This is a genomic window from Streptomyces sp. NBC_01255 (assembly GCF_036226445.1).
GTDB lineage: Bacteria > Actinomycetota > Actinomycetes > Streptomycetales > Streptomycetaceae > Streptomyces.
In genome coordinates, this window is the sequence record NZ_CP108474.1 from 6148504 (window position 1) to 6376993 (window position 228490).

General features: G+C 72.8%; 197 protein-coding genes, 1 other RNA gene and 1 pseudogene (2 of these 199 running past the window's edge). 105 read left to right on the forward strand and 94 right to left on the reverse strand.

Annotation, left to right across the window (positions count from 1 at the left end):
* Nucleotides 1-900 carry the 3' portion of a hypothetical protein gene (locus OG357_RS27880; protein ID WP_329623760.1) on the forward strand. The gene continues 714 nt to the left of window position 1, outside the view, so only the last 900 of its 1614 coding nucleotides appear in the window; the start codon falls outside the window, past its left edge; it ends in the stop codon at nucleotides 898-900.
* 84 nt (nucleotides 901-984) lie between these two features.
* Here the strand turns inward: OG357_RS27880 and OG357_RS27885 are convergent, their stop codons facing one another.
* Together OG357_RS27885 and OG357_RS27890 are read right to left on the reverse strand one after the other, a co-directional pair.
* Nucleotides 985-1617, reverse strand: coding sequence for a class I SAM-dependent methyltransferase (locus OG357_RS27885; RefSeq protein ID WP_329623761.1), 633 nt, complete (start codon nucleotides 1615-1617; stop codon nucleotides 985-987).
* Between the two features lie 57 nt (nucleotides 1618-1674).
* Nucleotides 1675-2082, reverse strand: a complete 408-nt coding sequence (locus tag OG357_RS27890) for an ATP-binding protein (RefSeq protein ID WP_317594577.1) — start codon at nucleotides 2080-2082, stop codon at nucleotides 1675-1677.
* A gap of 84 nt (nucleotides 2083-2166) precedes the next feature.
* Here OG357_RS27890 and OG357_RS27895 point away from each other — a divergent pair, with 84 nt between their 5' ends.
* From OG357_RS27895 to OG357_RS27910, 4 genes are read left to right on the forward strand one after another with little or no spacing between them, the layout of a single operon-like run.
* Nucleotides 2167-3015, forward strand: coding sequence for a helix-turn-helix domain-containing protein (locus tag OG357_RS27895; protein ID WP_329623762.1), 849 nt, complete (start codon nucleotides 2167-2169; stop codon nucleotides 3013-3015).
* Nucleotides 2975-3253, forward strand: coding sequence for a DUF397 domain-containing protein (locus OG357_RS27900; protein WP_329623763.1), 279 nt, complete (start codon nucleotides 2975-2977; stop codon nucleotides 3251-3253). The genes OG357_RS27895 and OG357_RS27900 overlap by 41 nt, the downstream gene beginning before the upstream one ends.
* Nucleotide 3254: 1 nt before the next feature.
* Complete coding sequence (locus tag OG357_RS27905; protein WP_329623764.1) at nucleotides 3255-3629, forward strand: hypothetical protein; 375 nt, start codon at nucleotides 3255-3257, stop codon at nucleotides 3627-3629.
* 6 nt (nucleotides 3630-3635) lie between these two features.
* Nucleotides 3636-4061, forward strand: coding sequence for a hypothetical protein (locus OG357_RS27910; protein WP_329623765.1), 426 nt, complete (start codon nucleotides 3636-3638; stop codon nucleotides 4059-4061).
* A gap of 4 nt (nucleotides 4062-4065) precedes the next feature.
* On the opposite strand, the gene OG357_RS27915 is transcribed toward OG357_RS27910, so the two are convergent.
* Entirely contained in the window at nucleotides 4066-4470 is a 405-nt protein-coding gene (locus OG357_RS27915) for a DUF4259 domain-containing protein (protein WP_329623766.1), read from the reverse strand.
* A 176-nt stretch (nucleotides 4471-4646) separates the two neighbouring features.
* On the opposite strand from OG357_RS27915, the gene OG357_RS27920 reads away from it, so the two are divergent.
* Nucleotides 4647-5027 (forward strand): FKBP-type peptidyl-prolyl cis-trans isomerase, encoded by a 381-nt coding sequence (locus OG357_RS27920; RefSeq protein WP_329623767.1) that lies wholly within the window; start codon nucleotides 4647-4649, stop codon nucleotides 5025-5027.
* Nucleotides 5028-5090: 63 nt separating this feature from the next.
* Entirely contained in the window at nucleotides 5091-6065 is a 975-nt protein-coding gene (locus tag OG357_RS27925) for an endonuclease/exonuclease/phosphatase family protein (RefSeq protein ID WP_329623768.1), read from the forward strand.
* Nucleotides 6066-6091: 26 nt separating this feature from the next.
* Here the strand turns inward: OG357_RS27925 and OG357_RS27930 are convergent, their stop codons facing one another.
* Nucleotides 6092-6496, reverse strand: coding sequence for a cupin domain-containing protein (locus tag OG357_RS27930; protein WP_329623769.1), 405 nt, complete (start codon nucleotides 6494-6496; stop codon nucleotides 6092-6094).
* Nucleotides 6497-6548: 52 nt separating this feature from the next.
* On the opposite strand from OG357_RS27930, the gene OG357_RS27935 reads away from it, so the two are divergent.
* Nucleotides 6549-7577: a GlxA family transcriptional regulator gene (locus OG357_RS27935; RefSeq protein ID WP_329623770.1), complete on the forward strand. Its 1029-nt coding sequence runs from the start codon at nucleotides 6549-6551 to the stop codon at nucleotides 7575-7577.
* Here OG357_RS27935 and OG357_RS27940 read toward each other — a convergent pair.
* Both OG357_RS27940 and OG357_RS27945 read right to left on the reverse strand, forming a co-directional pair.
* Nucleotides 7550-8644 (reverse strand): phage baseplate protein, encoded by a 1095-nt coding sequence (locus OG357_RS27940; RefSeq protein ID WP_329623771.1) that lies wholly within the window; start codon nucleotides 8642-8644, stop codon nucleotides 7550-7552. The genes OG357_RS27935 and OG357_RS27940 overlap by 28 nt on opposite strands.
* Before the next feature lie 163 nt (nucleotides 8645-8807).
* On the reverse strand, nucleotides 8808-9329 hold the full coding sequence (locus OG357_RS27945; RefSeq protein ID WP_329623772.1) for a DUF2716 domain-containing protein: 522 nt from the start codon (nucleotides 9327-9329) through the stop codon (nucleotides 8808-8810).
* A 107-nt stretch (nucleotides 9330-9436) separates the two neighbouring features.
* Between OG357_RS27945 and OG357_RS27950 the strand changes: the two genes are divergently transcribed.
* From OG357_RS27950 to OG357_RS27965, 4 genes are all read left to right on the forward strand, one after another.
* Complete coding sequence (locus OG357_RS27950; protein WP_329623773.1) at nucleotides 9437-11611, forward strand: acyl-CoA dehydrogenase; 2175 nt, start codon at nucleotides 9437-9439, stop codon at nucleotides 11609-11611.
* A gap of 35 nt (nucleotides 11612-11646) precedes the next feature.
* Nucleotides 11647-12846: a lipid-transfer protein gene (locus OG357_RS27955; protein WP_329623774.1), complete on the forward strand. Its 1200-nt coding sequence runs from the start codon at nucleotides 11647-11649 to the stop codon at nucleotides 12844-12846.
* A 141-nt stretch (nucleotides 12847-12987) separates the two neighbouring features.
* Nucleotides 12988-14475, forward strand: a complete 1488-nt coding sequence (locus OG357_RS27960) for an MFS transporter (RefSeq protein ID WP_329623775.1) — start codon at nucleotides 12988-12990, stop codon at nucleotides 14473-14475.
* 25 nt (nucleotides 14476-14500) lie between these two features.
* A complete protein-coding gene (locus OG357_RS27965; protein ID WP_329623776.1) occupies nucleotides 14501-15790 on the forward strand; it encodes a phospholipase D-like domain-containing protein in 1290 nt (429 codons plus the stop codon).
* A 12-nt stretch (nucleotides 15791-15802) separates the two neighbouring features.
* Here the strand turns inward: OG357_RS27965 and OG357_RS27970 are convergent, their stop codons facing one another.
* From OG357_RS27970 to OG357_RS27990, 5 genes are read right to left on the reverse strand one after another with little or no spacing between them, the layout of a single operon-like run.
* Nucleotides 15803-16435: a response regulator transcription factor gene (locus OG357_RS27970; protein ID WP_329625719.1), complete on the reverse strand. Its 633-nt coding sequence runs from the start codon at nucleotides 16433-16435 to the stop codon at nucleotides 15803-15805.
* Nucleotides 16436-16491: 56 nt separating this feature from the next.
* Complete coding sequence (locus tag OG357_RS27975) at nucleotides 16492-17118, reverse strand: hypothetical protein (RefSeq protein ID WP_329623777.1); 627 nt, start codon at nucleotides 17116-17118, stop codon at nucleotides 16492-16494.
* A gap of 9 nt (nucleotides 17119-17127) precedes the next feature.
* Nucleotides 17128-18279: a sensor histidine kinase gene (locus tag OG357_RS27980; protein WP_443066744.1), complete on the reverse strand. Its 1152-nt coding sequence runs from the start codon at nucleotides 18277-18279 to the stop codon at nucleotides 17128-17130.
* A 28-nt stretch (nucleotides 18280-18307) separates the two neighbouring features.
* Complete coding sequence (locus tag OG357_RS27985) at nucleotides 18308-19024, reverse strand: ABC transporter permease (RefSeq protein ID WP_329625721.1); 717 nt, start codon at nucleotides 19022-19024, stop codon at nucleotides 18308-18310.
* The gene (locus OG357_RS27990; protein WP_329623778.1) at nucleotides 19024-19947 is read right to left on the reverse strand and encodes an ABC transporter ATP-binding protein; all 924 of its coding nucleotides are present in this window, start codon (nucleotides 19945-19947) and stop codon (nucleotides 19024-19026) included. Before OG357_RS27990 ends, OG357_RS27985 begins: the two co-directional genes overlap by 1 nt.
* A gap of 285 nt (nucleotides 19948-20232) precedes the next feature.
* On the opposite strand from OG357_RS27990, the gene OG357_RS27995 reads away from it, so the two are divergent.
* The 3 genes from OG357_RS27995 to OG357_RS28005 all read left to right on the forward strand — a co-directional run bounded on the left by OG357_RS27995 (nucleotide 20233) and on the right by OG357_RS28005 (nucleotide 23217).
* Entirely contained in the window at nucleotides 20233-21087 is an 855-nt protein-coding gene (locus OG357_RS27995) for a MaoC/PaaZ C-terminal domain-containing protein (protein ID WP_329623779.1), read from the forward strand.
* A gap of 72 nt (nucleotides 21088-21159) precedes the next feature.
* Nucleotides 21160-22236 carry a Zn-dependent alcohol dehydrogenase gene (locus OG357_RS28000; RefSeq protein ID WP_329623780.1) on the forward strand — a complete coding sequence of 359 codons (1077 nt, stop codon included), beginning with the start codon at nucleotides 21160-21162 and terminating at the stop codon, nucleotides 22234-22236.
* Nucleotides 22237-22272: 36 nt separating this feature from the next.
* Nucleotides 22273-23217 (forward strand): 3-oxoacyl-ACP reductase, encoded by a 945-nt coding sequence (locus OG357_RS28005; RefSeq protein ID WP_329623781.1) that lies wholly within the window; start codon nucleotides 22273-22275, stop codon nucleotides 23215-23217.
* Nucleotides 23218-23502: 285 nt separating this feature from the next.
* Here OG357_RS28005 and OG357_RS28010 read toward each other — a convergent pair whose 3' ends face one another.
* A complete protein-coding gene (locus OG357_RS28010; protein WP_329623782.1) occupies nucleotides 23503-23907 on the reverse strand; it encodes a winged helix-turn-helix transcriptional regulator in 405 nt (134 codons plus the stop codon).
* Nucleotides 23908-23988: 81 nt separating this feature from the next.
* Here OG357_RS28010 and OG357_RS28015 point away from each other — a divergent pair, with 81 nt between their 5' ends.
* On the forward strand, nucleotides 23989-25089 hold the full coding sequence (locus OG357_RS28015) for a Gfo/Idh/MocA family protein (RefSeq protein ID WP_329623783.1): 1101 nt from the start codon (nucleotides 23989-23991) through the stop codon (nucleotides 25087-25089).
* Nucleotides 25090-25114: 25 nt separating this feature from the next.
* On the opposite strand, the gene OG357_RS28020 is transcribed toward OG357_RS28015, so the two are convergent.
* Nucleotides 25115-26263, reverse strand: a complete 1149-nt coding sequence (locus OG357_RS28020; protein WP_329623784.1) for a hypothetical protein — start codon at nucleotides 26261-26263, stop codon at nucleotides 25115-25117.
* A 226-nt stretch (nucleotides 26264-26489) separates the two neighbouring features.
* Here OG357_RS28020 and OG357_RS28025 point away from each other — a divergent pair, with 226 nt between their 5' ends.
* The 5 genes from OG357_RS28025 to OG357_RS28045 all read left to right on the forward strand — a co-directional run bounded on the left by OG357_RS28025 (nucleotide 26490) and on the right by OG357_RS28045 (nucleotide 31501).
* A complete protein-coding gene (locus OG357_RS28025; RefSeq protein WP_329623785.1) occupies nucleotides 26490-27527 on the forward strand; it encodes an ABC transporter substrate-binding protein in 1038 nt (345 codons plus the stop codon).
* Nucleotides 27528-27679: 152 nt separating this feature from the next.
* Nucleotides 27680-28498, forward strand: a complete 819-nt coding sequence (locus OG357_RS28030) for a Nif3-like dinuclear metal center hexameric protein (RefSeq protein WP_329623786.1) — start codon at nucleotides 27680-27682, stop codon at nucleotides 28496-28498.
* On the forward strand, nucleotides 28495-29235 hold the full coding sequence (locus OG357_RS28035) for a zinc ribbon domain-containing protein (RefSeq protein WP_329625722.1): 741 nt from the start codon (nucleotides 28495-28497) through the stop codon (nucleotides 29233-29235). The genes OG357_RS28030 and OG357_RS28035 overlap by 4 nt, the downstream gene beginning before the upstream one ends.
* Nucleotides 29235-30623: a bifunctional RNase H/acid phosphatase gene (locus OG357_RS28040; protein WP_329623787.1), complete on the forward strand. Its 1389-nt coding sequence runs from the start codon at nucleotides 29235-29237 to the stop codon at nucleotides 30621-30623. Before OG357_RS28035 ends, OG357_RS28040 begins: the two co-directional genes overlap by 1 nt.
* 44 nt (nucleotides 30624-30667) lie before the next feature.
* Nucleotides 30668-31501 carry a GNAT family N-acetyltransferase gene (locus tag OG357_RS28045; protein ID WP_329623788.1) on the forward strand — a complete coding sequence of 278 codons (834 nt, stop codon included), beginning with the start codon at nucleotides 30668-30670 and terminating at the stop codon, nucleotides 31499-31501.
* Here OG357_RS28045 and eda read toward each other — a convergent pair.
* Nucleotides 31482-32141 carry a bifunctional 4-hydroxy-2-oxoglutarate aldolase/2-dehydro-3-deoxy-phosphogluconate aldolase gene (gene eda, locus OG357_RS28050; RefSeq protein ID WP_329623789.1) on the reverse strand — a complete coding sequence of 220 codons (660 nt, stop codon included), beginning with the start codon at nucleotides 32139-32141 and terminating at the stop codon, nucleotides 31482-31484. The two genes, OG357_RS28045 and eda, sit on opposite strands and share 20 nt — an antisense overlap.
* A 65-nt stretch (nucleotides 32142-32206) precedes the next feature.
* Nucleotides 32207-32974: a peroxide stress protein YaaA gene (gene yaaA, locus OG357_RS28055; protein WP_329623790.1), complete on the reverse strand. Its 768-nt coding sequence runs from the start codon at nucleotides 32972-32974 to the stop codon at nucleotides 32207-32209.
* 94 nt (nucleotides 32975-33068) lie between these two features.
* On the opposite strand from yaaA, the gene OG357_RS28060 reads away from it, so the two are divergent.
* A complete protein-coding gene (locus OG357_RS28060) occupies nucleotides 33069-34511 on the forward strand; it encodes an RNB domain-containing ribonuclease (protein ID WP_329623791.1) in 1443 nt (480 codons plus the stop codon).
* Here OG357_RS28060 and OG357_RS28065 read toward each other — a convergent pair.
* Both OG357_RS28065 and OG357_RS28070 read right to left on the reverse strand, forming a co-directional pair.
* Nucleotides 34456-35307 (reverse strand): hypothetical protein, encoded by an 852-nt coding sequence (locus OG357_RS28065; RefSeq protein ID WP_329623792.1) that lies wholly within the window; start codon nucleotides 35305-35307, stop codon nucleotides 34456-34458. The two genes, OG357_RS28060 and OG357_RS28065, sit on opposite strands and share 56 nt — an antisense overlap.
* On the reverse strand, nucleotides 35304-36062 hold the full coding sequence (locus OG357_RS28070) for a MerR family transcriptional regulator (protein ID WP_329623793.1): 759 nt from the start codon (nucleotides 36060-36062) through the stop codon (nucleotides 35304-35306). The genes OG357_RS28065 and OG357_RS28070 overlap by 4 nt, the downstream gene beginning before the upstream one ends.
* 135 nt (nucleotides 36063-36197) lie before the next feature.
* On the opposite strand from OG357_RS28070, the gene OG357_RS28075 reads away from it, so the two are divergent.
* The 6 genes from OG357_RS28075 to OG357_RS28100 all read left to right on the forward strand — a co-directional run bounded on the left by OG357_RS28075 (nucleotide 36198) and on the right by OG357_RS28100 (nucleotide 40767).
* Nucleotides 36198-36776, forward strand: coding sequence for a Uma2 family endonuclease (locus tag OG357_RS28075; RefSeq protein ID WP_329623794.1), 579 nt, complete (start codon nucleotides 36198-36200; stop codon nucleotides 36774-36776).
* Between the two features lie 30 nt (nucleotides 36777-36806).
* Nucleotides 36807-37205: RNase P RNA component class A (gene rnpB / locus OG357_RS28080), an RNA gene on the forward strand.
* Between the two features lie 148 nt (nucleotides 37206-37353).
* Nucleotides 37354-37866 carry a hypothetical protein gene (locus OG357_RS28085; protein WP_329623795.1) on the forward strand — a complete coding sequence of 171 codons (513 nt, stop codon included), beginning with the start codon at nucleotides 37354-37356 and terminating at the stop codon, nucleotides 37864-37866.
* A gap of 35 nt (nucleotides 37867-37901) precedes the next feature.
* Nucleotides 37902-38474 carry a fumarylacetoacetate hydrolase family protein gene (locus OG357_RS28090; RefSeq protein ID WP_329623796.1) on the forward strand — a complete coding sequence of 191 codons (573 nt, stop codon included), beginning with the start codon at nucleotides 37902-37904 and terminating at the stop codon, nucleotides 38472-38474.
* 145 nt (nucleotides 38475-38619) lie between these two features.
* A complete protein-coding gene (locus tag OG357_RS28095; RefSeq protein WP_329623797.1) occupies nucleotides 38620-39726 on the forward strand; it encodes an acyltransferase domain-containing protein in 1107 nt (368 codons plus the stop codon).
* Between the two features lie 72 nt (nucleotides 39727-39798).
* A complete protein-coding gene (locus OG357_RS28100; RefSeq protein ID WP_329623798.1) occupies nucleotides 39799-40767 on the forward strand; it encodes an aromatase/cyclase in 969 nt (322 codons plus the stop codon).
* A gap of 92 nt (nucleotides 40768-40859) precedes the next feature.
* On the opposite strand, the gene OG357_RS28105 is transcribed toward OG357_RS28100, so the two are convergent.
* From OG357_RS28105 to OG357_RS28130, 6 genes are all read right to left on the reverse strand, one after another.
* A complete protein-coding gene (locus tag OG357_RS28105; RefSeq protein WP_329623799.1) occupies nucleotides 40860-41114 on the reverse strand; it encodes an acyl-CoA carboxylase epsilon subunit in 255 nt (84 codons plus the stop codon).
* A 117-nt stretch (nucleotides 41115-41231) separates the two neighbouring features.
* On the reverse strand, nucleotides 41232-42176 hold the full coding sequence (locus tag OG357_RS28110; RefSeq protein ID WP_329623800.1) for a glycosyltransferase: 945 nt from the start codon (nucleotides 42174-42176) through the stop codon (nucleotides 41232-41234).
* A 115-nt stretch (nucleotides 42177-42291) separates the two neighbouring features.
* Nucleotides 42292-43080 (reverse strand): AfsR/SARP family transcriptional regulator, encoded by a 789-nt coding sequence (locus OG357_RS28115; protein ID WP_329623801.1) that lies wholly within the window; start codon nucleotides 43078-43080, stop codon nucleotides 42292-42294.
* A 237-nt stretch (nucleotides 43081-43317) separates the two neighbouring features.
* A complete protein-coding gene (locus OG357_RS28120; RefSeq protein WP_329623802.1) occupies nucleotides 43318-43923 on the reverse strand; it encodes a response regulator transcription factor in 606 nt (201 codons plus the stop codon).
* Between the two features lie 236 nt (nucleotides 43924-44159).
* The gene (locus OG357_RS28125) at nucleotides 44160-46436 is read right to left on the reverse strand and encodes a TOMM precursor leader peptide-binding protein (RefSeq protein WP_329623803.1); all 2277 of its coding nucleotides are present in this window, start codon (nucleotides 46434-46436) and stop codon (nucleotides 44160-44162) included.
* A 39-nt stretch (nucleotides 46437-46475) separates the two neighbouring features.
* Nucleotides 46476-46814, reverse strand: coding sequence for a hypothetical protein (locus OG357_RS28130; protein WP_329623804.1), 339 nt, complete (start codon nucleotides 46812-46814; stop codon nucleotides 46476-46478).
* Between the two features lie 350 nt (nucleotides 46815-47164).
* Between OG357_RS28130 and OG357_RS28135 the strand changes: the two genes are divergently transcribed.
* On the forward strand, nucleotides 47165-48412 hold the full coding sequence (locus OG357_RS28135) for a sensor histidine kinase (RefSeq protein WP_329623805.1): 1248 nt from the start codon (nucleotides 47165-47167) through the stop codon (nucleotides 48410-48412).
* Between the two features lie 14 nt (nucleotides 48413-48426).
* On the opposite strand, the gene OG357_RS28140 is transcribed toward OG357_RS28135, so the two are convergent.
* A complete protein-coding gene (locus OG357_RS28140) occupies nucleotides 48427-48813 on the reverse strand; it encodes a DUF6059 family protein (protein WP_329623806.1) in 387 nt (128 codons plus the stop codon).
* 265 nt (nucleotides 48814-49078) lie between these two features.
* Here OG357_RS28140 and OG357_RS28145 point away from each other — a divergent pair, with 265 nt between their 5' ends.
* The 14 genes from OG357_RS28145 to OG357_RS28210 all read left to right on the forward strand — a co-directional run bounded on the left by OG357_RS28145 (nucleotide 49079) and on the right by OG357_RS28210 (nucleotide 78171).
* The gene (locus tag OG357_RS28145; RefSeq protein WP_329623807.1) at nucleotides 49079-49795 is read left to right on the forward strand and encodes an alpha/beta hydrolase; all 717 of its coding nucleotides are present in this window, start codon (nucleotides 49079-49081) and stop codon (nucleotides 49793-49795) included.
* Between the two features lie 129 nt (nucleotides 49796-49924).
* Nucleotides 49925-51706, forward strand: coding sequence for an acyl-CoA dehydrogenase (locus OG357_RS28150; protein ID WP_329623808.1), 1782 nt, complete (start codon nucleotides 49925-49927; stop codon nucleotides 51704-51706).
* Entirely contained in the window at nucleotides 51703-52617 is a 915-nt protein-coding gene (locus tag OG357_RS28155) for a 4'-phosphopantetheinyl transferase family protein (protein ID WP_329623809.1), read from the forward strand. The genes OG357_RS28150 and OG357_RS28155 overlap by 4 nt, the downstream gene beginning before the upstream one ends.
* A gap of 193 nt (nucleotides 52618-52810) precedes the next feature.
* A complete protein-coding gene (locus OG357_RS28160; RefSeq protein WP_329623810.1) occupies nucleotides 52811-53071 on the forward strand; it encodes an acyl carrier protein in 261 nt (86 codons plus the stop codon).
* On the forward strand, nucleotides 53068-54120 hold the full coding sequence (locus tag OG357_RS28165; RefSeq protein ID WP_317594516.1) for a 3-oxoacyl-ACP synthase III family protein: 1053 nt from the start codon (nucleotides 53068-53070) through the stop codon (nucleotides 54118-54120). Before OG357_RS28160 ends, OG357_RS28165 begins: the two co-directional genes overlap by 4 nt.
* Entirely contained in the window at nucleotides 54120-56033 is a 1914-nt protein-coding gene (locus OG357_RS28170) for an HAD-IIIC family phosphatase (RefSeq protein ID WP_329623811.1), read from the forward strand. The genes OG357_RS28165 and OG357_RS28170 overlap by 1 nt, the downstream gene beginning before the upstream one ends.
* On the forward strand, nucleotides 56023-56322 hold the full coding sequence (locus tag OG357_RS28175; protein ID WP_329623812.1) for an acyl carrier protein: 300 nt from the start codon (nucleotides 56023-56025) through the stop codon (nucleotides 56320-56322). The genes OG357_RS28170 and OG357_RS28175 overlap by 11 nt, the downstream gene beginning before the upstream one ends.
* Nucleotides 56319-57074, forward strand: coding sequence for a 2-oxo acid dehydrogenase subunit E2 (locus tag OG357_RS28180; protein ID WP_317594512.1), 756 nt, complete (start codon nucleotides 56319-56321; stop codon nucleotides 57072-57074). The genes OG357_RS28175 and OG357_RS28180 overlap by 4 nt, the downstream gene beginning before the upstream one ends.
* On the forward strand, nucleotides 57071-58390 hold the full coding sequence (locus OG357_RS28185; RefSeq protein ID WP_329623813.1) for an FAD-dependent monooxygenase: 1320 nt from the start codon (nucleotides 57071-57073) through the stop codon (nucleotides 58388-58390). The genes OG357_RS28180 and OG357_RS28185 overlap by 4 nt, the downstream gene beginning before the upstream one ends.
* Nucleotides 58383-64682, forward strand: a complete 6300-nt coding sequence (locus OG357_RS28190; RefSeq protein WP_329623814.1) for a type I polyketide synthase — start codon at nucleotides 58383-58385, stop codon at nucleotides 64680-64682. Before OG357_RS28185 ends, OG357_RS28190 begins: the two co-directional genes overlap by 8 nt.
* 78 nt (nucleotides 64683-64760) lie before the next feature.
* The gene (locus OG357_RS28195) at nucleotides 64761-73799 is read left to right on the forward strand and encodes an SDR family NAD(P)-dependent oxidoreductase (protein ID WP_329623815.1); all 9039 of its coding nucleotides are present in this window, start codon (nucleotides 64761-64763) and stop codon (nucleotides 73797-73799) included.
* A 78-nt stretch (nucleotides 73800-73877) separates the two neighbouring features.
* Nucleotides 73878-76277: a beta-ketoacyl synthase N-terminal-like domain-containing protein gene (locus OG357_RS28200; RefSeq protein WP_329623816.1), complete on the forward strand. Its 2400-nt coding sequence runs from the start codon at nucleotides 73878-73880 to the stop codon at nucleotides 76275-76277.
* Nucleotides 76274-77074 carry a thioesterase II family protein gene (locus OG357_RS28205; RefSeq protein ID WP_329623817.1) on the forward strand — a complete coding sequence of 267 codons (801 nt, stop codon included), beginning with the start codon at nucleotides 76274-76276 and terminating at the stop codon, nucleotides 77072-77074. Before OG357_RS28200 ends, OG357_RS28205 begins: the two co-directional genes overlap by 4 nt.
* Nucleotides 77075-77133: 59 nt before the next feature.
* Entirely contained in the window at nucleotides 77134-78171 is a 1038-nt protein-coding gene (locus tag OG357_RS28210) for a ketoacyl-ACP synthase III family protein (RefSeq protein WP_329623818.1), read from the forward strand.
* 27 nt (nucleotides 78172-78198) lie between these two features.
* On the opposite strand, the gene OG357_RS28215 is transcribed toward OG357_RS28210, so the two are convergent.
* The gene (locus tag OG357_RS28215) at nucleotides 78199-78540 is read right to left on the reverse strand and encodes a YrdB family protein (protein ID WP_329623819.1); all 342 of its coding nucleotides are present in this window, start codon (nucleotides 78538-78540) and stop codon (nucleotides 78199-78201) included.
* A 44-nt stretch (nucleotides 78541-78584) separates the two neighbouring features.
* Nucleotides 78585-79388 carry an AfsR/SARP family transcriptional regulator gene (locus OG357_RS28220; protein WP_329623820.1) on the reverse strand — a complete coding sequence of 268 codons (804 nt, stop codon included), beginning with the start codon at nucleotides 79386-79388 and terminating at the stop codon, nucleotides 78585-78587.
* 275 nt (nucleotides 79389-79663) lie between these two features.
* On the opposite strand from OG357_RS28220, the gene OG357_RS28225 reads away from it, so the two are divergent.
* The 8 genes from OG357_RS28225 to OG357_RS28260 all read left to right on the forward strand — a co-directional run bounded on the left by OG357_RS28225 (nucleotide 79664) and on the right by OG357_RS28260 (nucleotide 89759).
* The gene (locus tag OG357_RS28225; RefSeq protein ID WP_329623821.1) at nucleotides 79664-81601 is read left to right on the forward strand and encodes an HAD-IIIC family phosphatase; all 1938 of its coding nucleotides are present in this window, start codon (nucleotides 79664-79666) and stop codon (nucleotides 81599-81601) included.
* On the forward strand, nucleotides 81598-81822 hold the full coding sequence (locus OG357_RS28230) for a phosphopantetheine-binding protein (protein ID WP_317594494.1): 225 nt from the start codon (nucleotides 81598-81600) through the stop codon (nucleotides 81820-81822). Before OG357_RS28225 ends, OG357_RS28230 begins: the two co-directional genes overlap by 4 nt.
* A 23-nt stretch (nucleotides 81823-81845) precedes the next feature.
* The gene (locus OG357_RS28235; protein WP_329623822.1) at nucleotides 81846-83366 is read left to right on the forward strand and encodes an MFS transporter; all 1521 of its coding nucleotides are present in this window, start codon (nucleotides 81846-81848) and stop codon (nucleotides 83364-83366) included.
* Nucleotides 83367-83476: 110 nt separating this feature from the next.
* Entirely contained in the window at nucleotides 83477-84472 is a 996-nt protein-coding gene (locus OG357_RS28240) for a hypothetical protein (protein ID WP_329623823.1), read from the forward strand.
* Nucleotides 84473-84562: 90 nt separating this feature from the next.
* On the forward strand, nucleotides 84563-85735 hold the full coding sequence (pdhA, locus tag OG357_RS28245; protein WP_443066825.1) for a pyruvate dehydrogenase (acetyl-transferring) E1 component subunit alpha: 1173 nt from the start codon (nucleotides 84563-84565) through the stop codon (nucleotides 85733-85735).
* A 2-nt stretch (nucleotides 85736-85737) separates the two neighbouring features.
* Nucleotides 85738-86742: an alpha-ketoacid dehydrogenase subunit beta gene (locus OG357_RS28250; RefSeq protein ID WP_329623824.1), complete on the forward strand. Its 1005-nt coding sequence runs from the start codon at nucleotides 85738-85740 to the stop codon at nucleotides 86740-86742.
* Between the two features lie 29 nt (nucleotides 86743-86771).
* Nucleotides 86772-88133: a dihydrolipoamide acetyltransferase family protein gene (locus tag OG357_RS28255; protein ID WP_329623825.1), complete on the forward strand. Its 1362-nt coding sequence runs from the start codon at nucleotides 86772-86774 to the stop codon at nucleotides 88131-88133.
* 45 nt (nucleotides 88134-88178) lie between these two features.
* Nucleotides 88179-89759, forward strand: coding sequence for an acyl-CoA mutase large subunit family protein (locus OG357_RS28260; protein ID WP_329623826.1), 1581 nt, complete (start codon nucleotides 88179-88181; stop codon nucleotides 89757-89759).
* Between the two features lie 58 nt (nucleotides 89760-89817).
* On the opposite strand, the gene OG357_RS28265 is transcribed toward OG357_RS28260, so the two are convergent.
* On the reverse strand, nucleotides 89818-90477 hold the full coding sequence (locus OG357_RS28265; protein WP_329623827.1) for an NADPH-dependent F420 reductase: 660 nt from the start codon (nucleotides 90475-90477) through the stop codon (nucleotides 89818-89820).
* A gap of 75 nt (nucleotides 90478-90552) precedes the next feature.
* On the opposite strand from OG357_RS28265, the gene OG357_RS28270 reads away from it, so the two are divergent.
* Nucleotides 90553-90903 (forward strand): winged helix-turn-helix transcriptional regulator, encoded by a 351-nt coding sequence (locus OG357_RS28270; protein ID WP_329623828.1) that lies wholly within the window; start codon nucleotides 90553-90555, stop codon nucleotides 90901-90903.
* A 7-nt stretch (nucleotides 90904-90910) separates the two neighbouring features.
* On the opposite strand, the gene OG357_RS28275 is transcribed toward OG357_RS28270, so the two are convergent.
* A complete protein-coding gene (locus tag OG357_RS28275; protein WP_329623829.1) occupies nucleotides 90911-91345 on the reverse strand; it encodes a hypothetical protein in 435 nt (144 codons plus the stop codon).
* A 154-nt stretch (nucleotides 91346-91499) separates the two neighbouring features.
* Between OG357_RS28275 and OG357_RS28280 the strand changes: the two genes are divergently transcribed.
* Complete coding sequence (locus tag OG357_RS28280; RefSeq protein ID WP_329623830.1) at nucleotides 91500-91823, forward strand: nuclear transport factor 2 family protein; 324 nt, start codon at nucleotides 91500-91502, stop codon at nucleotides 91821-91823.
* 49 nt (nucleotides 91824-91872) lie between these two features.
* Here OG357_RS28280 and OG357_RS28285 read toward each other — a convergent pair whose 3' ends face one another.
* The gene (locus OG357_RS28285; RefSeq protein WP_329623831.1) at nucleotides 91873-92649 is read right to left on the reverse strand and encodes an SDR family oxidoreductase; all 777 of its coding nucleotides are present in this window, start codon (nucleotides 92647-92649) and stop codon (nucleotides 91873-91875) included.
* Between the two features lie 102 nt (nucleotides 92650-92751).
* On the opposite strand from OG357_RS28285, the gene OG357_RS28290 reads away from it, so the two are divergent.
* The gene (locus tag OG357_RS28290) at nucleotides 92752-94395 is read left to right on the forward strand and encodes an alkaline phosphatase D family protein (protein ID WP_329623832.1); all 1644 of its coding nucleotides are present in this window, start codon (nucleotides 92752-92754) and stop codon (nucleotides 94393-94395) included.
* Here OG357_RS28290 and OG357_RS28295 read toward each other — a convergent pair.
* Nucleotides 94382-95383 carry a Gfo/Idh/MocA family protein gene (locus tag OG357_RS28295; protein WP_329623833.1) on the reverse strand — a complete coding sequence of 334 codons (1002 nt, stop codon included), beginning with the start codon at nucleotides 95381-95383 and terminating at the stop codon, nucleotides 94382-94384. The two genes, OG357_RS28290 and OG357_RS28295, sit on opposite strands and share 14 nt — an antisense overlap.
* A gap of 81 nt (nucleotides 95384-95464) precedes the next feature.
* Here OG357_RS28295 and OG357_RS28300 point away from each other — a divergent pair, with 81 nt between their 5' ends.
* A complete protein-coding gene (locus OG357_RS28300; protein ID WP_443066745.1) occupies nucleotides 95465-96775 on the forward strand; it encodes a multidrug effflux MFS transporter in 1311 nt (436 codons plus the stop codon).
* A gap of 33 nt (nucleotides 96776-96808) precedes the next feature.
* On the opposite strand, the gene OG357_RS28305 is transcribed toward OG357_RS28300, so the two are convergent.
* The gene (locus OG357_RS28305; protein ID WP_329623834.1) at nucleotides 96809-97453 is read right to left on the reverse strand and encodes a hypothetical protein; all 645 of its coding nucleotides are present in this window, start codon (nucleotides 97451-97453) and stop codon (nucleotides 96809-96811) included.
* A 192-nt stretch (nucleotides 97454-97645) separates the two neighbouring features.
* Between OG357_RS28305 and OG357_RS28310 the strand changes: the two genes are divergently transcribed.
* Nucleotides 97646-98632 carry a small ribosomal subunit Rsm22 family protein gene (locus tag OG357_RS28310; RefSeq protein ID WP_329623835.1) on the forward strand — a complete coding sequence of 329 codons (987 nt, stop codon included), beginning with the start codon at nucleotides 97646-97648 and terminating at the stop codon, nucleotides 98630-98632.
* Nucleotides 98633-98644: 12 nt separating this feature from the next.
* Here the strand turns inward: OG357_RS28310 and ddaH are convergent, their stop codons facing one another.
* Nucleotides 98645-99475, reverse strand: coding sequence for a dimethylargininase (ddaH, locus tag OG357_RS28315; protein WP_443066746.1), 831 nt, complete (start codon nucleotides 99473-99475; stop codon nucleotides 98645-98647).
* Nucleotides 99476-99707: 232 nt separating this feature from the next.
* Between ddaH and OG357_RS28320 the strand changes: the two genes are divergently transcribed.
* Nucleotides 99708-100487, forward strand: coding sequence for a bifunctional DNA primase/polymerase (locus OG357_RS28320; protein WP_329623836.1), 780 nt, complete (start codon nucleotides 99708-99710; stop codon nucleotides 100485-100487).
* A gap of 112 nt (nucleotides 100488-100599) precedes the next feature.
* Here OG357_RS28320 and OG357_RS28325 read toward each other — a convergent pair whose 3' ends face one another.
* The 7 genes from OG357_RS28325 to OG357_RS28355 form a co-directional block, all read right to left on the reverse strand.
* A complete protein-coding gene (locus OG357_RS28325) occupies nucleotides 100600-101637 on the reverse strand; it encodes a hypothetical protein (RefSeq protein WP_329623837.1) in 1038 nt (345 codons plus the stop codon).
* Nucleotides 101594-102475, reverse strand: coding sequence for an iron uptake transporter permease EfeU (gene efeU, locus OG357_RS28330; RefSeq protein WP_329623838.1), 882 nt, complete (start codon nucleotides 102473-102475; stop codon nucleotides 101594-101596). Before efeU ends, OG357_RS28325 begins: the two co-directional genes overlap by 44 nt.
* A 30-nt stretch (nucleotides 102476-102505) precedes the next feature.
* Nucleotides 102506-103765 (reverse strand): iron uptake transporter deferrochelatase/peroxidase subunit, encoded by a 1260-nt coding sequence (efeB, locus tag OG357_RS28335; protein WP_329623839.1) that lies wholly within the window; start codon nucleotides 103763-103765, stop codon nucleotides 102506-102508.
* A gap of 19 nt (nucleotides 103766-103784) precedes the next feature.
* The gene (gene efeO / locus OG357_RS28340) at nucleotides 103785-104942 is read right to left on the reverse strand and encodes an iron uptake system protein EfeO (RefSeq protein WP_329623840.1); all 1158 of its coding nucleotides are present in this window, start codon (nucleotides 104940-104942) and stop codon (nucleotides 103785-103787) included.
* Between the two features lie 217 nt (nucleotides 104943-105159).
* Complete coding sequence (locus OG357_RS28345; protein ID WP_443066747.1) at nucleotides 105160-106020, reverse strand: heme ABC transporter ATP-binding protein; 861 nt, start codon at nucleotides 106018-106020, stop codon at nucleotides 105160-105162.
* Nucleotides 106017-107138, reverse strand: a complete 1122-nt coding sequence (locus tag OG357_RS28350; RefSeq protein ID WP_329623841.1) for a FecCD family ABC transporter permease — start codon at nucleotides 107136-107138, stop codon at nucleotides 106017-106019. Before OG357_RS28350 ends, OG357_RS28345 begins: the two co-directional genes overlap by 4 nt.
* Nucleotides 107135-108151 carry a heme/hemin ABC transporter substrate-binding protein gene (locus tag OG357_RS28355; RefSeq protein ID WP_329623842.1) on the reverse strand — a complete coding sequence of 339 codons (1017 nt, stop codon included), beginning with the start codon at nucleotides 108149-108151 and terminating at the stop codon, nucleotides 107135-107137. The genes OG357_RS28350 and OG357_RS28355 overlap by 4 nt, the downstream gene beginning before the upstream one ends.
* A gap of 134 nt (nucleotides 108152-108285) precedes the next feature.
* Between OG357_RS28355 and OG357_RS28360 the strand changes: the two genes are divergently transcribed.
* On the forward strand, nucleotides 108286-109740 hold the full coding sequence (locus OG357_RS28360; RefSeq protein ID WP_329623843.1) for an HtaA domain-containing protein: 1455 nt from the start codon (nucleotides 108286-108288) through the stop codon (nucleotides 109738-109740).
* A gap of 67 nt (nucleotides 109741-109807) precedes the next feature.
* Nucleotides 109808-111490, forward strand: coding sequence for an HtaA domain-containing protein (locus OG357_RS28365; protein WP_329623844.1), 1683 nt, complete (start codon nucleotides 109808-109810; stop codon nucleotides 111488-111490).
* An 84-nt stretch (nucleotides 111491-111574) separates the two neighbouring features.
* Here the strand turns inward: OG357_RS28365 and OG357_RS28370 are convergent, their stop codons facing one another.
* Nucleotides 111575-113665 carry an FG-GAP repeat domain-containing protein gene (locus OG357_RS28370; RefSeq protein ID WP_329623845.1) on the reverse strand — a complete coding sequence of 697 codons (2091 nt, stop codon included), beginning with the start codon at nucleotides 113663-113665 and terminating at the stop codon, nucleotides 111575-111577.
* An 83-nt stretch (nucleotides 113666-113748) separates the two neighbouring features.
* Between OG357_RS28370 and OG357_RS28375 the strand changes: the two genes are divergently transcribed.
* Nucleotides 113749-114417, forward strand: coding sequence for a PhzF family phenazine biosynthesis protein (locus OG357_RS28375; RefSeq protein WP_329623846.1), 669 nt, complete (start codon nucleotides 113749-113751; stop codon nucleotides 114415-114417).
* A gap of 41 nt (nucleotides 114418-114458) precedes the next feature.
* On the opposite strand, the gene OG357_RS28380 is transcribed toward OG357_RS28375, so the two are convergent.
* Both OG357_RS28380 and map read right to left on the reverse strand, forming a co-directional pair.
* On the reverse strand, nucleotides 114459-115109 hold the full coding sequence (locus OG357_RS28380) for a biliverdin-producing heme oxygenase (RefSeq protein ID WP_329623847.1): 651 nt from the start codon (nucleotides 115107-115109) through the stop codon (nucleotides 114459-114461).
* Nucleotides 115110-115223: 114 nt separating this feature from the next.
* Entirely contained in the window at nucleotides 115224-116081 is an 858-nt protein-coding gene (map, locus tag OG357_RS28385; RefSeq protein WP_329623848.1) for a type I methionyl aminopeptidase, read from the reverse strand.
* Between the two features lie 61 nt (nucleotides 116082-116142).
* Between map and OG357_RS28390 the strand changes: the two genes are divergently transcribed.
* Nucleotides 116143-116382 (forward strand): hypothetical protein, encoded by a 240-nt coding sequence (locus tag OG357_RS28390; protein WP_329623849.1) that lies wholly within the window; start codon nucleotides 116143-116145, stop codon nucleotides 116380-116382.
* Nucleotides 116383-116478: 96 nt separating this feature from the next.
* On the opposite strand, the gene OG357_RS28395 is transcribed toward OG357_RS28390, so the two are convergent.
* Both OG357_RS28395 and OG357_RS28400 read right to left on the reverse strand, forming a co-directional pair.
* Nucleotides 116479-117786 carry an MFS transporter gene (locus OG357_RS28395; RefSeq protein WP_329623850.1) on the reverse strand — a complete coding sequence of 436 codons (1308 nt, stop codon included), beginning with the start codon at nucleotides 117784-117786 and terminating at the stop codon, nucleotides 116479-116481.
* Nucleotides 117787-117903: 117 nt separating this feature from the next.
* Nucleotides 117904-118506, reverse strand: a complete 603-nt coding sequence (locus tag OG357_RS28400) for a hypothetical protein (protein ID WP_329623851.1) — start codon at nucleotides 118504-118506, stop codon at nucleotides 117904-117906.
* 106 nt (nucleotides 118507-118612) lie between these two features.
* On the opposite strand from OG357_RS28400, the gene npdG reads away from it, so the two are divergent.
* Nucleotides 118613-119338, forward strand: coding sequence for an NADPH-dependent F420 reductase (npdG, locus tag OG357_RS28405; RefSeq protein WP_329623852.1), 726 nt, complete (start codon nucleotides 118613-118615; stop codon nucleotides 119336-119338).
* Nucleotides 119339-119362: 24 nt separating this feature from the next.
* Entirely contained in the window at nucleotides 119363-119608 is a 246-nt protein-coding gene (locus OG357_RS28410; RefSeq protein ID WP_329623853.1) for a hypothetical protein, read from the forward strand.
* Here the strand turns inward: OG357_RS28410 and OG357_RS28415 are convergent.
* Nucleotides 119605-120399 (reverse strand): site-2 protease family protein, encoded by a 795-nt coding sequence (locus tag OG357_RS28415; protein WP_329623854.1) that lies wholly within the window; start codon nucleotides 120397-120399, stop codon nucleotides 119605-119607. The genes OG357_RS28410 and OG357_RS28415 overlap by 4 nt on opposite strands.
* A gap of 99 nt (nucleotides 120400-120498) precedes the next feature.
* Between OG357_RS28415 and OG357_RS28420 the strand changes: the two genes are divergently transcribed.
* A complete protein-coding gene (locus tag OG357_RS28420) occupies nucleotides 120499-123831 on the forward strand; it encodes a BTAD domain-containing putative transcriptional regulator (RefSeq protein WP_329623855.1) in 3333 nt (1110 codons plus the stop codon).
* 21 nt (nucleotides 123832-123852) lie between these two features.
* Here OG357_RS28420 and OG357_RS28425 read toward each other — a convergent pair whose 3' ends face one another.
* From OG357_RS28425 to panB, 3 genes are all read right to left on the reverse strand, one after another.
* Nucleotides 123853-124722: an ABC transporter permease gene (locus OG357_RS28425; RefSeq protein ID WP_329623856.1), complete on the reverse strand. Its 870-nt coding sequence runs from the start codon at nucleotides 124720-124722 to the stop codon at nucleotides 123853-123855.
* Nucleotides 124719-125711, reverse strand: coding sequence for an ATP-binding cassette domain-containing protein (locus OG357_RS28430; protein ID WP_329623857.1), 993 nt, complete (start codon nucleotides 125709-125711; stop codon nucleotides 124719-124721). The genes OG357_RS28425 and OG357_RS28430 overlap by 4 nt, the downstream gene beginning before the upstream one ends.
* Nucleotides 125712-125830: 119 nt before the next feature.
* Nucleotides 125831-126694 carry a 3-methyl-2-oxobutanoate hydroxymethyltransferase gene (gene panB / locus OG357_RS28435; protein ID WP_329623858.1) on the reverse strand — a complete coding sequence of 288 codons (864 nt, stop codon included), beginning with the start codon at nucleotides 126692-126694 and terminating at the stop codon, nucleotides 125831-125833.
* Between the two features lie 215 nt (nucleotides 126695-126909).
* Between panB and OG357_RS28440 the strand changes: the two genes are divergently transcribed.
* The 4 genes from OG357_RS28440 (at nucleotide 126910) to OG357_RS28455 (ending at nucleotide 132001) form a co-directional block, all read left to right on the forward strand.
* Entirely contained in the window at nucleotides 126910-128619 is a 1710-nt protein-coding gene (locus OG357_RS28440; RefSeq protein WP_329623859.1) for an MFS transporter, read from the forward strand.
* An 85-nt stretch (nucleotides 128620-128704) separates the two neighbouring features.
* Entirely contained in the window at nucleotides 128705-129376 is a 672-nt protein-coding gene (locus OG357_RS28445; RefSeq protein WP_443066748.1) for a TetR/AcrR family transcriptional regulator, read from the forward strand.
* A 222-nt stretch (nucleotides 129377-129598) separates the two neighbouring features.
* The gene (locus tag OG357_RS28450; RefSeq protein WP_329623860.1) at nucleotides 129599-130627 is read left to right on the forward strand and encodes an endonuclease/exonuclease/phosphatase family protein; all 1029 of its coding nucleotides are present in this window, start codon (nucleotides 129599-129601) and stop codon (nucleotides 130625-130627) included.
* A gap of 120 nt (nucleotides 130628-130747) precedes the next feature.
* Nucleotides 130748-132001, forward strand: coding sequence for an MFS transporter (locus tag OG357_RS28455; RefSeq protein WP_329623861.1), 1254 nt, complete (start codon nucleotides 130748-130750; stop codon nucleotides 131999-132001).
* On the opposite strand, the gene OG357_RS28460 is transcribed toward OG357_RS28455, so the two are convergent.
* Entirely contained in the window at nucleotides 131964-133733 is a 1770-nt protein-coding gene (locus OG357_RS28460; protein WP_329623862.1) for an NAD+ synthase, read from the reverse strand. The genes OG357_RS28455 and OG357_RS28460 overlap by 38 nt on opposite strands.
* 114 nt (nucleotides 133734-133847) lie before the next feature.
* Between OG357_RS28460 and OG357_RS28465 the strand changes: the two genes are divergently transcribed.
* The 3 genes from OG357_RS28465 to OG357_RS28475 are packed head-to-tail and all read left to right on the forward strand — an operon-like array spanning nucleotide 133848 to nucleotide 136961.
* Nucleotides 133848-135350, forward strand: a complete 1503-nt coding sequence (locus OG357_RS28465) for an APC family permease (protein ID WP_329623863.1) — start codon at nucleotides 133848-133850, stop codon at nucleotides 135348-135350.
* A 25-nt stretch (nucleotides 135351-135375) separates the two neighbouring features.
* Entirely contained in the window at nucleotides 135376-136059 is a 684-nt protein-coding gene (locus OG357_RS28470) for a DUF998 domain-containing protein (RefSeq protein ID WP_329623864.1), read from the forward strand.
* Nucleotides 136056-136961 (forward strand): alpha/beta fold hydrolase, encoded by a 906-nt coding sequence (locus OG357_RS28475; protein WP_329623865.1) that lies wholly within the window; start codon nucleotides 136056-136058, stop codon nucleotides 136959-136961. Before OG357_RS28470 ends, OG357_RS28475 begins: the two co-directional genes overlap by 4 nt.
* Here OG357_RS28475 and OG357_RS28480 read toward each other — a convergent pair.
* The 4 genes from OG357_RS28480 to OG357_RS28495 form a co-directional block, all read right to left on the reverse strand.
* Nucleotides 136946-137365 (reverse strand): CBS domain-containing protein, encoded by a 420-nt coding sequence (locus tag OG357_RS28480; protein ID WP_329623866.1) that lies wholly within the window; start codon nucleotides 137363-137365, stop codon nucleotides 136946-136948. The genes OG357_RS28475 and OG357_RS28480 overlap by 16 nt on opposite strands.
* Before the next feature lie 143 nt (nucleotides 137366-137508).
* Nucleotides 137509-138135 (reverse strand): DUF305 domain-containing protein, encoded by a 627-nt coding sequence (locus OG357_RS28485; RefSeq protein ID WP_443066826.1) that lies wholly within the window; start codon nucleotides 138133-138135, stop codon nucleotides 137509-137511.
* A gap of 41 nt (nucleotides 138136-138176) precedes the next feature.
* On the reverse strand, nucleotides 138177-138824 hold the full coding sequence (locus tag OG357_RS28490) for a DUF3105 domain-containing protein (protein WP_329623867.1): 648 nt from the start codon (nucleotides 138822-138824) through the stop codon (nucleotides 138177-138179).
* Nucleotides 138825-138894: 70 nt separating this feature from the next.
* Nucleotides 138895-139236, reverse strand: a complete 342-nt coding sequence (locus OG357_RS28495; protein ID WP_329623868.1) for a hypothetical protein — start codon at nucleotides 139234-139236, stop codon at nucleotides 138895-138897.
* A gap of 289 nt (nucleotides 139237-139525) precedes the next feature.
* Between OG357_RS28495 and OG357_RS28500 the strand changes: the two genes are divergently transcribed.
* The 3 genes from OG357_RS28500 (at nucleotide 139526) to OG357_RS28510 (ending at nucleotide 142222) form a co-directional block, all read left to right on the forward strand.
* Complete coding sequence (locus OG357_RS28500; protein WP_015033133.1) at nucleotides 139526-140887, forward strand: glutamine synthetase family protein; 1362 nt, start codon at nucleotides 139526-139528, stop codon at nucleotides 140885-140887.
* Nucleotides 140888-140998: 111 nt separating this feature from the next.
* Complete coding sequence (locus tag OG357_RS28505) at nucleotides 140999-141493, forward strand: GNAT family N-acetyltransferase (RefSeq protein ID WP_329623869.1); 495 nt, start codon at nucleotides 140999-141001, stop codon at nucleotides 141491-141493.
* 30 nt (nucleotides 141494-141523) lie between these two features.
* Nucleotides 141524-142222, forward strand: a complete 699-nt coding sequence (locus tag OG357_RS28510; protein WP_329623870.1) for a histone deacetylase — start codon at nucleotides 141524-141526, stop codon at nucleotides 142220-142222.
* Here the strand turns inward: OG357_RS28510 and OG357_RS28515 are convergent.
* The 3 genes from OG357_RS28515 to OG357_RS28525 all read right to left on the reverse strand — a co-directional run bounded on the left by OG357_RS28515 (nucleotide 142149) and on the right by OG357_RS28525 (nucleotide 145398).
* A complete protein-coding gene (locus tag OG357_RS28515; protein ID WP_329623871.1) occupies nucleotides 142149-142580 on the reverse strand; it encodes a VOC family protein in 432 nt (143 codons plus the stop codon). The two genes, OG357_RS28510 and OG357_RS28515, sit on opposite strands and share 74 nt — an antisense overlap.
* The gene (locus OG357_RS28520; RefSeq protein WP_329623872.1) at nucleotides 142577-143095 is read right to left on the reverse strand and encodes a pyridoxamine 5'-phosphate oxidase family protein; all 519 of its coding nucleotides are present in this window, start codon (nucleotides 143093-143095) and stop codon (nucleotides 142577-142579) included. Before OG357_RS28520 ends, OG357_RS28515 begins: the two co-directional genes overlap by 4 nt.
* A 101-nt stretch (nucleotides 143096-143196) precedes the next feature.
* Nucleotides 143197-145398 carry a PIG-L family deacetylase gene (locus OG357_RS28525; RefSeq protein WP_329623873.1) on the reverse strand — a complete coding sequence of 734 codons (2202 nt, stop codon included), beginning with the start codon at nucleotides 145396-145398 and terminating at the stop codon, nucleotides 143197-143199.
* A 262-nt stretch (nucleotides 145399-145660) separates the two neighbouring features.
* Between OG357_RS28525 and OG357_RS28530 the strand changes: the two genes are divergently transcribed.
* Nucleotides 145661-148648 carry a bifunctional [glutamine synthetase] adenylyltransferase/[glutamine synthetase]-adenylyl-L-tyrosine phosphorylase gene (locus tag OG357_RS28530; protein WP_329623874.1) on the forward strand — a complete coding sequence of 996 codons (2988 nt, stop codon included), beginning with the start codon at nucleotides 145661-145663 and terminating at the stop codon, nucleotides 148646-148648.
* Between the two features lie 6 nt (nucleotides 148649-148654).
* Here OG357_RS28530 and OG357_RS28535 read toward each other — a convergent pair whose 3' ends face one another.
* Both OG357_RS28535 and OG357_RS28540 read right to left on the reverse strand, forming a co-directional pair.
* Nucleotides 148655-149497 (reverse strand): DUF4344 domain-containing metallopeptidase, encoded by an 843-nt coding sequence (locus OG357_RS28535; RefSeq protein ID WP_329623875.1) that lies wholly within the window; start codon nucleotides 149495-149497, stop codon nucleotides 148655-148657.
* 130 nt (nucleotides 149498-149627) lie between these two features.
* Nucleotides 149628-150236: a TetR/AcrR family transcriptional regulator gene (locus OG357_RS28540; protein WP_329623876.1), complete on the reverse strand. Its 609-nt coding sequence runs from the start codon at nucleotides 150234-150236 to the stop codon at nucleotides 149628-149630.
* A 126-nt stretch (nucleotides 150237-150362) separates the two neighbouring features.
* Between OG357_RS28540 and OG357_RS28545 the strand changes: the two genes are divergently transcribed.
* Nucleotides 150363-151904 (forward strand): APC family permease, encoded by a 1542-nt coding sequence (locus tag OG357_RS28545; protein ID WP_329623877.1) that lies wholly within the window; start codon nucleotides 150363-150365, stop codon nucleotides 151902-151904.
* Nucleotides 151814-153385, forward strand: coding sequence for an amidohydrolase (locus tag OG357_RS28550; protein WP_329623878.1), 1572 nt, complete (start codon nucleotides 151814-151816; stop codon nucleotides 153383-153385). Before OG357_RS28545 ends, OG357_RS28550 begins: the two co-directional genes overlap by 91 nt.
* Before the next feature lie 9 nt (nucleotides 153386-153394).
* Here OG357_RS28550 and OG357_RS28555 read toward each other — a convergent pair whose 3' ends face one another.
* Nucleotides 153395-154324, reverse strand: coding sequence for a phosphatase PAP2 family protein (locus OG357_RS28555; RefSeq protein ID WP_329623879.1), 930 nt, complete (start codon nucleotides 154322-154324; stop codon nucleotides 153395-153397).
* A gap of 75 nt (nucleotides 154325-154399) precedes the next feature.
* A complete protein-coding gene (locus tag OG357_RS28560; protein ID WP_329623880.1) occupies nucleotides 154400-155446 on the reverse strand; it encodes a LacI family DNA-binding transcriptional regulator in 1047 nt (348 codons plus the stop codon).
* A gap of 370 nt (nucleotides 155447-155816) precedes the next feature.
* On the opposite strand from OG357_RS28560, the gene OG357_RS28565 reads away from it, so the two are divergent.
* From OG357_RS28565 to pulA, 7 genes are all read left to right on the forward strand, one after another.
* Complete coding sequence (locus tag OG357_RS28565; protein WP_329623881.1) at nucleotides 155817-157094, forward strand: extracellular solute-binding protein; 1278 nt, start codon at nucleotides 155817-155819, stop codon at nucleotides 157092-157094.
* A 20-nt stretch (nucleotides 157095-157114) separates the two neighbouring features.
* Complete coding sequence (locus tag OG357_RS28570; RefSeq protein ID WP_329623882.1) at nucleotides 157115-158128, forward strand: carbohydrate ABC transporter permease; 1014 nt, start codon at nucleotides 157115-157117, stop codon at nucleotides 158126-158128.
* Entirely contained in the window at nucleotides 158125-159021 is an 897-nt protein-coding gene (locus OG357_RS28575) for a sugar ABC transporter permease (protein WP_443066749.1), read from the forward strand. Before OG357_RS28570 ends, OG357_RS28575 begins: the two co-directional genes overlap by 4 nt.
* Before the next feature lie 50 nt (nucleotides 159022-159071).
* Nucleotides 159072-160739 (forward strand): glycoside hydrolase family 13 protein, encoded by a 1668-nt coding sequence (locus OG357_RS28580; RefSeq protein ID WP_329623883.1) that lies wholly within the window; start codon nucleotides 159072-159074, stop codon nucleotides 160737-160739.
* Entirely contained in the window at nucleotides 160727-161806 is a 1080-nt protein-coding gene (locus OG357_RS28585) for a LacI family DNA-binding transcriptional regulator (RefSeq protein ID WP_329623884.1), read from the forward strand. The genes OG357_RS28580 and OG357_RS28585 overlap by 13 nt, the downstream gene beginning before the upstream one ends.
* Nucleotides 161807-161940: 134 nt before the next feature.
* Complete coding sequence (locus OG357_RS28590; RefSeq protein ID WP_329623885.1) at nucleotides 161941-163671, forward strand: carbohydrate-binding module family 20 domain-containing protein; 1731 nt, start codon at nucleotides 161941-161943, stop codon at nucleotides 163669-163671.
* Nucleotides 163672-163757: 86 nt separating this feature from the next.
* On the forward strand, nucleotides 163758-169049 hold the full coding sequence (pulA, locus tag OG357_RS28595) for a pullulanase-type alpha-1,6-glucosidase (protein ID WP_329623886.1): 5292 nt from the start codon (nucleotides 163758-163760) through the stop codon (nucleotides 169047-169049).
* Here the strand turns inward: pulA and OG357_RS28600 are convergent.
* Nucleotides 169036-169555: pseudogene (locus OG357_RS28600) on the reverse strand (GNAT family N-acetyltransferase). The gene pulA and the pseudogene OG357_RS28600 sit on opposite strands and share 14 nt — an antisense overlap.
* A 66-nt stretch (nucleotides 169556-169621) precedes the next feature.
* Between OG357_RS28600 and OG357_RS28605 the strand changes: the two are divergent.
* The gene (locus tag OG357_RS28605; RefSeq protein WP_329623887.1) at nucleotides 169622-169954 is read left to right on the forward strand and encodes a 5-carboxymethyl-2-hydroxymuconate Delta-isomerase; all 333 of its coding nucleotides are present in this window, start codon (nucleotides 169622-169624) and stop codon (nucleotides 169952-169954) included.
* Here OG357_RS28605 and OG357_RS28610 read toward each other — a convergent pair.
* Complete coding sequence (locus OG357_RS28610) at nucleotides 169939-170679, reverse strand: TetR/AcrR family transcriptional regulator (RefSeq protein ID WP_329623888.1); 741 nt, start codon at nucleotides 170677-170679, stop codon at nucleotides 169939-169941. The two genes, OG357_RS28605 and OG357_RS28610, sit on opposite strands and share 16 nt — an antisense overlap.
* Nucleotides 170680-170716: 37 nt before the next feature.
* On the opposite strand from OG357_RS28610, the gene OG357_RS28615 reads away from it, so the two are divergent.
* A complete protein-coding gene (locus OG357_RS28615) occupies nucleotides 170717-171103 on the forward strand; it encodes a hypothetical protein (RefSeq protein WP_329623889.1) in 387 nt (128 codons plus the stop codon).
* A 4-nt stretch (nucleotides 171104-171107) separates the two neighbouring features.
* Here OG357_RS28615 and OG357_RS28620 read toward each other — a convergent pair whose 3' ends face one another.
* The 5 genes from OG357_RS28620 to OG357_RS28640 form a co-directional block, all read right to left on the reverse strand.
* Entirely contained in the window at nucleotides 171108-172202 is a 1095-nt protein-coding gene (locus tag OG357_RS28620; RefSeq protein ID WP_329623890.1) for a PDR/VanB family oxidoreductase, read from the reverse strand.
* A complete protein-coding gene (locus tag OG357_RS28625; RefSeq protein ID WP_024757779.1) occupies nucleotides 172202-173086 on the reverse strand; it encodes a metal-dependent hydrolase in 885 nt (294 codons plus the stop codon). The genes OG357_RS28620 and OG357_RS28625 overlap by 1 nt, the downstream gene beginning before the upstream one ends.
* Nucleotides 173087-173170: 84 nt before the next feature.
* A complete protein-coding gene (locus OG357_RS28630) occupies nucleotides 173171-175510 on the reverse strand; it encodes a hypothetical protein (RefSeq protein WP_329623891.1) in 2340 nt (779 codons plus the stop codon).
* Between the two features lie 63 nt (nucleotides 175511-175573).
* Complete coding sequence (locus OG357_RS28635) at nucleotides 175574-176374, reverse strand: tyrosine-protein phosphatase (RefSeq protein WP_329623892.1); 801 nt, start codon at nucleotides 176372-176374, stop codon at nucleotides 175574-175576.
* Nucleotides 176375-176444: 70 nt separating this feature from the next.
* The gene (locus OG357_RS28640; RefSeq protein WP_329623893.1) at nucleotides 176445-177461 is read right to left on the reverse strand and encodes an NAD-dependent epimerase/dehydratase family protein; all 1017 of its coding nucleotides are present in this window, start codon (nucleotides 177459-177461) and stop codon (nucleotides 176445-176447) included.
* Nucleotides 177462-177695: 234 nt separating this feature from the next.
* On the opposite strand from OG357_RS28640, the gene OG357_RS28645 reads away from it, so the two are divergent.
* Entirely contained in the window at nucleotides 177696-178277 is a 582-nt protein-coding gene (locus OG357_RS28645) for a hypothetical protein (RefSeq protein WP_329623894.1), read from the forward strand.
* A gap of 50 nt (nucleotides 178278-178327) precedes the next feature.
* Nucleotides 178328-179764 carry a PepSY-associated TM helix domain-containing protein gene (locus tag OG357_RS28650; RefSeq protein WP_329623895.1) on the forward strand — a complete coding sequence of 479 codons (1437 nt, stop codon included), beginning with the start codon at nucleotides 178328-178330 and terminating at the stop codon, nucleotides 179762-179764.
* Here the strand turns inward: OG357_RS28650 and OG357_RS28655 are convergent, their stop codons facing one another.
* The 4 genes from OG357_RS28655 to OG357_RS28670 form a co-directional block, all read right to left on the reverse strand.
* Nucleotides 179765-180361 carry a winged helix-turn-helix domain-containing protein gene (locus OG357_RS28655; RefSeq protein ID WP_329623896.1) on the reverse strand — a complete coding sequence of 199 codons (597 nt, stop codon included), beginning with the start codon at nucleotides 180359-180361 and terminating at the stop codon, nucleotides 179765-179767. It lies immediately after the preceding gene.
* 382 nt (nucleotides 180362-180743) lie between these two features.
* Nucleotides 180744-181775, reverse strand: coding sequence for a glutamine synthetase (glnII, locus tag OG357_RS28660; protein ID WP_329623897.1), 1032 nt, complete (start codon nucleotides 181773-181775; stop codon nucleotides 180744-180746).
* A 137-nt stretch (nucleotides 181776-181912) separates the two neighbouring features.
* Nucleotides 181913-183088 (reverse strand): ARPP-2 domain-containing protein, encoded by a 1176-nt coding sequence (locus OG357_RS28665; protein ID WP_329623898.1) that lies wholly within the window; start codon nucleotides 183086-183088, stop codon nucleotides 181913-181915.
* Nucleotides 183085-184548, reverse strand: coding sequence for a hypothetical protein (locus tag OG357_RS28670; RefSeq protein ID WP_443066750.1), 1464 nt, complete (start codon nucleotides 184546-184548; stop codon nucleotides 183085-183087). The genes OG357_RS28665 and OG357_RS28670 overlap by 4 nt, the downstream gene beginning before the upstream one ends.
* Before the next feature lie 140 nt (nucleotides 184549-184688).
* Here OG357_RS28670 and OG357_RS28675 point away from each other — a divergent pair, with 140 nt between their 5' ends.
* A complete protein-coding gene (locus tag OG357_RS28675; RefSeq protein WP_329623899.1) occupies nucleotides 184689-185609 on the forward strand; it encodes a Gfo/Idh/MocA family protein in 921 nt (306 codons plus the stop codon).
* On the opposite strand, the gene pdxR is transcribed toward OG357_RS28675, so the two are convergent.
* The gene (gene pdxR / locus OG357_RS28680; RefSeq protein ID WP_329625730.1) at nucleotides 185585-187036 is read right to left on the reverse strand and encodes a MocR-like pyridoxine biosynthesis transcription factor PdxR; all 1452 of its coding nucleotides are present in this window, start codon (nucleotides 187034-187036) and stop codon (nucleotides 185585-185587) included. The genes OG357_RS28675 and pdxR overlap by 25 nt on opposite strands.
* Nucleotides 187037-187091: 55 nt before the next feature.
* Nucleotides 187092-187451 carry an arsenate reductase family protein gene (locus tag OG357_RS28685; RefSeq protein WP_329623900.1) on the reverse strand — a complete coding sequence of 120 codons (360 nt, stop codon included), beginning with the start codon at nucleotides 187449-187451 and terminating at the stop codon, nucleotides 187092-187094.
* Nucleotides 187452-187599: 148 nt separating this feature from the next.
* Here OG357_RS28685 and OG357_RS28690 point away from each other — a divergent pair, with 148 nt between their 5' ends.
* Nucleotides 187600-187875: a hypothetical protein gene (locus OG357_RS28690; RefSeq protein ID WP_024758496.1), complete on the forward strand. Its 276-nt coding sequence runs from the start codon at nucleotides 187600-187602 to the stop codon at nucleotides 187873-187875.
* 96 nt (nucleotides 187876-187971) lie between these two features.
* Here the strand turns inward: OG357_RS28690 and glnA are convergent, their stop codons facing one another.
* Nucleotides 187972-189396, reverse strand: coding sequence for a type I glutamate--ammonia ligase (glnA, locus tag OG357_RS28695; protein WP_329623901.1), 1425 nt, complete (start codon nucleotides 189394-189396; stop codon nucleotides 187972-187974).
* Nucleotides 189397-189616: 220 nt separating this feature from the next.
* Between glnA and OG357_RS28700 the strand changes: the two genes are divergently transcribed.
* On the forward strand, nucleotides 189617-190084 hold the full coding sequence (locus OG357_RS28700) for an RDD family protein (RefSeq protein ID WP_329623902.1): 468 nt from the start codon (nucleotides 189617-189619) through the stop codon (nucleotides 190082-190084).
* A gap of 89 nt (nucleotides 190085-190173) precedes the next feature.
* On the opposite strand, the gene OG357_RS28705 is transcribed toward OG357_RS28700, so the two are convergent.
* From OG357_RS28705 to lipB, 4 genes are all read right to left on the reverse strand, one after another.
* Nucleotides 190174-190878 carry a DUF4191 domain-containing protein gene (locus OG357_RS28705; protein ID WP_329623903.1) on the reverse strand — a complete coding sequence of 235 codons (705 nt, stop codon included), beginning with the start codon at nucleotides 190876-190878 and terminating at the stop codon, nucleotides 190174-190176.
* A gap of 10 nt (nucleotides 190879-190888) precedes the next feature.
* On the reverse strand, nucleotides 190889-191104 hold the full coding sequence (locus OG357_RS28710; protein ID WP_267043227.1) for an SCO2195 family GlnR-regulated protein: 216 nt from the start codon (nucleotides 191102-191104) through the stop codon (nucleotides 190889-190891).
* 254 nt (nucleotides 191105-191358) lie between these two features.
* The gene (gene lipA, locus OG357_RS28715; RefSeq protein ID WP_329623904.1) at nucleotides 191359-192327 is read right to left on the reverse strand and encodes a lipoyl synthase; all 969 of its coding nucleotides are present in this window, start codon (nucleotides 192325-192327) and stop codon (nucleotides 191359-191361) included.
* Between the two features lie 119 nt (nucleotides 192328-192446).
* Nucleotides 192447-193268, reverse strand: coding sequence for a lipoyl(octanoyl) transferase LipB (gene lipB, locus OG357_RS28720; RefSeq protein WP_329623905.1), 822 nt, complete (start codon nucleotides 193266-193268; stop codon nucleotides 192447-192449).
* 358 nt (nucleotides 193269-193626) lie between these two features.
* Between lipB and OG357_RS28725 the strand changes: the two genes are divergently transcribed.
* Nucleotides 193627-195258, forward strand: coding sequence for a regulator (locus OG357_RS28725; protein WP_329623906.1), 1632 nt, complete (start codon nucleotides 193627-193629; stop codon nucleotides 195256-195258).
* A 4-nt stretch (nucleotides 195259-195262) separates the two neighbouring features.
* On the opposite strand, the gene OG357_RS28730 is transcribed toward OG357_RS28725, so the two are convergent.
* Together OG357_RS28730 and OG357_RS28735 are read right to left on the reverse strand one after the other, a co-directional pair.
* On the reverse strand, nucleotides 195263-196633 hold the full coding sequence (locus OG357_RS28730; RefSeq protein ID WP_329623907.1) for an NAD(P)/FAD-dependent oxidoreductase: 1371 nt from the start codon (nucleotides 196631-196633) through the stop codon (nucleotides 195263-195265).
* 230 nt (nucleotides 196634-196863) lie between these two features.
* Nucleotides 196864-197775, reverse strand: coding sequence for a TIGR01777 family oxidoreductase (locus OG357_RS28735; protein WP_329623908.1), 912 nt, complete (start codon nucleotides 197773-197775; stop codon nucleotides 196864-196866).
* 46 nt (nucleotides 197776-197821) lie between these two features.
* Between OG357_RS28735 and OG357_RS28740 the strand changes: the two genes are divergently transcribed.
* Complete coding sequence (locus OG357_RS28740) at nucleotides 197822-198322, forward strand: GNAT family N-acetyltransferase (protein ID WP_329623909.1); 501 nt, start codon at nucleotides 197822-197824, stop codon at nucleotides 198320-198322.
* A gap of 55 nt (nucleotides 198323-198377) precedes the next feature.
* On the opposite strand, the gene OG357_RS28745 is transcribed toward OG357_RS28740, so the two are convergent.
* A complete protein-coding gene (locus tag OG357_RS28745; RefSeq protein WP_329623910.1) occupies nucleotides 198378-199019 on the reverse strand; it encodes a TetR/AcrR family transcriptional regulator in 642 nt (213 codons plus the stop codon).
* A gap of 119 nt (nucleotides 199020-199138) precedes the next feature.
* Here OG357_RS28745 and OG357_RS28750 point away from each other — a divergent pair, with 119 nt between their 5' ends.
* Together OG357_RS28750 and OG357_RS28755 are read left to right on the forward strand one after the other, a co-directional pair.
* Entirely contained in the window at nucleotides 199139-199933 is a 795-nt protein-coding gene (locus OG357_RS28750; RefSeq protein WP_329623911.1) for an SDR family NAD(P)-dependent oxidoreductase, read from the forward strand.
* Nucleotides 199933-200766: an SDR family NAD(P)-dependent oxidoreductase gene (locus OG357_RS28755; protein WP_329623912.1), complete on the forward strand. Its 834-nt coding sequence runs from the start codon at nucleotides 199933-199935 to the stop codon at nucleotides 200764-200766. The genes OG357_RS28750 and OG357_RS28755 overlap by 1 nt, the downstream gene beginning before the upstream one ends.
* Nucleotides 200767-200856: 90 nt before the next feature.
* Here OG357_RS28755 and OG357_RS28760 read toward each other — a convergent pair whose 3' ends face one another.
* Nucleotides 200857-201378, reverse strand: a complete 522-nt coding sequence (locus OG357_RS28760) for a DUF4240 domain-containing protein (RefSeq protein WP_329625731.1) — start codon at nucleotides 201376-201378, stop codon at nucleotides 200857-200859.
* Nucleotides 201379-201488: 110 nt separating this feature from the next.
* Between OG357_RS28760 and OG357_RS28765 the strand changes: the two genes are divergently transcribed.
* Nucleotides 201489-202418 carry an SDR family oxidoreductase gene (locus tag OG357_RS28765; protein ID WP_329623913.1) on the forward strand — a complete coding sequence of 310 codons (930 nt, stop codon included), beginning with the start codon at nucleotides 201489-201491 and terminating at the stop codon, nucleotides 202416-202418.
* On the opposite strand, the gene OG357_RS28770 is transcribed toward OG357_RS28765, so the two are convergent.
* Complete coding sequence (locus tag OG357_RS28770) at nucleotides 202409-203380, reverse strand: helix-turn-helix transcriptional regulator (RefSeq protein ID WP_329623914.1); 972 nt, start codon at nucleotides 203378-203380, stop codon at nucleotides 202409-202411. The two genes, OG357_RS28765 and OG357_RS28770, sit on opposite strands and share 10 nt — an antisense overlap.
* A gap of 70 nt (nucleotides 203381-203450) precedes the next feature.
* Between OG357_RS28770 and OG357_RS28775 the strand changes: the two genes are divergently transcribed.
* A complete protein-coding gene (locus OG357_RS28775) occupies nucleotides 203451-204776 on the forward strand; it encodes a protein kinase domain-containing protein (protein WP_329623915.1) in 1326 nt (441 codons plus the stop codon).
* A 90-nt stretch (nucleotides 204777-204866) separates the two neighbouring features.
* Here the strand turns inward: OG357_RS28775 and aceE are convergent, their stop codons facing one another.
* The 5 genes from aceE to OG357_RS28800 form a co-directional block, all read right to left on the reverse strand.
* Nucleotides 204867-207572 (reverse strand): pyruvate dehydrogenase (acetyl-transferring), homodimeric type, encoded by a 2706-nt coding sequence (gene aceE / locus OG357_RS28780; protein ID WP_329623916.1) that lies wholly within the window; start codon nucleotides 207570-207572, stop codon nucleotides 204867-204869.
* A 308-nt stretch (nucleotides 207573-207880) separates the two neighbouring features.
* Nucleotides 207881-208504 carry a GntR family transcriptional regulator gene (locus tag OG357_RS28785; RefSeq protein ID WP_024758969.1) on the reverse strand — a complete coding sequence of 208 codons (624 nt, stop codon included), beginning with the start codon at nucleotides 208502-208504 and terminating at the stop codon, nucleotides 207881-207883.
* Nucleotides 208505-208632: 128 nt separating this feature from the next.
* On the reverse strand, nucleotides 208633-210384 hold the full coding sequence (gene sucB / locus OG357_RS28790) for a 2-oxoglutarate dehydrogenase, E2 component, dihydrolipoamide succinyltransferase (protein ID WP_329623917.1): 1752 nt from the start codon (nucleotides 210382-210384) through the stop codon (nucleotides 208633-208635).
* Nucleotides 210385-210447: 63 nt separating this feature from the next.
* Nucleotides 210448-211836, reverse strand: coding sequence for a dihydrolipoyl dehydrogenase (gene lpdA / locus OG357_RS28795; RefSeq protein ID WP_317594395.1), 1389 nt, complete (start codon nucleotides 211834-211836; stop codon nucleotides 210448-210450).
* Between the two features lie 409 nt (nucleotides 211837-212245).
* The gene (locus tag OG357_RS28800; protein ID WP_329623918.1) at nucleotides 212246-213754 is read right to left on the reverse strand and encodes a leucyl aminopeptidase; all 1509 of its coding nucleotides are present in this window, start codon (nucleotides 213752-213754) and stop codon (nucleotides 212246-212248) included.
* Nucleotides 213755-214067: 313 nt separating this feature from the next.
* Between OG357_RS28800 and OG357_RS28805 the strand changes: the two genes are divergently transcribed.
* From OG357_RS28805 to OG357_RS28830, 6 genes are all read left to right on the forward strand, one after another.
* Nucleotides 214068-216140: an Agd3-related carbohydrate deacetylase gene (locus OG357_RS28805; protein WP_329623919.1), complete on the forward strand. Its 2073-nt coding sequence runs from the start codon at nucleotides 214068-214070 to the stop codon at nucleotides 216138-216140.
* Nucleotides 216141-216165: 25 nt separating this feature from the next.
* On the forward strand, nucleotides 216166-217743 hold the full coding sequence (gene pelF, locus OG357_RS28810; protein ID WP_329623920.1) for a GT4 family glycosyltransferase PelF: 1578 nt from the start codon (nucleotides 216166-216168) through the stop codon (nucleotides 217741-217743).
* Nucleotides 217740-219164: a hypothetical protein gene (locus tag OG357_RS28815; protein ID WP_329623921.1), complete on the forward strand. Its 1425-nt coding sequence runs from the start codon at nucleotides 217740-217742 to the stop codon at nucleotides 219162-219164. The genes pelF and OG357_RS28815 overlap by 4 nt, the downstream gene beginning before the upstream one ends.
* Before the next feature lie 9 nt (nucleotides 219165-219173).
* A complete protein-coding gene (locus OG357_RS28820) occupies nucleotides 219174-219791 on the forward strand; it encodes a spherulation-specific family 4 protein (RefSeq protein WP_329623922.1) in 618 nt (205 codons plus the stop codon).
* Nucleotides 219788-220579, forward strand: a complete 792-nt coding sequence (locus OG357_RS28825; RefSeq protein ID WP_329623923.1) for an endo alpha-1,4 polygalactosaminidase — start codon at nucleotides 219788-219790, stop codon at nucleotides 220577-220579. Before OG357_RS28820 ends, OG357_RS28825 begins: the two co-directional genes overlap by 4 nt.
* Before the next feature lie 122 nt (nucleotides 220580-220701).
* Nucleotides 220702-221280, forward strand: coding sequence for a fasciclin domain-containing protein (locus OG357_RS28830; protein ID WP_329623924.1), 579 nt, complete (start codon nucleotides 220702-220704; stop codon nucleotides 221278-221280).
* Nucleotides 221281-221457: 177 nt separating this feature from the next.
* Here OG357_RS28830 and cobS read toward each other — a convergent pair whose 3' ends face one another.
* Nucleotides 221458-222222 (reverse strand): adenosylcobinamide-GDP ribazoletransferase, encoded by a 765-nt coding sequence (cobS, locus tag OG357_RS28835; RefSeq protein ID WP_329623925.1) that lies wholly within the window; start codon nucleotides 222220-222222, stop codon nucleotides 221458-221460.
* Between the two features lie 67 nt (nucleotides 222223-222289).
* On the opposite strand from cobS, the gene OG357_RS28840 reads away from it, so the two are divergent.
* Nucleotides 222290-223066: a hypothetical protein gene (locus OG357_RS28840; RefSeq protein ID WP_329623926.1), complete on the forward strand. Its 777-nt coding sequence runs from the start codon at nucleotides 222290-222292 to the stop codon at nucleotides 223064-223066.
* Here OG357_RS28840 and OG357_RS28845 read toward each other — a convergent pair.
* The 4 genes from OG357_RS28845 to OG357_RS28860 all read right to left on the reverse strand — a co-directional run bounded on the left by OG357_RS28845 (nucleotide 222994) and on the right by OG357_RS28860 (nucleotide 227964).
* Entirely contained in the window at nucleotides 222994-223716 is a 723-nt protein-coding gene (locus OG357_RS28845) for a hypothetical protein (protein WP_329623927.1), read from the reverse strand. The two genes, OG357_RS28840 and OG357_RS28845, sit on opposite strands and share 73 nt — an antisense overlap.
* An 8-nt stretch (nucleotides 223717-223724) precedes the next feature.
* On the reverse strand, nucleotides 223725-225488 hold the full coding sequence (locus OG357_RS28850; RefSeq protein ID WP_329623928.1) for a phosphatidylglycerol lysyltransferase domain-containing protein: 1764 nt from the start codon (nucleotides 225486-225488) through the stop codon (nucleotides 223725-223727).
* Nucleotides 225489-225602: 114 nt separating this feature from the next.
* Nucleotides 225603-226715, reverse strand: coding sequence for a nicotinate-nucleotide--dimethylbenzimidazole phosphoribosyltransferase (gene cobT / locus OG357_RS28855; protein WP_329623929.1), 1113 nt, complete (start codon nucleotides 226713-226715; stop codon nucleotides 225603-225605).
* A gap of 46 nt (nucleotides 226716-226761) precedes the next feature.
* Entirely contained in the window at nucleotides 226762-227964 is a 1203-nt protein-coding gene (locus OG357_RS28860; protein WP_329623930.1) for a bifunctional adenosylcobinamide kinase/adenosylcobinamide-phosphate guanylyltransferase, read from the reverse strand.
* 91 nt (nucleotides 227965-228055) lie between these two features.
* On the opposite strand from OG357_RS28860, the gene OG357_RS28865 reads away from it, so the two are divergent.
* The gene (locus OG357_RS28865) at nucleotides 228056-228262 is read left to right on the forward strand and encodes a hypothetical protein (RefSeq protein ID WP_024758380.1); all 207 of its coding nucleotides are present in this window, start codon (nucleotides 228056-228058) and stop codon (nucleotides 228260-228262) included.
* A 102-nt stretch (nucleotides 228263-228364) separates the two neighbouring features.
* On the opposite strand, the gene OG357_RS28870 is transcribed toward OG357_RS28865, so the two are convergent.
* On the reverse strand, nucleotides 228365-228490 hold the end of the coding sequence (locus OG357_RS28870) for a class I SAM-dependent methyltransferase (protein ID WP_443066827.1). 651 nt of this gene lie beyond the right edge of the window; the window shows 126 of its 777 coding nt (coding positions 652-777); its start codon lies beyond the right edge, outside the window — the gene reads right to left on this strand; its stop codon occupies nucleotides 228365-228367.

The window sequence follows — 228490 nt, forward strand, 5'->3', positions numbered from 1 at the left end:
AAGCACCTGCGGGGGCTCGCGGGCACCGTCGACAAGGACCTCCTCGGCGCGCGGCCCGCCAAGACCGACGAGCCGCTGGCCCACTCGCTCTACGAGTGCGGGACGGCCGCGCTCGGGGTGGCGACCGCCACCCCGACCGCCGCCGAGAGCCTCAACGAGCTTCTCGGTACCTTCCCGAAGTCGTCCCACGCCACCCGCGTCGAGCCGGCGATCCGGGCGGCGGTCAAGACCCGGACGACCGCGGTCGACAGCGGCGACGACCCCTGCGCCGCGACCGTCGAGCTGCGCACTCTCCGGACGTCCCTCACGGACATGACGGATCCCTCCCTCGACGGCGTCACGAGCGAGGCCAAGGAAGGGGTCCAGCGGGGCGACTTCGCCTGCGGCACCGACCAGTTCAAGGACAAGGACTTCGACAACGCGGCCAAGTCCATGACCGAGTACGCCAAGGATTACCCGGACAGCCCGCAGGCCGAGCACGCCCGCTCCATCGCCATCGCGGCCGAGATCGCCGACGAGGAGCCGGCGGCCGGCAAGAAGCTGCCGCCGTCGGAGGCCCCCGGCGGTTCCCGGATGATCCTGGTCGTGAGCAACGACGGCCCGGGTGAGGTCGAGCTGCTCTACACCGGCCCGATGACCGGCAAGGTCACCCTCAAGAACTGCACGACCTGCACCAAGTACCCGGGCCCGATCCTCTCCCAGGGCAAGAAGATCAAGGCCTGCACCGGGCCGTCGTCGAAGTACCCGAAGTCGACCCTGCTGCTGCCCGCCGGTGACTACCACTTCCTCCAGAAGCGGGGCGGAAGCCTGACGGCGACCGGGGACACCAAGACGAGCAAGATCAAGATCGAACCGGGCTACAGCTACACCAACTGCCTGTACGTGACATCGGGGTTCTGAGCCCCCGTCCACCGCGGCGGCCGTCACCTTCCGAGGGGGCGGCCGTCGACGTGTTCGCCCCGGTGCTGCCCCCCGGTCACCGGTTCAGCCGCGGCGGCGCAGGACCCGGAGCGAGTCGGTGACCGAGATCTCCTCGAAGTCGCCCGACTCCAGGGCGCGGAGGTAGATCCGGTACGGGGCCTGGCCGCCGTCCTCCGGGTTCGGGAACACGTCGTGGATGACGAGCAGGCCCCCGGGGGCGACCTTGGGGGCCCAGCCCTCGTAGTCGTTCGTGGCGTGCTCGTCGGTGTGCCCGCCGTCGATGAAGACCAGGCCCAGCTGCCCGCCCCACGCCTTCGCGACCAGCGGCGACCGGCCGACGACCGCGACGACGTGCTCCTCAAGCCCTGCCTTGTGCAGCGTCCGGCGGAAGGTGGGGAGCGTGTCCATGAGCCCCACCTCCGGGTCGACGACGGTCGGGTCGTGGTACTCCCAGCCCGGCTGCTGCTCCTCGCTGCCCCGGTGATGGTCCACGGTCACCGCGACCGTCCCCGCCTGCCGGGCCACGTCCGCGAGCAGGATCGTCGACCGCCCGCAGTACGTCCCGACCTCAAGGAGCGGCAGCCCGAGCTTCGCGGCCTCCGTGGCCGCCTCGTACAGAGCGAGCCCCTCCCCGACGGGCATGAAGCCCTTCGCGGCCTCGAAGGCGGCAAGGATCTCGGGCGCGGGCACGGACATGGTGTCTCCTACTGGCGAGTACGCGGGTACGGGCGCCCATCGTGCCCTACACGTGCCCTACGCGTCGCACTCGAACCACACCGTCTTCCCGTCGGCCGCCTCGTCGACCCCCCACCGGTCCGTCACCGCCTCCACGAGCGCGAGCCCCCGCCCGCTCTCCTCCAGCGGCCCGGCGAGCTTCGCGAACACGGTCCCGGGGACGGAGTCCGCGACCTCCACCCGCAGCCCGTGCGGCTCGCGGAGGATGAGAACGGAGCACCGCCGGCCGGGCACGTGCCGCACGACGTTGGCGACGAGCTCGGTGAGCGCGAGCGTGCCGGAATCGGACAGCCGGTCGAGTTCCCAACGCGTGAGGAAGATGCGCAGGATGTTGCGCATGTGACCTGCGGAGTGCTCACCCACGGTGAACCCCATGCGGTAGCTGGAGGCAAGTGCCGGAGGATAGAGGTCAGTTGCGTGATTCATGCCACCAGGGTGGAGCGGTTTCGTTACGCTCGGCTACGGACTGAACGCAACGCCTCACCGCGTGAGCTTGGGGGTGACCTCGCCGTGGTCAACATCCGCAATCTGGATCCGAGTGCCTCGCCGCTGGACTATTACGGCTCGGAACTCCGCCGCCTGAGGGAGGAGGCCGGGCTCAACCAGCAGCAGTTGGGTGACATCGTGTTCTGCACGGCGTCGCTGATCGGCCAGATAGAGACGGCGAAGAAGGTCCCCACGCGACGCTTCTCGGAGCAGCTGGATGCGGCGCTGATGACGGGCGGGGTGTTCTCACGGTTGGTGGGGTTGGTTCTGAAGAGCCAGCTGCCGACGTGGTTCCAGCCGTATGCGGAGATGGAGGCAAAGGCGGCCTGCATCTACTCGTTCCAGGCGCAGCTGGTCGACGGGTTGCTCCAGACGCCCGAGTACGCGCGGGCGGTTCTCGGTGCCCGGACCGAGGACGACCTCGACGCCAAGGTCGCTGCCCGCCTTGAGCGCCAGCGCATCCTGGACCGGGAGACCCCGCCGTTGGTCTGGGTGGTGATGAGCGAGGCGATCCTGCGCCAGGAGATCGGCGGGCCCACGGTCATGCGAAACCAACTCGCCCACTTGTTGGCCATGCAGGCGCGGGAATGGGTGAAGATCCAGATCCTGCCGTTCGAGGCCGGGGCGCATGCTGGGCTGATGGGGTCGTTCAACCTGCTGCGCTTCGATGACGACCCCGACATCGTCTACACGGAGGACTTCGTCCAGGGGCACATGACCGCCAATCCGGCAGCCATCAGGGAAGGTTCGCTCCGTTACGATCACCTGCAGGCTGCCGCGCTCTCCGTGGAGGACTCGGTCGCACTGATCGCCCGCGTAATGGAGGAACGCTATGGGGACCAAGCAGAATCTGACGGGCGCGGGCTGGCGTAAGTCCTCGTACAGCTCCGACACCGGCGGCCAGTGCATCGAGTGCGCCCCCCTCGGCACCGCCGCCTGGCGTAAGTCCTCGTACAGCGGCGACACCGGCGGCCAGTGCGTCGAAGTCGCCGACCTCACCGCCCACATCGCCGTCCGCGACTCCAAGAACCCCGAAGGCCCCGCCTTCCGCACCACCCCCGCCGCCTTCGCCGCCTTCGTGAGCGCCGCCGCCGAGGGGCGGCTTCGCTGACATGAGCGGCGGTGGGGGCTGGTGGGTCCTGGTCGAGACGCAGAGGTACGGCGACTGGGAGCTCGCCCGTACCGTACCCGTCGACGGTGGCCGGGACCGTGCCATCGCGGCGGCGGGTGAGCTGGCCCGTACGTGCACGCCGTCCGGTTCGGTCACCGAGGAGCCGGAGGCGTACGGCCGACGGGTGTTCCGGGTCGCGGAGACCGACTGGCACGTCGAGATGGGGGCCTCCTACTGGAGCGACGACAGCAAGGAGTCGCGGACGACCATGACGCACCTCCGGATCTCCGTCGCCGAGCTGGAGTACGCCCACGACACCCCGGCCGCCAAGCCCCCGCCCAAGGGCGCGCTGCGGCGGATGCTCGGCCGGGACTGAGGGGCCGTGAAGGGTCCTGAGTTCGACCTGCCTCCCCTCGCTCCGCCCGACGTCGTCGCCGAGTGGGACGAGCTGGCCGACGCGGTCTGCCGTGAACTGGTCCGGGCCGGACTGCCCGCCCACAGAGGCGACGTCGAGGGTGGCCCGCCGGGCCTGCCCGGTGCGGAGGTCCACGTGGATCGCGTGGCCGACGGCGGGGTGTACGTGGACTGGAGGGCGGGCGCGGAGTTGGCCACCACCGCCCTCGAACTTTTCGCGAAGGGGATCGACTACACGGATCCGCCGTCGGTCGTGCGTCACCACCGGGACGTCTGCACGTTCATGAGGGACGCCTTGACGGGGATTCTCGCCTCGGCCGGATTCCGGGTCGAGGAATCGGATCCGCACACACACGGATGTGCGGTGTACGTGAAGGGCCTCCAGTCGGCCTGACCGGTCAGGCCCCCGCCAGGACCGCGCGCAGCTTCCGTATGCCCGCCTTCCACTCCTCGCCGTCCGACTCCTCCCACAGCTCCAGGAGCTCCGACTCCGGGGTGAGGATCCGGTCCAGCGCCGCGACGGCCAGTGGACGCAGCTCCGCCGGGAGTTCGGGCAGGGGCTCCTTCGGGCCGTACGCGGTCGTGACCGGGTCGCCGCCCGGGCACTGTGCGGCGACCAGCGCCGCCGACGCGATGGCCTCCACCGCGAGGTCCGAGTCCAGGTAGTCGTCACCGGTCGCGGTCACCTCGCGGAAGGCCTCGCGCAGCACCTCGGCCTTCTTCTCCGCCGGGGCCTCGTCCACGCTGTACGAGAAGTCGGCGGCGGTGTCGCTGTCGAACGGTCCGATGTCCCAGGTGCCCATGGTGTGTTCACTCCGTCTGTTCGCGTGCTGTCCGTGATCTGTGGGCATCGTGACAGGGCCCACTGACAATGCCAGGGCATCGGCGTTCACGGCAGCAGGTGATCTCCTGCATAGAGTGACCACGCGTCCGGCCGGCCGTACGAGGGTTTCCGGCGGAGAGAGCGAATGAGGCTGCCATGAGTGAACCGACGAAGCCCGAGATCGACCTTCCGGAGGGTGACGCTCCCACCGAGCTGACCATCCGCGACCTGGTGGTCGGCGACGGGCTTGAGGCGAAGCCGGGCAGGGTCGTCCAGGTGCACTACGTCGGGGTCACCTTCGCGTCCGGGAAGGAATTCGACGCCTCCTGGGACCGGGGCCGGCCGTACAAGTTCGCCGTGGGCGGTGGCAAGGTCATCAAGGGCTGGGACCGGGGGGTCAGAGGGATGAAGGTCGGCGGCCGGCGAGAGATCATCGTTCCCCCGCGCCTCGGCTACGGCAACCAGTCACCCTCGCCGCTGATCCCGGCGGGCTCGACACTCGTCTTCGTGGTGGACCTGCTCTCCGTCGCGGTCTGAGACCTCTCGGCGGAGGCCGTGCGAGGATGCGCCGTCCATTGCCGATCATGAAAGGACGTGCCCATGCGCGCGTCGTTCAGAGCGTTCCTCGCCGCGCTCTTCTCGATAGGTCTGCTCCTCACCGCCGGGACGGGGCCCGCCGCGGCCGACGAGGTCACCCCGGAGACCGCGAAGCCGCTGCGCTTCATCTCGTACAACGTGTGCGGGGCGAAGTGCCCGCTCCCGGCGGAGACCAACGCGGCCAGGTCCGCCTGGGTGTCCGGGCTCGTCGAGGAGATCGACACCTGGGACAGCGACCTGGTCATGCTCCAGGAGCTCTGCTACGGACAGTGGAAGCTGATCCGTGACGCGCTGTCGCCGCGCTGGCGCGTCGGGACGGACAGCTACGACACCGTGTGGGGTGCGTCGCTGGCCACCGCGTCCGACTGCGACCAGTGGGACCCGGACGACCGTCGTTTCGGCCTGGCGATCTTCTCCAAGGGGACGGGCTCGATCGTCCCCGACTCGCGGAGTGTGACGTTCCTGCCCGAGGTGGCCACCGTGCCGTCGGAGGACCGCATCCTCCTGTGCGCCCGGGCCGGTCTGGACGGCCGCGTGGTCCGGGCCTGCAATACCCACATCGACTTCCACGACGCGACCACGAAGATTCAGGTCGCCGCCGTGGCGGATCTCGTCGAGGACGGCCGGGTGGCCGGCGAGCCCGTGGTCCTCGCGGGGGACTTCAACCAGCTTCCCGGGAACGAGGACATGAACGTCCTCTACAACCACGGGACGGGTTCGGCCGGCCGGTTCCAGGAGGTCGACGAGAACGACAAGGCGGAGTTCGGCGCCGGCTGTGCCCAGGAGGCGGACCGCTGCCGCAGCGGTGAGGAGACCGCCAGCCCGGGCTGCTCGGCCCACACGACGGAGACCAGCAAGATCGACTATCTCTTCCTGAGCTACGAGTGGTTCAAGACCGTGCAGGGAGACGCGCTGCCCTGCACGAAGGGGCTGTCCGACCACCATCTCCTCCGCGGTGCGGCGGCCTGGGAGAAGTAGCCCCGTCCCCCGTCCCCCCATCCGTGTCAGGCGTCGAGCGCGTGCCCCGTCGTCGCGTCGACGTGTCCCGGAAGGTCGTCGTGGCGGTCGCCGACCGTCGACGTCCCCGTGGGCTCGAACATGAGGATCGCGGCGCCGTCGGGGGCGTACGGCTTGTGCTCCGTACCGCGCGGGACGGTGAAGACCGAACCCCGGGGGAGCCGGACCGTGCGCTCCCCGGCCGGTTCGCGCAGGGCGAGGTGCAGTTCGCCGTCGAGGACGAGGAAGAACTCGTCGGTGTGGTCGTGGGCGTGCCAGACGTGCTCGCCCGCGACCTTGGCGACGCGGACGTCGTAGTCGTTGACGCGGGTCACGATGCGGGGGCTCCACAGGGCGTCGAAGGAGGCCAGGGCCTGGTCGAGGGCGAGGGGTGCGCGGTCGTTGTCGCTCATGAGGGGATCCTCGCCGCGGGCGCCCGGACTGCGTGAGTGCTAGGAATCGCACATGCCGCAAGGATCCTCTCAGCCGCTCTCGCCGGCCCCCCTCCACCGGGTCGTCGTGATCGTCGACGCGAACTCCAATCCGTTCGAGCTCGGGTGCGCCACCGAGATCTTCGGTCTGCGCCGGCCCGAACTCGGCCGTGAGCTGTACGACTTCCGTCTCTGCTCGCCCGAGCCGGACACCCTCATGAGGGACGGTTTCTTCACGCTCTCCGGCGTCGCCGGTCTGGAGGCGACCGAGGCGGCGGACACCGTCATCGTCCCCAACCGTCCCGACGTCGCGGTGCCGCGCCGCCCTGCCGTATTGGAAGCCGTCCGGCGGGCGCACGCGCGCGGAGCTCGCCTCGTCGGCTTCTGCAGCGGTGCCTTCACGCTCGCCGAGGCCGGGGTGCTCGACGGGCGGCGGGCCACCGCGCACTGGCAGTGGGCGGACTCCTTCCGTACGCGCTTCCCGGCCGTGACCCTCGAAGAGGACGTCCTCTTCGTCGACGACGGCGACATCCTCACCGCCGCCGGCAGCGCCGCCGCGCTCGACCTCGGGCTGCACGTCGTCCGGCGCGACCACGGCGCCGAGATCGCCAACGCCGTCAGCCGGCGGCTCGTCTTCGCGGCCCACCGGGACGGCGGGCAGCGGCAGTTCGTCGAGCGGCCCGTGCCCGACATCCCCGACGAGTCCCTGGCGCCGGTCCTCGCCTGGGCGCTTGAGCGCCTCGACGAGCCCCTGACGGTCGCCGACCTGGCCTCCCGCGCCGCCGTCAGCCCCGCGACCCTGCACCGCCGGTTCCGGACGCAGCTGGGGACGACACCGCTGGCCTGGCTCACGGGGGAGCGCGTCGCCCTGGCCTGCCGGCTCATCGAGCGGGGCGAGGCGCGCCTCGACGCGGTCGCGCGGAGCAGCGGGCTCGGTACGGCGGCGCACCTGCGCGCCCTGATGCGCCGCGAGACGGGCCTCTCCCCGTCGGAATACCGGCGCCGGTTCGGCCCCGGGGCCCCGGCGGTTCGCGGTCAGAGCTGGATCAGGGAGTCCTTGTAGTAGACCGACGCCTTGCGCTGCCCCGGTGTCTCGCCCGAGGCGAAGCCCATGCACAGGCGGAACATGTCGGGTCGGGACGGCTGGGGGATCTGGATGGCCAGGCCCTCGGGCTCACGGAACGGCAGGGTGTAGCCGGCCTTGGAGTGGAAGGTCGTGACGATGGTCCCGGTGTTCAGGTCGACCGAGGTCAGATGGGTGTTGCCCTCGCCCGGGGGAGATATGACGATCTTGGGCGTCGACGCGTTGCCGTCGTGGTCCTGGGTGTAGCCGTAGGAATTGCCGTGCAGCATGTACAGGTACTGCCCGGCCACCGCGTATCCCTGGAACGAGGGCCTGCCGTAGCGGTTGCGGTCGATCGAGATCGCGGGCTCGGCGATCTCCGCCAGGGGAGTGCCGAAGTCCCCCGCGCGGGCCTTCGCCAGGTCGTAGATCCGGTAGTGCATCCCGTTCAGGTCGTACCGGACCACCAGCCGGTTGTTGACCGGGTCGATGCCCGCGGTGTTGTTCACGCTGCCCGGGACGGGGGTGAACTTCTGGAGCGACGTGCTGGTGGCGTCCAGCGGTGTGCTGGAGGAGGCGAACTTGAAGCGGCACAGCCGCCGACCGCGGCTCGTCCCGTCCTCGACGTCCTGGACGGCGTCGACCTCGGTCCACAGGTAGGTGCTGGTGCCGGACGGCTCGACGCCGAAGCCGACGCCGTGACCGAAGCCGCGCAGATACATGTAGCCCGTGACCCGGCCGGTTCCGCTGCCGTCCGCGGCGTCGGCGCCGAGGGTCCACTCGGTGATCGCGAGATCGCCGTGCAGATCGCGCGTGGCGCCGGACAGCGGTGCCGACTCCCCCTTCAACTGACGGCCGCCTCCGATGAGCTGGGCGTAGTAGAGCCGACGGTTGACGTTGTCGAACCCGATGGACTGGATGACGGTCCCCTCGTGCAGGGTCTCCTCGCGGAAGTAGGCAGGACCGGTGTTGCCCTCCACCCGGATCAGCTGGGACGCCGGCAGACCGTCCGCCGCGCTCGCGTGCCCGGCTCCCGTTCCGATGCCCGCGACGGAGAGTGCGGCCACGCCGCCCAAGGAAAGGAAACCGCGCCGATTCAGCTGCATACCGCTCATGTTGCTTCCCATCTTCGAAGGCAGGCGAAAGGTAGGCATCCTTTCAGGCGGCTGAAGGGACTGAACAGCGCCTTGGGGCTGCGCGGGCCCGCGCAGCGGACGTGAAGTCGTGGGCCTACTGGGCTCCTTCGGCCTTGCCCGACCTGCGGATCGGCGGGCCGAGGACCTTGTCGACCTCCGTGGACGCCACGGCGAGGAGTTCCTCGCCGAACAGGCAGAGCGAGCTTTCCCAGGGATGGCCGAAGCTGCCGAGGCGGAAGTCCTCCGAGAGGTAGATGTAGTAGTCCCCGTCGGGGTACGGGCTCAGCGGCCAGCGCGGTCGTCCGGGGCCGCCGACGTCCTGCGGCGAGAACCGGTACGACGTGTGCTGCCAGTCCAGCGCGAACAGTGTGCCCCGCGGGCCGACGCAGGAGGCCAGTGCCGCCCGGACCACCGCGACGAGACGCTCCAGACCCTCGTAGTCGGGATCGTCGTCCAGGGCGGCGAGGCTCCAGGTCGCCGACGCGGCAGGCTCCTTGATGGCCGGCCACGTCGTCGGGTTCACGCTCGGCCGGAAGGCGAACTCCTCGTAGAAGCGGTCCCAGACGCGGCGGTAGTCGTCCTCCGGCAGTTCGGTCACGGGGGTCTCTTTCCTCATGAGACGACCCTAGGGCCTGTCCGGCGGACCCTGCCGGCCCGCCCCGGACCGGATCCGACCGGCATCTGACCTTCCGTCAGAATGGAACGTGTTCTAGTCTGCGGCGCATGGGCATCGCCATCACGCACGAACAGCGGGAGCTCGCCCGATCCGTCCGCGGCTGGCTCACCCGCGCCGTACCTCCCGAAGAGGTCCGCAAACACCTGGACGTCCCCGACGCCGCCGCCGGCCGGCCCGCGTACTGGGACGCCGCCGTCGAGCAGGGCCTCCTCGGGCTCCACCTCCCCGAGGAGTACGACGGCGGGGGCGGCGACCTCGTGGACCTCGCCGTCGTCGTCGAGGAGGCCGCGCGGGCGCTGCTGCCAGGGCCGTACCTGCCCTCCGTCCTCGCCGCCGAGGTCCTCCACCGGGCAGGGCAGGGGCAGCTGGCCGCCTCGATCGCGCGCGGCGAGCGGATCGCGGCCGTCGCCCTCGGCGGTACGGGGAGCCTCACCGCCGTACGGACCGCGGGCGGCTGGCTCCTCGACGGCGCCGCGCCCCCCGTCCTCGGCGGCGGCCAGGCCGACCTCGTCCTCCTCAGGGCCGCCACCGCCGACGGCTCCGTCCGGCTCGCCGTCGACACCGAAGGGCTCGCCGTCCGGGCCCGCGAGAGCGCCGACCCGACCCGGCCCACCGGCGAGCTCACCGCCCGCGCCGTCCACGTCCCCGCCGCGCGCCAACTCGCCTTCGGCGGCGACATCGGTACCGGGCTCGTGCGGGACCTCGCCGCCGTCCTCCTCGCCGCCGACGCCTGCGGCACCGCCGCCCGCGCCGTCGAGACCGCCGCCGAACACGCCCGCACCCGCGAGCAGTTCGGGCGGCCCATCGGACAGTTCCAGGGCGTCAAACACCTCTGCGCCGACATGCTCGTCCGGCTCGAACAGGCCCGCGCCCTCACCTGGGACGCCGCCCGCGCCGGCCAGGACGAGGCCCGCTCCCTGACCGCCGCGCTCGCCGCCGCCACCGCCCTCGACGCCGCGTACACCTGCGCCAAGGACTGCATCCAGATCCTCGGCGGCATCGGCTTCACCTGGGAGCACGACGCCCACCTCCTGCTCCGCCGCGCCGTCGTCGCCCGCCAGCTCCTCGGCACCGGCGACCACCACCGCCTCGCCGCCCTGCGGCACGCCTCCGACGGCGTCCGGCGCGGCCTCCGCCTCGACCTGCCGCCCGAGGCCGACGCGTACAGGAGAGAGGCCCGCGAGGCCGTCGCCCCGGCCGCCGGCCTCGAACCGGCCGCCGCCCGGCGCGCCCTCGCACCCACCGGCTACGCGGCCCCGCACCTCCCGGAGCCGTACGGACTCGGCGCCGGACCTCTCCGGCAGCTCGCCGTGCAGCGGGAGCTGGACGAGGCCGGGATCGCCCTTCCCGGGCTCGGGATCGGCGCCTGGGTCGTGCCCTCCCTCCTCGCCCACGGCACCCCCGAGCAGCAGGAGACCCACCTCGGGCCGACCCTGCGGGGCGAACGGCTCTGGTGCCAGCTCTTCTCCGAACCCGGCGCCGGCTCCGACCTCGCCTCCCTCCGCACCCGCGCCGAACGCACCGAGGACGGCGGCTGGCGGATCACGGGACAGAAGGTGTGGACGAGCGCCGCCCAGTGGGCCCACCACGGCATCCTGCTCGCGCGCACCGACCCCACCGCGCCCAAGCACAAGGGGCTGACCTACTTCCTCGTCGACATGCGGAACACCCCCGGCATCGACATCCGGCCCCTCAAGGAGATCACCGGGGACTCCCTCTTCAACGAGGTCTGGTTCGACGACGCGGTCCTCCCCGCCGACGCCGTCGTCGGCGAGGTGAACGACGGCTGGCGGGTCGCCCGCAACACCCTCGGCAACGAACGCGTCCACATGGCCGACCAGGTCGCCTTCGACACCGGACTGGAAGCCCTCATCGAGCAGGCCGCGCAGCACGACAGCACCGTCCGCGCGCGGATCGGCGGCCTCGTCGCCGAGGCGCACGCCCTCGCCTGCATCGGTCTGCGCACCACCCTGCTCCAGGTGTCCGGCCTCGAACCGGGCGCGGGCGCCAGCGTCCGCAAGCTCGTCCAGACCCTCCACCAGCAGAAGCTCGCCGAACTCACCCTCGAACTCCTCGGCCCCGAGGGCGCGCTGCGCGAGGGCCCCGGCGAACGGGCGCTGCACGGACTGCTCATGTCCCGCTGCCTCACCATCGCGGGCGGCACCACCCAAGTACAGCTCAATGTCGTCGCCGAGCGCCTGCTCGGCCTGCCGAGAGACTGAGTCCGAGAGACCGAGAGACTGAGGGGGAACAGCTGATGGGCAAGGCGTACGTCGTCGGTGTCGGGATGACGAAGTTCGAGAAGCCGGAGACCCGGGACTGGCAGTACTGGGACATGGCGAAGGAGGCGGGCACGGCCGCCCTCGCCGACGCGGGCGTCCCGTACGCGAGCGTGGAGCAGGCGGCCGTCGGCTACTGCTTCCAGGCCTCCACCGCCGGGCAGCGGGCCGTGTACGAACTGGGGCTCACCGGCATCCCCGTCTACAACCTCAACAACAACTGCGCGACCGGCTCCACCGCCCTCATGACCGCCCGGCAGTTCGTCGAGGGCGGCATCGCCGACTGCGTCCTCGCCCTCGGCTTCGAGAAGATGGCCCGCGGCTCGCTCGGCGGCGGAGGCTCGGCGGGCGCGGACGACTTCAAGACCTCGCCCGTCGCCCGGCACTACGGCATCATGGCGGCCGCCCACGGCTTCGAGATGTCCCCGCCCACCGCGCAGATCTTCGGCAACGCCGCCCGGGAGCACATGGAGCGGTACGGGACGACCGAGGTGCAGCTCGCGGCCGTCGGCGCCAAGAACCACCAGCACTCGGCGAACAACCCGAACGCCCAGTTCCAGGACGTCTACACGGTCGACGAGATCCTCGCCGCCAGGACCGTCCACCGGCCGCTCACCAAGCTCCAGTGCTCGCCCACCTCCGACGGCGCGGCGGCGGCCGTCGTCGTCTCCGAGCGGTTCGTCGAGGAACACGGGCTGCGGGGGAGGGCCGTGGAGATCGCCGCCCAGGCGATGACCACCGACACCGGGGAGTCCTTCGCCTCCGGCTCCTGCATCGACGCCGTCGGCCGCCCGATGTCCCGGGCCGCCGCGCGCCAGGTGTACGAGCGCTCGGGGCTCGGCATCGAGGACGTCGACGTCATCGAGCTCCACGACTGCTTCTCGATCAACGAACTGCTCACGTACGAGGCGCTCGGCATGTGCGAGGAGGGCGCCTCCGGCAAGCTCGTCGAGTCCGGCGCCACCACGTACGGCGGACGGTGGGTCGTGAACCCCTCCGGCGGGCTCATCTCCAAGGGCCACCCGCTGGGCGCGACCGGCCTCGCGCAGGCGACGGAGCTGGTGTGGCAGCTGCGGGGCGAGGCGGGGCCGCGCCAGGTCACGGGGGCGCGGGTCGGGCTCGCGCACAACATCGGCCTGGGCGGTGCGGCGGTGGTGACGCTGCTGCGGAAGGCGTAGGGCCTCGGGGGCGCCCGCCCGTGGAGGTCGTCAGGCGTAGCGCGTCACGGGGCCGTGGAGGTCGTAGGGCGTAGCGCGGCACGGGGCCGTGGAGGTCGTAGGGCGGAATGCCCATGTACGGGGCTGAGTCGGTCTGCGACCATGACATTCATGCCGCAGACCGACTCCGCCACGAGCGCATCCCTCACCCCCTCGATACGCACGCCCCGCCCGTGGCTGGTCGTCCTGACCGCCTGTGCCGGTCAGTTCCTCGTCGTCCTCGACGTCTCCGTCGTGAACGTCGCGCTGCCGTCCATGCGGACCGACCTCGGGCTCTCCGCGTTCGGGCTGCAATGGGTGCTCAGCGCGTACTCGATCGCCTTCGCCGGCTTCATGCTGCTCGGCGGACGGGCCGCCGACCTCTACGGGCGGAAGGCGATGTTCCTGCTCGGGCTCGGGCTCTTCACCGCCGCGTCCGTCGTCGGCGGCCTCGCCCCGGAGGGCCAGTACCTGATCGGCGCCCGCGCCGTGCAGGGCCTCGGGGCCGCCCTCGTCTCGCCCGCCACGCTGACCCTCGTGACCGGCGCCGTCGCGGCCGGACCCGCCCGCACCCGGGCCATCGGCACCTGGACGGCGGTCGGCGCGGCCGGTGGCGCGGCGGGCGGCTTCGTCGGCGGCGTCCTCGTCGACCTGCTCTCCTGGCGCTGGGTCCTCCTCATCAACGTCCCCATAGGCGTCCTCGTCCTCGCCGCCGCGCTGCTCTGGCTCCGCGAGGGCGCCACCGGCACCGGCCGCCGCCTCGACCTGCCGGGCGCCGTCCTCGTCACCGGCGGGCTCGCCACCCTCGCGTACGGCATCGTCCAGACCGAGGAGGCGGGCTGGACCGACCCGGCCACCCTCCTGACGCTCCTCGGCGGCCTCGCCCTCCTCGCCGTCTTCGTCGCCGTCGAGGCACGCACGGCGGCCCCGCTGATGCCGCTGAAGATCTTCCGCAACCGGGCCGTTTCGGCAGCCAACGCGGCGATCCTGCTGTGCGGTTCGAGCTCCTTCGGCATGTGGTTCTTCATGACGGTGTACGCGCAGAACGTCCTCGGCTACACCCCGATCCAGGCCGGCCTCGCCCTCGTCCCCAGCTCCCTCAGCGTCATCCTGGGCTCCAAGCTCGCCCCGCGCCTCATGCCGGTCCTCGGCGCCCGGAACGTCGCCGTGACCGGCGCCCTCATCGGTGCGGCGGGCTTCGCCTGGCAGTCGACGCTGACCGCCGACGGCACCTTCCTCGGGACGATCCTGGGCCCCGGCGTCGTGATGATGGCGGGCATCGGCCTGGCCACCACCCCCCTGGCCACGCTCGCCACCTCCCACGCGGAACCGGGCGACGCGGGCCTCGTCTCCGGCCTCGTCAACACCTCCCGCACGATGGGCGGTGCCCTCGGCCTGTCCATCCTCTCCACGGTCGCCGTCGCGGCGGCGGGATCGCCCGCGAGCGGCTACGTCGCCTTCGAGAACGGCCCGGACCCGGCCTTCCTGGCGTCCCAGGCGTACCTGGTCCCCGGCTACGCCATGGCCTTCCGGGTCTCGGCAGGGGTCCTCGTGGCGGCGTCGGTCCTCATGCTCCTGTGGCTCCCGAAGCCGGTCCGCCGTACCGGCTGACCAGGCCCGGGGCGACAATGCCCGGATGATATCGATCAAGAGCAAGTTCAGAACGGCCGTGACCGCGCTCGCCGTCGGCGCCGCCCTGACGGTCGCGCCGTCGGCGTCGGCGGAGCCGGTCCTGGCGGTGACGACCGGCGCCCTGTTCAACGAGCCGAACAGCACCGACGCCGCCGCCCGGGGACGGATCCTCTACCACCTGGGCGACCTCGTCGACGGCGCGGAGGCCGGGTCGTCCATCCGGATCTCCCTCTACCTGTTCCAGTCGGGGTACCTGGCCAACAAGCTGGGCGACGCCCACAAGAGGGGCGTCGCCGTCCAGGTCGTCGTCGACGACGACAGCAGGTCGGCGGGGCTCGACACCCTGAAGACCCGGCTGGCGGACCCGACGGGCAGCCCCGACTCGTGGGTCCGCGGCTGCAAGGCGGAGGAAGCCTGCCTGGCCCTGGACCCGGGCACCACGGAGGCGGACCCGAACGGCACGTACGACAACGTCAACCACAACAAGTTCTTCCTGTTCTCCCGTACCAAGGGCAAGGGCGACACGTACGCCGACGACGTACTGGTGCAGTCCTCCGGGAACCTCACCGCGCAGGACCTCGACGACTGGTGGAACGACGCGCTGACGGTCGCCGGCAACACGGCACTGTTCGACGCGTACGCCCGGTACTTCGACGACCAGGCCGCCGCCGCCGTCGGGCAGACGCCGCAGGTCGCCGACTACGCCCACGACGCCCAGGCGGGCAAGGCGAAGGTCTACTTCTTCCCGCGGGCGACCATCGATCCCGTCGTCAACATCCTCGCCACGGTGGCGCCGGTCGGCACCGCGGACTCCTGCGGCGGCAACTCCCCGGGGGTCGGCACGACCGACGGCCGTACGAAGATCCGCATCGCCCAGGGCCACATCACCCGCACCGACGTGGCGAAGAAGCTGTGGGAACTCGCCAACGCGGGCTGCCACATCGAGATCGTCTACCGCTCGCTCGACAACTGGACCACCGACGACAAGCCCATGGGGCAGGTGGCCAACTGGCTCACCAGGCCGGTGACCGGCAAGGGCCGCATCACCCTGCACCAGCTCGACAACGACAAGCGTGGCGGCTCCGACTCCCACACCAAGTACCTGCTGATCGAGGGCACGTACTACGGCGGCGCGAACAAGAAGATCGTCTTCACCGGCAGCCACACCTACACGACGACGGCGCTCCGGTACAACGACGAGACGCTGCTCAAGTACGAGGACGCGGCGGTCTTCGACGCGTACGTGGGGAACTTCGAGGCCCAGCGGGCGGCGGCCCGGTCCGAGGGCCTGTAGGGACGTCCGGGACTACAGCCACCCCTGCTGACGTGCCGCCCGCACCGCCTCCATGCGGTTGCGGGTGGACGTCTTGCCGATCGCCGAGGACAGGTAGTTGCGGACGGTGGACTCGGACAGATGGAGCCGGGCCGCGATGTCCGCGATCGTCGCCCCGTCCACCGAGGCGGCCAGGGCCTCCCGCTCCCGGCCGGTCAGCGGGTTCGGACCGGCGCCGAGCGCGGCGGCCGCGAGCGCCGGATCGATGACCGTCTCGCCGCGGAGCGCCTTCCGCACCGCCTCGGCCAGCTCCTCCACGGGCCCGTCCTTCACCAGGAACCCCACCGCACCGGCCTCCATCGCCCGGCGCAGATAGCCCGGCCGGCCGAAGGTCGTCAGGATCAGGACCCGGCAGTCCGGGACCTCGTCCCGGAGAGCGGCGGCGGCGTCGAGCCCGCTGCGCCCCGGCAGCTCGATGTCGAGCAGGGCCACGTCGGGCCGCGCGAGCAGCGCCGCGTCCACGATCTCGTCCCCCCGCCCGACCTGGGCCACGACCTCGATGTCGTGCTCCATCCCGAGCAACAGGGCCAGCGCCCCGCGCATCATGCCCTGGTCCTCGGCGAGGAGGACTCTTACAGACTTTGCCGGGCGGTGGTCCTGAGGCATCTCGGTCACAGGGAACAGCGTAGGTCTGCCGACCCGTTGCCGCCTGCTCCGGCGGGTCAGGCGTGCTGCGGTTCGCCGGCGGCCGGGCGGCGGCCTCCGTAGGAGGCGACCAGCGCGTCCGCCACGATCGCCGCGTCCGCCTCGGACACGTCCTCCGGGTACTCCGGCAGCAGGTCGTCCCAGATGACCATCCACGACCCGAACAGCTGGGACTGGCCCTCGGGACGGGCGAAGAACCAGATGTGCAGATGGGCGCCGCCGTCGCCGATGCGGTAGACGTGGGCCCGGGAGATGTGCGGCAGTGCCTGCACATGGCGGGCGATGTGCGTGCTGAGCACGCCCAGTTCGGCCGCCAGTTCGTCGGGCAGGTCCGCCAGGTCGTGGTGGTCGAGCGGATGCAGCATCAGCACCAGCGGCACGCCGACCTTCGCGATCCGGGTGAGCCGCCAGCGCTCGTTGAACCAGATGCCTTCGTCGCGGCCGCGGCACGAGTCGCAGTCCGAGGGGTCCTCGCCGTGCCGAGGAGGCTCGGGCAGCACCGGCGGGCGCAGCGGCGCGACGCGCAGGCCGTCCGGCTCGAACGGACTGATGTCCCACCCCGTCATACGGGAGAGCGGGAGCCGTCGTTCGCCGTCCGCGGCGGTCGTGGCGTGGTCGTAGAACTCGTCAGGTCGCAGTGCCATGATCGAAGGCTACTGGTGTTCGACAGTGGTGAGTTGAGTGGGGAGTTCGGTGGGGAGTTCCACCGTGACCCGGAAGCCGCCCCGGGGCGCCGGGCCCGAGTCGAGGGTGCCGCCTGCCGTCGCGACGCGTTCGCGCAGGCCTCGGAGGCCGGTTCCCGGGGGGCCTTCGGCCGGGCCGCGGCCGTCGTCCGTGACCGTGAGGCGGACCCGGTCGGCCGTGCCGTCGAGGGCTATCACGCAGCGGGTCGCGCCGCTGTGCCGTACCGCGTTCGTCGCGGACTCCCGGACGACCCAGCCCAGGAGGGCCTCCGTCTGCGGCTCCAGGAGCGGGCCCGAGCGGCGTACGACCGGATCGATGCCGGCGGAGGAGAGCGCGTCGCGCGCCCGGTCCAGCTCCGTGGCGAGGCTGCCCTCGCGGTAGCCCGTGACCGCCTCCCTGATCTCGGTGAGCGCCTGGCGGCCCACCGACTCGATGTCCGCGAGCTGGGACAGCGCGGCGTCGAGGTCGTGCGGCGCCAGACGGCGTACCGCCTCCGACTTCACCACGACCACCGAGAGGGTGTGGCCGAGGAGGTCGTGCAGGTCGCGCGAGAAGCGGAGCCGCTCCTTCTCCACCGCCGCCCGGGCCAGTTCCTCCCGGGTCGCCCGCAGCGTCCGGACCGTGTCGTCCAGGGCGAGGATCGCCGCCGTCACCATGACCGAGATGAACGTCCCGTACACCACGCTGACCGAGTCCCAGTCGTCCCGCCAGAACGTCACTGCCCCGGCCCCCACGACCAGGGGGACGGTGATCAGGGTCAGCTTTCTGCCCCGGCGTACCACCGCTCCCACCGCCAGGCCGAGCAGCGGGAAGAAGAGCAGCCACTCCCTTCCGTAGCCGATGGCCAGGGCGAAGGTGAGCGCCCCCAGCGCGGCGAGGAGGGTCCAGGTCAGCGGGGACTCGCGGAGCTCCGGGACGAACGCGCGGAAGATGATCGCGATGTAGAGGGTGTTGAAGGTGACCAGGCCGAGGCCGCCGATCCAGGGGTTCGGGGCCTCGCCCCCGAGGAGGTGGGAGAGCGCGCCCATCCCCATCAGGAGCCAGGGGAGGAGGCTCAGTCCGGTCGGGCCCCGGTCCGAGTGGGCTCGTGCCACCCTTTTCCACCGTCGCCAGGTCCTCATGTCCGCTGCCCCATCCCCGTACGCTCCTTCACGCCGTCCTTGCCGAACGACGGTACGAGACCGCCGCGTACATGCCGAAGAGTGCCGTCCACACCGCCAGGACGGCCAGGGCCGCCGCGCCCGGCGCCCTGCCCTCCGTCAGCGCCACGCCCAGCTCCGCGAAGCGGTTCGTCGGGGTGTACGCGGAGATCGCGCGGAGCCAGGACGGGAAGAGGACGGTCGGGAACCAGAGGCCGCCGACCACCGCGAGGCCGAGGTTGCAGGCCACGTTGACGACGCCCGTCGTCTGGGCGGAGAGGCGGTAGCCGTTGCCGATGCCGAGGAGGGTGAAGGGGAGGGAGCCCAGCCAGAGTACGAGGGAGAGCGCCGGCCACTGCCAGGCCTCCAGTCGCACGCCGTTGGCCAGGCCGCCCGCGAGGAGGACGCCCGCGATCGCCGGGAGGACGACCACCGAGCCGGTCAGCGCGCGGCCCGTCACCACCTGGCGCGGGGTCATCGGCGTGACGCGCAGCTGCCGCAGCCAGCCCGTGGACTTGTCCTCGGCGACCCCGGTGCCCAGGGACAGCGCGGCGCCGAGCGCCCCGTACGCCGCCATGCCGACCATCGCGGCCGTCCGGAACGATCCGTCGTCCGTACCGAGGTTGGTGAAGAGGAGGTACATCATCACCGGGACGCCGATCGTCGAGATCGTGAAACCGGCGTCGCGCAGGGTGCGGCGCACTTCCAGGCGGACGTATGCGGTGATCACGACGTGAACTCCCAGGACTCGTGGCGCTGGTCGGGCTTGTGGGTGAGGGCGAGGAACGCGTCGTTCAGGGAGACCGGGGCGACCTCCAGGGCCCGGATCGCGTCCCGGGCGGCGAGGGCGCGGACCGTGGCGTCGGAGTCGGCGGTACGCAGCCGGGCGCGGTCGCCGCGGATCTCGACGGAGGCGACGCCGGGCAGCGTCCCGAGCCACTCCGTCGGGCCGCCCGCCAGGTCGAAGGCGACGAGGCTGCCGCCGGCCGCCCGCTTGAGCTCCTCGCCCGTGCCGTCGGCGAGGAGCCGGCCGGAGTCGAGGACGACGATCCGGTCGGCGTGCGCGTCGGCCTCCTCCAGGTAGTGGGTGGAGAACAGGACGGTGTTGCCCCGGCGCGCGTAGCCGCGCATGGCGTCCCAGAACTCCTGGCGCGCCTCGACGTCGAGGGCGTTCGTCGGCTCGTCCAGGACGATCAGCTCCGGGTTCCCGGCGAGCGCGACGGCGAAGCGGACCCTCTGGACCTGGCCGCCCGAGAGCCGCTCGACCCGGCGGTCGGCCAGGCCGGTCAGACCGGCGAGCGCCAGGGCCTCCGGCACCGGCATCGGCGAGGGGTACGTCCGGGCGACGAAGGCGATCAGCTCGCGGACCGTGACCCGGGGGACCGGCCGGCCCTCCTGGAGCATCGCGCCCACCCGGCCCGCCGCGACGGCGCGGGCCGGGTCCCCGCCGAGGATCCGGACGCGGCCGCTGTCGGGTGCGTCGAGGCCGAGGAGCAGGCCGATGGCCGTGGACTTGCCGGCGCCGTTCCGGCCGAGCAGGGCCACGGTCTCGCCGGGCGGGACGGCGAGGTCGAGGCCGTCGACGGCGCGGACCGGTCCGTACGCCTTGGAAGCGGCCTCGAAGGCGACCGCGGCGGGTTCGTTCGTCATACGGACGACGCTACGAATCCGGCGGCCCCGTCCGGCAGGCGTGAACGTACGGACCTGGCCGTGACAAATGTCCCGGGACCGTCTGCTGACGGCTCGTCAGGTAGGGGGTGCCGACAGGGTTCCCAACTCCTCCCGCCTCGGCTATACATGAGATCCACCGACCTAGAACGCGTTCTAGAACGGCCGCGTTCCGGGACGGTCCCGCACGGCCTCGGTGCGACCGACGGTGCGGACGGTCGCGCCGAGGTCTTTCCCGCCACCTCGCCCACGAGGAGCAGCAGCCCGATGCCGATCGACCCCGCCAAGGCCGTCGCCGCCGAACCCCGCAGCGCCGAGATCTCCTGGGACCACAAGGACGTCCAGCTCTACCACCTGGGCCTGGGCGCCGGCCTGCCGGCGACCGACCCCGACGAGCTTCGCTACACCCTGGAGTCCAGGCTCCACGTCCTCCCCAGCTTCGCCACCGTCGCGGGCGCCGGCATGGGCGTCGTCGGAGGGCTCTCCGCCCCCGGCATCGACATCGACCTCGCCGCCGTCCTGCACGGCGGCCAGTCGGTCACGCTCCACCGGCCCGTCCCCGTCAGCGGCCGCGCCGTCTCCACCTCCCGCGTCGCCGCCGTCTACGACAAGGGCAAGGCCGCCGTCCTCGTCCTGCGCTCCGAGGCCTCCGACGCCGACGGCCCGCTCTGGACCAACGACGCCCAGATCTTCGTCCGCGGCGAAGGCGGCTGGGGCGGCGACCGCGGCCCCTCCGAGCGCCTCGCGCTCCCGGAGCGGGAGCCCGACGCCACCGTCGAGCGGCCGATCCGCGAGGAACAGGCCCTGCTCTACCGGCTCTCCGGCGACTGGAACCCGCTCCACGCCGACCCCGAGTTCGCCAAGCTCGCGGGCTTCGACCGGCCGATCCTGCACGGCCTCTGCTCGTACGGCATGACCCTCAAGGCCGTCGTCGACACCCTGCTCGACGGGGACGTCACCCGGGTCCGCTCGTACCGCACGCGCTTCGCCGGGATCGTCTTCCCCGGCGAGACCCTGCGCCTGCGGATGTGGGCCGGCGAGGACAGCGTCCAGGTGGCGGTCACCGCGGTGGAGCGCGACGACGCCCCCGTACTCGCCGACACCGTCGTCGAGCACTCCTGACACCTAGACCCATTCCCGTACTCCTGTACTCCCGTACTCCTGTACTCCTGTACTCCTGAGGGGAGCCGCACCATGCGCGCAGCCGTACTGCACGAGATCGGCCAGGACAAACTCGAAGTCCTCGACGACGTCGAGGCGGTGGGCTTCGGCCCCGGCAAGGTGCGGATCCGCGTCCGCGCCACCGGCCTCTGCCACTCCGACGTCTCCGCGATGAGCGGCGTCCTGCCGCAGCCCGCCCCCTTCATCCCCGGCCACGAGGGCGCGGGCGAGATCCTCGACATCGGCGACGGAGTCACCCACCTGACCCCGGGCCAGCGCGTCCTGCTCTGCTGGCTGCCCGCCTGCGGCACCTGTCCCGCCTGCAAGCGCGGCCAGACACAGCTCTGCCTGGCCGGCTTCATGAACGCCGGCACGCCCAACTTCAAGCGCCCCGGCGGGGACGTCTTCGGCTTCGCCGGCACCGGCACCTTCACCGAGGAGGTCGTCGTCCCCGCGGGCTGCGCCGTCCCCATCCCCGACGACGTGCCCTTCGACATCGCGGCCCTCATCGGCTGCGGCGTCACCACGGGTCTCGGCGCGGCCATCAACACCGCGAAGGTGGAGGCCGGTTCGTCGGTCGCCGTCATCGGCTGCGGCGGCGTCGGCATCTCCACGATCCAGGGCGCCAAGCTCCAGGGCGCCGCCCAGATCATCGCCGTCGACCCCGTCGAGTCCCGGCGCGAGGCCGCACTGCGCTTCGGCGCCACGGAGGCCGTCGCCCCGGACGCGCTCGCCGACGCCAAGCAGCGGATCACCGGCGGGGAGGGCTTCGACTACGTCTTCGAGGTCGTCGGCAAGTCCGCCACCGCCCGCACCGCCTACGAGACGACCCGGCGCGGCGGCACGCTCTGCGTCGTCGGCGCGGGCGCCCTCGACGACTTCCTCCAGTTCAACATGTTCGAGCTCTTCTTCGACGAGAAGAAGATCCTGCCCTCCATGTACGGCGGCGGGGACGTGCTCACGTCGTACGAGCGGACCATCGCGCTCTGGCGGGCCGGCCGCGTCGACCTGGAGTCGCTCATCACCCACCGGGTGCCGCTGGCCGGGATCAACGAGGCGCTGGAGCAGATGCGTACGGGCACGGCACTCCGCACCTGCATCGAGATCTGAGACCTGAGATCCGAGACCTGAGAGGACTTCTGCGAGATGTCACTCCCTCTTGAGGGTTTGAGCGCGATCGTCACCGGCGCCGGACGGGGCCTCGGCCGCGCCGAGGCGCTCGAACTGGCCCGGCTCGGCGCGGCCGTCGTCGTCAACGACTACGGGCAGGCCGGCCGCGACGGCTCCGGGGACGCCTCCGCCGCGCCCGCCGAGGAGGTCGCCGCGGAGATCCGCGCGGCGGGCGGCCGGGCGGTCGCCCACCTCGGCGACGTCTCCGACTTCGAGACGGCGCGGGGCCTGGTCGACCTGGCGGTGGCCGAGTTCGGGAAGCTGGACGTCCTGGTCAACAACGCGGGCATCCTGCGCGACCGGATGGTCTTCTCGATGAGCGAGGACGAGTGGGACTCCGTCGTACGAGTCCACCTCAAGGGCCACTTCAACACCACCCACTTCGCGGCGGTGCACTGGCGGGGCCGCTCCAAGGCGGGGGAGACCGGCGTCTACGGCCGGATCGTCAACACCTCCTCCGAGGCCTTCCTCGCCGGCTCGGCCGGCCAGCCCAACTACGCGGCGGCCAAGGGCGGCATCGTGGGCCTGACGACCTCGTCGGCGCTCGCGCTCGCCCGGTACGGGGTCACGGCCAACGCGATCTGCCCGCGGGCCAGGACCCGCATGACGGAGGACGTCTTCGCGGGCTTCGCCGAACCGACGGCCGAGGGTGACCTCGACCCGCTGTCCCCGGAGCACGTGGCGCCGCTCGTCGGCTACCTCGCCTCCCCTGCGGCGGCCGGGGTCAACGGCCAGCTGCTCGTCGTCCACGGCGGGATGGTGGCGGTCGTGGACAGGCCCAGGGTGTCGGCCAAGTTCGACACGGCCAAGGAGGCGTTCACGTACGAGGAACTGGACTCCGTGCTGACCCCGCACTACGCGTCCCGCCCGGCGGGCGAGACGTTCGCCGCGGCGGAGGTGCTGGGGCTGAAGAAGGGCTGACCGGGAGGTCGGCCCGGGTGGGGGAACGGTGAAGGGCCCCGGGGAGACCCGGGGCCCTTCACCGCGCTCGACTACTACTCGGTCACTGCGCGACGGGTTCGCGACGGTGGCGCCCGTGCGGCGAGGACGTGGAGTCCTCCGCAGGCGACGCCTCACCGCGATGCCTTCCGGAACCGTTCGGCTCCTTACCCTCCGTGCTTGCTTCCGACATGGTGCAACTCACCCCGTATGAATCGGTCGTTCGGTCTTGCTGTGCAACCCGTGAGTTTAATGACGCGGAGTCCGTCATGTCCCGTCGTACGTGGCCCGGGCCCGGTCGATCGCCTCGACGTGCCGCTCGGCCCAGCCGGCGAGGACGACCAGCGAGTCGTACAGCTCCCGCGCCATCGGCGTCGCCGTGTACTCGACCCTCGGCGGCACGGTCGGGAAGACGGTGCGGGTCAGCAGGCCGTCGCGCTCCAGATTGCGCAGGGTCAGCGTCAGCATGCGGCGGCTGATGCCCTTGAGCTGCCGCTCCAGTTCGGTGAAGCGGACCGGGCCCTGCGAGGTGGCCAGCAGGATGCCGACGCTCCACTTCCCGCTGACCCTGCCGAGGACGTCGAGCACCGAACAGGCGGTCTCCGCGTCGGGATTCTCGCACTCCTTCACGGCGCTGACCTGGATGGTCACATCGGTGTTCCCCTGAGACATGAATGTGCCTCCTTCCGCTCCGGCCCATGGTCCCAGACCATGATCCCTGTCACCGGAACGGATCGATCAGGGGGAGTCACCATGGCGGACAGGATTCGCGTAGGAGTGGTCGGGGCGCACGCCGAGCGTGGCTGGGGGCGCGCCATCCACCTGCCGGCCCTGACGGCCTCGCGGGACGACTACGAGATCACCGCGGTCGCCGGTACGAGCACGGAGTCGGCGCGCGCGGCGGCCGAGGTGTGGGGAGCCCGGCACGCCTTCGACGACGCCCGGGATCTGATGGCGCACCCCGAGGTCGACCTGGTCACCGTCGCCGTACAACTCCCGCAGCGGGACGGCCTGGTGGACGCGGCGATCGCGGCCGGCAAGCACGTGTACAGCGAGTGGCCGCTGGCGCTCGACGCGGCGACCGCCGAGCGGTTCCGTACGAGCGCGGAGGCGGCCGGCGTCCGGGCCGCGGTCGGGCTGCAGTCCCGCCACCACCCGATGGTGCGGTACCTGCGCGACCTGCTCGCCGAGGGCGTGGTCGGCGAGGTCCTCTCCACCTCGCTCACCTACTCGCTCGCGGCGCCCGAGGTCTGGTCGCAGCGGTACACGGCGCTGTTCGACCAGACCAAGGGCGCCAACCACGTGGCGGTCGTCGGCGGCCACTCCCTCGACATGTACCGGTCGATCGTGGGTGACTTCGCCGAGCTGTCGGCGTCCCTGACGACCCGGATCCGCACGGTCACCCTTCAGGAGACCGGCGAGGAGATCGAGGTGACCTCGCCGGACCAGATCGTGGTGGCGGGCCTGCTGGAGTCGGGGGCCGCGGCCTCCGCGCACTTCATGACGGGCGGACCGCGGGGCGACGGCTTCCGCGTCGAGGTGCACGGACGGTCCGGCCGGCTCGTCCTGCGTTCCACCGACGACTCGCTGGTCGGACCCGAGTTCGTCCTCACGCGCGCGGACGCCAACGGCGGCCCCGTCGAGACGCTCGCGCTGCCCGAGCGCTACCGCCCGGCGGCGGGCGGGGTGCCGTCGCCGGTGAGCAACGTGCACCAGGTGTATGCGGATCTGGCGCGGGCGATCCGTACCGGCGAACCCTTCGACCCCGACTTCGGCACGGCGGTGCGCACGCACCGCCTCCTCGACGCGATCAAGCGGTCCGCCGAGACGGGCCGGCGGGAGCGGCTCGGCTGAACGCGTGTCGGTACGGAGCCCCGTCTCAGTCCGTGGGCTTGCGGTCGGCCAGCGGCGCCTGCTGCAACGGCACCGGGCGGCACACGCGGGGCTCGTCGGCGGCCACCACCACCCGTACCGCCGGCACGGGCTCCGGCTCGGGCGGGGTCTCCAGGTCCGCGAGGCCGCACGGCGCCCCGGCCGTCGCGTACGGCAGCCGCAGGACGCCCTCGGCCGTCCACAGTCCCGCGCCGGGCAGCCAGCCCACGGGCGCGGCCGACTGGACCATTCGGCGGGACGAGGGCTCCCAGGTCCCCACCCAGCTGCCGCCCGCCGCGTCGATCCGCAGCGCCACCGAGCAGCTCTCCGGCATCAGGACCTGCCCGGGCTGCACCGCGAACGGCGTCACCGTCGCGTCGTCGAGCCGCAGGCACTCCGGGAACCGCACCGGCAGCAGGCTGCCGAGCACGCCCCAGCCGAGCCGCTCGCGCCCCGGCGTCGGCGCGTCGGAGCCGATGAGGAGCAGCCCGCTGTCCGGGTCGGCGAGGAGCAGCCGGTCGTCGCTCTCCTCGGTGATCTGGAGCAGCGGTGTCACCTCGCCGCCCCGCTCCAGGTCGACGGCGACGGCCTTCACGGGTCCGTCGTCCAGCCGCCGGTCGAGCGCGAGCATGCGGCCCGTACGGTCGAGCCACACCCCGCCCGAGCAGCGGCCCTTGACCTCGGCGACCTGCTCGGGGCCGAAGGCGCCGCCCGCGACGAGCCAGAGCGTCGTCGTGTCGGGGCCGACGCACATCGCGTACGCGCAGATGCCGTCCGGCGAGGGCGGCAGCAGGACCAGCCGCTCGGAGCCGGGCGCCTCCACCGCGCCGAGCTGGAGCTCCCCGGTGGCCGGTCCTGTGGGGTAGAGCAGCGAGAACGTGTTCCGCCGCCCGTCCACGCGGCGGGCGACGAGCACGCGGCCGTCCGCGAGGGGCAGCAGCCGGGTGTGCGGTTCCTCCGGCTGGCCGAGGGGGAGCGGGACGGCGTACGGCTCGGGGCCGTCGAGCGTCCACCGCTCCACGTACAGGGCGTCACCGGCGCCCGCGAGCCTGGCCGCGTACGCGCCGTTGGCCGTGATCGTGAAGCCGGCCGACCCGGTGGGGTCCTTGTCGCGGTCGTCGTCCTCGGCCGCGGTCTCGATGGCACACGCTGTCATCGACTCGTCACCTCCGGCCACGAAGCTAGTTTTCGCACTTCCTGCCGAACAACACGAGCAGGGTCACTTCACACATAAGGGTGGTCGTCCGGCGATTCTGCTGAGGGGGAGGGGGTGGCTGTGCTGGAGTGACCGGTGATGAGTAAGGTAAGGCGACCCTAAGCGGAGTCTGTGGCTCCGGTCGGTCGTGCCCGAATCCCTGCATCCCCGTATCAGGAGCCTTCTCATGTCCTTCCGCCGTCGCGGCACCGCCACCGTCGTCGCCCTCGCCGCCGCGCTCTCCCTCGCGGCCTGCGGAGGAGGGGACGGAGGGTCCGACACCTCCGCGAAGGAGGACGCGACCAAGAAGAAGGACGTCGCCACCGGCGGCAAGGACTTCGGCGACGCCGCCGCCAAGACCGCCGCCATGGGGACCGACGCCAAGCCGGGCCAGTTCCCGCGCACGCTCACCCACGCCCTCGGCACGACCGAGCTCAAGGCCGCCCCCAAGCGGGTCGTCGTCCTCGACGTCGGCGAGCTCGACAACGTCGTCTCCCTCGGCGTCCAGCCCGTCGGCTACGCCCCCTCCGAGGGCGACGAGGCCATCCCGGGCTACCTCGGGAAGGACGCGGGCACCCCGAAGTCCGTCGGCACCATCAACAACCTCAACCTGGAGGCCATCGCCAACCTCCAGCCCGACCTCATCCTCGGCAGCCAGCTGCGCGCCGCCGACAAGTACGACGAGCTGTCGAAGATCGCGCCGACCGTCTTCTCCATCCGCCCGGGCTTCACCTGGAAGGAGAACTACCTCCTCAACGCCGCCGCGCTCGACAAGACGGCCGAGGCGAAGACGAAGCTCTCCGCGTACGAGACGAAGGCGAAGCAGCTGGGCACGGACATCGGCCCGAACAAGCCGACCATCTCGATGGTCCGCTACCTCCCCGGCAAGATCCGCCTCTACGCGAAGGCCTCCTTCATCGGCACGATCCTGGAGGACACCGGTCTGCCCCGGCCGAAGAACCAGCAGATCGACGAGCTCGCCGCCGAGATCAGCCCGGAGAAGATCGACGACGCCGACGCCGACTGGATCTTCACCGGCGTCTACGGCGACGCCAAGGCCACCAAGAAGGACGCCGCCCAGGGCAACCCGCTCTGGAAGAACCTGACGGCCGTCAAGGCCGGCCAGGCCAAGGACGTCCCGGACGAGACCTGGTACCTCGGCCTCGGCGTGACCGCGGCGAACAGCGTCCTCGACGACCTGCGCACCGACCTCGTGAAGAAGTAGCCCGCGGGAGCGCCTGATGCCGGTTCGGCGGCGGGCGCTCTTTCGTCCGACACCACCGCGACCACGCATTGAGGAACCACGACGGCGCCCCGCCACTTCCGCGAGAGCGGCGCCGGTTTAGGCGCAAAGAGGAGCCAGGTAGCCTTTCCTTCGTGCCCCGTCTGTCTGAAGTCATCGCCGCGCTCGACGCCCTCTGGCCGCCCCAGCGGGCCGAGCAGTGGGACGCCGTCGGCACCGTCTGCGGCGACCCCGACGCCGAGGTCACCCGCGTCCTGTTCGCCGTCGACCCCGTCCAGGAGATCGCCGACGAGGCGATCGCCCTCGGCGCCGACCTGCTCGTCACCCACCACCCGCTCTACCTGCGCGGTACGACGACGGTCGCGGCCGGCCACTTCAAGGGCCGCGTCGTGCACAACCTCATCAAGCACGACGTCGCCCTCCACGTCGCGCACACCAACGCCGACACCGCCGAGCCCGGCGTCTCCGACGCCCTCGCCGGCGCGCTCGACCTCCGGGTCACCGGCCCCCTCGTGCCCGAGAACAACCTCGGCCGGATCTGCGAGCTCGACCACCCCGAGACCCTCGCCGAGTTCGCGGCCCGCGCCGCGAAGCGGCTGCCCGCCACCGCGCAGGGCATCCGGGTCGCCGGCGACCCCGACATGACCGTCCGCCGCGTCGCCGTCAGCGGCGGCTCCGGCGACAGCCTCTTCGACGCCGTACGGGCCGCGGGCGTGGACGCCTTCCTCACCGCCGACCTGCGCCACCACCCGGTCTCCGAGGCCACCCAACAGTCCCCCTTGGGCCTGGTCGACGCCGCCCACTGGGCCACCGAATGGCCCTGGTGCGAGCAGGCCGCCGCCCAGCTCGACGAGATTTCCGACCGCCACGGCTGGGACCTCCGCGTCCACGTCTCGAAGACGGTCACCGACCCCTGGTCCGCCCACCACACCTCCCCTGGAGCCCCCAACTGAACGCCGCGCCCGCCGACCAGATCCGCCTCCTCGACGTCCAGGCCCTGGACGTCCGACTCCAGCAGCTCGCCCACAAGCGCAAGTCGCTCCCCGAGCACGCCGAGATCGAGTCGCTGGCCAAGGACCTCACGCAGCTGCGCGACCTGCTCGTCGCCGCGCAGACCGAGGAGAGCGACTGCGGCCGCGAGCAGACCAAGTCCGAGCAGGACGTCGACCTGGTCCGCCAGCGCGCCGCCCGCGACCAGCAGCGGCTCGATTCCGGCGCCGCCTCCCCGCGGGACCTGGAGAACCTCCAGCGCGAGATCGTCTCCCTCGCCAAGCGCCAGGGCGATCTGGAAGAGATCGTCCTGGAGGTCATGGAGCGCCGCGAGTCCGCCCAGGAGCGCGTCGCCGAGCTGACCGAGCGGGTCTCCGCCGTCCAGGCCAAGACCGACGACGCCACCGCCCGGCGCGACGCCGCCCAGGGCGAGCTGGACGCCGAGTCCGCGTCCGTCACCAAGGAGCGCGAGCTCGTCGCGGGCTCCGTCCCGGCCGACCTGCTCAAGCTGTACGAGAAGCTGCGCGAGCAGCAGGGCGGAGTCGGCGCGGCGCGGCTGTACCAGCGCAAGTGCGAGGGCTGCCACATCGAACTCAACATCACCGAGCTGAACGACGTCCGGGCCGCCGCCCGCGACGCCGTCGTCCGGTGCGAGAACTGCCGCCGGATCCTGGTCCGCACCTCGGAGTCCGGTCTGTAATGCCGTCTCCGTCTTCGCGAGAGGTGATCGTCGAGGCCGACGGGGGCTCCCGGGGCAACCCGGGGCCCGCCGGTTACGGGGCGGTCGTCCTGGACCCCGTGACGGGCGAGACGCTCGCGGAGGCGGCCGAGTACATCGGCGTGGCGACGAACAACGTCGCCGAGTACAAGGGCCTGGTGGCGGGGCTCACGGCGGCCCGGGCGCTCTTCCCGGACGCCACCGTCCACGTCCGCATGGACTCCAAGCTGGTCGTCGAGCAGATGTCCGGCCGCTGGAAGATCAAGCACCCGGACATGAAGCCGCTGGCCGCCGCGGCCGGACGGATCTTCCCGCCCGGCCAGGTCCGCTACGAGTGGATCCCGCGCGAGCTGAACAAGCACGCGGACCGGCTCGCCAACGAGGCGATGGACGCGGGCAAGCAGGGCCGCCAGTGGGGGCCGTCCGCCTCGACGGCCGCGCTGGGCGCGGCGGGTGCCGCCGTCCTGGCCCCGTCGGGCCCGCCCGGCGACGCGGCGGCGGGCGCGGCCCGCGCGCGTGCGGCGCTGTCGGGGACCTCCGGGGCGGGGACCTCCGGGGCCGGTGCCTCCGAGGCCGGTGCCTCCGGGGTCGGGACCCCCGCCACCTCCGAACAGCTCGACGACGGGCTGTTCACACCCGACGAGGCCGTCGCCGCGCAGGCCCGCGCCTCCCTCGCCTCGGCGGCGCGGACGGAGACGACCACCCACGCGGAGAAGGCTCCGCAGGGGTGGGCCGGGCCCGACATGGGCGCGCCGGCGACGTTCGTGCTGCTGCGCCACGGCGAGACCGCGCTCACGCCCGAGAAGCGGTTCTCGGGGAGCGGTGGCACCGACCCCGAGCTGTCGGCCGCCGGGCTGCGCCAGGCCGAGGCCGTCGCCGAGGCGCTCGCCGCGCGCGGCACGATCCAGGAGATCGTCAGCTCGCCCCTCACCCGCTGCCGCCAGACCGCCGCCGCCGTCGCCGCCCGCCTCGGGCTCGACGTCCAGGTCGACCGGGGGCTGCGCGAGACCGACTTCGGGGCCTGGGAGGGCCTGACCTTCGGCGAGGTTCGCGAGAAGTACCCCGACGACCTCGACGCCTGGCTGGCCTCCCCGAAGGCCGCGCCGACCGGCGGCGGCGAGAGCTTCGCGGCCGTCGCCCGCCGCGTCGCGGCCGCCCGGGACCGGCTGACCGCCGCCCACGCGGGCCGTACCGTCCTCCTCGTCACCCACGTCACCCCGATCAAGACCCTGGTCCGGCTCGCGCTCGGCGCCCCGCCGGAGTCGCTGTTCCGGATGGAGCTGTCGGCGGCCTCGATCTCGGCGGTGGCCTACTACGCCGACGGCAACGCGTCCGTACGGCTCCTCAACGACACCTCGCACCTGCGCTGAAAACGGCTGGACCTCCGGCCCCCGGCGTACCATCATCGCCGTTCATGACCTGGTACTTCACCGAGGACGTCGACACCTTCCGCACCGCTGCGGGGGGCCTGCTCGCCGCTGAGGCGGCCCGTAACACCGCCGTGCTCACGATGATGGACTCGGCGGGACGGCTCGGCTGGTGGGCCGAGCCCGACGGCCGGGTCACCGGGGTGCTCGCGGTGTCCCCGCCGCGCGAGCCCTCCTTCGGGGCCGTGACCGTGGAGGCGGCCCGCGCCCTCGTCCTTCCCGAGGTCTTCCCCGAGGGCGAGGAGCCGACGACCGTACGGGGCGAGACGGCGGCCGTCGAGGCCTTCGCGGAGGCGTTCGCCGGGGCCACGGGCCGCCCCTGGCGGACCACCGTGCGGATGCGGCTCTTCCGGCTCGGCGAACTCACCCCGCCGGACCCCGCCCCGGCCGGCCGCGCCCGCGTCGCCACCGAGGCCGACATCCCGTTCACCGCCGCCTGGGCGCGGGAGTTCGCCCGTGACGTCGGCGAGGACGTCACGGGCCAGGACTACACCGGGCACGTCACGGACCGGATCACCGACGGCCGCCTTCTCCTCTGGGAGGCAACCGACGGGCGTCCCGTGTCGATGGCGTCCGTCTCGCGCACCATCGAGGGCCAGGCCCGCGTCCACCTCGTCTACACCCCGCCCGCCGAGCGCGGCCGCGGCTACGCGGCCGGTGCCGTCGAGGCCGTCAGCCGGGCCGCCCTCGACGGCGGAGCCGCGCACGTCCTCCTCTTCACGGACCTCGCCAACCCCACCAGCAACGCCCTCTACCAGCGGCTCGGCTACCGCCCGGTGACCGACCACCTGACGGTCGCGTTCACCGCTCCAGGAGACTGACGGGGGTTCCGGCGGGGGTCCGGAGCGCCGCCGCCCCGCGTGCGAGGGCCTCGACCCGGGCCCAGTCGCGGGCCGCGAGGGCGTCGGGCGGCAGCATCCACGTACCGCCGACGCAGCCGACGTTCGGAAGGGACAGGTAGGCGGGGGCGGAGGCGAGGGAGACGCCGCCCGTCGGACAGAAGCGGGCCTGCGGGAGCGGGCCCGCGAGGGACTTCAGATACGGGACGCCGCCCGCCGCCTCCGCCGGGAAGAACTTCATGTCCTCCACCCCGCGTTCGAGCAGCGCCACGACCTCCGAGGCCGTCGAGACGCCCGGCAGGAAGGGCACGCCCGACTCCCGCAGCGCGCCGAGGAGCCGCTCGGTCCACCCGGGGCTCACCAGGAACCGGGCCCCGGCGCCGACCGCGTCCACGACCCCCGCCGCCGAGACGACCGTGCCCGCGCCGACGACCGCCTCCGGCACCTCCGCCGCGATCGCCCGGAGGGCGTCGAGCGCGGCGGGGGTACGGAGGGTGATCTCGATCAGCGGCAGCCCGCCGGCGACGAGAGCGCGGGCGAGCGGGACGGCGTCGGCGGCGTCCTCGATCACCACGACGGGGACGACGGGGGACGCCGGGGCAAGGTCGAACACGCTCGTCATGGGCCTCATCGTGCCCATGGCGAGCGTGACGCGCAACGGGCGTTGCGCAGGGTGCAATGAAGGGCTTAGTGGATCTCGTCCACCAGGACGTCAAGCGCCCCCGCCTTGCCGCCCTCCTCCACCACGTACTTCAGATCCCGCAGCGCCACGGCCAGCTCCTCCGGCGAACCCGGCTCCGCGCCCGCCTCCAGGAGGCTCCGCACGATCCGGCCCTTCGTCGCCTTGTTGAAGTGGCTGACCACCTTCCGGGTCGGCGCGTGCAGCACCCGCACCGTCGCCGTCCGCGCGGACAGCTCCCCCTTCGGCTTCCACGCCGACGCGTACGCCGACGAGCGCAGGTCCAGGACCAGCCCGTCCCCGGCCGCCTCCGGCAGCACGGACGCCATCGCGCCCCGCCAGTGCGCACCCAGCGCGCCGAGCCCCGGCAGCTTGACCCCCATCGAGCAGCGGTACGACGGAATCCGGTCCGTCACCTTCACCGCGCCCCACAGCCCCGAGAAGACGAGCAGGGACCGCCCCGCGCGCTTCCGGGCCGCCGCGTCCAGGGTCGCCAGACCCAGCGCGTCGTACAGGACGCCCGTGTAGACCTCGCCCGCCGGGCGCGCGCCCGCCGTCCGCAGCTCGACGTTCTTCGCGACCTCGCCGCGCAGCCCCTCACTCAGCCCGAGGACCTCCCGCGCCTTCTCCTCGTCGGCCGCGCACAGCTCGACCAGCTCGTCCAGGACCGCGGCCCGCGCCTCCGCGAGCCCCGGCAGGGACAGCGACTCCGGCTTGAGCGGCGCCCCGCGCCCCGAGGAGGCCTTGCCTTCGGAGGGCGGCAACAGCACGAGCACGGTGGTTCTCCTTCGTACGGACGGGGTGGGGGTGCGGCCCCGGCCACCCAGCCTACAAAGTGCCGCGCCCCCTCCCTCCCCCTACGCTCGATGCATGCCACGCCGCCACATTCACGTGACCGGCGCAGCCGAGGCTCCGCTGCGGGCCGCCCTGCGCGCACTCCGTACCGAGCTCGCGATCCCCGACGCCTTCCCGCCCGCCGTCCTCGCCGAGGCCGAGGCCGCCGCGAAGGCGCCCCGGCTCCCCGCGTACGACGCCACCGACCTGCCGTTCCTCACGATCGACCCGCCGACCTCCACCGACCTCGACCAGGCCATGCACCTGGCCCGGCGGGCCGACGGCGGCTACCGCGTCCACTACGCCATCGCCGACGTCGCCGCCTTCGTCGCACCCGGCTCCGCGCTCGACGCCGAGGCCCACCGGCGGGTCCTCACCCTCTACTTTCCCGACGGCAAGGTCCCCCTCCACCCCACCGTCCTCTCCGAAGGCGCCGCCAGCCTCCTCCCCGGCGAACCCCGCCCCGCGCTGCTCTGGCGCATCGACCTCGACGCCGAAGGGCGCAGGGTCGCCACCGACGTGCGCCGCGCCCTCGTCCGCAGCCGCGCCAAGCTCGACTACGCGGGCGTGCAGCGGCAGATCAACGCCGGCACGGCCGAGGAACCCCTCGTCCTCCTCCGCGAGGTCGGACGGCTCCGCGAGGCCCTCGAAGGCGAGCGCGGCGGGATCTCCCTCAGCGTCCCCGAGCAGGAGATCGTCGAGACCGACCACACGTACTCCCTGGCCTACCGGGCGCCGCTCCCCGTCGACGGCTGGAACGCCCAGATCTCCCTGCTCACCGGCATGGCCGCCGCCGACCTCATGACCGCCGCCGGCACCGGCATCCTCCGCACCCTGCCCACGGCCCCCGACGGCGCGGTCGCCCGGCTGCGCCGCTCCGCGCGGGCCCTCGGCGTCGACTGGCCGCACCACGTCTCGTACGCGGACGTCGTCCGCTCCGCCGACCCCACGAACCCGCGCCACGCCGCCTTCCTCCAGGAGTGCACCACCCTCCTGCGCGGCGCCGGGTACACCGTCTTCACCGACGGCCACATCCCCACCCCGGCCGTGCACGCCGCCGTCGCCGACGAGTACACGCACTGCACGGCCCCGCTGCGCAGACTCGTCGACCGGTACGCGGGCGAGCTGTGCCTGGCGGCGGTCGCGGGGAACGAACCGCCCGAGTGGGTACGGGCCGCGCTGCCCACGCTCCCCGACGAGATGGCGGCGGGCACGCGCCGCGCCAACACCGTCGAGCGCGAGAGCGTCGACATCGTCGAGGCGGCGCTCCTGAAGGAACGGGTCGGCGAGGTCTTCGACGCGTACGTGATCGACGTGAAGGAGCGCGAACCGGCCGTCGGCACCGTCCACCTGGAGGACCCGGCGGTCGTCGCCCGGATCGAGGGCGGCACCTCCCACCTGCCGCTGGGGGAGTGGCTGCGGGTCAGGCTCGCGGCGGCGGACCCGGGGTCGGCGAAGGTGCTGTTCGCGCCCGCGTGAGGGCGTCGGCCAGGGCCTTCGGGTCGTCGGCGTGGACCCGCACGATCCGTACCGGCCGGGGCGCGCCGAGCAGCCGGGGCGCGTCGACGGGCTCGGTCAGCTCGATCGTGACGGAGGTCTGGGACCCGACGGCGAGGTTCAGCTCGCCCTCGGTCTTCTCGTGCGAGAACAGCGACTCGCGGCGGACGGAGGCGATCAGGCCGAGCGGTACGGGTACGTCGACGTGGGCCGCCTGCCGCAGCCGCAGGACGTCACCGGTCAGGACGTGCGGCCGGGTCACGGAGGCCGCGTGCAGGCCCAGCACGAACAGCACGGTGTAGACGTCGAGGACGAGGACGACCGCGTGGACGACGGGCCAGTCGGCGAGCAGGTACGACATGCCGACCGTCTCGACGAGGCAGACGAACGCGAAGCCGTACATCAGCGCGGCCTGGTCACGGGCGTGCGGGAAGACCCCGTCCGCGCCGCCGACGCCGTGCGGCCGCCGCGCGACCCACCGCACCAGGCTCGTCATCAGCCGCAGCTCGTGCCCGAGGAGCCGGAGCACGGCCTCGGGCACGAGCTCCGCCACGGCCTCCCGGGTGGAGAGCCCACGCCGCCGCAACCGGAGGTAGACGAGTCCGGTGACCGTCAGGAGGGTCACGGTCACCACCTCGGTGACGGCGAGGACGGCGCCGGGTATCCGTACCCCGGCGACGAGGCAGACGGCGAGGACGACCTCGGCGGGGAGGGCGGTGTAGGCGAAGAGCCGCAGGATGCGGATGATCCCGGCACGCTCACGTGTGTCGCTGGTCATCGGGCACCTTCCTGTGGGTCCTGTCGTTCCTGGACGAGCCGCATCGCGAGGCGGACGGCGGCGGACTGCGCGGGGGCGAGGTCGCCGAAGAAGACGTCCGCGAGCCCGCCCGCCCCCTCGGCGGGCAGCTCCAGGCCCGCCTCGTCCGGCAGACAGGCGGCGAGCACCCGGGCGGCCTCGGCCACCCGGGGGTCGTCGGGCTCCGCCCCGGCGAGGGCGTCGAGGCGCGCGTACACCTCGTGCGCGTACTCGGCGGCCCCCTGCAGCAGACCGACCAGCTTGGCCCGCTCCTCCTCCGGCACGACGGTGTCGAGCAGGGCGAGGATCTCGCGGTCCTTCGCCGCCATGGGCGAGTCGGACACCGGGCCGAGCCCGGCAAGCAGCTCGCCGAACTCCGCCGACACGGGCCCCTCGGCGGGCAGCAGCCCGTCCCGCGCCCGGTCGAGCAGCGCGGCGAGCCGCTCCCGCCGCTCCCGGATGACCGCCTCCTGCCGGGCGAGGTCCTCCTCCAGCTCCCGGAGCACCTCCACGAGCCCGCGCCCCTCGTCGTCCGCGAGCACCCCGCGCACCTCGTCGAGGCCGAGCCCCAGCTCGGTCAGCCGCCGGATCCGGGCGAGCAGCACGGCGTCCCGGATCCCGTACTCCCGGTACCCGTTGGCCCGCCGCGCGGGCTCGGGCAGCAGCCCCGACTGGTGGTAGTGCCGCACGGCCCGCGGGGTGACCCCGACGAGCGCGGCGATCTCGCCGATACGCATGGCCCCAGTAGAAACCCTGACGCTGCGACAAGGTCAAGCGGTCACTCCGGGGCCTGCCCCCGATCATGTGCCACGATCGGGGGAACGACCCCGATCACAGGGACGGCGGGTACCTCGATGTCCGACGATCACGACATGACTGCCATGCCGCACCCACCACTCACGCAGGCCGACGGCCTGCTGGAGGGCTTCCTGGCGCTGGACACGCCGGAGGGCTTCCGGGCGGAGCTGATCGAAGGGGAGATCGTCGTGACGCCGCCGCCGGACGGGGACCACGAGGACTGCATCGGATTGATCGTCGGGCAGGTCTACCGGCGATCACGGACCGACATGCAGTTCTCCGGCAACAAGGGTCTGACGCTCAAGGAGGCACCCGGCGCCCCGAGGGACCACGTCATCCCGGACGGGACCTTCGCGCCTCAGGCGCTGCGTCTGTACCGGGGCGCCGACTCCTGGATGCCCTGCGACGGTGTGGCGATGGTGCTGGAAGTCACCTCGCGCCGGGCGAACGTCGACCGTGACATCAAGCGCCGCTGCTACGCACGTGGCGGCATCCCGCTCTACCTGCTCGTGGACCGGGACACGTCCACGGTGACGCTCTTCAGAGATCCGGAGGACGGCGAGTACCTCCGGCGCGACCTCGCGCCCTTCGGCAAGTCGCTCCCGCTCCCCGCCCCCTTCGGCTTCGACCTGGAGACGGCCGACTTCCTCTGAAACGGCGGGTAGCATGGTCGGCACGGCAGACGAGCCGGGCGGGCGGCCGCGTGGAGATCCTCGGATCTCCCCGAGGAACGTCCGGGCTCCACAGAGCAGGGTGGTGGCTAACGGCCACCCGGGGTGACCCGCGGGACAGTGCCACAGAAAACAGACCGCCGGGGATTTCGGTCCTCGGTAAGGGTGAAACGGTGGTGTAAGAGACCACCAGCGCCTGAGGTGACTCAGGCGGCTAGGTAAACCCCACTCGGAGCAAGGTCAAGAGGGGACACCCCGGTGTCCCTGCGCGGATGTTCGAGGGCTGCTCGCCCGAGTCCGCGGGTAGACCGCAGGAGGCCGGCGGCAACGCCGGTCCTAGATGGATGGCCGTCGCCCCGACGACCGCGAGGTCCCGGGGCACAGAACCCGGCGTACAGCCCGACTCGTCTGCCCCACCTGGGGCTTTGCCTCGAATAGGGCCTCTGACCTGCGTCGGAGGCCCTTTCCGCTCTTTCGGGGGCTTGCCGCGTTAGGCGGCGGAAAGTCCCTCTAAAGTCCCTCGGACAACACTGAAAGTCCCTGAAAAATCGGAGAACCGGTGAACAGGCGACACAAGACGCGCGGAAGCCTCTTCGCCGCGCTGATCTCCGCGCTGGTTCTCACGTCCTGCTCGACCGGGGCCTCCGGCAGCGCTACGCGCGAGAGCACCTATCCGTACTGGGAGAAGGGTGCCGGCGCCACCGAAGCGGCCGCGTTCATGAAGATTCAGATCCCCAAGGGCGCCACGGACGTGAAGGGTGCCGTGCAGGTCAACCCACGCGAAGACGAGTACATCCTCTCCTTCCGTACCAGCAAGGCCACAGCAGCCCAGGTCGCCGAGGACCTGCACTCCGAAGAGCCGCTGGCGCTATGGGGCCTCAAGTCGACACAAGAGTCCGAACTCTTCGAGCACCTCGGACTCTCAGAGCCGAAAACACTCAAAGATGCCCTCTGGGCGGGTGTCTGCCCGCCGTGTGTCAAGGACTACCGACGTCGCGACGTCGCGTGGATGGAGATCTACATCGAGAACCTGGACTCCGAGCAAGCCCGGGTGTACCTTCGCGCTTTCTGACCGCGACCGGCCGACGGCTCCTTCACGGGTGCCTCATGGCTGAGGACGGGGACGACGTCCTGGAGGTGCTGAGCGCCGATCCGGTGAGGGGGACGGCGGAGCCCACCGGCCGCCGCGTCCCGCTCCACGACGTACGGCTGCTCGCCCCGGTCAGCCCCGGGAGGATCGTGGCGGTCGGCCGTAACGACGCCGACCACATTGCCGAGTTGAGTATGGACACGCCGACCGCGCCCCGGCTCTTCTTCAAGCCGCCGTCCGCCGTGATCGGCCCGGCAGAGCCGATCCTCTCTCCCGCCCAGTCGCACGAGGTGCACGACGAGGCCGAGCTCGCCGTCGCCATCGGACGCACCGCCCGCGAGGTCCCCGCCGGGCATGCGCTGGAGGACGTCTTCGGCTACACCTGCGCCAACGACGTGACCGCGCGGGACATTCAGCGGGAGGACGGGCAGCCGTCCTGGGCGAAGGCGTTCGACACGTTCTGTCCGCTCGGCCCGTGGATCACCACCCACCTCGACCCGACGAAGCTCGTCATGCGCTGCGAGGTGAACGGCGAGGATCGGCAGTCGGCCGGTACGGACACCATGGTCCATGGGGTGTTGACCCGGTAGTGCCGGTTATGAGACACGCGCACCGCACTTCGATGAAAGCCCGGCACAAGGTCCGCTTCAGAGGCGCTCCAGTGGTGCGCTATCGCCCGGGGTGACCGTCTTCACGGCAGCAGCCGATGTCGTGAAGAAGGAGAGGGGTCCCCCGTTGGCCTCCATCGACGTACCGCCCACCCCCGTCATCGTCATGCTGCCGGGGCAGGGCTCCCAGTACCCCGGGATGGCCCACGGCCTCTACGGCACCGAACCGGTCTTCACCCGGGTCGTCGACGAGGTCCTCGGCCTCCTCGGTGCCGAAGGCCGCCGGGTGCGGGACGACTGGTTCGCCGAGCGGCCCCTCGTCGACCTCGACGATGTCACTCGCGCCCAGCCCCTGCTGTTCGCCCTCGACGTCGCCTACGGCGCCCTGCTCGTCTCCTGGGGCGTCCGGCCCGCCGCGCTCGTCGGGCACAGCGCGGGCGAGTACGCCGCCGCCGTCCTCGCCGGGATCATGAACCTGTCCGACGCCGTGACCGCGCTCGACGCCCGCGTGCGGGCGCTCGCCTCGGCCCCGCGTGGCGGGATGGTCGCGGTGGCCGCCGGCCCGGCGCTGCTCACGCCCTGGCTCACCTCGCAGGTCGTGGTCGGCGCGGTGAACGCCCCCTCCCAGGTGATGATCTCCGGACCCGAGCCCCACCTGTCCGCCGTCACCGACGCGCTGGACGCCGGTTCGCTGACCTGGATGCCGGCGAAGGCCACCACCGGCTTCCACAGCCCCTCCGTCGAGGCGGCCTGCGCGAGCACCCTGCCCGCGTACGAGCGGATCACGTACAGGACGCCGAGGACCGTCGTGGTCTCCGGCTACACCGCGCGCCCGCTGGCCGAACCGCAGCTGAGCGACCCGGGGTTCTGGGCGATGCAGCCGGCCAGGACCGTCCTCTTCGGCCCGGCGCTCAGCCACCTCCTCGACGGGGACTCACCCGTCGGCGGCGGCCCCTTCCTCCTGATCGAGGCAGGCCCCGGGCAGGGGCTCTCCATGCTCGCCCGCCGGCACCCCGCCGTCACGCGGAACGGATCGGCCGTCGTACCCCTCTCTCCGGTACGGGCGGGTGCGCAGCTCGACCGTCGGCAAGTGGCCACCGTCGCCGAGAAGTTGAGGGACCACGGCCACCGGCTCGGGTGCCGCGCTCCCGCTGCCGCGGATCGCGTCGCGCCTGCGGCACGAGAGCGAGAGGAACAGGGACGGACGACGACACCGGCGGGCGTCGTCGCGTAGCCCTCGGCGCCGGTCCCCCTCGGCGCCGCGCCCCGTCGCCGCCCGTCATCGCCACAGGAAGGAAGACCGCCCTTGTCCACCATCGAGCCGACCACCCGCCTCACCCGGCACGAGACCGCCGTCGCGGCCCCGCCCGAGGAGGTCTTCGCCCTGGCGGCCGACGTGACCCGGTGGCCCCATGTCTACGGGCCGATCGTGTACGCCGAGGTGACCCGCGACGACGGCGCCGAACAGGCCCTGCGCAGCTGGACGTCGGTCGACGGAGTGGTCCGCTCCGCGGCCTCCCGGCGCACCCTGGACCGGACCGCGCGCAGGATCGTCTTCCGGGAGGTGGCACCCTCGGCGCCGCTGGCCGCGATGGGCGGCGAATGGCGAGTGGAGGCCGGGCCGTCCGGCGGCTGCCGGGTGGTCCTGCTGCACGACTACGCCGTCGTGGACGACGACGCCGAAGCCACCGCGCGGGTGGCCGAGGCCGTCGAGACCAGCGGCGTGCAGAAGCTCGACGCCCTGCGCACCACCGCCGAGCGGGCCGCGGCGGCCGGTGCGGGGGACGAGCCGACGTTCACCTTCGGCGACAGCGAGCGGATCCGGGGCTCCGCCCGTGACGTGTACGCGTTCCTCGACCGGGCCGACCGGTGGCCCGCGCTCCTGCCGCACGTCGCCGCCACCCGCTTCACCGAGGAGGAGGGCGGCATCCAGCTCCTCGACATGGACACCCGCGGACCCGACGGCTCGCTGCACCGCACGCGTTCCGTCCGCGTGAGCTTTCCCGAGCGCGGGCTGCTCGTCCACAAGCAGCTGACGATGCCGCCCCTCATGGCCGGTCACACCGGCCGCTGGACCTTCGTCCAGCACGGGGACGAGGTGGTGGCCACCTCCTGGCACACCGTGACCCTGGACGCCGCCGGTGCCCGGCGGGCCCTCGGCGAGAGCGCCACGCTCGCCGATGCCCGGGCCCTGGTGCGCCACGCGCTCGGCACGAACAGCTCCACCATGCTGCGGCACGCCAAGGAGTACGCCGAGGCCGCCCGGGAGGGCTGATGGTCCGCGCGCAGGTCGGCCGGAGGGGAACGCGTGCGCGCCGTACGGGATGTGAGGGCATCCCGTACGGCGCCGTCAGGGGGGCCGGTGGGTCAGCGGCCGCGGGGGACGGAGCGCCAGGACCCCGCCGCCTGCGAGCTGTGCGACCTGCTCCAGCGCGCCGCACGGTCGGTTCCGGTGCCTTCCGCACGAGGCGGCTCGCGGTGCAGCGTGGCGAGCAGCGCGGCGGTGACGGCGGCGACCTCCTCCGGCGTGGGGTTGCCGTTCAGGATCCGCAGGGGGCGGACGGGCGTCGAGGTGGACTCCGCCGGGTGCGGCGGAAGCGGGAACGGGGTCGATGCGCTCATGGCGGTGGCCTCCTGCGGGGAGGGGCGGGCCCCTCGGACGGACGGTCTGTCGGTTGTACGAACCGGTGTACGGGGTGCGGCGGGACGGCGGGTGTACGGCGCTGGGCCGGGTCCCCTCTAACGGGCGGCGAGGTCCTCCAGGCGGTCGGCGAAGGTCTCGGGCGAGGGCAGTGCGGCGATCGCCGAGCGCAGCCGCTGGGCGGTGGCCAGGGCCCGGCCGCCGTAGAGGAGGTCGGCGAGATGGCGCCGCAGCCGCAGGGAACTCCCGGTCTCCCGGGGCTCCTCCGCGGTGACGAGCCGGCGTCCGGCGCCGATCCGGTCCAGCCGGTCACCCGCCGGGCGGGCGTCGGCGATCACCAGCTGCGTGACGCCGTGGGCGGCGGCCTCCAGGGTCACGTCGGGTCCGCCCTCGTGGGCGACGGCCACGCAGGTCGCCAGGACCGGGCCGAGCAGCTCCGGTTCCGCGAACCGGAGCGGGGAGCCGAGCGGACCGTGCGGACCGAGGGCGACGGCCAGCCGCTCCCGCTCGGCGGCGGGGACGAGGGCGATCACCTCGACGTCGAGGCGGAGAGCGGCCCGGGCGACGAGGAGCAGCCGCTCGGGCGACCAGCTCTCCGGGGAGCCGGGCGGGCCGGGGCGCAGACACACCCGCAGCAGGTGGTGCGGCTCGCGCAGCCGGTACGGCAACTGGCCGGCGTGGCAGGTGGGCTGGCGCACGGACAGCGTGTCCGTCTCCTCGTCCCCGCGCAGTCCCGGCGGGCAGGGGTCGATGCGGGCGAAGCGGGCCGGCGTCGGTCCGTCGGCGCTCCGGTGGTCGAGGGGCGTCCACCGTACGACGCGCGCTCCGTGACGGGTCCCGGCCGTCGCGCCGTCCTCCGCCGACACCACCAGGTCGGGGTGCCAGTCGTCGTCGGGTGACGTGCCGGGCAGCCCGGCGGCGGGAGGGGCTCCGGGCGGGCCGACCGTGCGGACCTCGTGGCCTGCGGACGCGCAGGCCCGGGCGGCGGCCGTCATCGCGAGGAGATGCGACACGGAGTGCCGCGCGGTGAACAGGACACGCATGGGTTCCCCCTCGGGCCGCGCCGCGCGCTTCTTCGCGCACGCTCTTGCGACCAGGGGACCCGCAGCCGGTCCAGCCTCGTTAGGGGGACGCTGGAGTCCGTACCGTCAGGCGAGGTCAGGCGAGGTCAGGCGTGGTGGGAGAGGCCTGCCCGGCGCGCTCCCTCAACTCCTCTCCGAGGCGCTGGAGGTCGGGCGAGGGGAGCAGCCCGAAGCGTTCGTCGAGGCGGGCCGCGACCGTGTCGTACACGGTGAGTGCGCGGGTCAGGCGGCCCGAGCGGGCGAGTGCGGTCATCAGCAGTCCGTGCAGTGCCTCGTGGTGCGGGTGCTCCTCGGCCAGGGCGGACAGCTCGGGCAGCAGCCGCTCCCCGGCGCCGAGCCGCAACTCGGCGGTCAGGCACCGCTCCAGTACGTCGGTACGGCTCTGCTCCAGGCGCATCGCTTCGAGGCCGAGGGCGGGACCGTCCTGGACGCCGTCGAGCGCGCGCCCCTTCCACAGGGCGAGGGCCTCCCGGAACCGGGCGGCCGCCGCCGTGTCGTCGCCGGTCTCGAACGCCGACTGCCCCTGGGCGCACAGCCGGTCGTAGGTGTGGACGTCGACCGCGCCCTCGCCGACGAGGAGGGCGTAGCTGCCGGGCCGGGTCACGAGGACGTCCCGGGCGGCGCGCGGGTCCCCGAGGGCCCGGCCGATGAAGGTGCGGAGCTGGAGCACGTACGTCTGGACCGTGATGTGGGCCTTGGGGGCGGCGGCCGCCCCCCACACCTCGTCGACGACGGCGGAGACCGGGACGGCCTGACCGGCGTGGAGGGCGAGCAGCGCCAGGATCCGGCGGGGCTTCCGGGCGCTCGGGGTGATCGGCACGCCGGCGACGGCGACGGAGAACGGGCCCAGCATGTCGATCCTCATCGGTGCCTCCTCCTCGGCGCGGTGCGGGCACGACGGGACCGGGACCGGAAGTCCGTTCACGAAACCGTTCATGAATCTGTTCACGAATCCGTTCGCGAATCCGTCAGGTGTCGGTGGTCCGCCGTGGGATCCACCGTCGCACGCGCGCTCGCCGGGGGACCAGTGAGCCGGTAACGGGCCGGGGGTGAACAATGCCCGGCCGTACCGTGACGGATTCACGGGCGCCCGGTGGGCGACTCACAGCCAGCCGGAGGTCTGCGCGATCCGGATGGCGTCGACGCGATTGCGGGCGCCCAGTTTGTAGACGACCGCGGTGAGGTAGTTCCGGACGGTGCCGGCCGAGAGGTAGAGGGCGCCGGCGATCTCGTCGACGTCGTCGCCTTCGGCCGCGAGCCGCAGGACGTCCGCCTCGCGCGGGGTCAGCGGGGACTCGGCGGCGCCGAGCGCGGCGAGCATCAGCTGCGGGTCGAAGACGCGCTCGCCCTTGGCGATGGCGCGGATCGCCTCGGCGAGCCGGCCGGGCTCCGCGTCCTTCAGGAGGAAGCCGCGCACCTGCGCGTCCAGGGCCCGGCGCAGATTGCCGGGCCTGCCCAGGCTGGTGAGGATCAGTACCCGGGCCGAGGCGCCCCGCCGGTGCAGGGCCTCGGCGGCCGCGATGCCGTCGACACCGGGCAGCTCGATGTCGAGGACGGCCACGTCGGGCTTCAGCTCCTCGACGCGCGGCACGATGTCGCTGCCGCTCTCCAGCTCGGCGACCACCTCGATGTCGGGCTCCAGGGAAATCAGTTCCACCAGAGCACGGCGCAGCATGCGCATGTCTTCGGCGATCAGGATTCTGATCAAGCTTCGTTCCACCCCCGCGGACTCCGTGGACTCCGTGCGCACGCGCACGACGACGTGCGCACTCGCACGACGGGGATGGAGCGTACTGGCTATTTTCGATCGCCGCGCGGGGTGGGACGGCCGGATTCGTACGACGACGGAGGCGGCCGTGGAGTTGCCGCCTCCGCCGTCATCGGGAGTTCACAGGAACGTCAGCGGGTACTCGTGAGTAGCCTTCCCGCCGGCCTGGTGCCGCGTCAGAGGAACAGCGGGACCGGGTTGAGCTCCTCGTACGGCGTCGGGGCGGCCAGCCTGCCCAGGCTCACGGGCACGTCGTAGAGACGGCCGGGGGCGAAGCGGTCCCAGAAGTGCCGCATACCGGGCACGATCACCTTGACCACCGGGAGCCCGACGTCGGGGCGGGTCTGGTCCAGGACGAGGAGCTCCATGCCGCGCTCGCGCACCGCCGCCCCGATCGCGGCGACGTCCTCTCGGAGGTCGGTGCGCGGTTCGTACGCGAAGTCGGCGGGGCCGCGCAGCGGGGCCTGCGGATCCGGCAGCAGGTAGGGGTGGGCCGCCGTGGTGGCCGATCGCCACCAGCGCAGCAGCCGCTCGTCCCGGCAGCCGTATCCGGTCCCGTCGGCCCGGACCTCGGCGACGGCCGGCATCATCTGGTTCGCCTCGGCGAGCGCGCGGCACAGCGCGACCTTCGGGTCGAAGTGCGCGCCGAATCCGAACAGGATGTCCTCGGCGGGCTTGTCGGTGCGCCGTGTGACGGCGGCGAAGGTCGGGACGCCGAAGTCGGCGGTCACGTCGAGGACCCACACCTCGCGGCCGAGCGAGGCGTGCAGCTCCCGCATCCGGCCGATCCAGGGCTCGTCGAAGGCGTCGAGGTCGACGGCGGGGTGACGGGTGCGGTTGTACCACCAGAGGGCGACCGCGTCCCGCTCGACGAGTTCGAGGAAGCCCTGGACGATCGCGTCCTCGGGGCTGCTCCCGGCGGCGTTGCCGTTGGAGTCGGCCCGGACGTGGCCGAGACCCGGGGTGCGCGGGGCGTCGAAGTAGAGCAGCGCGGTGGGCAGCAGCCGGTGCTCGTCGCGGGTCAGCGACCAGACGGGCGTCCAGTCGACGGGCGCGTCCTCGTCGAAGGGCTCCATGCCCTGGCGGGGGTCGTACAGCTGGCAGGCGGCGGGGTGGACGGCCCGGTCCGCGACCTCGCGCCAGCTCGCCCGTACGGTCGGCTCGTCGCCCTCGTACATTCCGGAGTGCCGCTCCAGGGACTCGCACAGGGCGCCGACGCGGGCGTCGAGTTCGGTCATGCCCTTGCCGCCGCTCTCGCTGCGCAGCTCGGAGGCGGGCCCGGTCAGACCGCGCGGCCCGCGGGCGTGGTTGTGTCCGGCGCGGAAGGAGTTGAGCCCGGCGGGGCCGCGGGTGTCGCGCTGCACGGCCTTGACGACGCCGGTGATGGGGCTGACGAGGTGCTCGTACCGCCGCAGGGTCTGTTCGGCGGTGGCGGAGCGGTGACCCGAGCCGGTGAGGTCGGCCTTGGGGCGGGACCGCACGGTGACGGGGGAGAGGATCCGACGCGCCACCAGGCCGGGGTCGCCGCACCCGGGGCACTGCGGGCGGGCCCGCAGCGGGTGGACCCGGGTCGTGAGGCTGAAGGTGTCGAAGGTGAGGACGCCGTCCTGGCCGGGGTGGCGGTGCCCGCCCAGCCACTTGACGCACTCGGCGACGGCGAGCTGGTTGCCGAGGAGGAGACTCGCGGGCGTCTCGGCCGGCGGGTGTGCGACCGGGCGGCCCAGGGCGCGGCGCAGATGGGTCTCGGCGCCGCGGTGGCCCGAGAGCCGGTGGGACAGGCACTGCCAGCAGGGGCCGTCGGGTCTCTCGTCGGGCCGGAACAGCGGCCCGACCCAGGGGGTGGTGCCGTGCGGCTTCGCGAGCAGCCAGGGCGTGCCGGCGGCCCGCTGCTCGGCGTCGACCTCGGCGAGCTCGGGGTCGAGGTAGTTGTCGCAGACGACCAGGGTGAGTTCGGCGGGACGACGGGCGTCGACACCGGCGCCACCGTCGGCGCGGATGGCGCCGAAGGCGCGGTCCGCGACGTCCGTGCCCGCAGCGCCCGCCGTGCCGTCCGTCAGCAGCAGGCCCGACGCGGTGCAGGCCTGCTCGGCGGACCGGGCGTCGGCGCCGCCGACCGCCCGGACGCGTACGGTCGAGAGGGATAACGGCCCGGGAGCGCCGGCCAGCTCCCAGTACGCGGCGGCGGCCGCCGCCGTGGGGGTCGCCGGCACCGGGTCGCGGGTCAGGAGATCGGCCTCGTTGAGACGGCCGATCGCCAGGGCGACGTCCCGGGGCGAGCAGTGGGGAGAGGCTTCGGCGACGAGGGACCGGAAGTCCCTGGTGCCGTCGAGGAGCGGTGCGACGACCGCGACCCGCGCGTCGTCGAAGGCGGTGATGCCCCGTTCGGAGATGACGTACGTCGCTTCGCCGGGCACGACCTCGGCCCGCAGATGCTCCTTGAACCCCATACGCATGCGTGTGCCCCTCCCCAGTGACATGTCGGACGTACGGAATCAGTGGCCGGCCGGGGACAGCACATCGGAGTCGAGGGAGCCGGGCTCCAGGGCACCGGCGGGCACGGAGAGGTAGGTCCAGGTCAGCAGGGCGGTGCCGTCGGCGGCTATCGCGGCGTACTCCTCCGTGACGGCGTCGAGCCCGGTCGTGGCCGGGATGGCCGGGGCGGCGGCGCCCCCGTGGAGGTCGATGCCGGACTCCTTCAGGACGGCGTCCGGGTCGCTGGCGTAGCGGGCGGCGAAGGCCGGGTCCACGAAGGCGTGGAGCATGAGCTCGGCGAAGGCCAGCTCCTGCTCGATCGAGCCGATCTCAAGGGCCGTGGCGACAGACTTGTTCATGGGAACTCCCGTGACGTCAGCGGTTGGTGAGGCCGTGAGGCTTGAGAGGAGTAGACGAAACTTCGCGACTTCTCCACAAGTGATCGCTTCACCCTCACCCGCATGAGATTTTCACCACGCCGACAAACCGCTCCAGTCGGTGGATCGATCCGCGATACGGACATCCGGACGACCATAATCCGGCCACGGAGCGACATGACCCGGATCCGTGTGGTTATGATCCGGCCAAGGGTGGCCCCGGGGGAGGGGCCGACAGGGGGCTGGATCCGATGACAGCACAGGGCACCTCTCGCCTGAGACTCACCTCGCTGCGGCCGTGTGCCACGGAACGGTCGGGCGGCAAAAGGGAGTTGTCGGCCATCAGTTCTGCCGCTCCCGCTCCCCGCATCGCCAACGTGCTGGTCGTGGTCGTCTTCCTCGGCCATCTGCTCATGCAGGTCGTCAACGTCGTCGAAGCCTCACCGGGCGGGTCCGAGGTGGCCGCCGCCCTCGCCGCCCCGCCCGTGCTCGCCGCGCTCCAGTACCTCCACTTCGCACCGCACCTGGCCCGGCTGCGGCAGCGGCTCCACCCCTGGTCCCTGATCCTCCAGGCGATCACCACCTTCGTCCCCTTCGTCCTCTTCGGCTGGCAGTGGGGAGGCATGGCGGGCTTCCTTGCCGGATCGTTCCTGCTGAGACTCCCGCCGGTGGCCGGCTGGGTGATGTACGGGCTCACCGTGGTCGCCGTCATGGGAATCGCGACGACCGAGGGGCTGGGGATCGTCTCCCTCGCGTACATGGGCGTCGCGACCGCGCTCACCGGCCTCATCCTGTACTCCATGGCCCGGCTCGCGATGCTGGCCACCGCCATCCACGACTCGCGCGGCGAGCTCGCCCGCATGGCCGTCGCCAGGGAGCGGCTCCGGTTCGCCCGGGACCTCCACGACCTGCTCGGCTACAGCCTCTCCTCCATCACGCTGAAGAACGAGCTGATCCACCGGCTCATCACCAGCAACCCCCAGCGCGCCTGCGAGGAGGTCACCGAGGTCCTCGTCATCTCCCGGCAGGCCCTGGCCGACGTCCGCGAAGTGGCGCGCGGCTACCGGGACATGTCGCTCCTCGTCGAGGCCGAATCCGCCGGATCGGTGCTGAAGGCGGCCGGCATCAGGGCCGAGATCGAGGTGGAGTGCACGGGGCTCTCGTCGATCGCGAACACGATCCTGGCCACCGTGCTGCGGGAGGGCGTCACGAACGTCCTCCGGCACAGCCAGCCCCGCACCTGCTCCGTCACGGCCGGCGCGGACCCCGAGCGAGCCGGGTTCGTCCGGCTCGAGATCGTCAACGACGGGGTGGGGCAGCGGGGGCTCGTCGACTCCGACAGCACCGGCACGGGACTCTCCAACCTGGCGGCACGGGCCGCCGCCGTGGGCGGCCGGCTGCGCAGCGGGGTGGATCCCGGCGGTACCACCTTCCGGCTCGTCGTCTCCGTCCCGGCCGACGCGGCCGCGGTGAAGGACGGTCTGGCCCTCCTGACGGAGGAGCCCCGGACGGTGGACGAGTGCCGCGCCGAGCCTTCCGCGACCGAGCGCTCCGCCCTGGGGTCCCGGCGCATTGCCTGACCGGGGAGCGGGCGTCACACGCCCCGCAACTCCCGGGCCAGCCGCGCCTCCAGCTCGCTGAGCGGCACGTCGAAGCGGAGTCGCTCAGGATGTCCTGGCGGCGGTCCGGGCGTCCAGGCGGTGGCCGTGGCCCTGGCCGTGACGGGGGTCGTGCCGGGGGTCGCGGCTGCGGCTGCGACTGGGGCCGAGGCCGAGGCCGGGGTCGGGGCCGTGGTCGTGGTTCCGGTCTCCGGTCCGCGCTCCTCGTCCTTGCCGCCCTGCCCGACCTCCCCGTACAGGATCCGCCGCAACTGGTCCTCGGGCAGCGGCAGCCAGCAGGAACCGAAGGCCACCAGGGCCCGATAGCAGCCCCGGGCCACCCGGACCACGTGCGCCAGGGCGTGGTTCAGCACTCCGTTCACCGCTCGTCCTCCGTTCGTGGGCGGCGGCCGGGGCCGGGGGGTACCTCGGGCCGCCGCCGTCCCCGGAGCTTCGTCCCGGCAGCTCACGTCCCGCTCGAACGCGGGTGGAACGCCTGGCGAGCCGACGGCGCTTCAGAGGGAGTGGCCGAAGGCTCCGACGAGATTCGAGCGGGTGGTGTCAGCATGCCCCCCAAGAGTTGTCCTGCCGTGAGCCGCCGGACACCTTCAGGACAGGCCGTGGCCGCCGAGAGGAGTGAGGATGGCCGTGCGCGACACCCGTCGGGGGCCGGAGCCCGTGAGCGGTCGGGACCCGGTCTGGTGGAGCGGTGGGCTCGATCCCGTACGGCCGCTGGTGCTCGTCGTCGGCGGGGCCCTGGGGGGCGGCCCGGAGTGCGTCCGGCTCCTCGGCCGGCTCGTGGCCCACGGCTACGCGGTGGTCGCCGTCCGGCTGCCCCGGCCCGTGCCGTGCGCGGAGTGCACCGGGGCCTTCGTCTCCCGGCTGATCGACGGCCACGCCCACACCGCGGACACCCGGAGCACCCGCGTCATCGGCTTCGACCTCGGCGGCCGCCCGGCACTGGCCGCCGCCGCGACCGACCCGCGGATCGGCTCCGTCCATCTCGTCGGCGCCCCGGTCTCCCGGCTCTTCGAGGAGCCCGACCGGATCCTCGCCCTGCCCCCGATGACGGTGGACGCGCTGGTGGACGCCACCGGAGCGGCGGGCGGCGAACAACTCCCGTACCTGCTCGGCGGGTTGGCCCTGCTTCCTGAGCAACTGTACGAGATCCGCGGCCAGGTGTGGGTCGGCCACGCCCCTGACGATCCGCTCACCGCTCCGCAGGACCTGGCCCTGCTCAAACTGACCCTGGAGCGCTCCGTGTTCCATGCCTTCGGTGCGACCGGGGGCACGACGCCGCGCGGCGGGCCCGTGCACCGCTGGCTGGTCGACGGGGTGCGCGGGGCGGGATCGCCCGCCCGCTGACACCGGTTCGCCCTCGGGCCTTCCTCGGGCCTCCCTCGGATCGACTCCCGGTCAAGGCTGTCTCCAGCGTCTGTCGACAGGGTGCGAGGGATTGTCCGCCGATGCCCCCTCTGACGCCCTGGGGTGACCATGTACGAACCCGATGAACTGATCGCCGCCGCGCTAGGCGCCGATCCGCAGTGGCAGCCCGACCGGCTGACCCGCACCCGCTCCCGCCTGGCCGAGATCGAAGACGGTCTCGGCGACCCGTGGAGCCCCGACAACCCCGTCGGCCTCGCCGCCGTCCTCGCCGCCGACGAATCGGGGGAGAGCTCCGCCATCGGCATCCGGCGGTTCCGGAACCTCGGCATGCCGGCCGAGATGGTGCCGGTGGACCTCGGCGGCCGGATGGCCGGCGTCGACCTCCTCGGCCTGGTCATGCGGCCGTTCTTCCGCCGCGACCCGGCCCTCGCCTTCAGCCACGGCTTCACGCCCTTCCTGGGCGCGCAGATGGTGTGGCTGAACGGAGACGCGCGCCAGCGCTCCCGGATGGCCAACGTCATCCTGCGCGGCGGCACGGTGGGCGTGGCCTGCCAGCGCTTCGAGCACGAGAGCGAGTTCCACGCCCAGGAGTTCACCGCCGCCTGGGCCGACGACGGCATGCTGCGGCTGAACGGCACCAAGGGCGCCATCAACAACGCCCACAACGCCGAGCTGATCGTCGGCTTCGTCTCGTCCGGGGACGGCGCCACCGACTACTCGATCCTGATGTTCGATCCGGCGTCCGTACCGCCCGCGCACATGCGCGCGCTGCCCCGGCACCGTACGACCGGGGTCCGCGGACTCCAGGCCGCCGGGCTCGAGTTCGTGAACTGCCCGCTGCCCGGCGAGTCCCTCGTCGGCACCTGGGGCGACGGGGTGGCGCTCAGCCTGCGCGCCTACCCCGCCGTGCACGCGGCCTTCCCCTCGATGGCCATCGGCCTCGCCGACACCGCGCTGCGGGCCGCCGTGCGCGCCGCCCAGGAGCGCGACCTCGGCACGCAGGGCGTGGTGGGCGACGCCTCGGCGCGCTCCGCGCTCGCCGGTACGTTCGCGGACCTGCTGATCGCGGACTGCCTGGCCCTGACGGCGGGCCGCGCCACCCATCTGCTGCCCGAGCAGTGCGACGTGCTGGCCGCGGTCACCAAGTACATCGTCCCGAAGATCGTCGGCGAGGCGCTCTACGACCTGTCGGCGGTGATGGGCGACGCGTTCCACGCGGAGAGCGGGCACGACGCCGTCTTCCGCAAGCAGCTGCGCGACCTGTCCACCATCACCTTCGGGCACGTCAGCAGCGCCATCTGCCAGTCCGTCATCGCCCCCTACCTGCCGGCCCTCGCGGTCGCCGACCCGGCGGCCGCCACCACCCCCGCCGAGCTGTTCCGCCTGGAGGCGCCGCTGCCGCCGCTCGACGGCGTGCGGCTCTCCGGCTTCGGCGGCGGCGACGGGCTCCTCGACTACCTCGGGCACGCCGCCCGCCGGCTGCCCGACGCGCTCACCGGCCACCCGCACGGCGAGCTGCTCACCGCCCTCGTCGACGGGCTGTGCGCGGAGGCCGCCGAGATCCGGCGCGAGGCCGCCGGGCTCACCGGCGACGGCGATGACAACGGTCTGCTCTTCGACACACGGACCTTCCCGCTCAGCGAGCGGTACGCGCTGCTGCTCGCGGCCTCGGCCTGTGTCGGGGTCTGGCTCAACGCGGGTGTGGGCCCCGACGAGTTCCTCGACGAGCCGACCTGGCTCGTCCTCGCCCTGCACCGGCTGCTGCGCCGGGTCGGCCGGTCCGTGCCGCCGCTGCCCCGCGAGGTCGAGACCCGGCTCTGCGAGGAGGTCCTGGCGCGGGTGCGCGTGCCGCAGAGCCTCGACCTGCTGCGTACCGGACTCGCGGGATGAGCACCCGTGGGACGAACGCGGCCGTCGCCGACCGGGACTTCCCGCCCGCGCCGAGCCGCGTCGGCGGCCCGGCCGGGCCGTGGGGGAACCTGCTGCGCGACCTGGAGGGCTCCGGCTTCGGCATGGTGCACGCCTCGCTCGGCGAGTGGCGCACCCAGCTGCCGCCCGAGGAGGAGCGCAGAGAACTCCTCGGCCGGGACTGGGAGCGGTACAGCAAGCTTGTCGGCACCCCTCTGAGGGAACGGTTCTTCGCCACCCGGATGCTCATCCGGCACACCGCCGCCGTCGCCCTGGGCACGGAGCCGTACTCCCTGGAGCTGCGGTACGGGCTCAACGGCCGCGTCCACCTCCGGGGCTACGACCAGATCGACGTGAGCCTCAGCCACACCGCCGACCTGCTCCTCTGCGGCATCACCTCCCTGGGCGTCGTCGGCATCGACACCGAACCGGCCACCCGCCGGCTCAGCGGCCAGGACGTCGAGCGGCTGATGTGCACCGAACCGGAACGCCGGAGGATCGCCCGCGTCCCCGAAGCGGAGCGCAACGGACAGCTCCTCAGCCTCTGGACGCTGAAGGAGGCCTACAGCAAGGCGCTCGGGCAGGGGCTGCGCTTTCCCTTCACCGAGTTCGGCTTCCGCATGGAGGACGGCGGGGACGGCGGGGGCGGCAGGGACGGCCACGGCGGTGCGGCCGGCCAAGGCGGCCCGACGGGGCACGCGCGGCTCGAACGCGCCGACGGCACCCTCGTCGAGGACCACACCTGGCGGTTCGCCACCTGCCCGGTGCCCGGAGGCCACGTCGCCGCCGTCGCGCTCCAGGACACCCGCCGCTCCGGCCGGCCCGACACCCGGGCCAGCACCGCCCTGAACCGCCAGATCCTGGCCGCGATCAAGCAGTCGACGCGGGCCTGACCTGGATCTACCTGCACTCAAGGGCCTGTCGAGTCACCCCCGCCAAGCTGGTGGAGCCGGTGGGGCCCCCTCGGGATCCGGGGAGGTTTCACACCGCAGGCGCCCGGGTCGGGGCAGCCGGCCACAAGCCCGCTGCCCCGGCCCCGAACGCGCCGGAGCGGATGAATCTGCCGTGGTGAAGGGGTAATTGACGATGACACAACTCACCCTGCGGGAGCTGGGCGAGATCCTGCTCGAGTTCCAGGACCTGGACGCGCCGGGAGTCCTCGACCCCGACTGCCTCGACGTCGTCTTCCAGGACCTGGGGTACGACTCGCTGGCACTGCTCCAGACCACCGGCCGTATCCAACGCGAGTACGGCGTCGAACTGGACCGGGACGGGGTGGCCTCGGCGGAGACGCCGCGCGCGCTGCTCGACCTGGTCAACACCACATTGACTGGAGCGACGGCATGAGGCTCACCGGATTCAGCGAAGTGCTGCCGGGCGAACCCGTCACCAATCGGGACATGGCCGAGCGATTCGGCCTGCACGAGAAGTGGCTGGACATGATGACGGGGAACCGGACCCGCTACTTCTGCGCGGCCGACTCCCCACCCTCCGTACCCAAGAGCACCGGCGACCTCGCCGTCGCCGCGGCCACCGCGGCCCTCGCGGACGCCGACGTGGACGTCGCCTCCCTCGACTTCCTCGTCCTGACCACCGCCTCCCCCGACCACCTGATGCCGGCCACCGTCAACCTGGTCGCCGACCGCATCGGGCTCAACGACGTCCCCACCTTCCAGCTCATGTCGGGCTGCGCCGGAGCCCTCACCGGGCTCTACACCGCCCGCGCGCTCCTCGCCTCCGGGCTCCGCCGCGGCCTCGTCATCGGCGCCGACACCTGCCTCAACTTCTTCCCGTCCAGCGGGGCGATCGAGTCCATGTCGCCGGCCGAGCTCATCAACTTCGCCCTCTTCGGCGACGGCGCGGGCGCCGCCGTCGTCGATGCCGACCCGGACGGACCCGGCCTGCTCGTCGAGCACCTCTTCCTGCGGACCACCGGCATGGGCCGCAAGCCGGCGCAGACCGCCCGCTGGTTCGGTGTCGAGGGCGCCCCGCTCCTCGACGGCCCCGAAGGCCCGTACCGCGAGCCCTGGGGCGAGGAGGACTACAAGGCGATCGAGCACCACGTGCCCGAGCACGCCGAGTCCATCTTCAAGGAGCTCACCGCCGAGACCGGCTGGCAGCTCGACGAGGTCGAGCACGTCCTCCTCCCGCAGCTCAACGGCGTGATGACGGACGCCATCCGCAAGCGCCTCGGCGTCCGCCCCGAGCAGGCCGTCAACTGTGTCGCGGACACCGGCAACAACGGCAACGCCGTCCCCTTCATCCAGCTCAACCGGGCGATGCGGCGCATCCGTTCCGGCCTCGGCGTCGAAGGACGGCTCCTCGTCGCCAACGTCGAGTCCTCCAAGTGGATCACCTCGGGCCTCGCGCTGCGCCACCAGAACGGAGCCCGGTGATGTCCGGCGACGCCCTCACCGAACTCCGCGCACTCAAGCGCGCGGGCCTCGCCGACTCCGCCGACCGCGTCCCGGCGCTCCTCCGCTCCCTCGACGACGCCCTCGACCGCGAGGCCGCCGGCCTGCTCCTCGGCGGCCGGGCCGCCCGGGCCGCGCTCGCCTCCACCGGCCGGTACGCGCCCGTCGCCCTCGGGCTGCTCGCGAGCGCCACCGTGGACCCGCTGCCCCACCTGCTGACCGCCGCGCTCCTCGCCGAGGGCGTCCAGCCCGAGACCGCCACCACCGGCTTCAACCAGTGGCGGTTCGAGATCCTCTCCGGCGCCCCGAACCTCAAGGACCCCGCCCCGGCCGTCACGGCCTGCCTCCTCGACGACACCGCCGTCTTCGAGAAGGTCGCCGACCCGCTGGACGCCGCCGAGGTGGAAGCCCGGTGTGCCGCCGTCCCCGCCGAGCTCGACGCCTGGCTGACGGCCTTCGAGGGCGCGCCCGGCGGCGTCGCCGTCCTCAACACGCTGCCGCTGTCCGCGCTGCGCCGCGACCGGTACGTCGACTACGCCACCAAGGCCCGCGTCGAAGCGGCCTGGCACCGCATGAACGCCGGCATCCTCGACCTCGCCGCCCGCCCCAACGTCGTGGTGCTCGCCACAGAGAGCCTCGCCGCACGCGCCGGCTCGCTCGCCGCCACCGACCGGATGCGGCACATCGCGGGCCACGCCTGGAGCCAGGAGTTCCTCGACACGTACGCCCGCGAGGTCGCCCGGGTCGTCCTGGCCCGCCTCGGCCGCGCCAGGAAGTGCCTCGTCCTCGACCTCGACCACACCCTGTGGGGCGGCGTCGTCGGCGACGACGGCATCCCGGCCCTGAAGATCGGCGGCTCCTTCCCGGGTTCCGCCCACGCCGAACTCCAGGCGCTCGCCAAGGACCTGTCCCGGCAGGGCGTCCTCCTCACGGTCTGCTCCAAGAACGACGACGCCGTCGCGCGCGAGGCCGTGGCCACCCACCCCGACATGGTCCTCGGCCCCGACGACTTCTCCGCCTTCCGCGCGAACTGGGACCCGAAGCCCGGCAACGTCGCCGCGCTCGCCGCCGAACTCAACATCGGCACCGACGCGATGGTCTTCGTCGACGACAACCCGGCCGAGCGCGGCCTCATGGAGGCCCAGCGCCCCGAGGTCGCGGTCGTCGCCCTGCCGGACGACCCGGCGGGGTACGCCTCCGCCGTCGCCCGCGCCGGCCTGTTCAACCAGTTCTCCCTCACCGACGAGGACCGCGTCCGGGGCGAGCTCTACCGGGCCCGCGGCCGGCGCGACGAACTGCGGCAGACCGCCGTCAGCGTCGAGGACTACCTCCGGGAGCTGGCCTCCGAGATCACCGTCGAGGAGTACGGGACGCTCAACGGCGCCCGCATCACCCAGCTCTTCGGCAAGACCAACCAGTTCAACCTGACCGGCATCCGCTACGGCGCCGACGAGGTCGCCCGGCGCGTCGAGACCGGACAGGCCGCCTTCTTCGGCGTCCGGGCCACCGACGCCTTCGGCGACAACGGCCTCGTGGGCGCCCTGGCCCTCGTACGGGAGACCGGAGGCCCGGAGACCGGAGGCCCGGAGACCGACGGCCCGGAGACCGGCGGGGACTGGACGATCGAGAACTTCGTCCTGTCCTGCCGGGTCTTCTCCCGCTCCATCGAGCAGGCCGTCGTCGGCCTGGTGCTGCGCGCCGCACGCGACGCCGGGGCCCCCGGCGTCCGCGGCCGGCACGTGCCCACGGCCAAGAACGGCCGCTTCGCGGACTTCTACCCCTCCCTCGGATTCACCGGGCAGGACGGCGACTTCCGCCACGACCTCACTCAACTCGCCGAACTGCCCGACTGGGTGGCGGTCGGCACCGGCGAAGGGAAGTTCCATGCCCCCTGAGGCGAACACCAGCGAAGCCCCGCTCCACGACGCCGCCGCCGTGGCGACCGTCGTCGACGCCGTCGCGCAGCTGCTCGACGTCGACGAGGACACCCTCGCCCTCGACGCCCCGCTCCAGGCCATCGACGGCTGGGACTCGGTCAACCAGCTGCGGATCCTCGTCTTCCTGGAGCGCGAGCTCGGCGCCCCCCTCGACTACGACCGGTTCAGCACCGCCGAGACCCTCGGCGACCTGGCGTCCCTCGTCGCCGACACCGACACCGAGACCGCCGCCGGAGCCCGGACATGAGCGCGGTCACCTCACCGCTGCCCGCCGCCCGCAAGCAGACGTACGTCTTCCTCGAAGACGCCCGGCGCACCTCCCACGTCTATCTGATGACCGAGGTCGACGCCACCGCGCTGCGCGCCGCCCGGACCCGCGCCGCCACCCCGGTCAGCTACGTCAGCTACGTCGTCAAGGCGACCGCCGACGTCCTCGCCGACTACCCGGACGCCCGGGCCGTCCTCCTCGGCGGCCGCTCGCCCAAGCTCACCACCTCGCCCGAGGTGCACGCCAAGGTGCTCTTCGACAAGACCGTCGAGGGCCAGCGCTGCGTCGTCTCCGGCATCGTGCGGGACGTCCAGGCCCTCGACGTCACCGCCGTCCAGTCCGCCATCGACCACTACAAGACGGCGGACGTCGACGACCAGGGCCCCTTCGCGAACATCAAGCGCCTCCAGCGGCTGCCGCTGCCGGCCTTCCGCGCCGTCTACCGGACCATGATGCGCAACCCGGTGCGCCGGGCCGCCCTCCAGGGCACCTTCGCCGTGACCTCCATCGGCCACGAGCAGGTCGGCGCGATCCTGCCGCTCATCACCGGAACGCTCGGCCTCGGCGTCGGCCACATCGCCGACGCCCCCGTGGTGCGCGACGGCGCCGTCGCCGTCGCCCCCGTCTTCACCCTCTCGCTCGTCTTCGACCACCGCGTACTCGACGGCGCGATGGCCGCCGAAATCCTCGCGGGCATCAAGAACCGCCTGGACAACTGGGAGTTGGCATGACCGAATCCGACCGCCGGGACAGCTCCGCCGGAATACCGGACGAGACCGACGTACTGATCGTCGGAGGAGGCCCGGCCGGCTCCCTGCTCGCCTGCCTCCTCGCCCGCCGCGGCATCCGCACCGTCCTCGTGGAGAAGCAGACCAGCCTGGAGCGCAGCTTCCGCGGCGAGACGATCGCCGCGCCGTCGGTGGCCTCGCTCAACGCGCTGGGCTTCGGCCCCGCGCTGCGCGAGCACGGCTTCCTGGAGACCACCGCCGTCACCACGATCGCCGAGCAGCGCCCGGTGCTGCGCGTCGACTACTCCAAGTTCGCCGGCCTGCCGCTGCCCATCGACATCCCGCAGCCCGGGCTGATCCGCATCTTCAACCGGCACGCCGCCGAGCTGCCCGGCCACACCTACCTCTCCGGCTGGTCCTTCGCCTCCCTCGTCGAGGAGGCCGGGACCGTCCGCGGCGCCGTCCTCACCCGGCGCGGCGAGAAGGTCACCGTGCGCTCCCGGATCGTGATCGGTGCCGACGGCCGCTTCTCCAAGGTCCGCAAGGCCTCCGGCCTCGTCGCCGACGTCCAGCCGATGGCCCGCGACTTCCTCTCCTTCCTGGTGCCCCGCCCGCCGGAGTGGGGCAACGAGGCCCAGCTCGTCATCGAGGGCGACCGCCACCTGGTGATCCTGCCGACCTTTCCCGACTCCCTGCGCATCGGGCACAACCTGCCCAAGCGCGGCCTCGGGGACCTGCGGGCCGCCGGCTTCGACGCGTTCAAGCGCGGCATCATGGCGATCTCCCCGCAGCTCGCCCCGCTCGTCGACGAGCACCTGCACACCTGGGACGACACCGGCTTCCTGGAGATCTTCACCGCCGAGCTGGAGGAGTGGGCCCGCGACGGCCTGCTGCTCATCGGCGACGCCTCGCACACCGCGACCCCCATCCTCGGCCAGGGCGTCAACCTGGCGATGCAGGACGCCATCACGATCGTCCCCGTGATCGCCGCGTCCCTCGCCAAGGGCGGACAGGACCGGGTCGTCACCCAGGCCGAGCTCGCCGACTTCGTCGCCAAGCGCCGCGCCCACAAGATCCACGTCACCGGCTTCCAGCGGATGCAGGAGGGCCTCCTCGCCATCGGCGACCCGCGTGGCATCAAGCTGCGCCGCCTCCGCTTCCGCGTGCTCAACTCGCTCCCCGGCAAGTACCGGATCTTCAACAAGGTCATCAACGCCCGGCACGAGATCGACCCCGTCGACCTCGCCGCCGCCCGGAACGCCCCGGTGCCCGCGCACGCCACCGCGAGCCCGATCCTGCAGGAGGCGAGCCGTGACTGACCTGCCGCAGAACGACATCAGCGCCGACGGACACGCCGACGGGCACGACGACCCGGAGCGGCTCATCGCGATCGTCGGCATGGCCGGCCGGTTCCCCGGCGCCCCCGACGTCGACCGCTACTGGCAGCTCCTGATGGCGGGGGAGGAGGCGGTACGCCCCGTACCGCCCGAGCGCTGGGACACCTCGGTCCAGCTCGACCCCGTCAAGAAGATCCCCGGCATCGCCGGACTCGTCGACGGCGTCGACCAGTTCGACCCCGGCTTCTTCGGCATATCCCCCCGCGAGGCCGAGGAGCTCGACCCGCAGCAGCGCCTCATGCTGGAGGTCGGCTGGCAGACCCTGGAGGACGCGGGCATCCCCGCCTCCCGCGTCCGCGGCACCCGTACCGGCGTGTACGTCGGCGCCCTCTGGCACGACTACGAGCTGGCCCGCAAGGAGCGCGGGGTCCAGACGACCCAGCACAGCGCCGTCGGCAACGGCCTCGACATCGTCGCCGCCCGCCTGTCGTACTTCCTCGGCCTGAGCGGCCCCAGCCTCGTCGTCCAGACGGGCTGCTCCTCCGGCCTCGTCGCCCTGGACCTCGCCGTCGCCGCCCTGCGCTCCGGCGACCTCGAAGGCGCCTTCGTCGGCGGCGTCAACCTGATCCTGATGCCCGACAACTCCATCGGCCTCACCCACTTCGGCGGCCTGTCGCCGGACGGCCACTGCCGGGCGTTCTCCGCCCAGGCCAACGGCTTCGTCCGCGGCGAGGGCGCCATCAGCCTCTACCTCAAGCGGCTCGACACGGCCCTCGCGGACGGCGACCGCATCCACGGCGTCATCGTCAACAGCGCCGTCAACAACGACGGCGGCGGCCACAGCCTCGTCTCCCCGAACGTCGAGGCCCAGACCGAACTCCTCCGCCGGGTCTACGCCGAAGCCGGCGTCCACCCCGACCGCCTCCGCTACGTCGAGGCGCACGGCACCGGCACCCTGCGCGGCGACCCGATCGAGGCCGAGGCCCTCGGCACCGCGCTCGGCACCGCGCGCAGCGCCGAGGCCGGCCCCCTCCTCATCGGCTCGGCCAAGTCGAACATCGGCCACCTGGAGGCGGCGGCCGGGCTCGCGGGCATCGTCAAGGCCGTCCTCGCCCTCAAGCACCGCACGATCCCGCGCAGCCTCCACGTCGAGGAGCTCAACCCGAACATCCCGTTCGGCGAGCTGAACCTCTCGGTCGCCGGCGAGCCCGTCGAACTCCCTGCCGACGGCACGTGGTTCGCCGGCGTCAACTCCTTCGGCTGGGGCGGCACGAACGCCCACGTGGTGCTCCGCACACCCCCGGCCCAGGAGGCCCCGGCCGCCGTCACCCCCGGCCCGCTTCTCCTGCCCCTGACCGGACACAGCGACGCGGCCCTGCGGCAGCGCGCCGCCGACCTCCTCGACGTCCTGCACGAGGACATCACCACGCCCGAGGTCGTCCGCCTCGCCGCGACCCTCGGCCGGGAGCGCGACCACTTCGCCGCCCGTACGGCCGTCGTCGCCGAGGACGCCGGCGAACTCCTCGACAGGCTCCGGAAGTTCACCGAGGAGCCGGAGGCCGAGCTGCCCGGCACCTTCACCGGGCGCGCCAGGGAACGCGGCAAGATCGCCTTCGTCCTGCCCGGCCAGGGCTCCCAGTGGGCCGGCATGGGCCAGGACCTGTACGCGCGGTCGCCGGTCTTCGCCGCGACCGTACGGCGCTGCGCGGAGGCCCTGCGCCCGCACATCTCCTGGGACCTGGAGGCCGTCCTCTCCGGCACCGCGGGCGACGCGTGGCTCGACCACAACGACCAGGTGCAGCCCACCCTCTGGGCCATGTCCATCGGCATCGCCGAGCTGTGGCGGGCCGCCGGCGTCGAACCCGACGTCGTCGTCGGCCACAGCCAGGGCGAGGTGACCGCCGCCACCATCGCGGGCCACCTGTCGTACGAGGACGGGGCGCGGATCATCGCCGTGCGCAGCGCGCTCGCCAAGCGCACCGCGGGACGCGGCCGGATGCTCGCCGTCGATCTCGACGTCGAGGGCGCCCTCAAGGCGCTCGACGGCTTCGAGGACACCGTCTCGCTCGCCGTCAACAACGGACCCTCGTCCTGCGTGCTCTCCGGCGACACCGACTCCGTCCTCATGCTCCGCGAACTCCTGGAGGCCGACGGCACCTTCTGCCGCCTGGTCAACGTGGACTACGCCTCGCACAGCCACCACATGGACGAGCTCACCGACGAGCTGGTGGAGGTCCTCGCGCCGATCCGCCCCCGGCGCGGCGCCGTCCCCCTGATGTCGACCGTCGTCGGCCGCGAGCTCGACGGCGACTCCCTCGACCCCGCGTACTGGGCGGCCAACCTGCGGCAGCCGGTGCTCTTCGCGGACGCCATGGGCAAGCTCCTCGACGCCGGCGTCACCCACGTCGTCGAGATCAGCCCCCACCCGGTGCTCTCCCCGGCCGTCGAGCAGCTCGCCGCCACCCGGCAGGAGCCGGTCGCCGTCCTCGGCAGCCTCCGCCGCCAGGAGGGCTCCCTCGGCGACTTCACGCAGGCCCTCGCCCGCGCGTACGTCCAGGGCCTGGCCCCCTTCGGCGGGCTGCCCGCCCGGCCGGGCGCCTCCGTGCCCGCCTACCCCTGGCAGCGCTCCCGCTTCTGGCTGCCGGACGCCGTGCGCCGTACCGCGGGACCCGGCGGGCTCGCCTTCGAGTTCGCGCCGGCCACCACCGAGCAGGACGTCCACGAGGGCCGCACCGAGCTGTCCCTGAACGACCTGCCCTGGCTGCGCGACCACCAGGTGTACGACGCCGTCGTGCTGCCCGGCGCCGCCATGCTGGCGCTCGCCGTCGCCGCCGCCCGTGCCCGTACCGGCGAGAACCCCGGCGCCCTGCACACCGTCCGGTTCCGCAGCGACCTCACCCTCACCGACGAGCCGGTCCGTCTCGGCGCCGTCTGGCGCGAGGACGGGGCCGCGTCCGCGGGCTTCACCCTCAGCTCGCTCGCCCCCGGCGCCGACGGCTGGACCCGGCACGCCACCGCCCGCGTCGGCGGCGACACCGCCCCCGACCTGCCCGCCTTCCCCGGCACGCCGGCGGACGCCCGGGACGTCGAGCCGGACGCCTTCTACGCGTCCTGCGGCGAGCGGGGCCTCAACTACGGGCCCGCGTTCCAGGGCCTGCGCACGCTGAGCGTCGCCGAGCGCGAGGCGCTCGCCGAGGTACGGCTGCCGGACCGCTGCCTCGCCGGGGTCCGCCCGGGCGAGCTGCACCCCGCTCTGTGGGACGCGGCGCTCCAGGTCACCCTGGCCCTGCTGCCCGGCGACGCCACCGTCGTCCCCACCGCCGTCCGGCGCGTCGACTACGCCCTGCCGAGCGACGCCCAGGTCTCCGTGCTCCTGGCGCACGCCGTCCGCAACGACGACGACACCTTCGACCTGGTCTGCTACGACGAGGACGCGCGGCCGCTGCTCCGGATGGCCGGCCTCGCCTTCCAGACCATCGAGACGGCCACCGCCGAGGGCGTCGACCCGGCCCGCCTGCACCGCTTCGCCTTCCGGCCCGCCGAGGAGGCCACCGCGGCGCCCGGCGCCGCCGACCGCGCCCCCGGGCACTGGGTCGTCTGCGACGCCTCGGGCGGAGGCGGCCCGCTCGCGGCCGCGCTCACCGCCGCGGGCGCCAGCGTGGACATCCTGAAGGCCGGTGCCGCCGATGCCGATGGCCTTGCCGCCGCCCTGCGCGACAGCGACAGCGGCGGCGACCGCGCCACCGGCCTCGTCTTCCTCGCACCCGGCGCCGATCGGGGCCTGGACGCCCAGCGCGCCGGGCTGCTCACCCTCGCGGCGACGGTCAAGGCCGTCACCGCGCTGCCCGTGCCGCCCCGGACGTTCGTCGTCACCGACGGCGCCCAGTCCGTACCGGAGGACACGGCACCCGACCCGGGGGCCGCCCTCTACTGGGGCTTCGGCCGCGTCCTGCGCCGCGAGCACCCCGAACTCGCCGCCACCCTCCTCGACGTCCGCACCACCGCCGACGACTGGGCCGGGGAGTGCGCCCGGCAGCTGCTCGTCGCCGACGCGGAGGACCAGGTCGTCCTGCGCGGCACCGACCGCCACGTCGGCCGGGTGGTACGCGGCGAGGAGCAGGAGGAAGCCGTCACCGCCCCCTGGGCAGGACCCGCCCAGCCGTTCCGGCTGAGCCCCGACGGCACCGGCCTCTGGGAGGGCCTCGCCTTCCGCCCGTACACGAGGACGGCGCCCGCCGCCGGACAGGTCGAGGTCGAGGTCACCGCCGCCGCCCTCAACTTCATCGACGTGATGAAGGCGATGGGCACCTACCCCGACACCTCCGCCGGAGCGGGCCTCATCGGCGGCGAATGCGCCGGCGTGGTCGCCGCCGTCGGCCCCGGCGTCACCGGCCTCGCCGTCGGCGACCGGGTCGTCGCCTGCGGCTTCGGCGCCGTCGCCTCCCACCTGACCGTCCCCGCCGGACACGTCAGGCCCGTCCCCGCGGCCCTGACCGACGCCGAGGCGGCCGGACTCCCGCTCGTCACCGCCACCGCCTGGTACGCGCTCGCCGAGCAGGCCGGTCTGGAGGCCGGCGAGACCGTACTGATCCACTCGGCGGCCGGCGGCCTCGGCCTCGCCGCGGTCGGCGTCGCGAAGGCCCTCGGCGCCACCGTCATCGCCACCGCGGGCACCGAGTCCAAGCGGGCCGGGCTCCGGGCCCTCGGCATCGACCACGTCTTCGACTCCCGGGACCTGTCCTGGGCCGAGGACGTCGCCTGGGTCACCGGCGGCCGGGGCGTGGACGTCGTCCTCAACTCGCTGTCGGGCGCCGCGATCGACCTCGGTCTCGCCGCCCTCGCCGAGGACGGCCGCTTCGTCGAGGTCGGCAAGCGGGACATCTACGCCTCCCGCACCATCAGCCTCCGCGACTTCGCCAAGGGCATCAGCTTCGCCGCCGTCGACGTCGCCGGGCTCATCACCCGCCGCCCGGAGCGCTTCGCCCGGCTCCTGGACGCCGTGTGGCAGAAGGTCACCGACGGCACCCTGCCGCCGCTGCCCGTCACCCCGTACGCCTTCGACAAGGCCGCCGAGGTGCTCCGCACCATGGCGCGCGGCGAGCACACCGGCAAGCTGGTCCTCACCGACCCGGGGCAGGTCACCGCCGTCGTACCGGAGCCGCTTCCCGACGGGCGGCTGCGCCCCGACGCGAGCTACCTCCTCAGCGGCGGTCTCGGCGCGCTCGGCCTCTCCCTGGCCGAACACCTCGTGGACCACGGCGCCCGCAGCCTCGTGCTCCTCGGGCGCTCCGCGCCCGGCGACGCGGCCCTGGCCCGTATCGGGGCGCTGCGGGAGCGCGGCGCCACCGTCACCACCTTCCCGGTGGACGTCGCCGACCGGGAAGGGCTCGCCGCCGTCCTCGACCGCGTACGGGCCGAACTCCCGCCGCTACGAGGTGTGTTCCACGCCGCCGGTGTCCTCGACGACGCGGTCCTCGCCAACCTCACCGGCGCGCAGCTCGACACGGTCCTCGCCCCCAAGGTGGACGGCGCCCGGCATCTCGACGCCCTCACCGAGGACGATCCGCTCGACCTGTTCGTGCTCTTCTCCTCGGTCGCCGGCCTCGTCGGCAACCCCGGACAGGCCGGATACGCGGCCGGCAACGTCTACATGGACGCCCTCGCCCAGGCCAGACGGCACCGCGGCAGGCCCGCGCTCGCCGTCCAATGGGGCCCGTTCGCCGACATCGGCCTCGCCGCCGACGAGGCCATCCGCGGCGAACGCCTCGCCGACCACGGCATGACCGGCTTCACCGCCGCCGAGGGCTGGCAGGCGCTGTTCCACCTCCTGGACGCCCCAGGACAGGTCGTGTCGTACGTCCCGCTGGACGCCCGGCACTGGTTCGACGCGTACCCGGAGACGGCCGCACAGCCCAGCTGGCGTGCCATCGCCGAGCTCGCCAAGGACGGTGCCACCGGTGCCGGCGGCGGCGCCGAGGAGTTCCTCGGCCGGCTGCGCGGGTCCACCGACACGGAGCGACCCGTCCTCGTCGAGGGCAAGATCCGTGAACTCGCGGGCCGTGTACTGCGGCTCGAGGCGGGCTCCATCGACCGTGAAGCTCCTTTCAAGTCACTTGGGTTGGACTCACTGATGAGCCTGGAGCTGCGCAACCGCCTCGAAATGGCCTTCGGGATGAAGCTGTCGCCCACGCTGCTGTGGACCTACGGCACCACGGCGGCCCTCGCGGGAATGCTCACCGGACGTCTCGGCGGAACCGACGAGGCCCACCCGTAGAGCCCCGAGGACGAGTGGAGCTCCGCCCGGCTCCTTGAAACCAGTCAGTACGACATGCCGACCGCGAGGGACCTTCTTGTGACGACGCAACCGACCCATGAGGAATCGGCAGACCGGAAGACCGGTGCCGGGCGAAGCACCACCACCCCGCTCAGCCGCGCGATGGACACCATCAAGAAGCTGCGCGGAGAACTCGAAGAGGCCCGTTCCGGGCAGAGCGGACCGCTCGCCGTCGTCGGCGTCGGACTCCGCCTGCCCGGCGGCATCGTCGACCTCGACGGCTACTGGGACGCCCTGTCCGAGGGCCGCGACCTGGTCGCCCCGATGCCCGAGCACCGCAAGGGCCCGTTCGCCGCGGAGTGGGACACCCTCCCGCGCCGGGGCGGCTACCTCGACGAGGTCCTGGAGTTCGACGCCGGATTCTTCGGCATCAGCCCCCGCGAGGCCCGCAGCCTCGACCCCCAGCACCGCCTGCTCCTCGAAGTGGCCTGGGAGGCCCTGGAGGACGCGGCCTTCGCACCGGAGTACCTCTCCGGCCTCCGGACCGGCCTGTACGTCGGCGTCACCGGCCAGGACTACCGCGACTGGCAGCCCGCCGGCCAGGAGGACGCCTACTGGCTCACCGGCAACGGCCACTGCTTCGCCGCCGGCCGCATCGCCTACACCATGGGCCTGATGGGCCCGGCCGTCGCCGTCGACACCGCCTGCTCGTCCTCGCTCACCGCCGTCCACCTGGCGGGGCAGGCGCTGCGCCGCGACGAGTGCGACGTCGCCATCGCCGCCGGCGTCAACCTGATCCTGTCGCCCCGCTCCACCCGCCTCATCCAGCAGACCAACTCCCTCTCCCCGGACGGTCTCTGCAAGACCTTCGACGCCCGCGCCAACGGCTTCACCCGCGGCGAGGGCTGCGGGGTCGTCGTCCTCAAGCGGCTCTCCGAGGCGCTGCGCGACGGCGACCGGGTGCACGCCGTGATCCGCGGCAGCGCCGTCAACCAGGACGGCCGCTCCTCCGGCTTCACCGCCCCCAACGTCCGCGCCCAGATCAACCTCATCAAGGCCGCGCTCGACGACGCGGGCCTGACGCCCGCCGCGATCGGCGCCCTGGAGGCCCACGGCACCGGCACCGCGCTCGGCGACCCGATCGAGGTCGAGGCGATCGTCGAGGCGCTCGGCCGCCGCGACGGCGGCGCCCCGCTGCGCATCGGCTCCGTCAAGACGAGCATCGGCCACCTGGAGGCCGCCTCCGGCATCGCCGGACTCATCAGGGGCGTCGCGTCCGTCAAGCGGCGCGCGGTCCCGCCCGTCGTCCACCTGGACACCCTGAACCCCCGCATCGACATCGCGGACACCGGCATCGAGTTCCCGCGCGCCGAGACCCCGTGGACCGGCGCGGACGGCGCGGGCGACTGCCTCGGCATCAGCTCCTTCGGCATGAGCGGCACCAACGCCCACGTGGTCCTCGGCCCGCTCACCGCCGACGAGCTCGCCGAGCGGCCCGCGCCGACCGCCCCCGTCACCGGCTTCGAGATCACCGCCCGCAGCGAGGACGCCCTGCGCGCCTGGGCCGGCCGGCTCGCCGACCTCGTCGCCGAGCTGCCGGAGGACGCCTACCCGGCGTTCGCGTACACCGTCACCGAGGGCCGCGCCCGCCACGCCGTCCGCGCCGGGATCACCGCCGGGGACCCGGCCGCCGCCGCGACCGCCCTGCGCGCCCTCGCCGACGGCACGGCCTCGGAGGCCGTACGGCTCGACGGCACGGCGTCGCCGGATACCTCCGCCACCGGTGCGGTCGCGCTCCCGCGCCGGGTCGCCGACCTGCCGGCCTACCCGTGGGAGCGGGTCCGGTACGCGCCGGAGACCGCCGCCCCGGCGACCGTTTCGGCAGAGGCCCCCGCCGCGGAACCCCTTCCCGCGCTCGCCGTCGAGTGGATCCCGTACACCCCGGCCGCGACCACCCCCGACACCCCGCTGGTCGTGGCCGGGGACGACAGTGCCGCCGTCGCCCTCCTCGCCGACGCGGCCCGCACCGCGGGCCGTACCGTCACCGTCCTCGACACGCTCCCCGCCACCACGGAGGAGTGGGCCCAGGTGCGAGGGGGCGAGCTCTCCGGCGACCTGCTCCTCGCGCTCGCCGCCGCCCCGCTGCCCGACGCACTCGACGCCACCGCGCCCACCGCGCACGCCGCGGCCCTCTGCGCCGCCGCGACCACCGCCGTCCGCGCCCTCCCCGCCGGCACCGGCCGGGTCCACCTCGTGACCGCGGGCGTCCGCCAGGTGACCGGCTCCGACCCGGTCGCCGCCGCCGACCACGGCGTCCTGCACGGCCTCGCGCCGGTCCTGGCCCTGGAGTTCCCCGACACGTGGGGCGGGATCATCGACCTCCCGGCGGACCCGACTGCCGCCGACGCCACGGCAGCCGTCACGGCGCTCGCCGACGGCTCCGCCGAGGACCTGATCGCCGTTCGTGCCGGCGCCGCCCACACCGCGCGGCTGCGGCCCGCCGCCGAGCCGCTGCGCCCGCTGCCCGTCCGCCCCGACGCCACGTACCTCCTGACCGGCGGACTCGGCGCCATCGGCACCGGACTCGTCCGCGACCTCGCCGCCCGCGGCGCCCGGCACCTCGTCCTCCTCGGCCGCCGGCCGCAGGACGAACTACCGGAAGAAGCCCGCCAGTTGCTGGCCGAGCTCGCGTCCGCCGGAGTCCAGGTGGCGTACGCCTCCGCCGACACCGGCGACGCCGCCCGCCTCACCGAGGCCCTCGCGGTCCTCGACGGCATGCCGCCCGTACGCGGCGTGGTGCACGCCGCCGGGAGCATCGACCGGCTGCCGCTCGCCGAGGCCGACGCGGACACCTTCGCCGCCGCCCTCGCCGGCAAGTTCACCGGCGCCGCCTGGCTGCGCCTGCTCGCCGCCGACTGGCCCCTCGACTTCCTCGTCCACCTCTCCTCCGTCTCGGCGGTCTGGGGCACCGACGGCTACGGCGCCTACGCCGCGGCCAACGGCGGCCTCGACGCGATCGCCGCGCTCTGCGCCGCCGAGGGCACCCCGGCGACCAGCGTCGCCTTCGGACCCTGGGACCTCGACGGCATGGCGAGCCCCGAGGCCCGCGCGCTCCTCGCCCGGATGGGCGTCAGCCCCGTCGCCCCCGCCGAGGGCTTCGCCGGACTCGCCGGAAACGGCACGGGCGCGCACACGGTCGCCTGCCGCCTGGACGCCGAGCGCTTCCGCACGGTCATGAACTCCGTACGAGCCCGGCCCCTGTTCGACGGCCTCACCGGGGCGGACACGGCCACCGGCGCCCCGTCCCCGACCCCCGCCGAGTCCCCGGCCACCGCCTTCGCCCGGGAGCTCGCCGAGGCCCCCGAGCACCGCCGCCCCACCCTCGTCACCCGGCGCACCCGCGAGGTCCTCGCCGGGATCCTCGGCCACGACGACCCCGCGGCCCTGTCCGAGACCACCGGCTTCCTCGACCTCGGCCTCGACTCGATCATGGCCGTGGACGCGGCCGCAGCCCTCACCGAGACCCTCGGCGTCGACGTCGGCATCGGCGACGTCTTCGGCCACCCGACCGTCGAGCGGCTCTCCGCAGAACTGACCGGCCGCCTCGACGGCCGCGCCACGGCCCCCGCACCGCGCAAGACCCCGGCGGCCCGCCCCGTACCGGCCCCGGCGGTCACCCAGGCCGTCGAAGCCGAGCCCACCGACCAGGAACCCATCGCCATCGTCGGCATGGCCGGCCGCTTCCCCGGCGCCGACTCCGTCGAGGAGTTCTGGTCCCTGCTCGACGAGGGCCGCGACGGCGTCGGACCCGTCCCCGCCGACCGCTGGGACACCGGCACCCTCCACGACCCGGCCGGTGCCCGCCCCGGCTCCATCTCCACCGACCAGGGCGGCTTCCTCCGCGACATCCGCCGCTTCGACGCCGCGTTCTTCGACATCCCGGCCCGCGAGGCCGAGAGCCTCGACCCGCAGCAGCGCCTCCTCCTCGAAGCCGCCTGGCACGCCCTGGAGGACGCGGGCACCGACCCGAAGTCCCTCGCCGGCAGCCGCACCGGAGTCTTCGTCGGCATCTCCAACTCCGACTACGCCCGCGTCCTGGAGAGCGGCGGCCTCGAACCCCTCGACGCCTACTTCGCGACCGGCACCGCGCTGAACGCCGCCGCCGGCCGCCTCTCCTACTACCTCGGCGCCCAGGGCCCCGCCCTCGCCGTCGACACCGCCTGCTCGTCCTCCCTCGTCGCCCTGCACCTCGCGGTCCGCTCCCTGCGCTCCGGCGAGACCGACCGGGCCCTCACCGGCGGCGTCAACGTCATCGCCGCACCCTCCTGCTCGGTCGCCGTCAGCCGCGCTCACATGCTCGCCCCCGACGGACGCTGCAAGACCTTCGACGCCTCCGCCGACGGCTTCGTCCGCGCCGAGGGCTGCGGAGTCCTCGTCCTGCGCCGCCTCTCCGACGCCCTGCGCGACGGCGAGCAGGTCCTCGCCGTCATCCACGGCAGCGCCGTCAACCAGGACGGGGCCTCCTCCGGCTTCACCGCCCCCAACGGCACCGCGCAGCGCCAGGTCATCCGGGCCGCGCTCGCCGACGCGGGCGTCGAAGGCGCCGAGATCGGCTACCTGGAGGCGCACGGCACCGGCACCTCGCTCGGCGACCCGATCGAACTCGAAGCCGCCTGGGACGTGTTCGGTCCCGGCCGCCGCCCCGGCGAGCCGCTGCTCATCGGCTCGGTGAAGAGCAACATCGGCCACTGCGAGTCCGCGTCCGGCATGGCCTCCGTCTTCAAGACGGTCCTCGCCCTGCGCAACGGCCGCATCCCCGGCGACCTGCACTTCGAGAACCCCAACCCGCACGTGTCCTGGCGCGACATGAACGTCCGCGTCGTCGACTCCCGCGCCACCTGGGCCCGCAGCGACGTCCCGCGCCTCGCCGGCGTCTCCGGCTTCGGCTTCTCCGGTACGAACGCCCATGTCGTCCTCGGCGAGGCACCCGCCGTGGAGACGGTGGAACCGCCGCGCGACTCCGCCGACGGACTCCTCCTGCCCCTCTCCGCCCCCGACGCGGCCGGCCTCGACCGGCTCACCGAGCAGTGGCGGCGGACCCTGGAGGAGACGCCCGAGGAGGCACTCGCCCAGCTCACCGCCACGGCCGGCGCGGGCAGGGCCCATCTCCCGGTGCGCCGCGCCGTGTTCGGCCGCGACCGCGAGCAGCTGCTCGCCGCGCTCGCCTCGGCGACCCCGGCCGCCGGGCCGGTCAAGGCGCCCAGGGTGGCGTTCCTCTTCTCCGGCCAGGGCGCCCAGTACTTCGGCATGGGACGCGAACTGTACGAGACGGAGCCGGTGTTCAGCGCGGTCTTCGACGCCTGCGACCGGGCCCTCGCCCCGCACCTCGGCGACTCGCTCCTCAACCTCGTCTTCTACGGCGACGACCCGAACGTCGTCAACCAGACCCGGATCACCCAGCCCGCCCTCGTCGCCCTGGAGCTGGCGCTCGCCGCGCTCTGGGAGTCCTGGGGCGTGCGCGCCGTGGCCGTCATGGGCCACAGCGTCGGCGAGATCGCCGCGGCCGTCCACGCCGGGGTGATGAGCCTCGACGACGGCATGACGCTGATCGCCCACCGCGCCCGGCTCATGCAGTCCACCCAGCCCGGCGGGATGCTGTCCGTCCCGGAGGACGCGGAGACCGTGGCCGCCTGGGCCGCCGAGGCCGGAGTCGACGTCGCCGCCGTCAACGGACCGCAGTCCGTCGTCGTGGCCGGCCCCTCCGACCGGCTCGACGCGCTCGCCGAGCGCCTCCGCAACCAGGGCGTACGGTGCAGGCCGCTGACCGTCTCGCACGCCTTCCACTCCCGGCTGATGGACCCGGTCCTCGACGAGTTCCGACAGGCCCTCGCGGGGCTGGAGTTCGGCGCGCCGAAGCTCCCCGTCATCGCCAACGTCACCGGCACCGAGGCCGGTCCCGACACCTTCACCCCCGCCTACTTCGCCGACCACATCCGCCGGCCCGTCCGGTTCGTCGAAGGCGCCCGCGCGCTGAGCTCCCTCGACGTGGACGTGCTCCTGGAGGTCGGCCCCGACCGTACGCTCGTCAACCTGGTCCGGGCCGCCGGACTCACTCCCGACGGCGGCTCCACGCCCTCGCTGCGCCGCGGCGGCCAGGACCGCGCCGTCCTGCTGGGCGCCGCCAAGACGCTCTACGAGCGCGGCCAAAGCCTCGACTGGACGAAGATCACCGGGACCCGCACCGACCGGTCCGCCGCCCCCCGCTACCCGTTCGCGGACACGTCGTACTGGACCACGGCGGGCACCGGAACCGGCACCCACTCCGCGACGTCCTCGGCCTCCTCGGCCTCCCCGGCTCTCCGGGCCGGCGCGGGACGCCACTGGGGCGCCGAACTCCGCTCGCCCGGCCTCGCCGGCCGCGCCTTCTCCTTCGAGCGCAGCTCCGGCTTCCCCGCGTACCTCACCGACCACCGCCTCTACGGCACGGTCGTCACCCCGGCCGCGTCCCACCTCGCCACGGTCCTCTCCGCCCTCGGCCACGACGGCAGCCCCGTCGTCGTCCGCGACCTGATCTGCCCGCGGGCCCTGGTCATCAAGGACGGCGAGGAGTACGAGGCGCAGATCGTCGTCGACCGGCCCACCGCCGACGGCGCCGCCGAACTCTCCGTACAGAGCCTCCTCGACCCCGAGCGCGGCGTCTGGCAGAAGCACATCGGCGGCCGGTACTCGAACCGCCCGGACGCCCACCGCCCGCCCGCCGAGAGCCGTACCGCGTTCATCGACTCCAGCGACCGGCACCTGACCCGGACCGAGTTCTACGACTACTTCCGGGAGCTCGGCTACACCCTCGGCCCGTCCTTCCAGTGGATCGACGAGGTGTGGATCCGGGGCGACGAGGCCCTCGTCCGCTACACGATGCCCGAACTGCCCGACGACCCGGCCGGATACGAGCTGTACCCGGGCCTGATCGACTCCTGCTTCCAGAGCATCGCCGTCTTCCTCGTCGACGACGGAGCCGTCGAGGCGCCCTCGCTCGCCATCCCGTTCGCCGCGAAGGAGCTCTCCTTCCACGGCCGTCCGCTCGCCGAGGGCGGCGAGCTGTGGGGCCGGGTGCGCGTCCTGCGCGCCGAGCCCCTGCCGAACGACCGGCTGCGCGTCGAGACCGCCGACCTCCACCTGTACGCCAGGGACACGGCCACCGGCGCCGAGCACAGCGTCTTCACCGCCGACGAGTTCCGCATCCGGCACGCCTCCCGGGCCGTCCTGGAGGCCAGCCTCCGCGGCGACGGCCTCGTCCACACCCTGGACTGGGCGCCGCTCCCCGAGACCCCGGCGGCCGGCGGGACGCTCGGCGTCCTGGTCCTCGCGGCCGACGCCTCCGCGGCCGGAGTCCCCGAGCTCGTCGCCGCGCTGACCGCCGCCGGACACCGGGCCGCCGTCCACACCGGCGACCTGCCCGCCCACCCCGACGCCGACCTCGTCGTCGACGCCCGCTGGGCCGCCCCCGCCCAGGGCCCCGGCACCGGCGACGCGGGCGACGCCCTGCACGCGGCCCAGACCCTCGCCGCCGGCCTGCGGACCCTCCCGCAGACCCTGCCGTACGTCCTGGCCGTCGACGGCTCCGCCGGACGCGCCCCGCTCCGCGAGGCCCTCTTCGGCATGGCGACCGCCCTGGAGGCCGAGCAGGCCGACCGGCGCCTCACCCGGGTCCGGCTCGACGCCGCCCACTCGGCCCGGCCCCTCGCCGAGCTGATCGGCGCGCTGCCCGGGGAGACCCGCCTCGCGCTGACCGACGACGGCGTACGGGCCGCCCGGCTCGTCAAGGTCGCCGCCGAAGCCGACGGTGACCGCCCCGCCGGCGGCGCCCTCGTCACCGGCGGACTCGGGGCCCTCGGCCTCGCCGTCGCCACCGCCCACGCCGCCCGCGGCGGCGACCGCCTCACCCTGATGGCCAGGTCCGCGCCCGGCGACACCGAACAGGGCGTCATCGACGGACTGCGCGCCTCCGGCGTCCGCGTCACCGTCGTCCGCGGCGACGTCACCGACGCCGCCGACGTGGCCGCCGCCGTCGCGGCCGCCACCGCCGACGGACCGCTCGGCACCGTCTACCACCTGGCCGGCGTCAACGCCGACGCGGCCTTCGGCTCGCTCACCGACGCCTCGTACGACAAGGTCTTCCACGCCAAGGCACGCGGCGCGGACGTCCTCGCCGAGGCGATCACCGGCCACGACCCGTGGGCCCTGGTGCTGTTCTCCTCGGTCTCGGCCGTGCTCGGCGCCGCCGGACAGGCCAACTACGCCGCGGCCAACGGCTACCTGGACGGCCTCGCCGAACGGCTCCGCGCCACCGGCATCCCCGCCGTCAGCGTCAACTGGGGCCCCTGGGTCCCGGAGGCGAAGGGCGGCATGGCGGCCGCCGCGGCCGTCGAACGCGCCGCGGGACGGCTCGGCATCCGGGCCCTGTCCGACGCCGACGCGGCCGGCCCGCTCGCCCTCGCCACCGACGCGCCCCTGGCCCGGCTCGTCGTCGTCGGCCTCGACCCCGCCCGGTACGCCGAGCAGAACGCGGGCCACGCCCGCGCCGCCCTCGTCGCCGAACTCACCGGCCCCGCCCCGGCCGCCGAACGCGCCGAGACCGCGGACACCGAACCGGCCGGCTGGATCACCGAGCGGCTGCACGGCACCGACGAGGAGGAGCGCGAGCACGTCCTGCGCGCCGCCGTCCGCTCGCTCGTCGCGCGGATGCTCGGCTCCGACGACGGACTCCCCGCCGACGGCTCCGCCGACGCGGAGGGCTTCAACGAACTCGGCCTCGACTCGATCATGGCGATCGACCTGCGGGCCGCCCTCGCCCACGCCATGGGCAAGGACCTGCCGGCCACCGTCGCCATCGACCACCCGAGCGTCCTGTCGATGAGCGAGTTCCTCCTGGCCGAGGACGCCGCCTCGCCGGCCGCCCTCGCCACCACCCCCGCACCGGCACCGACGCCGGTGTCCGCCCTGGTGCCCAGCACCGCCGACACCCCGCAGGCCGGGCCGTCGTCCGAGGAGCTCGACGAGCTCTCCCTCGACGATCTGCTCCAGGCCGTCCACGACGACCTCTCCCAGGAGCGGTGAGCAGGCGATGAAGGCGATACCGACCCCGATAACCGCGCGAACGACCACGGCGACACACACGACCGCAGGAGCACAGTGATGGCGACCGTCCCCGACACCGCGGCACTGCGACAGGTGATCCAGGACCAGCTGAAGCTGTCCCGCCGCCTCAAGGACCGGGTGGCCGAGCTGGAGGCCCGTACCCACGCCCCCGTGGCCGTGGTCGGCACCGCGATGCGGCTGCCCGGCGGGATCGACACCCCCGACGCGTACCGGACGTTCCTGTACGCCCCCGACCCCGACACCCGGGCCCTCGGCCCGATCCCCGAGGACCGCACCGGCCTGCGGTCCGTCTACCACCCGGAGCGCGGCAAGGAAGGCCACTCCTACGTCGACCGGGCCGGGTTCCTCGACGACATCGCCTCCTTCGACGCGGCGTTCTTCGGGATCTCGCAGCGCGAGGCCGAGACCATGGACCCGCAGCAGCGCCTGCTGCTCGAAGTGGCCTGGGAGGCGCTGGAGCGCGGCGGCATCGCCGCCCGCCGCCAGGACCGGCTGCCGATGGGCGTGTTCGTCGGCGTCATGGCTTCGGAGTACGGCCGCAGGTTCGTCCACGACGGCGACTACAGCCGCATCGACCCGTACCACTCCACCGGCGGCGGCCACTGCTTCGTCGCCGGCCGGATCAGCTACGCGCTCGGCCTCTCCGGCCCGGCGACCAGCGTCGACACCGCCTGCTCCTCCTCGCTGGTGGCCATCCACCAGGCCGTCCGGGCGCTGCGCGGCGGCGAGTGCGACTACGCGCTCGCCGGCGGCGCCAACCTGATCCTCGGCCCCGACCTCATGGTCTCCCTGTGCCAGGGCGAGGCCCTCTCGCCCGGCGGCAGGTCCCGGAGCTTCCTCGCCGACGCCGACGGCTACGGCCGGGGCGAGGGCGTCGGCATGGTCGCCCTGATGCGGCTCGACGACGCCCTCGCGAAGGGCCACCCGGTCCTCGCCGTCGTCCGGGGCAGCGCCGTCAACCACGACGGGGCCTCCTCCGGTTTCACCGTGCCCAGCGGCCCCGCCCAGCAGGAGGTGATCCGCGCGGCCCTGGCCGACGCCCGGGTCGCCCCCGGCTCGGTCGGCTACATCGAGGCCCACGGCACCGGCACCGCCCTCGGTGACCCCATCGAGGTCGGCGCCCTGGACGCCGTCCTCGGCACCGGCGCGGGGCAGCGGACCGCCCCCGTCGCGCTCGGCAGCGTCAAGGCGCGGATCGGGCACCTGGAGGCCGCCGCCGGCATCGCCGGCGTCCTGAAGCTGGTCCTCATGCTCGGCGACGGGACCGTCCCGGCGGGCGCCCAGCCCGGCGACGGCCGGCTCAACCCGCTCATTCCCTGGGACCGGATCGCGCTCACCGTGCCCCGCGAGGCGGCACCGTGGGCGGGCGCCCCCGAGGACCGCACCGCCGGCATCAGCGCCTTCGGTCTCTCCGGGACCAACGCGCACGCCGTGCTCTCCTCGTACCACCCGGCGCCCGCCGCCCCCGCCGACGTACCGGCACACCACCCGGAGCTGCTCACCCTGTCCGCCAAGGACCCCCGGGCGCTCGCCGAACTGTCCGAGCGGGTAGGGGAGGCCCTGACGGGACTCGACGCCGCGGGCACCGCCTCCCTCTGCCACACCCTGCGCGCCGGCCGCGTCCACTTCGGCCACCGGCTCGCCGTCGTCGGCACCGACGCGGCCGCCCTCGCCGACGCCCTCGCCGCCGGGCAGCCCGCCGACGGCGTACGCACCGCCGACCGGGTCGTCCTGGAGACCGGCACCGACACCGGCCTCCTGGACCGCACACTGGCCGAACTGGCCCGCCACTTCCCCGGGCTGGGCGAGGCGATCGGCACGGACGGCACGCCCGCCGCCCGACTGAAGGCCGTCCTGACGCTGCTCGGCGTCAAGACGACCCTCGCGACCGGAAACGACACGGCCGCCCCGGGCACCGCCCGGATCACGGCCGGCGGGCACAGCCTGCCGCTCACGGGCGACACCCCTGAGGACGCGCCACGCCTCCTCACCGAGGCGCTGGCCGCGCTCTACCGGGGCGGCGCGCCCCTGCGGCTCGACCGGCTCGGCGCGCCCGGCGCGGTGTTCGTCGACGCGCCGACCTACCCGTTCCAGCGCAAGCGGTTCTGGATCGAGGAGACGGCCCCCGAGCCGGCGCACCCCGTGCCGGTCGTGGTCACCCCCACCCGTACCGCACCGCTCGACCGGGCCGAGATCGGCGCCTATCTGACCACCGAGCTCGCCGCCGTGCTCAAGGCGGACTGCGCGCTCGACCCCGAGGTGCCGTTCTGCGACGTCGGCGGCGACTCCTTCACCGCGATGCTCCTCACCAAGAGCGTCGAGCAGCAGTACGGGGTGGACCTGCCCACCCTCGACTGCCCGGTGGAGATGCCGGTCGCCGATCTCCTCGCCCACCTCAGCGACCAGGTCTGCGTCGCCATGGGGGTGGACACGTGACCGTCGGCAGAAGCCCGTTCCTCCGGCCGCACCCGGTCGACGGACCGGCTGTCCGGCTGATCGGCTTCCACCACGCGGGCGGTTCGGCCGCCGTCTACTACCCCTTCGTCCGGCATCTTCCCGCCGACTGGGACCTGCTCCTGCTGGATCTGCCGGGGCGGGGCCGACGGGCCGCGCAGCCCCAACTGGACGACATGGCCGAGGTGGTGGAGACCGTCGTCGCCGACGTCCTGCCGTGGGTGGACGACGACGCGCCCTTCGCCCTGTTCGGCCACAGCATGGGCGCGGTCGTCGCCCTGGAGACCGCCCGGGCCCTGGAGGCCCTCGGCCGGTACCCGGCGTGGACCGGGGTGTCGGGGCGCGTCGCGCCCCTGCACCCCGGTGTCGGAGCCGTACCCCTGCACACCCTCGACGACGCCGCGCTCCTCGACGTGATGCTGGACCTCGGCGGCATGCCCGAAGGGGTCACCGAGGCCGCCGACTTCCTCGACCGGTTCCTGCGGACCGTCCGCGCCGACCTGAAGGCCGTGGACAACTACCGCCCGGCACCCGGCCGTTCACCGCTCGGCTCGCCGCTGACGGTGTTCGGCGGCACCCAGGACGCCTGGGCCCCGGCCTCCGCCATGCACATGTGGCGGCGCGAGACCGGGGCGCGGTTCGCCCAGAAGTTCTTCCCCGGCGGCCACTTCTACTTCCTGGACTCCGGCTTCCCGGCGCTGACGGACCAGGTCGTCGGCCAGATCGAGGCCTGCCTCACGGACGACGTGGACGACGGCGCCGACGTACAGGTCGCGTAGCGCGCACAGCTCGGCGACACCACACGCACACACCGAACGAGAACAGAGGGAGAACGCGCATGCGCTGGGAAAACCTGTACGTCGCCGGACTCGGGGCCTACCTTCCCGAGGAGGTGGAGACCGCCGCCGAGGCCGTCGCCGCCGGCCGCTACGACGCCCAGGAGGCCGAGTCCAACGGCTTCCGCGCGGTCCGCGTGGCCCGCGCCGACGAGCCCGGCCCGGTTCAGGCCGTCCACGCCGCACGCCAGGCGGTGGAGCGGGCCGGCCGCCCCCACGAGGAGTACGACATCGTCCTCCACGGCTGCATGGGCCACCAGGGCCAGGACTTCTGGACCCCCGTCAACTACGTCCAGCACGAGACGGTCGGCGGCTCCGGCCTCGCCGTCGAGATCCGGCAGGGCTCCAACGGCGGCCTCGCGGGCCTGGAGCTCGCCGCCTCGCACCTCGCGAGCCGCCGCGCGCCCGCCGCCGCGCTCGTCACCACCGGCGACGCCTTCCGGCTGCCGTACTTCGACCGCTGGGGCTCCGACAGCCAGCAGGCGTACGGCGACGGCGCCGGCGCCCTCGTCCTCTCCAACCAGGGCGGCTTCGCCCGCCTGCGGTCCACCGCGACCTACACGGACTCCTCCCTGGAGCCCGTCTACCGCGGCACGCAGGGCTGGACGGACGGCCCGTTCCTCGACGGCAAGCCCGTCGACCTGCACACCCGCAAGGCCGACTACCTCCTCAAGGAGGAGGGCGCCTACGACCGTGCCATCCAGCTCATGACGAAGAACGCCTCCCAGGTGCTCCAGGAGGCGCTCGACGACGCGGACGCCAAGATGTCCGACGCCCGCTTCTTCGTCCACGCGAACATCGCGGAGACGATCGTGCAGTACTCGTTCCACTCGCTGCTCGGCGTGGACCGGGCCACCACCACGTACGACTGGGGCCTGGACTACGGCCACATGGGCGCCGGCGACCAGATCATCGGCATGAACCACGTGGCGGAGGCCAGGAACCCGCATCCGGGCGACCTGCTGATCACCATGGGCGTCGGCGTCGGCTTCATGTGGACCGTCGCGGTCCTGGAGTTCCTCGAGTCGCCCGCCTGGTGACACCGCACCACCGTCACCGGGGCCGGATCACTGCTTCCACAGGAACCGCAGCCCCGCGTTGACCAGGAAGATCCCCGCGAACGCCGCCGCCCAGCCCTGCCTCCCCGAGGCGGCCAGGGCGGCGGCGCCGCTTCCGAACCACAACACCTCGAGCAGCACCCGGCCGCCGCCGTGCACCGGGTACGTCGCCTTCGGCGACCCGAACAGCGCCCACACCGCGATCAGCGTGGCCGGCGCGGCGATACCGAGGAGCACCTTCAGCGGCCACTTGTCGGTCGTGCTGACCGCCCACAGGATGGACGCCGCGTACACCGAGAGCTCCAGCAGGAACATCACCAGCATGTTGAAGGCTTTGAGGGACGAGAGCATGAGGGACTCCTAGGACGTGCGGGGGTTCCGCGCGGGTGGGCAGATCAAACCGTCAGATCGATACGGGACGTGAGGCGGGTCAGCCGCGGGTCGGAGCTGAGGATCGCGCGCTGGAGCTCCTGGAGCCGGGGCGAGGGGTCCACGCCCAACTCCTCCACGAGGCAGCCGCGGAGCGCCGTGAACGCCTCCAGGGCGCGCCACTGCTGACCGGACCGGTAGAGCGCCGTCATGTACAGGGCGCACAGGTTCTCGTGCATCGGATGGCGCGCGGTCAGCACCGCCAGCTCGCTCAGCAGCGCGTGGTGCCTGCCGAGCGCCAGATCGGCCTCGACGCGGGATTCCACGACGCACAGGTGGCTCTCCTCGAGGCGGGTCACCTCCACACCGAGCCGCAGCCCGTGGCACACGTCGACCAACGCCCGGCCGCGCCACACCGCGAGCGACTGCCGCAGCAACCGCGAACCCGTCTCCCGGTCGCCGAGATCGAGCGCCCGCCGCCCGGCGGCCGCGAGCCGCTCGAAGGCGTGCACGTCGACCTCCTCGGGCGTGATGTTCAGGAGGTAGCCGCCGTACCGGGTGGCGAGGACGTCCTTGGCGCGGCGCGGACCGTCCGGCGGCAGCGCCGCCTCGATCCGCTTGCGCAGCTGGAGGATGTACGTCTGCAGCGTGGTCTGCGCGCTCCGCGGCGGCTCCAGATCCCACAGCTCCTCCATGAGCGTGGGCACCGGGACTATCTGGCCGGCCTGCAGGGCAAGCAGCGCGAGGATCTGGCGGGGCTTCCCCGCGGTCGGCAGGAGCGCGACCCCGTTCTCCGATGCCTCGAAGGACCCCAGGACCTTGATGTCCATGCAGCTTCACCCCTCCACTCGCCAGCTCTCATGGTGGTACCGAGTCTGGCCCGCCCGCCTGCCGGGGCGACAGTGCCCAGGTCACCGGCCTCCCATGAACTCCGAACAGGCCGATCCATGAGAAATGCACGGGCCCGAACGGGGACGCGGGCACGAAACCCGGGCCGGCCGCCGGAGCGCTGGAGGTCAGTGCGAGTCCGGCTCAAGCGCCGCCACCGACGATCAGTCCGTACCAAGGGGGGTCCGGTAACGGAGGCAGGCGTGAGGAGAGATCAGTGACCACGGTATCCAGTCCGGCGGATCGCGAAACCCGGAAGTCTCCACCATCTCCACTGGAATCACTGCGAGCGCTGCGCGCCGCCGGCACCCTCGCCGAGAACTACCCGTCCGTCGCCCCCCTCCTCGCCGCCATGGTGTCCGGCGGCGCGGACACCGACTTCCGGCGGGCCGGCCATCTCCTCCTCCAGCTCGACCGGCAGGCCGTCCTCGCGGCCCGCCCGGAGACCGAGACCGCGGTCGTCGCCCTCACCGGACACTCCACGATCGGGGGCGTACGCGCCCCGCTGACCGCCGAGTTCGCCCGCCACGGAGTCCTCGTCGAGGACCGCCTCGGCGACTTCGACGCCTACCTGCGCGACCTGCGCGACCCGGCGAGCGCCCTGCACGCCGCCGACGTCGACCTGGCCCTGTGGATCCTCGACCCACAGACCCTCCTCGACGAGATGGGCACACCTTGGCAGGCCGACGACCTCGTACGGGCCGCCGAGCGCAAACTCGCCCAGATCGAGAGCCTCGCCACCGCCTTCACCGGGAACGCCACAGCCGTCCTGGTCCTCAACACCGTGCCGCTGCCCCGCAGCGTCACCCACCAGCTCATCGACCACGAGTCCCGCGCCCGCGCCGGCATCACCTGGCGCGACTTCAACAGCGGACTCCTGCGCCTCGCCCTCGGCAACCCGCGGATCCACGTCGTCGACCTCGACCCGGTCGTCGCCTCCGGCGTCCCGCTCGACGAGCCCCGCATGGCCGCCTACGCCAAGGCCAACCTCGGCGACGACCTGCTGGCCCGCTACGCCCGGGAGGTCGCCCACTTCTCCCGCACGCTCCGCGGCCGCACCAAGAAGGTCCTCGTCGTCGACGCCGACAACACCCTCTGGGACGGGATCCTCGGCGACGACGGCCCGGACGGCATCGCCGCCGCCACCACCTTCCGCGGCGAGGCCTTCGGCACCTTCCAGCGGGTCGTCCAGCAGATCGGCTCCCAGGGCATCCTGCTCGCGATCAGCAGCAAGAACGACCACGAGCCGCTCGTCCAGGTACTCAGGGACCACCCCGACATGGTGCTGCGCGAGTGCGACTTCGCCCGCGTCAACGCCAACTGGCAGGCCAAGGACGCCAATCTGCGGGACATCGCCGAGAAGCTCAACCTCGGCGCCGACAGCTTCGTCTTCGTCGACGACTCGCCCTTCGAGTGCGGCCAGGTCGCCGAAGGCCTCCCGCAGGTCGCCGTCGTCCAGCTCGACGAAGAGCCCGCCCTGCACATCGAGAAGCTGCTCGCGGACGGCTGGTTCGACACGGCCCGCCTCACCGAAGAGGACCGGGCCCGGGCCGCCCGGTACCGCACCGAGTCCGAGCGCGCCGAACTCCAGGAGAGCACCGGCTCCCTGGAGGAGTACCTCCACGGTCTCGGCGTCCGCGTCCGGCTCGCCGAGGCCGCCGCCGGTGACATCGACCGGGTCGCACAACTCTCGCTGCGCGCCAACCAGTTCAACCTGACCACGGTCCGCCTCGGGGCCGAGGACGTGACGGCCCGGACCGGCGACCCGCACCACCTCGTCGTCACGATCCGCTCGGGCGACCGCTTCGGCGACAACGGAGTCGTCGGAGCCGTCTTCGCCCGCCGCTCGGCCGAAGGCCGTGACCTGCACGTCGACAACATGCTGCTCTCCTGCCGGGTCTTCGCCCGCGGCATCGAGCAGACCGCCGTCGCGGCCCTCCTGGCCCACGCCAGGGCCACCGGCGTCCGCGCGGTGCACGCGAGCTACCGGCCGACCGCCAAGAACAAGAACGTACGGGAGTTCTGGCCCTCCATGGGCTTCACCCCCACCTCGACAGCGGACGACGAACTCCGCTTCCGCCACGACCTGGAGAAGCTCCCGGTCGTCCCCGCCCACATCCTGCTCGATTCCCCCCTGGAAGGAGCCACGTCATGACCAAAGAGGACTTCATCCACCTGGTGCGCGACGAGCTCGACCTGCCCCTGAGCGTCGACGACCTCTCATCGGACTTCGACCACGTCGTGAGCTGGGACTCGATGCACATGCTGCGCCTCGTCGCCGCAGTCGAGCGCGAGACCGGCTCCCGCGTCCCCGTCGGCAGGCTGCTCGCCGACCGCAGCCTCGCCGCCATCTACGAGCGCGTCAGCGCCGCGTAACCGATCAAGAAACAGGAGAGAACATGAGTATCGACGCCCGGGAAACCGCTCGGGACACCCGGCTCGCGTCGCCCGAGGCGCCGGCCCGACCGTCCCCCGCCGCACCGAAGGCCCCCACCACCCCGGAGGCCCCGGCCGCCGGCAAGCGCGGACTGATCCTCGCCGTGGTCGCCGTCGCCCAGCTCGTCTGTGTGCTCGACTCGACCATCGCCAACGTGATGCTGCCCCAGCTCCGCGCCGACCTCGGTCTCAGCACCTCGGGTCTGCAGTGGGTGATGAACATCTACATCCTGCTCTTCGGCGGCCTGATGCTCCTCGGCGGCCGTCTCACCGACGTCTTCCCCCGCCGCACCATGCTCGTGACCGGCATCGGCCTGTTCACCCTCGGCTCCCTCGCCGCGGCCACCGCCGACAGCGGCGGCATGCTGCTGGCCGGCCGCGGCATCCAGGGCGTCGGCGCCGCCGTGCTCTCCCCGGCCGCCCTCTCCATCCTCGTCACGACCTACCCGGAGCCCGGCGAGCGGGCCAAGGCCCTCGGCATCTGGGGCACCGTCATGGGCGTCGGCGCCAGCCTCGGCACCCTGCTCGGTGGCGCGATCACCGACATCAACTGGCGCTGGGCCTTCCTCATCAACCTCCCCATCGGCCTGCTCCTGATCGCCGCCGCGTACCTCTACGTCCCGAAGATCACCCGCACCGGCGGCCGCCCGCCCGCCGACGTCCTCGGCGGCCTCACCGGCACCCTCGGCCTGCTCGCGCTGGTCTTCGGCATCGTCACCGCCGGCGAGGACGGCTGGACCGACCCGATCGCCGCCGCCGCCATGGCCGCCGCCGCGGTCCTGCTCACCGTCTTCGTACGGGTGGAGAGCAAGGCGAAGGCCCCGCTGCTGCCCCTCGGCCTGCTGCGCCGCCGCTCCGTCGCCACCGGCACCATCGCCCAGCTGATCACCGCCGGCCTGATGCTGCCCTCCTTCTTCATGCTCCCGCAGTACATGCAGCTCGGCCTCGGCTACAGCCCGATGGAGGTCGGCCTCGCGTACATCCCGACCTGCCTCGCCATGCTCGTCGTCTCCGGCGCCGTCCCGGTCCTCATCGCCAAGTTCGGTCCCCGCGTCCCGTACGTCATCGGTACCGTCCTGCTCGCCGTCATGCTGGTCCTGATGCTCGGCGCCGAGACCACCAGCGGCTACTGGTCGCTCCTGCTCCCCGTCACCGCCCTGCTCGGCGTCGGCCTGGTGCTGTGCGTGATGACCGCCCCGGTCGTCGGCACCGCGGACGCCTCGGACGCCGACGCCGGCACCACCTCGGCCGTCCTCAACGCCTCCTCCGAGATCGGCGGCGCCCTCGCCCTCGCGATCACCGCCACCGTCGTCGGCTCCCGCCTCACCGAGCTCACCGCCCAGGGCGTCGGCACCGCCCAGGCCTTCACCGAGGCCCTCCAGCGCGGCTTCCTGGTCATGTTCCTCTGGGTCGCCGCCAACGTGGTCATCGGCCTCTTCGGGTTCGCCGGCCGCCCGGCGACCACCGACGCGCCGAAGTCCTGACCAGCGCCGCCGGGCGGCCCCCCACCCGCCCGGCGGCCCCGCCCTCCTCCGTACCCGCACCGGGTCGAGGAGATCCCCAGCCCGCTCTCTCCGCGCAGAGAGGCAGACAGATGCTCCAGCAACGCCACCGCCCCGCCGCCCGGCCCGCCACCCCGGCCACCACCGCCCCGGGTACCACGGCACCGGCCACCACGGCCCCCGTCACCGCCCCAGCCGGACCCGTCGCCCTCCTCCTCGGAGCGGCGGCACCCCACCGGCACCCGGGCGAGGACGCCGCCAACTCCACCCTCCTGGAGACCTGGTCGAGCGGGGTACGCACCTGGGTCCTCGACCGCGCGGAGCTGCTCGCGGCCCGCGGCCCCGAGGCCCGGATCCTCTCCGACGAGGCGACCGGACTCGACAGCGTCCACACCGACGCCTGTGTGGCCTGGGCCCGCGACCGGCAGGCCGCCGGGCACCGCTTCGACCTCGTCCTCGGACTGCGCGAGGACGTCCAGCTCGCCGCCGCCGACCTCGCGGCCGCCCTGCAGCTGCCCGGCAACCACCCGGACGCGGTCCGCCGCGTCCAGGACACCGGCACCCGGCTCGCGGCCCTCGCCGCCGGCGGATTCCTCGTCGACGAGGACCCCGACCGGGCCCCCGAGGGCACCGCGCTCACCGCCGTCGGCGCCTTCGTCTCGGGCCGGCCCCACGTCTTCCTCCTCGCCGTGCCCACCGAGGACGGCTGGGCCCCCGCCACCGGACTGCCCCACACCCCGCAGGCCCTCGCCGCCGAGGCCGCCGCCGCCGTCCTCCACCTCGGACTCTGCTTCGGCGTCTTCCGGGTGGACCTGCACGCCACCGACCGGGGCATCGCCGTCTCGGACGTCCGCCTCACCCTCGAAGCCCCCGGCCTCCAGGCCCACCTGGCCCGGACGCTGCCCTGCGTCGAGCTCTTCAACCTCGTGTACGACGACGCCCTGGGCCGTACGGCGGCCCTTCCCGCGCCGCCCCTCGCCCCCGCCGCCCAGCCGCCCGCCCCCTCGACGGTGCCCCCGTTCGTCCTCCTCGCGGGCGAGCCCGAGGGAGCGGCGGCAGAGCCCCACATATGCCGCGGCACCGACTGAGGCCGACCGGCAAATGGGGGGCGGCGTCGCGGGGCTGGGCACGCACATCTGCGGCGTTGTCGTCAATCACCATGGCTCCGCCATGCCTCAATCCTCCGCCTTGCAGCTGCACGTACCCAGCCCCGCTCCTTCTTCCACCCCCCATTTGCCGGTCAGTCTGAACCGAACGAGAGCCGGAGACCCCGAATGACCACCGAGCTCGTCCAGCTGCTCACTCCCGAGGGCCGTCGGGTCCACCACCCCGAGTACGCCGCCGACCCGAGCGCGCAGGAACTGCGCGGCCTCCACCGCGACATGGTGCTGGCCCGGCGCCTCGACGCCGAGGCCGTCACCCTGCAACGCCAGGGCGAGCTGGCCCTGTGGCCCTCGCTGCTCGGCCAGGAGGCCGCCCAGATCGGCTCCGCCCGCGCCCTGCGGCCCCGGGACCACGCCTTCCCCAGCTACCGCGAGCACGGCGTGGCCCTGGTGAGGAACCTCGACCCGGCCCACCTCCTGTCGCTCTTCCGCGGCGCCGGCAATGGCAGTTGGGACCCGGCGGAGAACAACTTCCATCTCTACACCCTCGTCATCGGCTCGCAGACCCTGCACGCCACCGGTTATGCGATGGGCGTGGCCAAGGACGGCGCCGACACCGCCGTCATCGCCTACTTCGGCGACGGCGCCTCCAGCCAGGGCGACGTCGCGGAGGCCTTCACCTTCGGCGCGGTCTACGACGCCCCGATCGTCTTCTTCTGCCAGAACAACCAGTGGGCGATCTCCGAGCCCACCGAGCGCCAGATGCGGGTCCCGCTCTACCGGCGCGCTCCGGGCTTCGGCTTCCCCGGCGTCCGCGTCGACGGCAACGACGTCCTCGCGTGCCTGGCCGTCACCCGCGCCGCCCTCGACCACGTACGGACCGGCTCCGGACCGATGCTCGTCGAGGCGTACACGTACCGCATGGGCGCCCACACCACCTCCGACGACCCGACGAAGTACCGCGACGAGGCGGAGGTCGAGGAGTGGCGGGCCAAGGACCCGATCCTGCGGCTCCGCCGGCTCCTGGAGCGCGAGGGCCACGCCGACGAGGCGTGGTTCGCCGCCCTGGACGAGGAGGCGGAGGCGCTCGCACGGCGCGTCCGCGAGATCGTCAGGACGATGCCCGACCCCGACCCGACGCTGATGTTCGAGAACGTGTACGCGGACGGGCACGCGCTCGTCGACGAGGAACGTGCCCGGTTCGCCGCCTACCAGGCGTCCTTCGCGGACGCCGGACGGAGCAACTAGTCATGGTCACGAAGAGTCTTCCTGTGGCGAAGGCGCTCAACGAGGCCCTGCGCGCGGCGCTGGAGGCCGACCCCAAGGTCCTGCTCATGGGCGAGGACATCGGAAAGCTCGGCGGTGTCTTCCGGGTCACCGACGGTCTGCAGAAGGACTTCGGCGAGAGCCGCGTCATGGACTCGCCGCTCGCCGAGTCGGGCATCGTCGGCACGGCGATCGGTCTGGCCCTGCGCGGCTACCGGCCGGTCGTGGAGATCCAGTTCGACGGTTTCGTCTTCCCGGCGTACGACCAGATCGTGACGCAGCTCGCGAAGATGCCCGCCCGCTCACAGGGCAAGGTGCGCCTGCCGGTCGTCATCCGGATCCCGTACGGCGGCGGCATCGGTGCGGTCGAGCACCACTCGGAGTCCCCGGAGGCGCTGTTCGCGCACGTCGCGGGCCTGAAGATCGTCTCGCCCTCGACCTCGTCCGACGCGTACTGGATGCTGCGGCAGGCCGTCGAGTGCGACGACCCGGTCATCTTCTTCGAGCCGAAGCGCCGCTACTGGGACAAGGGCGAGGTGACTGTGCCCGACAGCGGCTCCGCCGCGGGCGACGCCATCCCCGGCGAGCTCCACAAGGCGCGGGTCGCCCGCGCCGGCACCGACCTCACCCTCGCCGCCTACGGCCCGATGGTGAAGGTCTGCCTCCAGGCGGCCGCCGCCGCCGAGGAGGAGGGCCGGTCGATCGAGGTCCTCGACCTCCGCTCGGTGTCCCCGATCGACTTCGACACCGTCCAGACCTCGGCCGAGAAGACCGGCCGCCTGGTCGTCGTCCACGAGGCCCCGGTCTTCTTCGGTGCCGGCGCGGAGATCGCCGCCCGGATCACGGAGCGCAGCTTCCACCACCTGGAGGCCCCCGTCCTGCGGGTCGGCGGCTACCACGCGCCGTATCCGCCGGCGCGCCTGGAGGAGGAGTACCTGCCGGGCCTCGACAGGGTGCTCGACGCCGTCGACCGCTCGCTGGCGTACTAGGCGTACCCGGCGCAACAGGGAAAGAGATCATGGCGATTCGCGAATTCAGGATGCCCGACGTGGGGGAGGGGCTGACCGAGGCCGACATCCTCACCTGGTACGTCAAGCCCGGCGACCCCGTCGTGGACGGGCAGGTCGTGTGCGAGATCGAGACGGCCAAGGCGGCGGTGGAACTCCCCGTCCCCTACGACGGTGTCGTACGGGAGATCGGCTTCCCCGAGGGCGCGACGGTGGACGTCGGCGCCGTGATCATCTCGGTCGACACGGCGGCGGGCGCGGAGGAACGGGTCGTAGCGGAGGCCCCCGCGGCCCCCGCGGCCCCCGCGGCCCCCGCGGTCTCCGTGACCTCCGCGGCCCCCGATGCCTGCGCGGCTTCCGAGGCGCGGCCGGAACGCCGACCGGTCCTCGTCGGCTACGGCGTCGTGGAGTCCTCCGCGAAGCGCCGCCCCCGCAAGCCGGCCAACGGCACGTCCCCCGGCGGCCGCGGCCCCGCCGCCGGCCCGCGCCCGCTGGCCAAGCCCCCCGTGCGCAAGCTCGCCAAGGACCTCGGGGTCGACCTGACGGTCGTCCGCCCCTCCGGCGGGGGAGGCACGATCACGCGCGCCGACGTGCACGCCGCCGCCGTGGTCGACATCGGCACCCGGGAGGTCGTGGCACAGCCGGCCGCACCCCCCGTCGCACCGCCGGACGCCCGGGAGACCCGTATCCCCGTCAAGGGGGTGCGGAAGGCGACGGCGGCCGCGATGGTCGGCTCGGCGTTCACGGCGCCGCACGTCACGGAGTTCGTGACGTTCGACATCACGCGGACGATGAAGCTGGTCGAGGAGCTGAAGTCCGACAAGGACATGGCGGGCCTGCGGGTCAGTCCACTGCTCCTGGTCGCGAAGGCGGTACTTGTCGCGGTCAAGCGGAACCCGGACATCAACGCGGCCTGGGACGAGGCGGCGCAGGAGATCGTGCTCAAGCGGTACGTGAACCTGGGCATCGCCGCGGCCACCCCGCGCGGTCTGATCGTGCCGAACATCAAGGACGCGCACGCCCAGACCCTGCCCGAGCTGTCGAAGTCCCTGAGCGAGCTGGTCTCCACCGCTCGCGAGGGCAAGACGACCCCGGCGGCCATGCAGGGCGGCACCTTCACCATCACCAACGTCGGCGTCTTCGGCGTCGACACCGGTACGCCGATCCTGAACCCGGGCGAGGCCGCGATCCTCGCGGTCGGTGCGATCAAGCTCCAGCCGTGGGTCCACAAGGGCAAGGTGAAAGCACGTCAGGTCACTACCCTGGCGCTCTCCTTCGACCACCGCCTCGTCGACGGCGAGCTCGGCTCGAAGTTCCTCGCGGACATCGCCGCGATCCTGGAGCAACCGAAGCGGCTCATCACCTGGGCCTGAACGGCACGTCCATCAGTCGAACCGAGCACAGGGGAGGCGCACCACATGGCGCGCGAGTCGGAGTCGGGGCTGCCGATCGAGCCGGTCTACGGGCCGGGGGCTCTGGAGGGGTGGGATCCGGCGGGGAAGCTGGGCGAGCCGGGTTCGTATCCGTTCACGCGTGGCGTGTACCCCTCGATGTACACGGGTCGGCCGTGGACGATGCGGCAGTACGCGGGTTTCGGTACGGCGACGGAGTCGAACGCCCGGTACAAGCAGTTGATCGCGAACGGCACGATGGGTCTGTCGGTGGCGTTCGATCTGCCGACGCAGATGGGTCACGACAGCGACGCGGCGATCTCCTCGGGCGAGGTCGGCAAGGTGGGTGTGGCGATCGACTCGATCGACGACATGCGGGTGCTGTTCGACGGCATCCCGCTGGACAAGGTCTCGACGTCGATGACGATCAACGCCCCCGGCTCCCTCCTTCTCCTCCTGTACCAGTTGGTCGGTGAGGAGCAGGGTGTTCCGGCGGACAAGCTGACGGGCACGATCCAGAACGACGTGCTGAAGGAGTACATCGCGCGGGGCACGTACATCTTCCCGCCGAAGCCTTCGCTGCGTCTGATCGCGGACATCTTCAAGTACTGCCGGGCCGAGATCCCGAAGTGGAACACGATCTCGATCTCGGGCTATCACATGGCCGAGGCGGGTGCGTCTCCGGCGCAGGAGATCGCGTTCACCCTCGCGGACGGCATCGAGTACGTCCGCACGGCGGTCGCGGCCAGCATGGACGTGGACGACTTCGCCCCGCGTCTCTCCTTCTTCTTCGTGGCCCGCACGACGATCCTGGAGGAGGTCGCGAAGTTCCGTGCGGCCCGTCGGATCTGGGCGCGGGTGATGAAGGAGGAGTTCGGCGCGAAGAACCCCAAGTCGCTGATGCTCCGCTTCCACACCCAGACGGCGGGTGTGGCCCTCACGGCCCAGCAGCCGGAGGTGAACCTGGTCCGCGTGGCGATCCAGGGCCTGGCGGCCGTCCTGGGCGGAACGCAGTCGCTCCACACGAACTCCTTCGACGAGGCGATCGCGCTCCCGACGGACAAGTCGGCCCGTCTGGCCCTGCGTACGCAGCAGGTCCTCGCGTACGAGACGGACGTGACGGCGACCGTCGACCCGTTCGCCGGCTCGTACGTGGTCGAGAAGATGACGGATGACGTGGAGGCCGCGGCGCTTGAGCTGATGGCCAAGGTCGAGGACATGGGCGGCGCGGTCGCGGCGATCGAGCGCGGTTTCCAGAAGGGCGAGATCGAGCGCTCGGCCTATCGGATCGCGCAGGAGACGGACAGCGGCGAGCGGGTCGTCGTCGGTGTCAACCGCTACACGATCGACGTCGAGGAGCCCTACGAGCCCCTCCGCGTCGACCCGGTCATCGAGGAGGAACAGGCGGCGCGCCTCGCGAAGTTGCGGGCCGAGCGCGACCAGACGGCCGTCGACGTCGCCCTCATCGAGCTGAGGAAGGCGGCGGAGGGCACGGACAACGTCCTCTACCCGATGAAGGACGCGCTCAAGGCGCGGGCGACGGTCGGCGAGGTCTGCAACGCCCTGCGCGAGGTCTGGGGCACGTACGTCCCCACCGACGCCTTCTAGGAACCGCGGACGGCGGCCCCGCCTCTCCGTCGGAGAGCGCGAGGCCGCCGCACCTCCCTCACACGCTCCCGGCGCGTGGGCCCGACGCATAGGCCAGAGGCGGCGCGATCGCCTGGACGTCCGCCTGCTCCGCCACCCACAGTCCGATGAACAGCGCGGCGGTCGCCTCCAGCAGTCCGGCCCGGTCGAGGCCGCCCGCGGCCACCGGCTCGCAGCCCGTGTCCCGCACCAGCTCGTCCACCCGTGCGCGTGCCGCCTCGTCGTCCCCGCAGACCGGAACGGCCAGGGGTCGGCCGTCGAAAACCGGCGGGGTCATCCGCCACACGTCCTCGTGGCAGAGGTTGAACGCCTTGACGACGTGTGCGCCGGGTGCCGCCGAGGCCAGTCGGCGCGCCGCCGAGGGGCCGCCCTCCGTCAGGAGACGGAAGCCGGGCCCGACCGGATTGGTGCAGTCGAGCAGGACCTTCCCGTCCAGCGGCGCCCGGAGCTCCCCGACGACCTCCGCGCCCGCCTCGTACGGCAGCGCGGCGAGCACCACCTCGCCGAAGGCGGCCGCCGCCCGCAGGCTCCCGTGCCCCGCGCCGCCCCCGATGCGCGCCGCGAGCCGCCGGGCCTTCCGCTCGTCCCGGCCTCCGACCAGCACCTCGTGGCCGGCGCGCGCCCAGTGCGTGCCCAGCGCGTCCGCCATGTTCCCCGTTCCCAGCACGCCGATCTTCAACGATCCGTTCCTCTCGTGTCGGTCCCAACGGCCTTCGGGACGACACTAGGAAGCCCGTCAGGCACCATTCAGTACGTGACGACCGACGCCTATCTCGCCGACTGCCGTGCCCGCCTCGCCTTCGACCTTCTCTCCAACACCTGGAACGCGGTGCTGATCTGGGTCCTGCGGGACGGTCCCGGACGCCCCGGCCAACTGCGCGAGCGCATCGGCGGCATCAGCCCGAAGGTCCTGACCGAGACGCTGCGGCGGCTGGAGTTCAACGGGCTGGTGGAACGGAAGGCCTATGCCGAGGCGCCGCCCCGGGTCGAGTACGAACTCACCGCCCTTGGAAGGTCGTTGCTCGACCCGATCGAGGCGTTCGGGGCCTGGGCCTTCGAGCACGGCGACGAGGTCATGGCCGCCCAGGAACGACACGGCGGGTGAACTCGCCTCAGGCGAGGACCTCGATCCTCCACTGGGGGTCGCGGTCGTCCGTCCGGGCGAACACGCGCTTGGGGAGCAGTGAGCGGTCCTCGAAGAGGTCGCGGCCGAGCGCGAAGCCGTTCTGGTCGATGGCGTAGATCCCGTCCCGGAGGTCGTCGAGGCGGGTGACCGTGGTGGCGCCGTCCTCGTCGACGCGCTGGAGGCGCCAGACGGAGGCGGGGGAGTCGTCGGGCCGGACGACGACCGGGGCCCGCTCGCCGCCCTCGGCGACGACGGTGTCCTCCGTGCCCTTCACAGTGAACCGGAACCCGCCGTCCTCCGGGCTCACGGCCCACTCGGCGGCATGCTGCCGTTCGATGAGCAGGCCCACCAGGTGTCCGTCCAGGACGCCGACCGGGGCCTCCTTCGCGTACAGCTTCACGACCTTGACGATGTCCGACATCGAGCCTCCTGTGCTGAGTGCGGCAGTTGTCCCGATCCTGCCCGGCCGGACGTGGCGCGGGCCAGTGAACACGCAGGTGCGTCCGAGCGACAGACGGCCCGCGCACGGCCGTGGTCCTCGGGGCGGGCGGGGCGTCGGGTGTACGGGTAGGGGCATGACGATCCCCGTGAGCCACCTCACCGACCCGACCGTGCGTGCCTTCGTCACGGCTCTCAACGCCAACGACGAGCAGGCCCTCCACGGGCTCCTGACCCCCGACGCGACCATGACCGACGACGGCTCCGACCGCGATCTCCGCGAGTGGCTCGACCGGGAGGTCTTCTCCTCCCGCGGGCACATGGGCGTCGAGTCGGAGGCGGACGACGGGCGGGTGCTCGTCGCCACCTACCGCAACGACACCTGGGGCGAGATGCGGACCAAGTGGCAGTTCACCGTCGAGGGAGGGAAGATCTCCCGCTTCGAGACCGGCCAGGCGTAACCCCCCCACCCGGCCGTCGGCCGGGGTGCTAGGGCCTGTCCGACACCGCCTAGCCCCGGCCGATGTACGGCATCGCCGTCGCCATCACCGTCGCGAACTGGACGTTCGCCTCCAGCGGCAGCGCCGCCATGTGCACCACCGTCGCCGCGACGTCCGCCGCGTCCATCACCGGCTCCGCTGCCAGCTGCCCGTCGGCCTGGAGGATGCCGGTCTGCATGCGGGCCGTCATCTCGGTGGCCGCGTTGCCGATGTCGAGCTGGCCGCAGGCGATCCGGTACGGGCGCCCGTCGAGCGACAGTGACTTCGTCAGGCCCGTCATGGCGTGCTTCGTCGCCGTGTACGCGATCGAGTGCGGGCGCGGCACGTGCGCGGAGATCGAGCCGTTGTTGATGATCCGGCCGCCCTGCGGGTCCTGCTCCTTCATGGCCCGGAAGGCCGCCTGAGCGCAGAGGAACGCGCCCGTCAGGTTGACGTCGACGACCGCGCGCCAGGTCTCCGGGTCCAGGTCCTCGACGGGAACGCCGCCGCCCGCGAACGTACCGGCGTTGTTGAAGAGCAGGTCGACCCGTCCGTACCGGTCCCGTACGGCCGCGAAGAGCGCCGCGACCTCCGCCGCCGAGGTCACGTCCGTCGGGACCGTCAGGAAGTCGCCCGCCGGGAGAGCCGCGGCGGTCTCCTCCAGGGCCGTGGCCCTGCGGCCGGCCAGGGCCACCGACCAGCCGGCCTCCGCGAGGGCCAGTGCCACGCTCCGGCCGATGCCCGATCCCGCTCCCGTCACCACTGCGATGCTCATGGGCGCGCAGCGTACGCGAGACGCGTGCCCCATGAACTCATCCGTCCGACACGTGGATGTTCTGTACCCGACAACGCGGCGTCGTCCTGCCCTCCTCGAATGACGGAAGCACACCATCCGTCCGGGGAGGGGCACATGGATCACATACAGGGCCGCGCGCAGGGTCATTCCGAGGAACTCCGCGCCGCCGCACGCCACTTCGGCCGCCGCCGGTTCCTCACCGTCACCGGGGCCGCCGCCGCGCTCGCCTTCGCCACCCAGCTGCCCGCCGCCGGCGCGGCGGCCGCCGCCGAGCTCGACGGCCGGCGCGTCACCGAGGACCCGTTCACCCTGGGGGTGGCATCCGGCGACCCGCTGCCCGGCTCCGTCCTGCTCTGGACCCGGCTCGCACCCCGCCCCTTCGAGCCCGGCGGCGGCCTGCCCGCGTCGCGCGTCTCCGTCCACTGGGAGATCGCCCGCGACGAGCGCTTCACCCGGACCGTCCGGCGCGGCCGGGTCACCGCGCATCCGGAGTTCAGCCACACCGTCCACGTCGAGGTCGACCACCTCGACCCCGGCCGCGTCTTCTTCTACCGCTTCCGCGTCGGCGACTGGACCAGCCCCGTCGGCCGCACCCGCACCGCCCCGTCGCCCGTCGCCCGGAACTCCGGGTTGAAGCTCGCCGCCGTCTCCTGCCAGGCCTACCACGACGGGTACTTCACGCCCTACCGCCACCTCGCGCAGGAGGACGTCGACGTCGTCTTCCACCTCGGCGACTACCTGTACGAGTACGCCGTCAACGCCACCGGCGGCGCCCGCGCCTACACCGACCGCACCCTCCCGGCCGTCTTCAACCGCGAGACGATCACCCTGGAGGACTACCGGCTGCGCTACGGGCTCTACAAGTCGGACCCCGACCTGCGCGCCGCGCACGCCGCCCACCCCTTCGTCGTCACCTGGGACGACCACGAGACCGAGAACAACTACGCGGGCGGCACCCCCGAGAACGGCGTCCCGCCGGAGGAGTTCCTGCTCCGCCGCGCCGCCGCCTACCGCGCCTACTGGGAACACCAGCCGCTGCGCCGCCCCCAGCAGCCGGAGGGCCCGGACATGCGGCTCTACCGGCGGCTGCGGTTCGGGCGCCTCGCGCAGTTCGACATCCTCGACACCCGCCAGTACCGCTCCGACCAGGCGTACGGGGACGGCTGGCAGGTCCCGGGCCCCGAGTCCGAGAACCCGGCCCGCACGATGACCGGCGCCGCGCAGGAGCGGTGGCTGCTCGACGGCTGGCGCTCCGCCCGCACCCGCTGGAACGTCCTGCCGCAGCAGGTCGTGTTCGCCGAGCGCCGCGACCGCCCCACCGCCGACTTCAAGCTCTCCATGGACTCCTGGGACGGCTACCCCGCCTCCCGGCAGCGGATCCTCGCGGGGGCGGAGGCCGCCGGCGTCGAGAACCTCATGGTGCTCACCGGCGACGTCCACGTCGGGTACGGCCTCGACATCAAGGCCGACTTCCGCGACCCGGCCTCCCGGACCCTCGGCACCGAGATCGTCGCCACCTCGATCAGCAGCGGCAAGGACGGCGCCGACCGGCCGGCCAACTACGACAAGCTCACCCAGGCCAACCCGCACATGCGGTTCTACAACGGGCGGCGCGGCTATGTGACGGTGGCGCTCGACGAGGACGGCGCCCGCGCCGACTTCCGTACGGTCCCGTACGTCACGACCCCGGGCGCCCCCGTCACCACCGCCGCCTCCTATGTGACGGAGGCGGGCAACCCGGGCCTCACACCCGCGTAGCCGCCACCTCGGAGGGATAGCGGACGCCGACGCGCTCCCGTACGGCGTCGAGCGTCCGCATCACCGCGAGCGAACCGTCCAGCGGCACGAGCGCCGACTCCGTCGCGCCCGCCCGCAGGCAGCGCATCACCTCGGCGGCCTCGTGCCGGAGCGAGTGCGGGTCGTCCTCGTTGACGAACTCCTCCGGCTCGTGGCCCTCCCGGTGCAGCGTGAACCGCTCGGGGAAGAAGAAGCCGCGCGGCACGTCGATCCGGCCGAGCGTGCCCGTCACGGACGCCGTCAGAGGGGTGTCCGCGACGAGCGAGCAGGACAGCAGCGCCGAGGCGCCCGAGTCCCAGCCCAGCAGCATCCCCGTGTTCAGGTCGACGCCCTCCGGCGAGATCAGCGCGTGCGCCTGGACGGTGTCCGGCTCGCCGAGCAGCAGCTGCGCGAACGACACCGGGTACACCCCCAGGTCGAGCAGCGCCCCGCCGCCCACCGCCGGGTCCCGCAGCCGGTGGTCGGCCGCGAAGGGGCCCTGGAGCCCGAAGTCCGCCTGTACGGTCCTGACCTCGCCGATCGCCCCGTCCCGCACGAGTTCCGCGAGCCGCCGGATCAGAGGGTTGCAGTACATCCACATGGCCTCCATCAGGAAGAGGCCGCGGTCCCGGGAGAGGGTGACCAATTCCTCCGCCTCGCGGGCGTTGAGCGTGAGAGCCTTCTCGCAGAGCACCGCCTTTCCCGCCTCCAGGGCGCGGCCGGCCGCCTCCCGGTGCGCGTGGTGCGGCGTCGCCACGTACACGACGTCGACGTCCTCGTCGGCGAAGAGCCCCGCCCACTCGCCGTACGCCCGCGGGATCCCGAACCGGTCCGCGAAGGCCTTCGCGGACGCCTCCGTACGGGACGCCACCGCGACGACCTCGGCGCCTTCGAGCGTCAGCAGGTCCGCCGTGAAGCGTTCCGCGATGCCGCCCGTCGCCAGGATTCCCCAGCGAACCGTTTCCTTCATGTTCCCCACCCGTCCCCACCTGTCCCACAGAGGTCTCGACCATGCCGATCGAGCTGAGAGCATAGGCAAGGATTCAACGAAATGGAGCAGTCGATGCCGGAGAGCGGCCAGAAAACAACACAAGGGCACATAACCGAGAGCGCTCCGGTCGCTCCGGCCGCCGGCGGCGTCCCCGCCGCCCGGAGCGTGGGACTGCTCGTCACCCTCGTCCTGGGCGGGCTCACCGCCCTGCCGCCGCTCTCCATGGACATGTACCTGCCGGCGCTGCCGGAGGTCACCGGAGCGCTCCACGCACCGGCCGCCACCGTCCAGCTCACGCTCACCGCCTGCCTCGCCGGCATGGCCCTCGGCCAGCTCGTCGTCGGCCCCATGAGCGACAAGTGGGGCCGCCGCCGCCCGCTGCTCGTCGGCATGGTCGTGTACGTCCTCGCCACCGCCGTCTGCGCCCTCGCGCCCACCGCCGAACTCCTCATCGGCTTCCGGCTGCTCCAGGGCCTCGCGGGCGCCGCCGGCATCGTCATCGCCCGCGCCGTCGTCCGCGACCTCTACGACGGCGTCGAGATGGCCCGCTTCTTCTCCACCCTGATGCTGATCTCCGGCGCCGCCCCGATCGTCGCGCCCCTCATCGGCGGCCAGATCCTCCGGGTCACCGACTGGCGGGGCGTCTTCCACGTCCTCACCGTCATCGGCATCCTGCTCACCCTCGTCGTCTGGCGCTTCCTCGGCGAGACGCTCCCGCCCGAGCGGCGCCACGAGGGCGGCGTCGGCGACGCACTGCGCACCATGCGCGGACTCCTCGCCGACCGGGTCTTCACCGGCTACATGCTGACCGGCGGGCTCGCCTTCGCGGCCCTCTTCGCGTACATCTCGGCCTCGCCGTTCGTCGTCCAGGAGATCTACGGGGCCTCGCCGCAGACCTTCAGCCTGCTCTTCGGCGTCAACTCGATCGGCCTCGTCATCGTCGGCCAGATCAACGGCAAGCTCCTCGTCGGCCGCGTCCGCCTCGACAAGGTGCTCGGCTGGGGCGTCGGGACCATCCTGCTCGCCTCCCTCGCCCTGCTCCTCATGACGGCCGGCGTCTTCGGCGAGGTCGGGCTCGTGCCGATCGCCGCCGGACTCTTCGTCCTCATGTCCGCGATGGGCCTGGCCCTGCCCAACACCAACGCCCAGGCCCTCATGCGGACCCCGCACGCGGCCGGCTCCGCCTCCGCGCTCCTCGGCACCTCGTCGTTCCTCGTCGGCGCCGTCGCCTCCCCGCTCGTCGGCATCGCGGGCGAGCACACGGCCGTCCCGATGGCCGTCGTCCAGCTCACCTGCGCCGCCCTGTCCCTGGCCTGCTTCCTGGGCCTGTGCCGCCCGTGGCAGTCGGGCAGGACGGCCACGGGCATCTGACAGGACGGCGCTCGCGCGGGGAGGCCGGGCGGGTCAGTACCCGCGGCTCCCCATCTGGCCGAGGGCCTGGACCTGGCTGGCCTGGACCGTGACGGCGTGCTGCACGTTCTCGGGCAGGACGTCGAGCGCGACGATGTGCGCCACGACGGTGCCGAGGCGCATGACCACGACGTCGACGTCGACCTCGTCGTCCCGGACCGCCTCGGTCTCGTCGGCATGGGATTCCACGGTCTTCTGCTGCCAGCGGCCGCCGGACTTGGCATCCGCCTTGCGCCACCGGTCCACCTGGCCCTTCATCGCCGTCTTCGCCTGCTCGGCCGTTTCGAACGAGAAGAGCCGGAACTCCACGCGGGTGTCGGACGAGTCGCTCCGCTCCTCCATGTCTTTCCCCGCGACGGCGACGAGACCGGCGCAGGAGATGCCTTCCTCCTTGGCGCAGTACTCGGCGGCCTCGGCCTCCTGGGCCAGGAAGGGATCGCCCCCGACCATGACGTCGCCCACCTGGGACTCGATCGGGAGCGCGTGCATCAGCGAGGTCGGGTCCAGCTCGATGGGGGGCTGCGTCGGATCCCCCGCCCCCTGGAGGTTCTCCCCGGGAGCGCCCGACGCCTTCCCGCTCCCGGCGGCCGGGACGCTCTCCTCGCATCCTGTCAGCGCCAGCACCAACGCCGCTGCCACGGCAGCCCCCCGTACGGCACCCTTCACATGAACTCCTCTTGAAGCGATCGCGACCGAAAAAGTTGGCATGAACACCCAACATCATCAACGGCCGATCGACCAACTCCCGTGCCCCGCCGGGCCCCTCGCGACCAGGGCACACGCCGGAACCGGCGGCGGGATGCGGCCCCCTGGGGGCCCTAGAATGTCGCGGTGAACGCCCCCGCCTCCCCTCCCTCCGCCGAGTCCCTGCGCGCCGCCCTCGCCGGGCTCCTCGACGGGCTGCCGCCCACCCAGGCGGCCAAGGCCGTCGAGCGGCTGATCGCCAACTACCGGGGCACCACCCCGACGGACGCCCCCGTGCTGCGCGACCGCTCCGACGTCGCCGCGTATGCCGCGTACCGGATGCCGGCGACCTTCGAGGCGGTACGGGGCGTCCTCGACGCCCTGCGGGACGCCGCGCCCGACTGGGCGCCCGCCACGCACACCGACGTCGGCGGCGGCACCGGCGCGGCGAGCTGGGCCGTCGCCGAGGCCTGGGGCGAGGCACCGCCCCGGACCACCGTCCTCGACTGGGCCGAGCCCGCCCTCGCGCTCGGCCGCGAGCTGGCGGCCGGCGCCCTCGACGCCGAATGGCGGCGCGAGCGGATCGGCACCGCGCTGAAGCTCGCGGACACCGACCTCGTCACCGTCTCGTACGTCCTCAAGGAACTCACCGCGCCCGACCGCACGGCGCTCGTGACCGAGGCGGCGCGCGCCGCGCGGGCGGTCGTGATCGTCGAGCCCGGCACCCCCGACGGCTACGAGCGGATCATCGCCGCCCGCACCCTGCTGATCGACGCCGGATTCACCGTCGCCGCGCCCTGCCCGCACAGCGGGGCCTGCCCGATCGTGCCGGGCACCGACTGGTGCCACTTCTCGGCCCGCGTGAGCAGGTCCTCGCTGCACCGCCAGGTGAAGGGCGGCTCCCTGCCGTACGAGGACGAGAAGTACAGCTACGTCGCGGCCACCAGGTTCCCGGTGACCCCGGTCGTCTCCCGCGTCACCCGCAGGCCGCAGATCCGCAAGGGCCTCGTCCAGCTCGACCTGTGCGGCCCCGACGGGCTCGCCCGGGAGACGGTCACCAAGCGCCACGGGCCCCTGTACAAGCAGGCCCGCAACGCCGAGTGGGGCGACTCCTGGCCGCCGGAGACCGACTGAGCGCCAGGGGCTCTAGAGCCGGAGCTCCTGCGTGCAGCACTTCACGCTGCCGCCGCCCTTGAGGAGCTCGCCCAGGTCCATCCCGACCGGCTCGAAGCCCCGCTCCCGCAGCGGCTCGAAGAGGCCCACCGCCGCCTGCGGCAGCAGCACGTGCAGACCGTCGCTCACCGCGTTCAGCCCGAGCGCCGCCGCGTCCTCGTCCGTCGCGATCAGCGCGTCCGGGAAGAGCCGGGCGAGCACCGCGCGACTGCCCGGCGAGAAGGCGGCCGGGTAGTACATGACCTCGTCCCGGGCGTCGTCCAGGACGCACAGCGCCGTGTCCAGGTGGTAATAGCGCGGGTCCACCAGGTCCAGACCGATCACCGGCCGGCCGAAGAACTCCTGCGCCTCCCCGTGGGAGAGCGGGCTGGCGCGGAAACCGCGCCCCGCGAGGATCCACGAGGCGGTGACGGCGAAGTCGCCCTCGCCCTCGTTGACGTGCTCCGGGAGCCGGAGCACGTCACCGGGCCAACCGTTCCTGCGGAACCAGGACAGGTGCGCGGCGGCCTCGTCGGCCCGCTCGGCATGGGCGAACTTCGCGCCGAGGACCCGGCCGTCGACGACGGTGGCGCCGTTCGCCGCGAAGACCATGTCCGGCAGCGCCGGGTCGGGAGCCAGGAGCTCCACGGTGTGGCCCAGCGCACGGTAGCGGTCGCGCAGGTCCTCCCACTGGGCGAGGGCCAGCGGCAGGTCGACCGGTTTCGTGGGGTCCATCCAGGGATTGATCGAGTACGTCACCGTGAAGTGCGTGGGTGGGCACATCAGGTAACGGCGGGGCGAGGACGTGCGCGGAGTGGGGCGCAATGTGGGCTCCTCACGAACGGGCGGACGGAAGAACCGAAGATCGGTGGACCCATGGTCCGCCCTGGGCGCGTCCCGCGCAGTGGACCGTTCGGGTGGTTCGCACGTCCCACCCGCACCACCACCCCGCACACCCCGTTTCCGCACCCCGGTTCCACACTCCGGTCACCCGAGGCGCAGGATGGTGGGACCATGGGCAGAGCCGAACGGGCGAGCATGAGCTGTGAGGGGATAGATGGGCGACGGCATCGGCCGCTACCGCGGCACGGAGAGCAAACTCGCACAGTGGCTGCGCAGGCGCCCGAAACGCACCGCGGCCGACGACGAGAACGACCGCGAGAAGCTGCTCCTGGCCACCGCCGCCGCCGGGCTGCCCCTCGCCCCCGCCGCGTATCCCGTCGGCTACAGCTGTTCCTGTGAGCGGATCGGCTGTCCCACCCCCGCCCGGCACCCCGTCTCCTTCGCGTGGCAGACCCAGTCGACCACCGACCGCGCCCAGATCGAGCGCTGGGCGCGGAACGAGCCCGAGGCGAACTTCGTCACCGCCACCGGCATGGTCCACGACGTCCTCGACGTGCCGATGGCCGCCGGCCGCGCCGCCCTGGAGCGGCTGCTCGCCGAGGGCGTCGAGGTCGGACCGGTCGCCGAGTCCGCCGACGTCGACACGGTCGGCGGGCGCATGCTCTTCTTCACCGCCACCCGCGGCACCCCCGAGGACGAGGACGAGTGGTGGCCCTGTGAGCTCGACTGCCACCCGGAGACGATGGACGAGCACCCGGGGCTGCGCTGGCACTGCCGCGGCAGCTACGTCCTCGTACCGCCGGCCCGGCTGCCCGGGGACGAGGACGCCCATCCGGTGGTCGCCTGGCTTCGCGGACCCGAGCACCCGCTGCCGGACCCGCTGAACCTCCTGGAGACCCTCCAGGACGCCTGCGCGCGCCACGCGGCCGCGCGGGAGGCGGAGAGCGACGGGGAGCACACGGCCCACGAGATCGCCTGGCCGCTGACCCGCTGACCCGCTGACCCGCTGACCCTCCGAGCCCCCGTCCGCAGAGCCCCCGACCCGCCGAGCCCCCGTCCGCAGAGCCTCCGACCCGCCGAGTCCCCGGCCTGTCGCGCGGGACCGGCTACGAGCCCTCCGCGCCCACGACGCCCTGGAGCCGGCCCGCGATCGTGACGCCGTCGCGGTCCGTGCCCGCCGGCTTCACCAGGACCGCCAGGTTCGACACCCACTCCTTGGTGACGGTGTTCTTCACCTCGCCGGTCAGCAGCGCCTTGACGTCCGGGCCGACCTTCGGCCGGTAGCCCTGCGCCGCCGTCTGCCGCTCGAAGTACCGGGTCGCGAAGAAGACGAACGCGCCGCCGTCCTTCGTCCGCAGCCCCAGCGGGGCGAAGTCGCCCTGGTCCGCGACGCGGTCGATGTACTGGGTGGCGAGCCCCGGCCGCTTCGCGGTCTTCTGCCGCTGCTCGCGCCACAGCGAGGTGTGCGGCCCCGCCGCGTACGGCCCCGGCTTCCCCTCCTGCAGATACGCCACGTACTCCGCCCCGAGGTCGCCGGGCGCGACCGCGAGGGCGTCGGTGTCCGCGGCGACCGGCACCGCGTACCCCTCCTCCTCGGCGAACTCGGGCACCGCCTGCGCGCTGAGGACCACCAGGTGGGCGACCTCCCACAGCTCGTCGGGTCCGTTGCGTACGAAGGCGAGGACCCAGCGCTGGTCGGCGCGGCCCTCGTCTACGTCGTGGTTCGAGTCGGTGTCCGCGACGAACCAGCGCGGCCAGCCCGCCTTGCGGGGCACGACGAACCGCGCGTCGCTCAGTTCGAGGGCCCGGTGGTCCGGGTTGCCGCCGGGGCTCGTGACCGCCCGCGAGCGCAGGCCCGCCTGGTTGATCGCCCCGAGCGGACCGGTGACCCGGTCCGAGTCGAGCGCGGGGTCGTTGGCCTTGTCGGCCCGGTTGTACGCGGCGGTGAAGTCGGCGAGGGCCTGCGAGGCCTCGGACGTCGTCACCGCCGGAAGCAGCGCCGTCTCACCGTGGACCGTCACGCAGCCGCTCGCGGTCAGCGCCAGCACGGTCGTCGCCGCGGTGGCCGCCAGCGCCCTCACCGGTCGCGCCGCGAAGCGCTCAACCGGTCGTCTCGGCGCTCGCCTCAGCCTCAGCCTTCTCATCGGTCGCCTTCTGCTTCTCCACCCGCACGGACGGACCCGACCCTATCGGGGCCAGGAACAGCGCGAGCGTCGGGATCAGATACAGCGCCCACACCGTGACCTGAAGGACCGTCGGGTCCGGCTGGAAGTTGAACACGCCCTTGAGGAGCGTGCCGTACCAGCTGTCCGGCGGGATCGTCGCCGAGACGTCGAAGGCCTTGTTCGCGAGGCCGTCGAGGAAGCGCGCCTCCTGGAGGTCGTGCACGCCGTAGGCGAGGACGCCCGCCGCCACCACGACCAGCATCCCGCCGGTCCAGGTGAAGAACTTCGCCAGGTTGATCCGCACCGCGCCCCGGTAGAACAGCCAGCCCAGCAGTACCGCCGTGAGCAGGCCGAGGACGACACCGGCCAGCGGCGCGTACGAACCGTCGGAGGAGGCCCGGACCGACGCCCACACGAAGAGCGCCGTCTCCAGGCCCTCGCGCCCCACCGCCAGGAACGCGGTCGCGACCAGCGCGCCCGTACCCATCTGAAGGGCCGCGTCAAGGCGTCCGTGCAGCTCGGCCCTCAGATGCCGGGCCGTGCGCCGCATCCAGAAGACCATCCAGGTCACCAGGACGACCGCGACGATCGACAGCGTGCCGCCGAGCAGCTCCTGCGCCTCGAAGGTCAGCTCCTGGGAGCCGAACTCGAGGCCCGCGCCGAAGGCCAGCGCCACCCCCACGGCCACACCGATGCCGATCCAGATCGGCTTCAGCGCGTCCCTGCGCCCGGTCTTCACCAGGTACGCGATGAGGATGCAGACGACGAGGCTCGCCTCCAGGCCCTCGCGCAGGCCGATCAGATAGTTACCGAACACGTCGGTTCCCTCCCGGGGTTGCGTGGAGCGTCACGAGAACAGCGCCCGGCCCCACCAGTCGTCCTTGCCCCGGACGCCCGGCGGGATCGCGAACAGCGCCGAACCCACGTGCTGGATGTACTCGTTGAGGGCGTCGGCGCGGCCGAGCGAGGTCTGTACGGGGATGAAACCGGTCCGGACGTCCTTCTGGTACGCGAGGAAGAACAGGCCCGCCTCCAACCGGCCGAGGCCGTCCGTGCCGTCCGTGAAGGAGTAGCCGCGCCGCAGGATCGTCGCCCCGGCGTTGGTGTCCGGATGCGCGAGCCGGACGTGCGAGTCCGGCTTCATCGCCTTCAGGAACGGCTCGTCGTGTTCCTTGGCCTTGCCGACCGGGGCGCCCTCGCGCTTGTCGCGGCCGAAGATGTCCTCCTGCTCGCCCAGCGGGGTGCGGTCCCAGGTCTCGACGTTCATGCGGATGCGGCGGGCCACGAGGTACGAGCCGCCGTCCATCCACGCCGCCGGACCCTCGGCGTCCTTGCCGGAGACCCACACGTGCTTCGCGAGCCGCTCGGTCTCGGTGCCCGCGATGTTGCGGGTGCCGTCCTTGAAGCCGAAGAGGTTCCGCGGGGTCTGGGCGTCCGGGGTCGTCGAGGACGTCTTGCCGAAGCCCAGCTGCGACCAGCGCACCGCGACCTTGCCGAAACCGATCCGCGCGAGGTTCCGGATGGCGTGCACGGCGACCTGCGGGTCGTCCGCGCACGCCTGGACGCAGAGGTCGCCGCCGCTGCGCGCCGGATCCAGGTTGTCGCCAGGGAACTTGGGCAGCTCCACCAAGGCCCCGGGCCGCTTGTCCTTCAGCCCGAAACGCCCGTCGAAGAGCGTGGGGCCGAAGCCGATCGTGAGGGTGAGACGGGACGGCTTGAGGCCGAGGGCCTCGCCCGTGTCGTCCGGCGGCGCCTCCGCCAGCCCGCCGTACGCGCCGTCGCCGACCTCGGCGCCGGCCGTCATGCGCTCGGCGGCCCGCGTCCAGTCCTTGAGGAGCTGGACCAGCTCCGCGCGGTCCGTCGTCTTCACGTCGAAGGCGGCGAAGTGCAGCCGGTCCTGGACGGCGGTGGCGATACCGGCCTGGTGCGCGCCGTGGAACGGCACGGCGGCGCCGGAGTCGGCGACGGGCGCGATGCCGTCCCCGCCCCGGGCCAGGGCCGCGGCCCCGCCCGCCGCGGCGGCACCGAGCGCGAGCCCGGCACCGCCCCAGCCGATGACCGTACGGCGGGAGGTGCCCCGCACCGGGAGATCCTGCTCCTCGGACATGTCCTCTGCTCCTTTCCCGCTACTTGACGACGGCGGCGGCGAGCTTGGAGAGCGGCTCGGCCAGCGCGTTGACGCCGTCCGACAGCTCCTTGCGCTCGGCCGGGCCGACCTTCTCGTACGAGGTGAAGACGTAGCTCGTCTTGTCCGTGCGGTACTTGTCGAGCAGCGTGTTCAGCGCGGCGAACTGCTTGTCGAGTTCGGCGACGAGCTTCGGGTCGTTCTTCGTGGCGACCGGCTTGAGCAGGTCGAAGGACTTCTGCGCGCCCTCGACGTTCGCCTTGAAGTCGACGAGGTCGGTGTGGGAGTAGCGCTCCTCCTCGCCGGTGACCTTGCCGGTGGCGACCTCGTCCAGGAGCTCCTTGGCGCCGTTGGCCATCGAGGTCGGGGTGATCTCGGCCTTGCCGACGCGCTTCACCCAGTCCGCGAGGTCCTTGTCCAGGGTGTCCGCGAGCTGCTTCTCGGCGGCGCCGAGCTTCTTGTCCTTCCAGAGCGCCTTCTCCAGGCGGTGCCAGCCGGTCCAGTCCTTCGCCGGGTCCTGGCCCTCCTCCAGGCCGTCCTCGCGGACGTCGACCTTGGGGTCGATGTCGCCGAAGGACTCGGCGACGGGCTCGGTGCGCTCCCAGCCGATACGGGACTCGGCGTACGCCTTCTTCGCGGCGTCCATGTCACCGGCGCGGACGGCGTCGGTGAAGACCTTCACCTTGGGGAGGGTCGCGTCGGCCTGCGCCTGGACGTACTGGCGGTAGGCGGCGACGGCGGCGTCCATCTCCGGGGAGCGCTCGGCGGTCGCGGCACCGGCGCCGGTGAGCGTGACCTGCTGGCGGATGCCGTCGCCGACCATGCCGGGCTTGCAGGCGATCGTGTAGGTGCCGGCCTTGATCTCGGCGGTGATCGTGGCCTTGGTGCCGGGGCCGATGTTCTCGCGCTCGGTGACGATCCGGTCGTCCGGGTGGAGGACGTAGACCTCGGTGACCTTGGAGCCGCGGTTCTCGACGGCGAGCGTCACGTGACCGGCCGGGAACTCCTTCTTCGACACCTCGCAGGAGTCGTCCTTGGCGATCACGGTGACCGCGCCGTCCGCTCCCTTGGCGTCGCTCTTCTCGGCGCAGCCCGTGACGGCGGTCAGGGCGGCCGCGGTCGCGGCGGCGGTGACGACGGAGAGGCGGACGGCTCGCATGGGGACTCCAGGAACGCGGGGGCAAGGGGTGGGACGCGCGGTGAAGCGGGGTGAGGCGGACCTAACTTAACCGAGGCTTACCTCAGTCATACCCGCTCGTTCGGTGATTCGTATCTCAGCTCCGGCAGACCGGACACAGGCGAGTCACAGGCTCCTCATGGAGTCCTCATGCCAGGGTCAAGGACCAGTCAAGGCGGGTGAATTGTCCGTTTGTGGGTCAGGAGTCCGTACGGACCGGTACGACGAGGGGGACCCCGGTCCGCGGGTGCGGGAAGACCTCCACCGGCTGCCGGTAGACCCGGCTCAGGACCTCCGCGTCGAGCACCTCGGACGGCGGGCCGTCCGCCTCGATCCGGCCGCCGTGCAGCACCGCGACCCGGTCCGCGTGGGCGGCGGCGAGCCCCAGGTCGTGCAGCACGACGACCACCGCGTCCCCGGCCGCGGCGCGCTCCCGGCAGACCCGGAGCACCAGCTCCTGGTGGCGCAGGTCGAGCGCGGCGGTCGGCTCGTCGAGCAGCAGGAGCCCGGTCCGCTGGGCCAGGACGCGGGCCAGGGCGACCCGGGCCCGCTCGCCGCCCGACAGCGCGGAGAACGGCCGCCCGGCGAAGGCCTCGACCTCGGTCGCGGCCATCGCGAGAGCGACGGCCGCCTCGTCCTCGTCCTCCCGCTCGGTCCCAACCCAGGGCGCCCTTCCCATCCGGACGACCTCGGCGACGGGGAAGGGGAAGGAGAGCGCGGCGGCCTGCGGCAGCACCGCCCGGCGCAGGGCGAGTTCACCGGCCGACCAGTCACCGGCGGGCCGCCCCCCGATCCGTATCTCCCCGTCGCTCGGGGCGAGATCGGCGGCGAGCGCGGCGAGCAGCGTCGACTTGCCGGCGCCGTTGGGTCCCACCAGGGCCAGGACCTCCCCGGCCCGCACCCCGATCCCGACGCCGTCGAGCACCGCCCGGCCGCCGAGCGAGACCCGCAGCCCGAGCGCCTCGGCGACGAGCTCGCCGCGCGCGGCGGGGGAGGGGAGGGCGCGCGTGCTCCGGCTCGGAAGCAGAGCCTTCCAGCGTACGGATGCCATGGACGTCATGCCCAACCACCTTGCCGACGACGGGTCCTGCGCAGCAGCCAGAAGAAGAAGGGGCTGCCGAGGAGGGCGGTGAGGACGCCCAGGGGGAGTTCGGCCGGGGCCGCGACCGTCCGGGCCGCCAGATCGCCGGCCGCGAGGACGACCGCGCCGCCCAGCGCGCTGCCCGGCACCAGGAACCGGTGACCGGGGCCGTTCGCCATCCGCAGCAGGTGCGGGACGAGCAGGCCGACGAACGTGATGATCCCGGCGACCGCGACCGCCGCCGCGGTGAGCAGCGCCACCACCAGGATCAGCGCGATCCGCAGCCGCTCCACGTCCACGCCCAGGTGCCGGGCGGGCCGTTCGCCGAGTGCGAGCAGGTCGAGCCGGCGGGAGTGGAAGGGGGCGACGGCCAGGCCGAGGAGCGCGCAGGGCAGCACGGCGAGGACCTTGGGCCAGGTGGCCTGGGCGAGCGAGCCGAGCTGCCAGAAGGTGATCTGGGTGATCTGCGCGTTGTCGGCGAAGAAGATGAAGAGGCCGATCAGCGCGCCCGCGAAGGCGTTCACCGCGATGCCGGTGAGGATCAGGGTCACCACCTCCGTACGGCCGCCCGAGCGGGACATCGCGTACACGAGGAACACGGTCGCCAGGCCGGCGACGAACGCGCAGACGGTCACCGTCCAGTTCCCGAGGAAGGTCAGTCCGAGCGCGATCGCGCCGACCGCGCCGACGGCCGCGCCCGCCGAGATGCCGATGACGCCCGGCTCGGCGAGGGGGTTGCCGAACACGCCCTGCATGAGGGCGCCCGCGCAGCCGAGCGAGGCGCCGACGAGGACGGCGAGGACGACCCGGGGGAGCCGGATGTTCCACAGGACGCTCTCGGCCGTGCGGTCGAGCGCGTGCCCGCCGAGCCCGATCCGGTGCTGGACGGAGGCGAGGACGTCGCCGAGCGGGATCTCGTACGCCCCGATCCCCGCGGAGAGGAGGGAGAGGAGGAGCAGGACGGCGAGGAGGGAGCCGGTGAGGACGGCGGACCGGCCGCGCCGCGGACGCGGGCCCGCCGCGGGAACCTCCTTCTCCGCCTTCTCCGTCCTGTCGGTCTTCTCCGTGTGCGGCGGGGAATCCTGGAGCGCCGTCACTTCTCCTCCCCGTACAACTGGCCGACGAGGGACTTCAGGACCTGGTCGGTGCGCGGGCCGTAGTTGAGGAGCACGCCGTCGTCGACGGTGACGACCCGCTTGGCGGCGCCGGCCGGGGTCTGCGCGACGCCCGGGATCTTCACCAGGCCGTCGATCCCGCCGACCGAGGCGAGCCCCTTGCTCATGACGAGGATCGCGTCGGGCGCGGCCTGCGCCAGGGCCTCGCTGGTGATGGGGGTGAAGTCCTTCTTCAGCCCGGACTCCTTGCCCGCGTCGACCGCGCCGGCCGCTTCGAGCAGGGAGCTCGCGCCGGACTCGGCGCCGCCGAGCAGATAGACGGCGGCCGAGCCGCGGACGTAGAGGAAGGCCACCCGCGGCTTCTCCTCGCGGGCCGGGATCCCCTTCCGGACGGCGTCGATCCGCTCCTGGGTGCGCTCCTTGAGCGCGGTGCCGGAGTCGCGTACGCCGAGGGCGGCGGCGACCGCGGCGATGCGGGTGCCGACGTCCGCGAGGTCCTTGGCGGGCTTCACGACGACGAGGGGGATGCCCGCGTCCCGGATCTGGGCGACGGCCTCGGCCGGTCCGGTGGTGGACTCGGCGAGGACGACGGTCGGCCGTAGCGAGAGCACGCTCTCGGCGGAGACGTCATGGGCGCGGGTCACCACCGGGAGCTTCGCGGCCTGTTCGAAGGTGGCGGTGATGTCGCGGGCGACGACCTTCCCGCCGAGACCGAGGGTGAAGACGATCTCGTTGAGGGAACCGCTGAGCGGCACGATCCGCTCGGTGGAGGCGACGGTGACGGTGCGCCCGTCCGCCGAGGGGACGGTGACGGGCAGTCGGGGCCCGGCCGGGTCGGCGAGCGGCTCGACCCGGTCGGGAGCTGTGGCGGCCTTGGTGGAGGCCGGGGCGCCCGTACCGGCGCTTCCGTCGCCGCTTCCGTCACCGCAGCCGGTCGCCGCGAGGGCGAGGGCGAGCACTGCTGTCAGCGCTCCCGCGAGGCGAGTTCTGCGCACCGGACACCGTCCTGTCAGTCGTTCTGTGGCGTTCTGTTGCGTTCTGCCGTGCTCTCGGGGCGGAGGGGTTCCGGCCGAGGCTCGATATAGCTTAGGTTAGCCTTACCTCACTTGCTAGCCCTCGGAGGGGTTCCATGCTGCTGTCCAGACCCGCCCGCGCGCTCGCCGTGAGCCTCTTCACGGCCCTGCTCGCCGCCCTGATCCCGGCCTCCGCCGCCCACGCGGAGAGCCGCACGGTGCAGGGCGGACGACTCGACTGGGCCATCAAGTCCTCCTTCCAGGGCTACGTCACCGGGCCCATCGCGCACGGCAGTTGGGGACTCACCGGCGGCGCCGCCACGGTCGGCGGCAGCCAGTTCCGCTTCCACTCCGCGCAGGGCTCGTACGACCCCGGGACCGGCGCCTTCGAGGCGGCCTTCGCCGGCGGCGTCCACTTCACGGGCCACCGGAAGACGGACGGCACGAACGAGCTGGACCTCACCATCAGCCGCCCCCGCGTCGTCATTCAGGGCGGCCGCGGCACCCTCTACGCCGACATGGCGAGCAAGGCCAAGGGCAGCGGCCGCATGAGCGTCACGGCCCAGGTGCCGCTGGCCGACCTGAACCTCGGCGGCATCGACATGCGCGGCGGCGGCAGCCCCGTCGCCCTCGACGGCGTGCCCGCCACGCTCACCACGCAGGGCGCGGCGGCCTTCGCCGGCTACTACCCGGCCGGTACACAGCTCGACCCCGTCAGCCTCACCGTCGACGTCCGGGCCCCGAAGCAGGCCACGCCGAGCACGGCGCCGACCACCGCTCCGCCGGCCGCCGAGCCGACTGCCAAGCCCTCCACGAGCCCGTCGTCCACGGCGACTTCCCCCAGCGCACCTGCGAGCACCAGCACCATCAGGACCGCCGCGGTCGACTGGGGCGTCCGCCGCACCTTCCGCGAGTACGTCACCGGTGCCATCGCCCAGGGCAAGTGGACCCTCGCCGACGGAGCCCAGGACGGCGGTGCGCTCTTCCGCTTCCCGAGCGGCAAGGGCACGTACGACGCGAAGAAGCAGACCCTCGACGCGGCCTTCGCGGGCAGCGTCCGCTTCACCGGCGCCCACCTCGACCTCACGCTCGCCAAGGTCACCGCGAAGGTGACCGGCGGCAAGGGCACGCTGGCCGCCGACGTCACCAGCGCCGGGACCACCACGAAGGCCGTCCCCCTGGTCACCTTCACCGCCCCGGACTTCACCCCGGAGAACGGCCTCGCCGCCGTCACCGAGGCCCCCGCCACCCTCACCGAGGGCGGCGCCAAGGCCTTTGGCGGTATGTACAAGGCGGGGACCGCGATGGACCCCGTGTCGCTCGCCGTCACGGTCGACGCCACGGCGAAGCTGCCCGCGCTCCCGGACCTCGGCAGTGGGGTCACGTCCTCCTCCGCCCCGACGCAAGGGCCGGTCCCGTCCGCCTCGTCCGTCCCCTCCCCGGCAGCGGCCTCGACGGCCTCCACCGGCACGTACGTCGCGATCGGCGCGGGCGTGTTCCTCGCCGCCGCGCTCGCGGTCTTCGTCGCCGTACGCCGTCGCCGTCCCGGCACCGACACCTCCACGGACTGACCCCCACGCCCCGCCCCGCGCGCACCCCCCTGCGCCGCCCCCGCGCACCACCTAGGAGACCCCCGACATGGCCACCCCCTTGCGCCGATCCGTCACCCTGGCCGCCGCCACGGCCGCCGCCCTCGGCACGGGCGCCGTCGCCCTCGCGCTGCCCGCCTCGGCGGCCGACGCCCCGCCGCCCCCGATGACGCTGAGCGACGGCACCCTGGACTGGGGCATCAAGCAGTCCTTCCGCTCGTACCTCGCGCAGCCCTTCGCGCACGGGAAGACCACGGTCGAGGGAGGCGCCAAGCAGGCCGCGAACAACGGCGTCTTCACCTTCGGCGAAGGCACCGGCACCTACGACACGGTCACCCACGGCACCGCCAACTCCTTCAAGGGCGGCGTCCGCTTCGAGGCCCACTCGGGCGCGCTCGACATCCGGATCTCGGACGTCAAGCTGACGACGAAGGGCACGGCGGCGCCGACCGGCGAGATCACCGCGGACGTCGTCACCAAGGAGAAGGACGGCAGCGTCAGCACCCGCGACGACGTCTCCTTCGCCGCGCTCGACATGACCGGCGTCCGGCCTGCCCAGGGCGCCGGCGGCGCCATGGTGTTCAAGGACATACCGGCGAAGCTGACGAAGGGCGGCGCGGAGGCCTTCGCGGGCTTCTACAAGGAGGGCGACCAGCTCGACGCGGCCACGCTCACCGTGAAGGCGGGCGCCCGTCCGACGACCCCGCCGCCGACCACCGAGCCCCCGACCACGCTGCCCCCGACCACCGAGCCCCCGACGACCCCGCCCGTCACACCGACGACGACGGCTCCGACGTCCCCCGCGCCCACCACCACCGCCCCGACGTCCCCGGCCCCCACCACGACGGCCCCGACGTCCCCGGCCCCGACGACCACCGCCCCCACCACCGCGCCCGCGACGCAGCCGCCGACCGACCCCGCCGGCGTCGTCGACGGCAGGCTGACCTGGGGCGTCAAGCAGAGCTGGCAGCGGTACGTCGGCGAGATGTGCGGCGGCTCCGTCACCGCCTCCGGCGGCGCCGTGAAGCGGGGCTCCGCCTACGACTTCGGCTTCGTCAAGGCCGACCTCGACGCCGACGCCCGCAAGGCCGAGGCCGCGTTCTCCGGCAAGCTCGCCTTCGTCTGCAACGCGCACGGCATCGAATGGACCGTCGCCGACCTGAAGGTCAAGGCGACCGGCACCACCGGCACCCTCACCGCCGACGTCACCAGCGCCACCGGCACGAAGAACGACGTGGCGCTGGTCGACCTGGACCTGTCCAAGGCCGACTGGACCGTGACCAAGGGGCTCGTCACCCTCGCCGACATCCCGGCGAAGCTCACCGCGGCGGGCTCCGCCACGTTCAGCGCCCCGGGCGGCCAGGGCGGCTACCCGGCGGGCACCGAGATGGACCCGGTGACCGTGACCCTCGCGGCCGACAAGGACGCCTCGCTGCCCTCGACCACCGGCGGCTCCTCCACGACGGGCGGCTCCGGCACCACCGGCACCACCGGCGGTTCGGGTTCGGCCGGCGGCTCGTCCACCACGGGCGGCGGCGGGACCGTCGGCGGTTCCGGCACCGTCGGCGGCGCGGGCACCGTCGGAGGCTCGTCCACGACGGGCGGCTCCGGCGCCCTCGCCGCCACCGGCTCGGGCACCCCGACCGGCCTCCTCCTCGCCGCCTCCGGCCTGATCGCCGGCGCGGGCGCGGCCGTCGTCATCGCCGTCCGCCGCCGCGCGATGGAGTCCTGACCGACACCCCCTCTACCGCCACCCCCCAACAGGCAGGGCCGCACCTGATCATCGGGTGCGGCCCTGCCGTCCGTCAGGCCCTGGCTAGCGGGCGCCCCAGCCCAGATCGACCGGGCTGCTGGCGCCCAGGCCGTCGACGCGGCCCGGGTAGAGCCGGGCCGTGCCGTCCTCCCAGACGGCGAGGACGTCCGGCAGTCCGTCTCCGGTCAGGTCGCCGACACCGGCCATGGTCCGCACGATGCCCCAGCCGGTCGACACCTCCTTGCGAGCGCCGAGCCCCCCGGACGTGTTGCCCGGGTACAGCCACAGCTTTCCGCCGTCGTCCACCGCGAGGACGTCCGGCCGGGCGTCGCCGGTCAGATCGCCCGCGCCCGTCACCAGGCGCATGGTGTTCCAGCTCGTCCCGATCCTGTGACTCGTACCGAGACCGCCCGGCCGGCCCTCATAGAGGTAGGCGTCACCGTTCGCCCAGATCGCCATGAGATCCGGGTGCGCGTCGCCGGTCATGTTGCCGACCCCCGTCATCCGCGTCACGACGCCCCAGCCGGTGGCCGAGACCGACGTACGGCTGCCGAGACCGTCGGCGGCGCCCGGGTAGAGCCACAGGGCCCCGCCGTCGTCCACGGCGAGGACGTCCGGCCGGGGGCCGGTGTCGAGGTTGCCGACACCGGCCACGAGGCGCATGGAGTCCCAGCTGGTGCCGATGGACGAGCGGGCGGCCACACCCCCCGCGGCCCCGGGATACAGGACGAGGTTGCCGCTGCCGATGCCCGCGCCCGCCGAAGCCTTCGGCCGGATCGCGATCACGTCCGGCAGGGCGGAGCCGGTCAGGCTCCCGCCGAGGCCGGTGAGGGAGCGCACCGGCAGTTCGGGCCTGGGCCATCGGATGTGGAAGACGGTCAGGTTCCCCGGGGCCTCGTTGACGGTCCACAGCTCGTCGGTCGCGGGCCAGTACGAGACGTTCTCGTTGTTGACGCCGGTACGGGTCCACAGCCGCACGGGCTCACCGGGCCAGGCGTGGTACAGGCAGCTGGGGATGTTCGCCCCACCCTCGACGAACTCGGGGCACGGCGCGGAGACGACGAACCGGCCCCGGTTCATCGCGATGCCCTGCGCCCCACTGACGGTGGAGGTGTAGGCGTCGGACGGTCGGGCCCTCTCGACCTCGACCACGGGGTCCTGGCCGGTCTGCTCCTTCACCGTCCGGGGCAGTCCCGTGGCGTCCAGCGGCCAGCGCAGGATCACCCCCGGGTCCAGGAACCGCTGCTGCTGCTTTTCCTGCACCCCGTTCAACTCGACGGTGACGAGGGCCGGCTCGGGGCCGCTCAGGTCGAGCGAGGCGCCGGTGAAGCACGGCGGCGCGGGGGTGGCCGCGTAGGTGCCGCAACTGCCGGGCGTGTAGTCCGCGTACCGGAACTCGTCGAGCTGCGGCAGCGCGTACTCGTACCCCGGGGTGTAGTACGTGCCGTTCGAGACGCCGAAGGCGGTGCCGCCCGCGTTGGTGTCCCAGAACCGGGTGAGGTCGAAGAGCGCCATGCCGGCGCCGGTGGAGACGTACAGACGGTTCTTGTACCAGGTCACCGAGTGGGCGTGGCCGGTCAGCGCGGTGTAGCCCGTGGCGGTCGGCTTCACGAGTGCGACATGCCGGTACGTGACCTGCGCGGGATCGGTCACGTCCGCGAAGGTGACCCGGATCGCCCCTCCGGCCGCCTTCGGGTACCAACTGGTGACCACGATCCGCCGCTGGCCCACGAGCGCGGCGTTCTCCGGTGCCTCGCCGGAGCCCGTGAGGCCCTGGGCGACATGGGTGTACCCCGTGGCCACGTCGTCGGCCGCGTCCCAGCAGAAGCCCTGTGCGCCCGCCGCGTTGGTCGCGTGGCACAGGGGGCGTCCGGTCCGGTTCAGACCGTTCAGCACGGTGCCGATGCCGACCTTCGGCACCCCGCTCGTGCCGTTCTCGACCGCGGCCGCGTCCCGCGCGTAGTGCGTCGTCCCGTCCGTCTCCGTCAGACGCGCCGACCAGCGTGCGTCGACCGGCCGGTTCACGATCGTCGCGGCGACGACCTCGCCGTTCGGTACGGTCGCCGCCGCTGCCTGCTGCGGCACCAGACCGACGAGCAACAACCCCGCCGCCAGCACTCCCGTGACGTGACCGCCACGACCCCACCTGGGCATGACAAAGCCCCCCTCCGTGGTGCTCCCCGACGGAACACGCGCGGTCGGCACACTAACCCGGCTTCGGATGCTTGAATTCCGCCATGAACACGACCGCCACTGACATCGACGTCCTCCGGGTCTTCTGTGCGGGCGACGGCCGCCACGGCAACGCCCTCGGAGTCGTACGGGACCCCCGTCACCACCCCGACGAGGCCTCCCGGCAGGCGCTCGCCAAGGAGCTCGGCTTCAGCGAGACGGTGTTCGTGGACGACCCCGAGCGCGGTCACGTCGACATCTACACCCCCGGCCTGCGGCTGCCGTTCGCCGGACACCCCCTCGTCGGGACCGCCTGGCTGCTCGACCTGGAGGTCGTCCACCCGCCCGCCGGAGAGGTATGGGTGCGCGGCGACGGGGAGTTCACCTGGATAGAGGCGCGCGCCGAGTGGGCGCCGCCGCGGACCCTGCGCCGGTACGGCTCCGCCGCCGAGGTGGACGCCCTGGAGGTGCCCGAGCCCGGCGAGTGGATCTACGCCTGGGCCTGGCAGGAGGAGGCCGCGGGCCGGGTCAGGGCGCGGGCGTTCCCCGGGCGCGGCGACGGCATCGACGAGGACGAGGCGACCGGCGCGGCGGCGCTGCTCCTGACGGCGCAGCTGGGACGGGCCCTGAACATCACGCAGGGCCGGGGGTCGCAGCTGCTCACTGCCCCCGGCCCTGACGGCATCGTGGAGTTGGGCGGACGCGTCCGCCTGGAGGGGACCCTCACGCGCTGATCGCTCACGCGCGAAGGTCCCGAAGGCCTGAGACCTGATGCCTACGCGCTGAGCGGGAACTCGCCGCCCAGCTGGTGGAAGACCGCGCTGTTGAAGTCGAAGGCGCGCTTGCACTCGTCGACGATCCGCTGCTTCTCCAGGTCATCGGCGTTCACCGCGTCGAGCAGCTCCCGGTACGTCCGCTTGAACGCGGCCGGGTTGGAGATCTCGTCGAAGACGTAGAAGCGGACGCCGTCGCCCTTGCGCGCGAAGCCCCAGGTCCGCTCCGCCTTGTCACGGATGATCTGACCGCCCGACAGGTCGCCCAGGTAGCGCGTGTAGTGGTGGGCCACGTACCCCGCGGGCCAGTCACGGGCGCAATCCGCGACCCGCTCGGCGTACGCGACGGTGGCGGGCAGCGGGGAGACCCCGGCGCGCCAGTCGGGGCCCCGCAGATGGGCGAGGTCCTGCTCAAGGGCGGCCGTGCGGAACAGCTCGGCCTGTATGAACGGCCCGGCGACCGGGTCCTCGCGCAGCGCCTCCGCACCCTCCTCCAGGGCGCGGTAGACGAACCAGAGCTGCTCCGTGTAGCGGGCGTAGGCGTCGACGGCCAGGCGTCCGCCCAGGAGGTCGCCCATGAAGGACGACGTCTCCGCCTCCGTGTGCTGCTCGTGCGAGGCCGTACGGATGAGCGTGGAGAAGGGCGTGTCCAAGGCGTGCCTCCGGGACCGATGGGACGGGAACCAGTGCTGATACTGCCAAGTTAGGCATACCTAAGTCAACTGGTTCCCGACGTCCTGTCGGTAAAAACGTACCCGTTCGAGAGGTCAGGGCAACGTAAGAATTTCGGCCCCGTTCTCGGTCACGACGAGCGTGTGCTCGAACTGCGCCGTCCGCTTCCGGTCCTTGGTCACCACGGTCCAGCCGTCGTCCCACATGTCGTAGTCGTGCGTACCGAGGGTCAGCATCGGCTCGATCGTGAAGGTCATGCCGGTCTTGATCTCGGTGGTGTGGTGGGGGGAGTCGTAGTGCGGGACGATCAGGCCGGAGTGGAACGACGAGTTGATGCCGTGCCCGGTGAAGTCGCGGACGACCCCGTAGCCGAAGCGCTTGGCGTACGACTCGATGACCCGCCCGATGATGTTGATCTGGCGGCCCGGCCGCACGGCCTTGATGGCCCGGTTCAGGGACTCCCGGGTCCGCTCGACGAGCAGTCGCGACTCCTCGTCGACGTCGCCGCAGAGGTAGGTGGCGTTGTTGTCGCCGTGGACGCCGTTGATGTACGCCGTGACGTCCAGGTTCACGATGTCGCCGTCCCGCAGCACCGTGGAGTCCGGGATGCCGTGGCAGATGACCTCGTTGATCGAGGCGCAGAGCGACTTCGGGAACCCGCGGTAGCCGAGGGTCGAGGGATAGGCGCCGTGGTCGCACATGTACTCATGGGCGACCCGGTCGAGCTCGTCGGTGGTGACACCCGGAGCGATGAGCTTGGCGGCCTCCTCCATCGCCTGTGCGGCGATGCGGCCGGCGATCCGCATCCGCTCGATGGTGTCGGAATCCTGCACCTCGGGCCCGCTGTACGGGGCCGGGGCGGGCTTCCCGACGTACTCGGGGCGGCGGATGGAGCCCGGGACGGAGCGGTGGGGGGAGAGCTCCCCCGGAACGAGAAGCGACTGGCCAGACATGTCAGCGAGTCTAACGACCGCGTCTGGGGCAGCATGGTCTCGGAGGAAGGAGCCGACGACGATGGCCCTGTTCAAGAAGCGCACCGTGGGCAAACCGGGCGAGTGGTACTACTGCCTGGAGCACAAGAAGGTCGAGGAGGGTCCCGAGTGTCCGGCGAAGAACCGATTCGGCCCGTACGCCAGCCGTGAGGAGGCCTCCCACGCCATGGAGACCGCCCGCGAGCGGAACCTGGAGTGGGAGACGGACCCGCGCTGGCACGAGGGCGGCCGCCCGGACGAGAACCCCGAGGCGAAGCCGTGAGGCGTGACCCCGAGGCGTAACCACGAGGTGTGACCCCGAGGCGAAGCCGTGAGGTGTGACCCCGAGGCGTGACCTCGGCAGGTGGCCGGGGACCGCTCAGGCGGCCCCGGCCTCCTGCTTGGCCGTGGCGGCCTCCTGCTGGGCCTTGCGGCGCAGCGAGTCCTCGTCCGTCTCGGAGTCGTACGTGAGCAGCTTCGGCAGCGCCAGGCAGAGCAGCCCCACCGAGGCGACACAGGCCACACCGCCCGACCAGACGGCCGCCCTGGTGCCGGTCCACCCGGCCATCACGCCCGCCCGGACCTGGCCCAGCTGCGGGCCGACGCTGTAGGAGAGCACCTCGATGCCGGCGAGCCGCCCGCGCAGCTCCTCCGGGATCGTCTGGTTCCAGATCGTGGCCCGGCCGAGACCGCTCAGCATGTCGCCGGCGCCCGCGAAGGCCAGGCAGAGCAGGACGAGCCAGATGTTCCCGAACCAGCCGGCCGCCGCGATCGCCAGACCCCAGCCGGCCGCGCCGCCGACCACGAGCAGCCCGTGCCGCCGCACCTTCGACGTCCAGCCGCTGGTCAGGCCCAGCACGAGCGAGCCGACCGAGCCCGCCGCGTACATCAGGCCGAGGGACCAGTCCGCGTCCAGCTCGTCCGCGAGGAACGGGAAGATCGTGTTCGGGAAGGCGAAGAACATCGCCGCGAGGTCGATCGCGTACGTGCCGAGCAGCACCGGCCGCGACCAGGCGTACCGCGCGCCCTCCGCGATGCCCCGCAGCGAGGGCTTCTCCGCGTCGTGCGCGGGCGGCGCGGGGGAGAGGCGGCGGCACATCAGCACCGAGGCGGCGAAGCCGGCGATCGTCACCGCGTACGCCGGGGCGTGACCCGCGAACGCGACGACGAGACCCGCGATCGACGGGCCCGCGATCGACCCGATCTGCCAGCGCAGCGAATTGAGGGCCGCGGCGGCGGTCTGGTGCTCGTGCGGCACGATCCGGGCGAGCAGCGAGTCGAGCGCCGGGCGCTGGAGCCCCGCGAGCGCGGAGACGCCGGCCGCGACCACGTACAGCGGCCACAGCAGCGGCTCCGGCAGCAGCGCGTTGAGCAGCAGGAGCAGGGCGAGCACGCCGAGCCCCGCCTCGGTCCCCACGATCACCTTCCGCCGGTCCACGGCGTCGGCGAGCGCACCGCCGTACAGCCCGAAGACGACCAGCGGCACCAGCTCCACCGCGCCCATCGCCCCGACCGCGAGCGGCGAGTTCGTCAGCTCCTTGATCTGGAGCGGCAGGGCGATCATCGCCATCGCGCTGGCGAAGTACGTCACGAGCCCCTGACTCCACAGGAGCCGGAAGTCACGCGACGTACGCCAGGGCGCCAGGTCGGGCAGGAGGGCGGAGAGTTTGGAGAAGGGGGAGGACACGAGGGGCCATGTTCCGGCCGGAAGGCGCCCGGGGCAACCGAATAAGCCGGTCAGTGGGGTGCTGCGGCCCGTGGGCGGCACGTCCGGGCCGCCGGGCCCGGGGGTGCGCGCTCCCGCTCACCAGCGGCTGGGCGGCGGTGCCGTCAGGCGGTCGGCGAGGTCGGAGAGCCGGTCGCGGAAGCGGCGGCTTCCGCGCGGCGACGGCAGGCTGTTCTCCCCGGCCGCCGCGCTCACCAGGTGCTGCACCGTGTCCAGGTCGACCTCCGCCCCCTCCGCCACCGTCAGCGTCTCGTGGGCGAGTCCCCGCAGCTCCGCGTCGCCGCCGTCGAGCGAGAGCACCGTCGCCCCCGCCCGCCGGGCGTCGTGCACCCGCTGGAGCAGCCCCGCGTCCGGCCGCTCCGGAGCCACCATCAGCAGCGTCGCCCCGCGCCCCGCCGCCTCCAGACGGCCGAGGCCGACCGCCAGATGCGCCGGATCACCCGGCCGCACCCGGTGGCGTACGAGCGTGGGGGCCAGCTCCGGCAGCCCCGACCAGGCCGCCTCGTCGACGAGGTGCGCCGCCAGGTGCCAGGGCTCGTACTCCTCCGTGCCGACGAGCAGCAGCCCGCCCCGGTGCGGCACGACCGACGAGCGGAGCGCCCCCGCGAAGCGGCGGGCCGCCCGCGGCCACTCCGTCCCGGCGAGCACTTCCCGCAGCAACGCGACCCGTACGGCATCCATGGGGTGGCATCCTGCCCCAGCGGCGCCCGGAGCGTGGCCGATTGTGGTCGGTTCCACCCGTACGGGACGGGCCCCCACGCCCCGACCGGTCGGTAATGTCGGGGCCATGACTTCCTCGACCGGCTCGACCGGCTCCACCGCCGCTGCCTCCAAGCCCGCCCCCAAGGACCCGTGGGACCTCCCCGACGTCTCCGGGCTCGTCGTCGGCGTCCTCGGCGGCACCGGCGAGCAGGGCCGCGGCCTCGCCTACCGGCTCGCCAAGGCCGGCCAGAAGGTGATCCTCGGCTCCCGCGCCGCCGACCGGGCGCAGGCCGTCGCCGACGAGCTCGGCTTCGGCGTCGAGGGCGCCGACAACGCCGAGTGCGCCCGTCGCAGCGACATCGTGATCGTCGCGGTGCCGTGGGACGGGCACGCCAAGACCCTGGAGTCCCTGCGCGAGGAGCTCGCGGGCAAGCTCGTCGTGGACTGCGTCAACCCCCTCGGCTTCGACAAGAAGGGCGCCTACGCCCTCAAGCCCGAGGAGGGCTCCGCCGCCGAGCAGGCCGCCGCGCTCCTGCCGGACTCCCGGGTGGCCGCCGCCTTCCACCACCTGTCCGCCGTCCTCCTCCAGGACGCCTCCCTCGACGAGATCGACACGGACGTGATGGTCCTCGGCGAGGAGCGCGCCGACGTCGAGCTCGTCCAGGCCCTCGCCGGCCGCATCCCGGGCATGCGCGGCGTCTTCGCCGGCCGCCTGCGCAACGCCCACCAGGTCGAGTCGCTCGTCGCGAACCTGATCTCGGTCAACCGCCGCTACAAGGCCCACGCGGGACTCCGGGTCACCGACATCTGAGCCGGTCCCGGCCGGGCGCGCGGCATGGGGGACACTGGACGGGCACCAGCAGCCGTACCCGGACAGGAGCCGTCCCCCATGCCCCGCCTCGCCCTCTACGCCCTCGTGGTCTGCGCCCTGGCCGTCGCCGCGGCCGTCGTCTCCTTCGTCCAGGGCAGCTTCCTGGGCGTGATCTGGGTCCTCCTCGCGGGCCTCTCCTCGAACATGGCGTGGTACTACATCCGCCGCGCGAAGGTCGAGAAGCAGGCAGCCGCAGCCGCACAGGGCTAGACCTGGCAGAACTCCGGGGTGTCCTGCCAGAACCGGAACAGCTGCGAGCCGCAGTAGCGGGAGAGTTCCGGCACCCCGAGCGACCGCATCAGCGCGTCGATCGCGTCGAAGAAGGCGCCGTTGACCGCCGGCACGAACAGCAGCGCGATCACGATGAAGAAGCCGTACGGCGCGTACGGCTCGATCTGCCGCTTCAGCTTGTACGAGAGCCAGGGCTCCACGACCCCGTAGCCGTCGAGGCCCGGCACCGGCAGGAAGTTCAGGAGCGCGGCCGTCACCTGGAGGAACGCCAGGAACGCCAGCGCGTACCGGAAGCCCACGGGCACGCCGTCCAGCGCGTCCAGCCAGAACGGCGCCGTGCAGACCAGCGCGAACAGGACGTTCGCCAGCGGGCCCGCCGCCGAGATCAGGCTGTGCTTCCAGCGCCCCTTGATCCGGCCGTGCTCGATGAAGACAGCCCCGCCAGGGAGACCGATCCCGCCCATGATCACGAACAGCACCGGCAGGATGATGCTCAGCCACGCGTGCGTGTACGCGAGCGGGTTCAGGGTCAGATAGCCCTTGGCCCCGACCGTGATGTCGCCGCCGTGCAGGGCGGTGCGGGCGTGCGCGTACTCGTGGAGGCAGAGCGACACCACCCAGGCCGAGGTCACGAAGAGGAACACCGCCAGGCCGGGCGAGGCGGCGAAGTCCGTCCACACCGCCCAGCCGGTGACGGCCATGACGGCGAGGATCGCCAGGAAGACGGGACTGATCCGCCGTTCGTGACGCCGAGTGGTGGCCGTGCTCATCGCGGAGACTCCCGTGGGCCGGAGGGCTGGTGTGCGGGAAACGTACCGGGTACCGGCCGGGTTCCGGACGTGGGGGGCTTCTCGCGGAGAATGGGGGGCGTGCGCTACTCCCTGCTCGGCCCGACCCTCGCCCATACGCCCGACGGCGCCGACGTGACCGTCGGCGGCCCGAGGGTGCGCGCGCTGCTGACCGTCCTCGCCCTGCGGGCCGGCCGGACCGTGCCCGTGCCCGACCTCGTCGACGAGGTCTGGTACGGCGACGAGCCGCCCGCCGACGCGGTCGCCGCGCTCCAGGCGCTCGTCGGGCGGCTGCGCCGGGCCCTCGGCCGTACCGCGGTGATCTCGGCCGACGGCGGCTACCGGCTCGACGCCCGGCCCGAGGACGTCGACGCCCACCGCTTCGAGCGGCTCGCGGCCGAGGGCGTGGCCGCCCTCTCCGGTGGGGACGCCGTGCGGGCCGCCGCGCTCCTCGACGAGGCGCTCGGCCTGTGGCGCGGTTCCGCCCTCGCCGACCTGCCGGACCGGGACGCCGAGGCCGGCCGCTGGGAAGCCCGCCGTCTCGACGCCCGCCGCGCCCGGCTCGGCGCAGCCCTGGCCCTGGGCGAGGCGGCCGCCGCCCTCCCCGAACTGACCGCCCTCAGCGCCGCCCACCCGCTCGACGAGCCCCTCCAGGCCCTCCGTATCCGGGCCCTGCGGGACACCGGCCGCGCGGCCGAGGCGCTCGCCGCGTACGAGTCGGTCCGCCGCGCCCTCGCCAACCGCCTCGGCACCGACCCCTCCCCGGCCCTGCGCACCCTCCACGCGGAGCTGCTCGCCCCGGCACCGCCCGCGTCGCCCGCACCGCCCGCGCCGCCCGCGAAGCCGGAGGCGTCGAAGCCGCCGAAGCCGCCCGTGCCCGGGAACCTCCGCGCCCGGCTCACCAGCTTCGTCGGGCGGGACGAGGACATCACCGCCCTCCAGGAGTCCCTGCGGACGGCCCGGCTCGTCACCCTCCTCGGGCCCGGCGGCGCCGGGAAGACCCGGCTCTCGCAGGAGGCGGCCGAGCGCGGGGCCGAGGCCTGGCCGGACGGCGTGTGGGTCGCCGAACTCGCCGCCGTCACCGACCCGGAGGCCGTCCCCGAGGCCGTACTCGCGGCCGTCGGCGCCCGGGAGACCGTGTTGCGCGGCGCGGGCGCCGAGGAACTGCGCGGCGGGGGCGACCCGCTCGACCGGCTCGTCGAGCACTGCGCCGGGCGGCGGATGCTGCTGCTCCTCGACAACTGCGAGCACCTCGTCGCGGCCGCCGCCGAGCTCGCCGAGGCCCTCCTCGCCCGCTGCCCCGGACTGCGGGTCCTGGCGACGAGCCGGGAGCCGTTGGGGGTGCCGGGGGAGGTGCTGAGTCCGCTGGGGCCGTTGCCGGTGGAGATGGCGTTGCGGCTTCTGGGTGAGCGGGGTGCGGCGGCGCGGCCGGGTTTCCGGGTCGGGGACGATCCGGGGGCGGAGGAGGAGGTGTGTCGTCGTCTTGACGGGTTGCCGTTGGCGATCGAGTTGGCTGCGGCGCGGTTGCGGTTGTTGTCGGTGCGGCAGATCGCGGAGCGGCTTGACGATCGTTTCCGGTTGTTGACGTCGGGGGCGCGGACGGTGTTGCCGCGTCAGCAGACGTTGCGGGCGGTGGTGGACTGGTCGTGGGAGTTGCTGGACGGGGCGGAGCGGGCGGTGTTGCGGCGGCTCGCGGTGTTCACGGGCGGGTGTGATCTGGCGGCGGTGGAGATGGTGTGCGCCGAAGACCGGGATGGTGACGTCCTGGACGTCCTCGGTGCCCTTGTCGACAAGTCGCTCGTGGTCGCGGGGCCGGGTCCCGAGGGTGAGGGGATGCGGTTCCGGCTGCTTGAGACGGTGGCGGAGTACGCGGGGGAGCGGCTGGACGAGGCCGGTGAGCGGGCGGCGACCGAGCGGCGCCACCTCACGTACTACCGCGAGCTGGCCCGCCGTACCGACCCCGAGCTCCGCGGTGCCGGACAGGTCGCCGCCATCACCCGGTTCGGGACCGAGTACGGCAACCTCCGCACCGCCCTGCGCCGGGCCGTCGCCGCCCGCGACGAGGACGAGGCGCTCGTCCTCGTCCACTCCCTGCTCTGGTACTGGCAGATGCGCGACCTGCGCACCGACGCCCTGCACTGGGCCCGGGCCGCCGCCGGCCTCGGGCCCGACCCGTTCACGCCGCCCGCCGCCCCCGTCGTCCCCCTCCACGAGCCGTGCACGGCCGCGCCGCCGCCGCTCTCCGAGGAGCACCGCTGGGAGGCCCGGCGCGGGGTGCGGCTCGTCGAGCTCCTCAACATGGACCACGAGACCGGACGCTGGACCAGCCCCGAGGGCGTGGACCGGCTCCGTGAGATGACCACCGTCTACGAGCCCGGGCTGCCCCAGACCTGCCGGCTGCCCGGCTCCTTCGCCGTCTTCGCTATCCTCCTCATCGGCGAGGCCGGCCGGCTCCGCGGGATCCTCGACACGACCGTCGAGGCCTGCCGTCGCCACGGCTACGACTGGGAGCTCGCCAACGCCCTCCAGCTGCGCGCCAACATGTTCGCCAACCGGGCCGACTGGGCCGTCGAGGCGGGCGCCGACGCCGACGAGGGCCTGGAGATCTTCGTCCGCCTCGGCGATGCCTGGGGCGCGGCCGAGGCGCTCTCCGCCCGCGGGGAGGCCCGCGAGCGCCGGCTCGAATTCGAGGACGCGGCCGAGGACTTCGCCGCCGCCATCGGCTACGCGGAGAAGATCGGCGCGCAGTCGCAGACGGCCCTGCTGCGGGCCCGGTACGCCGACATCCTCGTCCAGCTCGGGCGGATCGACGAGGGGGAGGCGATCCTCCGCGAGATCGTGGAGGGCGGACACACCTGGGGCCACGAACCCCTGCTCGGCGCCCGGCTGTTCCTCGGCATGGCGCTCGGCCGCACCGGCAGGACCGCCGAGGCCCGCGAGCACCTGCTCGCGCTGCGGGGGGAGTTCGGCTCCGAGACCCTCTCCATCTTCGAGGGCTTCACGCTCGGCAGCCTGGGCTGGCTGGACAATGTGGACGGGCGGTACGCCTCCGCCCTGGACCTCGCCGCGCAGGGGTACGAGCGTTCCCTCGGCCCGCTGTCGATGATGGTCGCCCCGCAGATGCCGACGGTCCATCTCGCCACTGCGGCCTGGGCGTTGGGAGGTCTCGGCGGAGCGGAGGCGCGGACCGGTGCGGTGCTGCTCGGCGCCCGGGAAGGCCTGGTGCCGCCGGGGCACCTGGCGCCGCCGCTGGAGCGGGAGAACCTGGACCAAGCGACGGAGACTGTCAGGTCCGTCCTCGGCGAGGCCGAGTTCGTGGCGGCATACGCCGAAGGCGGCGGCCTCTCCATGGAAGAGACCGCCGCCCTGCTCGGCCGCGCTGCCGACGCGATCAGTGAGCGCGCCGAGTCCTGAACCCCGTATCCGGGGCGCCGCTCAGACCTTCTTGCGGAACTTGGTGACCGCGAGCGGCGCCGTGACGACCGTGATCACCACCGCCCAGCCGAGGGTCATCCACACCGAGTGGGCGACCGGACCGCCGTTGATCAGGTTGCGGGCGGCGTCGGCGAGGTTCGACAGCGGGTTGTAGTCGGTGAAGGTCTCCAGCCAGCCCGGCATCGACGTCGTCGGGGCGAAGATCGACGAGCCGAACTGGAGCGGCATCAGGACGAGCATCGCCATGCCCTGGACGGCCTGGGCCGTGCTGAGGGTGAGCCCGAGCAGGATGAAGATCCACATCAGCGAGGCTCCGAAGACCATCGAGAGACCGATGGCGGCGAAGAGGTGGAGGACCGAGGTGTGGATCTCCAGGCCGAGCAGGAAGCCCATGCCGAGCAGGATCGCGGTGGCGATCAGCATCCGGCCGACCTCGACGACGATCTTCGCGATCAGGACGGAGGACCGGGCGATCGGCATCGTCCGGAACCGGTCCATGACCCCCTTCTTGAAGTCGTCGTTGATGCCCACACCGACGGCCATGGCGATGTTCATGCCCATCATCGCCATCAGGCCGGGCGTCACGTAGTTGACGTAGACGTCGTTGTTGCCCTTGCCCGAGATGGCGCCGCCGAAGACGTACACGAACAGCAGGATGAAGATGATCGGCATCAGGACGGCGTCGAACATCGACTCCGGGTCCTGCTTGATCTGGAGGGCGTTGCGGCGGGCCAGCGCACCGATGTGGCGGAGATTGGCCCGCAGCCCGATCCGGCCCTCGGCGGACGGCGCGGGGCGCGCCGGAGCCGTCCTCGGCCCGTCGGCGGGCGACTTGGCGGCAGTGGTCGTGGTGGTCGTGGTCGTGCTCATGCGGCGACCTCCTCGCTGATCGCGTCGGACACGTCGGTCTTCTGGCCGGTGATCGCGAGGAACACCTCGTCCAGGCTGGGCAGATGGGTCCCGATGTGGGCGATGCCGAAGCCGCGGGCGCCGAGCAGCGCCACGACGGCGGTCAGCTGCTGGTCGGTGAGGATCGGCACGTACAGCGCGCCCTCGTCGGGCACGACGGTCGAGCCGGCGATGCCGTCGAGACCGGTCTCGCGGAGCGCGGCGGCCATCGCGGGCAGCTGGCCCGGGTCGACCGGGCGGATCTTCAGGGTCCGGCCGCCGACCTTCGCCTTGAGCTCGTCGACCCCGCCCTTGGCGATGACCTTGCCCTTGTCGACGACGGTCAGCTCGCTCGCGAGCTGCTCGGCCTCCTCCATGTACTGCGTGGTCAGCAGGACGGTGACGCCCTCGGAGACCATCCGGTGGACCTCGTCCCACACCTCGTTGCGGGTGCGCGGGTCGAGACCGGTCGTCGGCTCGTCCAGGTAGAGGACGGAGGGCTGTCCGATCATCGAGGCGGCGAGGTCGAGCCGGCGGCGCATACCGCCGGAGTAGGTCATCGCGGGCCGCTTGGCGGCGTCGGTCAGCGAGAAGCGCTCCAGCATCTCGTCGGACCGGCGGCGGGCGTCCTGCCGGGACAGGTCGAGCAGCCGCCCGATCATGTAGAGGTTCTCGAAGCCGGAGAGCTTCTCGTCGACCGAGGCGTACTGGCCGGTGAGGCCTATGGTGCGGCGCAGCTGGCGGGGGTGCTTCACCACGTCGTAGCCGGCGACGGTGGCGGTCCCGGCGTCCGGGACGAGGAGGGTGGACAGGCAGCGGACGAGGGTGGTCTTCCCGGCGCCGTTCGGTCCGAGGACCCCGAGGACGGTGCCCTCCCGGACGTCCAGGTCGACCCCGTCGAGGGCCTTCGTCGCGCCGAAGTGCTTCACGAGGCCCCGGACCTCGACGGCGTTGGTGTGTGATCGCGTCATGGCAGTACTACACCAGCCGCCACCGACAATCCCCCGACAGACGACCGACAGCCCGCCGATGGGGGATGTCGGCGGGCTGTCGGAGGTGCCGCAGTGGCTCCGGGGGGCTGGCTGTGGATCTAGTGGAAGGTGTGCTCCTCGGCGGGGAACTCCCCGCCGGAGACGTCCTCCGCGAAGGCGCGCGCGGCGTCGCCGAGCGTCTCGCGGAGGTTGGCGTACTGCTTGGTGAAGCGCGGGACCTTGCCGCCGGTCAGACCGGCCATGTCGGTCCAGACGAGGACCTGCGCGTCGGTGCCGGCGCCCGCGCCGATGCCGACGGTCGGGATGTGCAGCGAGCGGGTGACCTCGGCGGCCAGCTCGGCCGGTACGAGTTCGAGGACGACCGCGAAGGCGCCCGCGTCCTGTGCCGCCTTGGCGTCGCTGAGCAGCCGGTGGGCGGCCTCGTCGGTACGGCCCTGCACCCGGTAGCCCATCGTGTTGACGGACTGCGGGGTGAGGCCGAGGTGGGACATGACGGGGATGCCGGCCTGGACGAGCAGCTCGGTCTGGGCCAGGGAACGCTCGCCGCCCTCCAGCTTGACCGCGTGGACGCCCGCGTCCTTGATCAGCCGGGTGGCGTTGCGCAGGGCCTGGACGGGCCCTTCCTGGTACGAGCCGAAGGGGAGGTCGCCGACGACGAGGGCGCGCTTCGTGCCCCGGACGACGGCGGCGGAGAGGAACGTCATCTCGTCCATCGTGACCGGCACGGTGGTCTCGTAGCCGAGGTGACAGTTGCCCATCGAGTCGCCGACGAGGATCACGGGGATGCCGGCCTCGTCGAAGACGGAGGCGGTCATCGCGTCGTAGGCGGTGAGCATGGGCCACTTCTCGCCGCGGGCCTTGGCGGCGGCGATGTCGTGGACGGTGATGCGGCGCGTGCCCTTGCCGCCGTACAGCGCCTTGCTGCTGTCGGCGGGTGATTTCTGGGCAGCCTGAAGCGTCATGGGAAACGGCTCCTTCGTCATCTCGAGGCGCCCTGACGGCGTCCCCGGACCACATCCATGGTGGCACTTCGCCGGGCGGGCGGGGAAGTGGGCCGGAGTGGCGCTCTTCACACGGGCGTGACGTGTAGGCGCGACGGGTCGGCGCAACGTAAAGCCTCCGTCATGCTTTTCGATACGAGACGGTCTCGTATCGAAATGAGGTTAGGGTGGTCGGCATGTCGCAGCCGTCCCCTGCTCCCGGTCCTTCCCCTGCCCTCGCCCCGCCCCGAGTCCCCGAGGCCGTCCACCGGCGCCGCTGGGCCGTCCTCGGCGTCCTGATGCTCAGCCTGCTGATCGTCGTCCTCGACAACTCGATCCTGAACGTCGCGGTCAAGACGATCGCCGCCCCCGCGCCCACCGGCATCGGCGCCACCCAGAGCGAGCTGGAGTGGTCGATCAACTCCTACACGCTCGTCTTCGCCGGCCTCCTCTTCACCTCCGGCCTGCTCGGCGACCGCCTCGGCCGCAAGAAGGTGCTGCTCTTCGGCATCACCGTCTTCGGCATCGGCTCCGCCCTCGCCGCCTTCTCCGGCTCCCCGGGCGAGCTCATCGCCTACCGGGCCGTCATGGGCCTCGGCGCCGCGTTCGTCATGCCCGCGACCCTCGCCGTCCTCATGAACGTCTTCGAGCGGGACGAGCAGCCCAAGGCCATCGGCATCTGGGCCGGCAGCGTCGGCCTCGCCATCGCGATCGGACCGATCACCGGCGGCATCCTGCTCGAACACTTCTGGTGGGGATCGATCTTCCTCGTCAACGTGCCCGTCGTGCTCCTCGCCCTCGCGCTCATGATGTGGCTGGTCCCCGACTCCAGGGACCCGAAGCCGGGCCGGATCGACATACCCGGCGTGCTGCTCTCCGTCCTCGGACTCGTCCTCCTCGTGTACGGGATCATCCGCGGCGGCGAGCTGGCGAGCTTCACCGACCTCACCGTCCTCGCCCCGGTCCTCGGCGGCCTCGGCGTCCTCGCCCTCTTCGTCCTGCACGAGCGGCGCAGCGACCACCCGGCCATCGACATGGCGTACTTCAGGAAGCCCGCGTTCTCGGCGGCCGTCGCCGCGATCGCGCTCGTCTTCTTCGCCCTCATGGGCGTGACCTTCTTCTCCGCCTTCTACCTGCAGAGCGTGCGCGGCTACAGCGCGCTGCAGTCCGGGCTGCTCATCCTGCCGCTCGCCGTCGCCCAGATGGTGTTCGCGCCCCGGGCGCGGCTCGTCGTGGACCGCTTCGGCGCGAAGGCCGTGTGCACCGCCGGCATGCTGCTCGTCGCCGCGGGCCTCGCCGCCTTCGCCCTCTTCGACGCCTCGACGCCGATCTGGGCGATGGAGGTCGTCTTCTTCCTCCAGGGCGCCGGAATGGCACACATCATGCCGCCGGTCACGGTCGCGATCATGCAGGCGCTGCCCCGCGAGAAGGCGGGCTCGGGCTCGGCCGTCAACAACACCTTCCGGCAGGTCGGCGGCGCCATGGGCGTGGCCGTCCTCGGCTCGGTGCTCTCCTCCCAGTACCGCGGCGAGATCGAGGGACACCTCGGCGGCGTCCCGGCAGCCCTGCGCGACACGGCGGGCGAGTCCATCGAGGCGACGCTCGCGGTCGCGGAGAAGCTCGGCCCGGCCGGCCGGAACCTCGTGGCCCCCGCGTACGACGCCTTCCTCGACGCCATGCACGTCACGGCGATCGCCTCGGCGGTGATCGCCCTCGTCGGCGCGGCCGTGGTGGCTGCCTTCCTCCCGGGCCGTACGCCGCGGGGCGCCGCGCCGGACGGCGCGGCGCCGGGAGCGGCCCCGGGCACGGCTCCGGCCCCGGACGGTGCGGCCGCTCCGGACGGCGGCGCCCGGCGGGCCTCCGTACCCGCGCCCGGCGCCGAGGCGGGAGAATCGGCCCGTCGATAGACCGACAGGCCGACAGACCGACAGGCCCGGAGGTCTGCGAGCCCACAGACCGACGGACGGTCACCGGAGGAGAGGCGGAGCGCACGTGTCGCTGCAGGACGGCGGGACCCCGGAACCCCACGACGACGGGCCGCGCCCCGTGGACTGCGGAGGCCCGGGCCCCGAGGCGGGGCCCGCCCGGCGCGGCCGGCCGCGGAGCGAGGCCGCCGAGCAGGCGATCTTCGACGCGGCCATCGCGCTCCTGGAGGGCGGCACCCCGCTCGCCGAGCTGTCCATCGAGAAGCTCGCCCGCACCGCCGGCGTCGGCAAGGCCACCATCTACCGGCGCTGGCCCGGCAAGGAGGAGCTCTTCGTCGACCTGCTCCGCTCCGTGGAGCTCCCGGACCCGGTGCTGCCCGGCACCTCGGTCCGGGACGACCTCGTCACGCTCCTGGAGTCGATCCGGCAGCGGGGCCTCGCCAAGCGGACCTCCGCCCTCCTGCACAACGTGTTCTCGCAGATGCAGCTCTATCCGAAGCTGTGGGACACGTACCACCACACCGTGATCGAGCCGCGCCGCCGCCTCGGCCTGGACGCGGTGCGGCGGGGGATGGAGCGGGGCGAGATCCGCGACGACCTCGACGTCGAGCTCGTCAACGACCTCTTCACGGGCCCCCTGCTCCTCCGTACCGTCATCCGCCCCGGCGGCACCCTGGAGCCCGGCCTCGCCGAGCGGATCGTCGACACCGTCCTCGAAGGCCTGCGCCCCCGCACCTGATCCGGCCCGCACTCGGCCCGCACCCGGCCCGCACCCGATCCTCACCCGACGTGCACCCGACCCGTACGAATGTGCGCGTTCTGTCACAGGGACGCCACCCGCGCCACCTGCAGGAACCCGCCACGCACCAGTCTCGTCCCTGGGGGAGTACGACGGACCCGGGATCGCCTAGTGTCGGCACCGGGTCACGCAAGACGGCAAGGCAGCAGTGAGGACAGTGCGATGGCGCGGGTGGACATGACGGAGACCGAATACGGCGGCGACGGGACCGGGCGTCCCGGTTCCGGATCCCGGTTCCGGACCGCGCTCGACGGCTTCCGGCGCGACCGCGGCATCTGGCGCCGGGGCATCCTGATCGCCGCCACGGCGGTGGCGCTGACCCTCCTGATGGTGTTCCACGCCGAGATCCCCAACACGATCGGCAACCTCGGCAGCCTGACCGAGACGTTCCTGCCGTGGCTGGGCCTCTTCGTCCCCCTGCTGTTCGTCCTCGCCCTGGTGCGCCGCTCCGCCACCGCCCTGATCGCCCTGCTGCTGCCGGCCGTGGTCTGGCTCAATCTCTTCGGCGGCCTCGTCGCCGACAAGTCGACTCCCGGCGGCGACCTGACCGTCGCCACCCACAACGTGAACGCCGACAACCCGGACCCCGAGGGCACCGCCGACAAGCTCGCCGCGTCCGGCGCCGACGTGCTGGCCCTGGAGGAGCTCAAGGGCGACATGGTCCCGACGTACGAGCGGGGCCTCGCGGAGGCGTACCCGTACCACTCCGTCCAGGGCACGGTCGGCCTCTGGAGCAAGCTCCCCCTGCGCGCCGCGCAGCCCGTCGACATCCGGATGGGCTGGACCCGCGCCATGCGCGCCGACGTGGTGACCCCCCAGGGCGAGGTCGCGGTGTACGTCGCCCACCTGCCGTCCGTCCGGGTCAAGCTGAACGCCGGCTTCACCGCCAATCAGCGCGACAACAGCGCCAACGCGCTCGGCGAGGCCATCGCCCGCGACAAGCACGAGCGGATCGTCCTCCTCGGCGACCTCAACGGCACCATGAACGACCGCTCGCTCAACGCCGTCACCTCGCAGCTGCGCTCCACCCAGGGCGCGGCGGGCGACGGCTTCGGCTTCAGCTGGCCGGCCTCGTTCCCGATGGCCCGCATCGACCAGATCATGGTGAGGGGCGTGGAGCCGATGTCGTCCTGGGCGCTGCCGGAGACGAACAGCGACCACCTCCCGATCGCCGCCCGCGTGAAACTCTGAGATCCGGGATCCCGGTCGAAACCTTCCCTTCATCCCCCGGAAGCCACCGGGAAGAATCCACCTGAGAGTCTTTGTTCCGACGAAGAACTATCTTCGGGACACTCCGGAAAGGCTCTCCCCATGCCCCTGGCGCTGCTCGCGCTCGCCGTCTCCGCCTTCGGCATCGGCACGACCGAGTTCGTGATGATGGGCCTCCTGCCCAACGTCGCCGACGACCTCGGCACCTCCGTCCCCACCGCCGGGTACCTCGTCTCGGCGTACGCGATCGGCGTGGTCGTCGGCGCCCCGCTGCTCACGGCCCTCGGCTCCCGGATCCCGCGCAAGCGGATGCTGCTCCTGCTGATGGCCCTGTTCGTCGTCGGCAACCTCGCCTCCGCGCTCGCCCCCGGCTTCGGCTGGCTCGTCGCAGGACGGATCCTCGCCGGGCTGCCGCACGGGGCATTCTTCGGCGTCGGCGCGGTCGTCGCCGCCCGCCTCGTGCCCGAGGACCGGCAGGCGCGGGCGGTGGCCACGATGTTCCTCGGCCTCACCGTCGCCAACATCCTCGGCGTACCGGCCGCGACCCTCCTCGGCCAGCACCTCGGCTGGCGGGCCACCTTCCTCGTCGTCACCGTCATCGGCCTGGTCGCCATGGCGGCGCTCGCCCGCCTCGTCCCGTACGTCCCCCTGGACGAGCGGCAGGGCCTCGGCCGCGAGATGCGCGCCCTCGGCCGCCCGCAGGTGCTGCTCGGCCTGCTCACCGCCGTCTTCGGCTTCGCGGGCGTCTTCGCGGTCTACTCGTACCTCGCCTCGATGACCACCGAGGTGATGGGCTTCGGCGACTCCACCGTCACGATCGTCCTCGCCCTCTTCGGCCTCGGCATGACCGGCGGGGCGCTCGCCGCGGGCCCGCTGACCGACCGGGCGCTCCGCCCGACCCTGTACGGCTCGCTCGCGGCCCTCGTCCTCGCCCTGGTCGCGTTCCGCTTCACCGTCCACGTGCCGTGGCTGGCCCTCGTCACGGTCGTCGTGCTCGGCGCGGTCGGCTTCATGACCACCACCCCGCTCCAGATGCTGGTCATGCGGAAGGCCAAGGACGCCCCTACCCTGGCCTCCGCCTCCAACCACTCCGCCTTCAACCTCGCCAACGCGGGCGGCGCCTGGGCGGGCGGGGCCGCCGTCGCCGCCGGCTGGGGCTGGACCTCCCCGGCCCTCGTCGGCGCGGGCCTCACCGTCGTGGGCCTCGCGATCGCGGCGGTCGCGGGCCTGCTCGACCGCGCCCCCGGTACGGCGGAGGGGGCCTCCCGCGTAGTGGCGGGAAGCCCCCTCGACACCGGCACCGGCACCGGCAGGGCGGTCAGCGGGACGGCGTCGTCTCCCGCCAGCGGTTCGTGATCGGCAGCCGCCGGTCCTTGCCGAAGCCCTTCGCCGAGATCTTGGTGCCCGGCGGGTACTGGCGCCGCTTGTACTCCGCCGCGTCCACCATCCGCAGGGTGCGCGCGACGACCTCCTCGTCGTAGCCGGCCGCCACGATCTCGTCCTTGCCGCGGTCCGCGTCCACGTACAGCGCGAGGATCCCGTCGAGGACGTCGTAGTCCGGCAGCGAGTCCGTGTCCACCTGCCCGGGGCGCAGCTCGGCGCTGGGCGGCTTGGTGATCGAGCTCTCCGGGATCGGCGGGGTCATGCCGCGGTCCTCGGCGGCCCGGTTGCGCCAGCGCGCGAGCCGGAAGACGGTCGACTTGTAGACGTCCTTGACGGGCCCGAACGCGCCGACGGAGTCGCCGTACAGCGTCGAGTAGCCCACCGCCAGCTCGGACTTGTTGCCCGGCGCGAGGACGATGTGCCCCTCCTGGTTGGAGATCGCCATCAGCGTCGTGCCGCGCAGCCGGGACTGGAGGTTCTCCTCGGCGAGACCGGTGAGACCCAGCGACGCCATGTACGCGTCGAACATCGGCTCGATCGACACCGTGCGGTAGTTCAGGCCGGTGCGGCGGGCCAGCTCGGCGGCGTCGCCGCGCGAGTGGTCGGAGGAGTACCGGGACGGCATCGACACGCCGTACACGTTCCCCGCGCCGACCGCGTCGCAGGCGATCGCCGCGACGAGCGCCGAGTCGATGCCGCCGGAGAGACCGATCAGGACCGAGCGGAAGCCGTTCTTCGCGACGTACGCGCGCAGCCCCACGACCAGGGCCGAGTAGACCTCCTCGTCGTCGTCGAGCCGGTGCGCGTATCCGCCCGCGAGCTCCGGCTCGTACGCGGGCAGCGGCTTCTCGGAGAGCACGACCCGGTCGATCCGCAACCCGTCGACGTCGCCGACGACCCCCTCCGGGGCCTCGGGGTCGGCCGCCGGCAGCTCCAGGTCGACGATCACACTGCCCTCGACGAACTGCGGGGCGCGCGCGATCACTTCGCCCGCCGCGTCCACGACGATCGAGTCGCCGTCGAAGACCAGCTCGTCCTGACCGCCCGTCGACGCCAGGTACGCCGTGACGCAGCCGGCCTCGCGGGCCCGCCTGCGGACCAGTTCGAGCCGCGTGTCGTCCTTGTTCCGCTCGTACGGCGAGGCGTTGACCGACAGGAGCAGCCCGGCCCGCGCGGCGCGCGCCGCCGGGACGCGGCCGCCCTCCTGCCAGAGGTCCTCGCAGATCGCCAGGGCCACGTCGACGCCGTGGACGCGGACGACCGGCAGCGTGTCGCCCTGGACGAAGTAGCGGTACTCGTCGAAGACGCCGTAGTTGGGCAGGTGGTGCTTGGCGAAGCGCAGCGCCACCTCGCCGCGGTACAGCACGGCCGCGGCGTTCTCCGGCGAGCCGGCGGGCCTGCCGAGCTTCGGCTCGGCCCGCTCGGAGCGGTCGAGGTAGCCGACGACGACCGGCAGCTCGCCGAATCCCTTGTCGGCGAGGCGCCTGGCGAGCCCGCGCAGGGCCTCCCGGGAGGCCTCGACGAAGGAGGGCCGCAGGGCCAGGTCCTCGACGGGGTAGCCGGTCAGCGCCATCTCGGGGAACGCGACGAGATGCGCGCCCTGTCCGGCGGCGTGCCGGGTCCAGTGGACGATCGCCTCGGCGTTCCCGGCGATGTCTCCGACGGTCGAGTCGATCTGATTCAGGGCGAGGCGTAGTTGAGGCACCCGGCCAGTGTAATCGTCACACCGACGCGATGTCCCGGAAAACGCCCCGACCGGCTGCCCGGGACCGCGCCAGCTCGACATGCGGCCCGCCCCCGCCCCGCTGATCATGGGCCCATGACGACCACTGACGACCCGGCGGAGTCGGCACGGCCGGCCGCCGGCGACACCGTAACGGTCCAGGACGACGGCACGAAGCGGCAGTTCATCTCGTGGCTGACGCTCGCCTTCATGACCACCGCGTCCGTCGCGAGCCTGCGGCCCTCGCCGTCGATGGCCATCTACGGCCTCGCCGCGATCTTCCTCTACCTGCTCCCGGCCATCGTCTTCCTGCTCCCCACCGCCCTCGTCGGCGCCGAGCTCGCCTCCGGCTGGTCCGGCGGCATCTACCGCTGGGTCAGCGAGGCCCTCGGCAAGCCGTTGGGCTTCCTCGCGGTCTGGTGCCAGTTCGCCATGACCATCGCGTACTACCCGAGCCTGCTCGCGTACGTCGCCTCGACCTTCGCGTACGTCATCGACCCCTCCCTGGCCGAGAACGGCGTCTACGTCGCGATCGTCATCGTCGTCGTCTACTGGAGCGGGGTCTGGATCTCCTCGCGCGGGACGAAGGCGATCGCCGGGCTCTCCTCCTTCGGCCTGATCATCGGCACCCTCGTCCCCGGTGTGCTGCTCGTCGTCCTCGGCATGGTCTTCCTCGGCCAGGGCAACCCCTCCGCGCAGCCCATGACCGCCGACCACTGGCTCCCGCCGTGGACCGGCCTCGCGAGCCTGGTCCTGATCGTCAACAACTTCCTGTCCTACGCGGGCATGGAGATGAACGGCGTGCACGTCTCCTCACTGCGCGAGCCCAAGCGCGAGTACCCGAAGTCGATGTTCCTGGCGACCGGCCTCGTCCTGCTGATCTTCATCCTTCCGGCCCTCGCCATCGCCTGGGTCATGCCCTCCGCGCAGCTCAGCCTCACCGCCGGTCTCATGCAGGCCTTCCAGGCCTTCTTCGACCACTTCTCCATCGGCTGGATGACCAAGGTCGTCGGCATCATGCTGGTCTGCGCCGCCCTCGGCGGCATGCTCACCTGGCTCGCCGGACCCGCGAAGGGCCTCGTCCTGCTCTCCCGGCAGGAGGGCTATCTGCCGCCCGCGCTCCAGAAGTTCAACAGGAACGGCGTCCCGCAGAACATCATGATCGCGCAGGGCGTCGTCACCACCCTGATCGGCGTCCTGTACGCCTTCAGCGACAACGTCTCCAGCGCCTACTGGATGTTCTCCGTCATCACCGTGCAGATCTACCTGATCGCGTACCTCCTGATGTTCGTGGCCGTCGTCAAGCTCCGCCGGAGCCAACCGGACGTCGAACGCGGCTTCCGCGTCCCCGCCGTCCAGTGGGTCGCCGGCATCGGCTTCGTCGCCTCGGTCGCCGCGCTCGTCATCGGCTTCGTCCCGCCGGACCAGTTCGGCGACCAGCCGCTCTGGCGCTACCTGCTCATCGTCGGCGGCGGCCTGTTCGTCCTCGGCATCGCCATCCCGGCCGCGCTCCTCAAGTACCGCAAGCCCGGCTGGGTCCACCCCGACCACAGGACCGACCAAGGGGCCGACCACGGGGAACCTTCCGGTACGTCCTGACGTTCGAACCACCGTGCCCGGAAAGGTGCCCGGAAGGGCGACGAGAGCGGCTGCGGTCCTCCTGGGCCTCGGCGCGCTGGCGTACACCGCCTGGCTCCTCGAAGTCCTCGTCCGGACCGGGCTCGACCCGGTCCGGACGTACGTCTCCGAACTCGCCGCCGCCGACCAGCCCCTCGGCGGCCTCTTCCGCGCCACCGACCTGGCGGCCGGCCTCCTCGTCCTCGCGGGCGCGCTGACCGGACTCGCCACGACCGGCAGACCCCGGAGACACGAGCCCTGGGCGCTCGGCGGCTGGATCGCCCTCGCCGTCTTCGGGGCCGCCACCGCCGCCGACTCGCAGCTCCCGCTCAGCTGCGCCCCCACCGCCGACCCGGAGTGCGCGGCGCGCGAGACCGCCGGCCTCGTGCCCGCCACCCATCTGGCCCACACCGTCAGTTCGAGCCTCGCCATGACCGGCGCCGTCGCCGCGATGGTCGCCCTGACCGTGGCCGCCCGCCGCTACGGCCACTGGGGCCCCCTCGCCCGTACCGGCCCCGCCCTCGTCGTCCTGGAGCTCGCCGCCACCGCCTGGACCCTGGCGGCCGTCGCCGCCTTCGAGGCCGGCAGGGGCACGTGGGCGCTCGGCGTCGGCCAGCGGCTCCAGGTCCTCCTGGTGGCCGTGTGGCTCGCGGTCCTCGCCGGCTCCCTCGCGCGAAGGCGGGCGCGATGACCTTCGTACGGATCGGGGGAGTGGCCCACCACGTGGTCGTCGAGGGCTCGGGGCCCGTCGTCGTCCTGAGCGCCGGTCTCGGCCTGAGCTGGTTCGACTGGGACCCGGTCGTGCCGCTGCTCGCCCCGTACCGCACGGTCGTCCGCTTCGACCGCCCCGGCCTCGGCCTCTCGGCCCCGGCCGTAGCCCCGCCGACGGCGGCGGGCGAGGCGGACCGGATCGCCTCGCTCCTGGACGCGCTGGGCGCGCTGGGCGCACGCAACGCACTCGACGGGCTCGGCGGCGCACGCAACGCACTCGACGGGCTCGGCGGCGCACTCGTCGGGCGCGACGGCCGCCAGGGCCCCGTCGGCCCCGTCACCGTCGTCGGCCACTCCCTCGCCGGCTTCCACGCGGAGGCCTTCGCGCGCCTCCACCCCACCCGTACCGCCGCACTCGTCCTCGTCGACTCCTCGGTGGAGGAGCACCCCCGCCCCTCCCGTACGGCCGCGGTGTCCCAGGCTCTCGGCAGGGCGCTCTCGGCCGCCGGGGTGCCGGCCGCACTCGGCCCGGCGGTCCGCCGGGCGGCCGTACGGAGAGACCCGGCGCCCGGCGCACTGATCCGCCGCGTCTACCGCACCTCACGCGTCCTGCGCGGCGCCCTCCTGGAGAACGCCCACTACGGCGCCGTCGCCGCCGAGCTCCTCGACCTCCGGGACCGCTTCCCCCTCCCGCCCGGCCTGCCCGTCACCGTCCTCGCCGCCCCCGACGGATCCGCCCGCTGGGAACGCCGCCAACGCGCGCTGGCCCGACGGCTCGACGCCTCCTACGAGGCGGTCGTGCCGTCGGGCCATCTGGTCATGGTGGACCGCCCGGACGCGGTGGCCCGAGCGGTGCTGCACCCAGGTCAGGTCGCGGCGTAGACGCTCGTGCAGAACGCCTTGATCTGCTCGTCCGACAGATGCTGGGCCAGGTCGGCCTCGCTGATCATGCCGACGAGCCGCTTGCCCTCGATGACGGGCAGCCGACGGATCTGGTGGCTCTGCATCTCCTCCAGGACCGCGCCCACGTCGGCGCCGGCCTCGACCCAGCGGGGCGTGCCCTTCGCCATCTCGCCGCAGGTGATCTTCGCCGGATCGTGGCCCATCGCCACACAGCCGACCACGATGTCGCGGTCCGTGATGATGCCGCAGAGCCGCTCGTTCTCGTCGGCGATGGGCAGCGCGCCCACGTTCAGGTTGCGCATCATCTGCGCGGCGCGGTCGAGCGTCTCGTGTGCCGGGATCCACTGGGCCCCGGGATGCATGATGTCCTTCGCCGTGGTCATGAGCTGCGTACCTTTCGTCGAACGTCGTCACACGAACGTCCCCGAGCCCACTCATTGTCGGCGCACGACACGGCCCCCGCGACCGCAGCGGGTCACGGGGGCCGGACGGCCGTGCGGGATCAGGCCCGCACGGCTCCGCGGGATCAGGCTCCGCGCTTCCTGAGCATGTCCGCCATCAGCAGGATTTCGGACTGCTGCGCGTCGACCATGCCCTGGGCGAGATCGCGCTCGACGCCCGGGGCGCACTTCTGCACGCAGCCCTGCGCCATGTGGACCCCGCCCTTGTGGTGCTCGGTCATGAGCTTCAGGTACAGGACCTCGGCCTCCCGGCCGCTCGCCTTGCGCAAGGCGTCCATCTGCGCGTTGGTCGCCATGCCGGGCATCAGCGCGCCGTCCGCACCACCGCCCGTGCCCATGCCCATCCAGGTCATCGGCTCGACCCCGGACTGGAGCTTGGGCAGCCCCCACATGTCCAGCCAGCCGAGCATCATGCCCCGCTGGTTGGCCTGGGTGTTGGCGATGTCGTACGCGAGCCGGCGCACCGACTCGTCCCGGGTGCGGTCCCGGACGATGAACGACATCTCGACGGCCTGCTGGTGGTGGACGGACATGTCCCGGGCGAAGCCGGCGTCCGCGGAGTCCGTGGCGGGGGTACGCGGCGCCTCGTCGCGCTCGGCGGAGGCGACCGTGAAGGCGCCCCCGGCGAAGAGCAGCGCGAGCGCGACGGCGGTGATCGCCGCCCACTGCGTCCGCCCGGGCCCGCGCCGCACGGAAGGCACGAACTCCTCCTCGGCCTCCCTGCTCACCTCGCTCACTGACCGACCCCGCCGGTGCAGGCGGCGCCCGGCTCGGGGGTCTGCGGGCCCTGCACGTACTTCGTGAAGAAGGCGTCGATCCGCGGGTCGCCGGCGCTGTCCACGGTCACCTGCTTGCCCCAGGCGGACAGCATGATCGCCCCGGCCTGGTCGTCCACGGGGCTCATCAGCGTGTACTTGGTCTTGCCGACCTTCTCGGACAGCTTCGCCACGTCGGCCTTGTCGGCCTGCTTGTTGTACGTCACCCAGACGGCACCGTGCTCCAGCGAGTGCACGGCGTTCACCTCGTTGACGGCCTTGTCGTAGACCACGCCGTCGCAGTTCATCCAGACCGGGTGGTGGTCACCGCCGACCGGCGGCTTCATGTCGTACTTCACGGCGGTCTCGACGTGGTTGCGGCCGAGCTTCTTCGCGTCCCAGGTCTGTTCGGCCTTGATGGGGGCCTTGGCGGCGGCCTCCTTCGCGTCCTGCTCGTCGGACTTCTTCATCAGCACGAAGGTGCCGAAGCCGACGAGGCCGAGGACGACGACCCCGGAGACGCCGATGGTGATGAAGCGGTTGCGACGCTCGCGGGCCTGCTCGGCGCGGCGCATCTCCTCTATTCGGGCGCGGCGGTCGGCGTTGGAGGAGCGGTTGGCGGCCATGGTGATGTCGTCCTTCTGGAGAGAGGGGGGTGGAGTTCGGAGCGAGACACAAGGGGGGGGAGGGGTGCCCCTATGTCCGGAGAACCTGAAGGACGTGCAGGTCCGGCGCGCGCGGCCGGACGCCGGGGTGGCGGGCCGGGCCGTCACCGGCGGGCGGGTCGAGGCGCGGCAGCCGGCCCTCCGCGTGGAGCGGGGGGTCGAGCGGGGGCGCACTGAGCACCGCGGGGGAGAGGGAGGGGACGAGGGAGCAGCCGCCGCGGTCGTACGGACAGATGTACTCGGCCACGACCGTCGAGGCCCGCGCGCCGTACGTGTCCGGCGTCGCCGCGTGATGCGGATCGGTACCGGGCCCGGGACCCAGACAGACAAAGAGCGCGGCGAGGAGCGTCGCCACGGCACTCACCAGTGCCATGGGACGCGCGTGTCGGAACAGGCGTACGAGCCGCGTGGCCCCCATGGGCGCAGATCGTAGTGGGCGCGGACCCTCTGTGGGCCGAATGGGGTACCAATCGGTGCCGGTGAACGGCCACGACACGATCGGACGACCGCCGTCCGCCGCCCTCCCGTTACCTGCGTCACACCCGAGCAGGCACTATGGGTACGCAACGTGCGCGAAACCATGTGGTGGGATGCTCAGGTGCCCCCCGATGTATCGGAGGCGGTGGGAGCAGGCGGCCTGACCAGCAAGGATGGGTGTGGAAATGGACAAGCAGCAGGAATTCGTGCTCCGTACGCTCGAGGAGCGCGACATCCGCTTCGTACGCCTGTGGTTCACCGACGTGCTGGGCTTCCTGAAGTCGGTGGCCGTGGCGCCCGCCGAGCTTGAGCAGGCCTTCGACGAGGGCATCGGGTTCGACGGCTCGGCGATCGAGGGCTTCGCCCGCGTATACGAATCGGACATGATCGCCAAGCCGGATCCGGGGACCTTCCAGATCCTGCCGTGGCGCGCCGAGGCCCCGGGTACGGCGCGGATGTTCTGCGACATCCTGATGCCGGACGGGTCGCCGTCCTTCGCGGACCCGCGCTACGTCCTGAAGCGGGCCCTGGCCAAGACCTCGGACCTGGGCTTCACCTTCTACACGCACCCCGAGATCGAGTTCTTCCTCCTGAAGGACAAGCCGCTCGACGGCACGCGGCCCACCCCGGCCGACAACTCGGGCTACTTCGACCACACCCCGCAGAACGTGGGCATGGACTTCCGCCGCCAGGCGATCACGATGCTCGAATCGATGGGCATCTCGGTGGAGTTCTCCCACCACGAGGGCGCGCCGGGCCAGCAGGAGATCGACCTCCGCTACGCGGACGCCCTCTCCACGGCGGACAACATCATGACGTTCCGCCTGGTCATGAAGCAGGTCGCCCTGGAGCAGGGCGTCCAGGCCACCTTCATGCCGAAGCCGTTCTCGGACTACCCGGGCTCGGGCATGCACACGCACCTGTCGCTCTTCGAGGGCGACCGGAACGCCTTCTACGAGTCGGGCGCCGAGTACCAGCTCTCCAAGGTGGGCCGCTCCTTCATCGCGGGCCTCCTGAAGCACGCGGGCGAGATCTCCGCCGTCACCAACCAGTGGGTCAACTCGTACAAGCGCATCTGGGGCGGCTCCTCCCGCACGGCCGGCTCGGGCGGGGAGGCCCCCTCGTACATCTGCTGGGGCCACAACAACCGCTCGGCCCTCATCCGCGTCCCCATGTACAAGCCGGGCAAGACGGGTTCGTCCCGCGTCGAGGTCCGCTCCATCGACTCGGGCGCCAACCCCTACCTGACGTACGCGGTCCTCCTCGCGGCCGGCCTCAAGGGCATCGAAGAGGGCTACGAACTCCCGGCAGGCGCCGACGACGACGTCTGGGCCCTCTCCGACGCGGAACGCCGCGCGATGGGCATCGAGCCGCTCCCGCAGAACCTGGGCGAGGCGATCGCCCTGATGGAGAAGAGCGAACTGGTCGCGGAGACGCTCGGCGAGCACGTCTTCGACTTCTTCCTCCGCAACAAGAAGCAGGAGTGGGAGGAGTACCGGAGCGAGGTCACCGCCTTCGAACTCCGCAAGAACCTCCCGGTGCTGTAAGGGGCCGACGATCCGGGCCGGTGGCGGTCGGCCATCGGCCTGCCGGCTGCCGGCTGCCGGAGGCGGAGGAAATGCGTTGCCCGGTGGGCGGGGGCGGATCAGACTGCACCGGTGAAGATCACTTCTGTCGCCACCGAGCGGCTCGTACTGCATCCGTTGAGCGTGGGGGAGGCCGAGCGGATCGTCGCTCGTGAGCCTGCGGACCAGGACCTCTGGGGGGACGGGTATCCCGGGGACGGGGACGTGCGGTCGAGCACCGGATTTCTGCGGGGGGTTGCCGAGCGGGGGGATCCGGGGGTGTTCCGGCCCTACACGATACGGCTCCTCGAAAGCGGGGTCACCGTCGGCGGGATCGGGTTCCACGGGCCGCCGGACGAGCTCGGGGTCGCCACCATCGGGTACGGGCTCGTGCCCGGGGCGCGCGGGAACGGGTACGCCTCCGAGGCGCTGCGGGCGCTCCTTGAGATCGCCCGGCAGGCCGGCGCCGAAGGCGTGAAGGGGGACGCCGACCTCGACAACCCGGCCTCCCACCGGGTGATGGAGGCCGCCGGGATGCCCTGTGTGGCCGAGGACGACAAGCTGCGCCACTTCTACGTGGGGTTCTAGGGGCTGCCGTTCGCGCTAGCGTTTGTCGGCATGTCGGACGTCCCCTCCCGTGTCTGGTACGCCGCCTACGGCTCCAACACGCATGCCGAGCGCCTCGGGTACTACCTCGCGGGCGGCCGGCCGCCCGGGGCCGCGCGGGCCTTTCCCGGGTGCCGGGATCCGCGCGCGCCCGAGGCTTCCGTGGCCCTCCTGCTGCCCGGGCGCGTGTACTTCGCGACCGAGTCGCCCGTGTGGGGCGGCGGCCGGGCCTTCTACGACCCCGCCGCCGACGGCACCGCCTGGGCTGTCGCCCACCTGCTCACCGTCGGGCAGTTCTCCGACATCGCCGCGCAGGAGATGTACCGGCCGCCCGGCAAAGACCTCGACCTCACGGAGGTGCTCGCGAGCGGGCGTTGTTCACTCGGGCCGGGGCGGTACGAGACCCTCGTCTGCGCCGGGTTCCTCGATCACGGTGACGGTGAGAGGGACGGTCTGCCCGTGCTCACCTTCACCGCCCCGCGGCCGCTGCCCCCGCGGCCGCCCTCCGCCGCGTACCTCCGGTACCTCGCCGCCGGGCTGCACGACGCCGGGGCCTGGCGGCCCGCCGAGGTCGCCGCCTATCTCGCCGGCTGCCCCGGCGCGGCCGGGCACTGGACCGCGGAGGCCGTCGCCGCCCTCAGCGTTCCGACAGCTCCGACGGGGCCTCCTGGACCAGCCAGCCGTTGCCGTCCGGGTCCTCGAAGGTCATGAACGAGTTCCAGGTGTCGCCCTTCCCGTTCTCCCAGCCCGTCGCGCCGACGTGCATCACCGGCGAGACGTCGACGCCCCGGCCCACCAGCTCCGCCCGCGCCGCCTCGATGTCCGTGACGCAGAGCTGGAGGCCGTGCAGGGTGCCGGGGGCCATCTCCTTCGTGCCCGGCATCGCCGGCATGCCGCTCAGCAGCGCGATCGAACAGCGCGAGCCCGGCGGCGTCACCTGGACGATCCGCACGCCCGGCGCCACCTCGCTGTCCAGGTCGATCTTGAAGCCGCACTTGTCGCCGTAGAACTCCTTGGCCCGGTCGATGTCGGTCACGGGGACCGGGACGACCTCCAGGGTCCAGTTCACGTCTGCTCCTCTGCTCCGAAACGCCAGCGGGTCTGGCCGAACGGCTCACCCTTGGCGAAGCCGAAGACCGTACGAGGCGCGACCGCGAACACCAGGGCCGTACCACCGTCGCCCACGAACGCACCGTCCCGCACCTCGAATCGCCAAAGCGGGCCGTACTTCTCGACGTACGCCTCCGCCAGCTCCCGCAGCCGTTCCTCGTCCGTCACCCGGACCGCCTCGCCCTCGACGACGAGGTCGAGGCCCTCGTCGAGGGCGGGGGAGCCGGTGGTGAGGACCACCGACGGGTTCTCCGCGAGATTGCGGGCCTTGCGCTCGTCCGGCCCGGTGCAGAAGTGCAGGGCCCCCGCCGACCAGACCGCGATGAGCGGTGTGACATGCGGGCGGCCCTCCGGGCGGACCGTCGTCAGCCAGAAGACCTCGGCCGCCGCGAGCCGGGCGGCCGCGTCGGACCAGGGCCGCGGGGCCGCTTTCGGGTCGCTGTAGCGGGGGTCGAGGGAAGTACGCGGATCCATGACCGGCCGTCCTTTCGCCGTGGCCCACGGGAAGGGCCACACAGGGGAGACCGGTCCGCCCGACCGAACTCATCGGTCGGGCCGTGCCCGTACGTCCGGACTCAGCGGTCCGCGGGCGTCCAGTGCAGCCGGCCGTTCAGGCCGATCGCCGCGACCCCGTCCGTCCCCGCGTCGGGCGCCCCGGCGAACAGGAACCGCTCCAGCCGCCACGTCGGCCGCGTCCCGCCCCGGCCCAGCGGGGCCGTCGCCAGGACGCCGGTACGGGAGCGGACCGCGAGCATGCCGCCGACGTCCGCCGAGCCCGCGGGTCCCCCCACCGAGCCGCCGACCGTACCCCCGGCCGAACCGCTCACCGGGCCGAAGCCCGCGACGCCGCCCGCCAGCTCCCGCATCGGGGAGGCCAGGCCCGCGCCCGAGAAGTCGGCGGTCCGCAGGTCGTTGGAGGCCGGCTTGCGGAACCAGAGCCGTACGCCCTCGCCGCCCGGCGCCGCGTTCGCGCTCAGCGCCAGCGTCGTCGGCGGCAGGCCCGTCCGTACCGGACCCGTCAGCGGTCCGCCGGGGCGCTGCGCAGCCCACGCCAGGACGGTGGTCGGGGTGCTCGCGAAGACGTACCCGCGGCCCGTCGCGTCGGTCGCCGCCACCGGGTCGCCGTGCACATCGGCGCCGCCGAGCGCCCGCCACGGACCCCACCGGCCGTCCGCGCCCTGCTCGCGCGCCACGAGCCGGTGAGCGCTGTCCCGCAGGACCAGGGTCGCCCGGCCGTCGAGGCCCAGGGTCACGGCGGGCGCGCTGATGTCGGAGGTGCCCCCGACGTCGTCCCGCTCGGGCGTACCGAGCGAACGCCACGGGCCGAAGGCGCCGCCGGGGCTGCCGGGGCTGCCGGAGTCGCCCGCGCCGCCCGTCGTCGTCTGCTCGGTCGTCACGACCTCGCGCCGGTAGTCCGCCGGGCCGGCGCCGAGCGTCGTCCGGGTGCCGAAGACGGCCAGCCGGCCGTCGGGCAGCAGCGTGGAGGTGACCCCGCTGTCCAGGCCGCCGCCGGGCAGCAGGACGGGCCCCTGCCACGCCGCCTCGCCCGCCGCCTTCCGCCAGGTCGCGAGGCGCCCGTCGAGGACGGAGAAGGCGTGCAGCGCGCCGCCCCGGTCGCGCTGCACCCAGGAGGTGGAGGTGCCCCGGGCGTACCGGATGGTCTGCGCCCAGCCCCGGCCCGCGGGCCGCGCGGCCACCTTCAGGTCGCCGCAGCCCGAGACGGTCCCGCAGTCGTTGACGCCGTCCATCCACGCGTACGTCTTGAGGGTCTTCAGCTTCGCGTCCGCCGTCTCGGGGTCGAGGGTGTGCGGCAGGACGCTGGTCGGGTAGCCGAGGTAGTTCTGCACGCCGACGTGCGGGTGCCCGGGTATCTCCGCGTACCGGGCGAGCGCGGCCTGGACGAACCGCGCCCCGTACAGGTGGTCCTGATGGTCCTGGTAGCGGTCCGTGCCGGCGACCTTGCCGGAGGTCGGGTCCTGCATCCGGACGAAGGTCGGCCGGAAACGCTCCAGGACCCCGGCCACCGTCGCGACGACCTGGTCCTTGGTGTACGTGAAGTCCGCCGCGACCGGGGTGCCGGAGGCGCGCTGGGAGGCGAGCGCGGATATCCGGCCGTGCCACAGGCCGTTCAGGCTCTCGGGGCGGTCGCCGTTGGTCGCCCCGGCCTCGCGCATCTGCAGCCAGACCAGCTTCACGTGCGGCTTCGCCCGCAGGGTGTCCAGCTCCGCGGTCGCGCCGCCGGCCGTGGGGATCGCGACCCGTTCCCAGGGGCTGGTGCGGCTGCCGGTGGCCATCTCGGCGTACGCGGCGCGGATGCCGTTCTGCCGGGCCTCCGCGTACCCCGCCTTGTCGGGCGCGGCCCCGGCGGCGTCGCGCGGACGGGCGTTGACGCCGTCCGACTCGCCGGAGGTGAGGTAGACGGAGGTCAGGGCGTTGCCGGAGCGGATGGACTGGGAGGTGTCCGGGTTCATGAAGAACAGGTCGTCGTCGGGGTGCGCCACGATCTGCACCACGGACGCGCCGTCGGAGGCGGCGGCCGGCGCCTCCGGCGCGCGCTCCTTCGCCCGCGCCTCGACCGGGCGGACCTTCCCCTCCTCCGGCGTGTGCACGGGCGGGGTGGCCGACGCCGCCGAGGAGTCCGGCGCCGTCGTCACCGACAGCAGACCGGCGAAGGTGCCGCCCACCAGGACGGTCGTCACGGCCGTCGTGACGACCCTGCGGCGGGAGCCCCCGCGGCGGGAGGAGGCGGCGGGACGGCGGGTGAGACGGACGGGCATCGGTGTCGGCGCGCTTTCACAGAAGGACGGGAGAGAGGACGGCGCGCGGGGGTGGTGCACGCACACAACAAGACGGACTTTCAAGAAATACGGTTCATCGGGCCCGAAAAGCGATCAATGTGCGAGATGTCACGTGTGATCCGCTTCGATCCGAAGGCCTGAGCGCCTGCGCTCCCCACTCCGGATAGGCTCGATAGGCTCGACCTCCCGGGCCCGACCTTGTGGGAGACCTGGGATGGACCTGCTTGGAGGGAGCGGTCGGATGACGGTGCCGGGACGCAGAAGCAGTACTTTCTCACGTCTGCTGCGCCACGGATTCACCGATCCGTCCGGGGCCGAACGGCTCCTCGACGTACCCGAGCTGGCCGCCCTCCGCGGCGACGCCGTCCTCCTCGACGCCCTCGGCGCCACCGCCGACCCCGATCTGGCCCTCCGCGGCCTGGTCCGGCTCGTCGAGGCCCAGCCCGAGACCGAGCGGCAGACCCTCACCGCCACCCTGCTCTCCGCCAAGCCCTTCCGGGACCGGCTCCTCGGGGTACTCGGCGCCTCCGAGGCCCTCGCCGACCACCTGGCCCGCCACCCCCGCGACTGGGAGTCCCTCGTCACGTACGAGGCGGCCGACCTGCACCCGGGCGTCGCCGAGTTCGAGCACGGGCTCGCCGATGCCACCGACGCCGTCTCGCTCCGCGTCGCCTACCGCCGCTGCCTGCTCGCCATCGCGGCCCGTGACGTGTGCGGCACCATCGACCTCGCCGAGACGGCCGCCGAGCTCGCCGACCTGGCGACGGCGACGCTGCGCGCCGCGCTCGCCATCGCCCGCACGGCCGAGCCCGCCGACGCCGCCCAGTGCCGGCTCTCCGTGATCGCGATGGGCAAGTGCGGCGGCCACGAGCTCAACTACGTCTCCGACGTGGACGTGATCTTCGTCGGGGAGCCCGTCGAAGGCGCCGACGAGGGCAAGGCGCTCCAGGCCGCGACCCGGCTCGCCTCGCACCTCATGCGGATCTGCTCCGAGACCAACATCGAGGGCACGATCTGGCCGGTCGACGCCAACCTCCGCCCCGAGGGCCGCAACGGCCCCCTCGTCCGCACCCTCTCCTCCCACCTCGCCTACTACCAGCGCTGGGCGAAGACCTGGGAGTTCCAGGCGCTCCTGAAGGCGCGCGCCGTGGCCGGCGACCCGGAGCTCGGCGCCCAGTACATCGACGCCGTCTCCCCGCTCGTCTGGCAGGCCGCCGAGCGCGAGAACTTCGTCCCCGACGTGCAGAAGATGCGCCGCCGGGTCGTCGACAACATCCCCGCCGCCCAGGTCGAGCGCGAGCTCAAGCTCGGCCCCGGCGGCCTGCGGGACGTCGAGTTCGCCGTCCAGCTCCTCCAGCTCGTGCACGGCCGCAGCGACGCCGGCCTGCACAGCGGCAAGACCCTGGACGCGCTCGCCGCGCTCGCCGCCGGCGGCTACGTCGGCCGCGCGGACGCGGCCCAGCTCGACGAGGCGTACCGCTTCCTGCGGGCCATGGAGCACCGCATCCAGCTGTACCGGCTGCGCCGCACCCACCTCGTCCCCGAGGACGAGGCCGACCTGCGCCGCCTCGGCCGCTCCCTCGGCCTGCGCACCGACCCGGTCACCGCGCTCAACAAGGAGTGGAAGCGGCACGCGGCCGTCGTCCGCCGACTGCACGAGAAGCTCTTCTACCGGCCTCTGCTCGACGCCGTCGCCCAGCTCGCCCCCGGCGAGATCCGGCTCAGCCCGAAGGCGGCGGGCCAGCGCCTCGAAGCCCTCGGCTACCAGGACCCGGCCGCCGCCCTGCGTCACCTGGAGGCGCTCTCCGCCGGCGTCAGCCGCAAGGCCGCGATCCAGCGGACGCTGCTGCCGGTGCTCCTCGGCTGGTTCGCCGACTCGGCCGACCCGGACGCCGGCCTCCTCGGCTTCCGCAAGGTCTCGGACGCCCTCGGCAAGACCCCCTGGTACCTCCGGCTCCTCCGCGACGAGGGCGCCGCCGCCGAGAACCTCGCCCGGGTGCTCTCCGCCGGCCGCCTCGCCCCCGATCTGCTGCTCCGCGCCCCCGAGGCGGTCGCCATCCTCGGCGACCCGGAGGGGCTGAAGCCGCGCGGCCGGGACCACCTGGAGCAGGAGGTCCTGGCGGCCGTGGGCCGCGCGGACGACGCCGAGCAGGCGGTCGCGGCGGCCCGCGGGGTGCGCCGCAGGGAGCTGTTCCGTACCACCGCGGCCGATCTCATCGGCTCGTACGGCACCGAGGACAACCCCCGCGAGTCCGACCCCGGCGCGCTGGTCGACCGCGTGGGGGAGGCCGTCACCGACCTCAACGCGGCGACGATCGCCGGCGCCCTGCGGGCCGTCGTGCGCGCCGAGTGGGGCGACACCCTCCCGACCCGGTTCGCCGTCATCGGCATGGGCCGCTTCGGCGGCCACGAGCTGGGCTACGGCTCCGACGCCGACGTGCTGTTCGTGCACGAGCCGCGCGAGGGCGTCGACGACCAGGAGGCGGCGAAGGCCGCGAACAGGGTGGTCGCGGAGATGCGGCGACTGCTCCAGCTCCCCACCGCCGACCCGCCGTTGCTGATCGACGCGGACCTCAGGCCGGAGGGCAAGAGCGGGCCCCTCGTCCGCACCCTGAAGTCGTACGAGGCCTACTACCGCCGCTGGTCACTCGTCTGGGAGAGCCAGGCCCTGCTGCGCGCCGAACCCATGGCGGGCGACCGGGAGCTGGCCGACCGGTTCATCGAGCTCGTCGACCCGCTGCGCTACCCGGCCGAGGGCCTCGGCGAGGACGCGGTCCGCGAGATCCGCCGCCTCAAGGCCCGCATGGAGTCCGAGCGGCTGCCGCGCGGCGCCGACCCGACGCTCCACGCCAAGCTGGGGCGCGGCGGCCTGAGCGATGTCGAGTGGACGGTCCAGCTGCTTCAGATGCGGCACGGCTGGGCGGAACCGGGGCTGCGGACGACCCGTACCCGCGAGGCCCTCGCGGCCGCGCACGCGGCGGGCCTGATCCCGACGGACGAGGCGCAGACCCTCGACGAGGCCTGGGTCCTCGCCACCCGCGTCCGCAACGCGGTGATGCTGGTCCGCGGCCGCCCCGGCGACACCTTCCCCTCGGACCCGCGCGAACTCGCCGCGGTCGGACGGTACTTGGGCTACGTCCCCGGCCACGTCGGGGAACTGGTCGACGACTACCGCCGCGTCACCCGCCGCGCCAGGGCCATCGTCGAGGAACTGTTCTACGGGGCGTAGGAGTTCTCATTTCAGGTACGGGGCGAGCAGGGTGCTCCACGCCTTCTGCATCTGCGTGTACTCGCCGGGGCAGCGGACGGCGCGGGACTCCGGAAGGAAGCCCTCGGGGTTGGCCTCGGTGCGGACCACGAACTCGTAGGTCTCCGGGTCGGAGCCGTACAGCCAGCAGATGGCGTTGTAGTAGCGCTGCGAGTCCAGGGCGTGCTCGTCGGCGACCTTGTCGCCGAGGTCGCCCTGCTCGGAGAGTTCGGCGAGGGCGCCCCACGCCTCGATGTCGCTGATCGCGTACTCCTGGTGGAGCGAGTCCTCGGAGAGCAGCAGCGTGGCGAGCTGGTCGGCCGAGTCCTCCTCCCGGCCTGTGGCGGGAAGTTCGTAGACCTCGATGAGGGCGTGTGCGAGCTCATGGAAGACCGTGCTGTTGGCGACGCCGATGACGTCCTCGTCGGTGGCCCGGGCCTGCTCGGCGGGGCTGCCTTCGGTGTTCCGCTCCGAGAAGATCTCGCGGAACAGCGCGGCGTACTCGTAGCAGAAGAGGATGGCCTGGGATTCCGAATCCCAGTAGGCGTTGGGAGGGTCGCAGCTCACCGCCACCAGGGGGATGTCCCGGGGCAGTCCGATCAGGGCGTTCGCGTGGGCGGCGGCGCTCTCCAGGACCTGGTTCTCCTGGAGGAACTGCTGCTCGGCCAGGCCCACTTCGGTCTGTGCGGGCTGGTAGCTCACGACGAGCCCTCCGGGACCGGGCACGGCGGGTGCGGCGGGTGCGGCGGGTGCGGCGGTCGCGCTGGACGCGCCGACGGTCAGGAGGGCGGCTGCGGCGAGGGCGGCGGCCCATCTGCGGTGGAAGCGCATTCTCTGCCTCCTGCCACTGGACCACCGCGCGCGATGGACCGTGTCGGGGAGTCGGAGCGGCCGGGACCCCGAGGGCCGTACAACCTCAGGATAGGGCCGCCGACATGCGCGGGCATGTGCGGCCCCGTCCCTACGAGGCGTCGAGCAGTGTCCGGACGTGCGCCAGGTACCCGGTGAGCGCCAGCTCGAAGGCCTGGTCGGCGCGGCCCTCCGGGATAGCCCCGAGCGCGCGGGCCAGCCGTGGTGTGGCCGCCTCGTCGGCGAGCTCCCACATCGTCTCGGGCGCGGCCAGGTCGAGCGCCGAGCCGAGGACCAGGTTCTCCAGGGCGATGATCACGGGCATGACGTCCGGCAGGGCGAACCCGGCGTCGAGCAGGCGGCCGACAGCCTTCTCGTACTGGTGCAGGACCTTGGGCGCGCGCACCGGTGACGTCATGAGCAGCGGGATCGCGCGCGGGTGGGCGGCGAACGCGGCCCGGTAGGAGCGGGCCCAGGCCGCCATGGCCTCGTCCCAGTGCGGCAGGTCCAGCGTCGCGGCGTCGATCCCGGTGGCCACCCGCGCGCGGAGCAGCTCCACGATCCCGTCCCGGCCGTCCACGTGGTGGTAGACGGACGCGGTCTGCACCCCGAGGCGTTTCGCGATCTGCGGGACGCTGAACTCGCCTTTCTCGTCGACGATTTCGAGTGCCGTGGTGGTGATCCGCTCCCGGTCGAGGAGGGGTCTGCGCGGCCGGCCCATGAATCGTCACTCCCTGTTCAGGTGCCCGTCAGGTCTTCCCGAACGGTCGAGGCCGAGGTTACATTGCGCAAACCGAAAGCCTTTAGGTTTCCTGTCACGGAAGGCTTCCCCCGTATGTCCTCGCCCATGCCCTCCTCCACGCCCGACGAGCCCCCGGGTCTGAGAACCGGCACGCTCTCCACCGCCGACATCTCCTTCTTCGTGGTCTCCGCCGCCGCCCCGCTCACCGTCATGGCCGGCGTCGCCCCCATCGCCATCCTGCTCGGCGGCATCGGCGCCCCCGTCGGCTACCTCCTCGCCGGGCTCACCCTCACCGTCTTCGCCGTCGGCTTCACCACCATGAGCCGCCACGTCCGCAGCGCCGGCGCCTTCTACGCGTACATCACCCGCGGCCTCGGCCGGCCGATCGGCATCGCCGCCGCCCTCGTCGCCATGCTCGGCTACAACGGCATGGAGATCGGTGTGTACGGGCTCCTCGGCTCCGCCACCTCGGACACCGCCGCCGCCCTCGGCCACGACGTCCCCTGGCTGCCCGTCTCCCTCGCCGGCCTCCTGCTGATCTGGTACGGCGGCTACCGCTCGATCGACTTCGGCGCCAAACTCCTCGGCGTCCTCCTCGTCGCCGAGACCGGCATCCTCGTCCTCCTCGCCGGCGGCGTCCTCGTCGACGGCGGCGCGAACGGCCTCTCCCTCGGCGGCCTCGCTCCCGAACACGTCCTCACCGGCGGCACCGCCGCCGTCCTGGCCTGCGCGTTCGCCGCCTTCACCGGCTTCGAGTCCACCGTCATCTACCGGCGCGAGGCCAAGGACCCCGAGCGCACCATCCCCCGCGCCACCTACCTCGCGGTCGCCTTCCTCGGCCTCTTCTACGCCTTCGTCGTCTGGACCGTCATCCAGGCCTTCGGCGAGGACAAGGTCGTCCAGGCCGCAGCCGACGACCCCGGCGGCCTCTTCTTCGCCGCCATCACCACCTACGTCGGAGCGTGGGCCGCCGACCTGATGCACATCCTCATCGTCACCAGCGTCCTCGCGTCCCTCCTCGCCTTCCACAACGCCATCAACCGCTACACCCTCTCCCTCTCCGATGAGGGCGTGCTGCCGAAGACCCTCGGCCGGATCCACCCCCGCCACCGCTCCCCGTACGTCGCGGGGGCCGCGCAGACCGTGCTCGGCGCCGTCGTCGTCCTCGCCTTCGCGCTCGCGGGCGCCGACCCGTACCAGCAGCTCCTGCTCTGGGTGAACACCCCCGGCATGCTCGGCCTGATGGTCCTCCAGCTGCTCGCCGCCCTTGCCGTGCCCTTCTTCTTCCGGAAGATCGACCACCGCGAGGGCGTCCTCCGCACCGTCGTCGCGCCCGTCACCGCGTTCGTCCTGCTGGCCGGCGCGATCGGCCTGGTCGCCGCGAACATCGAGCTCTTCACCGCGGCCTCGACGACCGTGAACACCGTGCTGGTCTCGCTCGTCCCCGCCGTCTTCCTCCTCGGGCTCCTCCTCGCGTACCGGCTCCGCCGCACGCGCCCCGAGGTCTACGCCCGCTTCGCCGCCGAACCCGCACCCACCGAAGGAGAAGACCCCTCGTGTCCGCACCCGACCTCGTCCTCGTCAACGCCCGCGTCCGCGACCCCGAGCTCACCGGCGCCACCGCCGTCGCCGTCCATGGCGGAGTGATCACCGCTCTCGGCGACGCCGACGACGCCCGCTCCTGGGCAGGACCCGGCACCGAGACCGTCGACCTGGCCGGCGCCACCCTCACACCCGGCCTCACCGACGCCCACAGCCACCCCGTCTGGGGCCTGGAGATGTACACCGGCACCGACCTCTCGGCCGTCATCGACCTCGAAGGACTCCGCGCCGCCCTGCGGACCGCCGAGCGCCGCGACGGCTGGGTCCTCGGCTTCGGCCTCGACCACAACGTCTTCGGCGGCCGCCCCGTCCACCGCGACCTGATCGAGGACGTCCTCGACGGCGCCCCCGCCCACCTGCGCCTCTACGACGGACACTCCGCCCTCGTCAGCGCCACCGCCCTCAAGGCCGCCGGCATCGACGGACCCCGCGCCTTCACCCAGCGCTCCGAGATCGTCGTCGGCGCCGACGGCCGCCCCACCGGGCACCTCATCGAGCACGCCGCCATGGACCTGATGACCCCGGTCCTCCCCTCCCAGCCGTACGCCGAGCGCCGCGACCGGCTCGTCGAGCTGCTCACCGGCATGGCCGCCACCGGCCTCACCGGCGCCCACGTCATGGACCTCGGCGGACACGACGTACCCGGGCTCCTCGCCGCCCTGGAGGAGGACGGCGACCTGCCGCTGCGCCTGCGCCTCGCGCCCTGGTGCATGCCGGGCGCCACCGAGGAGGAGCTGGACGGTTTCGTACGCCTCCAGGAGCGGGCCGGCCGGTTGTGGCGGATCGGCGGCGTGAAGTTCTTCATGGACGGCACCGTCGAGGGCGGCACCGCCTGGCTGGAGCACGCCGACTGCCACGGCCAGGGCACCGACGCCTTCTGGCCCGACCCGGCCGCGTACTCCGCCGCCGTACGCCACCTCCACCGCGCCGGGGTCGGCACCGCCACCCACGCGATCGGCGACGCCGCCGTCCGGCACGTTCTCGACACCGTGGAAGGCCTCGGCGCGGGCGGTCCCCGGCACCGGATCGAGCACATCGAGACGGTCCCCGACGACCAGCTCGGCCGCTTCGCCGCGCTCGGGGTCGTCGCCTCCATGCAGCCGCCGCACACCGCGTACACCCGTGCCGACCACACCGACGAGTGGTCCAAGCGGCTCGGCGAGGCGCGGTCGGCCCGCGCCTGGCGCTGCCGCGACCTGCGGGAGGCCGGGGCGCACCTCGCTCTCGGCTCCGACTGGCCCATCGCCCACCACGACGCCCGTCAGGTCCTCGCGACCGCCCGGGCCCCGCGCGGCGCGGCCTCGGCCCGGCACGGTCTGACCGGCCTGATGGCCCTGGAGGGCATGACGACGCACGCGGCGGTCGCGGCGGGGGAGGAGACGGTCGCCGGCCGGATCGCCCCGGGCTTCCGGGCCGACCTCACGGCCTTCGCCGTGGACCCGGTGGAGGCCCCGGCGGACGAGGTCGAAAAGACGGCGATCCGGCTCACCGTCACCGGTGGCCGGATCGCGTACAGGCAGGACTGAGCGGCAGGGTTACCTGCGGGAGCCGACCGGACGCTCGGCGTCCGTGTCCTGGCCCTCCGCCTCGTGGTCCGTGTCCTTCGTACCCTCCGACGGACGCGGACCGCCCTGGGCGACCGGAGCGGCCGGCTCCACCAGCTTGGGCAGCTTGTGCGGCCGGGAGCCGTACCAGAAGTACGAGACGAGGAAGCCGAAGGCCAGGCAGATCATGCCGCCGACCGCGTCCAGCCAGAAGTGGTTGGCGGTCGCGACGATCACGACGAGCGTGACCGTCGGGTAGAGCAGGCCCAGGATCTTCGCCCAGGGCGCCTTGGCCAGGAGGAAGATCGTCAGCCCGCACCAGAGCGACCAGCCGATGTGCATCGACGGCATCGCCGCGTACTGGTTCGACACGTGCTTGAGGTTGCCCGAGGCCATCGAGCCCCAGGTCTCGTGCACGAGCACCGTGTCGATGAAGTTCTGGCTGGTCATGAGCCGCGGCGGCGCGAGCGGGTACAGGTAGTAACCGACCAGGGCCACACCGGTGGTGGCGAACAGGACGGTACGGAACGCCGCGTAACGGCCCGGCTGCCATCGGTACAGCCACACGAGCACACCGATGGTCACGACGAAGTGCAGCGTGGCGTAGTAGTAGTTCATCGAGACGATCAGCCAGGTCACCGAGTTCACGGCGTGGTTGACGGCGTGCTCGAAGGCGAGGCCGAGGGACTCCTCGGCCTGCCAGATCCAGTCCGCGTTCTTCAGCGCCTGGGCCTTCTGCTCCGGCACCGCGTTGCGGATGAGCGAGTACGTCCAGTAGCTGATCGCGATGAGCGCGATCTCGAACCAGATCGTGGGTCGGCGCGGCACGCGCGCACGCAGGCGCGACCACCTGCCGTCAACCACGATGGGTGACGACGGGGTCGTCCGGTCGTCCAAACTCTTCACGGTCGTTTCACCCATAGGCAGAGAGTTTGCCAGATCCAGTCCCCTCGACCGATCATCCCCCGGTCGGGTTCCGGCCGCACCCGCTCCCCCTCAAGAAGGAGATACGGGAGAGGGAGACACGGGAGACGGAGCCGACGCCGTCGACCCGCGAACGACCAGCTCAGGCATGAAGACGAACTCGGAGTGCGGCGCCGGGGTCCCCCCGACCTCTTCGAGCAGCGCGCGGACCGCGGCCTGCCCCATCGCCTGCACGGGCTGGCGGATGGTGGTCAGCGGCGGATCCGTGAACGCTATGAGAGGGGAGTCGTCGAAGCCGACGACGGAGACGTCCCGCGGCACGTCGAGCCCCTGCTGCCGGGCCGCCCGGATCGCGCCGAGCGCCATCATGTCGCTCGCGCACACGACGGCGGTGCAGCCCCGGGAGATCAGCGCGCCCGCTGCCGCCTGGCCGCCCTCCAGCGTGTAGAGGGAGTGCTGGATCAGCTCCTCGGACTCCTCGGGGCCGAGGCCGAGCCGCTCCTCCATGCCCTTCCGGAAGCCCTCGATCTTGCGCAGCACCGGGACGAACCGCTTGGGACCCACGGCGAGCCCGATCCGGGTGTGGCCGAGAGCCGCCAGGTGCGTCACCGCGAGCCGCATCGCCGCCCGGTCGTCGGGCGACACGAAGGGCGCCTGGACCTTGGGGGAGAAGCCGTTGAGGAGGACGTACGGGACGCCCTTGCCGCGCAGCTGGTCGTACCGCGTCATGTCGGCGGTGGTGTCGGCGTGCAGCCCGGAGACGAAGATGATGCCGGCGACGCCCCGCTCCACCAGCATGTCGGTGAGCTCGTCCTCGGTGGATCCGCCGGGGGTCTGGGTGGCCAGGACCGGCGTGTACCCCTGCCGGGTCAGGGCCTGCCCGATGACCTGCGCGAGCGCGGGGAAGATCGGGTTGTCCAGCTCGGGGGTGATGAGACCGACGAGCCCGGCGCTGCGCTGACGCAGTCGTACGGGCCGCTCGTAGCCGAGCACGTCGAGTGCGGCAAGCACGGATTCACGGGTGGCGGTGGCCACACCGGGCTTGCCGTTGAGCACGCGGCTGACTGTGGCTTCACTGACCCCCGCCTGGGCTGCGATATCGGCAAGCCGCGCGGTCATGTGGATGGACTGTACCGGTCACAGCGCGTATTGCCCACCGAACGCCCGTCGGGGTGGATTCGGGACGGATTCCATGCGGTTTCGCAAGGTCTTGCAGGGCTTGCGAGACGGAGCGTGTGAGGGCGGTGACCTCTTGTGAGGTCGTTCTGTCCGGAAGTGGCCTGCTCCGGCCCCTGTCAACCGACCCTTCGGCAACCTTAGGGACACGCGGATGTAACGATCCCCGGGTCTTGCAGAAATTTCACGCAAGCTCTTTCGGCGCGATTTCATCCCTGTTACGTTCCTGCCAACCCGGAGCGCCGCGAGGGAGCGGTCGCAATGAGGAACGTTCCAGCCCCTCGTCTTCCCCGGGATCACTGAAGGAGTTCACATGCGGCGTGGCATAGCGGCCACCGCGCTGGTCGCGGCCCTGGGCGTGACCCTGGCGGCGTGCGGTAGTGGGAGCGGTTCGAACGGCGGCGGCTCGAAGGGCTCCGGCGAGCTCTCCGGCACCGTGACCTGGTGGGACACGTCCACGGTCGGCTCCGAGGACAAGGTCTTCAAGAAGGTCGCCGAGGACTTCAAGAAGAAGCACCCCAAGGTCACCGTCAAGTATGTGAACGTGCCCTTCGGTGAGGCGCAGAACAAGTTCAAGAACGCGGCCCAGTCCGGCTCCGGCGCGCCCGACGTCATCCGCTCCGAGGTCGCCTGGACCCCCGAGTTCGCGGACCTCGGCTACCTGGCCCCGCTGGACGAGACCGCGGCCCTCAAGAACGCGGACGACTTCCTGGAGCAGGCCGCGGCCTCCACCAAGTACAACGGCAAGACCTACGCCGTGCCGCAGGTCATCGACTCCATGGGCATCTTCTACAACAAGAAGATCTTCAAGGACGCCGGCGTCGAGGTCCCCAAGACGATCGACGAGCTCAAGACCGTCTCCGCCAAGATCAAGCAGAAGACCGGCAAGACCGGCCTGTACCTGCGTGGCGACGACCCGTACTGGTTCCTCTCCTTCCTGTACGGCGAGGGCGGCAACCTGGTCGACGCCGAGAAGAAGACGATCACGATCGGCGACGAGCCCGGCGTGAAGGCGCTCAAGGTCGTCAAGGACCTGGTCGACTCGAAGGCCGCGATCACCGACGCGACCAACGGCTGGGACAACATGCAGGCCGCCTTCAAGGACGGCAAGGTCGCCATGATGATCAACGGCCCGTGGGCCGTCGCCGACACGCACGCCGGCAAGGAGTTCACCGACAAGGCCAACCTCGGCATCGCCCCGGTCCCGGCCGGTTCGGCCGGCCAGGGCGCCCCGCAGGGTGGCCACAACCTCGCCGTCTACGCGGGCTCCAAGAACCTCGACGCCTCCTACGCCTTCGCCGAGTACATGACCTCGGCCGAGACGCAGGCGACGGTCGCGAAGGAGCTCAGCCTCCTCCCGACCCGCCAGTCCGTCTACATCAAGTCGGACGTGGCGACCAACGAGATGATCACCTTCTTCAAGCCGGTCGTCGAGAAGGCCGTCCAGCGCCCGTGGATCCCGGAGGGCGGCAGCCTCTTCGAGCCGGTCAAGGTCGAGTACACCAAGGTGCTCACCGGCCAGACCGCCCCGGACGCCGGTGCCAAGGCGATCGCCGACGCCTACCGCAAGCTCCTGAAGGACTGGAAGTAAGAAAGAAGGCAGGCCGGCTCATGGCTGTGGACACCCCCAGCCAGTCGGTGGCGAAGGCCGCGGGCGACACCGTCGCTCGCGGCCGGAGCCGCGGAACTGGTACGCCGCGCCGCGCGGCGAAGCGCTCCCTCTCCACGTACTGGTACGCCTGGGCGTTGGTCGCCCCGGTCGTGGTCGTGATCGGCGTGATCATCGGCTACCCGCTGGTCCGCGGCATCTATCTGTCGTTCACCGACGCGAACGAGCGGAACGTCGCACGGTCGATCGGCGTCAACGAGATCCCGGCCACCTACGAGTTCGTCGGCCTGGACAACTACACCGACGCGATCACCGGGAACCAGTTCCTCGGCACCCTCGGCTGGACGATCGTCTGGACCGTGTCCTGCGTGGCGATCACCTTCGGCCTCGGCCTGGCGCTCGCCAACATCCTCAACCGCAGGATCGCCGGCCGCTCCGTCTACCGGATGCTGCTGGTCCTGCCCTGGGCCGTCCCCGGCTTCGTCTCCGTCTTCGCCTGGCGCTTCCTGTACGACGAGCGCCGCGGCATGCTCAACCAGATCCTCACGGGCGCCGGCATCGACGGCATCCCCTGGCTCAACGACCCCACCTGGGCCAAGCTCTCGGTCATCCTCGTCAACGTCTGGCTCGGCGTCCCGTTCATGATGGTCGCCCTCCTCGGCGGGCTCCAGTCCATCCCCGGCGAGCTGTACGAGGCCGCCGAGATGGACGGCGCGAACGCCTGGCAGCGCTTCCGCAACATCACCATGCCCGGCCTGAGCTCGGTGTCGACGACGGTGATCCTGCTCTCCACCATCTGGACCTTCAACATGTTCCCGGTGATCTTCCTGCTCACCCGGGGCGGGCCCGGCGAGGCCACCCAGATCCTCGTCACCCAGGCCTACAAGTTCTCCTTCGAGATCAGCCCGCGCGACTTCGCCCAGTCGTCCACCTGGGGTGTCCTGATCCTGGTCCTCCTGATGCTCTTCGCCGCGGTCTACCGGCGAGTCCTCCGCAAGCAGGGAGAAGTCTGGTGACGACCACGACCCCCACCCGCCGTGCCACCCACCGCGCCACTCCCCAGCCTCCGGCCAACGCCCCGCTGCGCGGCAGCCGCTCGCCGATCGCCTCGGTCGGGCTGCACCTCACCCTGATCATCACCTCCGTGATCGCCGTCTTCCCGGTGCTCTGGGTCCTGCTGACCTCGCTCAAGCCGGCGAAGTACGCGACCACCACCGACTTCGTCAAAGAGACGACGCTCGAGAACTACACGAACCTCCTGAGGGACACCCCGTTCCTCACGTGGTTCTGGAACTCGCTGCTCGTCGCGGGTCTCACCACCGTCGTCGGCGTCTTCATCTCCGCCACCACGGGCTACGCCGTCAGCCGCTTCCGCTTCCCCGGCAAGCGCGGCCTGATGTGGACCCTGCTCATCACGCAGATGTTCCCGGTCGCCGTCCTCATCGTGCCGATCTACAACATCATGTCGTCGATGGGCCTGCTCAATCAGCCGGTCGGCCTGGTCATCACCTACCTGACGATCGCCGTCCCGTTCTGCGCCTGGATGATGAAGGGCTTCTTCGACACCATCCCGCGCGAGATAGACGAGTCCGGTTACGTCGACGGACTCACCCCGTTCGGCACCTTCTGGCGGCTCATCCTGCCGCTCGCCAAGCCGGGCATCGCGGTAACCGCGTTCTACTCCTTCATCACCGCCTGGGGCGAGGTCGCCTACGCCTCCGCGTTCATGGTCGGCGACGAGAACCTCACGCTCGCCGGCGGACTCCAGAAGTTCGTCAACCAGTACGGCGCCCAGTGGGGCCCGATGGCAGCGGCCTCCGTGCTCATCGCCGTCCCCGCCGCCCTGGTGTTCCTCTTCGCCCAGCGGCACCTGGTCACCGGCATGTCGGCCGGTGCCGTCAAGGGCTGACGGCCCTGAACACCCCGCCCGAACGTACCTCCTTACCTCTCAGGGAAGACATGACCCAGCATCTCGCCACCCCGGCCGACGCCCCCACCACCGGCACGCACACGGGCTGGTGGAGAGACGCGGTGATCTACCAGGTCTACCCGCGCAGCTTCGCCGACGGCAACGGCGACGGCATGGGCGACCTGGAGGGTGTCCGCAAGCGGCTGCCGTACCTCAAGGACCTCGGCGTCGACGCCGTCTGGCTCTCCCCGTTCTACGCGTCGCCGCAGGCCGACGCCGGTTACGACGTCGCCGACTACCGGGCCATCGACCCGATGTTCGGCTCGCTCCTCGACGCCGACGCCGTGATCCGCGAGGCCCACGACCTGGGCCTCCGGATCATCGTCGACCTCGTCCCCAACCACTCCTCCGACCAGCACGAGTGGTTCCAGCGGGCGCTGCGCGAGGGCCCCGGATCGCCGCTGCGCGAGCGCTACCACTTCCGCCCCGGCAAGGGCGAGAACGGCGAACTGCCGCCGAACGACTGGGAGTCCATCTTCGGCGGCCCCGCCTGGACCCGGACCGAGGAAGCGGACGGCACCCCCGGGGAGTGGTACCTCCACCTCTTCGCGCCGGAGCAGCCCGACTTCAACTGGGAACACCCGGCCGTACGCGACGAGTTCCGCTCCATCCTGCGCTTCTGGCTCGACATGGGCGTCGACGGCTTCCGCGTCGACGTCGCCCACGGCCTCGTGAAGGCCCCGGGCCTGCCCGACATCGGCGCCCACGACCAGCTGAAGCTGCTCGGCAACGACGTCATGCCCTTCTTCGACCAGGACGGCGTCCACGAGATCTACCGCTCCTGGCGCAAGGTGCTGAGCGAGTACGACGGGGAGCGCGTCCTCGTCGCCGAGGCCTGGACCCCGACCGTCGACCGCACCGCGAACTACGTGCGCCCCGACGAGATGCACCAGGCCTTCAACTTCCAGTACCTGGGCACCCACTGGGACGCGACCGAGCTGCGCTCGGTCATTGACGAGTCGCTCGCCGCGATGCGCCCGGTCGGCGCCCCCACCACCTGGGTGCTCTCCAACCACGACGTCACCCGGCACGCCACCCGCTTCGCCAACCCGGCGGGCCTCGGCACCCAGCTGCGCGAGGCCGGCGACCGCGAGCTCGGCCTGCGCCGGGCCCGGGCCGCGACCCTGCTGATGCTGGCCCTGCCCGGCTCGGCCTACGTCTACCAGGGCGAGGAGCTCGGCCTCCCGGACGTCACCGACCTGCCCGACGAGGTCCGTCAGGACCCGTCCTTCTGGCGGGCCAGCGGCCAGGACGGCTTCCGCGACGGCTGCCGGGTGCCGATCCCGTGGTCCGTCGAGGGCTCCTCGTACGGCTTCGGCGACGGCGGCTCCTGGCTGCCGCAGCCCGCGACCTGGGGTGCGCTGAGCGTCGAGGCGCAGACCGGCGACCCCGGCTCCACCCTGGAGCTGTACCGCAGCGCGCTCGCCGTGCGCCGCGAGCGTCCCGAACTCGGTGCGGGCGAGGCCCTGGAGTGGCTGGAGGCGCCCGAGGGCGTCCTGGCCTTCCGGCGCGACGGCTTCGTCTGCACCGCCAACACCACCGGCCGGGCCATTTCCGTCCCGCTGCCCGGCCGGTTCCTCCTTTCCAACGAGGAGATCAGGGTCGTCGACGACGAGATCGAACTCCCCGCCGACACCACCGTCTGGTGGGCGGTGTGACGATCCCCCTGCCGCGGGGCGCCGGGAACGGCGCCCCGCGGCTCGCGGACATCGCGGCCCAGTCCGGGGTCAGCGAGGCCACCGTCAGCCGCGTCCTCAACGGCAAGGCGGGGGTGGCCGGAGCGACCCGGCACAAGGTGCTCGCCGCGCTCGACGTGCTCGGCTACGAGCGTCCCGTACGGCTCAAACGCCGCAGCGCGGGCCTCGTCGGGCTCGTCGTGCCCGAGCTGACCAACCCGATCTTCCCGGCGTTCGCGCAGGTCGTCGAGCAGGTCCTCGCCGGCCACGGGTACACGCCGGTGCTCTGTACGCAGATGCCGGGCGGCGCCACCGAGGACGAGCTCGTCGAACAGCTCGTGGAGCGCGGGGTGGCCGGCATCGTCTTCCTCTCCGGGCTGCACGCGGACGCCTCCGCCGACCCGGCGCGCTACGCCCGGCTGAGCGACCGGGGCGTGCCGTACGTCCTCATCAACGGCTACAACGAGCACATCGACGCCAACTTCGTCTCCCCGGACGACCGGGCCGCGGCCCGCATGGCCGTGCGGCACCTGGTCGAGCTGGGGCACGAGCGGATCGGGCTCGCCATCGGCCCCACCCGGTACGTGCCGTCGCGCCGCAAGGCCGAGGGCTTCACCGCCGAGCTGTACGAGCTCCTCGGCATCGAACGGGCCGAGGCCGAACGGTTCATCAGGCCCACGCTCTTCGGCGTCGAGGGCGGGCACGCGGCGGCCGACATCCTGCTCGGCGAGGGGTGCACGGGCATCGTCTGCGCCTCCGACCTGATGGCGCTCGGTGTGATCCGCGCCGTCCGCGCCCGGGGCCTCGACGTGCCGGGGGACGTCTCCGTCGTCGGCTTCGACGACTCGCCGCTCATCGCCTTCACGAGCCCGCCGCTCTCCACCGTGCGCCAGCCCGTGCAGGCCATGGCGACGGCGGCGGTCGGCGCGCTCCTGGAGGAGATCGAGGGGAATCCCGTGCAGCGCACGGAGTTCGTCTTCCAGCCGGAGCTGGTGGTCCGCGGCTCGACCGCGCAGCCGCCCGGCAGGGTGCCGCAAGTCCTTTCGTAACAACTTGCGTCGAGGGGTCCGGAGCGGCGTCCGGAGGGTTGACCGGGCGTCGGGGCACTCGTACGGTCACGGCTGAAAACAGTTGCTGACATTTTCAGTAACTTCTTGCGACAGTGAAGTCAGCAGGAGGAAACATGGCCAGAAAGACCGTGGCAGCTGCACTCGCCCTCGTGGCGGGAGCCGCTGTGGCCGTCGCGGTGAACCCCCCGGCGCAGGCCACCCCGCCCGGCGAGAAGGACGTCACCGCGGTGATGTTCGAGTGGAACTTCGCCTCGGTGGCCCGGGAGTGCACCGACCGTCTCGGCCCCGCCGGATACGGATACGTCCAGGTCTCCCCGCCCCAGGAGCACCTCCAGGGCGGCCAGTGGTGGACCTCGTACCAGCCGGTCAGCTACAAGATCGCCGGACGTCTCGGCGACCGCACCGCCTTCAAGAACATGATCGACACCTGCCACGCGGCCGGCGTCAAGGTCGTGGCCGACTCCGTCATCAACCACATGGCGAACGGCTCCGGCACGGGAACGGGCGGGACCTCGTTCTCCAAGTACGACTACCCGGGCCTCTACTCCGGCTCCGACATGGACGACTGCCGCTCCTCGATCACCAACTACCAGGACCGCGGCAACGTCCAGAACTGCGAACTGGTCCAGCTCCCCGACCTCGACACGGGCGAGGAGTACGTCCGCGGGAAGATAGCGGGCTACCTGAACGACCTGCTCTCGCTCGGTGTCGACGCCTTCCGCATCGACGCCGCCAAGCACATGCCGGCCGCCGACCTGGCGAACATCAAGTCGCGGCTGAGCAACCCCAACGCCTTCTGGAAGCTGGAGGCCATCCACGGCGCCGGCGAGGCCGTCTCCCCGAGCGAGTACCTCGGCAGCGGGGACGTCCAGGAGTTCCGCTACGCCCGCGACCTCAAGCGCATCCTCCAGGGCGAGAAGCTCTCCTACCTGAAGAACTTCGGCGAGGCCTGGGGCTACATGCCCTCCGGCCAGTCCGGCGTCTTCGTCGACAACCACGACACCGAGCGCGGCGGCGACACCCTCAGCTACAAGGACGGCGCGAACTACACCCTCGCCTCCGTCTTCATGCTCGCCTGGCCCTACGGCTCCCCGGACGTCCACTCCGGCTACGAGTGGACCGACAAGGACGCCGGACCGCCCAACGGCGGCCAGGTGAACGCCTGTTACAGCGACGGCTGGAAGTGCCAGCACGCCTGGCGCGAGATCTCCTCCATGGTCGGCTTCCGCAACGCGGCGCGCGGCCAGTCCGTCACCGACTGGTGGGACAACGGCAACAACGCCATAGCGTTCGGCCGCGGCACCAAGGCCTACGTGGCCGTCAACCACGAGTCCTCGGCGCTCACCCGCACCTTCCAGACCCGGCTCGCCCCGGGCGCCTACTGCGACGTCCAGTCGAACACGGGCGTGACGGTGAACGCGTCCGGCCAGTTCACGGCCACCCTCGCCGCCAACACGGCCGTGGCCCTCCACGTGAACGCCACCACCTGCGGAGGCGGCACCACCCCGACCACTCCGCCGACGACGACCCCGCCGACGACGCCCCCGGCCACCGCCGGCGCCGCCTTCAACGTCACCGCCACCACGGTGACGGGCCAGAACATCTACGTCACCGGCAACCGCGCCGAGCTCGGCAACTGGGCCCCGGCCTCCGCCCTCAAGCTCGACCCGGCCGCGTACCCCGTCTGGAAGCTGACCGTCGGCCTGCCCGCCGGAACGTCCTTCGAGTACAAGTACGTCCGCAAGGACGCCGCCGGAAACGTCACCTGGGAGTCCGGCGCCAACCGCACCGCGACCGTTCCCGCCTCGGGCCAGCTCGTCCTGAACGACACGTTCCGCAGCTGACCTTCTTCTCCCCGCAGGGTCGCCCCCACCGGGGCGGCCCTCCCACCCGTACCCGTACCCCCGTCCCTCCTCCAGGGAGCACCTCCGTGACACCCAAGAGAACGGCGGTGGCGCTGGCCGCCGCCCTGTGCGCGGCCCTCGTGCCCGCCGTCCCCGCGGCCGCCGCGCCCAGGCCCCCCGCCCCGCCCTCCGACCGGACGCTCGCGGCCCAGCCGGCCCGCCAGGACCTCACCCGCGAGCAGTTCTACTTCGTGCTGCCGGACCGGTTCGCCAACGGCGACACCGCGAACGACCGCGGCGGCCTCACCGGCAGCCGTACGCAGACCGGCTTCGACCCGACCGACAAGGGCTTCTACCAGGGCGGCGACCTCAAGGGTCTGACCCAGCGGCTCGACTACATCAAGGGTCTCGGGACCACCGCCATCTGGATGGCCCCGATCTTCAAGAACCGGCCCGTGCAGGGCGAGGGCAAGGACGCCAGCGCCGGCTACCACGGCTACTGGATCACCGACTTCACCCAGGTCGACCCGCACTTCGGGACCAACGAGGACCTGGAGAAGCTGATCGCCGCCGCCCACGCCAAGGGCATGAAGGTCTTCTTCGACGTCATCACCAACCACACCGCCGACACCGTCGACTACGCCGAGAAGAAGTACGGCTACCGCCCCAAGGGCGCCTACCCGTACCTCGACAAGGACGGCCGCCCCTTCGACGACCGGGACGCGATCGGGAAGGTCGACGCGGACTCCTTCCCGTACACCCCCGTCGAGAAGGCGAACACCAAGGTCCCGGCCTGGCTCAACGACCCCACGATGTACCACAACCGGGGCGACTCCACCTGGGCCGGCGAGTCCGCCGAGTACGGCGACTTCGTCGGCCTCGACGACCTGTGGACCGAGCGCCCCGAGGTCGTCGACGGCATGAAGAAGATCTACGAGAAGTGGGTCCGCGACTTCAAGATCGACGGCTTCCGCATCGACACGGTCAAACACGTCGACCTGGACTTCTGGACCGAGTGGGCGACCGCCCTCGACGCGTACGCCGAGAAGCGCGGCCGCGAGGACTTCTTCATGTTCGGCGAGGTCTACTCCGCCGACACCACCGTCACCGCCCCGTACGTCACCCGGGGCCGCCTCGACGCCACCCTCGACTTCCCCTTCCAGGACGCGGCCCGCGCCTTCGCCTCCCAGGGCGCCGGCGCCGACCGTCTCGCCAAGGTCTTCGCCGAGGACTACCGCTACACCACCGACAAGGCCAACGCCTACGAGCAGGTGACCTTCCTCGGCAACCACGACATGGGCCGCATCGGCACCTTCCTCAAGCAGGACAACCCGAACGCCTCCGACGCCGAACTCCTCCGCAGGGCCACGCTCGCCAACGAGCTGATGTTCCTGTCCCGCGGCAACCCGGTGATCTACTCCGGCGACGAGCAGGGCTTCACCGGCGCCGGCGGCGACAAGGACGCCCGCCAGCCCCTCTTCGCCGCCCAGGCCGCCGACTACCTCGACGACGACCAGCTCGGCACCGACCGCACCCACGCCACCGACGCGTACGACACGAAGCACCCCGTCTACACGTCCGTCGCCGAACTGGCGCGCCTGACGAAGGCGCACCCGGCCCTCCGCGACGGCGTCCAGCAGGAGCGGCTCGCCGAGGGCTCCGTCTACGCCTTCTCCCGCACGGACGCCACGACGCGGACCGAGTACCTCGTCGCCACCAACAGTGCGACCACCGAGAAGACCGTCACCGTCCCCGTGGACTCGGCGAACCTCCGTGCCCTGTACGGGGGTCAGGGCGCGTACACCGCGACGGGCGGCAAGGTCACCGTCACGATCCCGGCCCTCTCCTCCCTGGTACTCAAGGCCGACAAGCCCCTCCCGGCCCCGGCCACCGGACCCACCGTGTCCCTGGACGCCCCGGCCGCCGGCGCCACCGGCACCGTCGAGCTCTCCGCCGACGTCACCGGCGGCGGCCTCAACCGGGTCGTCTTCGCCGCCCAGACCGGCAACGGCCCCTGGCAGGTCCTCGGCACCGCCGACCACGCCCCGTACAAGGTCACCCAGCACGTGACCGCCGCCGCCGGCACCGCCCTGCGCTACAAGGCCGTCGCCGTCGACAGCGCGGGCCGCACCGCGAGCGCCACCGCGACCACGACCGCCGGACAGGTCCCCGCGCCCGAGAAGCCGGTCGCCGTCGAGCGGACCCACGCGATCGTCCACTACCAGCGCGAGGACGGGAACTACGACGGCTGGACCCTGAAGGCCGCCGGTCAGGAGGCCGCGTTCACCGGCCGCGACGCCCACGGCGCCTTCGCCTGGGTCAAGGTCCCCGAAGGCGCGTCCACCGTCGCGTACACCGTCGAGAAGGACGGCGCCGCCGACGGCCCCCAGCGGAGCATCACCCTCGGCCGCACCGGCGAGGTCTGGATCACGCAGGGCCAGGACGGCCAGTCCGACACCGCACCCGCACCCGCCCCGCAGGACAAGACCAAGGCCGTCATCCACTACCAGCGGCCCGACGGGAACTACGACGGCTGGGGCCTCCACACCTGGACCGGCGCCGCCCAGCCCACCGACTGGTCCAAGCCCCTCCTGCCGGTCCGCGTCGACGCGTACGGCGCCGTCTACGAGGTGCCGCTCACCGAAGGCGCGACGTCCCTCTCGTACATCCTCCACAAGGGCGACGAGAAGGACCTCCCCACCGACCAGTCCCTCGACCTCGCCACCTACGGCCACGAGATCTGGGCGCTGTCCGGACAGCAGAAGTACCTGCTCCCGACGGTCGGCGGCGCCCCGAACCTCGACCTCGCCAAGGCCGAGGCCCAGTGGATCGACCGGAACACCGTCGTCTGGAAGGTCAAGACCACCGACGCCACCAGCCAGCAGCTGGTGTACGCGAAGGACGGCGGGATCACCGTCGCCGACGGGACCCTCAGCAGCGAGGGCCAGTGGCTCCGGCTCGCCCCCTCCTCCCTGAGCGACGCCCAGAAGGCGAAGTACCCGCACCTCAAGGAGTACCCCGCCTTCACCCTCGACGCGCGGGACGCCGACCGGGTCCGCGCCTCCCTGCGCGGCCAGCTCATCGCCACCCAGCGCGCCGCCAACGGCGCCCTGCTCGCCGCCACCGGCGTCCAGACCGCCGGCGTCCTCGACGACCTGTACGCGAACAAGGCCAGCGGCGCCGCCCTCGGCCCGGTCTTCCGCCACGGCCGCACCACCCTCTCCCTCTGGGCCCCCACCGCCCAGTCGGTCGCCCTCGAACTCGACGGCCGGACCGTGCCCATGCGGCGCGACGACAGCTCCGGCGTCTGGTCCGTCACCGGCCCCAAGTCCTGGACGGGCAAGCCGTACCGCTACGCCGTGAAGGTCTGGGCCCCCACCGTCCAGAAGGTCGTCACCAACAAGGTCACCGACCCCTACTCCACCGCCCTCACCACCGACTCCGCCCGCAGCCTCGCCGTCGACCTCACCGACGCCCGGCTCGCGCCGAAGGGCTGGACGTCGCTGAAGAAGCCCGCCGCCGTACCGCTGCGGGACGCCCAGATCCAGGAGCTCCACATCCGCGACTTCTCGATCGCGGACCCGACGGCGAAGGCCGACCACAAGGGCACCTACCTCGCCTTCACGGACAAGGACAGCAAGGGCTCGCAGCACCTGAAGGCCCTCGCCGCCACCGGCACCTCCTACGTCCACCTCCTCCCGGCCTTCGACATCGGCACCATCCCCGAGAAGAAGTCCGGCCAGACCACACCCGCCTGCGACCTCAAGGTCCACGCCCCCGACTCCGAGGAGCAGCAGGCCTGCGTCGCCGCCGCGGCGGCCAAGGACGCCTACAACTGGGGCTACGACCCGCTGCACTACACCGTCCCCGAGGGCTCCTACGCCACCGACCCCGAAGGCACCCGCCGTACGGTCGAGTTCCGGCAGATGGTCCAGGCCCTCAACGGCACCGGCCTGCGCACGGTCATGGACGTCGTCTACAACCACACCGTCGCCGCCGGACAGTCCGACAAGTCCGTCCTCGACAAGATCGTGCCCGGCTACTACCAGCGCCTCCAGGCCGACGGCACCGTCGCCACCTCCACCTGCTGCGCCAACACCGCGCCCGAGAACGCCATGATGGGCAAGCTCGTCGTCGACTCGGTCGTCACCTGGGCCAAGGACTACAAGGTCGACGGCTTCCGCTTCGACCTCATGGGCCACCACCCGAAGGCCAACATCCTGGCCGTACGGAAGGCCCTGGACGAGCTGACCGTCGCACGCGACGGCGTCGACGGAAAGGCGATCGTCCTCTACGGCGAGGGCTGGAACTTCGGCGAGATCGCCGACGACGCCCGCTTCGTCCAGGCCACCCAGAAGAACATGGCCGGCACCGGCGTCGCGACCTTCTCCGACCGCGCCCGCGACGCCGTCCGCGGCGGCGGCCCCTTTGACGAGGACCCGGGCGTCCAGGGCTTCGCCTCCGGACTCTTCACCGACCCCAACTCCTCACCGGCCAACGGCACCCCGGCCGAACAGAAGGCCCGGCTGCTCCACTACCAGGACCTGATCAAGGTCGGCCTGACCGGCAACCTCGCCGACTACACCTTCACCGACACCTCGGGCCGTACGGTCAAGGGCAGCCAGGTCGACTACAACGGCGCCCCGGCCGGCTACGCCGCCGCCCCCGGCGAGGCCCTCGCCTACGTCGACGCCCACGACAACGAGACCCTGTACGACGCGCTCGCCTTCAAGCTCCCGGCCGGCACCTCGGCCACGGACCGCGCCCGCATGCAGGTCCTCGCCATGGCGACGGCCACCCTCTCGCAGGGCCCGGCGCTCTCCCAAGCGGGCTCGGACCTGCTGCGCTCCAAGTCCCTGGACCGCAACTCGTACGACAGCGGCGACTGGTTCAACGCGATCCACTGGGACTGCCGCGACGGCAACGGCTTCGGCCGCGGCCTGCCCCCGGCCCCCGACAATAAGGCCAAGTGGTCCTACGGGAAGCCGCTGCTCGTGAACCCGGCCCTCACGGCCGGCTGCGAGCAGATCGACGGCGCCTCGGCGGCCTACCGCGACCTCCAGGAGATCCGTACCACCGAGCCGGTGTTCTCGCTGGCCACGGCGGACCGGGTCCAGTCCACCGTGTCCTTCCCGCTCTCCGGCCGCGAGGAGACCCCGGGCGTCATCACCATGCGCCTCGGCGACCTGGTCGTCGTCCTCAACGCGACCCCGCAGGAGCGGACGCAGCAGGTCGCCGGCCTGGCGGGCGGGGCGTACGCCCTCCACCCGGTCCAGGCGAACGGCTCCGACACCGTGGTGAAGTCCGCCTCCTACGAGGCCGGTTCGGGCACCTTCACGGTCCCGGCCCGGACGGTGGCGGTCTTCAAGGCCGGCTGATCGCCCTCTCCCACAGAGTGACCCCGTACCGGGTGCCGTCGGCGGCGAGCTTGCCGGGCTCCTCGCCGACCACCCGGTAGCCCGCGGCTTCGTAATACGTACGAAGCCGCGGGTTGTTCGTCATGGAGTCGAGCCGCGCGACCCCCCCGCCCACCGGCCGCTATCCGCTCCTCCGCGTGGGCGAGCAGCACCCGTCCGGTCCCGGCGGGCGCCGCGTCCCGGTCGGTCATGAGCCGGTGCACGTAACCGGCGACCGGCGGCTGCGGGCCCCAGGCCTGCTCGTCGTCCCACCACAGCTCGTACGCGCCGACCGCCCGGCCCTCGTGGAACGCGAGCCACACCTCACCGGCGGCGATGCGCCCCCGGAAGTGCTCCGCGCTCTTCGCGCCCGGTTTCCACTGGTCGATCCCGTTCCGCACCATCCAGTGGGCCAGCCCGTCGAACAGCTCCACCAGAAGGTCGAGATCCCGGTCGTCCGCCTGCCGGAAGGTCACTTGTGCCGTCATGGTGATCACCGTAAAGGTGTGGCCGGACATCCGAACATCCGCATCCCCACCCCGGGAGTGACCCCCATGCCGCAGATCACCGTGGACTACTCCGCGCCCCTCGACCGGCGCGGCTTCGCGCTCGCCCTGCACCCGCTCGTCGTCGAGTCCGTGAACGCCACGCTCGACGCCTGCAAGACCCGCTTCCGCGAGGTCGAGGAGACGGTCGTCGGCGACGGCTCGACCGAGGACGTCATCGTCCACGTCGAGATCGCCCTGCTGTTCGGCCGCACCGACGACGCCAAGGCGCGCCTGTCGAAGGCCGTCCTCGCGCTGCTGCCGACGTACGTCAAGGCGACCGAGGGGGTCCGGCTCTCCGTCGAGATCCGCGACCTCGAATCGTCCTACCGCAAGCGCTGACCGGGCACGGCACCCGGCTCTGTCACGCCACCCGCCTGCGGCACGAGCGCGGAGAGCCGGGTCACCAGCTCCGCGAAGGGGCCGTCGGCCGGCTCGTCGGCGAGGATGCCGACCAGGATCTCCGCCATCTCCGTGTCGTACGCGGCGCTCACCGCGGCCAGCGCCGCGAAGTCGTGCACGAGCTGCAACTCCAGCTCCGCGCGCGGGACCCGGCGGCCGTCCAGCCAGAGCAGGGCCGTCGACTCGGCGAGCGAGACCCAGGAGCGGACGACCAGTTCGAGCCGGGCCGAGGGCTCCTCGACCCTCAGGTGGGCGAGGATCTGCTCGTACGCGGCCTGCCGGACCTCGTCGATCATCGCGTTCGTCGTGGAGGAGCCCACCGCGGGACCGCCGCGCATCAGCGCGGCGAAGCCCGGCCCGTGCTCGTCCACGAAGTCGAAGAACCGGCCCATCACCCGCAGCAGCCGCGCCCCCAGCGGGCCCCGCGGCGGCTCCACGAACCTCGCCGCCAGCTCGTCGGCCGCCCGCCGCAGCGCCGCCTCGTAGAGGCTCTGCTTGCCGGGGAAGTAGTGGTAGACCAGCGGTCGCGAGATCCCCGCGGCCGCGGCGATCTCGTCGATGGACACCTCGTCGGGAGAGCGGTGGCTGAAGAGTTCGAGAGCCACCCCGATCAGCTGCTGCTTGCGCTCCTCGACGCCCATCCTGCGGCGTACCCCGGTCGTCATACGAACAGCCTAACGGGGTCCGATACGCTCCTGCTTCATGAGCGCTTCCGACCAGGAAACCCCGGCAGTCGAGGCCCCGGAGGCACCTGAGGCCTCCGAGACCGACGAGACCGGCGAGATCGACGACATCGAGGAGCCCGACGACATCGACGAGGCGCCCGTGGCGGGCGGCCTCACCCCCAAGCAGGCGCGCCGCCTCCGCGTCGCCGCCGCCTCCGTGCTGCTCGTCGCCCTCGCCGTGGTCCTGGTGATCCGTCTCGCGAGCCGTACGTCCGTCCTGGTCGTCGGGGTGTACGGCCTCGCGATGATCCTGTGCGGTGTCGTGATCGAGCTCTCCCGCAACGGCCGTACGCGGCTGGCCACCTGGCTCCTGGTCGGCGGCCTGCTGGCCGCCCTCGCCTTCGACTGGCTGATCCTGCCGTAGACGCTCACAGATCCAGGACGAGCCGCTTCCCCGCACAGCGCGAGACGCAGATCAGCATCGAGTCGTCGCGCTCCGCGTCGGTGAGCAGCTCGTCCCGGTGGTCGATCTCGCCCTCCAGGACCCGCTGTTGGCAGGTCCCGCAGAACCCCTGCCGGCAGGAGTACGTGATGCCGGGCAGCTCCTCGCGGACCGCCGCGAGCACCGACTGGTCGGCCGCCACCTTCACCGTACGGCCGGAGCGGCGCAGTTCGACCTCGAAGGCGGTGCCGCCGGCCGGCGCGGCGGCGGAGAACCGCTCCAGGCGCGGCGTCCGGCCCTCGGGCATCGCGGCGCCCACCGCGTCCATCAGTCCGTCGGGACCGCAGCAGTAGACGACGGTCTCGGCAGGCACGTGCGCGAGGAATCCCAGCTCGGGAAGGCCCGACTCGTCCTCGGCGACGACGGTGACCCTCCCCCGGCCTTCGGCCGGGGGGACCCCCGTCTCGCTTCGCTCGCCGCCCCCGAGCCGCTCGATCTCCTCCAGGTACGGCATGGTGGCCCGGCTCCGCCCGCAGTACACGAGCCACCAGTCCGCCCCCGCCGCCTCGGCGGCACGGACCATCGGCAGCACCGGGGTGATGCCGATGCCGCCGGCGACGAAGACGTACGCGGGGGCGTCGATCAGCGGGAAGCGGTTGCGGGGGCCGCGGATCTCGACCTCCGTGCCCTCGTGGAGCTGCTCGTGCACCTCGCGCGAACCGCCCCGGCCGTCCTCGATCAGACGCGTCGCGACCGTGTACGTACCGGAGTCGGCAGGGTCGCCGCAGAGCGAGTACTGCCGCACGAGCCCGGAGGGCAGGACGAGGTCGACATGGGCACCCGGCTGCCACGCGGGCAACCCGGCACCTTCCAGGCGTAGTTCGACGACGCCCTCGGCGGGCGTGGCGCGCCCGGTCACGACGACCCGGCGGGGGACCGTGCGGCCCCGGCCGTACCCGGACACGGGCACGTCGAGGGCGGGCAGCGGCCACAGCGGGGCGGTGGACATCCGGCTGCGCACGGCGCGGCGGACGAGCAGCGCGGCACCGGCGACGAGCGCGACGGTGGTCAGCCGGGGCATCAGTGGCCTCCGCCGGCGCCGGGGGAGGAGGCGAGGTAGGCCAGCGCCTGCGCGGTGTCGCCCTCCTGGGAAGGGTGGTAGGCGCGGCTCAGGTAGCGGGGTATGGAGCGCAGCATGTCCGGGGTGGAGGGCAGCACGCCCTGCCGGCCCTTGCGGTAGAACTGGCCGAACGAGGCCTTGCCGTCGAGCAGGCTCGGGTCGTTCTCCATGAAGAAGCGGGCGCCCCGCTGCCAGAGGAAGACGAGCGCGGAGAAGGCGAGCGCCCAGGTGCGGGCGCGGCGCCGGTAGCCGCCGTCGAGGTGCATGAAGAGCTCGAAGGCGACCGAGCGGTGCTCGACCTCCTCCGCCCCGTGCCAGCGCAGCAGATCGAGCATGACGGGGTCGGCGCCGCGCCGGTCGAGCTCGTCGGCGTTGAGGACCCAGTTGCCCAGGAAAGCTGTGTAGTGCTCGATGGCGGCGATCATCGCGACCCGCTCCATCAGCCACCAGCGGCGCGGCCGGCCCGGCGGCAGGGTCCGGTCCCCGAGGAGCTTCTCGAAGAACCAGTCGACCTGCGCGGTGTACGGGGTCGGGTCGAGGCCCAGCTTCCGCAGGTGGGGGAGGACGTCGTCGTGGGCCTGGGAGTGGATGGCCTCCTGGCCGATGAAGCCGATGACGTCCTCGCGCAGCCGGTCGTCGGTGATGTACGGCAGCGCCTGCTTGTAGACGTGCACGAACCACCGCTCGCCCGCCGGGAGCAGCAGGTGCAGCACGTTGATCGTGTGCGTGGTGAAGGGGTCGCCGGGAACCCAGTGGAGCGGGGTCTCCTCCCAGTCGAAGGAGACCTTGCGGGCCTTGAGCTCGACGTGTTCCGACGCCACCGGTGCAGGCTGCGTATTAGACATGCCGTCAATGTACTGAGGGGTAGGGCGATGGCAACAGGCCTGTGCACGGCCTTTTTGGAGGTACGAGCCGCCCGGCCCTCCCCCTCACCGCAGCGCGGGGACCCGGGTGCCGTCCCGCAGGGTGCCGTCCAGATCGGCCCGCGCCCCCGCCTTCGCCTTCACCGCCAGCACCGGACCGTCCGCCCGGCCCCTCACCCCGCCCGAGGTCTCCAGGGAGGCGAAGTCCGGACTGCCCGCCGCCAGGACGAACCAGCCGCCGCTCGGCGCCTGCCACAGCACGCCCGCGAGGACCCGGGGGTCCCGCACGCCGCACGCCGGCGATCCTTCGGACCGGGCCGCGAGCGCCGCCGGGACCTTCGGGGACGGGACCAGGAACTGGGCGAGCACCCGGCTGCCCGTACCGCGCCAGGTCTCCGCGCGCGTGCACACCCAGGTGCCGTGCCCGGCGCCCTCGGGCAGCGGCTGCCGCGCGAATCGCCAGGCGTTCACCGACCGCACCCCGTGCGCCCGTACGGCCGTCAGCCGGCACGCCGTCCGCGCCCACGCCTCGCGGGCCTCCTTCCCGGTCACGTCCGCCGGGGCGTCCGGCGGCCCCCACAGGAGCCGGGCGGGCGCCAGCTCGCCCAGGTCGGCGAGGAGCCGCGTACCCGAACCGTCCCGCACCTGGAGGGAGTTCCAGCGCTCGCACTCCTTCGCCTGCGCGGGACTCGGCACCGGCTCGGTCACCCCGTACGCGTCCCGGGCCAGCGGCCACGGCTCCTTCGCGGGCGCGAGCAGGTCCCGTACGGCCGTCTCCCGCACCCAAGGGGCCGTCAGATAGCGGACGTTGCCCGAGGCGCGGGAGACGACGAGGGCGGCCGAACCGACGGCGTCGGCCGCGTCCGTCCGCGCGAAGTCCAGTGCGGCGCCCGCGCTCCCCGCCACCGGCTCCGCATACCGCACGGCCCGCAGCCTGTCGTGGAAGAGCACCACCCGAGCCCCGTCCACCAGCCCGGCGAACAACAACTGAGGCGGCCCCATCGGCGGCCCGACGGGCGTCCCCGGCGTCGCCGACGACTGCACGGAGAGCCCGGGCCGCGCCCACACGGCGAGCGCCCGCCGCAGCAGCGCCCGGTCCCCGGTGAGCCCGCCGCGCGCGGGCCAGACGGAGAAGTCGTGCCGCGTCGACCCGGGCCAGGCGGCGGGCGGCACCCGCTTGACGGCGCCGGGATCGAGCGCGGCCTCGGCGGCCGGGTTACGGGCGTACGAGGGGGCGGCAGCACCGTTTCTTCCCCAGCCGTCCCCGGGCAGCCCGAGCAGCGTCCCGCACACGACGAGCGCGGCGACGGCGACGAGCGCGGCCCGGCCGTGCTGCCGCCGCCGCAGCAGATCGGTCGGCCGGGCCTGCAACGAACAGGGATCGAACTCGGCCGACTCCAGCAGAGCGGCCCCACTGACCCGCCCGTCCCGCTGCCCACGACCGGCCTCGCGGTATCCGTCGGCCGACGTGCCCTCCGGCGCCCCGCCGGGCCGGCCGCCGCGACCGGTGTCGCCGTACCCGGTGTCCTCGAACCATCCGCGGCTTCCGCTGCCACCAGGCCGTTCGCCGCTCGCGAAGTCTCCGGGCCGTCCGTCGTCCCGGGTGGCGCTGTCGGTACGCGGCCCCTCGGTGCCGGTGCCGGTGCCGGCCGCCTCGCCGCCTGTCCAGGCACCGGCGAGTCGCCCGAACTCGCCCGCCCGGCCCGGGCTCCCGCCCCTGCCGGGCCCGGCCTGCTCGCCGACCCGCACGGCGCGGCCGTCCCCACCGGGGAGGCCGTCCCCGCCGGGGAGGCCGTCCTCACCGGGCCGCCGGGCGCCGCCGGCACCCCCGGGCGGGTCCGCCGCGTCGACCGCGTCCGCCTCCGCGAGGGCGGCCGCCGGGTCGGTGACGCCCGCCGCGGCCAGGACCCGCAGGACCTCCGGGTCGCCCTGGCGCTCCAGGCCGCGGAGCACGTACGCCGCCCTGCCGGGGCCCGAGAGGGCGGACAGGCGCTGGTCCAGGGCGAGTTCGTCGGCGCCACCCACCCGGGGGAAGACCCGCAGCCCCCACACCTGCGGCAGCAGCGGCGGGAACTGGGCCCGGCGCGGCAGCGCGCGCCGCCGCAGCGGCAGCCCGGCGACCAGCGCCTGCCGCAGCACCTCGCCCCGCACGTACGCGTAGCCGGGATCGACCGCGTCCTCGGTGCGCCGGGGCCCCGGGACCGCCGGACCCGGCACCCGGCGGCGCGGCAGCGAACGCTGCACGAGCGCGTGCGCGGTCAGCACCCGGCGATTGCGGCCGAGCGTCGGCGGCAGCACGAGATAGGCGATGCGCACGAGGCGCGGATAGCGCTCGACGAGCGCGGCCTCGGCCTGTTCGACGTCGACGGGGCCCACGGGCGAGGGATCGAGATCCTGGGTGCTCACGTTCAGCAGAACGAGCGATTCTTCCGATGGTCACCCCGGCCCCCGACGCCCCTCGACGGCGGCTCAGGCCGCGTGGACCGTCAACCGCTCGCGGATCAGCGCCGTCACCTCGTCCGGGACGCCGAGCCCCTCCCGTACGTACTTCTCCATCGAGCCGTGCCGGACCGCCACCTCGTCGAGCCCCGCATCCAGGTACTCCGGCAGGACACCGATCAGGTCGAGCGCCAGCTCGGGGTCGCCGCCCTGGGCCGTGAACCCCTCGATCATCGGCGCGAACGCCTGCCGTACCGCCGTATTGACCGCCAGGTACTCGGCCCGCACGGTCTCCTCGTCCGCGCCCAGCAGCGACAGGACGACCGTCGCCGCCCACCCCGTCCGGTCCTTGCCCGCCGAGCAGTGGAAGAGCACGGGCCCGGCGCCCGGCGTGCCCAGCTCGGTCAGCAGCGCACGGTACGCGGCGCGGGCGGAGTCGCCGGACACGAAGGTCCGGTAGGTGCGGGCGAAGGCCGCCCGCACCCGGCCCCCGCCGAGGTGCTCCTCGGCCAGCGCCGGGTCGGTGAGCAGCAGCTTCAGCCGCGCGGCGGGCGGCAGCCCGCTGACGGCCAGGTGGTCGGCGAGCACGTCCGCGACGAGCAGCCGCGCCCCGGCCGGCAGGCGGTCCGGCCGGTCGCCGCGCTCGCTCTCCGTCCGGAGGTCGACGACCGTACGGATGCCCAGGTCCGCCACCACCGCTTCGGCCGGATCGAGCCGGTCGAGCTGAGCCGAGCGGAGGGCGAGACCGGACCGGACGGCGCGCCCGTCACCGAGGGGCAGACCACCGAGGTCGCGGAGATTGGCGACGGAGGCGGCGGGGATGGCGGGCATGGGCGTCGACTCCTCCGGTTCGTCCACTTTCCTGTCGACCGTAGTGGATCGCCCGGAAGAGGGCAGTTCGTCAGCTGCCGCCCTCGATGTCCGGCGCGTGCTTCGCCAGGAACTCCGCCTCCCGCTCGTTGGACAGCCCGACCTCCGGCCGGTCCGGGCGCCTCGGCGCGACCCCGCCGAGCGATTCCAGCCACGCCCAGGTGTCCGCGACCGTCTCCGCGACCGGCCGGCAGCGCAGCCCCGCCGCGACAGCTTTGGAGACGTCGGCGGTGTGCATCGCGTCGTACATCTCGCCCGGCGGCAGCCACACGGGCAGCTCCGACCAGGGCTCAAGGCCGGCCGCGACGACCGCCTCCGGCTCCGCCCACCGCAGCTCGACGTCCGCGCCGGTCGCCCGTACGCACGCGTCGAGCAGCTCGCCCATGGTCGTGTGCCCGGGCGGCGAGACGAGGTTGTACGGCCCCGAGAGCCCGGCCGCCACGGCGTCGAGCGTCCACTCGGCGAGGTCGCGGGCGTCGACGTACTGGAGGGGGAGTGTGCTCGGCCCGGGGGCCAGGACCGTACCGCCGCGCGCGATCCGGCTCAGCCACCACGGGAGCCGGCCGACGTTCTCGTACGGGCCGATGATCAGGCCCGCGCGGACGTGCAGCGTCCGGTCCGCCCCGAAGGCGGCCGTGGCGGCGAGCTCGCCGCCCATCTTGGCCTCCGCGTACGGCACGTCCCCGGCGTCCGGCGAACCCTCCACCAGCGGGCCGTCCTCCCCGAGTCCGGCGGCCGGCGGCCAGGTGTAGACGGAGCGGCTCGACACGTACGCGTACCGCCCGACCCGGTCCGCGAGCAGCCGCGCCGCGTCCCGGACCGCCGACGGCGCGGCCGACCAGGTGTCCACGACGGCGTCCCAGGAACCGGTGGCGAGGGCGGCGAGCCCGTCCGGGCCGGTGGTCCGGTCGCCGAGCAGGGAGGTGACTCCGGCCGGGGGTGCGTGGCGGCCCCGGTGGAAGACCGTCACCTCCCAGCCCCGGTCGAGCGCGGCCTCGACGACCGCGCGACCCACGAATTCCGTACCACCGAGAATCAGCAATTTCATGATCGAAGACTGCCTCGGAGGCGGCGGTCGGGGCCAGGGTTTCCGCTCCGGGAGGATTCCGCCGGGGGAGGAACGCGGCGGGGGGGACGGTGGCGGGGGAGGGGGTCTGTTCGGCCAGATGGCGGGATGGCACCATGGCGGGCGATGACGGATGCCCGGTCGCCCCTGCGCGCCCTGCGAGCCGCACTTTTCGCGGTGGTGTGCGTGACCTTGGCAGCCGTGGGGCATTCGTCCATGTCTGCGCATCAGCTCCCGACGTCCGGCCTCCTCGGCGCCTTCGCCGCGACGGCGGTCGCCGCCTGGGCCGCGGCCGGACGCCGCCGGGGCGCGCCGACGATCGCGGGCGCCATGCTCGTCCTCCAGGGCGCGCTGCACCTGCTCTTCTCGACGACCGGTTCGCACCCGCCGGCCACGCACGCCGCGAGCGACGCGACGGCCATGACGCACGCGCACACCATGCCGACCTCCCATGCCGCCATGGACCCCATGGGATCGACCGGCATGGCCACCGGCATGGGCTCCGACACGGGCATGCTCGCCGTCCACCTCATCGCCGCGCTCCTCTGCGGCCTCTGGCTGGCCCACGGCGAAGCCGCGTTCTTCAGGGTCGCCGAGGCGGCCCTCGCGTACGCGTTCACCCCGCTGCGCCTGCTGTGCGCCCGCGTCCGCGTCCCCGACGTCCCGCGCGGCCCGGTCCGCAGGGCACGCGGGCACGCCCACCGCCCCCACACCGTCGTCCTCGCGCACACCCTCTCCCGGCGCGGCCCGCCCCGGCTGTCCGTACCCCGCGCCACGACCCTCGGAGCACACGTCTGACACCGGGGGTCTCCTCCCGTTGTCCACATCGACTCCAAGGACAGTCCGTCATGACCATCGACGATCCCGCACGCCCGGAAACCACCGAGGCGCCACCGTCGGAGACATCCGAAGCCACCACTCCGCGCCGGACGAGCACCTGGAGCGCCCTGCGCCCCCTCGTCCTGCGTCTCCACTTCTACGCGGGCGTCCTCGTCGCCCCGTTCCTCCTCGTGGCCGCCGCCAGCGGCCTGCTCTACGCGCTCTCCTTCCAGGCCGAGAAGGTGATCTACGCGCACGAGCTGGAGGTCCCGGTCGGCGACACCACCCTGCCGCTCTCGCAGCAGGTGAACATCGCCCGCAAGGTCAACCCGAACGGCACCGTCACCGCCGTCTGGCCCGGCGCCGAACCGGACGCCACCACCCGGGTCCTGATGGCCGACCCGGACGTCCCCGAAGGCACGTCGCTCGCCGTCTTCGTCGACCCGTACACCGGGGACGTCGGCGGGCAGCTGCCCAGCTTCGGCAGCTCCGGCGCCCTGCCGCTGCGCACCTGGATCGACGGTCTCCACGCCGATCTGCACCTCGGCGAGCTCGGCCGCAACTACAGCGAACTGGCCGCCAGCTGGCTGTGGGTGATCGCCCTCGGCGGTCTGGCGCTGTGGCTGGGCCGCCGCAGGAAGAACCGCCGCGCGCTGTTCGTCCCCGAGGGCGGCCCGAAGTCCCGCCGCCGCACGCTCTCCTGGCACGGCTCCGTCGGCCTGTGGGCCGTGACCGGACTCGTCCTGCTCTCCGCGACCGGCCTGACCTGGTCGCGGTACGCGGGCGAGAACATCGGCGTCGTGCAGGACGGCCTCGGCGGCGCGACCCCCACCCTCACCGCGACCCTCGACGGCGGCGCCGGCGCCGGCTCGGAACACGAGGGCCACGGCGCAGGCCACGAGCCGGGCGGCACCACCGCCCAGGGCCCGGACATCGGCGTCGACAAGGCCGTCGAGGCGGCCCGCGCGGCCGGCATCGACAGCCCGAGGATCTCGGTCGTCCTGCCCGCCGAGGGCAAGGGGTACGTGGTCAAGGAGACCGACACGCAGTTCCCGCTGGAGCTGGACTCGGCGGCGGTGAACCCGGCGGACGGCACGGTCCTCGACCGGCTCTCCTTCGCCGACTACCCGCTCCTCGCCAAGCTGACCCGGATAGGCATCGACGCGCACACCGGCGTGTTCCTCGGCCTGTTCAACCAGCTGGCGCTCGCGGCCCTCGCGCTCTCCCTGATCCTGCTGATCCTCTGGGGCTACCGCATGTGGTGGCAGCGCCGCCCGGGCCGCCCGGTGGCGCGCGGGGCCTGGCGCAAGGTCCCGGTGACGATGCTGCTGCCGCTCGCGGCGGCCACGGCCCTCGTCGGCTGGTTCGTCCCGCTGCTCGGTCTCAGCCTGCTGCTGTTCCTGGCGGTGGACCTCACCCTCGCCCTGGTGGCGAAGGTGAGGGCGAGGTCCCCGCGGAAAGCCTGATCAGGGCGTGTACTTGTAGCCGACCCGCCGCACGGTCTGGATCGTGTGGCGGTGCTCGGCGCCCAGCTTCCGGCGCAGCCGGGCCACGTGCACGTCGACCGTACGACCGTCGCCGACGTGCCCGTACCCCCACACCGTCGTGACCAACTGGTCGCGGGTGTGCACCCGGTGGGGGTGCGCCACCAGATGGGCGAGGAGCTCGAACTCCAGATATGTCAGGTCGAGCTCCTCCCCGTCCACGACGGCGATCCGCCGGACCCCGTCGATGGCCACCGGCCCCTGCTCCTCCGCCGCCACGGGCGGCGCGGGGACGGGGGCGGCCACGGGGGCCTGCGGCTGCTGATCGGCCGGTACGAGCACGAGGTACCCGACCATCGGCGGGCGGCCCGGCAGCGTCGGCAGCGCGTGCTGCGGCGCGGGCAGCAGCGTGGCGCCGGGCGGCAGGAGCTCCGCCACCTGGGAGAGCTGGAAGAGCGGAGAGAGAGGCGAGAGAGGCGAGAGCGGGGGGAGTCCGGCGACCTCGTCGGGGTCGACGGCCCGGAGCCGGTGCCGGCCGGGACGGACGGCGGTGACGGGAGCACTCTGGATGTGGGCCATGGAGGGTCAGCTCTTTCGCGCGGAGAAACGAACGGACAGGCGTCGTACGTCAGTCGTCGTGCGCGTCGGCCGAAGGCCGGGGATCGGACCGAACCGATCGGGGCTTTAGAGGGCCGACGCGTTCCTCGCGCGGCAACAGACCCGGTCGAAGTCGTCGTGCTGCCGGGAAGGCCAGAACGGCTCGAGGTCGTAGCGACCTGTCGCGGCGTCGTTCCTCATCGTGGCCATATCCCTATTAGACCAGAAGGGAATGCCTCCGACGAGCCTTTCCCCGGCCAAACCCCGTGTCATCCATCCCACATGACGGAAGAGGCGCCCACCGTACGAACGGTGGGCGCCTCTTCGGCAGTGCGTGTGGAGCGCGGTCCGGGGGACCGGACGATCAGACCTGGCCGACCTTCTCCAGGGCCTCGCAGCAGGTGTCCACCAGCAGGCGGGTCACCACGTACGGGTCCACGTTCGCGTTCGGGCGACGGTCCTCGATGTAGCCCTTCTGGTCCTGCTCGACCTGCCACGGGATGCGGACCGAGGCGCCGCGGTCCGAGACGCCGTAGGAGTACTTGTCCCACGGGGCGGTCTCGTGCAGACCCGTCAGGCGGTCGTCGATGCCGGCGCCGTAGTTCTTGACGTGGTCGAGCGGCTTCGAGCCCTCGCCGAGGGACTCGGCGGCGGTGATGATCGCGTCGTAACCCTCGCGCATCGCCTTGGTGGAGAAGTTGGTGTGCGCGCCCGCGCCGTTCCAGTCGCCCTTCACCGGCTTCGGGTCCAGGGTCGCGGAGATCTTGAAGTCCTCGGCGGTGCGGTACAGCAGCCAGCGGGCCACCCACAGCTGGTCCGAGACCGTGAGGGGAGCCAGCGGGCCGACCTGGAACTCCCACTGGCCCGGCATGACCTCGGCGTTGATGCCGGAGATGCCCAGACCCGCGGTGAGGCAGTTCTCCAGGTGCGCCTCGACGACGTCACGGCCGAAGATCTCGTCCGAGCCGACGCCGCAGTAGTAGCCGCCCTGCGCGGCGGGGAAGCCGCCGACGGGGAAGCCGAGCGGGCGGTCGCCCTCGAAGAAGGTGTACTCCTGCTCGATGCCGAAGATCGGCTCCTGCGCGGCGTACTTCGCGGCGACCTCGGCGAGCGCGGCACGCGTGTTGGACTCGTGCGGCGTCATGTCCGTGTTGAGGACCTCGCACAGCACCAGGATGTCGTCGCCGCCGCGGATCGGGTCCGGGCAGACGAAGACCGGCTTGAGGACACGGTCCGAGGCGTGGCCCTTGGCCTGGTTCGTGCTGGAACCGTCGAAGCCCCAGATCGGCAGCTCGTCGAGCGCGGCGCCGCCGTCCACGATGATCTTCGTCTTCGAGCGAAGCTTCGCGGTCGGCTCGGTGCCGTCGATCCAGATGTACTCAGCCTTGAAGGTCACGGGCCTCATCCTTTGGGCGTGCTGCTGCGGGTGCGCGGCGGCTCGCGGCGCTGCGAGAAGCTGCGGTGTCTGTGTCCGGTCGCAGCTTCGCAACACCGGATTTCCCGTCGGTTGCCCGTTTGTGAACCCCGTGTTACTCAGCTTTCCTCTTTTTCCCGCAGACGCCGTGCGACGACGTGCGAATCGAGCAGCCCCCCGAGCCCCGCCGCCTCGATCCGGCGCACCACCTCCGCGTACGAGGTGCCGAGGGCCTCCGCCGTCCGCCCCAGGTGCCAGTCGCGGTCCGCGAGCGTCCGCAGCAGATGCCCCTTCCGGATCTGCTTCTCGGAGAGCCGGAAGGTCTTCAGATAGGCCGCCCGCCCCTTGTGGTCGGTGATCAGTTCGCCGATGTGCTGCTCCCGCCCGTCCCGCAGGAACGGCGGCAGGAACCGGTGCAGGTCGAAGTCGCCCATCCGGTGCACCCGCTCGAAGGCGTACGAGGTCTCCAGGAGGTCCCGCGCCATGAGCCCGTCGTGCGCCTCGGCCCAGGCCCGCTCCTGCCCGCGCGCCGCCGCCCGCAGGTCCGCGAGGGTACGGATGCCGCCGGCGCCGTCCCGGATCCGCGCCGTGAACTCCGGCACCGGCCTGCCGTAGTACGCGTACTGGTGGACCAGCTCCCCGTACAGGTCCTCGACGAGCGTCGGGTGCAGCACGCGGTAGTCCTCCGGGTGCGGGACCACGAAGGCCGCGGCCAGCGCGTCGGCCACGTACAGGAGCATCCCGCACTGGCCAGGATGGAGCTCGAAGATCCGCAGGGCCTCCGCGAGCCCGGGCACCGCCCAGCCCGCGTACGCCGCCTCGGCGCGCGGCGAGAGGCCGTGCCCGAGGGCCTTCCTGGACCAGTCGTCCCAGACCACGGACGGCCCGCCGAAGTGCAGCGCGAGATACCCCTCGAGGGCGAGGTGGAGCGGCAGGAAGCGCAGCCGCCGCTCGCCCTGCCGCCGCTTGGCCAGCCGGTGGATGCGACGCACGGGCACGCACGGGGGCGCGCCCTCGCCGCCGAGCCGGGTCCCGTACGCGGCGGACTCCGCCCCCGGCTGTGCCCCTGCTCCCGCCCCAGCGCCCGTCCAGTCGGCGACGAAGCCGTGCGGCACGTACGAGGTGTAGGTCGTCCGGTCTCCGAGGTCCACGGCACCGAGGCCCGAGCCCTCGTACACCTCCCGGCGCAGCCGCAGCCCGGCCACCGGCTCGGCCCGCACCAGCGGCACGATCCGCACCCCGCCCCACACCTGCGCCGGCCGGACGTCGAGCCCGGTCAGATCGATCCGCGTCATCCCCCGGCCCCCTTCAAGAACAGCTCCACGCGCCGGTCCAGATAGGCCCCCAGCTCGTCGAACCCCGTCCGTCCCTCCGCGAACTGGGCGACCTCCACCAGGGCCGCCAGATCCTCCGCGTCCCGGATCCCGGCCGTCGGCACGCTCGGCGCCAGCCGGCGCACGTCGAAGCCCTCCGCGTCGTATACGGGGTTGAGGTGGACGACACTCGTCCGACGCTCCGGATCGAGCCGCGACCGCCACACCCGCAGGACCTCTCCCGCGAGCCCCGGCGGGGCGTTGTCCCAGCCGTCCGAGACGATCACCACCCGGTCGGGTCCGGTCTCCAGCGCGTCCAGGATCCGCAGGCCCAGCGGCGTCGGCCCGGACGGCCGGACGAGCAGCGGATCGGAGCCGCCCGAGGTCCACAGCGCGGTGTACGCCCCCGGCGCCGCGAGCGCCTCCAGGAGAAAGTGGCAGCCCAGCGCGACGGCCAGCGGACGGCGCCGCTTCACCGCCGAACCGGAGGAGGAGAAGCTGTCGTCCAGGACGGCGGCGACCCGCCCCCAGCTCCCCGCGTACGGCCCGGCCGCACGCCGGGCGGCGGCGCGCAGCGCGTGCGTCAGCTCGGCCCGCCGCTCCACCCGCTTGCCGAACGGCAGCGCGAGGACGTACAGCGCGAGCCGGGTGAGCGGCATGACGGTCAGATCGGCGGCCCGCTCCGTCCTGAGCTGCTCGAGGCGTGTCATCCGGGGCGCGATCCGCTCCAGGAACACGGCGCGGGGCACCTTGTGCCGGGCGGCGAAGCCCTCGGCGACCGTGAACGGCAGCTCGTACAGCGCGCCCTGCTCGTAGTGCGCGCGGCGGTACGCGTCGAGGGTGGCGTTCCCGTACCGGACGCGGCGGCCCGGCGCGAAGAGGAAGTCGCCGGTCTCGGGGTCGGCCGGCCGGCCGTGGACGTGCCGGAGGGCGGCCTTCACCCCGGGCCGGTACTTCACGGCGTCCAGCGCGGGGTCGGGCCGGGCGGCGATCCACGCGCGCACGATCGCGCGCGTGCGGCGGTTGTTGACCCCGGCGGCGCGCAGCGTACGGAACAGCCGGTAGACGCGCTGCGGCGGCAGCAGCGCGAGCCGCGCGGCGATCAGCCGCCCCTCGGCCCGCTTCGCCTCGGGCCCGCCCGCCTCGTGGGGCGTGCGCAGCAGCTGCTCGACGATGAGGGCGGCGTTGTGGTGGTTGATGTCGAGGGCGAGCGCGGCCGCGTACACGGGGCGGTAGTTGACCCGTACGTACTCGTGGACGAACCGCAGCGAGAAGCGCTGCGCGGCGGCGGAGGAGCGGAACTCGCGCTGGCCGGTGGCGGTCACGGCGGCGTTGACGAAGAGGAGCACGTCCTCGGCGGCGACGAGCTCGGACAAGGCTCTCCCCTTCTCGTGGGCGCCGGCCGGGGAATGGGGGCACGAACAGCGAAGACGTTGCTTCATAGGCAGGTTCCGGAAGTCGCACCGAAGTCCCGCGGCCGGCGGGGAAACGCTAACACCGGGGTGGGGGAGGCCCGCCAGCGGATTACGGCGGGCCCGGCCCGATCGCCCGCGCTGTCAGAGGCACCGGGCAGACTGGGGGCATGGCGAAGCACCAGGGCGCGAAGCCCCGTATCGGACTTCTCGGCACCGGCCCCTGGGCCGCCCGTACGCACGCGCCCGCGCTCGCCGGGCATCCGGGCGTCGAGTTCAGCGGGGTGTGGGGCAGACGCCCGGAGGCGGCGGAGGCGCTCGCCGCCGCGTCCGGCACGCGCGCGTACGACGACGTGGACGCGCTCTTCGCGGCCAGCGACGCCGTGGCCTTCGCGCTGCCGCCGGACGTCCAGGCGCCGTTGGCGGTGCGGGCGGCGGAGGCCGGCTGCCACGTCCTGCTCGACAAGCCGGTCGCCACGACGGTGGCGGCGGCCCGCGAGGTCGCCGAGGCGACGGAGAAGGCCGGAGTCGCCTCCGTCGTGTTCTGCACGCTCCGCTTCGCGGAGACGACGGCCCGCTGGATCGAGGAGCAGACGGCGGCGGGCGGCTGGTTCCTGGGCGAGGCGCACTGGCTGGGCTCGCTCTACGGCCCCGGTTCCACCAGCGACTACGCCGCCTCGCCCTGGCGGCGGGAGAAGGGCGGGCTGTGGGACGTCGGCCCGCACGTCCTCTCCGTCTACCTGCCGGTCCTCGGCGACGTCACCGCGATCACGGCCGCGCCGGGCCCGGCGGACACCCACCACCTGGTCCTGCGCCACGGCTCCGGCGCGAGCAGCACGGCCACCCTCACGCTGAGCGCCCCACCGGAGGCCGTGGAGGTGACGCTCTCCCTGCACGGCACCCGGGGCCGGGCCGAACTGCCCCGCTGGGGAGGAGCGGTGGACGCCTTCGCCGCGGCCGTGGACGCCCTGCTCACGGCGGCCCGCACCGGCCAGGCGCACCCGTGCGACGCCCGGTTCGGCCTGCGCCTGACCGAGATCCTGACGGAGGCGGAGCGGCTCGCCGCTCAGAGCGCGGCGGACAAGGCCTGACAGAGCGCGTCAAGCGCGGCCGGGTACAGCCGGTCCGGGGGTGTGGCGTAGCCGACGACGAGGCCGTCGGGGAGGGCCGCGCCCAGTGCCTCCGGGTGCCGGTAGTCCGCGAGGCCCTCCACGGCGACCCCGTGCCGGGCCGCGGCGGCGACGGCCGCCCGCTCCGTCCCCGGGGGCAGTTCCACGAGGGCGTGCAGCCCGGCGGCGAGACCGGTCACCCGCACCCGCGGCACGCGCTCCGCGAGCACCGCAGCCAGTCGGTCGCGCCGCACGCGGTGGTGCTGGCGCATCCGCCGGACGTGCCGGTCGTACGCGCCGGAGTCGACGAACTCCGCGAGCGTGAGCTGCTCCGTCGCCGACGTGTGCGGTTCGCGCAGGCCCTTCGCCTCGACGACCCCGTCCACGAGGGCCTCCGGCAGGCACATCCAGCCGATCCGCAGCGCGGGGGAGAGGCTCTTGCTGACGGAGCCGAGGAGGACGGTCCGGTCGGGGTCGAGGCTCTGGACGGCGCCCACCGGCCGCCGGTCGTAGCGGAACTCGCCGTCGTAGTCGTCTTCCACGACGAGCCCGCCGGAGCGCCGCGCCCACTCCAGGACGCCGGCCCGGCGTTCCGGGTGGAGCGGCCCGCCGGTGGGGAACTGATGGGCGGGGGTGAGCAGGACGGTGCCCGCCTCCGGGGGGATCTCCGCGATCCGCGCCCCGTCCTCGTCGACGGCCAGTGGCAGGGTGTGGATCCCCGCCTCGCCCAGCAGCCCCTGGTGGTAGGGGAGTCCGTAGGCCTCGACGGCCCAGGGCCGGGGAGGCGCCTTGTGGGCGGCCGTCTGGCGGGCGGGTTTCTCGCGGGCGTGCGTCGCCAGGGGAACGCGCGCGAGGAGCCGCAGGGCGTGCGCGGTGCCGGAGCAGACCACGATCCGGTCCGGGGTGGTCCGTACGCCCCGGACCCGTGCGAGGTACGCGGCGAGGGCCCGGCGCAGTTCGATCCGGCCGCGCGGGTCCCCGACGCCGAAGACCTCGTGGGGCGCGGCGGTCAGCGCCCGCCGGGCGGCCGCCAGCCAGGCCGCGCGCGGGAAGGCGCCGGGGTCGGGCTTGCCCTGGACGAGGTCGTACGGGAGTGCTGCCGGCGCGGCGGGCCGTGCCGGTCCGGGGGCCGGAGCGAGGACCCGCTCGGCCACCCGGGTCCCGGAGCCCTGGCGGGAGGTCAGCCAGCCCTCGGCGACCAGCTCGGCGTACGCGTCGGCGACGGTGTTCCGGGCGATCCCGAGGTCGGCGGCGAGCGACCGGTAGGGCGGCAGCAGTGTCCCGGGTGCGAGGCGTCCGCCGCGGACGGCCTCGCGCAGGGCCTCGGTGAGCACGGCCCGCCGGCTGCCGCTCGCGCCGAGCTCCAGATGCAGATCGACCCCGAGCCCGCCGGGCCCTCCGTCCACCATCCCGCTCACCGCACTTCCTTCCGGGCCGTGTCCCGGCCCTGCCTGCGTCACCGGCTCAACGGGACAGGGCGTCCCGCACGGCCTCCTCCGACCGGGCCACGACGGCCGTGCCGTCCTCCGCCGTGATGATCGGCCGCTGGATCAGTTTGGGGTGCCCGGCGAGGGCCTCGATCCACCGGTCCCGGTTCGCCGCGTCCCGGGGCCACTCCTTCACACCGAGCTCCTTGGCGACGGCCTCCGACGTCCGCGTGATGTCCCACGGTTCGAGCCCGAGCCGGTCGAGCACCTGCCGGATCTCGTCGGGCGAGGGCACGTCCTCCAGGTAGCGCCGCACGGTGTAGTCGGCGCCCTCCGCGTCGAGGAGGGTGAGGGCGCTGCGGCACTTGGAACAGGCGGGATTGATCCAGATCTCCATGCCCCCACGGTACCCCCCAGACCTTCCTCCACCACCCCCCAAACCCTGCCTGGCCAGGGGCGATTGTCAGTGGGGGCCACTAAAATAAGGGGTGAAGGTGAGGGTCCCGGGGAGGGCCCGCACCCCACCGTTCGCCAGGAGGTAGCCCATGGCTCTGGCCGTGATCCGGACACCGTCCCTCGAACCCTGGAAGCCGCTCCAGAGGAAGCCGCTCCCCGCGGGCCGCCCCCGCGAGTGGTACGTGACGCACAACCGCCGCCTGAAGGCGATGCGTCTCGCGATCGCCCTCCTCGACGCCGGCGTCTACGTCCCGTCGAAGGCCACGAACGCGACGATACGCACGACGGCCGCCGACATCGGCATCCACCCGCCCTCCGACACCACCTGCCGCATGGTCCGCGCCCTGATCCGCTACGGCCGCTGACCCCGTAGGGACCGGCGGGGAACGGCGGGGAACGGCGAAGGCCGTCGCACCCGGGAATCCGGGTGCGACGGCCTTCACTCGTGAGGCGCGTCCGGCTTAGAGGTCGAAGTAGAGCTCGAACTCGTGCGGGTGCGGGCGCAGCTGGATCGGGGCGATCTCGTGGGTGCGCTTGTAGTCGATCCACGTCTCGATCAGGTCGGACGTGAAGACGCCACCGGCCTGCAGGTACTCGTTGTCGTCCTCGAGGGCGTGGAGGACGGCCTCCAGGTTGGTCGGGACCTGCTGGACGTTCGCGTGCTCCTCGGGAGCCAGCTCGTACAGGTCCTTGTCGATCGGCTCCGCCGGCTCGATCTTGTTCTTCACGCCGTCGAGGCCCGCGAGGAGCAGCGCCGAGAAGGCGAGGTACGGGTTCGAGGACGGGTCCGGCGCGCGGAACTCGACGCGCTTGGCCTTCGGGTTCGAGCCCGTGATCGGGATGCGCATGGCGGCGGAGCGGTTGCGCTGCGAGTACACCATGTTGACCGGGGCCTCGAAGCCCGGGACCAGGCGGTGGTACGAGTTCACCGTCGGGTTGGTGAAGGCGAGCAGCGACGGCGCGTGCTTGAGGATGCCGCCGATGTAGTAGCGGGCGGTGTCCGAGAGGCCCGCGTAGCCGGTCTCGTCGTAGAACAGCGGGTCGCCGTTCGCCCACAGCGACTGGTGGACGTGCATGCCCGAGCCGTTGTCGCCGAAGATCGGCTTCGGCATGAAGGTCGCGGTCTTGCCGTTGCGCCAGGCGACGTTCTTCACGATGTACTTGAAGAGCATCAGGTCGTCGGCCGCGGCGAGCAGCGTGTTGAACTTGTAGTTGATCTCGGCCTGGCCGGCGGTGCCGACCTCGTGGTGCTGGCGCTCGACCTGGAGGCCGACGTTCTCCAGCTCCAGGGAGATCTCCGACCGCAGGTCGGCGAAGTGGTCGACCGGCGGGGCCGGGAAGTAGCCGCCCTTGTAGCGGACCTTGTAGCCGCGGTTGTTCTCCTCCGAACCGGTGTTCCAGGCGCCGGCCTCGGAGTCGATGTGGTAGAAGCCCTGGTTCGCCGAGGTCTCGAAGCGCACCGAGTCGAAGACGTAGAACTCCGCCTCGGGGCCGAAGTAGGCGGTGTCGGCGATGCCGGTGGAGGCGAGGTACGCCTCGGCCTTCTTCGCGATGTTCCGCGGGTCACGGCTGTACTGCTCGCCCGTGATCGGGTCGTGGATGAAGAAGTTGATGTTCAGCGTCTTGTCGCGGCGGAAGGGGTCCACACGGGCCGTCGACAGGTCGGCGCGGAGCGACATGTCGGACTCGTGGATCGCCTGGAAGCCGCGGATCGACGAGCCGTCGAAGGCGAGCTCCTCCGCCGGGTCGAAGGCCGTCGCCGGGATCGTGAAGTGCTGCATCACGCCCGGAAGGTCGCAGAACCGGACGTCGACCATCTTGACGTCGTTGTCCTTGATGAACTTCTTGACCTCGTCGGCGTTCTGGAACCCGTGCTTCTCGGACATCCAACTCCTCCTACTCCCGGCCCGGGGAGGGGCGGGGTTGCAGCTCGGTCGTGCGCCATTGCGGTGGCACACGCTGGACCCGACCATAGGCAGACGGGATTTCTCCAGCATGACCCATTTGTTTCGTCGAAGTTAACCGGAGCGGGTGTGCGGCGTGCTGCGACGTGCCCAGTCCGACCCGGACGGAAGTGATCGAAAACGGGCGCAGTACCGTGGTCGGGTGGACAACAGGCAAGCACTCGGATCGTGGCTCTCCGGCCCCCGTGCCGCGGCGGAGCAAGCAGGCGTGGACTTCGGCTACCGGGGTCAGCAGCTGGGACTGCCCGAGGAGGGACCCGGCTCGATCGCCCGCCCGGGCCGCCGGCTCGGCGCCCTCGCCTTCGACTGGGCCCTGTGCCTGCTGATCGCATACGGCCTGATCACCGACAGCTATAGCCAGGCGACCAGCAACTGGGCGCTCGGCCTCCTGCTCGTCCTGAGCGTCCTCACGGTCGGCACCATCGGCTCGACGCCCGGCAAGCGCCTCTTCGGTCTGCGGGTCGTCTCGGCGAACGGCGGCCGGCTCAGCCTCCCGCGCGTGGCCATCCGCTCCGTGCTCGTCTGCCTCGCCATCCCGGCCCTCATCTGGGACCGCGACGGCCGCGGCCTCCACGACCGCCTCTCCGGCGCCGTCCAGGTCCGTATCTGACTCCCCCGAGCAATCTGACCCCCCGAGTACGCGAGAAGGGCCCCGGACCGTGTGGTCCGGGGCCCTTCTCGCGTACGGGGTCGGGCGCGTCAGCGCGTCTTCCCGCCGCGAGGCATCCGCATGCCCTTCGGCATCGGACCCTTCGGCAGCGGCATGTTGCTCATCAGGTCGCCCATCGCACGCAGCCGGTCGTTGGCCGCGGTGACCTGCGGGCCGGTGAGCACGCGGGGCAGCTTGAGCATGGTCGTACGGAGCTTCTTGAGCGGCACCTGGCCCTCGCCGTCGCCGACGATGAGGTCGTGCACGGGCACGTCCACCACGACGCGGCTCATCCGCTTCTTCTCGGCCGCCAGCAGAGTCTTCACCCGGTTCGGGTTGCCCTCCGCCACCAGCACGATGCCCGCCTTGCCGACCGCGCGGTGCACGACGTCCTGGCTGCGGTTCATCGCGACCGCGGGGGTCGTCGTCCAGCCGCGCCCGACGTTCTGCAGCACCGCCGCCGCCGCACCGGGCTGGCCCTCCATCTGCCCGAAGGCCGCGCGCTCGGCGCGCCGCCCGAACACGATGGCCGCCGCCAGGAGCGCCAGGACGAAGCCCAGGATGCCCAGATAGACCGGATGACCGATGAGGAAGCCGATCGCGAGGAGGACACCGAGTACGACGATGCCCACGCCTGCGACGACAAGTCCGACCTTAGGGTCGGCCTTCCGGGTCATCTTGTACGTGAGGGCGATCTGCTTGAGCCGCCCGGGGTTCGCAGCGTCAGCGCTGCCAGTGTTTGCCTTCCTCGCCATGTCCTGAAGTTTACGTGGCCCGCGAAGCGCGGCCCGACGCGGCCTCCATCACATGCTGGGCCTCGACCCGGTCCTTGGCGTGGCGCCGGTCCTCCAGGACGGAGGTCCAGGCGTTGCGCCGGGCGGTGCGCTGCCCGGCGCCGAGCAGCAGGGCCTCCACGGCCTTCAGGGCGTCGGTGACGGACGGGATCGCGGTGACGCGGACGTGCGTCGATGCGGCCGGCATGTCGGGTCCTCCCTCGATTGCGGATGAGACGAGGCGGGGGGCTGTGAGCGGGTGGTGGCGGTGAGTGAATTCAGGCTCACAGATCGGTGTTACCAGGGCGTGACCCGGTGGTCAAACACTGATGAAACGTTGATGCGGCCAAGTGCCGGACGGCGGATACGCCGACGCGGCCCGTACGTCCCCCCTGAGCTGCGGGGGCGTACGGGCCGCGCCGGATCCGGCCACTACCGACCGGTAACTGCTTGTGCTCGGATTCACACAGCCTGAGTGGCGTTGTCGACGGCACCGCGCTTCTCGATCGCCTGCTGGAACAGGCGGCCCGCGCGGTACGAGGAACGGACCAGCGGGCCCGACATCACGCCGGAGAAGCCGATCTCGTCGGCCTCCTCCTTCAGCTCCACGAACTCCTGCGGCTTCACCCAGCGCTCGACGGGGTGGTGCCGGACCGAGGGGCGCAGGTACTGCGTGATCGTGATGAGCTCGCAACCCGCGTCGTGCAGCTGCTGGAGCGCCTCGCTGACTTCCTCGCGGGTCTCGCCCATGCCGAGGATCAGGTTCGACTTCGTGACCAGACCGTAGTCACGGGCCTGCGTGATGACGTCCAGCGAACGCTCGTACCGGAAGCCCGGACGGATCCGCTTGAAGATCCGCGGCACCGTCTCCACGTTGTGCGCGAAGACCTCGGGGCGGGAGGCGAAGACCTCGGCCAGGAGCTCCGGCACCGCGTTGAAGTCGGGGGCGAGCAGCTCGACCTTCGTACGGCCGTCGGCGCGCTCCGCCGTCTGCTGGTGGATCTGGCGCACGGTCTCCGCGTACAGCCAGGCACCGCCGTCCGCCAGGTCGTCGCGCGCGACGCCCGTGATGGTGGCGTAGTTCAGGTCCATCGTGACGACCGACTCGCCCACGCGGCGCGGCTCGTCACGGTCCAGCGCCTCGGGCTTGCCCGTGTCGATCTGGCAGAAGTCGCAGCGCCGGGTGCACTGGTCGCCGCCGATGAGGAAGGTCGCCTCGCGGTCCTCCCAGCACTCGAAGATGTTGGGACAGCCCGCCTCCTGGCAGACCGTGTGCAGGCCCTCGCTCTTCACGAGGCCCTGCATCTTCGTGTATTCGGGCCCCATCTTCGCGCGGGTCTTGATCCACTCGGGCTTGCGCTCGATGGGGGTCTGGGCGTTCCGGACCTCCAGGCGCAGCATCTTGCGTCCGTCGGGTGCGACTGCGGACACATCGGCTCCTGTAGCTTCGATTCTTCGGCGCACACCAGGGTACGCCCGTTGCTTCCCATGCCTTACCGTCTGACCAACCTCTGGCCAGAGCACCGCATTCCTCGGACCTCGGACCGCCGCTAGGCGGAGGCCGGCTCCGGTTCCGGCTCCGCCGGACGCTCGATCTCGCGGGGCTTGAGCTCCGCCTGCTCCAGGACCTCCCGCAGGTGGCGCTCCACGACCGGGAGCACCTCCTCGATCGCGAGGTCCCGGCCCAGTTCGTTGGCGAGCGAGGTCACGCCCGCGTCGCGGATGCCGCAGGGGATGATCCGGTCGAACCACGCGTTGTCCGGGTTCACGTTGAGGGCGAAGCCGTGCATGGTGACGCCCTTGGCGACCCGGATGCCGATGGCGGCGAGCTTGCGGTCCTCGCGGCGCTGGCCGGCGTTGGACGGGGCGTACTCGGGGCCGTTCAGCCGGGGGTCGAACTCCTCGTCGGTGAGGCGAGGGTCGAAGTCGAGGGAGAGCCCGCCGAACGACGGCCGCTCCTCCACGGGGTCCCCGAGGACCCAGACACCGCTGCGGCCCTCGACCCGGCTCGTCTCCACGCCGAACTCGGCGGCCGTCCGGATCAGGGCGTCCTCCAGGCGGCGGACGTGCGCGACGACGTCCACCGGGCGGGGGAGCTTCATGATCGGGTAGCCGACCAGCTGACCGGGGCCGTGCCAGGTGATCTTGCCGCCGCGGTCCACGTCCACGACGGGCGTCCCGTCGAGCGGACGCTCGTTCTCCGCGGTGCGCCGGCCGGCGGTGTAGACCGGCGGGTGCTCGAGGAGCAGACAGGTGTCGGCGGTCTCGTCGGCGAACCGTGCGGCGTGCACTTCGCGCTGCTTGTCCCAGGCCACCTGGTAGTCGACGGCATCAGCGCCGAATCCAAGGCGGACGAATCGCAGCTCACTCACGGCCATGCCTCCTCCTGGGTGCCGCGGCCGGGTTCCGGGGATCATCCCGGGCCGGCGAGGCACCATGCGTCATTCGCGCCCATGCCACTGTACGGCGGTGCCGTGGACACCTGTGCGGGGGTGGCCGGGGACGCGTGTAGATGCGCCCCTGGTGGCGCCTCTACGGGCGGTGCCGGGGTGCTCCGTCCGTCAGCCGGCCCGCGGCGACTACGTCAGCGGTGCCGCCAATCCTCACACGATCGGATGAATGTGGGGCGAAGGCGGCGGTACGGGCCGTGGAGACCGCTAAATTCACGCCGATCCATGAGGGTCCGAACGGGCTGCACCTGGGCCCGGAAGGCAGGAGACCGCACAGCTGATGACGGAACGACCACCGCAGCGCATCCCGAACCGCCAGCTCGCCGCGCTCATCGCCGAAGCCGGGTTCTCCAATGCGGGCCTCGCCAGACGGGTGGACCAGCTCGGTCTGGAGCACGGCCTCGACCTGCGGTACGACAAGACCTCCGTGACCCGCTGGCTCCGCGGCCAGCAGCCGCGCGGCACCACCCCGGCCCTCATCGCCGAGGTCTTCACCCGGCGCCTGGGCCGCCGGCTCTCCGCGCAGGACCTCGGTCTCGACGCCTGCGCGCCGGTCTACGCGGGCCTGGAGTTCGCGGCGACCCCCGAGGAGGCCGTCGACATCGTCAGCGGGCTCTGGCGCAAGGACTCCGGCAGCCACGCCGAACTCCGCAAGATCGCCTTCACCCCGGCGGGACTCGTCGTCCCCAGCCGCGACTGGCTCATCGGCCGCGCCGACGAGCGGGTGGCCCGCGGCGAGCTCGCCCCCGGCCCGCCGTCCTCCCGGGCCCACGGCGGGACACCCGGAGACCCCCGCGCGTCACACGATCCCCGCGCGGCGCACGAATCCCGCTCCCCACACGATCCCCGCGCCCCACACGAATCCCGCTCCCCGCACGAACCCAGGACCCCGCACGAACCCAGGACCCCGCACGACCCCCGGGTCTCCCACGTCGCCCACGACCCGCGCGTCCCCGCGCAGGGCCGCTTCTCCGTGCCCCGGCAGCGCGGTACGGACCGGGGGCCCGGCCAGCGGGTCTCCAGCGGCGACATCGCCGCCCTCCGCTCCGTCGGCGAGCTCTTCCGCACCCTCGACCACGCCTACGGCGGCGGCCACGCGCGGCAGGCCCTCGTCCGCTACCTGGAACACGAGACCGAGCCGATGCTGCGCGGCACGTACGGCGAGGCCGTCGGCCGCCGCCTGTTCGCCGCCGCCGCCGACCTCACCCGGCTCGCCGGCTGGACCTCGTACGACATCGCCGCCCACGGCCTCGCCCAGCGCTACTTCGTCCAGGCGCTGCGCCTCGCCCAGGCCGCCGGGGACCGGGCCTACGGCTCGTACGTGCTCCTCACCATGAGCTGCCAGGCCGTCTACCTCGGCCACGGGCGGGAGGCCGTGCAGCTCGCCCGGGTCGCCCAGCAGGGCGTCGGGCCCGCCGCGCCGCCCGTCGTCCAGGCCATGCTGCACGCCATCGAGGCCCGCGGGCACGCGGTCCTCGGCGAGGCCCGGGTGTGCAGCGCCTCCCTGGTCCGGGCCGAGCGGGCCCTCGAAGCGGCCCGGCCGGGCGACGAGGTGCCCTACTGGGCCAGGATGTTCGACGAGGCCCAGCTCGCCGACGAGCTCGGGCACTGCCACCGCGACCTCCAGCAGTACCGGCCCGCCGCCCAGCACGCCGAGCGCGCCCTCCAGCTGCGCGCGCCCGGCTTCGCCCGCAGCCGGCTCTTCTGCCGGGTCGTCCTCGCCACCTCGCGCCTCGCCCTCGGCGAACTCGACCAGGCCTGCGCGCTGGGCGCGGAGGCCGCCCAGCAGGCCTCCGAGATGCGGTCGGCGCGCGCCGTCGAGTACGTACGCGACTTCGAGCGCCGCCTGGAGCCGTACCGCGACGCCGCGGCCGCCCGCACCTACCGCGACCGCGTCGCCGCCATCGGCTGAGTACCTACGCGGCCTCCTCCGCCGCCTCGTCCTCCTCCACGGGGAGCCGGACGCCGAGGTCGCCGAGGAGCGCGCGGGCCGCGCGCGCCCCCGAGGCGAGGGCGCCCTGCGGGGTGCCCGCGTCCCGGTGGTCGCCGCACACGTACAGGCCCGCGAGCAGCCGGACCGGGCGGCGGGCGTCGTGCGGTGGAGGCATCGCCGGCACGGCCTCCGCCGTGTGGCGCAGGGCGAGCAACTCCCACTCGTCGGTCGACGTGCCGTACAGCGTGGCGAGGTGCTTGCGGACCCGCCGCTCCGTGTCGTCCGGCGGCGTCCCGAGTACCGTCGAGGTGATCAGGGCCCGGCCCTCCGGGGCGCGGGACGGGTCGACCGCGCTCATGACGGCCGTGTGGGCCACCGGCCCGCCCGGGTCGGACTCCAGGACCAGTGCCGGGTCCCCGGTGGGCGCCACGGGCGCCGTGTGGTGGAGGACCGTCACCGCGTGGAAGGCGGGCGCCCGCAGGCCGGGCAGCAGTTCGGCCGCCGTCCGCGCCCCCGTCGCGAGCAGCACCGAGCGGCAGCCGAAGACCCCGTGCCCGGCGGTCGTGACCCGGGAGACGGACGCCTCCGTGACCCGGACGCCGGTACGGACCGTGCCGGGCGGCAGCGCGGCGGCGAGCCGCTCCGGGAGGGCCGCCGAACCGCCTTCCGGCACCGCGAGCCGGCCCCGGGCGAAGGCGCGCAGCGCCAGGTCCGCCCGGCGGCTCGACATGCCGAGGTCCGGGTCGCCGAGGAGCGCCGCGAGCAGCGGCCGCAGCACGCCCTGCACGGTCCGGGCGGGCAGCCGGGCGGTCAGCGCCTCGCGCGCGGTCCGCTCGGGGCGGGTCAGCAGCCGCTGGGACGGGGTCGCGGCGAGCCGGACCAGGGACGCGCCGAGCCGTGCCTGGTCGAGCGAGGCGGCCGGACGCCGGGGGGCGCTCGCGAGGGCGCGCGCCATGCTGAACGCTCCCCCCACGCTTCGGTGGCCCCCCGCGCGGTGCGTGCCGGCCGCCCGGCGCGGGTGCGGGGCGCCCCAGCGCGTGTACCGGCCGTCGCTGTGCACGAGCACGCCCGGGGCGAAGGGGCGCAGCACGAGGCCGTCGAGCCCCGGCACGGCCCGCAGTTCCTCGGGCGACAGGGTGAGCAGGGGCCCCACCCGGTCGAGCAGGAAGCCGTCGACGGAGTCGGTGGCCATCCGGCCGCCCACCCGCGGCTCCGCCTCCAGGACGGCGACGGAGAGCCCGGCCCCGGTCAGCCGGTGCGCGGCCGCGAGCCCCGCGATCCCGGCCCCCACGATGACGACGTCGACGATCTCCACGACGTCCGTTCGTTGTGCGGTACTTGAGCTGCTGAGCACGTGCCCCTCCCCAGGATCGGCGCGGCTGGTGGGAGGCTCATGCCCCCCACAGTGGGAGGCCTATGCCCCCAACGAGCCCCCGGAATGCCCGAGTTCGCCACGATCCTAGGCAGCGCTCCCACGGAAGTCGGCCCGCGCGCACCGGTGCGCGCGCAGCACGGGGGAGCGCAGGGGGAGGCCGGGGAGGGGGCAGGGAGGAGCAGGGGAGGGCCGGGGCAGGGGAGGAGGGCTCAGCGGGCGGCGGCGCGGATCGCGTCGTCGATCGTCGGGAAGGCGAAGTCGAAGCCGGACTCCAACAGCCGCCCCGGCAGCACCCGCTGACTGCCCAGCACGTCCTGGGCGAAGTCCCCGAGGAGCAGCTTCAGGGCGGGCGCGGGCACCGTGCACAGCGTGGGCCGCCGCAGGACCCGGCCCATCGCGGCCGTCACCTCACGGTTGGTGACGGGCTCGGGGGCCGTGAGGTTCACCGGCCCGGCGAGGGACGGGGTGTCGACCAGGTGGCGCAGGGCGGCCACCTCGTCGTGGAGGGAGATGTGCGACCAGTACTGGCGGCCGTCGCCCATCCGGCCGCCGATCCCGGCGCGGAAGACCGGGAAGAGCCGTCCCCAGGCCCCGCCCTCGCGGGCCACGACCAGTCCGGTACGGGCGTAGGCGACGCGGATGCCGGCCTCCTCGGCCGGCGCCGCGGCGGCCTCCCACTCCACGCACACCGAGGGAAGGAAGCCCGTCCCGGCGGGCGCGCTCTCGTCGACCGCGCGGCTGCCGGTGTCCCCGTACCAGCCGAGCGCCGTGCCGCACACCAGGACCTCCGGCGGCTCCGCCAGTGAGGCCAGCGCCTGGGCGATCGCCTGCGTGCCGAGGACGCGGCTGTCGCGGATCTCCCGCTTGTACGCCTCGGTCCAGCGGCGTTCGCCGACGCCGGCGCCCGCCAGGTGCACGACGGCGTCCACCCCGACGAGTCCGGCGGCGTCCACGTACAGCCGCTTCGGGTCCCACTCGACCTCGTCGGCGGTCGCGGCGGGTCGCCTGACGAGGCGGAGGACGTCGTGGCCGTCGGCGCGCAGGGAGCGGACGAGGGCCTTGCCGATGAGTCCGGAGGCGCCGGTGACGGCGACGCGCTTGCGGGTGGCGGAACGCTGCATGGGCCCATCCTGCCCTCCCGGTCCCGTGCGTGACACAGTGGCCGTCATGATCGTGCCGGAGACGCAGATACGTATCGCCGAAGCCGGGGACGACGACGTCCTCGCCGCGCTCGACCGGGCCGCCTGGTCGCCCCTGCACGCGGTGCTGCCCGCCCCCACGGAGCCGTACGAGCCCTTCTTCGACGCCCGCCACCTGCCCGAGGACTACCTCGTCGCGGAGGTCGCCGGCGAGGTCGTCGGCTACCTACGCCTCGTCCCGCCGACCTCGCTCGCCGCCACCGCGCACGTGCGCCAGATCCAGGGCCTCGTGGTCGCCGAGTCCGCCCGCGGCCGGGGCGTGGCGCGGGCCCTGCTGCGGGCTGCCGCGGAGCGGGCCCGCGCGGAGGGCGCCCGCCGGATCACCCTGCGGGTCCTCGGACACAACACCCCGGCCCGCGCGCTCTACGCCTCCGAGGGCTTCGCGGTGGAGGGCGTGCTGCCGGGCGAGCTCCTGATCGACGGGGAGTACGTGGACGACGTCCTGATGGGCCGCTCGCTCCTCACCTGAGCGTCGATCGCACGAGCCGTAGATCGTACGAGCCGTAGATCGCACGAGCCGTAGATCACTCGGCGGTCGCGTCCCCGAGGAGCCGCATCCCGCCCATCAGTTCACGCAGGCAGCGGACCGCGAGAGCGGCCGGTGAGCCCTCGCCGCGCACCGGCGCGTCCGACTCCGCCCAGGCCTCCAGGGCGATCCGGATGGCGTCCGTGGCCGCCGCCGCCGCGAGCCGGATCTCCAGCGGGTCGGTGTCCGGGCCCGCGAGCCCGGCCAGGACCTCGCGCAGCTTCTCCTCGGACTCCTGGTTGACCCGGTACCAGACGGCCCGCAGGGCGGGGTCCTCGGCGGCCGCCCGCAGGAGCCCGCGGGTCCACAGGAGCCCCTCCGCCGCCTCCGCGCCCTCCGCCGCCAGCGACGCGGCGATCGAGCGTTCCAGCGCCTCGGGGAGGCGGGCCCCGGGGCCGGCCGCCGCGAGCTGCTCGCGCCAGCGGTCCGCGCCGCCCGCGAGGAGCGGGGCCACGGCGTCCTGCTTGGAGCGGAAGTACCGGTAGAAGGTGCGCAGGGCGACCCCGGCCCGCTGGGCGATGTCCTCGGCCGTGGTGCCGTCGGGTCCGCGCTCGGTGAAGAGCTCGGCGGCGGCGCGGGCGATGTCCAGCTGGGTCGCGGCCTTGCGGCGTTCCGTCAGGGAGGGGGGCTTGGTGCTCACCGTACGAAGCGTACGCCCGGAACCACCCGAAGTGCATGACGTGCAGGTATGGCAAAACGTGCCATGTGGGCGTACGGTGGCAGCGTTCCACGGAAGCTTGACATCGAGAGGTTGCCGCCATGAACCAGCTGACCCGTTACGAAGGACGCCGCGCCCTCATCACCGGCGGTGGCTCCGGCATCGGCCAGGCCACGGTGCTCCGCGTGCTCGCGGAGGGCGGCCGGGTCGTCGCCGCCGACATCAGCGAGGACGGCCTCAAGGACACCGTCGCCAAGGCCGGCGACGCCGCCGACCGCCTCACCACCGTCGTCGTGAACGTCGCCGACGAGGCCTCCGTACGGGCCGGCGTCGCCGCCGCCGTCGAGGCGCTCGGCGGCCTGGACGTCCTGGTCAACGCGGCCGGCATCCTGCGCTCCTCGCACACCCACGAGACGAGCCTCGACTCCTTCGAGCAGGTGCTGCGGATCAACCTCACCGGCACCTTCCTCGTGATCCGCGAGTCGATCCCGGCCCTCCTGGAGGGCAACGGCTCCGCCGTCGTGAACTTCTCCTCCACCTCCGCGATGTTCGCCCACCCCTACATGGCGGCCTACGCGGCCAGCAAGGGCGGCATCCAGTCCATGACCCACGCGCTCGCCGCCGAGTACGCCAAGCAGGGCATCCGCTTCACCGCCGTGCAGCCCGGCTCCATCTCCTCCGGCATGACCGACGGCACCGGCGCCAGCCGCCAGAGCGTCGGCCCCGGCCTCCCCGAGGACGCCGACTTCAACCTCTTCATGAAGCTCATGCCCGCCCTCGGCGAGGGTTTCGCAGGCCCCGAGACCGTCGCGGGCGTCGTCGCGATGCTCGCGAGCGAGGACGGCCGGTTCATCACCGGCACCGAGGTCCGCATCGACGGCGGAACGCACTTCTGATGAGCGCCCGGGACGTGTTCGGCGGCCGTACGGCCGTCATCACCGGCGCCTCCTCCGGCATCGGCGCCGGGCTCGCCCGGCACGCCGCGGGACTGGGCATGAAGCTGGTCCTCGCCGACGTCGCCGCCGAGCGGCTCGCCGCCTTCGCCGAGGAGCTGCGGGCCATCGGCGCCGAGGTGGAGGCCGTGGTCACCGACGTCGCCGAGCCCGCGTCCGTCGAGGCCCTCGCCGACCACGCGTACACCCGCTTCGGCACGGTCGACCTGCTGGTCAACAACGCCGGGATCATGGCCATGGGCTACTCCTGGGAGATCCCGGCCGAGCGCTGGGACGCCATGCTCCGCGTCAACATCGGCGGGTACGTCAACGGCATCCGCGCCTTCGTTCCGCGCATGCTGGAGCGCGGCGAGAAGGCCTGGGTGGTGAACGTGTCGTCCATCGGCGGCATGCTGCCGAGCCCGCTGATGGCCCCGTACAGCGTCACCAAGTTCGGCACGCTCGCGCTCACCGAGTCGCTCCACCACGAGATGCAGATGAAGGGCGCACCGATCCAGGTGTCCGTGGTGACGCCCGGCTCGGTCAAGAGCGAGATCTTCAAGGCGGCCAGGCCCGGGGAGGGCACCCCGCCCGAGATCGCGGCCTTCAACGAGCACCTGCAGACCCTCGCCGACGAGCACGGGCTGACCCCCGAGGAGCACGCCGAGCGCGTCTTCGAGATGGTCGCCGAGGGGAAGTACTGGGCGATCCCGCAGCCGGAGCAGCTCTTCCCGGCGCTCCAGCCGCGCACGGACATGATCCTCGGCCAGGTGAACCCGCAGCTCCAGCAGGGCTGACGGGCACGGGCCGCAGAGCCGGTACGGACCCGGGGTGGGACGGCCCCCGGGTCCGTACCTCCGTCGTCCTGTCCGTACCCCCGCCGTCTCCTACGCGGCTCCGAAGCGCTCCCACAGCCGCGGGAAGCGGGCCGCGAGCACGTCGTCGTCCTCCAGGTCGAAGGGCGCGCCCAGCGGCTCCCCGCCCGGCATCGGAATGCCCAGGTCCGGGGTCTCCGCGCCGGTCAGCTGCTCGTACGCCTCGTCCGCCGCGAAGCCGATCTCCTCGCCGTCCCCGTCGATCTCCACGTCGAAGTCGTCGAGCAGCTCCGCCAGCGCGTCCGGATCGTGCACCGCCCCCTCGAAGACCTCCCGGCCCTGGCCGATGAGCCAGCAGCGGAAGGCGTCGAAGGTCTCGTCGCCGGCCCCGTCGAAGAGCACGGCCGCCGCGCCCCACAGATCCCAGAGGTACGCGCGGTTGTAGCGGGCCTCGAAATGGCGGGCGTAGTCGAGCACGGAGTCGGGATCGAGCCGGGTCAGCCGGTCCACGAGCAGATCGGCCTGCTCCTCGGGGTCGCCCTCGGCGGCCTCGCGGGTGTTGTCGATGATCTCCCAGAACTCCGTCTCGTCCATCACGGGACCAGCATCCTGTCTCGGCGAGCGCGACGCACCCGGAATGCCCGAAGAACTCCGGAAATGAATCCGGACAGAAGATGTCGTACTTTCCTGCCAGTCTGGTGGTCATGACGACGGACACACACGAAACGAAACCGCTGCACGGACGCGTCTGCCTGGTCGCGGGAGCCACCCGGGGCGCCGGACGGGGCATCGCCGTCCAGCTGGGGGCCGCCGGAGCCACGGTGTACGTCACCGGGCGCACCACCCGCGAGAAGGTCAGCGAGGTCGGCCGGGCCACCGAGACCATCGAGGAGACCGCCGAACTGGTGACGGCCGCCGGCGGCGAGGGCATCGCCGTGCCGACCGACCATCTGGAGCAGGACCAGGTCCGGGCCCTGATCGACCGGATCGACCGGGAACGGGGACGGCTCGACGTCCTCGTCAACGACGTGTGGGGCGGCGAGCACCTCCTCGTCTTCGGGAAGAAGACCTGGGAGAACGACCTCGACGGCGGCCTCCGGATGCTCGAACTCGGCATCCGGACGCACGTCATCACCTCGTACACGGCCCTGCCGCTGCTCATCCGGAACCCGGGCGGCCTCGTCATCGAGCTCACCGACGGCACCACCGAGTACAACGGCACCCGCTTCCGCGAGAACCTCTTCTACGACCTCGCCAAGAACGCGCCCCTCCGGATGGCCTTCGGCCTCGGCAAGGAGCTGGAGGAGCACGGCGCCACGGCGGTCGCCCTCACTCCCGGCTGGCTCAGGTCCGAGCAGATGCTCGCCGCCTTCGGCGTCACCGAGGAGAACTGGCGCGACGCCGTCGAGAAGATCCCCGGATTCGCCGTCGCCGAGTCCCCGGCGTACGTCGGCAGGGCCGTCGCCGCCCTCGCCGCCGACGCCGACCGGCACCGCTGGAACGGGCAGTCGCTCTCCAGCGGGCAGCTGGCCAAGGAGTACGGCTTCACCGACGCCGACGGCTCGCAGCCGGACGCCTGGGGCTACATGCTCGCGGACGAGACGGGCGACCCGGACATCAACGACTACAGATAGAGGCCCGCCAGCCCCCGGGCCGCCTCCCGGAAACGGGCGCGGAGGGAGTCCGGGGCCACCACCTCGGCCTCCGCGCCCAGGCCGAGCAGCTGGGAGAAGGCGACCTCCTCGCTCTCGACCCGCAGCGTCACGGTCGTCCGGCCGGGGGTCTCCTCGTCCCGCTCCCCGGCCGCGAGGGCTTCCTCGGCGGCCGCGCGGTCCGTGACGTACGGCAGCCGCCGCGCGCCCGCCTCCGAGAGCCGCAGGACGACCACGGCGCGCAGCAGGGAGCGGGCGAACTCCGCCGCCCGCTCCTCCCAGAAGGACGGGAGGTCGAACTCCTCGTCCCGGACGAACCGCTCCTCGCCCACGGCGACCGCCGTGAACCGGTCCACGCGGTACGTGCGGAAGGAGGCGTCCGCCCGTGCGCACACGTACCAGACACCGGCCTTCAGGACGAGGCCGTACGGACACAGCTCCCGCTCCACCTCCTCGCCGTCCCCGCGGAGATAGCGGGCGGAGAGCAGCCGGTCGTCCCAGACGGCCTCCGCGATCGGGGCGAGCAGCTCCGGGGTCTCCGGCTCCTGGTACCAGCCGGGCGCGTCCAGATGGAAGCGCCGGCCCACCGCGTCGGGGGCGTCCCGCAGCGACGGCAGCAGCGCCGCCGACACCTTCAGCCGGGCCGCCGAGGCCGCGTCCGCGAGCCCCAGATCGCGCAGCGCGCCCGGCAGCCCGGAGAGGAACAGCGCCTCCGCCTCGCCCCGCGCGAGCCCCGTGAGCCGCGTCCGGTAGCCGCCGATCAGCCGGTAGCCACCCGCGCGGCCCCGGTCCGCGTACACCGGCACCCCCGCCTCGGCGAGGGCGAGCGCGTCCCGGGTGATGGTCCGCTCCGACACCTCGAGCTCCGCGGCCAGTTCGGCCGCCGTCATCGACGGACGGGACTGGAGCAGCAGGACCAACTTGATGAGACGGGCGGCACGCATGCGCCCACCCTGCCATCCATACTGTGGCCTTGGGGGCACGGAGCCTGAGGGGACCACCGGGGAGGGCACGATGCGGGGGACGGTGCTGGACGGGCGGTACGAGCTGGAGACCCGGCTCGGCCGCGGCGGCATGGGGCAGGTGTGGAGTGCGCTCGACCGGCGGATGCAGCGGGACGTGGCGGTCAAACTCGTCACCGCGCTCCCGGACATGGGCGAGGAGGAGACCTTCCTGCGTTTCCGCCGGGAGATCCGCTCGGCGGCGAGCCTGCCCGGCCGCCACACGGTCGTCGCGCACGACTGCGGCGCGACCGAGATCGACGGCGAACGGGCGCTGTACCTGGTCATGGAGCGGCTGACCGGCCGCACCCTCACCCGGGCCGTCCAGGCGGAACGGCCGCACTGGCGCGTCGTCGTCGACTGGGCCCGGCAGCTCGCCACCGCCCTCGACGCGGCGCACTCCCGCCGGATCGTCCACCGGGACATCAAGCCCGACAACGTGATGTTCGCGGAGGACGGCGACCTCAGGATCCTCGACTTCGGCATCGCCAAGTTCCTCGGGGACACGCTCAGGACCGGCGGGCTCACCGGCACCGGCGTCGCCATCGGCACGCTCCTCTACATGTCGCCGGAGCAGGCGCTCGGCGAGCGGACGGTCGACCACCGCACCGACCTCTACTCCCTGGGCTGCGTCCTCTACTTCGCCCTGACCGGCCGCGCGCCCTTCGCCGCCGACAACATGCTCGGCCTGATCAACCAGAAGCTGCACGGCACGGAGGTCCCGCCGCACCACCACGCGCCCGGGATCCCGGCGGAGCTGAGCGCGCTCGTCATGCACCTGCTCGCCCGCAGCCCGGCCGACCGGCCGGAGTCGGCCGCGGCCGTCCTCGCCCGGGTCGGGGAGCTCACCGCCCCCGCCGTCTCCGGTACCGGGGACGTGGAGGACGAGCGCGCCCGCATCCTCGCCGAGGCCCACCGGCACGCACAGGCCAAGCGCGCGGCGGCGGACGCCCTCTTCGAGGAGACCCGCACGAAGGCGTCGCAGGCCGCCGCCGAGTTCGAGACCCTGCTGAAGCAGCGGCGTGAACAGTCGGTGCGGGACCTGGCCGCGCGTCAGGCGAAGGCCGAGGAGCGCCTCGCGGAGATCGAGCACCGCGCGGAGCAGCTCAGTCGGGAGGCGCTGAAGCTGCGTACGGACTCGGAGCGCCGGGCCAGGCTCACGGTGGAGACCGCGCAGCGCGAAGGCGCGGAGATCGTCGCCGAAGCCAACGCCGAGGCGGACCGCATCCGCACCGAGGCGGAGCGCGAGGTCGCCGCCCTCACGGACCGCCGCGATGCGAACACCCGAACCGGCGTCCCGCGATGGCGGTACGCCGACCGGCCCGACGCCAAGGGCTGACACCCCCGCTCCCCGACCAGGCAACGCCCGAGGGGCCGCCCCCGTACCGAAGTACGGGCGCGGCCCCTCGGGCAGGTCAAGCCGGCCGGACTACAGGCCGTAGCGCTCGCGCGCTTCCTTCACGGCCGTCGCCCGGACCTCGCCGCGTCGCGCCAGCTGCGCGAGCGCCGCGACGACGATCGACTGGGCGTCGACGCCGAAGTGGCGGCGGGCCGCCTCACGGGTGTCCGAGAGGCCGAAGCCGTCGGCGCCCAGCGAGGACCAGTCCTGCTCGACCCACTGCGCGATCTGGTCCGGGACCTGGCGCATGTAGTCGGAGACCGCGAGTACCGGGGAGGTGACGCCCTCCAGGGCCTTACGGACGTACGGCACCTGCTCCTCGCCGCGCAGCAGCGCCGCGTCGGCCTCCAGGGCGTCGCGCCGCAGCTCCGTCCAGGAGGTCGCGGACCACACGTCGGCGGCCACGCCCCACTCGGCGGCGAGCAGCTTCTGCGCCTCGAGGGCCCAGTGGATCGCCGTGCCGGAGGAGAGGAGCTGGATGCGCGAGGCGTTCGCGGGCAGGTCGAGACCGGCCGACTCCGCGGTGTTGAAGCGGTAGAGGCCCTTGACGATGCCCTCGTCGATGCCGGACGGCTTGGCCGGCTGCGGCATCGGCTCGTTGTAGACCGTCAGGTAGTAGAAGACGTCCTGGTCCTCGCCCTCGGCGGCCTCGCCGTACATCCGGCGCAGACCCTCCTTGACGATGGTCGCGACCTCGTAGGCGAACGCCGGGTCGTAGGACAGCGCCGCCGGGTTCGTGGCCGCGATCACCGGCGAGTGGCCGTCGGCGTGCTGGAGGCCCTCACCGGTCAGGGTGGTACGGCCGGCGGTCGCGCCGACGAGGAAGCCGCGGCCGAGCTGGTCGCCGAGCTGCCACATCTGGTCGGCGGTCCGCTGCCAGCCGAACATCGAGTAGAAGATGTAGAACGGGATCATCGCTTCGCCGTGCGTGGAGTACGCGGTGGACGCGGCGATGAAATCGGCCATCGAACCGGCCTCGGTGATCCCCTCGTTGAGGATCTGGCCGTTCACGGCCTCCTTGTAGTACATCAGCTGGTCGCGGTCGACCGGCTCGTACGTCTGGCCCTTCGGCGAGTAGATGCCGAGCGACGGGAACAGCGACTCCATACCGAAGGTGCGGGCCTCGTCCGGGACGATCGGGACCCAGCGCTTGCCGGTCTCCTTGTCGCGGATCAGGTCCTTGATGAGCCGGACGAACGCCATCGTCGTCGCCATCGACTGCGAGCCGGAGCCCTTGTCGAAGGCGGTGAAGGCCTTCTCCGCCGGGGCCGGCAGCGGGGCCAGCGCGTGGGTGCGGCGGGCCGGGGCCGGGCCGCCGAGGGCCGCGCGGCGCTCCTGGAGGTAGCGGACCTCGGGGGAGTCGGCGCCGGGGTGGCCGTAGGGCACCTGGCCGTCGACGAACTGCGCGTCCGAGATCGGCAGCTCAAGAAGGTCACGCATGTTCTTGAACTCGTCGGTCGTCAGCTTCTTCATCTGGTGGTTCGCGTTCTTCGACGCGAAGCCCTCACCGAGGGTGAAGCCCTTGACGGTCTGCGCGAGGATGACCGTCGGCGCGCCCTTGAACTCCAGGGCGGCCTTGTACGCGGCGAACACCTTGCGCGGCTCGTGGCCACCGCGGGAGAGGTGGAAACACTCCAGGATCTTGTCGTCGCTCAGCAGCTGCGCCATCGCGACGAGCGCCGGGTCCTTGCCGAAGAAGTCCTGGCGGATGTAGGCGGCGTCGCGGGTCTGGTACGTCTGGACCTGCGCGTCCGGCACCTCGCGGAGGCGGCGGACGAGGGCGCCGGTGGTGTCGAGCGCGAACAGCTCGTCCCAGGCGTTGCCCCACAGTGACTTCACGACGTTCCAGCCGGCGCCGCGGAACTGGGCCTCCAGCTCCTGCACGATCTTGAAGTTCGCGCGGACCGGGCCGTCGAGGCGCTGCAGGTTGCAGTTGATGACGAAGGTCAGGTTGTCCAGACCCTCGCGGGCGGCGAGCGCGAGGGCTGCCGTCGACTCGGGCTCGTCCATCTCGCCGTCACCGAGGAAGGCCCACACGTGGGAGGCCGAGACGTCCTTGATGGAACGGTTCGTCAGGTAGCGGTTGAAGCGCGCCTGGTAGATCGCGGAGAGCGGGCCGAGACCCATGGAGACGGTGGGGAACTCCCACAGCCAGGGCAGTCGGCGCGGGTGCGGGTAGGAGGGCAGACCGTTGCCGCCGGACTCCTGCCGGAAGTTGTCGAGCTGGGCCTCGCCGAGGCGCCCGTCGAGGAAGGCGCGGGCGTAGATGCCGGGGGAGGCGTGGCCCTGGATGTAGAGCTGGTCGCCGGAACCGTCGGCTTCCTTGCCCTGGAAGAAGTGGTTGAAGCCGGTCTCGTAGAGCCAGGCCGCCGAGGCGAAGGTGGCGATGTGGCCGCCGACGCCGTACTTCGAGCCGCGGGTGACCATCGCGGCCGCGTTCCAGCGGTTCCAGGCGGTGATCTTCCGCTCCATCTCCTCGTCGCCGCCGAACTCGCCGATCGACGGCTCCGCGGAGGTGGGGATGGTGTTGACGTAGTCGGTCTCCAGCAGCTTGGGCAGGGCGAGGCCCGCGCCCTCGGCGTGCTGGAGCGTACGGCGCATCAGGTAGGCGGCCCGGTGGGGGCCGGCGGCCTTGGTGACGGCGTCCAGGGAGGCCGCCCATTCGGCGGTCTCCTCGGTGTCACGGTCCGGGAGCTGGTCGAGCTCGCTCGGAATCTTGCCTACGGGATCGGTCATGATCGCCGCCTTCCGGACAGGTGGGGTAGAGATGGGGGCCATGTCTGGCAGGACAGGGCGAAGGGCCGGGTGAGGCCCGCGGAAGACTGTAAGCCAGCGATCGATGATCGATCAAAGGCTGGAGGGGAAAAACCTCTCCAGATCGAGAAAGTCGGCACAGGGTGCCGCGGCAGGGGGCACCGGGTGCCTCGAATTCGCCTTGATTTCGCCTTGTTCTCGCAGGTGGGAGCCGCTGTCTGAGAGGGTGCTCGCACGAATGAGCGGGCCCACCCAGGGGTGGACCCGCTCACTGTGCGTCACGTCAGGGGTCAGGCTCGGGGCGCGCAGCCCAGGACGTGGGCCTTCACGAGCGCCCCGATGTTCGGGTCGCCCCGGCGGAAGGCCTCCACCAGCTCCTGGTGCTCCTCCGCGTACGACTTCTGGACCGTGCCCAGCCAGCGGATCGACAGGGCCGTGAAGACCTCGATGCCGAGCGTCTCCCAGGTGTGCAGCAGTACCGCGTTCCCGGCGGCCTTCACCAGCTCCCGGTGGAAGGCCACCGTGTGCCGCACCTGCGCCGTACCGTCGGCGGTCGCGTCCGCCTCGTACAGCGCCGCCACGTGCGGCTCCAGGGCCGAGCAGTCCGTGGCGAGCCGCCCGGCCGCCAGCTCGGCCGCGATCTGCTCCAGACCGGCCCGTACGGGGTAGCTCTCCTCCAGGTCGGCCGCGGTGAGGTTGCGGACCCGGACGCCCTTGTTGGGGGCCGATTCGATCAGGCGCAGCGACTCCAGCTCGCGCAGGGCCTCACGGACCGGGGTCTGGCTGACTTCCAGCTCCGTCGCGATCCGGCGCTCCACGATGCGCTCGCCCGGCTTCCAGCGGCCGCTGACGATCCCCTCCACGATGTGCTCGCGGATCTGTTCGCGCAGCGAGTGGACGACGGGGACGGTCATGAAGGCTCCTCGGGGAGTGTTGACCCTTAGACAATACGGCGGCGCCCCCGTCCGGAAACACTTCCGGGCGGGGGCGCCGCAGGTGAGGCTCGTTACGTTGCCAGTCGGCGTACGGCCCTCACATCGCCTTACAGGCCGAGGTCGACCTCGAACTCGCCGGCCTCCAGGATCGCCTTGACGGCCGTCAGGTAGCGGGCGGCGTCGGCGCCGTCCACCAGACGGTGGTCGTAGGACAGGGCGACGTACGTCATGTCGCGGACCGCGATCGTCTCACCCAGGTCCGGGTGGTCGATGACGACCGGACGGCGCACGGTGGCGCCGATGCCCAGGATGGCGACCTGGTTCGGGGGCACGATGATCGTGTCGAACAGCGCGCCGCGCGAACCGGTGTTGGAGATGGTGAAGGTCGCACCGGCCAGGTCGTCCGGCGTGATCTTGCTGGCGCGCACGGCGCCGGCCAGCTCCGCGGTCTTCTTCGAGATACCGGCGATGTTGAGGTCGCCCGCACCCTTGATGACCGGGGTCATCAGACCCTTCTCGGAGTCCACCGCGATACCGATGTTCTCGGTGTCGAAGTAGGTGATCGTGCCCTCGTCCTCGTTGATCCGGGCGTTGATGACCGGGAAGGCCTTCAGCGCCTGGGCCGCGGCCTTGACGAAGAACGGCATCGGGGAGAGCTTGACGCCCTCACGAGCCGCGAACGCGTCCTTGGCACGGGCGCGCAGCTTCATCAGCTTGGTGATGTCGACCTCGACGACCGAGGTCAGCTGGGCCTGGCCGTGCAGCGCCTTCATCATGTTGTCGCCGATGACCTTGCGCATGCGGGTCATCTTGACGGTCTGACCGCGCAGCGGGGAGACCGCGAGGGCCGGAGCCTTCGCGGCGGCCGGGGCGGCCGGGGCGGCGACGGGGGCGGCAGCGGCGGCCTTCTTGGCCTCCGCGGCGGCGAGGACGTCCTGCTTGCGGATACGACCGCCGACGCCGGAGCCCTTGACGGCCGCCAGGTCGACACCGTTCTCGGTGGCGAGCTTGCGGACCAGCGGGGTCACGTACGCGCCGTCCTCGGCCGGAGCCGGAGCGGCCACAGGGGCTGCGGGCGCGACCGGGGCGGGGGTTGCGGCCGGTGCCACCGGTGCGGGAGCCGGGGCGGCCGGAGCCACCGGCGCGGGGGCCGCGACCGGGGCGGCCGGAGCCACCGGGGCCGGGGCAGCGGCGGGGGCCGGAGCAGCGGCCGGAGCGGCCGGAGCCGGGGCGGCGGGGGCGGCCGGAGCGGCACCCGCGGCGCCGATGACGGCCAGCTTGGCGCCGACCTCGGCGGACTCGTCCTCGGCGACGACGATCTCCAGGAGGACACCCGAGACCGGGGCCGGGATCTCGGTGTCGACCTTGTCCGTGGAGACCTCGAGCAGCGGCTCGTCGGCCTCGACGGTCTCGCCGACCGACTTCAGCCAGCGGGTCACGGTGCCCTCGGTGACGGACTCGCCCAGCGCGGGCAGCACGACGTCCGTACCGGCGGCGCCACCGGCCGGAGCCGCGGCGGGGGCCTCGGCGACAGGCGCCGGAGCGGCCGGAGCCTCGGCCACGGGGACCGGGGTGACGACGGTCTCGGCGGTCGGCGAGGCGGCGGGGGCCGGGGCGCCCGTGCCGTCGTCGATGATGGCCAGCTCGGCGCCGACCTCGACCGTCTCGTCCTCGGCGACCTTGATGGAGGCCAGGATGCCCGAGGCGGGGGCGGGGATCTCGGTGTCGACCTTGTCGGTCGAGACCTCGAGCAGCGGCTCGTCGGCCTCGACACGCTCACCCTCGGCCTTGAGCCAGCGGGTGACGGTGCCCTCGGTGACGCTCTCGCCGAGCGCCGGCAGGGTTACGGAAACCGACATGGTTTCAGTTGCTCCTAACGAATTGCGGAAAGTGGTCGTCGCGCCCTGTGATGACGACGAGCGTCAGTCGTGGGAGTGCAGCGGCTTGCCGGCCAGGGCCAGGTGGGCCTCGCCGAGCGCCTCGTTCTGCGTCGGGTGGGCGTGGATGAGCTGCGCGACCTCGGCCGGCAGCGCCTCCCAGTTGTAGATCAGCTGCGCTTCGCCGACCTGCTCGCCCATGCGGTCACCGACCATGTGGACGCCGACCACGGCACCGTCCTTGACCTGGACGAGCTTGATCTCGCCCGCGGTCTTGAGGATCTTGCTCTTGCCGTTGCCCGCGAGGTTGTACTTGAGGGCGACGACCTTGTCCGCGCCGTAGATCTCCTTGGCCTTCGCCTCGGTGATGCCGACGGAGGCGACCTCGGGGTGGCAGTACGTCACCCGCGGCACGCCGTCGTAGTCGATCGGCACGGCCTTCAGACCGGCGATCCGCTCGGCGACGAGGATGCCCTCGGCGAAGCCGACGTGCGCGAGCTGGAGGGTGGGGACGAGGTCGCCCACGGCCGAGATCGTCGGCACGTTGGTACGCATGTACTCGTCGACCAGGACGTAGCCGCGGTCCATCGCGACGCCCTGCTCCTCGTACCCGAGACCGGCGGAGACCGGGCCGCGGCCGATCGCGACGAGCAGCACCTCGGCCTCGAAGGTCTTGCCGTCGGCCAGGGTCACCTTGACGCCGCTGTCGGTGTACTCGGCGGACTGGAAGAAGGTGCCGAGGTTGAACTTGATGCCGCGCTTGCGGAACGCGCGCTCAAGAAGCTTCGAGCTGTTCTCGTCCTCGACCGGGACGAGGTGCTTCATGCCCTCGATGACCGTCACGTCGGTGCCGAAGGACTTCCACGCCGAGGCGAACTCGACGCCGATGACGCCGCCACCGAGGATGATCGCGGACTCCGGGACCCGGTCCAGGGTCAGCGCGTGGTCCGAGGTGATGATCCGGTTGCCGTCGATCTCCAGGCCGGGGAGCGACTTCGGCACGGAGCCGGTGGCGAGGAGGACGTGACGACCCTCGACGCGACGGCCGTCGACGTCGACGGAGGTCGGGGAGGAGAGGCGACCCGTGCCCTCGATGTAGGTCACCTTGCGGGAGGCGACGAGACCCTGCAGACCCTTGTACAGGCCCGAGATCACGTCGTCCTTGTACTTGTGCACGCCCTTGATGTCGATGCCCTCGAAGGAGGCCTTGACACCGAACTGCTCCGCCTCGCGCGCCTGGTCGGCGACCTCGCCGGCGTGGAGCAGGGCCTTCGTCGGGATGCAGCCGTTGTGCAGGCAGGTGCCGCCGAGCTTGTTCTTCTCGATCAGTGCGACGTCCAGGCCCAGCTGCGCTCCGCGCAGCGCCGCGGCGTAACCGCCGCTACCGCCGCCGAGGATCACTAGGTCGAAAACGGTGCTGGCGTCGTTCGCCACGTCACGTCCTCCATGCATGTGCGCTCGTCGCCGGTCTTCAGTGACCGGGCGGCGGCTGGTGTTCGGCCGCTATTTTTCGGCCCTGTGGTGGGGGCCCTGTCCTGCCGAGAACCCATCTTCGCACTTGTTGACGGATGGCGGGACGCGGGGCCGTGCTCTGAGACGGCCGATCGTCCGTACGGAGGGATCGCCCCAGCGTACGAACCTACGGATTTCGTCGCGAGCGAACAACCACGAAGGCCCCGGGTGCGTTACCCAGGGCCTTCGCTACGAGGGCGAGCGAGCCGAAGGGGCGCGCCGCTGTCGAAAGGGAGAACGCGCGGAGGTCGCGAAGCGACCGAGCACGATCGACCGTCGACAGCGGCTCAAGCGCCCCGGAGGCGAGCCGAGCCCTGAAAAAGGGGGGAGCTCAGAGCTCGCCGGCCGCCGTGCGCTCGGCCAGCTTCACCAGGGTGCGCACCGAGGAGCCGGTGCCGCCCTTCGGGGTGTACCCGTACGGGGCGCCCTCGTGGAAGGCCGGGCCCGCGATGTCCAGGTGGGCCCAGGTGATGCCCTCGCCCACGAACTCCTGGAGGAAGAGACCGGCGACCAGGCCGCCGCCCATCCGCTCGCCCATGTTGGCGATGTCGGCGGTGGGGGAGTCCATGCCCTTGCGCAGGTCCGCCGGGAGCGGCATCGGCCAGGACGCCTCGCCGACCTCCTCCGCGACCTCGTGGATCGCGGTGCGGTAGTCGTCGTCGTTGGCCATGATGCCGAAGGTGCGGTTGCCCAGGGCCAGCACCATGGCGCCGGTCAGGGTCGCCACGTCGACGATCGCGTCCGGGTGCTCCTCGGAGGCCTTGGTCAGCGCGTCGGCGAGGACGAGCCGGCCCTCGGCGTCGGTGTTGAGGACCTCGACGGTCTTGCCGCTGTACATGCGCAGCACGTCACCCGGGCGGGTGGCGTTGCCGGACGGCATGTTCTCGGCGAGGGCGAGCCAGCCGGTGACGTTGACGGCGAGACCGATGCGGGACGCGGCGACGACGGCGGCGAACACGGCGGCGGCGCCGCTCATGTCGCACTTCATCGTCTCGTTGTGGCCGGCCGGCTTCAGGGAGATGCCGCCGGAGTCGTAGGTGATGCCCTTGCCGACGAGGGCGAGGGTCCGCTCCGCCTTCGGGTGGGTGTAGGCGACGCGGACCAGGCGCGGGCCGCGGACGGCGCCCTTGCCGACACCGAGGATGCCGCCGTAGCCGCCCTTGTCGAGCGCCTTCTCGTCGAGCACCTGCACCTTGAGGCCGTGCTCCTTGCCGGCGGCCGCGACGATGGCGGCGAACGACTCGGGGTAGAGGTCGTTCGGCGGCATGTTGATCAGGTCGCGGGCGCGGTTCATCTCCTCCGCGACGGCCTGGGCGCGCTCGGCGGCGGCCTTGTACGCCTTGTCGCGCGGCTTGGCGCCGAGCAGGGCGACCTCGGCCAGCGGCTTCTTCGCGTCCTTGGCGCTCTCCTGGTACGCGGTGTAGGCGTACGCGCCGAGCAGGGCGCCCTCCGCGACGGCGGCGGCGTCCTCGGCGGAGGCGATCGGCAGCGCGAAGGCGGCCTTCTTCGAGCCGGTCAGGGTGCGGGCGGCCGTACCGGCGGCGCGGCGCAGGGTCTCCGCGCCGAACGACTCGCCGTCCTCGGGGGCGGTGCCCAGGCCGACGGCCAGGACGACGGGGGCCTTGAGACCGGCGGGCGCGGGCAGCTTGATCGCCTCACCCTCGGAACCCGAGGCGCCCAGGGTCTCCAGGACGGCGGCGAGCCGCCCGTCGAAGGCCTTGTCGACAGCCTCGGCGCCCGGGGCGACGACGAGCGTCTTCCCGGTCTTCGCGACGCCGACCACGAGGGCGTCGGCGCGCAGCGTCGCCGCACCGGCAGTGCTGAGAGTGAGAGCAGTCACGGTGGTGAATTCTCGCTTCCATTGAGTTCTTCGGCGGTCGAGGGATGGGCCGACCGTGCCCGCCGCATCGTATTTCGGCCCGGAGAGCGCCGAGAACGAGCCTACGCTCGCTCGCGGCGTTCGCTCACGGCGGCAGTGATTCACTCATCCGTGGTGTCTCTTTCATGTTTACCGTTCAGGCTCGGAGAGCTCGTCCACACTCGCCTCATTCCTGCAAGGCGACGCACTCGCCTTTGCACCATCTGCATCATCTCCACAGGTCCCGCCGAGCCGGCTCCGGCCCGGACGGGCCTGCCGAGGGGGGACACCACCGATGGACTCCGGCCGAATCCGCACGCCCAGAACCGCACCCCGTACCGCCAGGGTCGCGGCGCTCGCCGCCGCCGCACTGCTCGCCACCGTCCTGCCGTCCGCGCAGGCCGTGGCAGCCCCGGCGCCCCGCGTCGACCTGACGGTCCTCGTCGTCGACGACGGCGGCAGCGCCGTCGAGGCGATCACCGCCGAGCTGAAGGGCTCCGGCGTCCCGTACCGCAGGATCGACCTCAACGACCCGAACCGGCCGGTCCTCGACCCGGCCTTCCTCAGCGACACGCTCGACGGCCGCCCGCGCGCCAAGTACCAGGGCGTCGTCCTGCCCCACGAGAGCGCCTTCGGCCCCGACTCCGCCGAGCACACCGCGCTCCAGGCGTACGAGCGGACCTTCGGGATCCCGCAGGTCGACGCCTACACCTGGTCGCACCCGGGCGTCGGCCTCGACTACACCAACGAGGGCGGCTGGTCCGGCGTCCTCGACGGGACCACGGCCGGCGTCACCGCCGCCGGGAAGACGGGGCCCTTCCGGTACCTCGCGGGGGCGCTGACCTTCGAGGACAACGACCCGGCGATCGCCGAGAGTTACGGCTACGCGGGCCGCCCCCGCGCCGGCTTCACCAGCTACCTCGACGTGCCCATCGACGGTGCGGGCGGCGGCCGGGCCAGCCTCGTCGGCGAGTACACCGCCGACGGGCGCCGCGAGCTCGTCGTCACCTTCGCCTACAACCAGTACCAGCGGCAGTTCCGGGCCCTCGCGCGCGGCATCGTCGAATGGCTCACCCAGGGCGTCCACCTCGGCCAGAGCCGCAACTACCTCTCCGTCCACGTCGACGACGTCTTCGCCCCCGACGCCCGCTGGGACTCCACGCTCAACTGCACACCCGGCGACTTCGACTGCGTCGAGGACGACGGGGAGGGCGTCAACCCGATCCGGATGACCGCCGCCGACGCCCAGTACGCCGCCGCCTGGCAGAAGGCCTCCGGCTTCACCCTCGACATGGTCTACAACGGCGGCCAGGGCGAGCAGTGGAAGACCGAGCACGGCGGCACCGACCCGCTCACCACGCAGCTCCTCGCGGACCGCACCCAGTACCGGTGGATCAACCACACCTACACCCACCCCTTCCTCGGCTGCGTCCAGGACAACACCACCGTCCCCTGGCAGTGCGCCAAGGACCTCGCGGGCAACACCCTCTGGGTCAGCCGCTCCGAGCTCTCCGGCCAGATCAGGAACAACCACAACTGGGCCGTGGGCAAGGGCATCTCCGTCGACCGCTCCGAACTCGTCACCGGCGAGCACTCCGGTCTGAGGACCTTGCCCCAGCAGCCCGTCGACAATCCGAACCTCGCCGGTGCCCTCGCCGACAACGGCGTGAAATGGACGGCGAGCGACAATTCCCGCGAGCCGCAGCAACGTTCCCTCGGCACCGGGACCGCCGCCGCGAGGACCGTGCCCCGCCACCCCATGAACGTGTACTACAACGTGGGCACCGCGGCCGAGATGACCGACGAGTACAACTGGATCTACACCTCCCGCGCCGACGGCGGCAGTGGCATCTGCGAGGACAACCCGCTGTCCACCTGCCTGCCCGCCCCGCTCCCCACCACCACGGGATACGCCGAGCGGATCGTCCCGCAGGAGGCCCGCACGGCCCTCTCCCACGTGCTCGGAAACGACCCCCGCCCGCACTACGTGCACCAGTCCAACCTGGCCGAGGAACGGCTCCTCTACCCCGTACTCGACCGCGTACTCTCCGGATACAGGGACCTGTTCGCACCCAGCGCACCCCTGGTGAACCCGCGTCAGAAGGACGTCGGAACCGAGCTGAACCGTCGTGCCGCCTGGGACCAGGCGATCGCCGCAGGAAAGGTCACCGCCTACCGCATCGGCACCACGGTCACCGTCAAGGCCCCGTCCGGCCTCACCGTGCCCGTCACCGCACCCGAGGGCACCCGCAAGCAGGCCCTGCTCGGCTCGACCGCCTTCGGCTCGGCCTACGCGGGCACCCGCTCGGCCTGGACCACGCCCGAACTGCTCCAGACCGCCGTCACACTCACGCTCCCGACCGCCTGACCAGCACGTTCTGGGGGGAACGCACATGCCGAGCCGTGGCCGTCACGTCACCATGCTCACCGAAGGCACCTATCCGCACGTCCACGGCGGCGTCAGCACCTGGTGCGACCAGCTCGTCCGCGGCATGCCGGAGGTCGACTTCGAGATCCTCGCCCTCACCGGCAACGGCCGCGAACCCGTCACCTGGGAGCTGCCGCCCAACATCACCCGGCACACCGCGTTCCCCCTCTGGGGCCACCCCCAGGGGCCGGCCGCGCCCGGTCTGTTCGACCGGGCGCGCCGGCCCCTGCGGGGGCGGGAACGCCGCCGCTTCCTCGACACGTACGAGCGCCTGCTCCTCGCCCTCCTCGACCCGGGCGCGGGCTGCGACTTCGGCACGAGCCTGTACGAGCTGGCCGAGCTCGCCCGGCAGGGACGGCTGACCCCCGCCCTCCGTTCCGAACCGGCCCTGCGCTCCCTCATGTGGATCTGGACCATGCCGCACCTGCCGACGCTTGCGGCCCGGCCCACCGTCCACGACGCGCTCACCGCCACCGACCTGCTGGAACACGCCCTGCGCCCGCTCGCCGCCCGGATAGCCACCGGCAGCGTGGCCCACGCCGTCTCCAGCGGCCTCGCCACGCTGCCCGCCCTCGCCGCGCAGCACTTCGAAGGGGTGCCCTTCCTGCTCACCGAACACGGCATCTACCTCCGCGAGCGCTACCTCGGCTACCGCACCGACGCACAGCGCTGGCCCGTCAAGGCCCTCATGCTCGGCTTCTACCGCGAGCTCAACACGCTCGGCTACCGCAAGGCCGACCTCATCACCCCCTGCAACCAGTACAACCGGCGCTGGGAGGAGCGCGGCGGCGCCCCCGCCGACCGCATCCGCACCGTCTACAACGGCGTCGACCCGGCCCTCTTCCCCGAGGCCGGACCCGAACCCGAGACCCCCACCCTCAGCTGGTGCGGGCGGGTCGACCCCATCAAGGACCTGGAGACCCTGATCCGGGCCTACGCGATCTGCCGCGCCGAACTCCCCGAGCTGCGGCTGCGGTTGTTCGGCCCGGTCCCCGCAGGGAACGAGGACTACCGCACCCGCCTGGAGAAGCTCGCCGCCGAACTCGGCGTCACCGACGGCATCACCTTCGAGGGCCGCGTCTCCGACGTGCCACGCGCCTACGGGGCAGGCAGCGTCGTCATGCTCTCCTCCATCAGCGAGGGCTTCCCCTTCTCCCTCATCGAGGCCATGTCCTGCGGCCGCGCCACCGTCTCGACGGACGTCGGAGGCGTACGGGAGGCCGTCGGCGACACCGGGATCGTCGTCCCGCCCCGTGAACCGGCCGTCATGGCCGCCGCCGTCACCGAACTGCTCAGGGACGGAGCCCGGCGCGCCGAACTCGGCCGCCTGGCGCGCCAGCGGGTCATCGACCGGTTCACCCTGAACCGCTCGGTGGACGGCTTCCGCCAGATCTACCGCGAACTGGCGGGCGAACGCCCGGCCCCCCGCCCCCGCCCCCGGCCCCTCCCCGCCCCGAAGGCGTGGACCGTCCGCATCCCCTCCCCCCGCCGCGTCCCCGCGCCCGCCCCCGCGCCCCTCGTCGTGGGAGGCACCCCCGCATGAGCGGCTCCCTCTGGCTGAAACCCCCGACCGCGGCGACCCCGCTCCCGTCGATCCCCCGCCCCCGGCGGGAGGACACACCGATGCCGGCCCCCGGCCTCGCCGTCGACCCCCTCGACGAACTCGCCGAGCGGCTCGACGCGTTCGTCGCCGTCGCCGTCCACCCGGACGAGATCGCCGCACTCCTCGAATCCGACGGCATGACCGACGACCACATCCGCCTCACCTACGGCCGGGCCGACTCCTTCGCCCTCGCCGAGGACCTCTACGCCCGCGGGGAGCGGCGCCACCCCGCACCGGAGGCGCCGCCCGCCGGGCCCTGGCACAGCGAACTCGCGGGCTGCCTCCTGCGCGGGCTCGTCTTCGCGCTGCCCGGCCTCGCCTACGTCCTGGCCGCGCCGCTCCTCGCCGGGGAGCACGGCCGGTTCGGGCTCCCCGGCGGAACGGTTCCGCTCCTCGCCGGAGCCGTCACCGGCTGGGTGTGGAACCAGGCCCTGTCCCACCGCGCGTACACCTGGCTCGGCCTCGGCGACCGGCCCGCCGCCGCCCGCGCCCTGCTCACCGGCGCCCCGGCGGGCGCCCTCGCCGGATCCGCCGTCGCGCTCGCGGCCGCCGGACCCGGCGAGATCCCGGCGGCCCTGTTCGCCGCCGGCCAGTCGCTCTACCTCGCCGCCGCGACCGTCCTCCTGGTCCTCGGTCGCGAACGGGCCCTGCTCTGCGCCCTGCTGCCGCTCGCCGGAGCCGTCCCCGCCTTCCGCTGGGACCTGCCCGACCTGCTGCGGGCCGGGCTTCTCCTCGCCTCGCTCACCGCCGCCGTCGCCTTCGCGGCGCTCGTCCTCAGGCCGGGCGCGCGGCGCGGGGCGGCGGGCCGGGGCGGGCCCCCGCGCGCGGCCTCCCTCCCGTACGGACTCTTCGGCCTCGGCAGCGGACTGCTCGTCCTCCACGCGGGCATCGGCGACACCCTGGTGAGCGGCGCCGGAGCGGTCGTCGCCCTCACTCTCTCCATGGGACCGGCCGAGTGGCTGCTGCACCGCTTCCGGGGCGAGAGCCTGACCCGGCTGCGGACCCTCACCACGGCCCGCGAGTTCCGCAGGGCGGTCACCGGCACCCTCGTCCTCTGCCTCGGCGGCTACCTCACCGTCCTCGTCGGCCTCACCCTCGCCGCGACCCTGGCCTGGCCGGGCGCGCCCTGGCCGACGCTCCCGCGCCTCGTCACGCTGCTCGTGATCGGGACCGTGCTCTGGCTGGGACTGCTGCTCCAGGCCTTCGGCTCGGTGACGAGCGCGGCGGCCGTCTGCCTGATCGCGGCGGCGGCTCAGACCGCGGTGCCCGCGGCGGGCCCGGCGGCGACCGGGGGAGCGGCGGCGCTGCTCGCCGTCCTCACCTGTGTTCTGCTGGTACGACCGACCGCCCACCGCGCGTAGAGGGTGACCGTGACGCCTGCCCTCCTGGTGCCGTACTACGAGCACCCCGCCGACCGCCCCGAGGCCTGGTCGGCCCTCGTCGCCGCCGCGCCCTCCCTCCACGGCGTCGTCCTCAACCCGGCGAGCGGCGCGGGCGAGGCGCCCGACCCGGCGTTCGCCGAGGTGTCCGCGCGGCTGCGGGAGGCCGGTGTCCGCGTCCTCGGGTACGTGGACACCGCCTACGGCCGCCGCCCGCACGCCGAGATCGTCACCGAACTGCTCCGGCACCGGGACTGGTACGGCGCCGACGGGACCTTCCTCGACCAGGTGACGACGGCGCCCGGCGGCCTCGCCCACTACCGGCGGATCGCGGTGGCGGCCCGGGCCGCCGGGGCCGCTGCCCTCGTCCTCAACCACGGCGCCCACCCGGACCCGGGGTACGAGGAGTTCGCCGACCTCCTCGTCACCTTCGAGGGCCCCTGGGACACGTACCGGACACTCGACCTCCCGGTCGCCCCGCACTACTGCCACCTCGTCTACGCGGCCCCGCCCGGGGTCCGCCCGGCCACCCCGGTGCACTGCGCCGTCCCCGGCACGGGCGCCCACCCCTGGGGCACCCTGCCGCACCTCCTGGAGCCCGCCCGATGAGACGCCTCCTGCCCCTGCTCGCGGGCCTGTTGCTGCTGGCCACGGCCTGTACGACGGCCCCCGACCCCGACCCGAAACCCTCGCCGGACGACCGCTGGCGGCCGAAGCCCGGCCTGGCCTGGCAGTGGCAGCTCAGCGGCCGTCTCGACCCGACCGTCGACGTCCCGGTGTACGACATCGACGGCTTCGACCACCCGGCGTCCACCGTGCAGGACCTGCACGCCCGCGGCCGCAAGGTCATCTGCTACCTCTCCACCGGCGCCTGGGAGGACTTCCGCCCGGACGCCGCCCGCTTCCCGAAGTCCGTCCTCGGCAAGGGCAACGGCTGGGACGGCGAGCGCTGGCTCGACATCCGCCGCACCGACGTCCTCGAACCGCTGATGGCGAAGCGGCTCGACATGTGCCGGGACAAGGGCTTCGACGCCGTCGAACCCGACAACATGGACGGCTACAAGAACCGCACCGGCTTCCCCCTCACCGCCGCCGACCAGCTCCGCTACAACCGCCTCATCGCCCGCCTGGCCCACGACCGGGGCCTCGCGGTGGGCCTCAAGAACGACCTGGACCAGATCCCGCGGCTGCTCCCGGACTTCGACTTCGCGGTCAACGAACAGTGCGCCGAGTACGACGAGTGCGGCCGCCTGGCCCCGTTCGTGGCGGCGGGCAAGGCGGTCTTCCACGTCGAGTACGAACGGGACGCCCGCGACTTCTGCCCCCAGGCCCGGAAGCTGGGCCTCAGCTCGATGCAGAAGCGCTACGAGCTGGGGGTCTGGCGCCGGGCCTGCTAGGCCCTGTCCGGCGGACAGAGGCTCATCCGCCGAGGGGTGCCGCACCGAATACCTCCTGAGGACGTCATCCCGACCCGTGACCGGACCCGTCCGGGGACCGGGCCCCAGGAGGAGGAAGCACCATGAACACCGCGCACCTCATGCGCCGTATCGCGGCCCTCGGCGCCGCCGTCGTACTCCCGGTGTCGCTGGTAGTGCTCGCCCCGCAGGCCTTTGCCGCGGACACGGACGGTCCGTTCGGACCGGGCTGTGCCGCCGTGCCCACCGAGGGTGACGGAAGCTTCGACGGCATGGCCGACGACCCGGTGGCGACGGCCGCGTCGAACAACCCGGAACTGTCCACTCTCGTCGCGGCCGTCCAGAAGGCCGGTCTCGTCGACACACTGAACAACGCCGAGGACATCACCGTGTTCGCACCGACGAACGACGCCTTCGCGAAGATCCCGAAGGCGGACCTGGACAAGGTCCTCGCGGACAAGGCCGCCCTCACCAAGATCCTCACCTACCACGTCGTGGGCGAGGAGATCGACAAGGCCGCGCTCGCCGACGGGTCGTTCAAGACGCTCCAGGGCGGCACGGTCACGACCGACGGCTCCGGCGACGCTTTCGTCGTCAACGACACCGCCAAGATCGTCTGTGGCGATGTGCCGACGTCCAACGCCACCGTCCACATCATCGACACCGTCCTGATGCCGAAGTGACGGTCGCCCCTCCGTTCCCTTCCTTCCACCGCGTGACGACGGTCGCGGACCCCCGGGTCCGCGACGTCGCGTGTCGCCGTCGGCCGTCGCCCCCGCGGCGGCGGATCAGGCGGGTCATCGGTGCTCATGTCGTCACCCGGAACGTGGACGAATCCCGGGACGCTCCTGCCGCGGCCGTCAGCCCAGGGTGAGTGCCACGAGCGCCACGGTCGCCGCCGTCTCCTCCAGCGCGCCGAACACGTCGCCCGTCACCCCGCCGAAGCGCCGCACACACCGGCGCAGCAGCAGGGCCGCCGCGCACAGGGCCGCGCCGGCCGCGAGGACGTTGCGTACCGCGTCGTACGGGGAGAAGAGGAGGCCCGCGCCCGCGCACGCCACCAGGACGAGCGCGGTCGCGAGGGTCGCGGAGCGGACCGGGACCGTCGCCGCGACGATCGCGCCGAGGCCCTCGGGGCGGGCCGCGGGGACGCCGTGGCGGGAGGCGTGGGTGAGGGCGAGGCGGGCGACGGTCGCGGCGAGGACGGCGGCGACCGTGCCGTGCGCCCAGCCCTCCTCGTACAGGCGGAAGAGAGCGGCGACCTGGGCGAGCAGGACGAGGAGGATCGTGATGACGCCGAACGGTCCGATGTCCGACTGCTTCATGATGCGCAGCGCGTCCTCGGCGGGCTTGGCGCTGCCGAGGCCGTCCGCCGTGTCCGCGAGGCCGTCGAGGTGGAGCCCCCGGGTGAGGACGGCGGGGACGGCGGTGGCGACGACGGCCGCGAGGAACGGGCCCGAGCCGAGCAGCAGGAACGTCCCGCCGAGTGCGGCGGAGGCGAGGCCGACGACGAGTCCCGCGAGCGGGGCGCAGAGCATGCCGGCGCGTGCCGCGTCCCGGTCCCAGCGGGTGATGCGGGCGGGGAGCACGGTGAGGGTGCCGAAAGCGAAACGCAGGCCGTCCATCCGGGCAGGGTAATCGCCGCCTCCGGACGGTAGATTGCGCATAACGCTCATATCGGAACGAGGTGGCATGGGTCACTGGTTCACCCGGAACATCGTCGAGCCGGGGAAGCTCCCGACGCTGCTCGCTCTGACCTCGTTCGTCCTGACATTCCTGGTCACCCGGACCGTCACCCGGCTCATCAGGGCCGGGAAGGGCCCCTTCAAGAACGTCTCCTCCGGGGGGCTCCACATCCATCACGTCGTGCCCGGCGTCGTCCTCGCCGTCATCGGAGGCTTCGGCGCGGTCGGCAGCGGCCGGCACGGCCTCGGCGCGGCGGTCTTCGCCGTCGTCTTCGGGATCGGCGCGGGGCTTGTCCTCGACGAGTTCGCGCTGATCCTCCACCTCGACGACGTGTACTGGACGGACGACGGCCGCAAGAGCGTCGAGGTGGTCGTGCTCACCGCGGCCCTGGTCGGCCTGGCCCTGAGCGGCTTCTCCCCGCTCGGCGTCGACGACCTGACCACCGACGAACGGCAGGACCGCGTCACCTTCATCCTGACCCTCGCCCTGAACTTCCTCCTCGTCCTGATCACCCTGGTCAAGGGGAAGTTCCGGATGGCCGTGCTGGGCGTCCTGGTCCCGTTCGTGGCGATCGTCGGAGCCGTCCGTCTGGCCCGCCCCGGCTCCTGGTGGTCCCGGCACTTCTACGGCCGCCGGCACCGGGCCCGCGCCCGCTCCCGCATCCGGACGTACCGCCACGACAAGCGCTGGACCAAGGTGCGGCGCCGCTTTCAGGACCTGATCGGCGGCTTCCAGGAGCGGGTCCCGGGCCGGGGCTCGACCCCGTCCGACCCGCCGTCCTGACCCCGGCCCCGGCCCCGCTCCCGCCCGGCCTGGATCGCGATCAGGACGAGGACGCCCGCGATGGCGGCCAGATGCTCCTTGCCCGCCAGGTTCGGCTTGATGATCACCTCGACGACCATGGCCACGACCACCGCGCCCCCGGTCCACCACGCCCGGTAGCGCCAGCAGACGTAGACGGCGAGGCCCACCACGGCCGCCGACGGGCCGGTGTCGACCACCTGCGCGTCGGTCGCGGGAAGGCCGAGCGGGCCGTCCGGCCCGAGGGCGATGCCCACGCGTGCGTACAGCGTCCCGGACAGCGTGGCCAGATAGGCGACGGCGAGGGTCCGCCACCGCCCGAGACAGATCTCCGCGATCCCGAACACCAGCAGGACCTGGGCCAGGGCGCCCCACACGGGCAGGTCGAGGGCGGGGACGAAGAGTGAGAGCGGGGTCCGCAGCAGGGAGAGCCACAGCGGGTCCTCGGCCCGTACGGAACCGATGTCCTGGACCGGCTGGTACCCCCAGTCCTGGTTCTGTACGAGCTGGAAGAGGGCCGTCAGACAGACGGCGGCCAGCGTCATCGGGACCGCGCGCCACTTCCGGGCGACGAGCCCAGCCCGTACGGTGCCGAACAGCGGTCCCCACTCGCGGTGGGCGAAACGTGTCACGGAACTGCTCAACGCCCGCTCTCCAGGTGCTTGCGGTGCAGCCACTTCGGCAGCCCGGGGGCTTCGAGGAAGCCCTCGGCCCGGCCGGCGGCGAGGCCGATGCGCAACAGGTCGGCGCTCTTCTCGAAGAGCATGAATCGCGGCTCCCAGATCGGTCGGTACTTGGCGTTGGCGCGGTACAGCGACTCGATCTGCCACCAGCGGGAGAAGAAGCTGAGCAGCGAGCGCCACATGCGCAGCACGGGCCCCGCGCCGAGCTTCGAGCCGCGTTCGAAGACGGAGCGGAACATCGCGAAGTTCAGCGAGACCTGAGTGATCCCGATCTCCTTGGCGCGCTGGAGGAGCTCGATCACCATGAACTCCATCAGCCCGTTCTCGGAGTCCCGGTCACGGCGCATCAGGTCGAGGGAGAGCCCCTTGGGGCCCCACGGCACGAAGGACAGCACCGCCCGCAGCGCACCTTCCCCGTCCGTGCACTCCAGCATCACGCAGCGCCCGTCCCGCGGGTCTCCCAGCCGCCCGAGCGCCATCGAGAATCCCCGCTCGGTCGCCCCGTCCCGCCAGTCGTCGGCCTTGCGGAGCAGCTCGTCCATCTCCTCGGCCGGGATGTCCTCGTGGCGCCGGATGCGGACCTCGTAACCGGCCCGCTTGACCCGGTTGAAGGCCTGCCGGACCGTCCGCATCGCCCGGCCGTCGAGCGTGAACTCGTCCGTCTCGACGATCGCCTCGTCGCCCAGCTCCAGGGCGTCCAGGCCGTGCCGGGCGTAGATGACCCCGGCCTCCTCGCTCGCGCCCATCACGGCCGGGATCCAGCCGTGCTCGCGGGCCTCGACGAGCCAGGGCTCGATCGCACCGGGCCAGGCCTCGGGGTCGCCGATCGGGTCGCCGGAGGCGAGCGAGACCCCGCCGACCACCCGGTAGACGACGGCGGCCTTCTCGCTCGGCGACCACACGACGCTCTTCTCGCGGCGCAGCGCGAAGTAACCGAGCGAGTCACGGTCCCCGTGCTTGTCGAGGAGGATCCGCAGCCGGTCCTCGTCCTCCCCGGTCAGCGGGTCGGTGGCCCGCCGGGCGCGGAAGGCGGCGAAGAGCACCGCGAAGAGCAGCAGCGTCGAGAGGACGTTGATGGTGACGTCGACCCAGCCGGGGGTGGAGATCCCGGCGAAGCGCGAGTCGTCGGCGGCCAGGGTCACCAGCCGCATCACGCCGTACCGCCAGCGCTCCAGGAAGGTGGAGGGGGCGGTGGAGGTGTTGGTGACGGTGACCAGGACGGCGGCGAGCAGCGAGGTGACGAGCAGTCCGCCGACCGCGACGATCGCGGCGAGCAGCGGGTTGGAGCGGTCGCCCTTCGCGTAGAACTCCTTGCGGCCCAGGAGCAGCGCCAGGACGAAGGCGGCGGTCAGGGCGAGCGACACCCAGTTCTGGGCGTGCTGCCGGATCTCCGGGAAGACCATCACGACGGCGAAGAGCAGCAGGAACAGGCCGGCGAGCACCATGTTGAGGATCCACGCGGCCCGCTTGCGGCGGCGCATGGTGATCGCCAGGAAGAGCGTGAAGACGCCCGAGGCGAAGCCCGCGGTGAGCATGTACGGGGTGAAGTAGTTGTCCTCGTTGTGGCGGCGCAGGTCCTGACCGAACGAGACCCAGACGGCGCTCAGGAAGTTGATGAACGTGACGGCGCGCAGGTACCAGACGGCGAACGCGGCGCTGCGCCGCGAACGGACGGTGGAGCCTCGGGGCGCTGCTTCGGCGGACAAACGGACCTCTCCCATGAAAAGCGATCATATGGGGCATCGCTTCTCGTGCGGAGACGCCGGAGGCGGCCACGCGCGCGTCGCGCGTGACCGCCCCGGAGTCGGACGATCCGTCTTCCCCGCGTCTCCCCGTCAGGCCTCCGGAGCGCCCTCGGTCTGAGGAGCGGTCTCGGCGTCCGGAGCGCCCTCGGCGTCCGGAGTGGTCGGATCCGGTCGCTCGGGCAGCTCCGCGGCGAACGCCGCCGCGGCCTGGACGAGGGGAAGCGCGAGCAATGCCCCGGTTCCCTCGCCTACATGGACGCCGTGGTCGAGCAGAGGGTTGAGTGCCATCCGGTCCAGCGCCTTTGCCTGCGCCGGCTCCCCGCTCACCTGACCCGCCAGCCACCAGTCCGGCGCGCGGAACGCCGCCCGCTGCGCCACCAGCGCGCAGGCCGCCCCCACCACCCCGTCCAGGATCACCGGCATCCGCCGCACCGACGCCTGGAGCAGGAAGCCCGTCATCGCCGCCAGGTCCGCGCCGCCGACCGCCGCGAGCAGCTCCAGCTGGTCGCCGAGGACCGGCCGGGCCCGCCGCAACGCGTCCCGGACCGCCGCGCACTTGCGCATCCACGCCAGGTCGTCGATCCCCGCGCCGCCCCGGCCCGTCACCACGGAGGCGTCCGTCCCGCACAGCGCCGCGATCAGCGTCGACGCCGGAGTCGTCCCGCCCACGCTCAGATCCCCGAGCACCACCAGATCGGTGCCCGAGTCCGCCTCCTCGTCGGCGATCGCCATGCCGAGCCGGACCGCCGCCTCGGTCTCCTCGACCGTCAGCGCGTTCTCCACGTCGATCCGGCCGCTGCCCCGCCGCACCCGGTGGCGCACCACCTCGGCGGGCAGCAGCTCCGGCTCGCAGTCCAGACCGGCGTCCACGACCCGTACCGGCACGCTCATCGAGCGGGCCAGGACGGCGATCGGGCTCGCCCCGTCCAGGACCGCGCGCACCAGCTCGTGCGCGGTGCCGGGCGTACGGCCCGACACGTCCAGCGAGGCCACCCCGTGGTCGCCCGCGAAGAGCAGCACCTTCGGCTGCTCGATCGCCCGCACCTTCACGGTCGCCTGCGCGGCCGACAGCCACTCACCGAGCTCGTCGAGCCGGCCGAGCGCCCCCGGCGGCACGCTCAGCCGCTCACGGCGCTCCTCGGCGTCACGCCGGATCCCCCCGTCGGGGCGCTCGATCAGATCGGAGAAGTCGTCCAGGTTCACGGGTTCCGCCTTGAGACAATCAGCGAGGGCCATCGGTGTTGGCACCCTACCCGCGCAGCACCAGCGCCTGACCGGCGACCACGAGGAGGACCTCCTCGCACTCCTCGGCGAAGGCCGCGTTCAGCCGGCCCAGCTCGTCCCGGAACCGCCGCCCCGACGCCGTGCCCGGCACGACCCCCGAGCCCACCTCGTTCGTCACCGCGACGACCGTGCGGCGCGTGGCCCGCACCGCCGCGACCAGCTCCGCCGTCCGCTCCCGCAGCGCCGCCTGCCCGCCGTCCGCCCACCGCTCGTCGTCCCAGGCGCCCACCCGGTCCATGGCGTCGGTCAGCCACAGCGACAGACAGTCGACGAGGAGCGCGGGACCGTCCTCGGCGAGCAGCGGTACGAGGTCACAGGTCTCGGCGGTACGCCACGCACCCGGCCGCCGCTCCCGGTGCAGCCCCACGCGCTCCGCCCAGTCCGGGTCGCCCTCCCGGGTCCCGCCCGTCGCCACGTACAGCACCTCGGGGAAGGTCTCCAGGCGCCGCTCGGCCTCCACGGACTTCCCCGACCGGGCCCCGCCGGTCACCAGCGTCCGCCGCGGCACGTCCGGCACCTCGTGGTACTCGCCCACGTACAGCGTCGTCCCGTCCGGCACCGCCCGCGCCCCCGCCGCCGCGAGCCGCCGGTCCAGCGCGGCCCCCGTCGGCACGTCGTGGTCCAGGTGGACGGCGATCACCTCGGTGGCCGGCCCGACCGCCCCGGTGGCGCGCAGCCGCGCCAGCGCGTCCGGACGGCCCGTCACATCGGCGACGACCATGTCGTACGGCACGCCGCCGTCCTCCGAAAGCCCCGCCGGAGCCCCGCCGGGCGGCAGATAGAGCAGCCGCTCGCCGTCCGCCGACGTCACCTCGTACCCCGTACCGGGGGAGTCCATGGGAACAGCCCGCACCCGGTGCCCGGAGATCAGCGTCAACTCCCGTCCGTCCGGCACCCTCCCGGCGGTGGGCAGCCCGGCGGGCACCTCGACGGCGGGCCCGTCGTGGGGATGGGTCAGCAGCACCTGCCGCACACCGACGAGCGAATGGCCCGAACGGGCCGCCGCGAGCGCGGCCCCCGGGGTGAGGTCGAGCAGCAGGGCACCGTCGATGAGCAGCGCGGTCGCGGCCCGGGCGCGGGTCCCGCGGGAGAGCGCGCAGACGGCGCAGGGGCAGTCGGGGCGGGGGAGCCCGAGGGGGGCGCCGGTGCCGAGCAGAGTCAGTTCCACCCTCAGATCCTCCCGCGCCACCGCGAGGCGTGCGCGCCCGGCTACGCTGCGGGCAGGAAACCGATCATCCGGTGAGCGCCTGGAGGCGGACATGGCATGGACGTGGCGGTTCGAGAAGTCCGACGGCACGGAGGTCGAGCCGGTGGTGACTCCCGAGGAGTTCACCACCCAGGGCGACGCCGAGAGCTGGATCGGCGAGCACTGGCGTGACCTCCTGGGCGGCGGCGCGGACCAGGTGACGCTCTCGGAGGACGGCGCCAAGATCTACGGCCCGATGCCCCTGGACGCGGAGGGCTAGAGCACCCGGCGGCCGGGGGGTGCGGGGGCCGTGCCCCCGCACCCCTGATCGTCCGTGGTGAGGGGAGCAGCCGGGTACGGGCACGCGCCCGCGATCCCGCGATCAGCCCCGGACGCCGCACAGGTGCAGCAGCGCCGCGATCCGCCGGTACGGCTCCGTGCGGCCCGCCCGGTCCTCGGCGGCGAGCAGCCGGTCCAGCTCCTCGGCGGCCGGCAGGCCCGTCTCGGG

Bases quoted from the DNA above. Each gene is read 5' to 3' on its own strand.
- OG357_RS27885 (WP_329623761.1), bottom strand. From the start codon at position 1,617: ATGTCCGTGCCCGCGCCCGAGATCCTTGCCGCCTTCGAGGCCGCGAAG.
- OG357_RS27890 (WP_317594577.1), bottom strand. From the start codon at position 2,082: ATGAATCACGCAACTGACCTCTATCCTCCGGCACTTGCCTCCAGCTAC.
- OG357_RS27900 (WP_329623763.1), top strand. From the start codon at position 2,975: ATGGGGACCAAGCAGAATCTGACGGGCGCGGGCTGGCGTAAGTCCTCG.
- OG357_RS27905 (WP_329623764.1), top strand. From the start codon at position 3,255: ATGAGCGGCGGTGGGGGCTGGTGGGTCCTGGTCGAGACGCAGAGGTAC.
- OG357_RS27915 (WP_329623766.1), bottom strand. From the start codon at position 4,470: ATGGGCACCTGGGACATCGGACCGTTCGACAGCGACACCGCCGCCGAC.
- OG357_RS27920 (WP_329623767.1), top strand. From the start codon at position 4,647: ATGAGTGAACCGACGAAGCCCGAGATCGACCTTCCGGAGGGTGACGCT.
- OG357_RS27925 (WP_329623768.1), top strand. From the start codon at position 5,091: ATGCGCGCGTCGTTCAGAGCGTTCCTCGCCGCGCTCTTCTCGATAGGT.
- OG357_RS27930 (WP_329623769.1), bottom strand. From the start codon at position 6,496: ATGAGCGACAACGACCGCGCACCCCTCGCCCTCGACCAGGCCCTGGCC.
- OG357_RS27935 (WP_329623770.1), top strand. From the start codon at position 6,549: ATGCCGCAAGGATCCTCTCAGCCGCTCTCGCCGGCCCCCCTCCACCGG.
- OG357_RS27945 (WP_329623772.1), bottom strand. From the start codon at position 9,329: ATGAGGAAAGAGACCCCCGTGACCGAACTGCCGGAGGACGACTACCGC.
- OG357_RS27950 (WP_329623773.1), top strand. From the start codon at position 9,437: ATGGGCATCGCCATCACGCACGAACAGCGGGAGCTCGCCCGATCCGTC.
- OG357_RS27955 (WP_329623774.1), top strand. From the start codon at position 11,647: ATGGGCAAGGCGTACGTCGTCGGTGTCGGGATGACGAAGTTCGAGAAG.
- OG357_RS27960 (WP_329623775.1), top strand. From the start codon at position 12,988: ATGACATTCATGCCGCAGACCGACTCCGCCACGAGCGCATCCCTCACC.
- OG357_RS27965 (WP_329623776.1), top strand. From the start codon at position 14,501: ATGATATCGATCAAGAGCAAGTTCAGAACGGCCGTGACCGCGCTCGCC.
- OG357_RS27970 (WP_329625719.1), bottom strand. From the start codon at position 16,435: ATGCCTCAGGACCACCGCCCGGCAAAGTCTGTAAGAGTCCTCCTCGCC.
- OG357_RS27975 (WP_329623777.1), bottom strand. From the start codon at position 17,118: ATGGCACTGCGACCTGACGAGTTCTACGACCACGCCACGACCGCCGCG.
- OG357_RS27980 (WP_443066744.1), bottom strand. From the start codon at position 18,279: ATGAGGACCTGGCGACGGTGGAAAAGGGTGGCACGAGCCCACTCGGAC.
- OG357_RS27990 (WP_329623778.1), bottom strand. From the start codon at position 19,947: ATGACGAACGAACCCGCCGCGGTCGCCTTCGAGGCCGCTTCCAAGGCG.
- OG357_RS27995 (WP_329623779.1), top strand. From the start codon at position 20,233: ATGCCGATCGACCCCGCCAAGGCCGTCGCCGCCGAACCCCGCAGCGCC.
- OG357_RS28000 (WP_329623780.1), top strand. From the start codon at position 21,160: ATGCGCGCAGCCGTACTGCACGAGATCGGCCAGGACAAACTCGAAGTC.
- OG357_RS28005 (WP_329623781.1), top strand. From the start codon at position 22,273: ATGTCACTCCCTCTTGAGGGTTTGAGCGCGATCGTCACCGGCGCCGGA.
- OG357_RS28010 (WP_329623782.1), bottom strand. From the start codon at position 23,907: ATGTCTCAGGGGAACACCGATGTGACCATCCAGGTCAGCGCCGTGAAG.
- OG357_RS28015 (WP_329623783.1), top strand. From the start codon at position 23,989: ATGGCGGACAGGATTCGCGTAGGAGTGGTCGGGGCGCACGCCGAGCGT.
- OG357_RS28020 (WP_329623784.1), bottom strand. From the start codon at position 26,263: ATGACAGCGTGTGCCATCGAGACCGCGGCCGAGGACGACGACCGCGAC.
- OG357_RS28025 (WP_329623785.1), top strand. From the start codon at position 26,490: ATGTCCTTCCGCCGTCGCGGCACCGCCACCGTCGTCGCCCTCGCCGCC.
- OG357_RS28040 (WP_329623787.1), top strand. From the start codon at position 29,235: ATGCCGTCTCCGTCTTCGCGAGAGGTGATCGTCGAGGCCGACGGGGGC.
- OG357_RS28045 (WP_329623788.1), top strand. From the start codon at position 30,668: ATGACCTGGTACTTCACCGAGGACGTCGACACCTTCCGCACCGCTGCG.
- eda (WP_329623789.1), bottom strand. From the start codon at position 32,141: ATGACGAGCGTGTTCGACCTTGCCCCGGCGTCCCCCGTCGTCCCCGTC.
- OG357_RS28060 (WP_329623791.1), top strand. From the start codon at position 33,069: ATGCCACGCCGCCACATTCACGTGACCGGCGCAGCCGAGGCTCCGCTG.
- OG357_RS28065 (WP_329623792.1), bottom strand. From the start codon at position 35,307: ATGACCAGCGACACACGTGAGCGTGCCGGGATCATCCGCATCCTGCGG.
- OG357_RS28070 (WP_329623793.1), bottom strand. From the start codon at position 36,062: ATGCGTATCGGCGAGATCGCCGCGCTCGTCGGGGTCACCCCGCGGGCC.
- OG357_RS28075 (WP_329623794.1), top strand. From the start codon at position 36,198: ATGACTGCCATGCCGCACCCACCACTCACGCAGGCCGACGGCCTGCTG.
- OG357_RS28090 (WP_329623796.1), top strand. From the start codon at position 37,902: ATGGCTGAGGACGGGGACGACGTCCTGGAGGTGCTGAGCGCCGATCCG.
- OG357_RS28105 (WP_329623799.1), bottom strand. From the start codon at position 41,114: ATGAGCGCATCGACCCCGTTCCCGCTTCCGCCGCACCCGGCGGAGTCC.
- OG357_RS28110 (WP_329623800.1), bottom strand. From the start codon at position 42,176: ATGCGTGTCCTGTTCACCGCGCGGCACTCCGTGTCGCATCTCCTCGCG.
- OG357_RS28115 (WP_329623801.1), bottom strand. From the start codon at position 43,080: ATGAGGATCGACATGCTGGGCCCGTTCTCCGTCGCCGTCGCCGGCGTG.
- OG357_RS28125 (WP_329623803.1), bottom strand. From the start codon at position 46,436: ATGCGTATGGGGTTCAAGGAGCATCTGCGGGCCGAGGTCGTGCCCGGC.
- OG357_RS28130 (WP_329623804.1), bottom strand. From the start codon at position 46,814: ATGAACAAGTCTGTCGCCACGGCCCTTGAGATCGGCTCGATCGAGCAG.
- OG357_RS28150 (WP_329623808.1), top strand. From the start codon at position 49,925: ATGTACGAACCCGATGAACTGATCGCCGCCGCGCTAGGCGCCGATCCG.
- OG357_RS28155 (WP_329623809.1), top strand. From the start codon at position 51,703: ATGAGCACCCGTGGGACGAACGCGGCCGTCGCCGACCGGGACTTCCCG.
- OG357_RS28160 (WP_329623810.1), top strand. From the start codon at position 52,811: ATGACACAACTCACCCTGCGGGAGCTGGGCGAGATCCTGCTCGAGTTC.
- OG357_RS28165 (WP_317594516.1), top strand. From the start codon at position 53,068: ATGAGGCTCACCGGATTCAGCGAAGTGCTGCCGGGCGAACCCGTCACC.
- OG357_RS28170 (WP_329623811.1), top strand. From the start codon at position 54,120: ATGTCCGGCGACGCCCTCACCGAACTCCGCGCACTCAAGCGCGCGGGC.
- OG357_RS28175 (WP_329623812.1), top strand. From the start codon at position 56,023: ATGCCCCCTGAGGCGAACACCAGCGAAGCCCCGCTCCACGACGCCGCC.
- OG357_RS28180 (WP_317594512.1), top strand. From the start codon at position 56,319: ATGAGCGCGGTCACCTCACCGCTGCCCGCCGCCCGCAAGCAGACGTAC.
- OG357_RS28185 (WP_329623813.1), top strand. From the start codon at position 57,071: ATGACCGAATCCGACCGCCGGGACAGCTCCGCCGGAATACCGGACGAG.
- OG357_RS28200 (WP_329623816.1), top strand. From the start codon at position 73,878: ATGGCGACCGTCCCCGACACCGCGGCACTGCGACAGGTGATCCAGGAC.
- OG357_RS28210 (WP_329623818.1), top strand. From the start codon at position 77,134: ATGCGCTGGGAAAACCTGTACGTCGCCGGACTCGGGGCCTACCTTCCC.
- OG357_RS28215 (WP_329623819.1), bottom strand. From the start codon at position 78,540: ATGCTCTCGTCCCTCAAAGCCTTCAACATGCTGGTGATGTTCCTGCTG.
- OG357_RS28220 (WP_329623820.1), bottom strand. From the start codon at position 79,388: ATGGACATCAAGGTCCTGGGGTCCTTCGAGGCATCGGAGAACGGGGTC.
- OG357_RS28230 (WP_317594494.1), top strand. From the start codon at position 81,598: ATGACCAAAGAGGACTTCATCCACCTGGTGCGCGACGAGCTCGACCTG.
- OG357_RS28235 (WP_329623822.1), top strand. From the start codon at position 81,846: ATGAGTATCGACGCCCGGGAAACCGCTCGGGACACCCGGCTCGCGTCG.
- OG357_RS28240 (WP_329623823.1), top strand. From the start codon at position 83,477: ATGCTCCAGCAACGCCACCGCCCCGCCGCCCGGCCCGCCACCCCGGCC.
- OG357_RS28250 (WP_329623824.1), top strand. From the start codon at position 85,738: ATGGTCACGAAGAGTCTTCCTGTGGCGAAGGCGCTCAACGAGGCCCTG.
- OG357_RS28255 (WP_329623825.1), top strand. From the start codon at position 86,772: ATGGCGATTCGCGAATTCAGGATGCCCGACGTGGGGGAGGGGCTGACC.
- OG357_RS28260 (WP_329623826.1), top strand. From the start codon at position 88,179: ATGGCGCGCGAGTCGGAGTCGGGGCTGCCGATCGAGCCGGTCTACGGG.
- OG357_RS28275 (WP_329623829.1), bottom strand. From the start codon at position 91,345: ATGTCGGACATCGTCAAGGTCGTGAAGCTGTACGCGAAGGAGGCCCCG.
- OG357_RS28280 (WP_329623830.1), top strand. From the start codon at position 91,500: ATGACGATCCCCGTGAGCCACCTCACCGACCCGACCGTGCGTGCCTTC.
- OG357_RS28285 (WP_329623831.1), bottom strand. From the start codon at position 92,649: ATGGGGCACGCGTCTCGCGTACGCTGCGCGCCCATGAGCATCGCAGTG.
- OG357_RS28290 (WP_329623832.1), top strand. From the start codon at position 92,752: ATGGATCACATACAGGGCCGCGCGCAGGGTCATTCCGAGGAACTCCGC.
- OG357_RS28295 (WP_329623833.1), bottom strand. From the start codon at position 95,383: ATGAAGGAAACGGTTCGCTGGGGAATCCTGGCGACGGGCGGCATCGCG.
- OG357_RS28300 (WP_443066745.1), top strand. From the start codon at position 95,465: ATGGAGCAGTCGATGCCGGAGAGCGGCCAGAAAACAACACAAGGGCAC.
- OG357_RS28320 (WP_329623836.1), top strand. From the start codon at position 99,708: ATGGGCGACGGCATCGGCCGCTACCGCGGCACGGAGAGCAAACTCGCA.
- OG357_RS28325 (WP_329623837.1), bottom strand. From the start codon at position 101,637: ATGAGAAGGCTGAGGCTGAGGCGAGCGCCGAGACGACCGGTTGAGCGC.
- efeB (WP_329623839.1), bottom strand. From the start codon at position 103,765: ATGTCCGAGGAGCAGGATCTCCCGGTGCGGGGCACCTCCCGCCGTACG.
- efeO (WP_329623840.1), bottom strand. From the start codon at position 104,942: ATGCGAGCCGTCCGCCTCTCCGTCGTCACCGCCGCCGCGACCGCGGCC.
- OG357_RS28345 (WP_443066747.1), bottom strand. From the start codon at position 106,020: ATGACGTCCATGGCATCCGTACGCTGGAAGGCTCTGCTTCCGAGCCGG.
- OG357_RS28360 (WP_329623843.1), top strand. From the start codon at position 108,286: ATGCTGCTGTCCAGACCCGCCCGCGCGCTCGCCGTGAGCCTCTTCACG.
- OG357_RS28365 (WP_329623844.1), top strand. From the start codon at position 109,808: ATGGCCACCCCCTTGCGCCGATCCGTCACCCTGGCCGCCGCCACGGCC.
- OG357_RS28370 (WP_329623845.1), bottom strand. From the start codon at position 113,665: ATGCCCAGGTGGGGTCGTGGCGGTCACGTCACGGGAGTGCTGGCGGCG.
- OG357_RS28375 (WP_329623846.1), top strand. From the start codon at position 113,749: ATGAACACGACCGCCACTGACATCGACGTCCTCCGGGTCTTCTGTGCG.
- map (WP_329623848.1), bottom strand. From the start codon at position 116,081: ATGTCTGGCCAGTCGCTTCTCGTTCCGGGGGAGCTCTCCCCCCACCGC.
- OG357_RS28390 (WP_329623849.1), top strand. From the start codon at position 116,143: ATGGCCCTGTTCAAGAAGCGCACCGTGGGCAAACCGGGCGAGTGGTAC.
- OG357_RS28400 (WP_329623851.1), bottom strand. From the start codon at position 118,506: ATGGATGCCGTACGGGTCGCGTTGCTGCGGGAAGTGCTCGCCGGGACG.
- npdG (WP_329623852.1), top strand. From the start codon at position 118,613: ATGACTTCCTCGACCGGCTCGACCGGCTCCACCGCCGCTGCCTCCAAG.
- OG357_RS28410 (WP_329623853.1), top strand. From the start codon at position 119,363: ATGGGGGACACTGGACGGGCACCAGCAGCCGTACCCGGACAGGAGCCG.
- OG357_RS28415 (WP_329623854.1), bottom strand. From the start codon at position 120,399: ATGAGCACGGCCACCACTCGGCGTCACGAACGGCGGATCAGTCCCGTC.
- OG357_RS28425 (WP_329623856.1), bottom strand. From the start codon at position 124,722: ATGAGCACGACCACGACCACCACGACCACTGCCGCCAAGTCGCCCGCC.
- OG357_RS28430 (WP_329623857.1), bottom strand. From the start codon at position 125,711: ATGACGCGATCACACACCAACGCCGTCGAGGTCCGGGGCCTCGTGAAG.
- panB (WP_329623858.1), bottom strand. From the start codon at position 126,694: ATGACGCTTCAGGCTGCCCAGAAATCACCCGCCGACAGCAGCAAGGCG.
- OG357_RS28440 (WP_329623859.1), top strand. From the start codon at position 126,910: ATGTCGCAGCCGTCCCCTGCTCCCGGTCCTTCCCCTGCCCTCGCCCCG.
- OG357_RS28450 (WP_329623860.1), top strand. From the start codon at position 129,599: ATGGCGCGGGTGGACATGACGGAGACCGAATACGGCGGCGACGGGACC.
- OG357_RS28455 (WP_329623861.1), top strand. From the start codon at position 130,748: ATGCCCCTGGCGCTGCTCGCGCTCGCCGTCTCCGCCTTCGGCATCGGC.
- OG357_RS28465 (WP_329623863.1), top strand. From the start codon at position 133,848: ATGACGACCACTGACGACCCGGCGGAGTCGGCACGGCCGGCCGCCGGC.
- OG357_RS28475 (WP_329623865.1), top strand. From the start codon at position 136,056: ATGACCTTCGTACGGATCGGGGGAGTGGCCCACCACGTGGTCGTCGAG.
- OG357_RS28480 (WP_329623866.1), bottom strand. From the start codon at position 137,365: ATGACCACGGCGAAGGACATCATGCATCCCGGGGCCCAGTGGATCCCG.
- OG357_RS28490 (WP_329623867.1), bottom strand. From the start codon at position 138,824: ATGGCCGCCAACCGCTCCTCCAACGCCGACCGCCGCGCCCGAATAGAG.
- OG357_RS28495 (WP_329623868.1), bottom strand. From the start codon at position 139,236: ATGGCACTGGTGAGTGCCGTGGCGACGCTCCTCGCCGCGCTCTTTGTC.
- OG357_RS28500 (WP_015033133.1), top strand. From the start codon at position 139,526: ATGGACAAGCAGCAGGAATTCGTGCTCCGTACGCTCGAGGAGCGCGAC.
- OG357_RS28510 (WP_329623870.1), top strand. From the start codon at position 141,524: ATGTCGGACGTCCCCTCCCGTGTCTGGTACGCCGCCTACGGCTCCAAC.
- OG357_RS28520 (WP_329623872.1), bottom strand. From the start codon at position 143,095: ATGGATCCGCGTACTTCCCTCGACCCCCGCTACAGCGACCCGAAAGCG.
- OG357_RS28525 (WP_329623873.1), bottom strand. From the start codon at position 145,398: ATGCCCGTCCGTCTCACCCGCCGTCCCGCCGCCTCCTCCCGCCGCGGG.
- OG357_RS28530 (WP_329623874.1), top strand. From the start codon at position 145,661: ATGACGGTGCCGGGACGCAGAAGCAGTACTTTCTCACGTCTGCTGCGC.
- OG357_RS28535 (WP_329623875.1), bottom strand. From the start codon at position 149,497: ATGCGCTTCCACCGCAGATGGGCCGCCGCCCTCGCCGCAGCCGCCCTC.
- OG357_RS28540 (WP_329623876.1), bottom strand. From the start codon at position 150,236: ATGGGCCGGCCGCGCAGACCCCTCCTCGACCGGGAGCGGATCACCACC.
- OG357_RS28545 (WP_329623877.1), top strand. From the start codon at position 150,363: ATGCCCTCCTCCACGCCCGACGAGCCCCCGGGTCTGAGAACCGGCACG.
- OG357_RS28555 (WP_329623879.1), bottom strand. From the start codon at position 154,324: ATGGGTGAAACGACCGTGAAGAGTTTGGACGACCGGACGACCCCGTCG.
- OG357_RS28560 (WP_329623880.1), bottom strand. From the start codon at position 155,446: ATGACCGCGCGGCTTGCCGATATCGCAGCCCAGGCGGGGGTCAGTGAA.
- OG357_RS28565 (WP_329623881.1), top strand. From the start codon at position 155,817: ATGCGGCGTGGCATAGCGGCCACCGCGCTGGTCGCGGCCCTGGGCGTG.
- OG357_RS28570 (WP_329623882.1), top strand. From the start codon at position 157,115: ATGGCTGTGGACACCCCCAGCCAGTCGGTGGCGAAGGCCGCGGGCGAC.
- OG357_RS28580 (WP_329623883.1), top strand. From the start codon at position 159,072: ATGACCCAGCATCTCGCCACCCCGGCCGACGCCCCCACCACCGGCACG.
- OG357_RS28590 (WP_329623885.1), top strand. From the start codon at position 161,941: ATGGCCAGAAAGACCGTGGCAGCTGCACTCGCCCTCGTGGCGGGAGCC.
- OG357_RS28605 (WP_329623887.1), top strand. From the start codon at position 169,622: ATGCCGCAGATCACCGTGGACTACTCCGCGCCCCTCGACCGGCGCGGC.
- OG357_RS28610 (WP_329623888.1), bottom strand. From the start codon at position 170,679: ATGACGACCGGGGTACGCCGCAGGATGGGCGTCGAGGAGCGCAAGCAG.
- OG357_RS28615 (WP_329623889.1), top strand. From the start codon at position 170,717: ATGAGCGCTTCCGACCAGGAAACCCCGGCAGTCGAGGCCCCGGAGGCA.
- OG357_RS28620 (WP_329623890.1), bottom strand. From the start codon at position 172,202: ATGCCCCGGCTGACCACCGTCGCGCTCGTCGCCGGTGCCGCGCTGCTC.
- OG357_RS28625 (WP_024757779.1), bottom strand. From the start codon at position 173,086: ATGTCTAATACGCAGCCTGCACCGGTGGCGTCGGAACACGTCGAGCTC.
- OG357_RS28635 (WP_329623892.1), bottom strand. From the start codon at position 176,374: ATGCCCGCCATCCCCGCCGCCTCCGTCGCCAATCTCCGCGACCTCGGT.
- OG357_RS28640 (WP_329623893.1), bottom strand. From the start codon at position 177,461: ATGAAATTGCTGATTCTCGGTGGTACGGAATTCGTGGGTCGCGCGGTC.
- OG357_RS28645 (WP_329623894.1), top strand. From the start codon at position 177,696: ATGTCTGCGCATCAGCTCCCGACGTCCGGCCTCCTCGGCGCCTTCGCC.
- OG357_RS28650 (WP_329623895.1), top strand. From the start codon at position 178,328: ATGACCATCGACGATCCCGCACGCCCGGAAACCACCGAGGCGCCACCG.
- OG357_RS28655 (WP_329623896.1), bottom strand. From the start codon at position 180,361: ATGGCCCACATCCAGAGTGCTCCCGTCACCGCCGTCCGTCCCGGCCGG.
- OG357_RS28665 (WP_329623898.1), bottom strand. From the start codon at position 183,088: ATGACGCGGATCGATCTGACCGGGCTCGACGTCCGGCCGGCGCAGGTG.
- OG357_RS28670 (WP_443066750.1), bottom strand. From the start codon at position 184,548: ATGAAGCAACGTCTTCGCTGTTCGTGCCCCCATTCCCCGGCCGGCGCC.
- OG357_RS28675 (WP_329623899.1), top strand. From the start codon at position 184,689: ATGGCGAAGCACCAGGGCGCGAAGCCCCGTATCGGACTTCTCGGCACC.
- pdxR (WP_329625730.1), bottom strand. From the start codon at position 187,036: ATGGTGGACGGAGGGCCCGGCGGGCTCGGGGTCGATCTGCATCTGGAG.
- OG357_RS28685 (WP_329623900.1), bottom strand. From the start codon at position 187,451: ATGGAGATCTGGATCAATCCCGCCTGTTCCAAGTGCCGCAGCGCCCTC.
- OG357_RS28690 (WP_024758496.1), top strand. From the start codon at position 187,600: ATGGCTCTGGCCGTGATCCGGACACCGTCCCTCGAACCCTGGAAGCCG.
- glnA (WP_329623901.1), bottom strand. From the start codon at position 189,396: ATGTCCGAGAAGCACGGGTTCCAGAACGCCGACGAGGTCAAGAAGTTC.
- OG357_RS28705 (WP_329623903.1), bottom strand. From the start codon at position 190,878: ATGGCGAGGAAGGCAAACACTGGCAGCGCTGACGCTGCGAACCCCGGG.
- OG357_RS28710 (WP_267043227.1), bottom strand. From the start codon at position 191,104: ATGCCGGCCGCATCGACGCACGTCCGCGTCACCGCGATCCCGTCCGTC.
- OG357_RS28725 (WP_329623906.1), top strand. From the start codon at position 193,627: ATGACGGAACGACCACCGCAGCGCATCCCGAACCGCCAGCTCGCCGCG.
- OG357_RS28735 (WP_329623908.1), bottom strand. From the start codon at position 197,775: ATGCAGCGTTCCGCCACCCGCAAGCGCGTCGCCGTCACCGGCGCCTCC.
- OG357_RS28740 (WP_329623909.1), top strand. From the start codon at position 197,822: ATGATCGTGCCGGAGACGCAGATACGTATCGCCGAAGCCGGGGACGAC.
- OG357_RS28750 (WP_329623911.1), top strand. From the start codon at position 199,139: ATGAACCAGCTGACCCGTTACGAAGGACGCCGCGCCCTCATCACCGGC.
- OG357_RS28755 (WP_329623912.1), top strand. From the start codon at position 199,933: ATGAGCGCCCGGGACGTGTTCGGCGGCCGTACGGCCGTCATCACCGGC.
- OG357_RS28760 (WP_329625731.1), bottom strand. From the start codon at position 201,378: ATGGACGAGACGGAGTTCTGGGAGATCATCGACAACACCCGCGAGGCC.
- OG357_RS28765 (WP_329623913.1), top strand. From the start codon at position 201,489: ATGACGACGGACACACACGAAACGAAACCGCTGCACGGACGCGTCTGC.
- OG357_RS28770 (WP_329623914.1), bottom strand. From the start codon at position 203,380: ATGCGTGCCGCCCGTCTCATCAAGTTGGTCCTGCTGCTCCAGTCCCGT.
- OG357_RS28775 (WP_329623915.1), top strand. From the start codon at position 203,451: ATGCGGGGGACGGTGCTGGACGGGCGGTACGAGCTGGAGACCCGGCTC.
- aceE (WP_329623916.1), bottom strand. From the start codon at position 207,572: ATGACCGATCCCGTAGGCAAGATTCCGAGCGAGCTCGACCAGCTCCCG.
- OG357_RS28785 (WP_024758969.1), bottom strand. From the start codon at position 208,504: ATGACCGTCCCCGTCGTCCACTCGCTGCGCGAACAGATCCGCGAGCAC.
- sucB (WP_329623917.1), bottom strand. From the start codon at position 210,384: ATGTCGGTTTCCGTAACCCTGCCGGCGCTCGGCGAGAGCGTCACCGAG.
- OG357_RS28805 (WP_329623919.1), top strand. From the start codon at position 214,068: ATGGACTCCGGCCGAATCCGCACGCCCAGAACCGCACCCCGTACCGCC.
- pelF (WP_329623920.1), top strand. From the start codon at position 216,166: ATGCCGAGCCGTGGCCGTCACGTCACCATGCTCACCGAAGGCACCTAT.
- OG357_RS28815 (WP_329623921.1), top strand. From the start codon at position 217,740: ATGAGCGGCTCCCTCTGGCTGAAACCCCCGACCGCGGCGACCCCGCTC.
- OG357_RS28825 (WP_329623923.1), top strand. From the start codon at position 219,788: ATGAGACGCCTCCTGCCCCTGCTCGCGGGCCTGTTGCTGCTGGCCACG.
- OG357_RS28830 (WP_329623924.1), top strand. From the start codon at position 220,702: ATGAACACCGCGCACCTCATGCGCCGTATCGCGGCCCTCGGCGCCGCC.
- cobS (WP_329623925.1), bottom strand. From the start codon at position 222,222: ATGGACGGCCTGCGTTTCGCTTTCGGCACCCTCACCGTGCTCCCCGCC.
- OG357_RS28840 (WP_329623926.1), top strand. From the start codon at position 222,290: ATGGGTCACTGGTTCACCCGGAACATCGTCGAGCCGGGGAAGCTCCCG.
- OG357_RS28850 (WP_329623928.1), bottom strand. From the start codon at position 225,488: ATGGGAGAGGTCCGTTTGTCCGCCGAAGCAGCGCCCCGAGGCTCCACC.
- OG357_RS28865 (WP_024758380.1), top strand. From the start codon at position 228,056: ATGGCATGGACGTGGCGGTTCGAGAAGTCCGACGGCACGGAGGTCGAG.